The 206,057-nt window shown below is 71.6% G+C and carries 183 protein-coding genes, 1 tRNA gene, 3 pseudogenes and 1 riboswitch; of the genes and pseudogenes, 131 read left to right on the top strand and 56 right to left on the bottom strand.

Annotation, left to right across the window (positions count from 1 at the left end; translation table 11 throughout):
* Nucleotides 1–60 precede the first annotated feature (60 nt).
* Together ACYVIH_RS09575 and ACYVIH_RS09570 are read right to left on the bottom strand one after the other, a co-directional pair.
* On the bottom strand, nt 61–1,185 hold the full coding sequence (locus ACYVIH_RS09575; RefSeq protein ID WP_460868611.1) for a sensor histidine kinase: 1,125 nt from the start codon (nt 1,183–1,185) through the stop codon (nt 61–63).
* Between the two features lie 9 nt (nt 1,186–1,194).
* On the bottom strand, nt 1,195–2,127 hold the full coding sequence (locus ACYVIH_RS09570; RefSeq protein WP_460868609.1) for a class I SAM-dependent methyltransferase: 933 nt from the start codon (nt 2,125–2,127) through the stop codon (nt 1,195–1,197).
* A 52-nt stretch (nt 2,128–2,179) separates the two neighbouring features.
* On the opposite strand from ACYVIH_RS09570, the gene ACYVIH_RS09565 reads away from it, so the two are divergent.
* Nucleotides 2,180–2,917, top strand: a complete 738-nt coding sequence (locus tag ACYVIH_RS09565) for a Fic family protein (protein ID WP_460868607.1) — start codon at nt 2,180–2,182, stop codon at nt 2,915–2,917.
* A gap of 405 nt (nt 2,918–3,322) precedes the next feature.
* Here ACYVIH_RS09565 and ACYVIH_RS09560 read toward each other — a convergent pair whose 3' ends face one another.
* Nucleotides 3,323–4,153 (bottom strand): HAD family hydrolase, encoded by an 831-nt coding sequence (locus ACYVIH_RS09560; RefSeq protein WP_460868605.1) that lies wholly within the window; start codon nt 4,151–4,153, stop codon nt 3,323–3,325.
* 388 nt (nt 4,154–4,541) lie between these two features.
* Here ACYVIH_RS09560 and ssd point away from each other — a divergent pair, with 388 nt between their 5' ends.
* From ssd to ACYVIH_RS09525, 7 genes are all read left to right on the top strand, one after another.
* Nucleotides 4,542–5,633 carry a septum site-determining protein Ssd gene (ssd, locus tag ACYVIH_RS09555; protein WP_460868602.1) on the top strand — a complete coding sequence of 364 codons (1,092 nt, stop codon included), beginning with the start codon at nt 4,542–4,544 and terminating at the stop codon, nt 5,631–5,633.
* Nucleotides 5,633–6,775, top strand: coding sequence for a TadA family conjugal transfer-associated ATPase (locus ACYVIH_RS09550; protein ID WP_460868620.1), 1,143 nt, complete (start codon nt 5,633–5,635; stop codon nt 6,773–6,775). The genes ssd and ACYVIH_RS09550 overlap by 1 nt, the downstream gene beginning before the upstream one ends.
* Nucleotides 6,772–7,578, top strand: a complete 807-nt coding sequence (locus ACYVIH_RS09545) for a type II secretion system F family protein (RefSeq protein ID WP_460868600.1) — start codon at nt 6,772–6,774, stop codon at nt 7,576–7,578. The genes ACYVIH_RS09550 and ACYVIH_RS09545 overlap by 4 nt, the downstream gene beginning before the upstream one ends.
* Nucleotides 7,575–8,324 (top strand): type II secretion system F family protein, encoded by a 750-nt coding sequence (locus ACYVIH_RS09540; protein ID WP_460868598.1) that lies wholly within the window; start codon nt 7,575–7,577, stop codon nt 8,322–8,324. The genes ACYVIH_RS09545 and ACYVIH_RS09540 overlap by 4 nt, the downstream gene beginning before the upstream one ends.
* Before the next feature lie 148 nt (nt 8,325–8,472).
* Complete coding sequence (locus ACYVIH_RS09535; RefSeq protein WP_460868596.1) at nt 8,473–8,658, top strand: DUF4244 domain-containing protein; 186 nt, start codon at nt 8,473–8,475, stop codon at nt 8,656–8,658.
* 3 nt (nt 8,659–8,661) lie between these two features.
* Nucleotides 8,662–9,066: a TadE family type IV pilus minor pilin gene (locus ACYVIH_RS09530; protein WP_460868594.1), complete on the top strand. Its 405-nt coding sequence runs from the start codon at nt 8,662–8,664 to the stop codon at nt 9,064–9,066.
* Nucleotides 9,063–9,524 carry an Rv3654c family TadE-like protein gene (locus ACYVIH_RS09525; RefSeq protein WP_460868592.1) on the top strand — a complete coding sequence of 154 codons (462 nt, stop codon included), beginning with the start codon at nt 9,063–9,065 and terminating at the stop codon, nt 9,522–9,524. Before ACYVIH_RS09530 ends, ACYVIH_RS09525 begins: the two co-directional genes overlap by 4 nt.
* Here the strand turns inward: ACYVIH_RS09525 and ACYVIH_RS09520 are convergent.
* Both ACYVIH_RS09520 and ACYVIH_RS09515 read right to left on the bottom strand, forming a co-directional pair.
* Entirely contained in the window at nt 9,496–9,870 is a 375-nt protein-coding gene (locus ACYVIH_RS09520) for a hypothetical protein (protein ID WP_460868590.1), read from the bottom strand. The two genes, ACYVIH_RS09525 and ACYVIH_RS09520, sit on opposite strands and share 29 nt — an antisense overlap.
* A gap of 31 nt (nt 9,871–9,901) precedes the next feature.
* Nucleotides 9,902–12,223 (bottom strand): DEAD/DEAH box helicase, encoded by a 2,322-nt coding sequence (locus ACYVIH_RS09515; protein WP_460868588.1) that lies wholly within the window; start codon nt 12,221–12,223, stop codon nt 9,902–9,904.
* 174 nt (nt 12,224–12,397) lie between these two features.
* Between ACYVIH_RS09515 and ACYVIH_RS09510 the strand changes: the two genes are divergently transcribed.
* The 12 genes from ACYVIH_RS09510 (at nt 12,398) to ACYVIH_RS09455 (ending at nt 28,530) form a co-directional block, all read left to right on the top strand.
* Nucleotides 12,398–12,736: an STAS domain-containing protein gene (locus ACYVIH_RS09510; protein WP_460868586.1), complete on the top strand. Its 339-nt coding sequence runs from the start codon at nt 12,398–12,400 to the stop codon at nt 12,734–12,736.
* An 8-nt stretch (nt 12,737–12,744) separates the two neighbouring features.
* Complete coding sequence (locus tag ACYVIH_RS09505; RefSeq protein ID WP_460868584.1) at nt 12,745–13,170, top strand: ATP-binding protein; 426 nt, start codon at nt 12,745–12,747, stop codon at nt 13,168–13,170.
* 214 nt (nt 13,171–13,384) lie between these two features.
* Nucleotides 13,385–15,760 (top strand): sodium-translocating pyrophosphatase, encoded by a 2,376-nt coding sequence (locus tag ACYVIH_RS09500; RefSeq protein ID WP_460868582.1) that lies wholly within the window; start codon nt 13,385–13,387, stop codon nt 15,758–15,760.
* A 170-nt stretch (nt 15,761–15,930) separates the two neighbouring features.
* Complete coding sequence (locus tag ACYVIH_RS09495; protein WP_460868580.1) at nt 15,931–17,982, top strand: glycosyltransferase; 2,052 nt, start codon at nt 15,931–15,933, stop codon at nt 17,980–17,982.
* Between the two features lie 11 nt (nt 17,983–17,993).
* Nucleotides 17,994–19,466 (top strand): DUF7059 domain-containing protein, encoded by a 1,473-nt coding sequence (locus tag ACYVIH_RS09490; protein WP_460868578.1) that lies wholly within the window; start codon nt 17,994–17,996, stop codon nt 19,464–19,466.
* A gap of 121 nt (nt 19,467–19,587) precedes the next feature.
* Nucleotides 19,588–22,266: a type I DNA topoisomerase gene (gene topA / locus ACYVIH_RS09485; protein WP_460868576.1), complete on the top strand. Its 2,679-nt coding sequence runs from the start codon at nt 19,588–19,590 to the stop codon at nt 22,264–22,266.
* A 21-nt stretch (nt 22,267–22,287) separates the two neighbouring features.
* Nucleotides 22,288–24,369, top strand: a complete 2,082-nt coding sequence (gene tmk, locus ACYVIH_RS09480) for a dTMP kinase (protein ID WP_460868574.1) — start codon at nt 22,288–22,290, stop codon at nt 24,367–24,369.
* Nucleotides 24,366–25,523: a DNA polymerase III subunit delta' gene (locus tag ACYVIH_RS09475; protein ID WP_460868572.1), complete on the top strand. Its 1,158-nt coding sequence runs from the start codon at nt 24,366–24,368 to the stop codon at nt 25,521–25,523. The genes tmk and ACYVIH_RS09475 overlap by 4 nt, the downstream gene beginning before the upstream one ends.
* A gap of 65 nt (nt 25,524–25,588) precedes the next feature.
* Nucleotides 25,589–27,151 carry an alpha/beta hydrolase gene (locus ACYVIH_RS09470; RefSeq protein WP_460868571.1) on the top strand — a complete coding sequence of 521 codons (1,563 nt, stop codon included), beginning with the start codon at nt 25,589–25,591 and terminating at the stop codon, nt 27,149–27,151.
* A 383-nt stretch (nt 27,152–27,534) separates the two neighbouring features.
* Nucleotides 27,535–27,610 (top strand) — tRNA-Thr (locus tag ACYVIH_RS09465).
* 288 nt (nt 27,611–27,898) lie between these two features.
* Entirely contained in the window at nt 27,899–28,144 is a 246-nt protein-coding gene (locus ACYVIH_RS09460) for a type II toxin-antitoxin system Phd/YefM family antitoxin (protein ID WP_460868569.1), read from the top strand.
* On the top strand, nt 28,141–28,530 hold the full coding sequence (locus ACYVIH_RS09455) for a type II toxin-antitoxin system VapC family toxin (RefSeq protein ID WP_460868567.1): 390 nt from the start codon (nt 28,141–28,143) through the stop codon (nt 28,528–28,530). The genes ACYVIH_RS09460 and ACYVIH_RS09455 overlap by 4 nt, the downstream gene beginning before the upstream one ends.
* A gap of 85 nt (nt 28,531–28,615) precedes the next feature.
* Here the strand turns inward: ACYVIH_RS09455 and ACYVIH_RS09450 are convergent, their stop codons facing one another.
* Genes ACYVIH_RS09450 through ACYVIH_RS09435 form a run of 4 tightly spaced genes read right to left on the bottom strand, consistent with a single transcriptional unit; the run spans nt 28,616 to nt 35,205 of the window.
* Complete coding sequence (locus ACYVIH_RS09450; RefSeq protein ID WP_460868565.1) at nt 28,616–29,761, bottom strand: Wadjet anti-phage system protein JetD domain-containing protein; 1,146 nt, start codon at nt 29,759–29,761, stop codon at nt 28,616–28,618.
* Nucleotides 29,758–33,174 carry an ATP-binding protein gene (locus tag ACYVIH_RS09445; RefSeq protein ID WP_460868563.1) on the bottom strand — a complete coding sequence of 1,139 codons (3,417 nt, stop codon included), beginning with the start codon at nt 33,172–33,174 and terminating at the stop codon, nt 29,758–29,760. Before ACYVIH_RS09445 ends, ACYVIH_RS09450 begins: the two co-directional genes overlap by 4 nt.
* A complete protein-coding gene (locus ACYVIH_RS09440) occupies nt 33,167–33,757 on the bottom strand; it encodes a DUF4194 domain-containing protein (RefSeq protein ID WP_460868561.1) in 591 nt (196 codons plus the stop codon). Before ACYVIH_RS09440 ends, ACYVIH_RS09445 begins: the two co-directional genes overlap by 8 nt.
* Nucleotides 33,754–35,205, bottom strand: a complete 1,452-nt coding sequence (locus tag ACYVIH_RS09435) for a DUF3375 domain-containing protein (protein WP_460868559.1) — start codon at nt 35,203–35,205, stop codon at nt 33,754–33,756. The genes ACYVIH_RS09440 and ACYVIH_RS09435 overlap by 4 nt, the downstream gene beginning before the upstream one ends.
* A gap of 231 nt (nt 35,206–35,436) precedes the next feature.
* On the opposite strand from ACYVIH_RS09435, the pseudogene ACYVIH_RS09430 reads away from it, so the two are divergent.
* The 3 genes and pseudogenes from ACYVIH_RS09430 to ACYVIH_RS09420 form a co-directional block, all read left to right on the top strand.
* Nucleotides 35,437–35,733 (top strand): annotated as a pseudogene (locus ACYVIH_RS09430) (DUF6518 family protein); the annotation flags it as partial.
* An 8-nt stretch (nt 35,734–35,741) separates the two neighbouring features.
* Nucleotides 35,742–36,098, top strand: coding sequence for a DUF6518 family protein (locus ACYVIH_RS09425; RefSeq protein WP_460868618.1), 357 nt, complete (start codon nt 35,742–35,744; stop codon nt 36,096–36,098).
* Nucleotides 36,099–36,124: 26 nt separating this feature from the next.
* Nucleotides 36,125–36,361 (top strand): DUF3099 domain-containing protein, encoded by a 237-nt coding sequence (locus tag ACYVIH_RS09420; RefSeq protein ID WP_460868557.1) that lies wholly within the window; start codon nt 36,125–36,127, stop codon nt 36,359–36,361.
* A gap of 64 nt (nt 36,362–36,425) precedes the next feature.
* On the opposite strand, the gene ACYVIH_RS09415 is transcribed toward ACYVIH_RS09420, so the two are convergent.
* On the bottom strand, nt 36,426–36,800 hold the full coding sequence (locus ACYVIH_RS09415; protein ID WP_460868554.1) for a cupin domain-containing protein: 375 nt from the start codon (nt 36,798–36,800) through the stop codon (nt 36,426–36,428).
* A 115-nt stretch (nt 36,801–36,915) separates the two neighbouring features.
* Between ACYVIH_RS09415 and ACYVIH_RS09410 the strand changes: the two genes are divergently transcribed.
* Entirely contained in the window at nt 36,916–38,943 is a 2,028-nt protein-coding gene (locus tag ACYVIH_RS09410) for a tetratricopeptide repeat protein (RefSeq protein WP_460868552.1), read from the top strand.
* A 42-nt stretch (nt 38,944–38,985) separates the two neighbouring features.
* Here the strand turns inward: ACYVIH_RS09410 and ACYVIH_RS09405 are convergent, their stop codons facing one another.
* Nucleotides 38,986–39,651, bottom strand: coding sequence for a TetR/AcrR family transcriptional regulator (locus ACYVIH_RS09405; protein WP_460868550.1), 666 nt, complete (start codon nt 39,649–39,651; stop codon nt 38,986–38,988).
* Between the two features lie 66 nt (nt 39,652–39,717).
* On the opposite strand from ACYVIH_RS09405, the gene ACYVIH_RS09400 reads away from it, so the two are divergent.
* The 13 genes from ACYVIH_RS09400 to ACYVIH_RS09340 all read left to right on the top strand — a co-directional run bounded on the left by ACYVIH_RS09400 (nt 39,718) and on the right by ACYVIH_RS09340 (nt 53,224).
* Entirely contained in the window at nt 39,718–40,485 is a 768-nt protein-coding gene (locus ACYVIH_RS09400) for a hypothetical protein (RefSeq protein ID WP_460868547.1), read from the top strand.
* A complete protein-coding gene (locus ACYVIH_RS09395; RefSeq protein WP_460868545.1) occupies nt 40,482–41,300 on the top strand; it encodes an alpha/beta fold hydrolase in 819 nt (272 codons plus the stop codon). The genes ACYVIH_RS09400 and ACYVIH_RS09395 overlap by 4 nt, the downstream gene beginning before the upstream one ends.
* Nucleotides 41,297–42,922 (top strand): AMP-binding protein, encoded by a 1,626-nt coding sequence (locus ACYVIH_RS09390; protein ID WP_460868543.1) that lies wholly within the window; start codon nt 41,297–41,299, stop codon nt 42,920–42,922. The genes ACYVIH_RS09395 and ACYVIH_RS09390 overlap by 4 nt, the downstream gene beginning before the upstream one ends.
* Before the next feature lie 71 nt (nt 42,923–42,993).
* Nucleotides 42,994–44,148 carry an ABC transporter substrate-binding protein gene (locus ACYVIH_RS09385; protein WP_460868541.1) on the top strand — a complete coding sequence of 385 codons (1,155 nt, stop codon included), beginning with the start codon at nt 42,994–42,996 and terminating at the stop codon, nt 44,146–44,148.
* 27 nt (nt 44,149–44,175) lie between these two features.
* Complete coding sequence (locus ACYVIH_RS09380; protein WP_460868539.1) at nt 44,176–45,069, top strand: branched-chain amino acid ABC transporter permease; 894 nt, start codon at nt 44,176–44,178, stop codon at nt 45,067–45,069.
* The gene (locus ACYVIH_RS09375) at nt 45,066–46,016 is read left to right on the top strand and encodes a branched-chain amino acid ABC transporter permease (RefSeq protein WP_460868537.1); all 951 of its coding nucleotides are present in this window, start codon (nt 45,066–45,068) and stop codon (nt 46,014–46,016) included. The genes ACYVIH_RS09380 and ACYVIH_RS09375 overlap by 4 nt, the downstream gene beginning before the upstream one ends.
* On the top strand, nt 46,006–46,761 hold the full coding sequence (locus ACYVIH_RS09370) for an ABC transporter ATP-binding protein (RefSeq protein ID WP_460868535.1): 756 nt from the start codon (nt 46,006–46,008) through the stop codon (nt 46,759–46,761). The genes ACYVIH_RS09375 and ACYVIH_RS09370 overlap by 11 nt, the downstream gene beginning before the upstream one ends.
* Nucleotides 46,754–47,455, top strand: coding sequence for an ABC transporter ATP-binding protein (locus ACYVIH_RS09365; RefSeq protein ID WP_460868533.1), 702 nt, complete (start codon nt 46,754–46,756; stop codon nt 47,453–47,455). The genes ACYVIH_RS09370 and ACYVIH_RS09365 overlap by 8 nt, the downstream gene beginning before the upstream one ends.
* Nucleotides 47,452–49,062 carry an AMP-binding protein gene (locus ACYVIH_RS09360; protein ID WP_460868530.1) on the top strand — a complete coding sequence of 537 codons (1,611 nt, stop codon included), beginning with the start codon at nt 47,452–47,454 and terminating at the stop codon, nt 49,060–49,062. Before ACYVIH_RS09365 ends, ACYVIH_RS09360 begins: the two co-directional genes overlap by 4 nt.
* Nucleotides 49,059–50,123, top strand: a complete 1,065-nt coding sequence (locus ACYVIH_RS09355) for an alcohol dehydrogenase catalytic domain-containing protein (RefSeq protein WP_460868528.1) — start codon at nt 49,059–49,061, stop codon at nt 50,121–50,123. Before ACYVIH_RS09360 ends, ACYVIH_RS09355 begins: the two co-directional genes overlap by 4 nt.
* Nucleotides 50,120–50,605, top strand: coding sequence for a MaoC/PaaZ C-terminal domain-containing protein (locus tag ACYVIH_RS09350; protein ID WP_460868526.1), 486 nt, complete (start codon nt 50,120–50,122; stop codon nt 50,603–50,605). Before ACYVIH_RS09355 ends, ACYVIH_RS09350 begins: the two co-directional genes overlap by 4 nt.
* A complete protein-coding gene (locus ACYVIH_RS09345) occupies nt 50,602–51,834 on the top strand; it encodes a CoA transferase (RefSeq protein WP_460868524.1) in 1,233 nt (410 codons plus the stop codon). Before ACYVIH_RS09350 ends, ACYVIH_RS09345 begins: the two co-directional genes overlap by 4 nt.
* 40 nt (nt 51,835–51,874) lie before the next feature.
* Entirely contained in the window at nt 51,875–53,224 is a 1,350-nt protein-coding gene (locus tag ACYVIH_RS09340) for an MFS transporter (RefSeq protein ID WP_460868522.1), read from the top strand.
* 342 nt (nt 53,225–53,566) lie between these two features.
* On the opposite strand, the gene ACYVIH_RS09335 is transcribed toward ACYVIH_RS09340, so the two are convergent.
* Genes ACYVIH_RS09335 through ACYVIH_RS09325 form a run of 3 tightly spaced genes read right to left on the bottom strand, consistent with a single transcriptional unit; the run spans nt 53,567 to nt 56,768 of the window.
* The gene (locus ACYVIH_RS09335) at nt 53,567–54,358 is read right to left on the bottom strand and encodes an enoyl-CoA hydratase/isomerase family protein (RefSeq protein ID WP_460868520.1); all 792 of its coding nucleotides are present in this window, start codon (nt 54,356–54,358) and stop codon (nt 53,567–53,569) included.
* Entirely contained in the window at nt 54,355–55,503 is a 1,149-nt protein-coding gene (locus tag ACYVIH_RS09330) for an acyl-CoA dehydrogenase family protein (RefSeq protein WP_460868518.1), read from the bottom strand. The genes ACYVIH_RS09335 and ACYVIH_RS09330 overlap by 4 nt, the downstream gene beginning before the upstream one ends.
* 26 nt (nt 55,504–55,529) lie before the next feature.
* On the bottom strand, nt 55,530–56,768 hold the full coding sequence (locus tag ACYVIH_RS09325) for a CaiB/BaiF CoA transferase family protein (protein ID WP_460868515.1): 1,239 nt from the start codon (nt 56,766–56,768) through the stop codon (nt 55,530–55,532).
* A gap of 83 nt (nt 56,769–56,851) precedes the next feature.
* Here ACYVIH_RS09325 and ACYVIH_RS09320 point away from each other — a divergent pair, with 83 nt between their 5' ends.
* Nucleotides 56,852–57,754 (top strand): LysR substrate-binding domain-containing protein, encoded by a 903-nt coding sequence (locus ACYVIH_RS09320; protein ID WP_460868513.1) that lies wholly within the window; start codon nt 56,852–56,854, stop codon nt 57,752–57,754.
* Here the strand turns inward: ACYVIH_RS09320 and ACYVIH_RS09315 are convergent.
* Nucleotides 57,751–58,647 (bottom strand): acyl-CoA thioesterase, encoded by an 897-nt coding sequence (locus tag ACYVIH_RS09315; protein WP_460868512.1) that lies wholly within the window; start codon nt 58,645–58,647, stop codon nt 57,751–57,753. The genes ACYVIH_RS09320 and ACYVIH_RS09315 overlap by 4 nt on opposite strands.
* A gap of 199 nt (nt 58,648–58,846) precedes the next feature.
* Here ACYVIH_RS09315 and ACYVIH_RS09310 point away from each other — a divergent pair, with 199 nt between their 5' ends.
* From ACYVIH_RS09310 to ACYVIH_RS09290, 5 genes are read left to right on the top strand one after another with little or no spacing between them, the layout of a single operon-like run.
* Complete coding sequence (locus ACYVIH_RS09310) at nt 58,847–59,968, top strand: TAXI family TRAP transporter solute-binding subunit (protein WP_460868510.1); 1,122 nt, start codon at nt 58,847–58,849, stop codon at nt 59,966–59,968.
* On the top strand, nt 59,965–62,061 hold the full coding sequence (locus tag ACYVIH_RS09305) for a TRAP transporter permease (protein ID WP_460868507.1): 2,097 nt from the start codon (nt 59,965–59,967) through the stop codon (nt 62,059–62,061). The genes ACYVIH_RS09310 and ACYVIH_RS09305 overlap by 4 nt, the downstream gene beginning before the upstream one ends.
* Complete coding sequence (locus ACYVIH_RS09300) at nt 62,058–62,987, top strand: CoA transferase subunit A (RefSeq protein WP_460868505.1); 930 nt, start codon at nt 62,058–62,060, stop codon at nt 62,985–62,987. The genes ACYVIH_RS09305 and ACYVIH_RS09300 overlap by 4 nt, the downstream gene beginning before the upstream one ends.
* Complete coding sequence (locus ACYVIH_RS09295) at nt 62,984–63,784, top strand: CoA-transferase subunit beta (protein ID WP_460868503.1); 801 nt, start codon at nt 62,984–62,986, stop codon at nt 63,782–63,784. Before ACYVIH_RS09300 ends, ACYVIH_RS09295 begins: the two co-directional genes overlap by 4 nt.
* Nucleotides 63,785–63,803: 19 nt before the next feature.
* Nucleotides 63,804–65,162 carry an MFS transporter gene (locus tag ACYVIH_RS09290; RefSeq protein ID WP_460868500.1) on the top strand — a complete coding sequence of 453 codons (1,359 nt, stop codon included), beginning with the start codon at nt 63,804–63,806 and terminating at the stop codon, nt 65,160–65,162.
* 26 nt (nt 65,163–65,188) lie between these two features.
* Here ACYVIH_RS09290 and ACYVIH_RS09285 read toward each other — a convergent pair whose 3' ends face one another.
* Complete coding sequence (locus ACYVIH_RS09285; RefSeq protein WP_460868498.1) at nt 65,189–65,854, bottom strand: GntR family transcriptional regulator; 666 nt, start codon at nt 65,852–65,854, stop codon at nt 65,189–65,191.
* A gap of 134 nt (nt 65,855–65,988) precedes the next feature.
* Here ACYVIH_RS09285 and ACYVIH_RS09280 point away from each other — a divergent pair, with 134 nt between their 5' ends.
* From ACYVIH_RS09280 to ACYVIH_RS09250, 7 genes are read left to right on the top strand one after another with little or no spacing between them, the layout of a single operon-like run.
* A complete protein-coding gene (locus ACYVIH_RS09280; RefSeq protein WP_460868496.1) occupies nt 65,989–67,263 on the top strand; it encodes a CoA transferase in 1,275 nt (424 codons plus the stop codon).
* Nucleotides 67,260–68,102 (top strand): HpcH/HpaI aldolase/citrate lyase family protein, encoded by an 843-nt coding sequence (locus ACYVIH_RS09275; protein ID WP_460868494.1) that lies wholly within the window; start codon nt 67,260–67,262, stop codon nt 68,100–68,102. The genes ACYVIH_RS09280 and ACYVIH_RS09275 overlap by 4 nt, the downstream gene beginning before the upstream one ends.
* A complete protein-coding gene (locus ACYVIH_RS09270; RefSeq protein ID WP_460868492.1) occupies nt 68,099–69,262 on the top strand; it encodes an acyl-CoA dehydrogenase family protein in 1,164 nt (387 codons plus the stop codon). Before ACYVIH_RS09275 ends, ACYVIH_RS09270 begins: the two co-directional genes overlap by 4 nt.
* 2 nt (nt 69,263–69,264) lie before the next feature.
* Nucleotides 69,265–70,002 carry a 3-oxoacyl-ACP reductase FabG gene (gene fabG, locus ACYVIH_RS09265; protein ID WP_460868490.1) on the top strand — a complete coding sequence of 246 codons (738 nt, stop codon included), beginning with the start codon at nt 69,265–69,267 and terminating at the stop codon, nt 70,000–70,002.
* Between the two features lie 14 nt (nt 70,003–70,016).
* The gene (locus ACYVIH_RS09260) at nt 70,017–70,925 is read left to right on the top strand and encodes an HTD2 family dehydratase (protein WP_460868488.1); all 909 of its coding nucleotides are present in this window, start codon (nt 70,017–70,019) and stop codon (nt 70,923–70,925) included.
* Nucleotides 70,918–72,129 (top strand): acetyl-CoA C-acetyltransferase, encoded by a 1,212-nt coding sequence (locus ACYVIH_RS09255; protein ID WP_460868486.1) that lies wholly within the window; start codon nt 70,918–70,920, stop codon nt 72,127–72,129. The genes ACYVIH_RS09260 and ACYVIH_RS09255 overlap by 8 nt, the downstream gene beginning before the upstream one ends.
* On the top strand, nt 72,126–72,584 hold the full coding sequence (locus tag ACYVIH_RS09250) for a MaoC family dehydratase (protein ID WP_460868484.1): 459 nt from the start codon (nt 72,126–72,128) through the stop codon (nt 72,582–72,584). Before ACYVIH_RS09255 ends, ACYVIH_RS09250 begins: the two co-directional genes overlap by 4 nt.
* An 18-nt stretch (nt 72,585–72,602) precedes the next feature.
* Here ACYVIH_RS09250 and ACYVIH_RS09245 read toward each other — a convergent pair whose 3' ends face one another.
* Both ACYVIH_RS09245 and ACYVIH_RS09240 read right to left on the bottom strand, forming a co-directional pair.
* Nucleotides 72,603–72,977, bottom strand: a complete 375-nt coding sequence (locus tag ACYVIH_RS09245; protein ID WP_460868482.1) for a TraR/DksA family transcriptional regulator — start codon at nt 72,975–72,977, stop codon at nt 72,603–72,605.
* Between the two features lie 89 nt (nt 72,978–73,066).
* Nucleotides 73,067–73,243, bottom strand: a complete 177-nt coding sequence (locus tag ACYVIH_RS09240; RefSeq protein ID WP_460868480.1) for a hypothetical protein — start codon at nt 73,241–73,243, stop codon at nt 73,067–73,069.
* Between the two features lie 147 nt (nt 73,244–73,390).
* Between ACYVIH_RS09240 and ACYVIH_RS09235 the strand changes: the two genes are divergently transcribed.
* Nucleotides 73,391–74,080 (top strand): DUF981 family protein, encoded by a 690-nt coding sequence (locus ACYVIH_RS09235; protein WP_460868478.1) that lies wholly within the window; start codon nt 73,391–73,393, stop codon nt 74,078–74,080.
* 87 nt (nt 74,081–74,167) lie between these two features.
* Here the strand turns inward: ACYVIH_RS09235 and ACYVIH_RS09230 are convergent, their stop codons facing one another.
* From ACYVIH_RS09230 to ACYVIH_RS09220, 3 genes are all read right to left on the bottom strand, one after another.
* Nucleotides 74,168–74,509: a DUF2200 domain-containing protein gene (locus ACYVIH_RS09230; protein WP_460868477.1), complete on the bottom strand. Its 342-nt coding sequence runs from the start codon at nt 74,507–74,509 to the stop codon at nt 74,168–74,170.
* 295 nt (nt 74,510–74,804) lie between these two features.
* Nucleotides 74,805–76,019, bottom strand: a complete 1,215-nt coding sequence (locus ACYVIH_RS09225) for an acyltransferase family protein (RefSeq protein WP_460868475.1) — start codon at nt 76,017–76,019, stop codon at nt 74,805–74,807.
* 84 nt (nt 76,020–76,103) lie between these two features.
* Nucleotides 76,104–76,604, bottom strand: coding sequence for an O-acetyl-ADP-ribose deacetylase (locus ACYVIH_RS09220; RefSeq protein ID WP_460868473.1), 501 nt, complete (start codon nt 76,602–76,604; stop codon nt 76,104–76,106).
* Nucleotides 76,605–76,684: 80 nt separating this feature from the next.
* Between ACYVIH_RS09220 and ACYVIH_RS09215 the strand changes: the two genes are divergently transcribed.
* From ACYVIH_RS09215 to ACYVIH_RS09205, 3 genes are read left to right on the top strand one after another with little or no spacing between them, the layout of a single operon-like run.
* Nucleotides 76,685–77,374: a response regulator transcription factor gene (locus tag ACYVIH_RS09215; protein WP_460868471.1), complete on the top strand. Its 690-nt coding sequence runs from the start codon at nt 76,685–76,687 to the stop codon at nt 77,372–77,374.
* Nucleotides 77,371–78,384, top strand: a complete 1,014-nt coding sequence (locus ACYVIH_RS09210; protein WP_460868469.1) for a HAMP domain-containing sensor histidine kinase — start codon at nt 77,371–77,373, stop codon at nt 78,382–78,384. The genes ACYVIH_RS09215 and ACYVIH_RS09210 overlap by 4 nt, the downstream gene beginning before the upstream one ends.
* Nucleotides 78,381–79,823, top strand: coding sequence for a DUF4153 domain-containing protein (locus ACYVIH_RS09205; RefSeq protein WP_460868467.1), 1,443 nt, complete (start codon nt 78,381–78,383; stop codon nt 79,821–79,823). Before ACYVIH_RS09210 ends, ACYVIH_RS09205 begins: the two co-directional genes overlap by 4 nt.
* A gap of 16 nt (nt 79,824–79,839) precedes the next feature.
* Here ACYVIH_RS09205 and ACYVIH_RS09200 read toward each other — a convergent pair whose 3' ends face one another.
* On the bottom strand, nt 79,840–80,622 hold the full coding sequence (locus ACYVIH_RS09200; protein WP_460868465.1) for an inositol monophosphatase family protein: 783 nt from the start codon (nt 80,620–80,622) through the stop codon (nt 79,840–79,842).
* Nucleotides 80,623–80,868: 246 nt separating this feature from the next.
* Between ACYVIH_RS09200 and ACYVIH_RS09195 the strand changes: the two genes are divergently transcribed.
* A complete protein-coding gene (locus tag ACYVIH_RS09195; RefSeq protein WP_460868463.1) occupies nt 80,869–81,843 on the top strand; it encodes a TerC family protein in 975 nt (324 codons plus the stop codon).
* Between the two features lie 8 nt (nt 81,844–81,851).
* Here ACYVIH_RS09195 and ACYVIH_RS09190 read toward each other — a convergent pair whose 3' ends face one another.
* On the bottom strand, nt 81,852–82,142 hold the full coding sequence (locus ACYVIH_RS09190) for a helix-turn-helix transcriptional regulator (RefSeq protein ID WP_460868461.1): 291 nt from the start codon (nt 82,140–82,142) through the stop codon (nt 81,852–81,854).
* 113 nt (nt 82,143–82,255) lie between these two features.
* Entirely contained in the window at nt 82,256–83,035 is a 780-nt protein-coding gene (locus ACYVIH_RS09185) for an IclR family transcriptional regulator (RefSeq protein ID WP_460868459.1), read from the bottom strand.
* A gap of 76 nt (nt 83,036–83,111) precedes the next feature.
* On the opposite strand from ACYVIH_RS09185, the gene ACYVIH_RS09180 reads away from it, so the two are divergent.
* From ACYVIH_RS09180 to ACYVIH_RS09160, 5 genes are all read left to right on the top strand, one after another.
* Nucleotides 83,112–84,260, top strand: a complete 1,149-nt coding sequence (locus ACYVIH_RS09180) for a cupin domain-containing protein (RefSeq protein ID WP_460868457.1) — start codon at nt 83,112–83,114, stop codon at nt 84,258–84,260.
* Between the two features lie 42 nt (nt 84,261–84,302).
* Nucleotides 84,303–85,142, top strand: a complete 840-nt coding sequence (locus ACYVIH_RS09175; RefSeq protein WP_460868455.1) for a fumarylacetoacetate hydrolase family protein — start codon at nt 84,303–84,305, stop codon at nt 85,140–85,142.
* The gene (locus tag ACYVIH_RS09170; protein ID WP_460868453.1) at nt 85,142–85,870 is read left to right on the top strand and encodes a maleylpyruvate isomerase family mycothiol-dependent enzyme; all 729 of its coding nucleotides are present in this window, start codon (nt 85,142–85,144) and stop codon (nt 85,868–85,870) included. Before ACYVIH_RS09175 ends, ACYVIH_RS09170 begins: the two co-directional genes overlap by 1 nt.
* A 33-nt stretch (nt 85,871–85,903) precedes the next feature.
* Nucleotides 85,904–87,214, top strand: a complete 1,311-nt coding sequence (locus ACYVIH_RS09165; protein ID WP_460868450.1) for an FAD-dependent oxidoreductase — start codon at nt 85,904–85,906, stop codon at nt 87,212–87,214.
* Between the two features lie 111 nt (nt 87,215–87,325).
* On the top strand, nt 87,326–88,444 hold the full coding sequence (locus ACYVIH_RS09160) for a carboxylate-amine ligase (RefSeq protein WP_460868448.1): 1,119 nt from the start codon (nt 87,326–87,328) through the stop codon (nt 88,442–88,444).
* 6 nt (nt 88,445–88,450) lie between these two features.
* Here the strand turns inward: ACYVIH_RS09160 and ACYVIH_RS09155 are convergent, their stop codons facing one another.
* The gene (locus ACYVIH_RS09155; protein WP_460868446.1) at nt 88,451–89,704 is read right to left on the bottom strand and encodes a M20 metallopeptidase family protein; all 1,254 of its coding nucleotides are present in this window, start codon (nt 89,702–89,704) and stop codon (nt 88,451–88,453) included.
* Nucleotides 89,705–89,825: 121 nt separating this feature from the next.
* On the opposite strand from ACYVIH_RS09155, the gene ACYVIH_RS09150 reads away from it, so the two are divergent.
* The 7 genes from ACYVIH_RS09150 (at nt 89,826) to ACYVIH_RS09120 (ending at nt 97,441) form a co-directional block, all read left to right on the top strand.
* Complete coding sequence (locus ACYVIH_RS09150) at nt 89,826–91,400, top strand: methyl-accepting chemotaxis protein (protein WP_460868444.1); 1,575 nt, start codon at nt 89,826–89,828, stop codon at nt 91,398–91,400.
* A 104-nt stretch (nt 91,401–91,504) separates the two neighbouring features.
* Entirely contained in the window at nt 91,505–92,056 is a 552-nt protein-coding gene (locus tag ACYVIH_RS09145) for a TetR/AcrR family transcriptional regulator (protein ID WP_460868441.1), read from the top strand.
* A gap of 184 nt (nt 92,057–92,240) precedes the next feature.
* Nucleotides 92,241–93,476, top strand: a complete 1,236-nt coding sequence (locus ACYVIH_RS09140) for a hypothetical protein (RefSeq protein ID WP_460868439.1) — start codon at nt 92,241–92,243, stop codon at nt 93,474–93,476.
* 7 nt (nt 93,477–93,483) lie between these two features.
* Nucleotides 93,484–94,095, top strand: a complete 612-nt coding sequence (locus tag ACYVIH_RS09135; RefSeq protein WP_460868437.1) for a class F sortase — start codon at nt 93,484–93,486, stop codon at nt 94,093–94,095.
* A 90-nt stretch (nt 94,096–94,185) separates the two neighbouring features.
* Entirely contained in the window at nt 94,186–95,118 is a 933-nt protein-coding gene (gene cysK, locus ACYVIH_RS09130; RefSeq protein WP_460868616.1) for a cysteine synthase A, read from the top strand.
* 1 nt (nt 95,119) lies between these two features.
* A complete protein-coding gene (gene cysE, locus ACYVIH_RS09125; RefSeq protein ID WP_460868435.1) occupies nt 95,120–95,668 on the top strand; it encodes a serine O-acetyltransferase in 549 nt (182 codons plus the stop codon).
* A gap of 147 nt (nt 95,669–95,815) precedes the next feature.
* On the top strand, nt 95,816–97,441 hold the full coding sequence (locus tag ACYVIH_RS09120; RefSeq protein WP_460868433.1) for a methyl-accepting chemotaxis protein: 1,626 nt from the start codon (nt 95,816–95,818) through the stop codon (nt 97,439–97,441).
* Nucleotides 97,442–97,578: 137 nt separating this feature from the next.
* On the opposite strand, the gene ACYVIH_RS09115 is transcribed toward ACYVIH_RS09120, so the two are convergent.
* Together ACYVIH_RS09115 and ACYVIH_RS09110 are read right to left on the bottom strand one after the other, a co-directional pair.
* A complete protein-coding gene (locus ACYVIH_RS09115; protein ID WP_460868431.1) occupies nt 97,579–98,337 on the bottom strand; it encodes an ABC transporter permease in 759 nt (252 codons plus the stop codon).
* The gene (locus tag ACYVIH_RS09110; RefSeq protein WP_460868429.1) at nt 98,334–99,350 is read right to left on the bottom strand and encodes an ATP-binding cassette domain-containing protein; all 1,017 of its coding nucleotides are present in this window, start codon (nt 99,348–99,350) and stop codon (nt 98,334–98,336) included. The genes ACYVIH_RS09115 and ACYVIH_RS09110 overlap by 4 nt, the downstream gene beginning before the upstream one ends.
* 63 nt (nt 99,351–99,413) lie before the next feature.
* Here ACYVIH_RS09110 and ACYVIH_RS09105 point away from each other — a divergent pair, with 63 nt between their 5' ends.
* Nucleotides 99,414–100,382 carry a helix-turn-helix transcriptional regulator gene (locus tag ACYVIH_RS09105; protein WP_460868428.1) on the top strand — a complete coding sequence of 323 codons (969 nt, stop codon included), beginning with the start codon at nt 99,414–99,416 and terminating at the stop codon, nt 100,380–100,382.
* 67 nt (nt 100,383–100,449) lie between these two features.
* Here the strand turns inward: ACYVIH_RS09105 and ACYVIH_RS09100 are convergent, their stop codons facing one another.
* Nucleotides 100,450–102,741 carry a putative bifunctional diguanylate cyclase/phosphodiesterase gene (locus tag ACYVIH_RS09100; protein WP_460868425.1) on the bottom strand — a complete coding sequence of 764 codons (2,292 nt, stop codon included), beginning with the start codon at nt 102,739–102,741 and terminating at the stop codon, nt 100,450–100,452.
* Nucleotides 102,742–102,988: 247 nt separating this feature from the next.
* Between ACYVIH_RS09100 and ACYVIH_RS09095 the strand changes: the two genes are divergently transcribed.
* Nucleotides 102,989–103,267 (top strand): HU family DNA-binding protein, encoded by a 279-nt coding sequence (locus tag ACYVIH_RS09095; RefSeq protein ID WP_460868423.1) that lies wholly within the window; start codon nt 102,989–102,991, stop codon nt 103,265–103,267.
* A gap of 61 nt (nt 103,268–103,328) precedes the next feature.
* Here the strand turns inward: ACYVIH_RS09095 and ACYVIH_RS09090 are convergent, their stop codons facing one another.
* Both ACYVIH_RS09090 and ACYVIH_RS09085 read right to left on the bottom strand, forming a co-directional pair.
* The gene (locus tag ACYVIH_RS09090; protein ID WP_460868421.1) at nt 103,329–103,757 is read right to left on the bottom strand and encodes an ArsI/CadI family heavy metal resistance metalloenzyme; all 429 of its coding nucleotides are present in this window, start codon (nt 103,755–103,757) and stop codon (nt 103,329–103,331) included.
* Between the two features lie 29 nt (nt 103,758–103,786).
* Nucleotides 103,787–103,981: a hypothetical protein gene (locus ACYVIH_RS09085; RefSeq protein ID WP_460868419.1), complete on the bottom strand. Its 195-nt coding sequence runs from the start codon at nt 103,979–103,981 to the stop codon at nt 103,787–103,789.
* Between the two features lie 157 nt (nt 103,982–104,138).
* Here ACYVIH_RS09085 and ACYVIH_RS09080 point away from each other — a divergent pair, with 157 nt between their 5' ends.
* The 5 genes and pseudogenes from ACYVIH_RS09080 (at nt 104,139) to ACYVIH_RS09060 (ending at nt 109,266) form a co-directional block, all read left to right on the top strand.
* Nucleotides 104,139–104,507, top strand: a complete 369-nt coding sequence (locus tag ACYVIH_RS09080) for an ArsR/SmtB family transcription factor (RefSeq protein WP_460868417.1) — start codon at nt 104,139–104,141, stop codon at nt 104,505–104,507.
* Nucleotides 104,508–104,634: 127 nt separating this feature from the next.
* Nucleotides 104,635–105,258, top strand: a complete 624-nt coding sequence (locus ACYVIH_RS09075; protein WP_460868415.1) for a hypothetical protein — start codon at nt 104,635–104,637, stop codon at nt 105,256–105,258.
* A gap of 310 nt (nt 105,259–105,568) precedes the next feature.
* The gene (locus ACYVIH_RS09070) at nt 105,569–107,008 is read left to right on the top strand and encodes a GGDEF domain-containing protein (protein WP_460868413.1); all 1,440 of its coding nucleotides are present in this window, start codon (nt 105,569–105,571) and stop codon (nt 107,006–107,008) included.
* Between the two features lie 520 nt (nt 107,009–107,528).
* A pseudogene (locus tag ACYVIH_RS09065) lies at nt 107,529–108,407 on the top strand (diguanylate cyclase domain-containing protein); the annotation flags it as partial.
* Between the two features lie 85 nt (nt 108,408–108,492).
* Nucleotides 108,493–109,266: a putative bifunctional diguanylate cyclase/phosphodiesterase gene (locus ACYVIH_RS09060; protein ID WP_460868411.1), complete on the top strand. Its 774-nt coding sequence runs from the start codon at nt 108,493–108,495 to the stop codon at nt 109,264–109,266.
* Nucleotides 109,267–109,345: 79 nt separating this feature from the next.
* Here the strand turns inward: ACYVIH_RS09060 and ACYVIH_RS09055 are convergent, their stop codons facing one another.
* The 9 genes from ACYVIH_RS09055 to ACYVIH_RS09015 form a co-directional block, all read right to left on the bottom strand.
* The gene (locus tag ACYVIH_RS09055) at nt 109,346–110,056 is read right to left on the bottom strand and encodes an SRPBCC family protein (protein ID WP_460868408.1); all 711 of its coding nucleotides are present in this window, start codon (nt 110,054–110,056) and stop codon (nt 109,346–109,348) included.
* Nucleotides 110,057–110,059: 3 nt separating this feature from the next.
* Nucleotides 110,060–110,914, bottom strand: a complete 855-nt coding sequence (locus ACYVIH_RS09050; protein ID WP_460868406.1) for an FAD binding domain-containing protein — start codon at nt 110,912–110,914, stop codon at nt 110,060–110,062.
* A complete protein-coding gene (locus ACYVIH_RS09045; RefSeq protein ID WP_460868404.1) occupies nt 110,911–113,394 on the bottom strand; it encodes a xanthine dehydrogenase family protein molybdopterin-binding subunit in 2,484 nt (827 codons plus the stop codon). Before ACYVIH_RS09045 ends, ACYVIH_RS09050 begins: the two co-directional genes overlap by 4 nt.
* Nucleotides 113,391–113,924, bottom strand: a complete 534-nt coding sequence (locus ACYVIH_RS09040) for a (2Fe-2S)-binding protein (protein WP_460868401.1) — start codon at nt 113,922–113,924, stop codon at nt 113,391–113,393. Before ACYVIH_RS09040 ends, ACYVIH_RS09045 begins: the two co-directional genes overlap by 4 nt.
* A 117-nt stretch (nt 113,925–114,041) precedes the next feature.
* Entirely contained in the window at nt 114,042–115,181 is a 1,140-nt protein-coding gene (locus tag ACYVIH_RS09035; protein ID WP_460868399.1) for an XdhC family protein, read from the bottom strand.
* On the bottom strand, nt 115,174–116,319 hold the full coding sequence (locus tag ACYVIH_RS09030; protein WP_460868397.1) for a vWA domain-containing protein: 1,146 nt from the start codon (nt 116,317–116,319) through the stop codon (nt 115,174–115,176). The genes ACYVIH_RS09035 and ACYVIH_RS09030 overlap by 8 nt, the downstream gene beginning before the upstream one ends.
* Before the next feature lie 10 nt (nt 116,320–116,329).
* Entirely contained in the window at nt 116,330–117,223 is an 894-nt protein-coding gene (locus ACYVIH_RS09025; RefSeq protein WP_460868395.1) for an AAA family ATPase, read from the bottom strand.
* Nucleotides 117,224–117,263: 40 nt separating this feature from the next.
* On the bottom strand, nt 117,264–117,833 hold the full coding sequence (locus tag ACYVIH_RS09020; protein ID WP_460868393.1) for a nucleotidyltransferase family protein: 570 nt from the start codon (nt 117,831–117,833) through the stop codon (nt 117,264–117,266).
* On the bottom strand, nt 117,830–118,867 hold the full coding sequence (locus ACYVIH_RS09015) for an aminotransferase class V-fold PLP-dependent enzyme (protein ID WP_460868391.1): 1,038 nt from the start codon (nt 118,865–118,867) through the stop codon (nt 117,830–117,832). Before ACYVIH_RS09015 ends, ACYVIH_RS09020 begins: the two co-directional genes overlap by 4 nt.
* Before the next feature lie 54 nt (nt 118,868–118,921).
* Between ACYVIH_RS09015 and ACYVIH_RS09010 the strand changes: the two genes are divergently transcribed.
* The 6 genes from ACYVIH_RS09010 to ACYVIH_RS08985 all read left to right on the top strand — a co-directional run bounded on the left by ACYVIH_RS09010 (nt 118,922) and on the right by ACYVIH_RS08985 (nt 127,048).
* Entirely contained in the window at nt 118,922–119,989 is a 1,068-nt protein-coding gene (locus ACYVIH_RS09010; RefSeq protein WP_460868389.1) for an ROK family glucokinase, read from the top strand.
* Between the two features lie 374 nt (nt 119,990–120,363).
* Complete coding sequence (locus ACYVIH_RS09005) at nt 120,364–122,058, top strand: S8 family peptidase (RefSeq protein ID WP_460868387.1); 1,695 nt, start codon at nt 120,364–120,366, stop codon at nt 122,056–122,058.
* 70 nt (nt 122,059–122,128) lie between these two features.
* Nucleotides 122,129–122,944 (top strand): SDR family oxidoreductase, encoded by an 816-nt coding sequence (locus tag ACYVIH_RS09000; protein WP_460868385.1) that lies wholly within the window; start codon nt 122,129–122,131, stop codon nt 122,942–122,944.
* On the top strand, nt 122,941–123,873 hold the full coding sequence (locus tag ACYVIH_RS08995) for a bile acid:sodium symporter family protein (protein WP_460868382.1): 933 nt from the start codon (nt 122,941–122,943) through the stop codon (nt 123,871–123,873). The genes ACYVIH_RS09000 and ACYVIH_RS08995 overlap by 4 nt, the downstream gene beginning before the upstream one ends.
* A gap of 107 nt (nt 123,874–123,980) precedes the next feature.
* Complete coding sequence (locus ACYVIH_RS08990) at nt 123,981–125,762, top strand: gamma-glutamyltransferase family protein (protein WP_460868380.1); 1,782 nt, start codon at nt 123,981–123,983, stop codon at nt 125,760–125,762.
* A gap of 86 nt (nt 125,763–125,848) precedes the next feature.
* The gene (locus ACYVIH_RS08985) at nt 125,849–127,048 is read left to right on the top strand and encodes a M20 metallopeptidase family protein (protein ID WP_460868378.1); all 1,200 of its coding nucleotides are present in this window, start codon (nt 125,849–125,851) and stop codon (nt 127,046–127,048) included.
* A 219-nt stretch (nt 127,049–127,267) separates the two neighbouring features.
* Here the strand turns inward: ACYVIH_RS08985 and ACYVIH_RS08980 are convergent, their stop codons facing one another.
* From ACYVIH_RS08980 to sqr, 3 genes are read right to left on the bottom strand one after another with little or no spacing between them, the layout of a single operon-like run.
* The gene (locus tag ACYVIH_RS08980; RefSeq protein WP_460868375.1) at nt 127,268–127,777 is read right to left on the bottom strand and encodes a DsrE/DsrF/DrsH-like family protein; all 510 of its coding nucleotides are present in this window, start codon (nt 127,775–127,777) and stop codon (nt 127,268–127,270) included.
* Nucleotides 127,778–127,814: 37 nt separating this feature from the next.
* Nucleotides 127,815–128,129, bottom strand: a complete 315-nt coding sequence (locus tag ACYVIH_RS08975; RefSeq protein WP_460868373.1) for a TusE/DsrC/DsvC family sulfur relay protein — start codon at nt 128,127–128,129, stop codon at nt 127,815–127,817.
* Nucleotides 128,130–128,134: 5 nt separating this feature from the next.
* A complete protein-coding gene (gene sqr / locus ACYVIH_RS08970) occupies nt 128,135–129,394 on the bottom strand; it encodes a type III sulfide quinone reductase, selenoprotein subtype (RefSeq protein ID WP_460868370.1) in 1,260 nt (419 codons plus the stop codon).
* A 229-nt stretch (nt 129,395–129,623) separates the two neighbouring features.
* Here sqr and ACYVIH_RS08965 point away from each other — a divergent pair, with 229 nt between their 5' ends.
* The 8 genes from ACYVIH_RS08965 (at nt 129,624) to ACYVIH_RS08930 (ending at nt 137,788) form a co-directional block, all read left to right on the top strand.
* Nucleotides 129,624–131,267 (top strand): DUF4389 domain-containing protein, encoded by a 1,644-nt coding sequence (locus ACYVIH_RS08965; RefSeq protein WP_460868369.1) that lies wholly within the window; start codon nt 129,624–129,626, stop codon nt 131,265–131,267.
* Between the two features lie 116 nt (nt 131,268–131,383).
* Nucleotides 131,384–131,902 carry a flavodoxin family protein gene (locus ACYVIH_RS08960; RefSeq protein ID WP_460868366.1) on the top strand — a complete coding sequence of 173 codons (519 nt, stop codon included), beginning with the start codon at nt 131,384–131,386 and terminating at the stop codon, nt 131,900–131,902.
* Between the two features lie 24 nt (nt 131,903–131,926).
* Nucleotides 131,927–133,123, top strand: coding sequence for an NADH:flavin oxidoreductase (locus tag ACYVIH_RS08955; protein ID WP_460868364.1), 1,197 nt, complete (start codon nt 131,927–131,929; stop codon nt 133,121–133,123).
* Nucleotides 133,124–133,207: 84 nt separating this feature from the next.
* The gene (locus tag ACYVIH_RS08950) at nt 133,208–134,155 is read left to right on the top strand and encodes an anti-sigma factor RsbA family regulatory protein (protein ID WP_460868362.1); all 948 of its coding nucleotides are present in this window, start codon (nt 133,208–133,210) and stop codon (nt 134,153–134,155) included.
* A gap of 167 nt (nt 134,156–134,322) precedes the next feature.
* Entirely contained in the window at nt 134,323–135,123 is an 801-nt protein-coding gene (locus tag ACYVIH_RS08945) for an SDR family oxidoreductase (RefSeq protein WP_460868360.1), read from the top strand.
* Nucleotides 135,120–136,205, top strand: coding sequence for an NAD(P)H-dependent amine dehydrogenase family protein (locus ACYVIH_RS08940; protein ID WP_460868357.1), 1,086 nt, complete (start codon nt 135,120–135,122; stop codon nt 136,203–136,205). The genes ACYVIH_RS08945 and ACYVIH_RS08940 overlap by 4 nt, the downstream gene beginning before the upstream one ends.
* On the top strand, nt 136,202–137,230 hold the full coding sequence (locus tag ACYVIH_RS08935) for an MBL fold metallo-hydrolase (RefSeq protein ID WP_460868355.1): 1,029 nt from the start codon (nt 136,202–136,204) through the stop codon (nt 137,228–137,230). The genes ACYVIH_RS08940 and ACYVIH_RS08935 overlap by 4 nt, the downstream gene beginning before the upstream one ends.
* Before the next feature lie 18 nt (nt 137,231–137,248).
* Nucleotides 137,249–137,788 (top strand): DUF1360 domain-containing protein, encoded by a 540-nt coding sequence (locus ACYVIH_RS08930; protein WP_460868353.1) that lies wholly within the window; start codon nt 137,249–137,251, stop codon nt 137,786–137,788.
* Here the strand turns inward: ACYVIH_RS08930 and ACYVIH_RS08925 are convergent.
* Nucleotides 137,785–138,216 carry a GNAT family N-acetyltransferase gene (locus ACYVIH_RS08925; protein ID WP_460868351.1) on the bottom strand — a complete coding sequence of 144 codons (432 nt, stop codon included), beginning with the start codon at nt 138,214–138,216 and terminating at the stop codon, nt 137,785–137,787. The two genes, ACYVIH_RS08930 and ACYVIH_RS08925, sit on opposite strands and share 4 nt — an antisense overlap.
* Nucleotides 138,217–138,306: 90 nt before the next feature.
* Here ACYVIH_RS08925 and ACYVIH_RS08920 point away from each other — a divergent pair, with 90 nt between their 5' ends.
* From ACYVIH_RS08920 to ACYVIH_RS08905, 4 genes are all read left to right on the top strand, one after another.
* Complete coding sequence (locus ACYVIH_RS08920) at nt 138,307–139,074, top strand: ATP synthase subunit B family protein (protein ID WP_460868349.1); 768 nt, start codon at nt 138,307–138,309, stop codon at nt 139,072–139,074.
* Nucleotides 139,071–139,508 carry a phage holin family protein gene (locus ACYVIH_RS08915; protein WP_460868347.1) on the top strand — a complete coding sequence of 146 codons (438 nt, stop codon included), beginning with the start codon at nt 139,071–139,073 and terminating at the stop codon, nt 139,506–139,508. The genes ACYVIH_RS08920 and ACYVIH_RS08915 overlap by 4 nt, the downstream gene beginning before the upstream one ends.
* Nucleotides 139,481–140,089, top strand: a complete 609-nt coding sequence (locus ACYVIH_RS08910; RefSeq protein WP_460868345.1) for a DUF3618 domain-containing protein — start codon at nt 139,481–139,483, stop codon at nt 140,087–140,089. Before ACYVIH_RS08915 ends, ACYVIH_RS08910 begins: the two co-directional genes overlap by 28 nt.
* 101 nt (nt 140,090–140,190) lie before the next feature.
* A complete protein-coding gene (locus ACYVIH_RS08905; RefSeq protein WP_460868342.1) occupies nt 140,191–141,621 on the top strand; it encodes a glycoside hydrolase family 1 protein in 1,431 nt (476 codons plus the stop codon).
* Here the strand turns inward: ACYVIH_RS08905 and ACYVIH_RS08900 are convergent.
* The 5 genes from ACYVIH_RS08900 to ACYVIH_RS08880 form a co-directional block, all read right to left on the bottom strand.
* A complete protein-coding gene (locus tag ACYVIH_RS08900; protein ID WP_460868340.1) occupies nt 141,618–142,571 on the bottom strand; it encodes a carbohydrate ABC transporter permease in 954 nt (317 codons plus the stop codon). The genes ACYVIH_RS08905 and ACYVIH_RS08900 overlap by 4 nt on opposite strands.
* Nucleotides 142,568–143,566, bottom strand: a complete 999-nt coding sequence (locus ACYVIH_RS08895) for a carbohydrate ABC transporter permease (RefSeq protein ID WP_460868338.1) — start codon at nt 143,564–143,566, stop codon at nt 142,568–142,570. The genes ACYVIH_RS08900 and ACYVIH_RS08895 overlap by 4 nt, the downstream gene beginning before the upstream one ends.
* Before the next feature lie 125 nt (nt 143,567–143,691).
* A complete protein-coding gene (locus ACYVIH_RS08890; RefSeq protein ID WP_460868336.1) occupies nt 143,692–145,068 on the bottom strand; it encodes an ABC transporter substrate-binding protein in 1,377 nt (458 codons plus the stop codon).
* 335 nt (nt 145,069–145,403) lie between these two features.
* Nucleotides 145,404–146,132: a PIG-L deacetylase family protein gene (locus ACYVIH_RS08885; protein WP_460868333.1), complete on the bottom strand. Its 729-nt coding sequence runs from the start codon at nt 146,130–146,132 to the stop codon at nt 145,404–145,406.
* 10 nt (nt 146,133–146,142) lie between these two features.
* The gene (locus ACYVIH_RS08880; RefSeq protein WP_460868331.1) at nt 146,143–147,030 is read right to left on the bottom strand and encodes an alpha/beta hydrolase fold domain-containing protein; all 888 of its coding nucleotides are present in this window, start codon (nt 147,028–147,030) and stop codon (nt 146,143–146,145) included.
* A gap of 62 nt (nt 147,031–147,092) precedes the next feature.
* Nucleotides 147,093–147,198, top strand: a riboswitch (TPP riboswitch).
* A gap of 38 nt (nt 147,199–147,236) precedes the next feature.
* On the opposite strand from ACYVIH_RS08880, the gene ACYVIH_RS08875 reads away from it, so the two are divergent.
* From ACYVIH_RS08875 to ACYVIH_RS08855, 5 genes are all read left to right on the top strand, one after another.
* Entirely contained in the window at nt 147,237–148,331 is a 1,095-nt protein-coding gene (locus ACYVIH_RS08875) for a thiamine ABC transporter substrate-binding protein (RefSeq protein ID WP_460868329.1), read from the top strand.
* The gene (locus ACYVIH_RS08870; protein ID WP_460868327.1) at nt 148,328–149,980 is read left to right on the top strand and encodes an ABC transporter permease; all 1,653 of its coding nucleotides are present in this window, start codon (nt 148,328–148,330) and stop codon (nt 149,978–149,980) included. The genes ACYVIH_RS08875 and ACYVIH_RS08870 overlap by 4 nt, the downstream gene beginning before the upstream one ends.
* 1 nt (nt 149,981) lies before the next feature.
* Entirely contained in the window at nt 149,982–151,016 is a 1,035-nt protein-coding gene (locus ACYVIH_RS08865) for an ABC transporter ATP-binding protein (protein WP_460868325.1), read from the top strand.
* Nucleotides 151,017–151,027: 11 nt separating this feature from the next.
* Entirely contained in the window at nt 151,028–152,083 is a 1,056-nt protein-coding gene (locus tag ACYVIH_RS08860) for a phosphatase PAP2 family protein (RefSeq protein WP_460868323.1), read from the top strand.
* A gap of 200 nt (nt 152,084–152,283) precedes the next feature.
* Nucleotides 152,284–153,012, top strand: coding sequence for an LPXTG cell wall anchor domain-containing protein (locus tag ACYVIH_RS08855; protein WP_460868321.1), 729 nt, complete (start codon nt 152,284–152,286; stop codon nt 153,010–153,012).
* Nucleotides 153,013–153,353: 341 nt separating this feature from the next.
* Here the strand turns inward: ACYVIH_RS08855 and ACYVIH_RS08850 are convergent, their stop codons facing one another.
* Nucleotides 153,354–154,271, bottom strand: coding sequence for a hypothetical protein (locus ACYVIH_RS08850; RefSeq protein WP_460868320.1), 918 nt, complete (start codon nt 154,269–154,271; stop codon nt 153,354–153,356).
* 831 nt (nt 154,272–155,102) lie between these two features.
* Between ACYVIH_RS08850 and ACYVIH_RS08845 the strand changes: the two genes are divergently transcribed.
* Nucleotides 155,103–156,605 carry a C40 family peptidase gene (locus ACYVIH_RS08845; protein WP_460868317.1) on the top strand — a complete coding sequence of 501 codons (1,503 nt, stop codon included), beginning with the start codon at nt 155,103–155,105 and terminating at the stop codon, nt 156,603–156,605.
* Nucleotides 156,606–156,650: 45 nt separating this feature from the next.
* Nucleotides 156,651–158,609: an acyl-CoA dehydrogenase family protein gene (locus ACYVIH_RS08840; protein ID WP_460868315.1), complete on the top strand. Its 1,959-nt coding sequence runs from the start codon at nt 156,651–156,653 to the stop codon at nt 158,607–158,609.
* Between the two features lie 90 nt (nt 158,610–158,699).
* Here the strand turns inward: ACYVIH_RS08840 and ACYVIH_RS08835 are convergent, their stop codons facing one another.
* Nucleotides 158,700–159,257 (bottom strand): inorganic diphosphatase, encoded by a 558-nt coding sequence (locus ACYVIH_RS08835; RefSeq protein ID WP_460868312.1) that lies wholly within the window; start codon nt 159,255–159,257, stop codon nt 158,700–158,702.
* A 35-nt stretch (nt 159,258–159,292) separates the two neighbouring features.
* Between ACYVIH_RS08835 and dacB the strand changes: the two genes are divergently transcribed.
* Nucleotides 159,293–160,900, top strand: coding sequence for a D-alanyl-D-alanine carboxypeptidase/D-alanyl-D-alanine endopeptidase (dacB, locus tag ACYVIH_RS08830; protein WP_460868310.1), 1,608 nt, complete (start codon nt 159,293–159,295; stop codon nt 160,898–160,900).
* 230 nt (nt 160,901–161,130) lie between these two features.
* Here the strand turns inward: dacB and ACYVIH_RS08825 are convergent, their stop codons facing one another.
* Nucleotides 161,131–162,120, bottom strand: coding sequence for a DUF2332 domain-containing protein (locus ACYVIH_RS08825; protein ID WP_460868308.1), 990 nt, complete (start codon nt 162,118–162,120; stop codon nt 161,131–161,133).
* 136 nt (nt 162,121–162,256) lie between these two features.
* Between ACYVIH_RS08825 and ACYVIH_RS08820 the strand changes: the two genes are divergently transcribed.
* The 5 genes from ACYVIH_RS08820 (at nt 162,257) to folE (ending at nt 167,827) form a co-directional block, all read left to right on the top strand.
* Complete coding sequence (locus ACYVIH_RS08820) at nt 162,257–163,327, top strand: zinc-dependent metalloprotease (protein ID WP_460868306.1); 1,071 nt, start codon at nt 162,257–162,259, stop codon at nt 163,325–163,327.
* A gap of 8 nt (nt 163,328–163,335) precedes the next feature.
* Nucleotides 163,336–164,391 carry a tRNA lysidine(34) synthetase TilS gene (gene tilS, locus ACYVIH_RS08815; RefSeq protein WP_460868304.1) on the top strand — a complete coding sequence of 352 codons (1,056 nt, stop codon included), beginning with the start codon at nt 163,336–163,338 and terminating at the stop codon, nt 164,389–164,391.
* Nucleotides 164,392–164,396: 5 nt separating this feature from the next.
* Entirely contained in the window at nt 164,397–164,948 is a 552-nt protein-coding gene (hpt, locus tag ACYVIH_RS08810; protein ID WP_460868302.1) for a hypoxanthine phosphoribosyltransferase, read from the top strand.
* A gap of 252 nt (nt 164,949–165,200) precedes the next feature.
* Nucleotides 165,201–167,198, top strand: a complete 1,998-nt coding sequence (gene ftsH / locus ACYVIH_RS08805; protein WP_460868300.1) for an ATP-dependent zinc metalloprotease FtsH — start codon at nt 165,201–165,203, stop codon at nt 167,196–167,198.
* An 8-nt stretch (nt 167,199–167,206) separates the two neighbouring features.
* Nucleotides 167,207–167,827: a GTP cyclohydrolase I FolE gene (folE, locus tag ACYVIH_RS08800; RefSeq protein WP_460868298.1), complete on the top strand. Its 621-nt coding sequence runs from the start codon at nt 167,207–167,209 to the stop codon at nt 167,825–167,827.
* Nucleotides 167,828–167,887: 60 nt separating this feature from the next.
* Here the strand turns inward: folE and ACYVIH_RS08795 are convergent, their stop codons facing one another.
* Nucleotides 167,888–168,691: a hypothetical protein gene (locus ACYVIH_RS08795; RefSeq protein ID WP_460868296.1), complete on the bottom strand. Its 804-nt coding sequence runs from the start codon at nt 168,689–168,691 to the stop codon at nt 167,888–167,890.
* A 450-nt stretch (nt 168,692–169,141) separates the two neighbouring features.
* On the opposite strand from ACYVIH_RS08795, the pseudogene folP reads away from it, so the two are divergent.
* The 11 genes and pseudogenes from folP to ACYVIH_RS08740 form a co-directional block, all read left to right on the top strand.
* Nucleotides 169,142–169,978, top strand: a pseudogene (gene folP, locus ACYVIH_RS08790) (dihydropteroate synthase); the annotation flags it as partial.
* A gap of 110 nt (nt 169,979–170,088) precedes the next feature.
* On the top strand, nt 170,089–170,529 hold the full coding sequence (locus ACYVIH_RS08785) for a nuclear transport factor 2 family protein (RefSeq protein ID WP_460868294.1): 441 nt from the start codon (nt 170,089–170,091) through the stop codon (nt 170,527–170,529).
* Nucleotides 170,516–170,908 carry a dihydroneopterin aldolase gene (gene folB / locus ACYVIH_RS08780; RefSeq protein WP_460868292.1) on the top strand — a complete coding sequence of 131 codons (393 nt, stop codon included), beginning with the start codon at nt 170,516–170,518 and terminating at the stop codon, nt 170,906–170,908. The genes ACYVIH_RS08785 and folB overlap by 14 nt, the downstream gene beginning before the upstream one ends.
* A complete protein-coding gene (gene folK / locus ACYVIH_RS08775) occupies nt 170,905–171,471 on the top strand; it encodes a 2-amino-4-hydroxy-6-hydroxymethyldihydropteridine diphosphokinase (RefSeq protein WP_460868290.1) in 567 nt (188 codons plus the stop codon). Before folB ends, folK begins: the two co-directional genes overlap by 4 nt.
* Nucleotides 171,472–171,557: 86 nt before the next feature.
* Complete coding sequence (locus ACYVIH_RS08770) at nt 171,558–171,998, top strand: DUF3180 domain-containing protein (RefSeq protein ID WP_460868288.1); 441 nt, start codon at nt 171,558–171,560, stop codon at nt 171,996–171,998.
* Between the two features lie 62 nt (nt 171,999–172,060).
* Nucleotides 172,061–172,627 carry a hypothetical protein gene (locus tag ACYVIH_RS08765; protein WP_460868286.1) on the top strand — a complete coding sequence of 189 codons (567 nt, stop codon included), beginning with the start codon at nt 172,061–172,063 and terminating at the stop codon, nt 172,625–172,627.
* 163 nt (nt 172,628–172,790) lie between these two features.
* Nucleotides 172,791–173,861, top strand: coding sequence for a GNAT family N-acetyltransferase (locus tag ACYVIH_RS08760; RefSeq protein ID WP_460868283.1), 1,071 nt, complete (start codon nt 172,791–172,793; stop codon nt 173,859–173,861).
* Complete coding sequence (locus ACYVIH_RS08755; RefSeq protein ID WP_460868282.1) at nt 173,858–175,273, top strand: hypothetical protein; 1,416 nt, start codon at nt 173,858–173,860, stop codon at nt 175,271–175,273. The genes ACYVIH_RS08760 and ACYVIH_RS08755 overlap by 4 nt, the downstream gene beginning before the upstream one ends.
* Nucleotides 175,274–175,407: 134 nt before the next feature.
* Nucleotides 175,408–175,638 carry a hypothetical protein gene (locus ACYVIH_RS08750; protein ID WP_460868280.1) on the top strand — a complete coding sequence of 77 codons (231 nt, stop codon included), beginning with the start codon at nt 175,408–175,410 and terminating at the stop codon, nt 175,636–175,638.
* A 230-nt stretch (nt 175,639–175,868) separates the two neighbouring features.
* Nucleotides 175,869–176,783, top strand: coding sequence for a hypothetical protein (locus tag ACYVIH_RS08745; protein ID WP_460868278.1), 915 nt, complete (start codon nt 175,869–175,871; stop codon nt 176,781–176,783).
* Nucleotides 176,784–176,802: 19 nt separating this feature from the next.
* Nucleotides 176,803–177,948, top strand: coding sequence for a heparan-alpha-glucosaminide N-acetyltransferase domain-containing protein (locus ACYVIH_RS08740; RefSeq protein WP_460868276.1), 1,146 nt, complete (start codon nt 176,803–176,805; stop codon nt 177,946–177,948).
* 9 nt (nt 177,949–177,957) lie between these two features.
* Here the strand turns inward: ACYVIH_RS08740 and ACYVIH_RS08735 are convergent, their stop codons facing one another.
* The gene (locus tag ACYVIH_RS08735; protein ID WP_460868274.1) at nt 177,958–179,040 is read right to left on the bottom strand and encodes an ABC transporter ATP-binding protein; all 1,083 of its coding nucleotides are present in this window, start codon (nt 179,038–179,040) and stop codon (nt 177,958–177,960) included.
* A gap of 23 nt (nt 179,041–179,063) precedes the next feature.
* Between ACYVIH_RS08735 and ACYVIH_RS08730 the strand changes: the two genes are divergently transcribed.
* On the top strand, nt 179,064–179,750 hold the full coding sequence (locus ACYVIH_RS08730) for an ABC transporter permease (RefSeq protein ID WP_460868272.1): 687 nt from the start codon (nt 179,064–179,066) through the stop codon (nt 179,748–179,750).
* Nucleotides 179,747–180,520 carry an ABC transporter permease gene (locus ACYVIH_RS08725; RefSeq protein WP_460868270.1) on the top strand — a complete coding sequence of 258 codons (774 nt, stop codon included), beginning with the start codon at nt 179,747–179,749 and terminating at the stop codon, nt 180,518–180,520. Before ACYVIH_RS08730 ends, ACYVIH_RS08725 begins: the two co-directional genes overlap by 4 nt.
* Here the strand turns inward: ACYVIH_RS08725 and ACYVIH_RS08720 are convergent.
* Nucleotides 180,497–182,086, bottom strand: a complete 1,590-nt coding sequence (locus tag ACYVIH_RS08720; protein WP_460868268.1) for an HNH endonuclease signature motif containing protein — start codon at nt 182,084–182,086, stop codon at nt 180,497–180,499. The genes ACYVIH_RS08725 and ACYVIH_RS08720 overlap by 24 nt on opposite strands.
* Nucleotides 182,087–182,454: 368 nt before the next feature.
* Between ACYVIH_RS08720 and ACYVIH_RS08715 the strand changes: the two genes are divergently transcribed.
* The 5 genes from ACYVIH_RS08715 (at nt 182,455) to ACYVIH_RS08695 (ending at nt 189,613) form a co-directional block, all read left to right on the top strand.
* The gene (locus ACYVIH_RS08715; protein WP_460868266.1) at nt 182,455–183,438 is read left to right on the top strand and encodes an ABC transporter substrate-binding protein; all 984 of its coding nucleotides are present in this window, start codon (nt 182,455–182,457) and stop codon (nt 183,436–183,438) included.
* A 195-nt stretch (nt 183,439–183,633) separates the two neighbouring features.
* Nucleotides 183,634–186,498, top strand: a complete 2,865-nt coding sequence (locus tag ACYVIH_RS08710; RefSeq protein WP_460868263.1) for a cell wall-binding repeat-containing protein — start codon at nt 183,634–183,636, stop codon at nt 186,496–186,498.
* Between the two features lie 147 nt (nt 186,499–186,645).
* Nucleotides 186,646–187,101 (top strand): lamin tail domain-containing protein, encoded by a 456-nt coding sequence (locus tag ACYVIH_RS08705; RefSeq protein ID WP_460868261.1) that lies wholly within the window; start codon nt 186,646–186,648, stop codon nt 187,099–187,101.
* A 97-nt stretch (nt 187,102–187,198) separates the two neighbouring features.
* On the top strand, nt 187,199–188,509 hold the full coding sequence (locus ACYVIH_RS08700) for a glycosyltransferase family 4 protein (RefSeq protein ID WP_460868259.1): 1,311 nt from the start codon (nt 187,199–187,201) through the stop codon (nt 188,507–188,509).
* Between the two features lie 51 nt (nt 188,510–188,560).
* Complete coding sequence (locus ACYVIH_RS08695) at nt 188,561–189,613, top strand: D-glucuronyl C5-epimerase family protein (protein ID WP_460868257.1); 1,053 nt, start codon at nt 188,561–188,563, stop codon at nt 189,611–189,613.
* Here the strand turns inward: ACYVIH_RS08695 and ACYVIH_RS08690 are convergent.
* Nucleotides 189,600–191,141 (bottom strand): glycosyltransferase family 4 protein, encoded by a 1,542-nt coding sequence (locus ACYVIH_RS08690; RefSeq protein ID WP_460868254.1) that lies wholly within the window; start codon nt 191,139–191,141, stop codon nt 189,600–189,602. The two genes, ACYVIH_RS08695 and ACYVIH_RS08690, sit on opposite strands and share 14 nt — an antisense overlap.
* Before the next feature lie 47 nt (nt 191,142–191,188).
* Nucleotides 191,189–192,283 carry a non-hydrolyzing UDP-N-acetylglucosamine 2-epimerase gene (gene wecB, locus ACYVIH_RS08685; RefSeq protein ID WP_460868252.1) on the bottom strand — a complete coding sequence of 365 codons (1,095 nt, stop codon included), beginning with the start codon at nt 192,281–192,283 and terminating at the stop codon, nt 191,189–191,191.
* Nucleotides 192,284–192,351: 68 nt separating this feature from the next.
* On the opposite strand from wecB, the gene ACYVIH_RS08680 reads away from it, so the two are divergent.
* From ACYVIH_RS08680 to ACYVIH_RS08645, 8 genes are all read left to right on the top strand, one after another.
* Nucleotides 192,352–193,503, top strand: a complete 1,152-nt coding sequence (locus tag ACYVIH_RS08680) for a DegT/DnrJ/EryC1/StrS family aminotransferase (RefSeq protein WP_460868249.1) — start codon at nt 192,352–192,354, stop codon at nt 193,501–193,503.
* A 5-nt stretch (nt 193,504–193,508) separates the two neighbouring features.
* A complete protein-coding gene (locus ACYVIH_RS08675) occupies nt 193,509–194,519 on the top strand; it encodes a Gfo/Idh/MocA family protein (protein WP_460868614.1) in 1,011 nt (336 codons plus the stop codon).
* Entirely contained in the window at nt 194,519–196,054 is a 1,536-nt protein-coding gene (locus ACYVIH_RS08670) for a glycosyltransferase family 4 protein (RefSeq protein WP_460868247.1), read from the top strand. Before ACYVIH_RS08675 ends, ACYVIH_RS08670 begins: the two co-directional genes overlap by 1 nt.
* 2 nt (nt 196,055–196,056) lie before the next feature.
* Nucleotides 196,057–197,340: a nucleotide sugar dehydrogenase gene (locus ACYVIH_RS08665; protein WP_460868245.1), complete on the top strand. Its 1,284-nt coding sequence runs from the start codon at nt 196,057–196,059 to the stop codon at nt 197,338–197,340.
* 126 nt (nt 197,341–197,466) lie between these two features.
* Nucleotides 197,467–199,704 carry a cell wall-binding repeat-containing protein gene (locus ACYVIH_RS08660; protein WP_460868242.1) on the top strand — a complete coding sequence of 746 codons (2,238 nt, stop codon included), beginning with the start codon at nt 197,467–197,469 and terminating at the stop codon, nt 199,702–199,704.
* A gap of 153 nt (nt 199,705–199,857) precedes the next feature.
* Nucleotides 199,858–200,817, top strand: coding sequence for an Ig-like domain-containing protein (locus ACYVIH_RS08655; protein ID WP_460868240.1), 960 nt, complete (start codon nt 199,858–199,860; stop codon nt 200,815–200,817).
* A 238-nt stretch (nt 200,818–201,055) separates the two neighbouring features.
* Nucleotides 201,056–203,497 carry a cell wall-binding repeat-containing protein gene (locus ACYVIH_RS08650; protein WP_460868236.1) on the top strand — a complete coding sequence of 814 codons (2,442 nt, stop codon included), beginning with the start codon at nt 201,056–201,058 and terminating at the stop codon, nt 203,495–203,497.
* Between the two features lie 120 nt (nt 203,498–203,617).
* Nucleotides 203,618–205,810 carry a S8 family peptidase gene (locus ACYVIH_RS08645; RefSeq protein ID WP_460868235.1) on the top strand — a complete coding sequence of 731 codons (2,193 nt, stop codon included), beginning with the start codon at nt 203,618–203,620 and terminating at the stop codon, nt 205,808–205,810.
* Nucleotides 205,811–206,057 lie beyond the last annotated feature (247 nt).

Raw genomic sequence — 206,057 nt, 5'->3', positions numbered from 1 at the left:
ACGCGTCCTGGCCAACCAACCCACCGCCGCCTGAGACAGGCGGGCTGGACATAGGGCTTCTCATGGGCGGACTCCAGGCGCGAACTTCGGGACCCTGACGATAACCTTCGTGCCCGCTCCGCGGGCGGTCTCCACGACGAGCCCGTAGTCGTCGCCGAAGGTGGAGCGCAGCCGCTCGTCGACGTTGCCGAGCCCGACGGAGTCCATCGACGCGTCGCCGGCCAGCGCCCGTCGTACCCGGTCGGGGTCCTCGCCGACGCCGTCGTCCTCGATCGTGATCACGCACTCGGTGTCGTGGTCCTCGCCGATGATCGTGATCCGCCCGGGCCCGTCCTTGTTCTCCAGGCCGTGCCGCACCGCGTTCTCCACCAGCGGCTGCAGGCACAGGAAGGGGACCACGACCGGCAGCACCTCCGGGGCCACCCGGAGGGTGACCTGGAGCCGGTCGCCGAACCGGGCCTTCTCGAGGATCAGGTACCGCTCGATCGAGCGGAGCTCCTCGGCCAGCGTGGTGAACTCGCCGTGCCGCCGGAACGAGTAGCGGGTGAAGTCGGCGAAGTCGAGCAGCAGGTCGCGGGCTCGCTCGGGGTCGGTGCGCACGAACGACGCGATCGCGGTGAGCGAGTTGTAGATGAAGTGCGGGCTGATCTGCGCGCGCAGGGCGCGGACCTCGGCCTCCATCAGCCGGGTCCGCGAAGCGTCGAGCTCGGCGAGCTCGAGCTGGCCGGAGACCCAGCGGGCCACCTCGTTGGTGGCCCGGAGCAGGCCGGCCGAGGCGTTCGGGCCGTAGACCTGCAGCGTGCCGACCACCCGCTCCTCGACGATCAGCGGGCTGACGATCACGTGCCGCATTGCGCACGTCGGGTCCTCGCAGGGGATCTCGCCCTTGTCGCCGACTGCGGTGGCCCCGTCGGCCACCACCGGCGCGGCGAGCCCGGCGGCCTGCTTGGCGTGGTGGGCGAACCGGCCCTCCCACGCGAGCAGCCGCTCGGTGTCGGTCAGCGCCACCGCGGGGGCGCCGAGCAGGTCGCGCAGGTGCCGGATCGCCTTCGTGGCCGAGGCCTCGGTCAGCCCCGAGCGCAGCGGAGGGCCCGCCAGGGAGGCGGTGTGCATGGTGCGGAAGGTGGCCCGGTCGGCCTCGCTGCCGAGGTGTCCCGGCCGGAGCCAGCCCCACCGAGAACCCATCTCGCCGTCCTACTTGAAGTCGATCAGCAGCGAGCCGTCGAGCCCCTCCGGCACGACGACCTCCCCGTCGGTGAGGTTACCGGCGCCGTCCGTCCCTGCGCTCTGGTCGCGCCCCTCGGGGGTCGAGCTCGTCGAGACCCGGTGGTCGAGCCCGCCGGGACCCGGCTGCCGGCCGGTGCTGGGCAGCAGCGTCGCTCGGCACGCCGTGGTGACGTACGGCAGTAGCATCCCGTCGTGGCCGCGGCCGTACTCCGCGTAGAGCTCGTCGACCTCGGCGAGCACGCGTTCGCGCTGGTCGGCAGGCATCAGGGCGACGTTGGACCGCGAGCAGACCAGGTCTCGCAGCGACTCGGCGGTCATCGGCTGCCAGAACCGGAAGGTCTCCTGCTCGGCGTCCTCGAACAGCCCGGTGGCCGCGATCGCCTCGGTGGGGTCGTCGGGCTGCTCGACGGTGCCGATGATCCGGCCGAGCCGCTTGACCCACGGGATCCGCTCGTCGCGGGTGTTCCACAGCAGCACGAGCCGGCCGCCGGGCCGCAGCACGCGCGCGGCCTCCGCCAGCGCCTGCTCGGCGTCGAACCAGTGGAAGGCCTGTGCCGCGACCACGACGTCGGCGCTGCCGGCTCGCACGGGCACCTGCTCTGCCGTACCGGCCAGCGCCCGGGCGCCGGGAGCGCGGTGCGCCAGCCGGGCGAGCATCGCGGTGGACGGGTCGGTCGCGGTCACCGTGCAGCCGCGAGCGAGCAGCTGCTCGGTGAGCTTGCCGGTGCCGGCCGCGAGCTCGAGCACCTCGGGCGCCGAGCCGGTGCGGCGCGCACCGGCCAGCAGCCAGTCCACCGCCTCGGCGGGGTAGGCCGGCCGGGCCCGGTCGTAGGCGTCTGCGACGCGGTCGAACGCACGCGCCGCATCCGCGGCGGGGTGGGCGTCCTGGTCCTCGTTCATCGTGGTGAGGCTATCCGGCCTGGTGTCCGGGGGTCGGCTAGCCTTGCCGGTCGTGCCCCCGACGAATCCCGCGTCCGACCCGCTGGCCCGGCTCGCCTCCCTGGAGGGGGTCGCCTCGGCGATGGCCGCGGCCCGCGACGGCATCGACGTCCTCCTCCGCGACCGGGGCCTGCGCACGAGCCCGCCGGAGCTGACCACCGAGTCGCTGCTGCTCGGCGCCCACGCCAGCGCGGTGCTGGAGGGCTCGACCAGCGACCTGGAGCAGATGCGCGCCGGTGAGGGCGACGAGACCGCGCAGGCGGCGTTGCGGGTGAGCACCGAGCTGCTGGCGCTGGTGCCGACGCTGGGCACCGCCCCGCTGCAGGCGTTCGCGCGGCTGCACACCCTGGCCGGCAAGGGCCTCGTCGCAGACGCCGACCTGGGTCGGCCACGGGAGGCGGCGGCTGCGGCCCGGCTGACCGACCTGGGGCGGCTGCTGGTCAACCCGACGGAGGCGCCGGCGCTCGTCGTCGCCGCCGTGGTGCACGCCGAGCTGGCGACCGTCGCGCCGTTCGTGTCGCACAACGGGATCGTCGCCCGCGCTGCGGAGCGGCTGGTGCTGGTGGCGCGCGGGGTGGACGTGAAGTCGCTCGTCGTACCCGAGGCCGGGCACCTGCGGCTGCGCCGGGAGTACGAGTCGAACCTGCGTGGCTACCGCGACGGCGGCCCGGCCGGCGTGCACTCGTGGCTGCTCTACGCGGCGGAGGGCTACTCGGCCGGCGCCGAGGCCAGCCCGGTCGCGCGGCGCTGACCGCGGGGAGGACCCTGCACATGCGAGCGGCACTCAGACCATCCGGTGTGAGTGCCGCCGCTGACACGTGAGACGCGGGCTACCAAGCGTGCACCGGCTAAATGTTGCTCCGGGTGAACCCGTGAGACAACTCCCATAGGAAGGGTAGGTCGCCGCGTGGGTACCTGGCTCACGTGCGGGTCTTGAGTTGTTTTCCTGGGTCCCTTTCTACGCCAGAAGGCGAAACCGGACAAGAGACCTGGGCCCCTTGTCTAGTGCCCGGGCGTGTCGCAGGCTGTGACTGCCCGTGCGCTCCCGCCCCCCAATCCCCTTGTAACGCGGGGTTATGGACGCTGGACACGCGGCAGGACGCGGGGGATGCGTCCACAACGCTGGGGAAGTCCTCGCGCCGGACGCAGACCCCGGTCAGGAGACCCGGCGGCGAGCGGCGAGGTAGACCGCGGCACCGGCACTGATCGCGGCGCCCAGCGCGATCGCCGCCAGCGTCGGCCGGCTCGAGGGCAGCCGCATCCGCCGGGTCAGCGCTACCGGGCGGTTGAAGTTCAGCACCGGCCAGCCGCTGCTGGCCGCGATCCGGCGCAGCTCCTTGTCGGGGTTGACCGCGTAGGGGTGCCCGACGATCTCGAGCATGTGCACGTCGGTCACCGAGTCGCTGTAGGCGTAGCTGCGCTCGAGGTCGTAGCCCTTCTCGCGGGCGAGCTCCTCGATCGCGGAGGCCTTGTTCTCGCCGTAGGCGTAGAAGGAGATCTCGCCGGTGTACTTGCCGTCCTCGATGTGCATCCGGGTCGCGATCACGCCGTCGACGCCGAGCATCTCCCCGATCGGCTCGACGACCTCCGCACCCGAGGCGGAGACGATGATGACGTCGCGGCCGGCGAGCTGGTGCTCCTCGATCAACGAGACCGCCTCGTCGTACACCAGCGGGTCGACGATGTGGTGCAGCGTGTCGGCGACGATGTCGCGCACGGTCTGCACGTCCCAGCCGGCCGACAGCTCGGAGAGGAACTCCCGCATCTTCTCCATCTGGTCGTGGTCGGCGCCGCCCACCAGGTACACGAACTGCGCGTAGGCGCTGCGCAGCACCGAACCGCGCGAGATCAGGCCTCCGGCGTAGAAGGAACGGCTGAACGCCAGCGTGCTCGACTTGGCGATGATCGTCTTGTCGAGGTCGAAGAACGCGGCGGGCCGCCCGGGGCGCCTGCGGTGCGCCGGGGGAGGCGTGGGGGTCTGGCCCATCGGGCTGTCTCCTGGGTCAGCGGATCGGTGTCTCGGCGGGTCGCGGCACGACGCAAGGTAAAGAAACGCTGTAGAATGCGAGGTGCTGCACGGCGCAACGGTGTTGCATCCCGTACGGTCGCAACGATACTGGCGTTGAGCAGCACGCGTTCCCCAGCGGCATCCCCCCGCCGCTGGCCCCGGCCCGGCTCATCCCCCCCGAGCACGGGCCCCGCGGCCCTCGATCATCCCCCCCGATCGAGGGCCGCACCCCTGCTCGGCGGGTGTCGCGAGAAGTCCGACCCGCTGCGGACCAGCTTTCGTCCACAGGTGGTACGTCGCTCACGCCCGTCCACAGGGCGCGGGCGACGGTGACCCGCGTGGGGGCAGGGCCGAGCACGCTCGGAGCATGTACGAGGCTCAGTCACCGACCATCCCCCGACCGATCGCGCTCACCGGCGACCCGACCCTGGCCGAGGAGCTGCACCGCCTCGCCGCCGCGGCCGGCGTGGAGCTCGCCGTGCTCGACGAGCCGGCGGAAGCGCGCTCGCTGTGGACCCTCGCGCCGCTGGTGCTGGTCGGTGCGGATCTGCTGACCGACCTCGCCGACGCGGTGATGCCGCGGCGCGACGGGGTGCACGTGGTCGCGCGTCAGCCGGTCCCGGACGCCGGCTTCCGGGCAGCCCTCGTGGTCGGCGCGGAGAGCGTGGTCGAGCTGCCCACGGCGCAGCAGTGGATGGTGGAGGCGTTCGCCGACTGCGCCGACGGGTCCCTGGGACGTGCCCCGGTGGTCGGCGTGGTCGGTGGCTGCGGCGGCGTCGGGGCGTCGACGTTCGCCAGCGCGCTGGCTCTCGCCGCCGCGGACGTCGTACCCGCGGTGACGCTGGTCGACGCCGACCCGCTCGGCTCCGGGCTGGAAGCACTCGTCGGGGTCGACGAGGGCGGCGCGGCGTGGTCCTCGCTGATGGAGTCCACCGGGCGGCTCGGCTCGCGGGCGCTGCGGGCCGCGCTTCCCGGCCGGGGCGGCGTGGCCGTGCTCGGGTGGGGTGCCGGCGGGCGCCCCGAGCTCGACCCCACGGTTGCCGCAGAAGCGCTCGGCGCCGCCCGCAGGGGCAGCGACCTGGTGGTCGTGGACCTGCCGAGGTATCTCGACGAGCCGGCCTCCCAGCTGCTCGTTCGCTGCGACCACCTGGTGATCGTGACCGGCCTCACCTTGGCGGCGGTCACAGCGACAGCCCGCGTGATGGCCGCGACGGCGCCGGCCGTGGCTCACGCACACCTGCTCGCGCGGGGAAGCGTCTCGGGACTGGACCCCGCCGAGGTCGCCGTGACGTTGGGCCTGCCGTTGGCCGCGGTGATGGGCGACCAGCGCGGCCTGCGCGAGGCCGTCGAGCTGGGCCAGGGACCGTTGCGCTCCCGACGCGGACCGTTGGCGCGAGCGGCTCGCACCGTGCTCGCCCTGCTCTCCGTCGCCCCGGCCTCGCGGAGGGCGGTCGCGTGATCCGTGCCGACCTCCTCGAGCGGGTCCGCGACCGGGTCGCCGGCAGCGGTCAGCCCCTCGACCCCGTCCAGGTCGCGCGCGCCCTGGGCCAGGAGGGCCGCCCGGTCGGGGACACCGAGGTGCTCGAGGTTCTCGACCTGCTCCGTCGCGACGTGCTCGGAGCGGGACCCCTCGAGCCCTTGCTCCGCCGGCCCGGGGTGACCGACGTGCTTGTCAACGGCCCCGACCAGGTCTACGTCGACGTCGGCGACGGCCTAGAGCCGGCCGGGGTCAGCTTCCCCGACGACGCTGCCGTCCGGAGGCTGGCGCAGCGACTGGCCGCGAGCGCGGGCAGGCGCCTGGACGACGCGACGCCGTACGTCGATCTCCGCCTGCCGGACGGCACGCGCTTCCACGCCGTGCTCGCGCCCCTGTCCCGGCCGGGCACGCTGTTGTCCCTGCGCGTCCCGCGTGACCGGGTCTTCGACCTCGACGAGCTCGTCGCCAGTGGCACGGTGTGCGTCGAAGGGGCCGACCTCCTGCGCCGGATCGTGCAGCAGCGGTTGGCGTTCCTGGTCACCGGTGGCACCGGGTCCGGCAAGACCACGCTGCTCGCCGCCCTGCTCAGCCTGGTCGACCCGAGCCACCGGCTGGTGATCGTCGAGGACGCCTCCGAGCTGCGGCCGCACCACCCCCATGTCGTCGGCCTGGAGGCACGACCGGCCAACGTCGAGGGCGCGGGCGCGGTGCCGCTGCAGGTGCTGGTCCGGCAGGCGCTGCGGATGCGGCCGGACCGGCTGGTCGTCGGCGAGGTGCGCGGCGCGGAGATCAGCGACCTGCTCGCCGCGATGAACACCGGCCACGAGGGCGGCTGCGGCACGCTGCACGCCAACTCGTGCGCGGACGTGCCCGCCCGGGTGGAGGCCCTGGCGATGGCTGCCGGGATGCCCCGAGCCGCGGCCCACAGCCAGCTCGCCTCGGCCCTCGACGTCGTGGTCCACGTGACCCGGACCGGGGGCCGTCGCCGGGTGGAGGAGGTCGCGGTGCTCACGCGGGGCAGCGACGGGCATGTGGTCGCCACCCCGGCGGTCACCTTCGGGGCCGACGGCAGCATCCGCACCCACGAGGGCGCGGACCGGCTCGCGGAGCTTCTGCAGCGATGACGGCGCTGCTCGCCGCGTTGGCCGCGACGGTGGCCGTGCTCCTGGTGCTGCCCCCGCCACCGCGCGTCGGCCCACCGGCAGCGGACCGGGGTGGCTCGTGGGTGGCTGTGGTCCGACGCCGTCCGACCGCAGGAGTCGCGGCCCTGGTGGCGGCGCTGGTCGGCGGCCTGCTGGTCACCGTCGACGGCGTGGTCCTCGGACTCGGGCTGATCGTGGTCGGTGGGGTGGCGGGCGGTGCCGCCCTCGTCGCGCGCAGCCGTGGGCGCCGCGCCGCGAGCGCGCGTGCCGACCGGGTGGTCGAGGTGTGCGAGGCGCTCGCCGCCGAGCTGCGGGCGGGCCAGCCGCCGCTGAGCGCGCTGCGGCACTGTGTCGAGGTGTGGCCCGACATCGAGCCGGTCGCCCGCGCCGGCGACCTCGGCTCCGACGTGCCGGCGGCGTTCCGCCGTCTGGCGAGGGCCCCAGGGGCATCGGGTCTGCGCGACGTCGCCGCGGCCTGGCAGGTGTCGCAGAGCTCCGGCGGCACGATGGCGATCGCCCTGGCGCGGGTCGCCGACACCGCCCGCCGGCGCAGGGCGACCGAGCGACTGGTGGCGGGGGAGCTCGCCTCGGCTCAGGCGACCGCCCGACTCGTGGCCGTCCTGCCCGTGGTGGTGCTGGCCATGGGCTCCGGGCTCGGCGGCGATCCTTGGGGATTCCTCGTGTCGACGCCGGTCGGCCTGGTCTGTCTCGGGGCGGGGACTGCGCTCATGCTCGCGGGGCTGGCCTGGATCGAGCGGATCGCCGCCTCGGTGGTGGGTCGATGAACGCCGTCGCGCCCTCCGCTCTGGGCGTCGTGGCCGCGTTGCTGGTCGGCCTCGCCGGCTGGCTCGCACTCGCGCCCGGGCCGGGCGCGGCCCGGCGACCCAGGGCCGGCGGCCGCGACACCAGAGTCGTCGGACGCCGGAGCGACCGGGAGATCATGCAGCCCCTGGTGGCCGTCATGGCGGGAGCGGCACCGGTGGTTCTGGTCGGCGGAGCGGTCGGGTGGCTGAGCGCGCCGGTCGTGGCGGTGCTCGTCCACCGCGCGATGCGAGACCGCGAACCCGCCCGCGAGCGGCGACGGCGGGAGCAGGTCTCCCGGAGCCTGCCTCAGGTGGTGGACCTGCTGGCGGTCACGCTGGCGGCCGGCGCTTCACCGGGGTCCGCTCTCACGGCGGTGGCGGAGGCGGTCGAGGGGCCTGTGGCCGAGGAGCTCCATGCCGTGGAGCACAGCCTCGCACTCGGCCGTGACCCCGCCGGCGTCTGGCGCGAGGTCGCCCGAAGACCGGGCATGGGACCGCTGGGCCGGTCGATGAGCCGGGCCATCGAAACCGGTGCCTCGGTCAGCGGCACGCTGCACCGGCTCGCGGAGGACCTGCATGCCCAGGACAGGTCCGAGGCGGAGAGCCGCGCGCGTGCGGTCGGGGTGAGGGCGGCCGCCCCCTTGGGCCTGTGCCTGCTGCCGGCGTTCGTCGTGGTCGGCGTCGTGCCGCTGGTGGCCAGCACGGCGGTGGCGCTGCTCCGGCCCTGAGCCGGGCCCGGTTTCGTCCACAACCACCGGAGGCTCGGCGTCTGTCCCCGGTTCCGGAATCGGCAGTACAACCCCGGCTGGGAAACGAGAAGTCTCGGAGCCATCAGCAATCGCGTCGGTCCCGGACCGACCAACCACGGAGGTATCCATGACCAGCTCACCCGTCGCCCGGCTCCGCAACCAGCGGGGTGTCACCACCGCCGAGTACGCCGTCGTCACCGCCGCCGGCTGCGGCTTCGGCGGCATCCTGATCAAGCTGCTCACCAGCGAGTGGGGGCAGAAGCTGCTGAAGTCGCTGTTCGACTTCTTCCTTCGCATGATCGGGTTCGCCTGAGCCGTGAGGGCGATCCACATGGGGGTGGAGGAGGCGCGCCGCCGGCGCGCCTCCCCGACCCGTGGCGACTCAGGGTCGGTCACCGCCGAGACCGCGGTGGTCCTGCCGGTGCTGGTCGCGCTCACTCTGGGACTTGTCTGGCTGCTCGGACTCGGCGTCGCTCAGCTACGCGTCGTGGACGCTGCTCGGGAGACCGCGCGAGCGCTCGCCCGCGAGGAGCCGTCCGCCGGGGCGGTCGACCTCGGCCGGCGCGTCGCCCCCACCGGTGCGGAGTTCAGCATCACCGAGGAGCAGGGTGTCGTGCGGGTGCAGGTCGTGGCCGAGGTGACGCCGGCTGCGGGGCTCCTCGGGTTCCTGCCCGCGGTCGAGGTCGATGCCGAAGCGGTGGCCGCCAAGGAGGCGCGATGACCCGTCGAGGCGACGGGACGTACTCCGAGGGCACGCCCGTCGACCGCCGAAGAGCCGCAGTGACCGGCGCCAGATCGTCCGAGCAGGGATCGGCCGCGGTGCTTGCCCTGGTGCTGGCGGTCGTCCTGGTCACGGTCGCTGTCGCCGCAGGGGCCCTGGGCGGTCTCCTGGTCGGCCAGCGGCGGGCTGCCGCAGCTGCGGACCTCGCGGCTCTCGCGGCGGCGGAAGCCCTGAACGGTGTCGCGGCGGTCGCGCCGGCACCCGTCGACTCCTGCGGTCAGGCGGAGCGGATCGCCGCAGCCAACGGGGCACGCCTGACCGGGTGCCGGGCCGAGGGGCTCGAGGTGACCGTCTCGGTCGTGGTGGAGGTGCCGGTCCCGGTCGCCGGGGAGGTCGAGGTGGCCGGGCGAGCCCGGGCGGGCCCGGCGGTCAACGGCTCGGCTGGTCCGGTCCCGTGACGTCGCCCTCGGTCGACCGGGTGGTCGGCTCCGTCCCGGGAGTCGAGGTCGCGGACGATGACCCCTCAGCACGCTGCTCCTTGGCCTCGAGCTTCTGGGCCAGCCGGTTGAGCTCCTTCTTCTCCTTGCGCCGCTTGGTGGCGCTGCGCACGCCGGCACGCATCAGGCTCAGGCCGAACACCAGCAGCAGCACCGTGGCGGCACCGGTCAGGAACACCAGCAGCGGGCTCATCTCCACGGAGAACCCGCCGAGGTCGAACGTCGCCGTGTCGTTCGAGGAGCCTGCGACCGCGGCGAGCACCACGCCGGCTGCGATGAGGATGAGGATGACGCCGAGAACCAGCATGCGAGGACCCTTCCGAGGAGAGGGGCTCAGGCTAACCCGTCTGTCGCAGCAAGGCGTCGAGCAGCGTCACCGCGGCATGCTTGTCGAGCGGGTTGTTGCCGTTGCCGCACTTCGGCGACTGCACGCACGACGGGCAGCCGTCCTCGCAGGCGCACGACGCGATCGCCTCCCGGGTCGCGGTCCACCACTCCACCGCCGCGTGGAACCCTCGCTCGGCGAAGCCCGCCCCGCCGGGGTGCCCGTCGTAGACGAAGACCGTCAGCTGGCCGGTGTCCGGGTGCAGCGCGGTGGAGACGCCACCGATGTCCCAGCGGTCGCAGGTGGCGAACAGCGGCAGCAGGCCGATCGCGGCGTGCTCCGCGGCGTGCGCCGCGCCGGGCAGGTCCTGTCCTTCCAGGCCCGCCTCCTCCAGCACCGCCGGCGGCAGCGTCCACCAGACCGCCTTGGTCTCGAGCACCCGTTCGGGCAGGTCCAGCGGCTCCTCGCCCAGGACCTCTCCCGAGGGCACCCGGCGCTTGAGGTACGACACCACCTGGTGGGTGACCCTCACGCCGCCGAAGCTCACCCGGGCCGGTCCCCAGGTCGTGTGTGCGCTCTCCTGGGTGATCGTGATGTCGGTGATCTCGCGCGCCGACGTCGAGTAGTCCGGGTCGGCCGGGGTCACGACGGCGACGCTCTCCTCGAGGTCCAAGGAGAGCACCAGGTAGGTCTCGCCGAGGTGGAGGTACACCGCGCCCTCGTGCACGGTCCCGTGCGCGGAGGAGTGGTCGACGGTGCCGAGCAGCCGCCCGGTGCCCTCCTCCACCAGACGCACGGGCGCGCCGCCGGTGGACCTGATGTCGGCCAGGTCGCAGGCCCGGCTCCGGTCGGTCCAGAACCAGCCGCGCGGGCGCCGCCGCAGCATCCCGGCCTCGGTCAGCGCGTCGACGCCCGCCCGGGCCGTGGGACCGAACATCGCCAGGTCGTCCTCGGTGAGCGGGGACTCCTCCGCCGCGGCGCACAGGTGCGGTCCGAGCACGTAGGGGTTGTCGGGGTCGAAGACGTTGGCCTCCACCGGCGCCCCGATGAGTGCCTCGGGGTGGGTGACCAGGTAGGTGTCCAGCGGGTCGTCGCGGGCCACGAACACCCCGAGTGCGTCCTGGCCGCCTCGCCCGGCGCGGCCGACCTGCTGCCACAGCGCGGCCCGGGTGCCCGGGAAGCCGGCCAGGAGCACCGCGTCGAGACCGGACACGTCGATGCCGAGCTCGAGCGCGTTCGTCGCGGCCAGCCCGAGCAGGTCTCCGCGGCGCAGGGCCTGCTCGATGGCGCGCCGGTCCTCGGGAAGGTAGCCACCGCGGTACGCCGCCACCCGGGCCGACAGACCGGGTTCGACCTCGTCGAGGAGCCGCTTGGTGTTCAACGAGACCGACTCCGCGCCGCGCCGGGACCGGATGAAGGCGAGGGTCCGCACTCCCTCGACGACCAGGTCGGCGAGCAGGTCGGAGATCTCCGCGGTCGCGGAGCGACGCACCGGGGCGCCGTTCTCCCCGCCGTAGGACGTGAACGGCGGCTCCCACAGGGCGAGCGCGACCTGCCCGCGGGGGGAGGCGTCGTCGGCGACGGCGACGAAGGGCAGCCCGGTCAACCGCTCGGCGGAGACCTCCGGCTCGGCCACGGTCGCCGAGGCCATCAGGAACGTCGGGCTCGAGCCGTAGAGCGCGCAGACCCGGCGCAGCCGGCGGATGATCTGTGCGACGTGGGCGCCGAACACGCCGCGGTAGTGATGGCACTCGTCGATCACGACGTAGTCGAGCATCGAGAAGAACCTCGCCCAGCGGGTGTGACCGGGCAGCATCGAGCGGTGCAGCATGTCGGGGTTGGTGAGCAGGTACTCCCCGTGGTCGCGCGCCCAGTCACGCTGCTCCCGCGAGGAGTCGCCGTCGTGGGTGGTGGCCCGCAGGTCCGGCACGCCGAGAGCCAGCAGCGATGCCAGCTGGTCCTGGGCGAGGGCCTTCGTCGGCGAGAGGTACAACACCGTCGAGCCGCGCTGGCCCTGGCGTCGGCGCTTGCCGAGCACCGAGCTCAGTGCCGGCATCAGGTAGGCCAGCGACTTGCCCGAGGCGGTGCCGGTCGAGATCACGACGCTGTGACCGCCGTACGCCGCCTCTGCCGCTGCGGTCTGGTGCTCCCAGGGCTGCTCGATACCGCGCGCCCGCCACGCCTCGACGAGCCGGGGGTCGACCCACGCCGGCCATGGAGCGGTCCGGCCCGCTCGCGGCGGCAGCACCTCCAGATGGGTCAGCCGGTCGTCGCGTCCCGCGCCGGCCAGCCGGTCGAGGGCCGCCGCGACGGACACGTGCGTTCGGGGAGCCACGCCTGGCATCCTCGCAAACCGCTGGTGACCGGCAGACCGCGAGCAGCGCCGGGCGCGAACCGACGTGACCTGCGCCCGCATCGGGTGCATGATTGAATACGCACTGCACAGGGGAGGGTGTCGTCCGGCGCTCTCCCGAGGCTTCGCGCACGCGGCATGGTTGGGAGAAACCACGTGGATCTGTCACTCGAGACGCGTCACGAGGGTGGTAACACCATCATCGAGGTCGGCGGGGAGATCGATGTCTACACCGCTCCGCGGCTCAGGGACAAGATCACCGAGCTCGTCGGTGAGGGGCACTACAACCTCGTCATCGACATGGAGAAGGTCGACTTCCTCGACTCGACGGGGCTCGGCGTGCTCGTCGGTGGGCTGAAGAAGGTGCGTGCCCACGACGGCTCCATGCAGCTGATCTGCAACCAGGAGCGACTGCTCAAGATCTTCCGCATCACGGGTCTGGCCAAGGTGTTCACCATCCACGGCTCCCAGGCCGAAGCGCTCGCCGACAGCTGAGGGGAACCATGCCGTCTGGCACCGATCGTGCGGCTGCCGCAGTCACCGTGACGATCGCCCGTGACCCTGCCCTCGTGCGCACCGTCCGCCTGGTGGCGGCCTCGGTGGCGCGCCGCACCGGCCGCGACGAGGAGTTCGTCGAGGAGGTCCGCCTCGCCGCCGGCGAGGCGTGCGCGCTGCTGCTCGCCGAGCGGCCGAAGGGCGAGCACGCGGGCGGTACGTCGAGCGACGAGCCGGTCGCGGTGACGATCACCATCGACGACGCACTGCGTGTGGACGTCTCCACCCCGGCCGCCGTACCCGTCGTCGACGACCCCGACAGCGACATCGACGGGGTCGAGCCGTGGGCACTGCTGCGCGGGCTGATCGACGACTTCGAGGTCGACCAGGGCGTCGCCGGCACCAAGGTGTCGATGCGCTGGCCGCTGTCCTGAGGCGCTTGTAACGCTCCAATCGGGGCAACACGACCGGAGTTCTCGAAAATGTGGCACACGCCACACACCCGGTCCCCTGCCAACCGCAACGCGTCAGTAGACTCCGGGCCACATTCGTGTCAGGTGCACCACGTGCACCTGACCACCTGCGACAGACGCCGCAGGCATCGGCGCAACCCAAAGGGCCGGTCGCCGGCCCACCGGAGGAGGACTCATGTCCGGACTCACCCTCGCCGCAACCGGCGCGGATGTGTCACTGTCCGGTAGCAACCAGACCTTGATCATCGTGGTCGGCGTCATCGCCGTCATCGCCCTGGCGATGGGCCTGATGTTCCGCGGTCAGGTCCTTGCTGCCAACGAGGGCACCGAGAAGATGCAGGAGATCGGACAGGCCGTGCAGGAGGGCGCCTCGGCGTACCTGACACGGCAGTTCAAGACCCTGGGCATCTTCGCCGTGCTCGCGCTCGTCGTGCTGTTCCTGCTGCCGGCAGACGACACAGCGGTCCGGATCGGCCGGTCGCTGTTCTTCCTGGTCGGCGCGGGCTTCTCGGCCACGATCGGCTACCTCGGCATGTGGCTCGCGGTGCGCGCCAACGTCCGGGTGGCCTCCGCGGCTCGCGAGCACGGGCGCGACAACGCGATGCGGATCGCCTTCCGCACCGGCGGCACGGTGGGCATGGCGACGGTGGGTCTCGGCCTGCTCGGCGCCACCGTCGTGGTCCTGATCTACGAGGGCAACGCCCCGGCCGTGCTCGAGGGCTTCGGCTTCGGTGCCGCCCTGCTGGCGATGTTCATGCGAGTCGGCGGCGGCATCTTCACCAAGGCCGCCGACGTCGGCGCCGACCTGGTCGGCAAGGTCGAGCAGAACATCCCCGAGGACGACCCGCGCAACGCCGCCACGATCGCCGACAACGTCGGCGACAACGTCGGTGACTGCGCCGGCATGGCCGCCGACCTGTTCGAGTCCTACGCGGTCATGCTGGTCGCCGCGCTGATCCTGGGTACGGCGGCCTTCGGCGCCGAGGGCCTGGTCTTCCCGCTGATCGTCCCGGCCATCGGCGCCCTGACCGCGATCCTCGGCGTCTACCTCACCCGGCCCCGCGCCGGTGAGAACGGGCTGCGCACGATCAACCGGTCGTTCTACATCTCCGCGGTCGTCTCGGCGGTCGCCAGCGTCGCGGCGGCGTTCCTCTACCTGCCCGACTCCTTCGAGAAGCTCACCCAGGTCGAGGGCTCCGGCGTCCTGCTCGACCTGGTGCTGTTCGGCGAGAACCCGGTCCCCGACGGCGACCCGCGCTTCATCGCCGCCGGCGCGGTGCTGATCGGCATCGTGCTCGCCGCGCTGATCCTCTCGCTCACCGGCTACTTCACCGGCACCGAGCACCGTCCGGTCAAGGACGTCGGCCAGACCGCGCTGACCGGTCCGGCCACGGTGATCCTCTCCGGTCTCTCGGTCGGCTTCGAGTCGGCCGTCTACACCGCGCTGGTGATCGGTGCCGCCGTCTACGGCGCGTTCCTGATCGGCGGCGGTGTCACGGTCGTGTCGCTGTTCGCGGTGGCGCTGGCCGGCACCGGCCTGCTCACCACGGTCGGCGTGATCGTCGCGATGGACACCTTCGGTCCGGTCTCCGACAACGCCCAGGGCATCGCGGAGATGTCCGGTGACGTCGACGAGGAGGGCGCGGCGATCCTCACCGAGCTCGACGCGGTCGGCAACACCACCAAGGCGATCACCAAGGGCATCGCGATCGCGACCGCCGTACTCGCCGCCACCGCGCTGTTCGGGTCGTTCACCGACGCGGTTGGCAACGCCGCCGAGGACTCCGGGGCCCTGGACACGCGTCCGGAGACCGCGGAGACCGCGCTCGGCCTGCTCGGTGTCCTCAACGTGGCCAACCCGGCGAACCTGGTCGGCCTGCTGATCGGCGCCGCGGTGGTGTTCCTGTTCTCGGGCCTGGCGATCAACGCGGTCGGCCGAGCGGCCGGCGCGGTGGTCTTCGAGGTCCGCCGCCAGTTCCGCGAGATCCCCGGGATCATGGAGGGCACCGGCCGTCCGGAGTACGGCAAGGTCGTCGACATCTGCACCCGCGACTCGCTGCGCGAGCTGGCCACCCCCGGCCTGCTGGCGATCCTCGCCCCGGTGGCGGTCGGGTTCGGTCTCGGTGCGGCGCCGCTGGGCGCCTACCTGGCCGGCGCGATCGGCATGGGCACGCTGATGGCGGTGTTCCTGGCCAACTCCGGTGGCGCCTGGGACAACGCCAAGAAGCTCGTCGAGGACGGGTACCACGGCGGCAAGGGCTCGCCGGCGCACGAGGCGACGGTGATCGGCGACACGGTCGGTGACCCGTTCAAGGACACCGCCGGCCCGGCGATCAACCCGCTGCTGAAGGTGATGAACCTGGTCGCGCTGCTGGTCGCTCCCGCCGTCGTGTCGATGTCGGTGGGCGAGGACCAGAACGACGCGCTGCGGATCACGATCGCGGTGGTCGCGGCGCTGATCATCGCCGGCGCGGTCTACATCTCCAAGCGGCGCTCGGTCGCGATCGAGGAGGCCCCGGAGCCCGCCGGTTCCGGGCCCGTCCCGGTCTGAGTCCCCGGTAGCAACGCCTCGAGGGCCCGTCGGCAGCACGCCGGCGGGCCCTCGTCGTACGACGGGCGGGGCGGGTGTTGCGGCCCTCACAGCGGGGAAGGATGCATGCCCGGACGCTGGTAACGTGACCGGGTCCGTGACCGAACCTTCCCCATCGACGAGGACCCGCCTTGACTGACACCGTCGCCATGCCCGCAACCGGGGGGACCGCGGAGAGCGCGAGCAGCACGCCGTTCCGGGTGGTGCACCGCACGATCCTCCGCGCGGAGCAGGAGATCGACATCCGCCCGCTCTACGTCGGGGCGGTGACCGGCTTCGGCGCCACCTCCTCGGCCTCCGGGCCCGCGGGGGACACCTCGGAGGACAAGGGTGACGCGGTCAACTACTCCAACGCCGAGAAGGCCGGCTTCGCCGAGGGTGCGGCGAGCCTGAGCGGGTTCGGCAAGATCACCGAGGAGGGCGCGCTCGTCCTGCCCGAGCGCCGACTCACCTTCGGCACCTACTTCAACGCGTTCCCGGCCGGCTACTGGCGCCGGTGGACCGACTTCGCCTCCGTCCGGCTGCAGGTCACCGTGCAGGGCGAGGGCACGCTCAGCGTCTACCGCTCCACGGCCAAGGGCCACATCCAGCGCGCCGAGTCGGTCAGCTTCGACTCCGCCTCGCCGGAGACCCACAGCTTCGACCTGCCGCTGAAGCCGTTCATCGACGGCGGCTGGTACTGGTTCGACGTCGAGGCCGGCGAGCAGGAGGCGCTGCTGGTCTCCGGCGTCTGGGGCTTCGAGACCGACCGCACTGCGCCGGGCATCGTGTCGATCGGCATCACCACGTTCAACCGACCCGACTTCTGCGTCGACCAGCTGGTCGCGCTCGGCAACGAGCCCGAGGTGCTCGACATCATCGACGAGATCTACGTCGTCGACCAGGGCACCCAGAAGGTCAAGGACGAGCCGCGCTACGAGGCGGCGGCCGCGAAGCTCGGCCCGAAGCTGCGGGTGATCGAGCAGGGCAACCTCGGTGGCTCCGGCGGCTTCTCCCGGGCGATGGACGAGACCGTCGCCAAGGGCGACGCCGACTACGTGCTGGTGCTCGACGACGACGTGGTGGCCGAGCCGGAGGGCATCCTGCGCGCGGTCGCGTTCGGCGACCTCGCCAAGCGGCCCACCATCGTCGGCGGCCAGATGTTCAGCCTCTACGACCGTTCGGTGATGCACGCCTACGGCGAGACCGTCGACCGGTGGCGCTGGTTCTGGGGCGCGGCTCCCGGCACCAAGCACGGGCACAACTTCGCCGCCCGGTCGCTGCGCTCCACCGAGTGGCTACACCGGCGCACCGACGTCGACTACAACGGCTGGTGGATGTGCCTGATCCCGACCCGGGTGATCAAGGAGATCGGCCTCTCGCTGCCGATGTTCATCAAGTGGGACGACGCGGAGTTCGGGCTGCGGGCCGGCGAGGCGGGCTACCCGACCGTGACCCTGCCCGGTGTCGCGGTCTGGCACGTGCCGTGGCACGAGAAGGACGACACGATCGACTGGCAGGCCTACTTCCACCGCCGCAACCGGCTGATCGCGGCGCTGCTGCACTCGCCCTACGATCACGGCGGCAACGTCGTCGCCGAGAGCATGCAGACCCAGGTGCGGCACCTGCTGTCGATGCAGTACAGCCCCGCCGAGATGGGCCTGATGGCGATCGAGGACATCCTCGAGGGGCCGCAGCGGATGCACCGCGACGTGCTCGAGCGGCTGCCCGAGCTGCGTCAGCTCCGTCAGGGGTACGACGACTCCCGCTCCCAGCCCGACGTCGACGCCTACCCCGCCCCGCGCCGGAAGAAGCCGCCGCGCCGCGGCCGGGACATCTCCGCGCCGGTCGGCACCGTCGGCAAGGTCAAGACCGTGCTGCGCGGTGCGGTCAAGCAGGTGCTGCCGCCGAGTGAGCTCTCCCGCGAGCACCCGCAGACCACGGTCCCGCACCTGGACCTGAAGTGGTGGAAGCTGATGCAGCTCGACTCCGCGCTGGTCTCCTCGGCCGACGGCACGTCGGTGTCCTGGTACAAGCGCGACCCGCAGCTGGCCAAGGACCTGCTCAAGCGCTCGATCGCGATCCACGCCCGGCTCGCGAAGGAGTGGCCGCGCCTGGCCGAGGAGTACCGCGCGGCGCTGCCGGACCTGGTCTCCCCGGAGGCCTGGCACGCCACGTTCGAGAAGTCCAGCAAGAAGGACTGACCGCGGACACGATGCAGCGGCTTCGCGCCGCACTGGAGCGGGCCGGCTACACCTACGACGGTGTGGCCGGCCTTCTCGGTGCGACCGCGCACGCCGCCCTCTCCCGCAACGAGACCACGCCCGGCCTGCGGGCGACCCGCGACGGCTCGCCGCTGGCGACGCTGACCCGGCTGTGGCTGCTGCAGGCTCCGGTCGACGCCGGTGCGGCAGAGCGGGCGCTGCCCGGCCTGCTCGGCGAGCTCGAGGAGCTGGGGATCGTCCGCCGGTTCGGTGACCTCGTCAGGGCGCTGGTCGACGTACGCCCGTATGCCGACGACACGCACGACTGGTGGGTGCTCAGCGACCTGACCCCCGGGCTCGACGGGCAGAACCTGCGCGTCGGCCCCGACCACGTGCTGGGGATCAGCTCGGCGTCCACGTCGCTGGCGCAGCTGACCGTCCGCGAGCCGGTGCAGCGCGCCCTCGACCTCGGCACCGGCTGCGGCGTGCAGGCACTGCACCTCGCCGCGCACGCCAACGAGATCGTGGCGACCGACGTCAACCGGCGGGCGCTGTGGCTGGCGCGGCTCAACGCCGAGCTCAACGGGGCCGGCGGCATCGACGTCCGCGAGGGCAGCCTGTTCGAGCCGTTCGAGGGCGGTGAGGATCCCGGTTTCGACCTGATCGTCACCAACCCGCCGTTCGTGATCTCGCCGGCCACCGGCGAGCTGCTGGTCTACCGCGACTCCGGTCTGCCCGGCGACGAGGTGGTCCGTCGCGTGGTCACCGAGGCGCCGCGGCACCTGCGTCCGGGTGGCTGGGCGCAGGTGCTGGCCAACTGGGTGATCGAGCGCGACCGGCCGTGGGACGAGCGGCTGCGCGGCTGGGTCGAGGGTTCGGGCTGCGACGCGTGGGTGGTCCAGCGCGAGGTGGCCGACCCGGCGCAGTACGTCGAGCTGTGGCTCAAGGACGCCGGTCTGCACGGCAGCCCGGAGTACGCCGAGCGCTACGACGCGTGGCTGTCATGGTTCGAGGAGCAGGGTGTCGAGGGGGTCGGCTTCGGCTGGATCAACCTGCGGCGCACCGACCGGCTCGCTCCGGTGCTGCGCTTCGAGGAGTGGCCCTACGACGTGGAGCAGCCGCTCGGCGCGGAGATCGCGGACTGGGCGCGCCGCGTCGACCGGGAGCAGACCCTCGCCGACGACGAGCTGCTGGCGGCTCGGCTGGTCACCCGGTCCGACGTGCGCCAGGAGACGTTCGGGGCGCCCGGCGAGGCGGACCCCGAGCAGATCGTGCTCCGGCAGCAGCGCGGGCTGCGCCGGGCGCGCACCGCCGACACGGTCGAGGCCGGACTGGTCGGCGCCTGCGACGGGGAGCTGGCGGTCGGGCAGGTGCTGGCCGCGCTCGCGACGCTGCTGGACCGGGATCCCGCCGCTCTCGCCCGCGACTACCTCCCGGTGGTGCGCGAGCTGCTGGTGGAGGGCTTCCTCACCGCCGACGGCTGAGGTGTCCGGTCCGGTCGGCCCCCGGGGATGCGCTTCCGGGTGGGGGCTACCGTTACCGTGGCGTGCGGGTCGCTGCCCAGCGGAGGCAGTACGGACCCTTTGATGGAGGAGCAGTATCGACGTGGCAACGAAGAACGCGGAGAACGGTCACAAGCTCGTGATCGTCGAGTCGCCTGCCAAGGCGAAGACGATCGCCGGCTATCTCGGCAAGGGCTACGTCGTGGAGTCCTCGATCGGCCACATCCGCGACCTGCCGCAGAGCGCCTCCGACATCCCCGCCTCGATCAAGGGCCAGCCGTGGGCGCGGCTCGGCGTCGACATCGAGAACGACTTCAAGCCCTACTACGTGGTGTCCCCGGACAAGAAGAGCCACATGACCAAGCTGAAGAAGCTGGTCAAGGACGCCTCCGAGCTCTACCTCGCCACCGATGAGGACCGCGAGGGCGAGGCGATCGCCTGGCACCTGCTCGACGAGCTGAAGCCGAAGATCCCCGTGAAGCGGATGGTCTTCCACGAGATCACCCCGCAGGCGATCAACGCCGCGGTGGAGAACCCCCGCGACATCGACGAGGACCTCGTCGAGGCGCAGGAGGCCCGCCGGATCCTCGACCGGCTCTACGGCTACGAGGTCTCCCCGGTGCTGTGGAAGAAGGTCATGTCCGGCCTGTCCGCCGGCCGGGTGCAGTCGGTGGCGACCCGGCTCGTCGTGGCCCGGGAGCGCGAGCGGATGGCATTCCGTGCCGCGTCGTACTGGGACCTCGAGGGCACCTTCGACGCCGGCGCCAAGCACGACGAGCGGATGTTCCCCGCCAAGCTGCACTCCGTCGACGGCGCCCGCGTCGCCCGCGGCAGCGACTTCACCGCGCAGGGCGAGCTGAAGTCCGCCAACGGCATCGTGCACCTAGACCGGGCGCGCGCCGAGGCGCTGGTCGCCGGGCTGCACGACACCGAGTTCTCGGTCCGGTCGGTGGAGTCCAAGCCCTACCGCCGCTCGCCGTACGCCCCGTTCCGGACCACCACGCTGCAGCAGGAGGCCTCCCGCAAGCTCGGGTACGGCGCCTCGCGCACCATGTCGATCGCGCAGCGGTTGTACGAGAACGGCTTCATCACCTACATGCGAACCGACTCGATCACGCTGTCGGAGACCGCGATCGCCGCGGCCCGCGAGCAGGTCCGCGAGCTGTACGGCTCGGAGTACCTCCCCGACAAGCCGCGCGTGTTCGCCTCGAAGGTCAAGAACGCCCAGGAGGCGCACGAGGCGATCCGGCCCGCCGGCGAGCACTTCCGCACCCCTGCGCAGACCGGGCTGAGCGGCGACGAGTTCCGGCTCTACGAGCTGATCTGGATGCGCACCGTGGCCTCCCAGATGAAGGACGCCGAGGGCCGGTCGGTCTCGGTGCGCCTGGGTGGCGCCGCCGCGTCCGGCGAGGACGTCGTCTTCGCCGCGTCCGGCCGGGTGATCACCTTCCACGGGTTCATGAAGGCCTACGTCGAGGGCTCCGACGACCCGAGTGCGGAGTCCGACGACCGGGAGACCCGGCTGCCCGCGGTGGCCGAGGGCGACGTGGTCACCGCGGCGGCGCTCAAGGCGGCCGGTCACGAGACCAAGCCGCCGGCGCGCTACACCGAGGCCACGCTGATCCGCGAGCTGGAGGAGCGCGAGATCGGGCGGCCGTCGACGTACGCCTCGATCATCGGCACGATCCTCAACCGCGGCTACGTCTACAAGAAGGGCACCGCACTGGTGCCGGCGTGGCTGGCGTTCTCGGTGATCCGGCTGCTCGAGGAGCACTTCTCGCGGCTGGTGTCCTACGAGTTCACCGCGCAGATGGAGGACATCCTCGACGAGGTCGCCGCCGGGCGCCGGGACCGCAACACCGAGCTCGCCGAGTTCTACTTCGGCAACGGCAACGTGGAGGGCCTGCAGCAGCTGGTCAACGGCCTCGGCGAGATCGACGCCCGCGAGCTGGCCACGTTCCCGATCGGCGAGGGCATCGACCTGCGGGTGGGGCGCTACGGCCCCTACATCGAGACGCCCGACGGCAAGCGGGCCAACGTGCCCGACGACCTGCCGCCCGACGAGCTGACCCTCGAGAAGGCCAAGGAGCTGCTGGAGAACCCCGCCGGGGCGGAGACCGAGCTCGGCAAGGACCCGGAGACCGGACACGTGATCGTGGCGAAGAACGGCCGCTACGGGCCCTACGTCACCGAGGTGCTCCCCGAGGACGCCCCCAAGAGCGCGAAGCCGCGGACCTCGTCGCTGTTCAAGACGATGACGCTGGAGTCGATCACGCTCGACGACGCGCTCCGGCTGCTCACCCTGCCGCGCGTGGTGGGCACCGACCCGGAGTCCGGTGACGAGATCACCGCGCAGAACGGCCGCTACGGGCCGTACCTGAAGAAGGGCACCGACTCCCGCTCGATCGACTCCGAGGAGAAGCTGCTCACGATCACCCTCGACGAGGCGCTGGAGATCTACAAGCAGCCCAAGACGCGGGGTCGCGCGGCGGCCAGCCCGGGCCGCGAGATCGGCGAGGACCCCGCGACGGGCAACAAGATCACGGTCAAGAGCGGCCGGTTCGGTCCCTACGTCACCGACGGGGAGTACAACGCCACCCTGCGTCAGGGCGACGACGAGGCGACGATCTCCCTGGAGCGCGCCGCCGAGCTGCTCGCGGAGAAGCGGGCGAAGGGGCCGGCGCCGAAGAAGCGTGGCGCGAAGAAGACGGCCAAGAAGGCGACCAAGAAGACCGCGAAGAAGTCGACGACGAAGAAGGCTGCCGCCAAGAAATCCTCGTGACCGGGCTCGTAGGGTAGCCCTGTGAGCGACCACGACGAGGCCATGCACCCCTCGGCCTCCTCGGTCGAGGAGCTGCGGCACGCCCCGACCCACTCCCTGGCCGCGGTGCTCCGGATCCGCGACTTCCGGTTGCTGTGGGTCGGGCTCGGCCTGTCCAGCCTGGGCGACTGGATCGGCCTGCTCGCGCTGACCGCGATGGCCAACGAGTTCGCCGCGCAGTCCTCCGGCGGCTCCTACGCGGTGCAGAACTTCGCGATCGCCGGCGTGCTCTTCCTGCGCGTGCTGCCGGCGCTGATCATGGGCCCGGTCGCGGGCTACATCGCCGACCGGATCGACCGACGGATCACGCTGATCTGGGGCGACTACATCCGCGGTGCGCTGTTCATCACGATCCCGGTGGTGGGCACCCTGTGGTGGGTCTTCGTGGTCACGGTGCTGGTCGAGATCGTCAGCCTGGTCTGGGGCCCGGCGAAGGACGCCACGGTCCCGAACCTGGTCCCGCGGCACCGGCTGGAGGCCGCCAACCAGATCAGCCTGGCCACCACCTACGGCTCGGCGCTGCCGGCCGCTGCGCTGTTCACCGGGCTGACCCTGGTGGACAAGCTCTACCGCAACCTGTTCGTCGACTTCCCCAACGGGCCGATCGACCTGGCGATCTACTTCAACGGAATCTCGTTCATCGTGTCCGGCATCGTGATCACGAGGTTGAAGGAGATCCCGCGCGGCCCCGCGACGGGACGCGAGGAGGGCAACGCGATCCGGGTCGTCCTTGACGGGTGGAAGTACGTCGGCGGCACGCCCGTCGTACGCGGCCTGGTCGTGGGCATCGTCGGCGCCTTCGCCGCCGGCGGCGTGGTGATCGGCCTGGCCCGCACGTTCGTCTCCGACCTCGGCGGCGGCGAGCCCGGCTACGGCGTGCTGTTCGGGACGGTCTTCCTGGGCCTAGGCCTGGGCATGTGGCGGGGCCCCCGGCTGCTGCAGGGGTTGTCCCGGCGGCGGATGTTCGGCCTGGCGCTGACCGGCGCGGGCCTGCTGCTGTTCCCGCTCGCGCTCGTCCAGCAGCTCGAGATCGTCACCGCGATCACGTTGGTGCTCGGCTTCTTCTCCGGGGTCGCGTGGATCACCGGCAACACCCTGCTCGGCCTCGAGGTGCCCGACAGCGTCCGTGGGCGGACGTTCGCGTTCGTGGGGTCGATGATCCGGCTCTCGCTCGCGCTGGTGCTGGCCACCGCGCCCGCGGTCGCCGGTCTGATCGGCACGCACAGCCCGGAGATCCTGGGCAAGGAGTACGTCTACAACGGTGCCGCGATCACGTTCCTGCTCGCCGCCGTGGTGATGACCGCTGTCGGTGTCACGTCCTACCGTCAGATGGATGATCGCAAGGGAGTCCCGTTGGTCAACGACCTGCGCAACGCGTTCACCGGCTCGCCCGGTGTGTTCTCCGCGGTCGGTGTGTTCATCGCGCTCGAGGGCGGCGAGGGTGCCGGCAAGTCGACGCAGGCGCGCGAGCTGGCGCGCTGGCTCCGGTTCGAGGGGTACGACGTGGTGCTGACCCACGAGCCGGGCGACACCGGCGTCGGCCGCAAGCTGCGCGAGATCGTGCTCGACCCGGAGACCGGCGACATCGCCGACCGCGCCGAGGCGCTGCTCTACGCCGCCGACAAGGCCGAGCACGTCGAGCGGGTCGTCGCCCCTGCCCTGGCCCGCGGTGAGGTCGTGGTCACCGACCGCTACGTCGACTCGACTCTGGCCTACCAGGGCGCCGGCCGGGCCCTCGACCCCCGGGAGCTGGAGAAGGTCGCGCGCTGGGCCACCGGCGACCTGCGCCCGCACCTGACCGTGCTGCTCGACCTGCCGCCCCAGGCCGGACTGACCCGGTTCGAGGAGCGCGACCGGATCGAGCGGGAGTCCCTGGAGTTCCACGAGCGGGTGCGCGCGGCATTCCTGCGGCTGGCGTCGGCGCACAGCGAGCACTACCTCGTGATCGACGCCCGGCTGCCGGTCGAGGAGATCGCGGCCGCCGTGCGCGGGCGGGTCCTGCCGCTGCTGGAGCAGGCCCGGCGGCGGCAGCCGCTCGAGCGGGCCGAGGGGTCCGAGGCATGACGGCCCAGGTCGCGGCAGCCGGCGGCGGGGTGTGGTCCTCGCTGGTCGGCCAGCAGCACGCGATCGCCACGCTCCAGCGCGCGGTCGGCGGGCACGGGATGACCCACGCCTGGCTGTTCACCGGCCCGCCCGGGTCCGGCCGCTCCAACGCCGCGATCGCGTTCGCCGCCGCCCTGCAGTGCGAGCGCGGCGGCTGCGGGGAGTGCCACACCTGCCACACCGTGCTCGCCGGCTCCCACTCCGACGTGAGCGTGACCCGCACCGAGACGGCCGTGATCAAGGTCGAGGGGATCCGCGAGCTGGTGATGCGCTCTGCGCTCGCCCCCGCCCAGGGTCGGTGGCAGATCATGATCGTCGAGGACGCCGACCGGCTCAACGAGAGCTCCGGCAACGCGCTGCTCAAGGCCATCGAGGAGCCCTCGCCGCGGACGCTTTGGCTGCTGTGCGCCCCGACGGTCGAGGACGTGCTGCCCACCATCCGGTCCCGCTGCCGCAACGTCGTGCTCAGCACGCCGTCGGCCGCGGAGGTCGCCGGGTTCCTGGTCAGCAAGCACGGCATCGACCCGCCGCTCGCCGCCTACGCCGCCCGCGCCAGCCAGGGCCACATCGGCCGAGCCCGCGCGCTCGCCGTCGACGACGCCACCCGCAACCGCCGCCGCGAGGTGGTCTCCATCCCGGCCGGGCTCACCTCGCTGGGTGCCTGCATGAACGCCGCCGCCAACCTCGTCGACATCGCCAAGATCGAGACGGAGGCGGTCGGCGACGAGATCAACACCCGCGAGCGCGCCGAGCTCGAGGCGGTGTTCGGCAGCGACCGCAAGGCCAAGACGTCACGGTCCTACAAGGCGGCGCTGTCCCAGCTCACCGAGAGCCAGAAGCAGCGCGGGAAGCGCCGCACCCTCGACGTGGTCGACCGCTGCCTGATGGACCTGGTCTCGGTGTACCGCGACGTGATCGCGGTGCAGACCGGAGCCCCCGGCGACCTGGTCAACGAGGAGATGCGCGGCGAGATCACCGGTCTGGCTCGGCAGTCCACGCCGGAGCAGAACCTCCGGCGGATCGATGCGGTGTTCGCCGCGCGGGAGAAGATGATGGAGTTCCAGGTGCCGCCGCTGCTGGCGCTGGAGGCCATGATGGTGTCCCTGCGGCTGTAGCCCGCCGCCCGCCTGGCCGTGTCGCGCGACCGGCCGTGCTTCAGGTCCCGGCCTAGACTCTGGCCGTGCCCACGACGTCTCCCGCCCGCCGGCTGTTTCGCGCAGCTGCCCTGCCCGTCGTACTCGTCCTGGGGCTGAGCGCCTGCCAGACCGGCGACGACCCGCAGGCGAGCCCGTCGCCGTCGCTGTCGTCCAAGCCGCTGCCCTCGGCCGCCGCGACCGACCGGCCGGACCCGGCGCTGGAGCGGTACTACACCCAGGACGTGCGCTGGAGCGGGTGCCGGACGAACCTGCAGTGCGCCGAGATCGAGGTGCCGCTGGACTACGCCGACCCCGACGGTGAGGCGATCACCCTGTCGCTGCTGAAGGTGCCGGCCGAGAACCGCAAGCAGCGGGTCGGCTCGCTGGTGGTCAACCCCGGAGGTCCCGGCGGGTCGGGCACCAACTACGCGGCCAACGCGCAGACCTACTTCGGGCCGGAGGTGCGCCGGGTCTTCGACATCGTCGGCTTCGACCCGCGCGGGGTGGGGGAGAGTACGCCGGTCGACTGCCTGTCCGACGAGCGGCTCGACGAGTTCGCCGCGAGCGACCCCGACCCGGACACCCCGGCCGAGCTCGACGAGATGGACCAGATGCTCGCCGAGTTCGGTGAGGGGTGCCTCGAGAAGAGCGGCGACCTGGCCCGGCACGTGTCCACGGCCGAGGCGGCCCGGGACATCGACATCATCCGCGAGCTGCTCGGCGACCGGCAGCTGAGCTGGTTCGGGGCGTCGTACGGCACCCTGCTCGGCGCGACGTACGCCGAGCTGTTCCCCGACCGGGTGGGGCGGATGGTGCTCGACGGCGCGCTCGACCCGACTCTGTCCAACAAGGAGCTGAGCCTGGCGCAGGCGCGCGGCTTCGAGACCGCGCTGCGCTCCTACGTGCAGGCCTGCGTGGACCGGGGCAGCTGCTTCCTCGGCTCGTCGGTCGACGCCGGCACCGAACGGATCCGGGAGTTCCTCGACGAGGTGGAGCAGCGGCCGATCTCCGGCTCCGGGGACCGGCAGCTCGAGGTCGGCAACGCGGTGCTGGGGATCTGGGCGCCGTTGTACAACGAGGAGTACTGGCCGCTCCTCGACGGCGCGCTCCAGGCCGCCTTCCGCGGCGAGGGCCGCGCGCTGCTCGCGCTGTCGGACGCCTACACCTCCCGTGGACCCGACGGCTACATCGACAACTCGATGGAGGCGTTGTACGCCATCAACTGCCTCGACCAGGACGACGAGCCCATCTCGTCGGCGGAGGCCGCCGCCCAGGTGCCGGAGTTCGAGAAGGCGTCGCCGACCTTCGGCTCGGTCTTCGCCTACGGGCTGTCCAGCTGTGCCGGCTGGCCGGTCGAGGGCGCCGAGGACGTCGGCCCGCTGGTCGCCGAGGGCGCCGAGCCGATCCTGGTGATCGGCACCACCCGCGACCCGGCGACCCCGGTCGAGTGGGCCGAGGCGCTGGCGTCCCAGCTGGACTCCGGGGTGCTCGTGACCCGCGACGGCGACGGCCACACCGGGTACCTCGCCGGGAACGCCTGCGTCGACGAGGCGGTCGAGTCCTACCTGGTCTCCGGTGTCGTCCCGTCCGACAACGTGACCTGCTGACCCTGTCCCGCTGGCCGGCCCGCCCCGGTGGTCGAGCCTGTCGAGACCCAGGCCCCGATGGTCGAGCTCGTCGAGACCGGGTGCCGCTGGTCGAGCTCGTCGAGACCCAGGCCCCGCTGGTCGAGCCTGTCGAGACCCAGGCCCCGCTGAGAATGGGCAAGAACAGCAACCGCGCTTCAGGATTGGGCAGATACGACAGTCCCAGTCGCCTGGACGTGTTGTTTCTGCCCAATCCGCAACGACGACTGCCGTTTCTGCCCAATCGTCGGTCCTGGCCGCCGCGCCCCGGCCGACCCGCGCCGGGCAAGGCCCCCGCCCGGTTTCGTCGTTCGCGGGCTGCTTCCGTATACTCGTCCGGCGTGCCCGGCTCTGGCTGGGCACAGGCCGCCTTAGCTCAGTCGGCAGAGCGATTCACTCGTAATGAATAGGTCGTCGGTTCGATTCCGACAGGCGGCTCCAGATGAAGCCCCAGGTCAGAGGCCCTGTACCTCTCCTGGGGTTTTGTCATTCAGGGCCCAAGTGGGGCCGCGTGCCCCGTGGTTCCCCGCGCTCGTCGCGTACCGCCGAGGCGCCGAGTTCTCGAGTCGCGCGGCCGTGTCCCGCAGGTCCTGGTTGATCAGGCGGCCGTAGAGGCCGTGCGCTCACTGGGGAAGGCGAGGAGTTCTGCGACGCGCTGAGGGTTCCCGCCACCTACCCCCTGATGTCTGAGTGAGTCGGGGGTGCGCTACGCAGCGCTACAGTGGTCAGATGAAGATCATCAGCCAGCGCGAGCTCCGCAACGACAACGCCGAGATCATGCGTGGCGTACAGCGCGGCGAGACCTACACGGTCACTCGGCACGGTGTCCCCGTGGCCCGGCTCGGGCCGGTGAGCGCCGGCGACCTGCGCTGTGACCGTCCCGCGAAGAAGCGTCCCGTGTACGCCGATCGACCTCGCGTGCGCATCAGCACACCCAGCGGCGAGATCCTGGACGACCTGCGGGGAGAGCGGTGAGCCTCTGGTATCTCGACACGTCGGCGGCGCTGAAGCTGATCGTGGACGAGCCGGAGTCTGACGCGTTGGCGCGCACCCTCGACGAAGAGGCGCCGGAGCTGGTCGCGTGCTGGCTGCTGGAGACCGAGCTGCGTCGCGTCGCCCAGCGTGTCGATGTGCTGACCCAACAGCACGTCTCGGACCTGCTCGACGGCGTGGGCCTCTACGAGGTCCCGTCGTCCCTGTTTCGCGAGGCGGGGCTTCTGCCAGGCGCACAGCTGCGGTCGCTGGACGGGCTACACCTGGCAGCCGCCATTCGCATCGGCGTCGACGGGGTCGTCACGTACGACGCACGGCGCGCAGAGTCTGCGCAGATCCTGGGGCTGGACGTTCTCGCCCCCGTCTGAACTCTGATCTTCCGACCCGGCCATCCCCACGGGGCGCCGGGCCGGGGACCAGGTGCCTCACGAGGGAGCGGTGAGTAGGTGTCGTCTAGCAGTCCACGCCGAGGCGCGGCGCCGCCCAGGCCCAGTCGATCCGCTCCTGCTCCAGCCGCACCCGCTGCCCGAGGCGGTCCTCCACAAGTACGGCGTACACGTCGGCCTCCTCGGAGGTGAGCCGGGTCAGGCGCGCCGAGGTGGGCCGCTCCTCCTGACCCCAACGCTCCCGGTGCTCGAGCAGCGTCGCCAGGTCCATCAGCACCGAGCGGGTCTGCGGCAGCCAGGCGCGCAGCCGGTCGAGGATGGCAAAACCGTGCGTGTCCAGATCGCCCCAGTAGGCCACCTCCGCGTCCCGCAGCCAGGGCAACGAGCCGGCCCGGTCGACATCGAAGCCCCTGCCCCACAGGACGAGCCCGTCCTGCGGCATCGGCACGCTGAGGTAGGTGATCTCGTTCTCCACGATCACCGCCCGCTTCGCCGGCAATGCGAGTGAGTGCAACTCGTCGTGACGCACAGCGACCTCGGTCAGCGGAGCGGGCAACCCGAGCGAAGCGTGCGGACGCAACCGGACGAGGTTTGGCTTGGCCCGCAGCCCGAGCCCGCCGAGGAACCCGGCGGCCGACCCCGGCACGCCGAGGAGCTGGGCGAGGACGGGCCGGTGTCGCTCGGCGTACTTGGTGTCCACGCCCGGTGCGGCGATCTCGCGCAGGTAGCGGCCGGAGCCGCGGTGCTCGTCGAGCCATCGGTACGCCGCCAGCAGGCGTGCCCACTCGCCGTGCAAGCCCAGGGCCTCGAGGGGACGCGCGCCGACCCAGGCGCGGACCACCGGCTCGGCCGCGACGACGCCGAGCACCCCGTCGTACACCGTGACCTGCCGCGCGACGCCCAACAGCGCCCAGGCCTGGGCGTAGGTCTCCACGACTGCCCGGCTCGGCAGCCGGTTGCGCCCGACCAGGCGGCCGCCGACCTCGGCGTGCTCCAGCCGGTAACGCGCGCCGTCCCGCGAGCCCTGCTCCAGCTCCCACGCCCACTCCTGCACCTCACCGAGGCGTTCACCGAGCTCCCGCGGACCCGGCCGGCGCAGGGGCACCTCGATGCGCGGGCAAGGCTCGCCCGCGGCGTACGCGCGCAGCAGGGTGCCGTCGTCCCACCGCCGCTGCACCTTCGCGCGGACGTCCGCCGAGGTCGACCACGTCATCCGCGCGCCGACCCGGAACCGGTGTGCCCGGCGCGCAGCTCGTGCAGCTCCTCCACCGTCAGCGTCTGCAGCCGCGAGCTGGCACCGTCGGGGTTGTCCACGAAGCCGATCGCCCGGACGTAGGGCTCGATGACGTGCACCTTCTGCAGCGGCGTCACGATGAGCAGCTGCAGGCCCAGCTTGGCGAACAGCTCCAGCGCATAGCGGGTCGACAGGTCCGAACCACGACCGAACGCCTCGTCGATCACCGCGAACCGGAAGTCCCGGGAGCGCTGCGCACCCCACTCCAACCCGAACTGGTAGGCCAAGGACGCGGCCAGGATCGTGTAGGCGAGCTTCTCCTTCTGCCCGCCGGACTTGCCGTCGGAGTCGCGGTAGTGCTCCCACTCCTCGTCGGTGACCCGGTCGCGCTCGGAGGCCGAGAACGTGAACCAGTTGCGCACGTCGGTCACCCGGCGGGTCCACGCCTTGTCGCTGTCGGCATGTCCCTCCCGGCCCCGGAACCGCTGGATGATCCGCTGCACCTCCAGGAACCGGCGCTCGGAGTACTGGTCGTCGTCGCCGCCGATCGCGTCGGTGGTCGCGTCGCGCAGCTCCTTGCGGAAGGCCTGCACCTCCTGGTTGACGGTGCGCTCCTTCTCCAGCCGGATGTAGCGGCCGGGGTTGTAGTCGATCGCCCCCATCGCCTCGTTGATCCGGTCGATGCGCACCTGGATCTCGTCGGCCTGCCGGTTCAGCCAGCTGTGGAACTGCGCCAGCTCGCGGATCGTGTTGGTGTTGAGCTGCTCCTTGAAGTCCGCCTCGAACCGGGGCAGGTCGTCCTGCGCGATCCGGTCCCGCATCGCGCGGAAGTCCGCACGGGTCTCCACCGCCGCGTCCATCTCGCTGCGCAGCTCGGGCCAGGAGGACAGCATCTTGTTCATCTCCTGCACCAGGCTGGTGACGTAGCCGCCCAGCTCCCGGCCGACCTTCTCGACGGCGGCCTGCAGGTCGGTGGTCAGCCCGGCCTCCGCCGACGCGCACTGCTCGGAGTGTTGTGGCAGGTCGCGGCCGAGCCGCTCGGTGAGGGACGGGTACGCCGCGCGCGCTGCCTCGACGTCGTCGGCGGCGAGGCCGTCGAGGAACTGCTGCGCCTCGGCTCGTTCCCGCTCGCCGCGGGAGACCCGTTCCTCCAGGCGGGCGGTGTGACGGGTGAGCTCGCCGAGCCGCGCCTCGAGCTGTTGTGACCGCTCCTCGTTGACGCCCAGTCGCTGTTCGATCTCGGCCAGCTCCGACGACCCGGCGACCAGCCGCTCCCGTTCGGCATCGGCTTCGACGGACCGCTGCTCGGCCTCCTGCCAGTCCAGGTCCGTCCACGAGGTGTATGCCGCCAGTCCGGCCAGAGCCTGCGCCCGCCGGTCCAGCGTCTGGCGTTCGGTGGCCAGCTCCTCGCCCTGACTCTGCACGGCGAGGAACTCGGTCTGCAGCGTTTGCAGCTGTTCGGTGAGAGCGGCGACCTTGCGCTCGTTGACCCAGCCCAGCACCCAGGTGCGGGGGTCGTCGACCCGAGACCGGTCGTCCTTCTCGTGCCGGTCGCCGGACCGCACCTGGCCCTGTCGGGTGACCGCCCGCCCAGCCGTCCGGAACTCCTCCAGCGTGTCGGCGCAGAGGTGGTCGGCGCGGCGGACGAGCTGGCTGCGGACGTGGTCGGCCAGCGGGCCGTCCTTGACCTGTAGGCAGTCGGCCAGTACCCGACGTGAGCCGATGTCGCTCACCTGCAGCGACACCCGGCGGGCGGGGACCCGCTCGTAGACCAGCCTGCTGCCGGCCGTGCTGCCGTCGGCGCGGCGGTGGGTGAGCCGGCGACCGTCGACCCAGTGTGCGACGGCGGCATAGTGCTCGTCAGGTACGAGCAGGGACAGCGCGAACCCGCGCAGGACGCGCTCGGCCGCTCCCCGCCACTCGGCGTGCTCCTCGTCGACGTCGACCAGCTCGCCGGCGAACGGTAGCTGCTCCTCATCCAGGCCCAGCTCGGCGCACAGCTGGGCGCGAACGTCGAGCTGGCTCATCGGGAGGTTGCTGGTGCGTCCGGCCAGGCTGGTGAGCTCGTCGCGGACCTGGCTGCTCTGCAACTCGAGTTCGCGTTGACGGCCCCGCAACTCGACGAACCGCTCGTCGAGGAGGGTGCGGGTCTCGGTGACCGTCTCGTCGAGGGTTGCGACCTGCCGCAGGACTGCGGCGAACCCGTCGGCGTCGGCCACCGTACGCAGACCCGCCTGCTCGACCCGCCGGTCGAAGTCGACCCGTCTGCCGCGCCGCTGGACCGCCTCCGACCGGGCTGCCTCGGCCTGCTGCTGCAGCTGGCCGACCCGGTCGCCGCCGGCACGGGCCCGGGCGCTGATCAGCCCCTCGCGTTCGCGGGCCGCGTCGGCGCGCGCGCCGGCCAGCTCCTCGGCCTGCGTGATCAGACCGGCGAGCTCGGACGAGATCGCCGCGAGCTCGTCGTCCAGCAGCCGTGTGCGCAGGTCCGCGAAGAACGCCCGGGTCGCGTCGCGCTGCCGTTCCAGTTCGGTGCGCCGGGCGAGCGCGGCGTCGTACCGGTCGGCGGTGGCCACGAGCGGTTCGAGCACCTCCAGCTGGTCGCGGGCGCGCGTGACCGCCTCGTGGGACTTGGTGAGGTCCTCGAAGTGGCCGACGATGCCGCGCACCCGGTCGGTCACGTCGACCGGCTCGAGCATGTGGTTGCGGACGAACTCGTTGAGGTTGCCGACCGACTTCATCGACACCGTTTGGTGGAACAGCTCCATCGCCTGCTCCGACGCGATGCCCAGCCGGCGTCGTACCGAGCGAGCGTAGTCGGGGAAGACGTTGTGGATTTCCGCGCCGCCGGCGCGCAGTCGTTTGCGTAGGTCGAGCAGGTCGGACCCGAAGGAGGTGAAGTCGGCCTCCACCGACAACGCCTTGTCGGAGACCACGAAGAACCGGTCCGGCTGCCCGGCCTTGTCCTTCTGGTGGAACACCTGCGCGAGGGTTACGGTCTCGTCGTAGCCCTCGTTGACAAAGACGCCGAGGATCACCGAGTAGCTGCGATGGTCACGCAGCCCGATCGGACGCGAGGCGCCGGTGGCCTCGATCCGCTCGGACTTGTAGTGGCCTTCCACGTAGCTGCGGAGGGTGCGTTCCTTGGTGTCCGCGCCGGCAGCTTTGTTGTAGGAGATTCGGTGCGCCGGGAGCAGCAAGGTGGTGACCGCGTCGACCAGGGTGGACTTGCCGCTGCCGATGTCGCCGGTGAGCAGAGCGGTCTCGCCGCCCAGGGACAGTCGCCACACGCGCTTGTCGAAGGTGCCCCAGTTGAATACCTCGATCTGGTGCAGCCTGAAGCCCGCGCGGGACGGGGTGTCCAGCTCCACCGAGGAGAACAGTGCGTCAGTCATCGGTGCCGTCCGTCCGGCGGCCGGCGTAGTCGGCGAGCTTGCCAGCGAAGTCCGACATGGTCTGGGCGTCCACGTAGGCCTTGAGGATCCGGCGTACCTCCCAGTGGTCGGACTGACCCCGCAGCTGACGCAGGAAGCCGAGGTCAGCGGCCTTGCGGATGGTGGTGTCGACGCTGTCGACCACGCGCGCCTCGTTGGTGGAGTCGGCCAGGAACAGCCGCAGCAGGTCGACGATCTGGTCGCGGCTCAGCACCAGCTTGCCCTCGCCGCCGGCGGTCTCGAACTCCACCAGCCGCTTGCGCAGCAGCACCAGCAGCAGGCTGACGTGGTAGGTCAGGCTGCGCCGCTTCACCAGCCGGGGGAGCGGGTCGGTGTCGTCGTGCTCCTCCTCGCTGCGCAGGAACGCGTAGCCCTCGGCGTCGTCGACCACGACCTCGACGCCGATGGTGGCGAAGTGGTCGCGGACGGCACCCTCGTGTCGCGCGAGCGCGAGCCAGGTGTCCTCGTCACTCTCGCGATAGACCACCCCGCGCATCAGCTTGATGATCGCCGTCGCGGTGGCCTGCTCGTCCGGTGTCCTCACCGCCGGGTCACCGTCACCTTGGGCAGCCGCACTCGGCGTACGACGGCGGGGTCGGACGGGTCGGGGTAGTCGACCAGCATCTCCTCGGTCTCGTCCATCTCCACGGTGAGGTCGTCGTCGGTCAGAGTGAGATAGGAGACCAGCTCGGCGGCTCCCTGCTCCAGCGGGTAGAGGTCGACGATGTCACGCAGCAGCGCGGTGCCGCGCGGCGGTACGACCGTACGGATGTTCGTGGCCAGGCGGGCGAGGTCGACGTGGCTCTGCTCGAACAGCGCTGCGATGTCGACCTCCGACCTGTCGTCGGGCGCGAGCAGACTGTCCACGCTGGTGGTCGGCTGAGCGTCGTACAGCGGCCGCTCGAACGGCAGCGCCACCTCGATGCCGGGCTCGTCGACCTCGAGGCCGAGTGTCGGGGGCTTGTGCCGACAAGCCAGGGCCGTGGCCTCGATGGTCCTCACCAGGTCGAGGACGCGACGGTTCTCCAGCCACACCTGGTCGTCGAGGAAGCGACGCAGCTGCTCGGAGATCTGCCGCACCGTTCCCTGGGTGCGCTCTGCGGCGTCGGACCAGTCGTGGTGGATCGTGCGCAGCCGTTGCTCGGTCTCGAGCCCCGCGACCCGCTGCACTCGGGCGAGCAGATCCGTCAGCTCGTCCTGCCGGGACTCCGAGAGCAGGAAGTCGTAGAACGCCTGGAAGCTCCGGCCCTGGTCGGTGCCGGTGATGCTGCTGCGGCTGTCCACGAGGTCCGCCAGCAGCTCCCCTTTCCCACCCTCCCAGGAGGCGATCCGCTCCCGGGCGGAGCGGTCCAGGCTGCGGAAGTTCTCCTCGACCTGGCGGAAGTCAGCGAGCAGCTCGCGGGCGGTCGCGGCGAACTGGTGATAGCGCTCGCGCAGTGCGGTGGGGTCGAGCACGTCGACCTCACCGGCCTCGACTGCCGCTATCTGCTGGTCGATCGCGGCGCGTCGGCGCCGCAGCTCGGTCAGCCGCGCCTCCGGGTCGGTCTCGGCGCCGTGGACGATCTGACGTAGCAGGTCGACCACGGTCTGTAGCCGGGACTCGGTGCCGACGAACGACCGGGTCTGCAGTGTGGCGAGCCAGGCGTAGGCCTTCTCGAACGAAGGCGTCGCGTCGTAGTGGACCTCGTCCGACCCCGGCGGGTAGAAGCGCCGCAGCCAGCCGGTCGCATCGGCCGACCAGTCGTCGAGGTACTCCTGTGGGCTCTTCGGGTAACGGCGCTCCCCCGAGCCATCGGCGCTGCCGCGTCCCGGGTCGAGTCCGTAGAGCTCGTCGTCGAGCCGGGAGACCAGAGCCGATGCGGCGGTCGCGCCGTTGTTCTCCTCGACGAAGTGTCGACCGAGGAAGGACAGCACCAGCGGAGCGTTGCCGGCGCGCAGGAGCCGCCACGCCGGGTGCTGCTCACGCAGCGCCTCGATCATGTCGTGGTCCATGGCTCACCTCGCGGGTCGTCGTGCCGGGGTCAGCCTAGGACCGTCCGGTGCAAGGAGGCATCCTCACTGCCTGGTCCGGTCCGAGCTGGCCCGGGCCTCGGTGACACCCTGCATGATTCGCAGCTGCCTCCTGGGCAGCGACTCGAGCTGCACCGCGACGGGAAGTGCCTCGCGCATGGGGAATGCACCGGAGGCGTGCAACCGGACGGCGGAGCGTGCGAGAGTGCGCGCATGGAGAACGGCGCCGGAGTTGAGTCACACAGGGCGGCCCAGCGCCCGACCACCTCCGACGGAAACGAGACGCGCAGCCATAGGGCGGACTGGGCGGTGCTGCTGCCCGGAGTCGGCCTTGTCGTCGGCGTCATCACGTCGTACGCCCAAGGGTGGCTCGACACGCCTTGGGCGGCTCGGGCCAACTCCGCCAGCCCCTGGCTGGCGGTCGCGTGGGCAGTCGGCTGGTTTCAGCGCTCATCGGTCACCGCGGCGACGCTTGCGGCTGCGACGTGCGTCGCTGAGGTCGCCGGCTACTACGGTGCCTGGCGTTCCGCGGGTTCGGCGTCTCCACGTCTTTCGCAGCGTTCTGGACAGTGTGCGGGCTCGTGGGAGGGCCTGTCTTCGGGCTGTCGGCCCGCTGGGCACGGGCCTCGGCGCACCTGCCCACGGCGTCTCTTGGCCTGGCGGCCATCCCGGCCACCTTCTTGGGTGAGGCTGTGGGCGGATACTGGTGGCGTTTGGGGTACGACGACGTGGCGATCCTCTTCGCGGCCGTGGGAGTCGCGGCGTTGACGGTGGCTCTTGCTCGATCGTCGTCCCGCCGGTCGACGCTCGTCGCAACACTGTTGGGGGCCGCCGCATCAGCTGTCTACGGCCCGGCACTGCGCATCCTCGGCTGACCGCGCTCCGACCCTGAGTAGGAACAATGAGAAGAGACCGCCGGCACTTTTCGGTCAGCGATGTCGCCGAAGCGCAGGGCGCGCGCCTGCGTCGCCGCCGGCGCTGGTACTTCGTGCTGATGGGCACCTGCGTGGCCCTGATCGTGCTGGCCTGGAACGTGGTCCGGCTGTGGTCGACAACAGCGGCTGTCGTCATGTCTGGCGTCGCAGCGGTGATCCCGCCGATCGCCGTACTGATCGCCAACTGGGGCGAGGACCACTGACGAACACCGGCCCCGGGCAACCGGTCCGCCGCGGCGTCCTGCGCGACGGACCGGTAGGGATCACTCAGCCGGTGATCTGTCCGAGCTTGGTCTTGGCGTGTTGGCCGAACGCCCGCATCGGGGTGACGGGCCCGATCTCGAGGAAGGCCGCGCCGTCCTGGCTGACTGCCGTGTGCCCTGCGGGCCAGTAGTAGGTCTCTCCGGCGGTGGTCTCCTCCTTGGTGCCGTCGGCGTGGACGAGGGTGATCGCGCCCTCGAGGACGATGCCCCAGTGGTCGCTCGGGCAGCGGTCATCGGGCAGTCCCTCGAGGACGGGCCCCATGTCGGTGCCGGCGGGGACGCGGGCGTAGCGGACCGCCATCGCACCCCACTCGACGTATCGGGTGACGAGCTCGCCGAGGTCCAGCTCGACCGGTAGGTCCTCCAGTCGCTGCTTCATCTGTGGTCTCCCTTCTGGGTCTGGTGGCACGTCCCGGACGTGGGTTGCCGTGCTGCACCGAAGGCGTGACAAGTTCTGTCACGCCGGTGAGAAGCGCGAGGAGTACGGTCGGTACGTGCGCCCGGTAACGCGCGTCGTCCCCGACGCGGTGGTGCAGCCGGACCGACCTGCCGACTCGGTCGAGGACGCGGCCACCGCGCAGTACGCCGCGGGCGACCTCGAGGGCACGGTCACGACCTGGGAGCAGGAGCACGCACGCAGGATCGCCGTCGGTGACGACCTGGCCGCGGCACACGCAGCGGCGATGGTCGCCCTGTACCTCCTGATGGACACGGGCCTGATGGCGCCGGTCCGCGGCTGGCTGAGCCGCTGCGAGGGTCTGTTGGCGGGCCACGGTGAGACGCCGGTCCATGCCCTGGTCGCCATGCTGCACGCCTACGAACGGTTCATGTGCGGTGACTTGGAGGCGGCCGAGCGGTGGGCCGGCCGTGCGGTCGCGCTCGGCGACCGGTACGACGTCGTACCCGCCTCCGCCCTGGGCCGCGTCGCGGCGGCGCGTGTGCGAATCCTGACCGGTGAGGTCAGCGAGGGGCTCGCCCACCTGGACGAGGCGGCGGTGACCTTGCTGTCGGACCAGGTCGACCCGCTGACGGCCGGAATGGTGTGGTGCGAGCTGGTGTGCGCGATGCAGGGGCTCGCCGAGTACGACCGGGCGGCGGAGTGGACCGCTGTGATGGAGACCCGTCGTGCCCGGGGTGACTTCTACGGCGGCATCAACGGCCGCTGTCGGATCCACCGTGCGGAGCTGCTTCGCCTGCACGGGCGCTGCGACGAGGCCGAGCAGGAGGCGCTGCACGCCTGCGAGGAGCTGCGGCCGTGGATGCGACGCGAGTTCGGATGGCCGTTGACCGAGCTCGGCACGATCCGGCTCCGACGCGGTGACCTCGACGGAGCCGAAGAGGCCTTCCGGGCAGCGCACGCCACCGGTTGGCAGCCGCAACCGGGTTGGGCCCTGCTGCGGCTCGCCCGCGGCCGGGTGGCCGAGGCAGCCGCGATGGTGCGCGACGCTCTCGTCCACCCGCGGCAGATCCCGTGGAAGGAACGGCCACCGAACGTTGCCCTGTCGCGTGCTCCGTTGCTTGACGCCCAGGTCGAGATCGCCCTGGCCGCCGGCGACCCGTCCACCGCCCGCGCTGCGGCCACGGAGCTGGCCACTATTGCGGCGACCTATCCGGGTCCGGCCCTGCACGCGATGGCCGAGCTGGCACGAGGCCGGGTCGCCCTGGCCGACTCCGATGCCGCTGCGGCCATCGACGCGTGCGGAGCGGCTGTGCACGGTTGGTGCACGGTGGACGCGCCGTACGAGACGGCCCTTGCGCGGATGGTGCTGGCCGAGGCGCACCGGGCCGCCGGTGACGACGCGCTGGCCGCCCTCGAGCTCGACGCGGCGAGGCGGGCGCTGGAGGGGATCGGAGCCACGGCCCCGGCGGACCTGGCCCACGACGACCGGGGCGACGCGCCCTCGGTGGCGACTCCCGAGCCGGCCACCGAGGTCGGGGTCTTCAAGCTGGATGGCGACACCCGGACGGTGACCTTCCTCGGCACGACCGTCCTGCTGCGAGATCTCAAGGGGATGCATCACCTGACCCGGCTGCTGACAGCCCCGGGCCGCGAGTTCCATGTCCTCGACCTGGTGAGCGGGGTCCACGGCGTCACTGCCGACTCCAGGCCCGGCATCGGCCTCGCGCCGGAGGACGGCCTCCGTCTCGGCGCTGACGATGCGGGACCGCTGCTGGACGACCAGGCGCGGCGGGCGTACCGACGTCGGCTGACCGAGGTGGACGAGGACATCGCGGAGGCGGAGGAGATGGGGGACCTCGAGCGGGCGTCGCTGGCCCGGGCCGACCGCGACCACCTCGTCGCGGAGCTTGCCCGCGCCTTCGGCCTCGGTGGCCGAGAACGGCGGTCGGCCTCCGGCTCCGAGAGGGCTCGGGTCAGTGTCACCCGGGCGATCCGGTACACGCTCACGCGGATCGGCGAGCAGCATCCCGCCCTGGCTGATCACCTGAACCGTACGGTCCGCACCGGAACCTACTGCGCCTACGAGCCCGACCCCCGGGCGCCCATCACCTGGCAGACGTGACCCGTCTGGAGTTCGGTGCGCGTCCGCGCACCGCCACGCGCGTCAGCGCAGGGTCTGGGCCTCCACCATCGCGAGCGCGAGCCGGACCTGGCTCTCGGCCATCTCCTCGACCGACCGGCCGCCGCCGGCTCGGAACCAGGTCGCGAAGGCCGAGCACAGCAGGACGATGTTGCGGCCCGCGTCGTGCGGGTGCGGCGTGCCGAACTCACCAGCCTCGACCCCGTCCAGGACTATCTCGGTGAACATCCGCTGGGTCCGGTCGCGCGCGCCGACGACCTCGTCACGTTGCAGCCCGGTCAGGTACCGGAACTCGCCGACCGCGACCGTTCCGGCCATCTGGTTCCGGGCGCTCCAGAGGATGTAGCTGCTCACGACGGCACGAAGCCGGTCGGTCGGGGTCTCGACCTCGCGGAGCGCCTCCTCGAGCTCCTGAAGGAGGTTGTCGTTGGCCCGCTTGAGGACGTGCGCCAACAGGTGGGCCTTGCCCGGCACGTAGTTGTACAGGTTCGACAGGCTCGTGCCTGCGCGCGTCGCGATCTCGCGCATCGACGCACCGTTGAACCCGCGCTCGCTGAAGACGTTCAGCGACGCCGAGAAGATCGCCGCCTCGTTCGGCCGCCGTCCGCCCCGTGCGCCCGACCGGCCGCTCGCCTGGCCGTCCCGGGCGGCGGGCCGGGTTACGGCCGGTGGTTGACGTTGCTCGCTCACGGAGTCAGTATATGCACGAACGATCGTTCGTGATGCACGTCACCTGAGGGAAAGCGCACCCATCTCATGCACTTCGAGGACCTGGAAGTCGGCCTGGCCTGGCGGTCCGACCCGCGGTCGGTCACGCCCGCCCGCCCCGTGGCCACCCCGGCAGAGGCAGCCGTGGTCGCCGACGAGCTGTGGCGTGAGAGCCAGGCCGGGCGCGTGCTCGCGCCCGCCGAGCTCCGTCAGGTCACGGCCTGCTGGACCTCCACGGGCCGCCTGGAGCCGGGACAACAGGTCACCCTGCGCTCCACCGTCGTGCGCCTGGAGCCCGTCGCCGACGAGCGAGCCGGCGACGTGACCCGCTTCGACAAGCTCCTCGACCCGGCCGGCCGCGTGGTCCACTCGGGCAGCTGCACGGTGCGCGTGCGGAGCGAGGACCCCGCCGCCCATCGCACGCACCGCGACGTCGGCACGCGGGCCTGGGGTGCCGCGCTGGCCGAACTGCTGAGCAGCGACGACCGTTTCGTCTCCGCTGTCCAGGCCTGGGACGGCACCCTCGGCCTCCGGGGAGGGCGGCACGAGATCCAGCTCCGGATCTACCGCGGCCGCATCATCGAGGTCGCTCCGCGCACCGCGCACGGTGCGACGTTCACCTTCGGCGCCACCGACCGGGTCTGGGCCGACCTCCTGACCGCCCCGGACGCGCGGTTCGGTGCCCGACTCATGTCCGGGGAGTTCGAGGTGTCCGGGGACCCGTACGAGTACCTGCGGCTGACCAAGGCGCTGGAGCTGCTGGTCGACAACGCCCGGACGCTGGCCACCGAGTCGACCCGTGAGGTCGTCGGATGAGACTCCACGCGCACCACCTCGACATCGGCGGCGCCCTGGGCTTCGTGCAGGAGGTCGTCCCCGAGCGGCCGAACGGCACCACCCTGCTGGCCATCCACACGGCCGGCCAGACCGGCGTGCAGTGGCGCCACACCCTCGCCGACTTCGCCGACCTGGGTTACCGGGTGCTGGTCCCCGACCTGCCGGGTCACGGTCACAGCGAGCCGGCCGTCGACGGAGCCGTCACCGACCTCGCCGACTACGCCACGTGGCTGGTCGAGGTCCTGGACCGCCTCGCGGACGGGCCGACCATCGTGGTCGGCTGCTCGATCGGCGGGAAGGTCGCCCAGGAGCTCGCGGTCCGGCACGGTGATCTGCTCGGCGGCGCCGTGTCGATGTGCGCCGAGCCCGGACCGGGCCGGGGCAAAATCCACGCCCTGCGACGCGAGCTGGAGGACAGTGCCGCCCCGGCGCGCAGCGACCGCACGCATCTGGGGACGCGCGCCGTGGTCGGCCGCGCGACGCCGAGCGACCGGGCAGCCCTGATCGCGCGGATGCACTGCCGGGAAGACCCGCTGGTCTCCAACAGCGACCTGATCGGGTGGTGCACCCACGACGTGCGCGAGGAGCTCGCCGACGTCACCTGCCCGATGACGTTCGTCGCCGGCGAGGACGACCTCTGGGTCGACCCGGTGGCGGTGGAGTGGGCTGCCGCCCAGGTGCCGGACGCCGACTACGTCTTCCTCGAGGGCTACGGCCACTACCCGATGGAGGAGATGGACGGCTTCGCCGGCCTGCTCGACTCCTGGATCACCAAGATGAGGAAGGGCCGATGACGACTCCCCGACTGCTGGACCTGTTCACCAGGCAGGTGCAGGACGGACCGGACGAGGCCGTGCTCTACGACGGCCTCGCCGGTGCGGGCGCGGCACGGGTGGTGACCCGCAGGGCGCTGCGGGAGCTCGCCGCCGACATGGCCGCCGACCTTCGCGGCGCCGGGATCGGCGAGGGCGACTGCATCGCGGTCTGGCTGCCGAACTGGTCCAGCGCGGTCGCCGCCCAGCTCGCAGCCCTGTCCGTCGGTGCCCACGTGGTCGGCGTGAACACGCGCTACAACAGCGACGAGGTCGCGCACGTGCTGGCGATGGCCTCCCCCCGGGCGATCCTGATCGCGCACGACTTCAACAACCTGGACCTGCGCGGCCGGCTGCACGCCGCGATGGCGGAGCCGGGGATCCCCGCTCCGTACGTGCTCGTCGTGGCCGCCCCCGGCACAGACCAGCCGGACGACGTCGCGTCGTACGACGTCGGCGCTGGTGCCGACGTGTTCCCCCGGAGCACCGGGCACTCCGACCTGGAGCCGCATCCCGTCGCCGGGCTCTGCACCACCTTCACCACCTCGGGGTCCACGGGCAGGTCCAAGCTGGCCGCCCACGCCGAGGCCGGCGTCACCGCCCACTCGCTGGCGGTGGCCGAGCGCGCCCAGATCGGAGCCGGCGACGTGGTCCTGGGAGCGCTACCCCTCTCGGGCGTCTTCGGGTTCACCCCGTCGATGGCGGCGCTGGTGAGCGGGGCCGCCATCCTGCTCGAGCCGGTGTTCGACGCGGCCGGCGTGCTCGCGGACATGTCCACCTACGGCGTGACCCACGCCGCCGGCGCCGACGACCTCTTCGGTCGCCTGCGCGCGGCGTGGCCCGCGGAGGGGATGACCCACCGGATGCGCTGGATCGGCATCGCCGACTTCGAAGGCCGGTCTGCGGAGTTCGCGGAGTGGGCGGAGGCTGAGCTCGGCTGCTCGGTCGTCGGGGTCTACGGGTCCTCGGAGATCTTCGCCCTCACCTCCTTCTGGGACGCCCGGGACCCGGCCGAGCTGCGCTGGTCGGGCGGGGGGCACCTGGTGTCGCCTCAGATCCGCGCCCGGATCGCGGACCCGGCGACCGGGAGCGAGGTCGAGCGCGGCGGCGAGGGCGAGATCCAGTTCCAGGGGCCGAACGTGGTCGATGCCTACCTCGGTGACCAGAAGCTCTCCGAAGGCACGTTCACCGACGACGGCTGGTTCCGTAGCGGTGACCTGGGTCGCGCAGTCGACGACGACACGATCGAGTTCGTCTGCCGGATGGGCGACGCGCTCCGGCTGCGTGGATTCCTCGTCGACCCGTCGGAGATCGAGCTGCGGCTCAACGCCCACCCCGGCGTCGAGGTCGGCAAGGTCGTCGGGGTGCCGGGCCCCGGCGGCGGCACCGTGGCCGTCGCGTTCGTGGTCCCGCAGGCCGGCGCCGCGCCGGAGCCGGCGGAGCTGCGCGCCTGGTGCGCGGAGACGCTCGCGAAGTTCAAGGTCCCCAGCGAGGTCTACCTCCTCGAGGAGATGCCGACGACGTCGGGGACCAACGGCACCAAGATCCGGTCGGCCGCCCTCCGGGAGATCGCTCGGGAGAGGTTGCTCCACCGCGGGGCCTGAGGCCCTGCAACCCAACCACAGTGTTTCGACACCACCAGTCGGCCAGAGCCGGCAGAGAGTATGAGGTTCAGATGCGTGCAGGAATGGTACGGAAGGTCGGCGTGGCCGCGGTGGCGTCGCTGGCGATGATGACGGTGGCCGCGTGCGGCGGGTCGGACTCAGCGGGAAGCGGCGGCGCCGACGAGGTGCTGATCGGCGGGCTGTGGGCCACCAGCGGTGGGCAGGCCGTCTACGGCGACTACTTCGAGAGCGGCGCCCGGCTCGCTGTCAACGACATCAACGCCGACGGCGGCATCGGCGGCGAGCTGCCGATCAAGCTGGAGGTGCAGGACACCCAGGCCCTCCCCGAGCCCGCCGTGGTCGCCCTCCAGAAGCTGGTGGGCGAGGACGTCGCCATGGTCCTGAGCTCGTTCTCCAGCCAGACCCTGGCCCTGATGCCGATCGCGAACAGCCGCAAGATCCCGGTGATGAACGGCGGCGCGCAGAGCAACGCGCTGGGCGACCAGGGTGACTTCCTGCTCAACACGATCCCGCTGCTGAAGAACGAGAGCGAGATCCTCGCCCAGTACCTCGTCAACGAGGAGGACTACCGCAAGGCCGCGGTGCTCTACACCAGCGACGACGGTGGCCGCTCGGCCAAGGAGAGCTTCGTCGAGGCCTACGAGGCCGCGGGCGGCAAGGTCGTCGCGGAGGAGAGTGGCCAGTACCAGGGCACCGACTACCGCTCACAGCTGACGAAGCTGCGCAACTCGGGCGCGGACGTGCTCGTGTTCGGTGCCTTCGGCCAGGACACCAACAACATGGTGAGCCAGACCCGGGAGATCGGCTGGGACGTGCCGATGGCCAACACCTCGTGGGCGGCGATCCCGGATGTGCTCGCCAACAAGGCGGCGGAGGGGCTGATCCTCACCTCCATCCCGTTCAACCCCGAGGAGGGGTTCGTCAAGCGCTTCGAGGAGGAGTACGGCGAGAAGCCGACCAGCTCCTACATCGGCAACTACTACGACGCCGTCACCGTGTTCGCGCAGGCCTACGCGAAGGCGATGGAGGACGACGATGACGTGACCGGCGAGGACATCATCGCCGCGATCAACGACATCGGCACCTTCGACTCCGTCTACGGGTCCGAGCTCACCTTCAAGGACGGCGTGGCCTCCCGCCCGATCAACGTCGGCGTGATCGAGAACGGCGCCGTCAAGACCCTCGCCGAGAACTACGGGAACTGACCCGCTCGAGGCATCGATAGGACTGTCATGGATCTGTTCGTCCAACTGCTGCTCAACGGCCTGGTGGCCGGCAGCCTCTACGCCCTGGTCGCGGTCGGCTTCGCGCTGATCTTCGGGGCGACCCGGCACTTCCACATCGCCCACGCGGGCGTGTTCAGCGCGGCGGGATACCTGGCGGTCATGGCGACCCGGGAGCTCGGGGTCTCGGGCGTGCTCGCCGCGTTGGTCGGGCTGGTCCTGGCCGTCCTCCTCGGTGTCGCCCTGGTGCGCTTCCTCTACGTGCCGCTCGGGCGGCGCGGCGGTGAGGGCTTCGTCCTCTTCCTGGTCTCGCTCGGGGCGCTGGTGATCGTGGACAACCTGTTCACGATCAACCTCGGGGCGCGTCCGGCACGGCTCGCGCTCGGTGACTGGTTCCACACGGCGGTCAGCCTGGGCGGCTGGTCGATGACCGTCGGCCAGATCCTGATCGTCGTACTCACCGCGGTGCTGTTCACCGCGCTGATCCTGGTGCTGTCCCGCACCCGGGCCGGCAAGCTGATCAAGGCCTACTCCGGCAACCCGGAGTTCGTCGAGGTCGTGGGCCGGCGACCTGGACGGGTCCTGGTGCTGGTCTACGCCGCGGGCTCGCTGTTCGCCGCGCTCGCCGGCCTGTACGTCGCCGCGGACACCGGCATGCAGCCGGGACTCGGCGAGACCTACTTCATCATCTCGATCATGGCCGTCTTCATCGGCGGCATCGGCAGCGTCGTCGGCGCCTTCATCGCGGCGATGACGCTGGGGATCTTGCAGAACATCCTGCTGATCGAGATCGACGCGGAGTGGACCCTGCCGGTCATCTTCGTCCTGTTCCTGGTGCTGATCACCGCCAGCCCGGGCGGGCTCACCGCCCTCCAGCTGAAGCCGAGGAGGCGAACGGCATGAGTCCCTATGTGCTCTCCCTGCTGATCTCGATCGGGATCTTCGCGATCCTCTCGATCTCGTTGAGCCTGCTGATCGGGCACCTTGGGATCTTCTCGATGGCACACGCGGCCCTGTTCGGGGTCGGCGCCTACACCTTCGCCTTCCTCAGCGTCAGCGAGGCCTGGTCCGCCCCGGCGGCCACAGCCGCTGCCGTCGCCGTGACGGCGCTGGCCGGAGCGGTGATGGCGGTCCCGTCGCTGCGGGTCGCCGGTGACTACTTCATCGTCGCCTCGTTCGCGCTCCAGATCGTCGCCTCGAGCGTCTTCGCGAACTGGACGTCGGTGACCGGCGGCACCAGCGGCATCCCCGGGATCATCCGGCCCGTGCTCGGCCCGTTCGACCTGTTCGCCGACGAGCCGTTCCTGGTCTACCTGGTGATCATCCTCGCGGTCGTCGCCGGCCTCGCCCTGTGGCTGGTGCGCTCGCCGTACGGACGGATGATGCACGCCATCCGCGACGACGAGGTCGTGGCGGCGACGATGGGCAAGCCGGTGCGAAGCACCAAGATGCTGGTCACCGTCCTCGCCGGAGCGTTCGCCGGACTCGCCGGCGTCGTCTACGCCCAGAACCTGATGTACATCAGCCCGGGCTCGTTCGAGGTCGCCACCTCGGTCAGCATCATCACGATGGTCGTGGTCGGCGGGATGACCTCGGTCGCCGGCGCGGTGATCGGAGCCGCGATCATCCTGCTCATCCCGCAGGCGCTGCAGCAGATCAACCTGGCGCAGTCCGCTGCCGGGCCGCTCGAGCAGGTCCTGTTCGGCCTGCTCCTGGTCATCTTGATGTTCACCCGCCCGCAGGGCCTCCTCGCCGACAAGCCACGTCGGCGCAAGCGGCGGCCGGTCAACCGGACCGGGGACGCCCCGGACGCACGCGCTCCCCGGAAGGAGGTGCCCCATGCTTCTTGAGGTCGATTCGGTGGTGAAGTGGTTCGGCGGCCTGCAGGCGGTGAAGAACGCCACCTTCGGGGTGCCCGAAGGCCAGGTCACCGGCCTCGTGGGCCCCAACGGCGCGGGGAAGACCACGCTGTTCAACATGATCACCGGCACCATCCCCACGGATGCCGGCACGATCACCTACGAGGGACGTGACATCACGGCGGACACTCCGCAGGAGCGGGTCGCCGGTGGCATCGGCCGGACCTTCCAGGACGTCCGCCTGCTGCCGCGGCTCAGCGTGGTCGACAACGTGTGCGTCGGGGTGCAGCAGCAGCCCGGTGAGCGGATGCGCGGTGTCTTCCTCATGCCCTGGAAGGTGGCGCAGGTGGAGCGCGCGACCGTCGACTACGCGCACGAGTGCCTCGACTTCGTCGGCATCCCCGACTCGGTGCGCAACCAGTCGGCCGGTTCGCTGTCGTACGGCGAGCAGAAGCTCGTCTCGATCGCCCGGCTGCTCGCCACCCGCTCCCGGCTGCTCCTCCTCGACGAGCCGACGTCAGGGCTCGACGAGTCGTCGCTCGACCAGTTCCGCCAGGTCCTGGCCAAGCTGATCGCCGACGGCCGCACGGTGCTCCTGGTCGAGCACAACATGCTGCTCGTCCGCGAGCTGTGCGACCGCGCGGTCTTCCTCGGGACCGGTGAGGTCCTGGCCGTGGACACCCCCGACAAGCTGATGGAAAGTGAGGCGCTTCGCGATGTCTACTTCGGTGCCTGAGCGCACGAGCACCTTGCTCAAGATCGACGACGTGCACGCCGACGTCGCGGCCCAGCCGGTGCTCCAGGGTCTGTCCCTCGACATCGCGCCGGGGGAGTTCGTGGCCGTGCTCGGCCACAACGGGGCGGGCAAGTCCACCCTGCTGCGGGCGCTGCTGGGCCTGACCCCGGTGAAGTCCGGGCACATCCACCTGGGCGACCGGGACATCACCCGGCTCGCCACCCCCGACATCGTGGACTCCGGCGTGGCGCTGGTGCCGCAACAGCGCGGCTACTTCGAGAACCTCTCGGTGGAGGACAACCTCGCGTTCGGGGAACGGGGTGACGGCAGCATCTCCCGGGACCAGGTGCTCGCGATGTTCCCCGCGCTGAAGGAGCGGATGGCCCAGCTGGTCGGCACGATGAGCGGCGGGCAGCGCCAGATGGTCGCCATCTCGATCGCGCTGATGTCCAGCCCGAGGCTGCTCATGCTCGACGAGCCCTCCGTCGGTCTGCAGCCCAACCTGGTCGAGACGGTGATGCGGGTCGCGCAGCAGATCAACGAGGAGTTCGGCGTGACCGTGATGCTCGTGGAGCAGAACATCGAGAAGGTGCTCCAGGTGGTGCGCCGGGTCGTCGTGATCAACCGTGGCCGGGTGATGCTCGACGAGCCGGTCGAGAACGTGACGGCGGACGACATCTGGCGCCTGCTGTGACCACCCTCGTCAACGGTCACCCGGTCGAGCACCCGTTCACGATCCCGCACCTGGTCGAGGCCCTGGCGCTCCAGCACCGGGACAAGGTGGCCCTGGTCGACGGCGACCGCCGGCAGACCTTCGAGGGGCTCCGTGACCGCAGTGCCCGGCTGGCCGCGGGCCTCGCCTCGCTCGGGATCGGTCGCGGCGACGTCGTGGCCCTCTGGCTGCCGAGCTCGATCGAGGCGGTCGAGTACATGGTGGCCGGCGGCTACCTGGGGGCCACGGTCCTGGGGGTCAACACCAAGCTGCGCTCGCACGACGTCCTCACGACGCTGGAGGACTCCGGGGCGCGGGCCGTGGTCACCGCTCCCGGGTTCAAGGGCATCGACTTCCTGGGCATGCTCGACGAGGTCGCCGCCGCCCTCCCGGCCTCCCTCGAGCACGTGGTCTGCGTCGGAGACGCGACGGCTGTGCCGCAGTCGCTGGCGTCGAGGAGCCGCGAGCACGAGTCGCTGTTCGGCCAGGCCGGTGCGGGTATCGACGCCGAACCGGACCTGCCTGCCCAGGCGTTCAGCTCCTCGGGCACGACGTCCTCGCCGAAGCTGGTCCTGCAGTCGCACCGGGCCCTGGTCCACCACGCGTACGCCGTAGCCACCCGCTTCGGCTACCTGGCGCCGGACACCGTCGTCCTCGGCGCCCTCCCGTTCTGCGGGGTGTTCGGCTACAACACGCTCTTCGCCGCACTCGCGGCCGGCCGGCCGCTGGTGATCCAGGCGGTGTTCGACGCGGCGGCCACCGTCGAGCTGGTTCGCCGGCACGCCGTGACCCACACCAACCTCTCCGACGAGATGCTGCGCAGGATCCTCGATGCCGCGCCGCTCGAGTCGATGCCGACGTGGCGCGAGACCGGTTTCGGCAGCTTCACCGCCATCGATGCCGGCGCGATCGTCGACGCTGCGGCCAGCGCGGGGCGGAAGTTCTTCCAGACCTTCGGCTCCAGCGAGGTGCTGGCGGTGATGACCTATCCCGCTCCCGAGTCCGGCCCGGACCGCTGGCGTCTGGGCGGCGGAGTCCCGGTGTCACCGGAGATCTCGGTGCGCGTCCGCGACGTGGAGACGGGCGAGATCGCCGCCGACACGGCGGTCGGCGAGATCGAGGTCCGCGGGCCCAACGTCACGTGCGGGTACCTCAACCGCGAGGGCAACGACGACCTGGCGGACGACGGGTTCTTTCGCACCGGCGACCTGGGCTACATGCAGGGTGAGGACGTCGTGTACCTGTCACGCCGCGGGGACGCGCTGCGGCTGGGCGGCTTCCTGGTCAACCCACAGGAGATCGAGGACTTCCTCGAGCAACAACCTTCGGTCAAGGAGGCCCAGGTGGTCGGCGTGGACACCGACCGGGGCGCGGCCGTCGTGGGCTTCGTCGTCGCCGAGCCCCCGGGTGTCGACGAGCAAGAGATCCTCGCCCGGTGCCGGCAGGAGCTCGCCGGTTTCAAGGTGCCACGTCGCGTCGTGGTGCTGGAGGAGTTCCCGGTCTCCCAGGGCGCCAACGGCATGAAGATCCAGCGGACGAAGCTGCGAGCGATCGCCGAGGCGATGCTCGCGGGGAGTGGGGCACCGTGAAGTCGAGCAGGCTGCCGGAGACGATGACGGCGTTCCGGATCGACGGGTTCGGCACTCCGGACGTGCTGCGGTCGCAGGAGGTGCCGGTGCCGTCGGCGGCGCCGGGACAGGTCCTGGTCGAGGTCGCCTACTGCGGTGTGTGCCGTCACGACCTGCTGACCCGGGCCGGCGCCTTCCCGCGCGCCCAGCTGCCCGTCACGCTCGGGCACCAGGTCAGCGGCACCGTCGCGGCTGTCGGCGCCGGCGTCGAGGGATTCGGCGTCGGTGACCGCGTGATGACGATGATCTACTCCGGCTGCGGCGCGTGCGCGAACTGCCACAGCGGCATGGAGGCACTGTGCACCGCGCAGACTCCGGCGTTCCTGGGTGAGGACCACGACGGGGGGTACGCCGAGTTCGTCGCCGTGAGCGCCAGCACGGTCGTGCCGCTACCCGACGAGGTGGCCCTGGTGGACGCGGCCATCGCGACCTGCACGCTGGGGACCGCCTACCACGCGCTCGTGGCGCGGGGTCAGCTCACCGAGGGCCAGGTCGTGGCGATCACCGGAGCCAGCGGTGGTGTCGGGCTGCACGCCCTCGAGATCGCACACGCCGTCGGGGCGCGCACGGTTGCCGTCGTCTCGAGCGAACGAGGAGCCGAGCGTGCCCGCGACATGGGTGCGGACCACGTCATCGTGTCGCCGGACCGGGTGTTCGCCAAGCAGCTGCGCACCATGCTCGGACGGCAGGCCGACATCGTGCTCGAGATCGTCGGTGCGCCGACCCTCAGGGAGTCGCTGCACGCGGTGAGGCCGGGTGGCCGCGTGGTCGTGCTGGGCAACGTCGAGGGCAAGGAGGTGTCGGTGCCGCCGGCGTACCTGATCCTCAAGGAGATCTCCCTGCTCGGCACCAAGTCGTGCACCGTCCAGGAGATGCAGGAGCTGCTCGCGTTGCTCGCCAAGGGTGAGATCCGGGCTGACGTCAACGAGGTCGTCCCGCTCGCCGAGGCTCCTCAGGTGCACCGCCGGATGGAGGCCGGCGAGCAGGTCGGCCGGATCGTGCTGAAGGTGAAAGGCGAATGAGCGTGGACCACACTCCCGACTCGGACCCGAGCCTGTACTTCGAGGATCTCGAGCCCGGCATGGTGCTCACCTCCCAGGGCAGGACCGTCACCGAGACCGACCTCGTGACGTTCTGCATGCTGTCGGGAGACTGGAACCCCATCCACTCCGACGAGGAGTTCTCCCAGCACACCGACTACGGCCGGCGGGTGGTGCACGGCGTCTTCGGGATCTCCCTGCTCACCGGGCTGATGGACCGGGCCGGTTGGTTCGCCCGGTCGGCGGTGGCCATGCTCGGCATCAAGGACTGGCGGTTCGCGGGCCCGATCTTCGTCGGGGACACGCTGCACTGTGAGCTGGAGATCACCGACCTGCGGCTGACCAGCCGCGGGGATCGCGCGGTGGTCGGCAGGCACTTCCGGTTGATCAACCAGCGCCAGGAGGTCGTCCAGGAGGGCCAGATACCGATGATGGTGCTGGCCCGGGGAGGTGACCTGCGGTGAGCGGTGCCCAGAACGGTGCACTGAGCGGCCTGCGCGTGGTCGAGGCGGCCAGCTTCGTCGCCGGCCCGTCCGGCGGGATGGCGCTCGCCCAGCTCGGCGCCGAGGTGATCCGGGTCGATCCGCCGGGTGGAGGCAGTGACTACCGGCGCTGGCCGGTCGACCCCCGCGGGGCGAGTCTCTACTGGGCCAACCTGAACAAGGGGAAGCGGTCGGTCACCATCGACTACCGCCAGCCCGAGGGCAAGGAGCTCCTGCTCGCCCTCGCCACGAGGCCCGGCCCCTCCGCCGGGATCTTCCTGGACAACATGGTCGGCCGGGCGCGACCGACGTACGAGGAGCTGGCCCAACGGCGGGCCGACATCATCCACGTCCACGTGCAGGGTGCGTCCGACGGGCGGCCCGCGGTGGACTACACCGTGAACGCCGGCGTCGGGATCCCGGACATGACCGGACCCCAGAACACCGGTGAGCCGGTCAACCAGGTGCTGCCGGCGTGGGACCTGCTCACCGGCATGACCGCGGCGACGGCGGTCCTGGCCGCGCTCCAACGGCGCCACCTGACAGGTGAGGGGTCGCGGATCGACCTCTCGCTGGCCGACGTCGCACTGTCCGGGGTGGGGAGCCTCGGCTGGCTCGCCGAGGCCGACCAGGAGGGCCACGGCCGCCCCCGCCACGGCAACCACGTCTACGGGTCCTTCGGCGTCGACTTCGCCACCGCCGACGGACGCCGGGTGATGGTGGTCGCCCTCACCGAGGGGCAGTGGCACGCCCTGTGCCGGGTCACCGAGACCGAGGCGGTCTTCGACGCACTCGCGGCCACCCTCGACGCGGACCTCAACGCCGAGGCGGACCGGTACCGGCTGCGCGAGACGATCGCGGCGATCCTCAAGCCGTGGTTCAACCAGCGCACCCTGCGCGAGGTGAGCCGCGAGCTGGACGCCGCACGCGTGCTGTGGGGGCCCTACCGCAGCATGACCGAGGCCGCGGAGCTGGCCCGCAGCGACGCCGGCTCGGTCGCCGTCGAGATCGACCAGCCCGGGGTCGGTCCGATGCTGGCCTCCGGGTCGCCGCTGCGCTGGTCCGGCGAGCTCACCGCCCCGCAGCCGGCACCCCTGCTCGGGGCGGACACGGAGGCGGTCCTCGCCGAGGTGCTCGGCCTGACGCCGGCCGAGCTGGGTGGCCTCGCCGCCCGTGGCGTCGTGGGGTCGGGCCTGCGCCACGAGCGCTAGTGCGGGCGAGTCGGCGGGACCGCGGGACGGCAGGGACCAGATGACGCCCCGCGGCAGGCAACCACGACGACCCGGTCGGGCGCCGGGAGAGGGTCTCGGGCCGACCCCCTTCTCCCTGCTGCTGGGCTCGCTCATCGGGTTCACCGGCATGGGCAGTGCGTCGGTGGCGGTGGCCCTGCCCGACCTGGTTCGCGACCTGGGCGTGTCCGCGGACCGCGGTGCCTGGGTGATCAGCGCCTACGCGATCACGATGGCGGTCGGCACCGGTCTCTACGGTCGCGCGGGCGACACGGCGGGGCCGCGCACCCCCCTGGCCGTCGGGATCGGACTGCTCACCGCGGGTGCCCTGTTCGCCGCCGCGGCGCCGGGGTTCGGCACCTTGGTCGTCGCCCGGGCCGTCCAGGGGTGCGGGGCCGGCGCGGCTCCGGTCCTCGCCTTCGCCCTGCTGCGGAGCAAGTACGACGAGGTGACCCGGGCCCGCGCGCTGGGGAACATCGCCGCCACCACGATCGCCGGGATGGCACTGGGACCGCTCGCCGGTGGGCTGCTCACCGAGGCCTTCGGCTGGCGGGCGGCGATCGTCCCTCCCGCCGCTGCCGCGGTCGCGCTCGCACTGCTGTGGCGCTCCCTGCCGAACCAGGGGCACGGTTCACGTCTGGACTACCCGGGTGCGTTCCTGGTCGCCGGCGCGTCCACGGGCCTGGTGCTCCTGGTCCAGTCGCCGGCACTCGGCACGGACGCCCTGCTGGTCGGCATCGGCCTCGTCGGTGTCCTCGGACCGCTCGTGGCCCGGCAGGTCGTGGCACGGCCCACCGGCTTCCTTCCCCGGGCGGTCGTCACCGAGGCCGGCGTACTGCGGAGCTCGATCGGGGCGGCCGCCATGCCCGCCGCCTGGTTCGGGCTGCTGGTGGCGATGCCCGCGGTGCTGACCGAGCGGGGTTGGAGCGCCCTCGAGGTCGGCGCAGCGCTGCTGCCGGGCGCGGTGGCCGGCGCCCTCGTCTCGCGGCAGGTGGGCCGCATCCTGACGGTCTTCGGCTCGGCGCGGGCGCTGACGGCCGCGGCGTTCGTGTGCGCGGCCGGCGTCGGGGTGGCTGCGATCGGTGCGGCCGGTTCGCCGGTGCTGATGATCCTCGGCATGGCCGCGGTCTACGGTGCCTTCGCGGTCGCGCAGCCGGCCATGAGCGCGGCCATCGCCCGCTCGGTGCCACCGGACCTGGCGGGGATCGCCCTCGGGGTCGCCACCTTGGTGTTCTTCCTGGGCGGCGGGACCGGAGCCGCGGTGGCCGGCCTGGGGCCGGTCTTCGGCTGGCCGACGGCCATCGTCCTGCTCGCCGCGCTGCCCGTCGCCTTCGGCCTCGCGGTGCGCAGACCTCACCGGCCGAGTCCCTGACGCGGGCTCAGCCGGCCGGCCAGGTCCGTGTGCGGGGGCCGCTGATTCCCATGTTCACATGAGAAACCGGGACTTTGCACGGCACGCAACCCGTGCGAAGTCCCGGTTCACCATGTTCACGTGGTAAACCGCCGGGGGAGCGTCAGGGCACCAGGCTGCCGGTGGCGAGCAGGCTACGTACGACGAGCCGGCGGACTCGGCGTACGGCGACACCGCTGGCTGCGCATCCGCCACCTGGCGATGTCTCGCTCCGACAGCACGATCCGAGCGCCCCGGAAAGCGGCCGGCCCGGCAACCGAGCCGCACCCAGCCGAAGCCGGCGAGCGCGGCTCGCCGCGCGGATCACGCGCCGGGGAAGTCGGGCTTGCGACGCTCGAAGAACGCCGCGCGACCTTCGGCGAAGTCGGCGCCGGCGAGCAGGGTGACCTGGACCCGCTCCTCCGCGGCGAGCACCGCGTCCAGGGACTGGTCGTCCTGCGCCAGGATCTGCTTCAGCCCCGCCGTCGCGGCCGGCGAGCTCGCCGCGAGCTCGGCGGCCAACGACAACGCGCGGTCCACCGCGGCGCCGTCGTCGACCACGGAGTCGAGCAGGCCGATGCGCTCGGCCTCCTCCGTCGCGACGGCGCGGGCGGTGAGCATGAGCTCGCGGGCGCGCCCGGCTCCGACCCGCCGCGGCAGGCTGTAGAACAGCCCGGTGTCGGCGACCAGCCCGATCTTCGCGAACGACGCGGCGAACCGGGCCGACCGGCCGGCCACCACGAGATCGGATGCGCAGGCCAGCGACAGGCCGAGCCCGAAGGCGCCCCCCTCGACCGCGGCCACGATCGGCGTACCGCCGGTGACCATCGTGCGTGCGATCGCGTTGACCAGCTGCAGTCGCCGCTTGGCGACCTCGGGGTCGGGGGACATGGACCGGATGTCACCGCCGGCCGAGAAGATCTCGCCGGCGCCGGTCAGGACGATCGCGCGCACGGCAGGGTCGCCCTCCGCCGCGGTGAGCTCGTCCAGCAGCTGCTCCCGGTCCGGCAGGTCGAGCGCGTTGCGGCGCTCGGGACGGTTGATCCGCAGCAGCCGCACGTTCCCGTGCTCCTCACGCAGCACCGCCGGTCCGCCGGCGGCCGGCTCTGCGGTCACCGCGCGGCTCCGCGCAGCAGCTGCTTGGCGATGATCACGCGCTGCACCTCGCTGGTGCCCTCGTAGAGGCGGAAGAGCCGCGCGTCGCGGTAGAAGCGCTCCACCGGGACGCTGCGCATGTAGCCCAGGCCGCCGTGGACCTGGACCGCCCGGTCGGCGACGCGGTCGACCATCTCGGTGCAGAACAGCTTGGCGCTGGAGGGGGCCAGCCGCTGGTCGGTGCCGTCGTCGTACGCGCGAGCGGCCTCGAGGACCATCGCCCGGCCGGCGTACATCTCGGTGTGGGAGTCGGCGAGCATCGCCTGCACCAGCTGGAACTCCGCGATGGGCCGGCCGCCCTGTCGACTGGAGGCCGCGTGGCTGACGCTCTCGTGCAGCAGCCGCTGGGCGAGGCCGACGCACAGCGCGGCGATGTGGAGCCGGCCCTTGGCCAGGGACCGCATCGCGGCGCCGAAGCCCTCACCCTCCACGCCGCCGACGAGGTTGTCGGCCGGCACCTGCACGTTGTCGAAGAACACCTCCGCGGTGACGGCTCCTCGCTGTCCCATCTTGGCGTCCTTGGGGCCGACGGTCACCCCCTCGGAGCCGGCGTCGACGGCGAAGACGGAGATGCCCTTGGTGTCCTCGGTGGACTCGTCGGTGCGCGCGAACACCATGAACAGGTCGGCGTCGGGGGCGTTGGTGATGAACCGCTTCTGGCCGTTGAGCAGGTAGTGGTCACCGGTGCGGATCGCCTTGGTGCGCAGGCCGCTGGGGTCCGAGCCGGCCTCGGACTCGGTCAGCGCGAACGACGCGACCAGCTCGCCGGAGGCCAGGCGCGGCAGGTAGCGCTGCTTCTGCTCGTCGGTGCCGAAGTTCACCAGCACCTGGCCGGCGATCCCGTTGTTGGTGCCGAACATGGAGCGGAACGCCGGGGTGGTCCAGCCGAGCTCCATGGCCAGACGCACCTCCTCGGACATGGAGAAGCCCATGCCGCCGTGCTCCTCGGGGATGGCGTAGCCGAACAGCCCCATCTCCGCGGCCTGCTTCTTGAGCCGGTCGGGGATCCGGTCGGTCTCCTCGATCTCGTCCTCGGCGGGCACCACCTCGCGGCGGATGAAGGTGCGCACGGCGTCGAGGACGGCCTCGAACTCTTCGTTCTCCATGTTCGTCTCCTGTGTATGGGATGGGGCTAGCGGGTCTCGACGAGCTCGACCGCGGGACCGGCGGGGCGGCCGGCGGCACCTGCGGAGCAGAGCCGGTCGATGTCGTCGGGTGAGTAGCCGAGCTCGCCGAGCACCTGCCCGGTGTGCTCGCCCAGGTCCGGGATCCCGCCCATGGCCAGCTCCACGTCGTGGAAGGTCATCGGCGGCAGGATGGCGCGCACCGGACCGGCGGGGGTCGCCACCTCCCGCCACCGGTCGCGGGCGCTCAGCTGCGGGTGCTCGATGAGCCCCTGCATGTCGTTGAGCTGGGCGGCGGGGACGCCGGCGTCGGCGAGCCGGCTGTCGAGCTCCGCGGTGCTCCACCGCGCGGTCTCCTCGGCGACCGCCCGGTCGCAGGCGTCACGGTTGGCGACCCGCAGCACGTTGGTCCGGAAGAGCGGGTCGTCGACCAGGTCGGGTCGGTCGAGGACCTCGCCCATGAGCCGCTGCCACCCCCGGTCGTTCTGGACACCGATCAGGATCTGGCCGTCCCGGGTCGGGAAGGCGTTGTACGGCGCGATGGAGGCGTGGCTCAGCCCCATCCGCGGGATCTGCCGACCGGCGTACATCTGCATGTACATCGGGTGACCCAGCCACTCGGCGGTGGCGTCGAACATGGACACGTCCACGGTCGCCCCCTCACCGGTGCGCTCGCGACGGAACAGCGCGGCGAGCACCGAGTTGGTGGCGTAGAGCCCTGCGGCGATGTCCGCGCTGGGCACCCCGGTCTTCGTGGCCGTGTCGGGCGTGCCCGTGATCGAGATCAGGCCCGACTCGGCCTGGATGAGCATGTCGTAGGCCTTCCGATCCCGCCGCGGGCCTTCGGTGCCGTAGCCGGAGATGTTCACCGCGACCAGCCGCGGGTCCGCCGCGCGCAGCGTCTCCGCGTCCAGGCCGAGCCGGGCGGCCGCGCCGGGCGCGGAGTTCTGCACGAAGACGTCTGCGCTGCCCACCAGGGCCCGCGCAGCGGCCAGCCCCTCCTCGTCCTTGAGGTCGAGGGCGACCGACTCCTTGCCGCGGTTGAGCCACACGAAGTGTGACGCGAGGCCCTGGACGGCGTGGTCGTAGTTGCGGGCGAAGTCGCCCTCCCCGACCCGTTCGATCTTGATGACGCGGGCGCCGAGGTCGGCGAGGTGACGGGTGGCCAGCGGCGCGGCCACCGCCTGCTCGAGGGCCACCACGGTGATGCCGGCGAGTGGCAGGGCAGAGGGTGTGACGACGGTCATGCCGTCCAACATGGCTGACTGATTGATCGAAGTCCAATACTTAATCCCTCGCCTTTTGATGCGTAGTCAAGACATAATGCCGCATGGATCTGCACCAGCTGGAGGCGTTTCTCGCCGTGGCCGAGGAGCTCCACTTCGGCCGTGCCGCCGAGCGGCTGCACATGGCCCAGCCACCCCTGAGCCGCACCATCAAGCAGCTCGAGCGCGAGCTCGGGTCGCAGCTGTTCGAACGCACCACCCGCAGCGTCCGGCTGACCTCCGCCGGCGAGGCGCTGATCGAGCCGGCGCGCGAGGTGCTGGAGGGCTGCCGCATCGCGCGCTCGGCGGTGCGTGCCGCGGGCGAGGGTGAGACCGGCCGGGTGCGGCTCGGGTTCGCCGGGCCGTCGTCCCACCTGCTGATCGGCCGGCTCGCCCGGCGGGTCCGCGAGCGCCAGCCCGGCATCGAGCTGAGCCTGCAGAGCGTCACCTACGGCTACGAAGCGCTGCGGCTGGTGATGGAGGGCTCGATGGACCTCGCGCTGGTGCGCTGGGGCATGGAGCCGCCAGGGATCGCCTCGCGGGTGGTCGCGGAGGAGCACTACGTGCTCGTCGTGCCGGAGGGCCACCGCCTGGCCGGGCGCGAGGAGGTCAGCATGGCGGACTGCCGTGACGAGCACTTCGTGGCGCTGCCCGCCGACCCGGGCTCCAGCGTGCGCGACGCGTTCATCCGGGCCTGCTACGAGGCGGAGTTCGCCCCCAACATCGTGCAGGTGGCCCCGGACTCCTGGACGGTGATGGCGCTGGTGGCGGCCGGGGTCGGCGTCACGTTCACCATCGACACCGCGGTGGCGAACATGCGTGCCGAGGGGATCGCCGTCGTTCCGCTCGTCGAGGGCCGCGAGCCGTCGTACGCTCGGCTCGCCTGGCGTGCCCAGGACGACAACCCCGCACTGCGGGAGGTGCTGCGAGCCTCGGAACTGGCTCTGCCGTCACCCGAGGTCGGCTAGCCGAGGCGGACCAGGCCGAGCTGGCCGGCCGAGGCCACGTGGCGCCCGTCGCGGTCGAAGATCTCACCGGCGCCGAGCGTGCGGCCGTGGGAGACCGCCTGGATCCGGCTGTCGAACTGGTGCCACGCGGACAGGTCGGAGTGCCGGTGCCAGGTGAGCGTGTGCGTCAGGCTGAGGATCCGGCTGCCCGCTGCGTGCCGGCGTGAGCCGAGGGCCCGGAAGGCGCCCTCGAGGATGCTCATGTCGGTGACGTAGGCGACCACGGCGGCCCGCACCACCTCGTCGTCGGGCAGCGGGCCGGTCGTGCGCAGCCAGGCGGTCTGGTGGTCCTGCGGAGGCTCCACGACCTCGAGGTACGGCGGCGGCGTGGTGTGCCGAAAGGTCACGGGGCGCTCCATGCGCCACCACGGTGGGACCCGCGCGTCGTCGCCGAACCGGTCCGCGAGCTCGGGCAGCTCCTCGGGCGCCGGGGCCGGCAGCGGCCGGGCCGGGTGGTGCACGGGCAGGTCCTCGCGCGCCGTGCCCCAGCGCGTGACCGCGGTGAAGAGCTCGGTGCCCTCGGCGGCGACCAGGGTGCTGCGCCGGGTCGACATCGACCGTGCGTCCGAGAGCCGCTCGACGCGCCAGCGCAGCGGCCCGTCGGTGGGCACCCCGGCGAGGAAGTCGGCCTGCAGGCTGAGGGCGAGGTGGTGCTCGGGCACCGTGCGGCCGGCGGCGGCAACGGCCTGCGCGAGCTGGAGGCCGCCGAACACCCGGTCCTCGGGCTGGGACTGGGGGTGGCCGATGAAGTGGTCCCCCGGCCTGTCGCCCGACGCGGGCTCGAGCGCGAGCAGCTCCAGCAGCTCGGCCAGCGTGACGGCTGCGGGTCGGTCCTGGTCCACCGATGCGGACATGGGGGCTCCCTTCGGGGTGGGTTTCGCCAGAACCATAGCCGCGATTCTTCCGACTGAACCGCCCATGCCAAACGGATTGATACGTCTCTGGGAACAATGCAGTGAACACAAAGTATTGGATATATCCGATAGCCGTAGGCAGAGTGACGGGCAACACAAGCCCGGTGAGCCGGGTCACGCGAACCAACGAGGAGACCCGATGAGAAAGCCGATCCTGCTGGCGGCCGTCGCCGCCGCCACCGCGCTGGCCGTCGCCGGGTGTGGCGGTTCGTCCACCGCCACCGAGGGCATGCCCAACCAGATCGTGTGGAGCACCTACGGCACCGGCACCTCGACGTACGCCGACGTGGCCGCCGTCGCCGACGCGATCACCACCAACGAGGGCACGAGCGTCCGGGTGATCACCTCCGACACCGCCGTCGGCCGGATGACGCCGCTGCGCGAGGGGCAGGCCCAGCTCGCCCGCACCGGGGACGAGTACATCTTCTCCTTCGAGGGCGACTACGACTTCGCCAGCAAGGACTGGGGTCCCCAGGACGTCAACGTGGTCTGGGCGCCGGTCGCGCCGCACGGCCTGATGGTCCGCGACGACTCCGACATCAAGACCTTCGAGGACCTCAAGGGCAAGAAGTTCCCCCGGATCACCGCGAACCCGTCGGTCAACAACAAGCTCGAGGCGTTCCTGGCCTACGGCGGGCTCACCTGGGACGACGTGAACGTCGTCGAGGTCGGCTACAGCGATCAGCCCGGGGCGCTCCAGGCCGGCAAGATCGACGTCCTCTTCCAGCAGGTCTACGGTGCCTCGCTCTACGAGCTCGAGTCCGCCGTCCCGGTGCGGTGGCTGAGCATGGACGACACCTCCGAGGAGAAGGTGCAGGCCGTCGAGGAGGTCGCCCCGTCGACCAGCATCGGCGAGTTCAGCGGCGCCCCCGGCCAGGAGGAGGGTGAGACCGCCACGAGCCTCATCTACACCGTGCCGGTGGTGGCCTACGCCGAGACCGACGAGCAGACGGTCTACGAGATCGTCAAGGCGATCAACGACAACTACGACGACTTCAAGGACACCACCGCCACCACGCCGGACTGGAGCATCGACTCCGCCGAGACCGCACCCAAGCAGGTGCCCTTCCACCCCGGCCTCGTGAAGTACCTCGAGGAGAACGACGCCTGGACCCCCGAGGCCGAGGAGCGCCAGCAGCAGCTCCTCGAGCGCGGCGAGCAGCTTCGCAAGGGCTGGGACGAGTTCATCGACGGCTTCAGCGGTGGTGACCTGGCCACCGCGTGGACCGCGTGGAAGAACGACAACGTGGAGACCTCGTGACCACCACCCCTGCAGCCCAGGCGCTCCAGGAGGACGCCGCGGCGGGCACCACCCGTGCCCGCCGCGGCCCCTGGCGCGTCGTGGTCGTCGCCCTGACCGTCGCCGGCATCGCCCTGACGATCAGCAACGTCTTCTACTGGAACCCGTTCGGCGGCTCGCTGCTGCGCAACGAGTTCCTCTACTACGTGATGGCGGCGTTCCTGCCGATCGTCTTCATCGCCTTCCCCGCGCACCGGTCCGCCGCCGCCAAGGTCCCGTGGTACGACGCCGCGCTGGCCGCGGTGATGTTCGGCACCGCTGCGTGGTTCGGCCTCAACACCGAGAACATCATCAACCAGGGCTGGGACTACGGCGGCCCGACGATCGCGCTGGTCCTCAGCTTCGTGCTGTGGGCCCTGGTCCTCGAGGCCCTGCGGCGCACCGCCGGCCTGGTCGTCACCGGCATCGCGCTGCTGTTCTCGGCCTACCCGCTCTTCGCCGGCCAGGTACCGATCGGCTTCCTCCAGGGCATCCAGTTCGACCTCGAGGGCGCCGCCCGCATGCACGCCATGGGCGTGGACAGCATCCTCGGGCTCCCGCTGCAGACCGCGGCCAGCATCCTGATCGGCTTCCTGCTGTTCGGGGTCGTGCTGCAGAAGACCGGCGGAGCGACGTTCTTCCACGACGTCGCCCAGTCGCTGTTCGGCACCGCCCGCGGCGGCTCCGCGAAGGTCTCGGTGGCCAGCTCGGCCACGATGGGCATGATGAGCGGCAGCGCCGTGTCCAACGTGCTCACCACCGGGCCGCTGACCATCCCGGCGATGAAGCGCTCCGGGTTCTCCGGCAAGTACGCCGCCGGCGTCGAGGCCACCGCCTCCTCCGGCGGCTCGATCACCCCGCCGATCATGGGCACCGCCGCCTTCTTGATGGTCTCCTTCGTCGGCGTGCCCTACAGCACGATCGCGCTCGCGGCCACCATCCCCGCCGTCCTCTACTTCCTCGGCATCTTCACGCAGGTCGACGCCTACGCCGCCCGCAAGAAGCTGCGCGGCCTGCCGCGCGCCGAGCTGCCCCGCCTCGTCCCGACCGTGGTCGGCGGCTGGCCCTACCTCGCCGCGCTGGTCGGGCTGACCGCGCTGCTGGTGATCTACCGCCGGGAGGCGCAGGCCCCGTTCATCGTGGTCGCCGTGCTGCTCGTCGTCGCGATGGTCCGCCGCCGCGACCGGCTGCAGCCCGGCCGGATCGGCGGGATCGCCTTCGACGCAGGGCGCACGATCGCCGAGATCCTCGGCATCATCGCCGGCGTCGGCCTGATCGTCGGCGGCCTGTCGATGTCGGGGGTGTCCCTCTCGCTGGCCCGCGAGCTCGTGAACGCCGTCGGCGGCAGCGTGATCCTGATCCTGGTCGCCGGCGCGGTCACCTCGTTCGTGCTCGGCATGGGCATGACCGTCTCGGCGGTCTACGTGTTCCTCGCGATCGTCATGGCCCCCGCGCTGGTGCAGCTGGGCATCGACCCGATCGCGGCCCACCTGTTCGTCATCTACTGGGCGACGGTCTCCTACATCACGCCGCCGGTGGCGCTGGCGTCGTTCGCCGCAGCAGGCATCGCCGGGACGCGGCCGATGGCCACCAGCCTGACCGCGATGCGGCTGGGGATGGTCAAGTACGTCATCCCGTTCTGCTTCGCCCTCAACCCCGCCCTCGTCGGGCAGGCGCCGATGGCCGACATCGCGATCACGTTCGTGATGGCCGTCCTCGGCGTGATCACCATGGCCTGCGCGTTCGAGGGCTACGGGATCGGCATCGAACGGACCCTGCACCCGGTCGTGCGCCTGCTGGGCCTGGTCGCGGGTGCCGCGATGCTCGCGCCCGAGCTGGTCAGCAGCCTGCTCGGCCTCGCCGTGGCCGTGGTCCTGGCGGTGGTGAGCCGTCTGCTGCCGCAGCGTCCGGAGCCGGCCGGTGACGACGCCTCGGGCAGCGCCGCGACGGAGCGGACGCAGCAGGAGCGGCCCGCCGAGGTGACCGCCGTGACGAGCGCACCCCGGAAGGAGCGTGGCGCAGAGTTCTCCGTGCCGCGGACCCGGGTGACGCCGACGCCGGGGGAGGCGCGGTGAAGCCGGTCAAGGTCCGCGGGCTCGCCGAGGCGATCGCTGAGCACGTCGAGGACGGGATGACCGTGGCCCTCGAGGGCTTCGGGCACCTGATCCCCTTCGCGGCCGGTCACGAGATCATCCGGCAGGGCAGGCGGGACCTGACGCTCTGCCGGATGACGCCGGACCTCATCGCCGACCAGCTGATCGCCGCCGGGACGGTGCGCAAGCTCATCGCGTCGTTCTTCGCCAGCGGCTCGGCCGGGTCGCTGTACGAGGTGCGCCGGCGGATCGAGCGCCACGACCCGGAGCCGCTGGAGGTGGAGGAGTACAGCCACTACGGGATGTTCTGCCGCTACCAGGCCGCGGCCGCCGGACTGCCGTTCTTCCCGCTGAAGTCCTACGCCGGCAGCGACCTGCCCGAGCTGAACCCGCAGATCCGCAAGGTCGAGGACCCGTACGGCGGCAGCGCGGTGCACGTCGTGCCGCCGCTCGCGCCGGACGTCACCGTCGTGCACGCCCAGCGCGCCGACCGCTACGGCAACGTGCAGATCTGGGGGATCGTGGGCGCGCAGCAGGAGGTCGTCTACGCCGCCAAGCGCGCGATCGTCACCGTCGAGGAGATCGTGGACGAGGAGATCGTGCGCTCGGACCCGAACCGGACGGTGATCCCGGCGCACGCGGTGGACGCCGTCGTGCACTGCCCCGGCGGCGCCCACCCGTCCTACGTGCAGGGCTTCTACGACCGGGACAACGCCTTCTACCGGGACTGGACGCCGATCAGCAAGGACCCCCAGCTGCTCCAGGCCTGGCTCGCGGAGTGGGTGCACGGCGTCGGGGACCGGGAGGCCTACCTCGCCAAGCTCGGCGGCGGCGGGTCGTGGAAGGAGTCGGTCGCGGTCGGCGAGCGGCTGTCGGGCCAGGTCGACTATGGACGGAGGCTGGGATGAGCGTCGTACCCACCAGTGAGCCCGACACCACCGTGGCCGTGTCGAGCACCGAGTTCCTGGCCACGGTCGCTGCCCGCGAGCTCTCGGGCAAGGGCCGGGTGTTCGCCGGGGTCGGCCTGCCGACCCTCGCGGTCGACCTGGCCAAACGCACCGTGAACCCCTACCTGGAGCTCGTCTACGAGTCCGGGGTGTGCGGGGCCCACCCGGAGGGGCTGGCCGAGGGCATCGCGGACTCGGTGCTCGTCTCGGGCGCCGAGTCGGTGGTCAACCTGCAGGCGCTCTTCGGCTACGTCCTCCAGGGCGGCAACGTCGACGTCGGCTTCCTCGGCGCCGCGCAGGTGGACCGGCACGGCAGCCTGAACACCAGCGTGATCGGAGACTGGCGCAAGCCGAAGGTGCGGCTGCCCGGCTCCGGCGGCGCCGCGGACATCATGCCGAACGCGGGGGAGTGCATCGTGGTGCTGCGCCGCCACGACCACGGCGCCCTGCCGGCCGAGCTCGACTTCTGCACCTCGCCCAGCCCGGTGCGGGCCCGTGCCGCCGACCCGGCGTCGGTGCCCCCGGGGCACGGCGTCTCCACGGTGATCACCCCGCTGGCGGTGCTCCGCCGGCCCGACAAGTTCGGCGAGCTGGAGCTCGCGCAGGTGCACCCCGGGGTGAGCGTGGAGGAGGTGCTCGAGCGCACCGGTTGGGACCTGGCCGTGGCCGCCGACGTCACCGAGACCGCCCGCCCGACGCGTGAGGACGTGCGCCTGCTGCGCGAGGAGATCGACACCGTCCGGCTCTACCTGCGGTGACGTCCTCGGGTCCGCGCGCGTGGTGAGGCAGCCCAGCCGGGTGGCCTACGTCGTGCTGCTCGCCAGTACGACGCTCGGCACGCTGTCGAGCACGATCATCACCTCACCGATCAACATGATCGCCGGTGATCTCGGCGCCTCGGCACGCCAGATCGTGTTCGCGGTCAGCGCGTTCACCTTGGCGATGGTGCTGTTCGCACCGCTCGCCGGCTGGCTGTGCGAGCGGCTCGGGGCGCGGACGTTCCTGATCTCCTCGCTGATGCTGATGGTCCTCGCCGGGGTGGGTGCCGCGCTCAGTCCGAACCTGTGGGTGCTGGTGGGGATGCGCGCTCTGCAGGGAGTTGCCTGCTCGGCCATCCCGCCGGGCGTGCAGCAGACCCTCGGCACCTTCTGGACCCGGCAGCGGGCGCGGGTGATGGCCGCCTGGGCCTCGGCGATCGGGATCGGGCAGGCGCTCGGCCCGCCGCTGGGCGGCTTCGTCGCCGACCTCGCGGGCTGGCGCGGCGTCTTCGTCACGCACGCGTTGCTGAGCGGGCTGCTCGCCACGCTGCTGTACCTGCTCGTGCCCGCCGCGCCCCGTGGGCGCCCACCCATGCACGTGTCCGGGATGCTGACGCTGGTGCTCGGGGTCGGCGGCCTGGTCGCCGGCCTGACCTGGGCGGGCCAGGGTGGTGCCGCGGCCGTCGCGGCGGCGCTTGCGCTGGCCGGTGCCGGTGCCCTGGCCCTGCACGCCCGGCTGGCCCGACGCAGCCCCCGCGCCCTGGTCGAGCCCCGGCTGCTCGTCGAGGCGCGCTACCTGCGGAGCACGGCCTCCGCCGCGACCGTCATGGCCTCGCTCGGGGTGATGATCGTGGCCACCCCGCTGCACCTGGGTCGCGAACGCGGCATGTCGCCGAGCCAGATCGGGATGGTGACCCTGGCGCTGGCTGCCTCGATGGCGCTGTCCGCACCGCTGTCCTCGCGCATCGGCGAGCGGGTCACCCCGCGGCGGGTGCTCCACGGCGGCCTGGCCGGGCTCGTGGTGGGGCCGGTGTCGATGGCCCTCGTGCTCTCGACGTCGAGCCGGACCACGGCGGTGGTGGGCGCACTGGGGTTGCTCGTCTTCGTCGGCGCCGCGATCGGTGCCGTCCAGGCCGTGGCGGGGCTGGGGGTGATGCGGTCGGCGGCGTCCGCGCACGGCACCGCGCTCGGCATCCACAACATGATGCGGTTCGCCGGCCTGGCGGTCGGCTACGCGTGGGTCGCGCTCAGCTACCCGACCGGTCACCTGGCGCTGGTCTACGGCGGGCCGACCGTCCTCGCTGCGAGCACGCTCGCGCTGGTCCTGGCCGGCCCTCCCGCGCCGCCGCTGCCGAACGACGAGGTGGCGCTGGCGTGAGCGACCCGATGCGGGCTGAGCTCGGGTCAGCCGGCGTCGGTGGCGTTGGTGGCGTCGGGCAGGTCGGCGTGGTCGATGAGCAGCTGGCCGGCGTGGTGGATGTGCTCCTCCATCGCGGCGCGCACCGCCTCGGGGTCGCGGCTGCGGAGGCCGTCGAGGATCGCGGCGTGGTCGTGCATCGAGGCGTCCGGCCACCCCCCGACCCGGTGGTAGAAGCGGTTGGGCACGTACCGGGTCGCCGTGCGCAGGAACCAGGTGAGCTTCGAGGCTCCGGCAGCCAGGTTGAGGGTGCGGTGGAAGGCGTGGTTGCACCGCTCGACCTGGTCGAGGTCGCCGCCGTCGAGGGCCTTGGTGAGGTCCGCCTGGAGCGACTCGAGCTCCTTGAGCTGCTCGGCGGTGAGCCGCTCGGTGGCCCGGGCGGCCAGCTCGCCGGCGATCTGCGCCTGCACCCAGAACAGGTCGCGCACGTCCTCCTCGCTGAGGGCGGCGACGACGAAGCCGCGGCGGGGGGCCAGGTCCAAGAAGCCCTCGCCCCGCAGCGCCAGCATCCCCTCGCGGACCGGGGTGACCGACATGTCGAGCTCCTCGGCCACGCGGTCGACGCGCACGAACTCGCCGGCCTTGAGCTGGCCGGTCAGGACGAGCTCGCGGACGTAGGCGGCAGCCTCGTCGCTGAGCTGGGGGCGGGCCATGGATCTCTCCTCGGGGCGCGGCGCGGGTGTGCTGGACGGCGTCGTCATCAGTGGAGCACAGGCACCGTACTCTGCACTAGCCACGATACATTTTATATTATATGTTGTGTCCGACGCGAGGAGAGGAGCCTGCCGTGAGCGCCACGAGCACCGGCACGCACGAAGCCGGACCGGACGCCCCGGGACAGCCGCTGCGCGGGCTGCGCGTCGTCGAGCTGTCCAGCTACGTCGCCACCCCGCTGAGCGGGCTGACCCTCGCCCAGCTCGGCGCCGAGGTGATCCGCGTCGAGCCGCTCGGCGGTGGCGCCGACCGTGGCCGCTGGCCGCTCGCCGCCGACGGCACGAGCCTCTACTGGACCGGCCTCAACCGCGGCAAGCGCGCCGTCGAGGTCGACCTCTCCCGCCCCGAGGGCCGCGCGCTCGTCGCCGACCTCGTCTGCGAGAGCGGTCCCGGCGGCGGCATCCTGGTCAGCAACACCGAGCGTTGGGACGACCTCGGCTTCGAGGCCCTCCGCGCCCGGCGCGAGGACGTCGTCCACGTGCAGCTGACCGGCCTGCGCGACGGCGGCACCGCCGTGGACTACACCGTGCAGGCCGGCACCGGCTTCCCCCTGGTCACCGGCCCCGAGGGACAGGCCGCTCCGGTCAACCATGTGCTCCCGGCCTGGGACGTCGCCGCCGGGCTGTTCCTCGCCACCGGCCTGCTCGCCGCCGAGCGGCACCGCACCGCGACCGGCGAGGGCCAGCAGGTGCGGGTCGCGCTGGAGGACGTCGCGCTCTCCCTCGCCGGCAACCTCGGCTACCTAGCGGAGGCGCAGCTGGGCACCGAGCGCCGCCGGGACGACAACTACGTCTACGGCACCTTCGGCCGCGACTTCACCAGCAGCGACGCGGTCCGCTTCATGCTCGTCGCGCTCACCCCGCGCCAGTGGTCGGACCTGCTCACGATCACCGGCCTCCGCGACGTCGTGGCCACCCTCGCCCCCGCCCTCGGTGCCGACTTCGACACCGAGGACGATCGCTACCGGCACCGCGCGGTCCTCGGCGACCTCGTCGCCGAGTGGACCGGCCGGCACACCTGGGACGAGATCGCCGCCGCTCTCGGCGGCACGCGCATCCTGTGGTCGCGCTACCGCAGCTTCGCCGACCTCGCCGCCGACGACGCGGCCCTGCTGCGCGACAACCCGCTCTTCCAGCGTGTCGAGCAGCGCGGCGTCGGCAGCTACCTCGCCCCCGGTTCGCCGATCGTGGTCGACGGGGCCCAGGCCGCCCCGCTCCCGGCGCCGGAGGTCGGTGAGCACACCGCAGAGGTGCTGACCGAGGACCTGCACCTGCCCGCCGCCGAGCTGCGGCGACTGGCCGACCAGGGCGTGCTGCGCCTGCCCGCCCGACAGGAGCTCTCCGCATGACCGTCACCGACGCCCTCGCCGAGGCCACGCGTACGGCGCTCACCTGGCTGTTCGTCCCCGGCGACCGCCCCGAGCGGTTCGCCAAGGCCGCCGCCGCCGGAGCCGACGTGGTGGTGCTCGACCTCGAGGACGCCGTCGCCCCCGACGCCAAGGACGCCGCCCGCGCGGCCGTCGCCGGCTGGCTCGACGAGGCCGACGTGCTGTGTGCCGTCCGCGTCAACGCCACGCCCCCACTGCTCGACGCCGACCTCGAATCGCTCGCAGGCTCCGCCCCCCGGCTCGTGATGCTGCCCAAGGCCGAGGACCCCGCCGCGGTCGCCGACGTCGTGGCCCGGCTCCCCCAGGGCTCCCGGGTCGTCGCGCTCGTCGAGACCGCCCGCGGCGTGCTCGAGGCACCGGCCGTGGCCGCCGTACCCGGGGTCGAGCGACTGGCGTTCGGCAGCTTCGACCTCGCCGCGGAGCTGGGGGTCGACCCCGACCACGGCCCCGCGATGGCGACCGCCCGCGGCGCACTCGTGCTTGCCGCCGCCGCCGCCGGTCTGTCCGCCCCGGTCGACGGGGTGACCGGCGCGGTCGACGACGCAGCACGGCTGGGCGCCGACGTCGCGGCATCCCGGGCCCTCGGGTTCGGCGGCAAGCTCTGCATCCACCCGCGCCAGGTACTCACCGTCGCCGAGGCGTTCGCGCCCTCGGCCGAGGAGCGGGCTTGGGCCGAGCGGGTGCTGGCCGGCGCAGGAGACAACGGAGTGGCCGTCGTCGACGGGCGCATGATCGACAAGCCGGTGGTCGAGCGGGCACGGCGCGTGCTCGCCGCCGCCGCACGAGAGGGAGCAGCATGAGCAGCCTGACACCCGACGAGCAGGACATGGTCCGCCTGGTGGCGGAGTTCGTCGACGACCGGGTCAAGCCCCGCGTCCGGGAGTTCGAGTCCACCGACACCTACCCCGAGGACTTCATCGAGGAGATGAAGAAGCTCGGCTTCTTCGGCCTGCTCGTGCCGGTCGAGCACGGCGGGGTCGACGTGAGCGCGGCCTGCTTCGCCCGCGTCACCGAGGAGCTCGCGCGCGGCTGGATGAGCCTGGCCGGTGCGATCGGTGGGCACTCGGTGATCAGCTACCTGATCCGCACCTACGGCACCGAGGAGCAGCAGCAGCGGTACCTGCCCGCGATGGCCGACGGGTCCGTGCGCGCGACGATGGCGCTCACCGAGCCGTCCGGCGGCAGCGACCTGCAGGGGATGCGGACCTACGCCGTCCAGGAGGGCGAGGAGCTGGTCATCTCCGGCTCCAAGACCTGGATCTCCAACGCCCAGCACTCCGGTCTGATCGGCCTGCTCTGCAAGACCGACCGCACGGCCGAGCCCGCGCACAAGGGGATGAGCGTCGTCCTCGTCGAGCCCGGCGAGGGCCTGGAGATCTCCAACAAGATCCCCAAGCTCGGCTACCGCGGCGTCGAGGCCTGCGAGCTGTCCTTCGACCAGATGCGCGTCCCCGCCTCAGCCGTCCTCGGTGGTCAGCCGGGACTCGGGTGGCAGCAGATGATGCGCGGCCTCGAGGTCGGCCGGATCCAGGTCGCCGCCCGTGCCGTCGGTGTCGCGCAGGCCGCGTTCGACGACGCGCTGCGCTACGCCCAGCAGCGCGAGTCCTTCGGCAAGCCGATCTGGAAGCACCAGTCGGTGGGCAACCTGCTCGCCGAGATGGCCACCAAGACGCAGGCCGCCCGGCTGATGACCGCCGACGCCGCCGAGCGGCTCGACAGCGGCAAACGCTCGGACCTCGAGGCCGGCATGGCCAAGCTCTTCGCCTCCGAGGCCGCGATGCAGGTCGCCCTCGACGCGATGCGCGTGCACGGCGGCTACGGCTTCTCCCGGGAGTACGACGTCGAACGCTACTTCCGCGACGCCCCCCTGATGATCCTCGGCGAGGGCACCAACGAGGTGCAGCGCAATGTGATCGCCGCCCAGATGGTCGCCCGAGACCGCAACCGCGAAGGAGTCTGACCATGAACCTGCTCGACAACCGCACCGCCGTCATCACCGGCGGCGCCCAGGGGATCGGCTACGCGATCGCCGAGGCGTTCCTCGCCCAGGGCGCCCGCGTGGTGATCGGTGACCTCGACGGCGATGCGGCCCAGGTCGCGGCGAAGAACCTCGGCGAGGACCGTGCGCTCGGCGTGGCCTGCGACGTGGTCGACGGCGACGACGTCCAGCGCCTGCTCGACACCGCGGTGGAGACCTTCGGCTCCCTCGACGTGCTGGTCAACAACGCCGGCATCACCCGCGACGCGACGATGCGTACGATGACCGAGGACCAGTTCGACCAGGTGATCGCCGTACACCTCAAGGGTGCGTGGCACGGCACCCGGCTCGCCTCGGCGATCATGCGTGAGCAGAAGTCCGGCGCGATCGTGAACATCTCCTCGCTGTCGGGCAAGGTCGGCATGGTCGGCCAGACCAACTACTCCGCCGCCAAGGCGGGCATCGTGGGCCTCACCAAGGCCGCCGCCAAGGAGATGGCCCACCACGGCGTCCGGGTCAACGCGATCCAGCCCGGCCTGATCCGCTCGGCGATGACCGAGGCGATGCCGCAGAAGGCCTGGGACCAGAAGATGGCCGAGATCCCGATGGGCCGACCCGGCGAGCCGGCCGAGGTCGCCTCGGTCGCGCTGTTCTACGCCTCGGACCTGTCCTCGTACATGACCGGCACGGTGGCCGAGGTCACCGGCGGCCGCTTCATGTGAGACGGGCGGACCCGATGAGTGACACCACGGTCTGGGAGCCGCACGCGGTGACCACCACGGAGGTCGTCGAGCACGGCCCCGTGGCGGCGCTCGGTGCGCTCCTCGACGACGGCCTCCCGGTGCCCGGCGTCGGCGACCCGCTCCCGGCGCTGTGGCACTGGGTGGCCCTGCCTCGGTGGTCACCGTCGTCGACCCTCGACCGGGACGGGCACCCGGTCCGGGGCACGTTCCTGCCGCCGGTCGACCTGCCCCGCCGGATGTTCGCCGGGGGCGAGGTCGCCGTCCACCGCCCGCTCGTCGTCGGTGAGGAGGTGCGCCGCGAAGCGCGGGTCGCCTCCGTGGAGGAGAAGACCGGGCGCAGCGGTCGCCTGGTCGTGGTCGTCGTCGAGACCAGCTTCCGCGGTCCCGACGGCGACCTGCGGGTCGAGGAGCGCCAGGACATCGTCTTCCGCGAGGCCTCGCCGGTCACTGCGGCTGCCGAGGAAGCCCCGGCTGCCGAGCCGGCGGCCACGATGACCCCGGTCGGCCCGCCGCTGGCCCGCGCCGACGCCGGCCGCTGGGACCTCGCCACGGACCCCTCGCTGCTGATGCGGTTCAGCGCGGCGACCGCCAACGCCCACCGCATCCACTACGACTGGCCCTACGCCACGCGGGTGGAGGGCTACCCCGGCCTCGTCGTGCACGGGCCGCTGATGACCCTGCTGCTCGCCGAGACCCTCCGCGAGGCCGAGTCGCTGCCGGCCCGGGTCCGGCTCCGGCACCGCAACCAGGCCCCGCTGTTCTGCGGGACACCGGCCACGATCCTGCACGCCGTCGACGGCGACGGCGTCACCGCCACGCTCGAGCGTGGCCACCCCGACCACCCCGTCGTCTGCACGAGTCTGACGGCCCACCCCCTGGAGAAAGGCACCATCCATGCGTGAAGCAGTCATCTGCGAGCCGGTCCGCACCCCGATCGGCAGGTACGGCGGGATGTTCAAGTCGCTCACCGCCGTGGACCTGGGTGTCGCCGCGCTGAAGGGACTCGTCGAGCGCACGGGCATCGACCCGGCCAGCATCGACGACGTGATCCTGGGGCACTGCAACGGCAACAGCGAGGCCCCGGCCATCGGCCGCGTCGTCGCTCTCGACGCCGGCCTGCCGGTGATGGTCCCGGGCCAGCACCTCGACCGGCGCTGCGGCTCCGGCCTCCAGGCCGTCGTCAACGCCGCGATGCAGGTGCAGACCGGCGCCCACGACGTGGTCGTCGCCGGCGGCACCGAGTCGATGAGCAACGCCGCCTTCTACTCCACCGACATGCGGTGGGGCGGTGCGCGCAACGGCGTGCAGATGCACGACAGCCTGGTCCGCGCCCGCTCGACGGCCGGGGGCCGGTTCTACCCGGTGCCGGGCGGCATGCTGGAGACCGCGGAGAACCTCCGCCGGGACTACGGCATCAGCCGTGAGGAGCAGGACCGGCTCGCGGTCTCCTCGCACCGGCGCGCGGTCGCCGCGCAGGAGTCCGGCGTCTTCGACGAGGAGATCATCCCCGTCACCGTGCGCTCGAAGAAGGGCGAGGAGGTCATCTCCCGCGACGAGCACCCGCGGCCGGAGACCTCGATGGAGTCCCTGGCCAAGCTCAGGCCGATCCTCGGCTCCTCCGACCCCGAAGCGACGGTCACCGCCGGCAACGCCAGCGGCCAGAACGACGCCGCGGCGATGTGCATCGTGACCACGCCCGAGCGCGCCGCGGAGCTCGGCCTCCGTCCGCTGGTGCGGCTGGTGAGCTGGGCGGTGGCCGGCGTACCCCCGCACATCATGGGCATCGGCCCGGTGCCGGCCACCGAGGCGGCGCTCGCGAAGGCCGGCCTCGGGCTCGCCGACATGGACGTCATCGAGCTCAACGAGGCGTTCGCCGCGCAGGCGCTCGCCGTCATGCGGGAGTGGAAGTTCACCGACGAGGACCACGAGCGGACCAACATCCACGGCTCCGGCATCTCGCTGGGCCACCCCGTCGGCGCCACCGGCGTGCGCATGCTGACCGCGCTCTCGCGCGAGCTGCAGCGGCGTGAGCAGCGCTACGGGCTGGAGACCATGTGCATCGGTGGCGGCCAGGGGATGGCCGCCGTCTTCGAGCGGGTGGTGTGAGCGTGCGGGTCTTCGAGAGCCTGGCCGAGGTCGAGGCCGCGGTCGGTGAGCCGCTGGGCACGACCGACTGGGTGGCCGTGGAGCAGAAGCAGGTCGACGCGTTCGCCGACCTCACCGGCGACCACCAGTGGATCCACGTCGACGTCGACCGGGCCAAGGAGTCGCCGTTCGGCGGCACCATCGCCCACGGCTACCTGACCCTGTCGATGCTGCCGGGCTTCGGCGGGGAGCTGTTCCGCATCGACGCCGGCAGCGCGCGGTTGAACTACGGCACCGACAAGGTCCGCTTCCCCAGCCCGCTTCGCGTGGGCAGCAGGATCCGGGCGACGCCGACGTTCGCCTCGGTCACGGCGGTGTCCGCGGGCACCCAGGTCAAGACCCGCTGGGTCGTCGAGGCCGAGGGCTCGGAGAAGCCGGTCTGCGTCGCAGAGACGATCACCCTCGTCGTCGCCTGAGGTGGGGTGCCGCGGGCGTCAGCAGCGATCGTCCGCGGCACACCGGGCGCACCGTGTCGCCCACGGCCTCAGCTCGAGTCGTCCCGCCGGGATCTCCCCCGCGCAGCCGGCGCACGTGCCGTAGACCCCGGCCTCCAGGCGCGCCAGAGCGTCGCGGACCTCGCCGAGGATCCGTTCGACGGTCGCCCGATAGGCCGCGGTGACCGCATCGAGCCCCTGGCTGGGGAGGGCGTCGAGCTGTCGCTGGCGTGCGGTCTCCATCTGGGTCAGGTGGGCCCGTACCTCCGCCGGCGCCGTCGTGCACAGTCCGCTGGGATCGGGAAGGTCCACCGGCTCGACGACGGCTCCTGGGGTGCGGCCGCGCAGCGGAGCAGGGGTGGCGTGGGTGGTCATGGTCGGTCCTTCGATGAACGCTGCGCACCGTTTCTCCGGGTGCGCGACGGGGGAGCACCGCGACGCGGCGCTCCGGGGGAGGGTTCAGCTCAGGACCGGGTCGGCGGAGCGCGGTCGACGCTGCGGCGCAGGACGTCGAGCCCCTGGATGCCGCGAGCCTCTTCGTTGAGCTCCAGCGCGAGCAGCGCGGCGCCGCTCGGCACGTGGGAGGGCATGCGACTGCGGTGCTGGGTGACCGCCACCGGTGTCCGCATGCCTGTCTCCATGCCGGTGACCATAGCAACGAACCTCCGGAATGCCAGGCGTCCCGGGTGGCAGGGAATCAATCCGGGTCCTCGGCCGTTGAGATAGTAGAAGCTTCAACTACTGTGGAGCACGCAGACTCCTCCGACGACAGAAGGAAGGCGAACGACATGGTCGTCTACAACGAGCTGGTCGCCGTCACGGCGGGCGCAGGGCTGATCGGCTTTGCCGCGTTCTTGGCGCAGCTCATCGGCAACAAGCGCATCGACAGTGAAGGTTGGGCCGGGTTCTTCGGCGTGACCGGCCTGCTGTTGTTGGTGCTGGGCGTGCACACCACCGTGACGTGGCCGTTCGGCGGCGACGGCTTCGAGTACGCCAACATCGCCTTCGGTCAGCCGGCAGCCGGCTTCGGTGCGCTGCTGCTCCTCGCGGCGGTGTACCTGTGGCGCCACCGGGCGCTGTTCGCCGGTGAGACCGAGCCCGCCAACGCCACCGCTCTCGCGGCCCTGAAGCCGGCCGGGATCTTCGTCGGCGCACTGGGTCTCGGCATGGCCGTCCTGGCGATCGCGTTCGTCCGGTTCCAGCTCGGCGCGGCTCCGCCGGAGGAGCCGATCAGCGGCCGCTTCGGCGACATGCCGATCCTCGAGGCGCTGTTCCTCGGCGGGCTGTGGGGAGTCGTCGCGCTCGGCGCGCTGCTCTTCGCGATCGCCCTGTGGACCGACCGCCCGCAGCTGCTGCGCTGGGCCGTCCGGGCCTGGGTCGTCGGCGGCGTGGTGTTCCTGCTCTTCGGCGCGATGAACTTCTACACGCACATCGGGATGTACTACAACCTCTCCCACGGCACGATGCACAAGTGGTGACCCGCTGCCCGGCGGAGTGATCGCCTTGGCGCGACAAGAGCCCCGGCCTCCGGGGCTCTTGTGCTGTCCGGGTGAAGGTGACGCCGGTCAGCCCCGTAGGACCCGGTCCATCGCCTTGCCCTTGGCGAGCTCGTCGACCAGCTTGTCGAGGTAGCGGATCCGCTGCATCAACGGATCCTCGACCTGCTCGACCCGCACCCCGCACACCGAGCCGGTGATCAGCGACGCGTTCGGGTTCAGCGTCGCCTCGGCGAAGAAGTCCTCGAACGTCGTCCCCGTCTCCAGGTGCCTGGTCAGCGCGGCGTCGTCGAAGCCGGTCAGCCACGTGATCACCTGGTCGAGCTCGGCCTTCGTGCGCCCCTTCCGCTCGACCTTGTTCAGGTACAGCGGGTACACCGACGCGAAGCTGGTGGCGAAGATCCGGCTCATCCACCCAGCGTATGACCGTCTCGCCCCGCCGGCTGATTCCATGTTCACGTGAGGAACCGGGACTTTGCACGGCGTACAACCCGTGTGAAGTCCCGGTTCACCATGTTCACGTGAGAAACCGCCGGGCAGCGGCGCCTGCGCCGCTGAGCAGGCCGCGTACGACGAAGCCGGCGATCTCCCGCTCCGACGGCACGACCAGAGCGCCCCCGGAAGCCGACGACCCGGCAAGCGGGTTCCCGCTTCGGCCAGCGACCCCGGCCGCCGCAGGCCGCAGGACAGCCACAGACCGACATCGCTAGAGCACGCGGGCGACCCCGGGGACCTTCGTGACCAGCAGCCACGCGGCGCCGAAGGAGGTCGCGACGCCCCCGGCGGCGACGAGGAGGGCCTTGACCTCGGCGGGCGCGTCGAGCGGCCGCAGCGCCAGCGCGAGCGCGAGCAGGAACACTGTCTGCAGCATGAATGCGGCGTAGGCACTGCGGCTCAGCGCGGGACCCCAGCGGTGGTGCCGGTGCAGCAGCCGCTGGGCGACGCTCAACAGCCACACCGATCCGAAGACCGTCAGCACGGCCTCGACCACCACGAAGACCGCAGCGGGCCAGTGCCAGCCCCCGAGCGCGTCGTCGACCGTGTCGAGTGCGCCGACGGCGCCGAGCAGCGTCGCCATCGCGACGAGGCCGACCAGGGTGAAGCTGCGGGAGCGGTGGGCAAGGCCGTGCGGGATCTCTTCCAGCCAGCCCTGGCGCGTTGTGACGACACCGAGCGCGAATGCGGCGAGACATCCGGGCCACTGCCAGAGGTTGAGGTCGGAGAACCCGCTCTCGGAGCCGTACGGGTAGACCAGCCGGACCAGGAAGGACAGCGGGGCGACCATCCCGGCGAGGGTCACCAGCCGACGCAGCGTGACGGGGCTGGTCGCCCGCGCGACCGCGGCGTGCCTGCCGCCGGCCCCGTCGCTCCAGCGGCGCCACCCGGCGTAGGCGAGGGAGTAGATCAGCAGCACGCCGACGAACCACAGCGGGCCGGTGTCGACCTGGTGCTCCGCGCCGAGGTACTCCGCCCAGAACGAGCCGGGTGCGTCACCCAGCGGGTGTTCGAGGGCGTAGACCAGCACCGGCTGCACCACGAACACGTACGCCGCGAACGGCACCCCGAGCCGCAGCAGCCGGTCGCGGACGAACCGGCCGGCACCCTTGCGCTCGAAGGAGGAGGGGGTCAGCAGGCCGGCGACGAGGAAGAGCAGCGTCATCAGCACGAATCCGAACGGGCTCAGGAAGACCAGCAGAGCAGCCTCCACCACCGGGTTCAGCGTGACCTCGCGCAGCCCGGTGTAGGTCCACACCTCGACCGTGCCGGCGTAACCGAGGACGGCGTGCATGGCGATGATCGCGGTGATCAGGACGACCTTGAGGTTGTCCAGGTAGGTCAGTCTCGCGGACGCCCAGCGCTCGAGGTCCGCTCGCGGCGTGTCGGGCAGGACCCTCGCCGGACCGGTGCTCTGCTCCACCATGTCTCATCCTGCGTCCGGGCGCGCAGGGCCGGTCAGAGTAAGAAGGCCCTCTTCCGCCCGGCGTTGGACCCCGCAGGTGAGTGGTCAGCCGTCGACGACCGCCCGGATCTCGTCGTACGCCGCCCGGCCGAAGGCGACCAGTCGCGCCTCCTCGACCGAGGTCGGCGTCGACCGGATCGTGTCAACGGCCGCGCGGATCGCGTCCTCGCGCGGCCAGCCGTAGATGCCGGCGGAGATCAGCGGGAAGGCGACGCTGCGCGCGCCGAGCCCGTCGGCCACGCCCAGCGCCTCGGCGTAGCAGGAGACCCGCTGGTCGCGGGTGCCGACGCCGTGGACCGGCCCGACCACGTGGATCACCCACCGGGCAGGCAGGTTCCCCGCCGTGGTCCAGCCGGCCCGGCCGGTCGCCAGTCCGTGCGGGAACCGTGCCCGGCAGTCCTCGAGCACGGCGGGCCCGCCGGCGCGGTGGATGGCGCCGTCGACGCCCCCGTCCCCGCGCATCCGTTCGTTGGCGGCGTTGACGACTGCGTCGACCTGCTGCTCGGTGATGTCACCCTCGACGACGGTGAGCCTCATGCTTCGCATCGTAGATCCGGGACAAACCTGCACAGGACCTTCACACTCTTTCGGCGGTCCCTGAACAGCCGCGCTCCTACGCTCGGAGCATGGTCAACGCAGCACGCGTGCTGGTCGTCGAGGACGAGCGCATCATCAACCAGTCGGTCGCCGACCGGCTGGTCGCCGAGGGCTTCGACGTCCGCCAGGAGTACGACGGTCCCGGGGCCGTCGCGACCGCAGCCCACTGGGACCCGCACCTGGTCGTGCTCGACGTGATGCTGCCCGGCTTCGACGGCCACGAGGTCTGCCGTCGTGTCCAGGCCGACAAGCCGGTCCCCGTGCTGATGCTCACCGCCCGCGACGACGAGACCGACGTGCTGGTCGGGCTCGGGGTCGGCGCCGACGACTACCTGACCAAGCCGTTCAGCATGCGCGAGCTCGTGGCCCGGGTGCGGGTCCTGCTGCGCCGGGTCGAGCGGGCCGCCGAGCTCGCCAATGCGCTGCCGCCGGAGCTGGTCGTCGGGCCGCTGCGGATCGACCGGGCGCGGCGGCAGGTGCACCTGGACGGCACGCCGGTGCACCTCACCCCGACCGAGTTCGACCTGCTGGCCTGCCTCGCCGAGCAGCCGGGCACCGTGCTCACCCGCGAGCGGCTGCTGGCCGACGTGTGGGACTGGCCCGACGCGGCCGGCACGCGCACCGTCGACAGCCACGTCCGGTCGTTGCGCGGCAAGCTGGGCGGTGACGTGGTCCGCACCGTGCACGGCGTCGGCTACGCGCTGGAGGTGTCGCCGTGAGGCCGCTGGACCCGCTGCGCTCGATCAAGACCAAGCTCGGTGTCCTCGTGGCGGTGACGGTCAGCGTGGCCGCCGTACTCCCCACCGCGGGCGCGCGGCTGGGGCTCGACCCGCTGCTGACGATCCCGGCCACCGTGGTGGTCGCGCTGCTGCTCACGCAGGTGCTCGCGCGGGGGATGACCTCGCCGCTGCGCGAGATGACCGCGGCAGCCAGGACGATGGCGACCGGGGACTACTCGCGCCGGGTCACCGCCACCTCGCGTGACGAGGTCGGCGAGCTGGCCCGGGCGTTCAACACGATGGCCGCCGACCTGGAGGCCGTCGACCGGCAGCGCCGCGAGCTGGTCGCGAACGTCTCCCACGAGCTGCGCACCCCCGTCGCCGCCCTGCGCGCACTGCTGGAGAACCTCGCCGACGGCGTGGTCCGGCCCGACCCGGAGCGGCTCCGTGCCGCCCTCGACCAGACCGAGCGGCTCGGCGACCTGGTCTCGGACCTGCTCGACCTGTCCCGGATCGATGCCGGCATCAGCGCGCTCGATGCCGGACCGGTCGAGGTGCTGCCGTTCCTCGACGATGCGGTCCGGGAGGCGCGGCTCGCCGGCCGGCCGGTCGACTTCGAGGTGCTCGTCGAACCGGCCGACCTGGTCGTGCACGCCGACACCGCCCGGCTGCACCAGCTGGTGGCCAACCTGCTCGACAACGCCGCCCGGCACAGCCCACCCCAGGGCACCGTGCGGGTGCACGCCCGCCGCGGCGAGCAGCGGATCGTGCTGGAGGTGTCCGACGACGGGCCCGGCATCGACCCGGCCCAGCGCGCCACGGTCTTCGAGCGGTTCACCACCGGCGCCGGGTCGGCCGGCGGCGGCACCGTCCAGCACGACGGCGGCACCGGCCTCGGCCTGGCGATCGCCCGCTGGGTCACCGACCTGCACGGCGGCTCGATCGAGGTCGCCGACACCGCGACCGGCTGCCGGATCCGCGTTTGTCTCCCGGAAGGAACGCACCCATGACCAACCCTGCTGTGACCACCACGGCGATTCCCCCGAGCCTGTCCGCGCTGGACTCCGCGTTCGGCAGCCTGTGGCCCGAGGCCTCGCTCACCGCCCGTCCGCGACTGGTGGCCGCTGCTGCCGCGGTCGGTGTCCTGGCCGCGGTCGTGCTGCCCTACCGCGACCTCGGGATCGGCACCTTCCTGGTGCTGGTCACGCTCACCGGTGTCGTCGCGCTCTCCGACGCGCGGCTGCGCACCCCCTACCACCTGGCCTCGCTCGCGCTGTGCGTGCTGCTGATGACGCCGCTGTTCCTGCGGGATGCGGAGTGGGTGGCTGTCCTGTGCCTGCTCGCGGCGTTCGCGGTGGGCTCGGCGGCGCTCACCGACGGGCGCTCCATGCCGGGGCTGGTCGCCTCGGTGGCCGCCGTACCCCTTGCGGCGCTGCGGGGCCTGCCCTGGCTGGGCAGGTCGCTCACCGCGACGCGCGGCACCCGCACCTGGGCGCCGGTCGTGCGCACCGCGCTGCTGTCGCTGTTGGCGGTCGTCGTGTTCGGGGCGCTGTTCGCCTCGGCCGACGCGGTGTTCGCGCAGTGGGCCGACGCGCTCGTGCCGGACCTGACCGTGGACGCGCTGGGGCTGCGGTCGTTCGTCTGGCTGGCCGTGGGCGGACTGACCCTGGCCGGCGGGTACGTCGCGCTCAACCCGCCGCGCGTCGAGCGGCTCGCGCCGCCCGCGGGAACCCCGGTGTCCCGGCGGTTCGAGTGGCTGGTGCCCGTGTCGCTGGTCGTCGCGGTGTTCGCGGTGTTCGTTGCCGCCCAGCTGTCGGTGATGTTCGGCGGCGACGGCTACGTAAGCCGTACCACCGGGCTCACCTACGCCGACTACGTCCACCAGGGGTTCGGCCAGCTCACCGTGGCGACCGTGCTGACCCTCGGCGTGGTGGCGGTCGCCGTGCGCAAGGCGCCCCGGGCTGATGCGCGGGACCGGGTGCTGCTGCGGGCCGTGCTCGGTGCGCTGTGCCTGCTCACGCTGCTGGTCGTGGCCTCCGCGCTACACCGGATGGACGTCTACGCCGACGCCTACGGCCTCACCCAGCTGCGTCTGCTGGTGGCGTTCTTCGAAGGCTGGCTGGGCCTGGTCGTGCTGCTGGTGATGGCGGCCGGTCTCCGGCTCCGCGGCCGTTGGGTGCCGCGGGCGGTGTTGCTGACCGGGGCTTCGACCTTGCTCGCGCTGGCCGCGCTCAACCCGGACGCCTTCGTCGCCGAGCAGAACCTGGAGCGCTACGAGCAGACCGGCAAGGTGGACTGGTCCTACCTCTCCGAGCTCTCCGCCGACGCCGTCCCCGCGCTGGCCGACCGGTCCCCGAGCCGGGCCTGCCTCGAGCCGGCCGGCGCCGATGGAGACGACTGGCTGGAGTGGAACCTCGGCAGAGCGCGTGCCGCCGGGGCGTGCGAGTAGTTCAGGAGCAGGGCCGTCAGAGGCCGGGGAGCGCGTGCACCAGTCCCTGGGTCAGGTCGTACGTCGCCCGGTCGGCCGCCGCGATCAGCCCGTGGTGCGCGTCGTGCTGGGGGCGGTAGAGGGTGCCGTCGAAGCCGCCGACCACGCCACCGGCCTCGCTGAGCAGCAGCGACCCGGGCGCGTGGTCCCAGGGCAGGGTGCGCCAGTAGAGCGCGTAGTCGGCCGCGCCCTCGACCAGCTTCGGGTAGTCCACCCCGCAGCAGACCCAGGTCAGGTCCAGCTGCTTCATCGCGCCCAGCGCGCGGCCGATCCACTCGCGCCGGGACGTGACCCCGCGCAGCTCCTCGTCGAGCGGCTCGCGCACCAGCCGGCGGCCGTCGCACCAGGCCCCCGCGCCACGCTCGGCGACGTACCCGCGCCGGTGCTGCGGCTGCCAGATCCAGCTGCGCACCACCTCGCCGTGGTGGATCTCGGCGACCATCACCGCGTGGTCGGGGGAGCCGGCGACGAAGTTCTTCGTGCCGTCGACGGGGTCGACGGTGAAGGCGTGCTCGGCGTGCCGGTAGCGCTCGAGCAGCGTGGGGTCGGCCGAGGTCGCCTCCTCGCCGAGCACCAGCGCGTCGGGGTAGGCCGCGCCGAGTGCCTTGGCCAGCTGCAGCTCGGCCTCGCGGTCGGCCACGGTGACCAGGTCGCCGGGGTTCTTCTCGTCGATCTCTTCGTCGCCCAGCACCCGGAACCGAGGGTTGATCACCTCCTCGGCCACCTCCTGGAGCAGGGTCAGGACGTCGTCGGTCTCCACGCCTCCAACCTACCGGCCGCCCGGTCGCCGGCCGTCGGGACGAGGTGTCGAACAGTGGTCTGCACCGGCGACCGGTCGGATTGACGTGCGATCTGGGCTTCGTGAATCATTCATCCGGTAGAGGGGAGTACCTCGCAACGACGCCACCGTCAGTTCGTCCGGCCCTGACCGGTCCGGTGCGTCGGCCGCCGTACGCGGTGGGGGAGACCTCCGACGATCCGCACGTGCGGACGAGGAGGTTGTGTGATGGACGTACCCCTGTGGGCCTGGGCAGCGGTCCTGGCCGTCATCCTGGCCATGCTGGCGATCGACCTGCTGGCACACCGGAAGGCGCATGTGGTCTCGGTCCGGGAGGCCGCGATCTGGTCGGCGGTCTGGGTCTCGCTCGGCCTGGCGTTCGGCGGTGTGGTCTGGTGGGCGTACGGCGCCCAGGCCGGTGGTGAGTACTACGCCGGCTACCTGATCGAGAAGTCGCTGGCCGTGGACAACGTGTTCGTCTTCGCGCTGATCTTCACCTACTTCGCGGTGCCCCGGGAGTACCAGCACCGGGTGCTCTTCTACGGCGTCCTCGGCGCGCTGGTGTTCCGGGCGATCTTCATCGCCGGCGGTGCGGTGCTGATCGAGAACTTCGCCTGGGTCCTCTACGTCTTCGGCGCGTTCCTGGTCTTCACCGGCTGGAAGATGTTCACCCACCGCAACGACGAGATGGACCCCTCGAGGAACCCGGTCCTGCGGCTGGTGCGCAAGCGGGTGCCGAGCACCGACGAGTACCACGGCCAGAAGTTCTGGGTGAAGAAGGCCGGCAAGTGGGTGGCCACCCCGCTGTTCACCGTGCTGGTGCTGGTGGAGACCACCGACATCATCTTCGCCGTCGACTCGATCCCGGCGATCTTCGCGGTCACCCAGGAGCCGTTCCTGGTGTTCACCAGCAACGCGTTCGCGATCCTCGGCCTGCGGGCGATGTACTTCCTGCTCGCCGACCTGATCCACCGCTTCGTCTACCTCAAGGCCGGCCTCGCCGCGATCCTGGTCTTCGTCGGCGTGAAGATGCTGCTGCTCGACGTGTGGAAGGTGCCGATCTGGCTGTCGCTCACCGTGATCGCCACGAGCATCACCGTGGCCGTCGTACTCAGCCTGCGGGCGACGCGCGACAGCAGCGACAGCGAGGACGGCGTGCCGAGCTCGAGTGGTGAGGAGTACGACGTCCCGGCTCGGCGCTGATCGCCTGGTCAGCCGTCGTCGTGCCCGCCGAGCACCAGGCCGACGAAGTCGCCGATGCTGACGTCAGCCTCGAGGTCGTGGCGGAAGTGGGCCGAGCGCACCACCCGGTAGCGGTTGCGCCGGCCCACCTTCTCCTTCTCCACGAAGGCCTCGTCGACGAGGTCGCGGACGATCTGCTGCACCGCGCGCTCGGTGATGCCGACCGCGGCCGCGACGTCGCGCATCCGGACGTCGGGGTCGCGGGCCAGGCAGACCAGCACGTGACCGTGGTTGGACAGGAAGGTCCACTCGCCGGCCATGGCGAGAGGGTAGCGGCCCGCCGCTGGTCGAGCCTGTCGAGACCCGTCAACCACCGCCGCTGGTCGAGCCCGTCGAGACCCCTCAACCACCGTGGGCTCGTGCCTCGCCCTCCTCAACCACCGTGGGCGCGGAGGTCGTTCTCGATCGCGCGCGCGGCGAACCCGATCGCCGCGACCAGCGACGTCAGCTGTTGCGGTGTGTAGCGCACGCTCGGCATGGAGATCGAGAGCCCGGCGAGCGCTTCGCCGTCCGTGCCGCGCACCGGCCGGCCGACGGCGACGACGCCGCGCTCGGAGCGGCCCTCGTTGAGCGCGAAGCCGTTGCTGCGCACCTTGGCCAGGTCGCGGTGCAGCCGCGCCAGGTCGGGGCGGTCCTCGGGCCGGTCGGCGTACCGCTCCGGCGCGTAGAGCGCCTCGAGCTGCTCGCGGCCGAGCTCGGCGAGCAGCACCAGCCCGCCGGAGACCCGGTGCGCGGGGAACACCATCCCCTCGCGGTTGCCGACCCGCAGCGCCTGCTGGCACTCCACCGACGCGATGAACCGCGCGGTGTCGCCGGTGCGGATCATCAGGTTGCTCGACTCACCGACCACGTCGACGAGCTCCTCCATGTGCGGCAGCGCGGCCGCGCGGAGCCGCGAGGTGCCCGAGTGCGAGTGGGCAGCGAGCTCGAGCACCGGCCCGGGCCGGTAGGTGCGGTCCTCGTCCTGCACCGCGAAGTCGCGGTAGACCAGCATCGCGAGCAGCCGGTGCGCGGTGGAGCGTGCGACCTCGAGGCGCTCGGCGGCGTCGGAGACGGTCAGTCTGCCCTCGAGCTGGAGGACCGCCGCGAGCCGCAACGCGTGGTCGACGCTGGTGATGGCGTACGACGGGCGCCGCTTGGGTTCTCGGTCCATGGACCCAGCCTACGAAAGATTCTGCATAACAGAAACCGCTGTTCTCGACAGTGGCGCAGGTCGCATGATCGGCCGCATGACGACACCGACGCCTCACGCCTCCCCGGTCCACCTGCAGGCCGTCGACGCGCCCGGCCAGCCGACCCCGACGCCGGAGCTCGAGGAGCTCTACCGCGGGTTCGAGAAGGAGCTGCTGGTGCCGCTGTGGACCGAGATCGGCGACCTCATGCCCGCCCACCCGCAGTCCAAGGCCCAGCCGCACCTGTGGCGCTGGGACGACCTGCTCCCGCTCGCCGAGCGCGCCGGTGAGCTCGTCCCCGTGGGCCGCGGCGGCGAGCGGCGGGCGATCGCGCTGGCCAACCCGTCACTGGCTGGCCGCCCGTTCGTCTCACCCACTCTCTGGGCCGCGATCCAGTACCTGATGCCCGGTGAGGACGCACCCGAGCACCGGCACACCCAGCACGCGTTCCGCTTCGTCGTCGAGGGCGAGGGCGTGTGGACCGTGGTCGGCCGAGACCCGGTGCCGATGCAGCGCGGCGACTTCCTGCCCCAGGCCGGCTGGAACTGGCACGCCCACCACAACGCCACCGACAGGCCGATGGCGTGGATCGACGGCCTCGACATCCCGTTCCAGTACGCCTCCGAGGCGCAGTTCTTCCAGTTCGGCCGCGACGAGATCACCGACGCCGAGCGGACCACCCCCGACCGGTCCCGCTCGGAGCGGCTCTGGGGCCACCCCGGCCTCCGGCCCGTCGGCGCCCCGGACAGCGGCGCCAAGGGCAGCCCGCTGCTGTCCTACAAGTGGGTGCACACCGACCGCGCGCTGGCCGACCAGCTCGCGCTCGAGGCCGAGGGGTACGACGGGGTCGTCGAACCGGGCCACGCCGCGGTGCGGTTCACCGACCCGCGCAACGGCGACGACGTCCTCCCGACCATCCGCGCCGAGATGCACCGGGTCCGCCGTGGCGCCGAGACCGCACCGGTCCGCGAGGTCGGCTCGTCGGTCTACCAGGTCTTCGACGGCTCCGGCACCGTCATCGTCGGCTCCGAGCAGTGGACCGTGACCCGCGGTGACCTGTTCGTCGTGCCGTCCTGGCAGCCGTTCAGCGTCCGGTCCGAGGCCGGGTCCACCGACTCCGACTCCGGCGCCCTGGACCTGTTCCGGTTCAGCGACTCCCCGGTGTTCGAGGCGCTCGGCCTGCACCGCACCCAGCCCGCCGGCTGAGCACATCCCCCACGACACCCACGACCGAAGGAACCCCATCACATGAAGCTCGCAACCGCTCGCGTCCAGGGCGGCACCCGCGCTGTCCGGGTCGACGGCGACACGCTGGTCGACCTCGGCCACGACGACCTCGGTGACCTCCTCGCCCAGCCGGGCTGGCGTGAGCTCGCCACGGCGGCCGAGGGTCCGACGTACCCCGTCGACGGCACCGACCTCGCCACCCTGGTCGCCCGGCCGTCGAAGGTGGTCTGCGTCGGGCTCAACTACAAGAACCACATCCAGGAGATGGGCCGCGACCTGCCGGAGTACCCGACGCTGTTCTCCAAGTTCGCCGACACGCTGATCGGCGCGACCGACGACATCGTCCGGCCCGAGGAAACCGACGCCTTCGACTGGGAGGTCGAGCTCGCCGTCGTGATCGGCTCACCGGTGCGCCGCGCCTCGACCGCCGAGGCGGAGCAGGCGATCGCCGGGTTCACCGTGCTCAACGACATCACCTGCCGCGACTGGCAGTTCCGCACCCGCGAATGGCTGCAGGGCAAGAACTGGGACTCCACCACCCCGGTCGGCCCGTGCCTGGTCACCCCCGACGAGCTGCCTGGCGGCGTCCGCCCGACGCTGGCCGTGCGCCTCGAGGTCGACGGTGAGGTGATGCAGTCCGACACCACCGCCGACCTGCTCTTCGACCCCGTCGCGCTGGTCGAGTACGTCTCGACCATGGTCCGGCTCAACCCCGGCGACATCATCGCCACCGGTACGCCGGGCGGGGTCGGCCACGCGCGCAAGCCCGAGCGCTACCTCGTGGGTGGTGAGACCGTGGTTGCCGAGATCGACGGGATCGGCCGCCTGGAGAACCGGGTCGTCAAGGAGGGCGCGGCCTGATGCCCCGCCGCACGAGGGACGACGCGCGCCGCTGGGTCGCCCAGGGCACCAAGCTGTTCGCTGCAGCCGTCGACGGGCTCGACGAGGACAGCTACGCCGAGCCGTCCGCCCTGCCCGGGTGGAGCCGGCGCCACCTGGTCGCCCACGTCGCCGCGAACGCCGACGCGCTCGGCAACCTCGTGCACTGGGCGGCGACCGGCGAGCGGACCCCGATGTACTCCTCGCCGGAGCAGCGCACCGCCGACATCGAGGCCGGCAGCAGGCTCGCCGGAAGTGCGCTGACGGAGTGGTTCAAGCAGTCCGCGCACCGGCTGGAGTCGGCGATGGACGCCCTGCCGGAGGCGGGCTGGCACGCTGAGGTGGTCACCGCCCAGGGCCGCACCGTGCCTGCCTCGGAGACCCCGTGGATGCGGGCGCGCGAGGTGATGGTGCACGCCGTCGACCTCGGCACCGGACTCGGGTTCGCCGACCTGCCGGCCGACTTCCTCGCCGCGCTGTGCGACGACATCGTCGGCAAGCGCGCCGGCGCTGGCGGCGGCCCCGCAGCCGGACCGGCCCTTGTGGCCGAGGCGTCCGACACCGGCGACCGATGGGACGTGCCGGGGACGGGTGAACCGGTCGCCGTGGTCGGCTCGCTGGCCGGGGTGGCGTCGTACCTCGCCGGACGGGGCGCGGCCGGCGTGGCCGCCGACCCGGGCCCGGTGCCCGAGCTCCCCGCCTGGCTCTGAGGCGTCCCGGACGCACCCCTCAAGGAGAACCCGATGAACACCCAGCGCCACACCCAGCACCTCACCCCGGACGCAGGACGGCCCGACGTCGTCGTCGTCGGCGGCGGCATCGGCGGTCTCAGCGCCGCCTTCGCGCTCAACCGCAAGGGGCTGCGGGTCCGCGTGCTCGAGCGCGCCCCGGAGTTCGGCGAGGTCGGCGCAGGCATGCAGATCGCGCCGAACTGCACCCGGATCCTCGACGAGTACGGCCTGCTCGACGAGGCCAAGCAGCTCGGCGTGCTGCCCGAGGCGATGGTGATGAAGGACGCCGTCGACGCCAGTGAGCTGACCCGGATCGACCTGGCCGACCTGGAGCGCAAGTACGGCTTCCCCTACATGGTGATCCACCGCAGCGACCTGCACGGCATCTTCCTGCGCGCCTGCGAGAGGGCCGGCGTCGAGCTGGTCACCGGCAAGACCGCGGTGTCCTTCGACAACACCGACCACGGCGCCCAGGTCACCTTCGAGGACGGCCACGTCGAGGAGGCCGCGGTCGTCATCGCCGCCGACGGCCTGCACTCGGTGGCCCGCCGGCTGCTGGTCGACGACGAGCCGGTCAACAGCGCCTATGTCGCCTACCGGGCCGCGGTGCCGATCGAGCAGGTGCGCGACCTCGACGTGTCGGAGAAGGACGTGGTGCTGTACGTCGGTCCGGGCTGTCACTTCGTGCAGTACCCGCTGCGCGGCGGCGAGATGTTCAACCAGGTCGCGGTGTTCGAGTCGCCCAAGGCGCTGGCCGGCGAGGACGACTGGGGTACGCCGGACGAGCTCGACGCGGCGTTCGAGGGCACCTGCGACCAGGTGCGGCAGGGGATCCCGCTGATGTGGCGCGACCGGTGGTGGCGGATGTTCGACCGCGACCCGATCATGAGCTGGGTGCACGGCCGGATCGCGCTGCTCGGCGACGCCGCGCACCCGCCGCTGCAGTACATGGCGCAGGGCGCGATCATGGCGATCGAGGACGGCTGGGTGCTCGCCGAGCACGTCGGCCGGCTGCTCGACGCCGGGGCGTCGGTGGCCGGCCTGGACTGGGGCGAGGCGCTCGCCGCGTACGACGCAGTCCGTCCCGAGCACTGCCGGCGGGTGATCACCACCGGCCGGGTCTGGGGCGACCTGTGGCACCTCGACGGGCTCAAGCGCCTGCAGCGCAACGAGATCCTCCGCGCACGCGACACCTACGACTACACCTTCACCGAGTGGATCTACGGGCCCACCGCGCTCACCCCGGACCAGGAGCCGGAGATGTACCCGGTGATCCCGCTCGACTCGGTCACGGTCCCCGACGAGGACCTCGCCACTGCCTGAACCCGCATGCGACGCCGCCAAGTGGGCAGAGACAGGTTGCTCGGGGTGGTCCCCAACGGCAACTTCTGCCCACGTGGCACAGGCCCCTCGGCGACCTGGGAGGGGTCTTTCATGCGCACACTGGGAATCGAGGAGGAGCTGCTCGTCGTCGACGCCGAGACCGGGCAGCCACGGTCGGTGGCGGCGCGGGTGCTCGACCGCGCTGAGGAGCTGGCCGCCACGGTCGAGAGCTCCGACGGGCCCGGCGGGACGGTCGGCGGCGAGCTGCAGCGGCAGCAGGTCGAGACCGACACCTCGCCGCACACGTCCCTCGCCGACCTCGAGGAGGACCTGCGCCGCTGGCGTGACGTGGCGATCAAGGCGGCCCGGCCCGAGGGCACCTCGATCCTCGCGGTCGGCACGTCGCCGGTCGCGGTGACGCCGCAGATCGTGCCCGACTCCCGGTACGCCGAGATGCACGAGCGGTTCGGCCTGACCGCCGCCGAGCAGCTCAGCTGCGGCTGCCACGTGCACGTCTCGGTCGACTCCGAGGACGAGGCGATCGCCGCACTCAACCGGATCCGCGTGTGGCTGCCCACGCTGCTCGCGCTCAGCGCCAACTCGCCGTTCTGGCAGGGCTCGGACACGCACTACGCCAGCTACCGGTCGCAGGTGATCGGTCGCTGGCCGATCAGTGGCCCGCCGGAGCTGTTCGACTCGGGAGCGGAGTATCGCGGGTGGGTCGACGAGCTCGTCGGCTGCCAGGTGCTGCTCGACGCCGGGATGGTCTACATCGACGCGCGGCCCTCGGAGCACTACCCGACCCTGGAGATCCGGGTCGCCGACGTCTGCCTCGACGTCCGCGACACCGTGCTGATCGGGGCACTGGCCCGGGCGCTGGTGGACACCGCCGTCGAGGACTGGAAGCGCGGCACGGAGCCGGCCAAGGTGCCGGTCACCATGCTCCGGCTCGCCACCTGGCAGGCCGCGCGTGAAGGGCTCACCGGCTCGCTGCTGGACCCGGTCACGCACCGGCCCCGTCCGGCGTACGACGTCCTCGCCGACCTGCTCACCCACGTCGGGCCGGCGCTGCGGGCCAACGGCGACGAGGAACTGGTCCGCGACCGGGTCGAGCGGCTCCGCGAGCGCGGGAACGGAGCGGTGCGTCAGCGCCGCGTGCTCGAGAAGACCGGCCAGATGGTCGACGTGATCGCGGACCTGGCCAAGGTCACCGCCGGGCTGACCGACTGACCGGCCTCACTCGTCCGCGCGGGTCGCCGGGCTCAGCGGGGTCTCCGCGTCGGGCAGGTCGAGCACGGTGTCGCAGGCACCGAGGTAGGCAGCCAGCAGCGTCGTCGCCGCGTCCGCAACCGCTTCCTCCCCGGGCAGGAAGCCGGGGTGGTGCAGCCCCGGCGCACCGGCCTCCCCCGAGCCCACACCCAGGAACACCATCAGCGACGGGACGACCGGGCAGAAGTAGGAGAAGTCGTCGGCGCCGCAGGAGCGCAGCGGCGAGGACTGGGTGAACCCCGCCCGCTCGATCCGCGCGGCAGCCGCCGTCGCCAGGTCGGTGTCGTTGTCGAGCACCGGCGCTCCCAGGGTCACGCTGGTGCCGGCGTCGCAGCCGTGCACCTCCGCGACCGCGCGCGCCGCCTGCTCGATCGACCCGTGCAGCCGGGTGCGGTCGTGCTCGTCGAAGGTGCGCAAGATCCCCTTCATCGTCACGCACGCCGGCACCACGTTGGGGGAGTTGCCACCCTCGATCGACCCGACGGTGAGCACCGTCGGGTTGGTCGGGTCGACCTGCCGGGAGATCAGGTGCTGCAAGGTGCCGATCAGGTCCGCTGCCGCGACGACCGGGTCCGCGGTGAGGTGCGGGTACGCCGCGTGTCCGGGCCGGCCCTGCACCCGGATCTCGAACTCGTCGGCGGCCGCGTTGACCGGGCCCGGGATCGCGGAGAAGCAGCCCGCGGGGAGCCGGGGCTGCACGTGCAGCCCGACGAACGCGCGCACGTCGTGGACCTGGAACTGCTCGGAGGTGACCACGTCCTTGGCGCCGGAGGGCAGGGTCTCCTCGCGCGGCTGCAGCACCAGCAGCAGCGGCAGCGGTCCGCCCATCTCCTCCAGGGTGCGGGCCACGGCGTACGCCGCGGCCATGTGCACGTCGTGACCGCACGCGTGCATGGCGTCGTTGACCGAGCGCCAGCCGACCTCGCTGCTCTCGTGCACCGGGAGCGCGTCCAGCTCCGCCCGGATCCCCACCGCCGGGCCGTCGGGGTCGCCGATCCGGACCAGGGCGCCGGTCTCGGCGACCGGCGTCGCCGGCAGCCCGAGCGCCTTGACGATCAGGTCGGTGGTGTCCTGCTCGTCACCGCTGACCCGTGGCTCCGCGTGGATCCGGTGGCGCAGCTCCTGCGCGGCAGGGATGTGCTCGGCGAGCCTGGTGAAGAGGGCGGTCACGCGCTCGGCGGTCCAGCCGGTGCCGGGGGCGGGCGGCTTCGGGGGAGTCATGGCCCTATCCGACCGGTGCAGCCGGGAAACATCAACCCGCGGCGCACGCGGTGTGAAACCGCTCACGTGACGAAGGTCCCGGCCGATGAGGTCCCAAAGACCTCAACACGGGGAGTCGGAGATGAAGCGTCTCAACGCCATGTCGATCCAGGCACGGCTGGTCGTCATCGTGGTCCTGTTCGGGCTCGGGATGACCATGCTCGCGCTCGTCGCGTCGAGCCAGATGCAGTCGCGGATCATGGCCGAGCGCCAGGCCGCCACGCGCAGCGTGGTCGAGACCGCGCTGGGTGTCGTCACCCACTACGGCGAGCAGGCGGCCGGCGGCGCGCTCACCGAGGAGCAGGCGAAGGCCGCCGCGCTGACCGCGGTGAAGCAGCTGCGGTACTCCGGTGAGGAGTACTTCTGGATCAACGACATGCACCCGACGATGGTCATGCACCCGATGAAGCCCGAGCTCGACGGCACGGACCTCACCGAGAACGCCGACCCCGACGGCAAGCACCTGTTCGTCGAGTTCGTGAAGGTCGTGCAGGCCGAGGGCGCCGGCTTCGTCGACTACCAGTGGCCCAAGCCCGGCGCCGAGGAACCGCAGCCGAAGGTCTCCTACGTCGCCGGCTACGAGCCGTGGGGCTGGGTGATCGGCTCCGGGGTGTACGTCGACGACGTCCGCTCGGTCGTCCTCGGCGAGACGATGAAGCTGCTGCTCAGCGGTCTCGGAGTGCTGGTGCTCGTCGGCGGCGCGTCGTTCCTCGTCGGGCGGACCATCGTCCGGCCGATCCGGTCCGCGACCGACGTACTCGCCAGCGGCGACCTCGACACCCGGCTTCCGGAGGGCAACGGCCGCACCGAGCTCGAGAAGCTCGCCACCGCACTCAACGGCACGCTCGACCGGTCCGCGGCGGTCGCCGCCGACGTCCGGGCCGCGATCGGCGAGCTCGACGCGGCCACCCACCGGCTGGTGGAGACCAGCGACGAGATCACCGACAGCGCCGCCCGGACCGCCGAGCAGACCGCGGCGGCCTCGACGACCGCGCACGAGGTCAGCAACGGGATCGACAACGTCGCCTCGGGCACCCACGAGATGGGCGCCTCGATCGGCGAGATCGCGCAGAACGCCCACGCCGTGGCCAAGATCGCCGGTGAGGCCGTCGAGATCGCCGACGCCACCAACCGTGCCGTCGCCGAGCTCGGTGAGTCCTCCGCGCAGATCGGCAGCGTGGTCAAGGTGATCACCACGATCGCCGAGCAGACCAACCTGCTCGCGCTCAACGCCACCATCGAGGCGGCCCGTGCCGGGGACGCCGGCAAGGGCTTCGCCGTGGTCGCCGGCGAGGTCAAGGACCTGGCCCAGGAGACCGCGCAGGCCACCGGGGACATCTCCGCGCAGGTCGAGGCGATCCAGGGTGCGGTGGCGCAGGCGGCGAACGAGATCGTGCGGATCCGCGAGATCATCGGCCGGATCAACGACTTCCAGGCCACCATTGCCGGTGCGGTGGAGGAGCAGACCGCGACCACCTCGGCGATGGCGGCGAGCCTGGCCCAGGCCGTCGACGGCGGCCGGCACATCGCGACGGCGCTCGAGGGCGTCGACGAGTCCTCGCGGCGGACCACCGCCGAGCTCGAGGACATCCGCGCCGCCGCACGAGGGCTGGCCGACACCTCCCGCCGGCTGCAGGAGGCCGTCCAGGCCGGCTGACGCCGACTTCCCTTGCGGATCTGCCCCTCTCGCCACCGGACCGGGTGTCGTGGGAGGGGCAGATCGCTGCATGGGCGTGGTCGGCCCGGCGGTACGGTGACCGGGTGCCCACCGTGCGTCGTGAGAACCGCGGACCCAGCGCCGCGGAGGCCAACCGTCGCGCGTTGCTCGCAGCAGCCCACGAGGTGTTCGGCGAACGCGGCATCGACGCACCGCTGAGCGCCGTGGCGAAGCGCGCCGGGGTCGGGCAGGGCAGCCTGTACCGGCACTTCCCCGACCGGGCCGGCCTGGCGCTCGCGGTGTTCGAGGACAACGTGCTGGGGCTCGAGGCCCTCGCCCAGGAGCCCGGCGTGACGCTCGAGATGCTCGTCCGGGCGCTGACCGACCAGATCGTCGGGTCGGTCGCGTTCGTCGACATCCTCACCGCCACCTCCGAGGACCCGCGGGTGGTCGCGCTCGCCGACCGGGTCAGGCGGGTGCTCGCCGACGTCGCCGCGGACGGTCGCAGCACCGTCACGGCCGACGACCTCCTGCTCGCGGTCGGCATGGTCGCCGCCGTGGTCGCTCGGGCGCCCGCCGAGCAGCGTCGCGCCGTCGCCGACCGGGCCTGGGTGCTGCTGTGGCGCGGGTTGGAGCCTGCGGCGAACACCCACTGACGCCCTGTCCGTGCAGGCGCCCCTGGGGATCCCGTGACGGCACGTCCCGTGGTGTCACTGACCGTGTCACAAGGGTTTACTTTCCAGGTCGCGCTCAGTTACGGTCCTCGCCGGGATCGTAAATCCGCCTTCTCGGGCGAGGTCCACCAACCTGTCGAACCACAACAGCCATCTTGGGGGCCTTGTGAGCACGTTGACCCGTTTCGCTGCCGTGGGAGCCGCGATCACTCTCGCCGCGATGGCCGCCGGCCCCGCTCTGGCCGCCCCGCCGCCGGTGTCGCAGGCGAGCGCCCAGGCCCTGAACGTCCGGATCGCCGGTGACCCGGCCGGCAACGGCCTGCAGACCGCGCCGGTAGCCGCCACGCACGACGGCACCGAGGAGTCGACCGAGGGCGTCACCAACCCGACCGTGGGCGTGCTCGGCAACCAGCAGCTGGCCAACCTCGGCGTGCTCGCCCAGGACGTCTCCGCCCAGTTCGACGGCGGCCGCGGAGTCTCGGCCGCCTGTGCCGGCGTCGCCGGCGAAGGCGGCTCCGTCGTCCGGATCGGCGACTCGCGCTGCATCACCCCAGGACGTCCGATCGGGCTGACGCTGGCGCACCTCGACCTCAGCGACAGCGTGCTGGTCGACCCCGAGTCCGCGCTGGCCCCTTTGGCGCCGCTGAACGACGTGATGGGCCAGCTGGTCGGCCCGATCACCGCCGCGCTCACCGAGGCGCTCGCCCCGCTGGGTGAGGTCGGGCTGGTCGGCAACCTCGGTGCGGTCGAGGCGCGGTGTGAGGCCTCGCCCGACGGCGCGTCCGGCACCGCCAACATCGCCGACGCGCGGCTCACCCTGCTGCTCGCCGGCGAGGAGGTCGACCTCGTCGAGCTGCCGGTGAACCCCGCCCCGAACACCAAGGTGGTCACCGACCTCGACGCCGTCGTGACCGCCGTACTCGACGCCGTGGAGACCAACCTCGAGGCGACCTTCGACGGCGCGCTGGCCGACCTGACCACGCTCACCGAGGCGTTGCAGACCCAGGTCGTGGACACGCTCCTCGCCGAGCTCGCCCCGCAGCTGGCGCCGCTGGAGGACAACCTCCTCGAGATCACGCTCAACCAGCAGTCCGCCCCGGCCGACAACGCGATCGAGGTGACCGCGCTGGACCTCCAGGTGCTGCCCGCCGCGCAGCAGCTCGGGGCCGACAGCCTCGTCAACGCGCAGATCGGCAACGTCAGCTGCGGCCCCAACGCGGTCGTGGCCCAGGAGGCGCCGGCTGCACCGGCCGCCCCCGAGGCTTTGCCGGAGGTGCCCACCGCGGTCGACGCCGGACTCGCCGAAGCCCCCAGCCCGCGCTCCGACGGCACCGTGCCCGCGGCACTGGTGCTGATGGGCGTGGCCGGGCTGGTGGGGTACCGCTTCCTCGCCACGAGGTGACGTCCCCGTGAGCCTGGACGTCGACGGCAGGCAGCGCCTGCGAGCCCTGCTCGCCGGCGCTGTCGTCGCTGCCCTGGTCGCGGTCGCTGCCGTGCTCGTCATGCCCTCCGACGACCCGGTCGAGGCCGACGCCGGGGTCTCCGCACCGCAGGCGCCCTTCACCACGGGCAAGCCGCCGCGCCGGCTCGAGGTGCCCTCGATCGGGCTCGACGCCCCGTTGAAGCCGATCGAGGTTGACACCGCCGGCGTGCTGACCCCGCCCGAGGACGCCCGCACGGTGGGCTGGTGGCAGCGCAGCGCCCACCCCGGCGCCCCGGTCGGCCAGACCGTCCTCACCGGGCACACCCTGCACGCCGGCGGTGGTGTGATGAACCGGCTCGGCACGGTGGAGCGCGGCGCCGTCGTGAAGGTGTACGACGACGGCCGCGCGGTCGACTACCGGGTCACCCGGGTGACGGAGTACTCCAAGGCCGAGGTCACCGAGCACGCCTACGACCTGTTCGGGCAGAAGCGGCGCGGCGGCCGGCTGGTGCTGGTCACCTGCACCGACTGGGTCGACGGTGACTACCTGAGCAACATCGTCGTGTTCGCCGAGCCGGTGCCCGCCGAGAGCGCCTGACCCCGGTCGCGTCCGCAGCGGTTGGCGCGACCTGCGATCCTTCTTGGGGTGGTTCATGCCGAACCGCCGCCGCGAGCACCGAAGGAGAGCCTGATGCGGATCTACGACGACGTCACCCAGCTGGTCGGCAACACGCCGCTGGTGCGGCTGAACCGGGTGGTCGGCGACGCCGGCGCCACCGTCCTCGCGAAGCTCGAGTTCTACAACCCGGCGCACAGCGTGAAGGACCGGATCGGCGTGTCCATGGTCGACGCCGCCGAGGCGTCCGGTGAGCTGAAGCCCGGCGGGACGATCGTCGAGGCGACCTCCGGCAACACCGGCATCGCGCTGGCGATGGTCGGCGCCGCCCGCGGCTACAAGGTCATCCTCACCATGCCCGACACGATGTCGAAGGAGCGCCGGGCGCTGCTGCGCGGCTTCGGCGCCGAGCTCGTGCTCACCCCGGGCAGCGAGGGCATGAAGGGCGCGATCGCCAAGGCCGAGGAGATCGGCGGACAGGCCGGTGCCGTGCTGGTCCGGCAGTTCGAGAACCCCGCGAACCCGGACGTCCACCGCCGTACGACGGGCGAGGAGATCTGGAACGACACCGACGGCACCGTCGACATCCTCGTCGCCGGCATCGGCACCGGAGGCACGATCACCGGTGCCGGGCGGCTGCTCAAGGAGCGCAAGCCCGAGGTGCAGGTGATCGCCGTCGAGCCCGAGGAGTCGGCGATCCTCACCGGTGGCGAGCCCGGTCCGCACAAGATCCAGGGCATCGGCGCGAACTTCGTGCCGCCGATCCTCGACCGCGACGTCTACGACGAGGTGATCGACGTCAACGCCGGCACCGCGGTCGAGTGGGCGCGCCGTACCGCCGTCGAGGAGGGTCTGCTGGTCGGGATCTCCTCCGGCGCCGCGATCGCCGCCGCGGTCCAGGTCGCCGCACGGCCGGAGAACGCCGGCAAGACGATCGTGGTCGTCGTGCCGTCGTTCGGCGAGCGCTACCTGTCCACGGTGCTGTTCGAGGGCCTGGCCGACTGAGGTGACCCACCACCCCAACCCGACCTGTGCGCCCGTCGGCTGGCGGACCCGGCTGAAGGAGGACGTCGCTGCGGCGATGGAGCGTGACCCGGCGGCGCGTTCCCGGGCGGAGGTGATGCTGGCCTACCCGGGCCTGCACGCGGTCTGGGTGCACCGGTTGGCACACCGGCTGTGGTGCCGCTCCGGTCGGCGGCTGCTGGCGCGGCTGGTCTCGCAGACCGCGCGCGCGATGACCGGGGTGGAGATCCACCCCGGCGCGTGCATCGGGCGGCGGGTGTTCATCGACCACGGGATGGGCGTGGTGATCGGGGAGACCGCGGAGGTCGGCGACGACGTGCTGATCTACCACGGCGCCACCCTCGGTGCGGTCTCCGGCAAGGCCGGCAAGCGGCACCCGACGATCGGCTCGAACGTGGTCATCGGTGCCGGCGCGAAGGTGCTCGGTGCGGTGAAGGTCGGCGACGGCGCCCGGGTGGGCGCGAACGCAGTGGTGGTGCACGACGTACCGGCCGGTGCGACCGTGGTGGGGATCCCGGCGCGTCAGCTCTGAGGAGCGCAGCCGATGTGACTCCGGACACATGATGTGACCGGAGCCTCATTCCGGACTGCCTGCGGCCGATGAGAGTCGGTGAGCGAAGGGAATCGCTCCGGTGCGGGGACCCCAGAAGGCGCCCGGCCGCAACCCGAGGAGACGCCCATGGACCTCACCGGCCTGTACTCGAAGCTCGGCTTCCTGGCCAACCGCAGCATCGGCAAGCGGATCTGGATGCTCGTCGGCGTCCTCGGGATCGGCATGCTCCTGGTGACCGCGGTGGCCGTGCGCGGCCAGGCCACGGTCGCCGACCACAACGCCGAGCTCGACCGCGCGATCGCGGTCCGCGCGCAGGTGAAGCAGGCCGACTACGACCTGCTGTGGGCGGCGAACTGGCAGAACATCACCGCCTGGAAGTCCCGCAGCGAAGGGCCGGCGGCCGCTGCGCCGGACGGGGACAACCTGAAGAACTACGCCGACGGCGTCGCCGGCTTCGAGAAGCTGTTCGAGGTCGACCGCAGCGTGCTGGACGACGAGGCCGAAGCCAGCCTGGACACGATCGAGTCGCAGTGGGCGGACTTCCTGGCCTACAACGACCAGATCCACGGCCTCTGGGCCGCCGGCAGGCTCGACCAGGGCGACGCGGTCTCCGCCGGGCCCAAGTGGGACGTCTTCTACGTGATCTCCGAGGCCCTCGGCGCTCTGTCGTCGTCGGTCGACGCGCAGGTCGAGCAGCTGCGGGCCGACACCGAGGCGGCCCAGGACTCGGCCCGGCTGATGACCATCGTCGTCACGGGGGTGGCTCTGCTTCTCGGGATCCTGCTCGCGGTGCTGCTGTCGATGTCGATCGTGCGACCGATGGCGCGCCTGCGCGCAGCGCTCGACCGGCTGGCCGAGGGCGACCTCGCCGTCGAGGTGCCCGCCTTCACCAGCGACGAGCTCGGCGACATGACCCGCTCGCTCAACAGCGCTTCCGCCTCGCTCCGTGGCCTGGTCGGATCGGTCGCGGACTCCGCGAACACCGTCGCCTCCGCCGCCGAGGAGCTCACCGCCACCGCCGGTTCCATCGAGCAGTCGGCCGTGGAGACCTCCCACCAGTCCGGCGTGGTCGCCGCGGCTGCGGACGAGGTGTCCCAGAACGTCGGTGCCGCGGCCACCGGGGCCGAGCAGATGGGTATGTCGATCCGGGAGATCGCCGAGAACGCCAACCGCGCCGCCCAGGTCGCCAGCGAGGCGGTCTCGGTCGCCGGGGCCACCAACGAGACCGTGTCCCGGCTCGGTGACTCCAGCGAGGAGATCGGCAAGATCGTCAAGGTGATCACCTCGATCGCCGAGCAGACCAACCTGCTCGCGCTGAACGCCACGATCGAGGCCGCGCGGGCCGGTGACGCCGGCAAGGGCTTCGCGGTCGTCGCCGGCGAGGTCAAGGACCTGGCCCAGGGCACCGCCCGGGCCACCGACGAGATCGTCGCGCAGATCGCCGCCATCCAGGAGGCCACGACGGCCGCCGTCGACGCGATCGCCCAGATCACTGGGATCGTCACCTCGATCAGCGACTACCAGACCACGATCGCCTCCGCGGTCGAGGAGCAGACCGCGACGACGAACGAGATGAGCCGCTCGGTGGCCGACGCCGCCGCCAGCTCGACCCAGATCGCCGCCACGATCTCCGGTGTCGCCGCGAGCAGCGAGTCGACCACCGCCGCGGTGAACCAGACCAGCGCGGCGATCGCCGAGCTGGCCACGATGGCTGAGTCGCTGCGCGCCGAGGTGGCCCGCTTCCGCTACTGAGCCGCCGCGCCGCACCGGCCCCGCCCCGCCCGGGCGCCCCCGGCGGATCCTCAAGTTAACGTGGGGAACTGCCGCTTGGCACGAGTTGCAACCCGTGCCAAGTGGCAGTTCCTCTAGTTAACGTGGGAATTGGGGGGTCAGGCGGAGGAGCGCATCGCGCGCGTGCCGACGAGCAGGCCGAGGGCGGCCATCGCGACAGCCGCGACGACACCGCCGAGCAGCGTGCCGGTCGCGAAGTCGCCGTCGAACAGCGCCCGCTCGGCGTCGACCACGTAGGTCAGCGGGTTCGCCTTCGACAGCGTCCGCAGCCAGCCGGGGCCGTTGTCGACCGGCAGCAGCATCCCGGCGAGCAGCAGCAGCGGGAACAGCAGCGTCTGCTGGACCACCCAGAACATCCACTCCTGGTTGCGGCACGCGAGCGCGAGGGAGTACGACAGCGCGCCGAGCCCGACGCAGAACACCGCGAGGATCAGCAGGCCGGTGACCGCCCCCGCGAGGTCGACCCGGAACCCGAACGGCACCGTGGCGAGCACGATCACCACCGCCTGCGCCACGGTCGGGACGATCTCCTTCAGCGCGCGGCCGATCATCAGCGACGAGCGCGACAGCGGCGTGACGAGCAGCCGTTCGTGGGAGCCGGAGAGGATCTCCTGCTGCAGGTTGGCGCCGGTGGTCGACGTACCGAACAGGCAGAGCATCACGATCACCCCGGGCACGAACCACTGCAGCGAGCTGCTCGTGCCGAGCCCGGACACGCTGGAGAGCAGCGGCGCGAACAGGGCCAGGAAGAACAGCGGCTGGATCAGCCCGAAGACCACCGAGAACGGGTCGCGGATCACCGGCCGGAGCTCGCGGTTGAAGACCAGGGCGGTGTCGGTGACGAGGTTGGTGCTCATGCGGAGACCTCCTGCAGGGTGGTGGTGTCGGTGATGGAGCCGGGAGCGGCCTGTCCTTCGCGAAGGCTGCGGCCGGTGAGGCTCAAGAAGACGTCGTCGAGGGTGGGCCGGTGGGTCTCGACCGCGACGACGCTCGCGCCCGAGGCGGCGTACTCGGACAGCAGCCGCGGCAGGGCTCGGGTCACCTCGGCGGCGCGTACGTCGAGCACCGGACCGCGCTGCTCGACCACGGCATCGGGCACGACCGCCCGGGTGCGCGCCTCGGCGCGGATCGCGTCCGCGGGACCGGCGAGGCTGATGCTCGCCCGGTCGCCGGCCAGCTCGGCCTTGAGGCGGGCCGGGGTGTCGTCGGCCACGACCCGTCCGTGGTCGACGATCACGACCCGCTCGGCGAGCGCGTCGGCCTCGTCGAGGTAGTGCGTGGTCAGCACCATCGTCGTGCCGTGCCGGCGGCGGAGCGCGACGATGTGCTCCTGCAGGTTGGCGCGGTTCTGCGGGTCCAGGCCGGTGGACGGCTCGTCGAGGAACAGCAGCTCGGGGGCGTGGATCAGCCCCATCGCGATGTCCAGCCGGCGCCGCTGACCGCCGGACAGCGCGGACACCTTCCGGTCGGCGACGGCGGCCAGGTCCAGCGACTCGACGAGCTCGTCGGCCCGGGCCCGGGCCGCGGCGCGCGACAGGCCGTGGATCCGGCCCTGCGTGACCAGCTCGTCCCGGCCGCGCTGGACGTGGCCGGCGCCGTTGCCCTGGCCGATGTAGCCGATCCGCCGCCGCACCGCGCCCTGCTCGGTGGTCACGTCGTGCCCGGCCACGCGCGCGGTGCCCGCAGTCGGCGCGAGCAGCGTGGTCAGCATCCGCAGGGTCGTGGACTTGCCGGCGCCGTTGGGGCCGAGCAGGGCGACCAGCTCGCCGCGCTCGATCTCCAGGTCGATGCCGCGCACGGCCTCGACCGTGGTGTGGTTCGTGGTGAAGTGCTTCGTCAGACCCTCGGTCCGAATCATCGTGGAGTTCATGACCACGACACTAGAAGTCGTTCCGGTCAGAACCTGTCCTCAATCCGAACTAGTCTGGAACACATGTCGGACTCACGGTCACGGATGCTGCGCCTGCTCTCCCTGCTCCAGACGCACCGCTACTGGGCGGGCGCGGAGCTCGCCGAACGCCTGGAGGTCAGCCCACGGACGCTGCGTCGCGACGTCGAACGGCTGCGCGAGCTGGGCTACCCGGTCAGCGCCACCCGCGGGGTGGCCGGCGGCTACCAGCTCCAGGCCGGCGCCGCGCTGCCCCCGCTCCTGCTCGAGGACGACGAGGCGGTCGCGATCGCGGTCAGCCTCAGCGCGTCGGCCGGCGGCGTGGTCTCCGGGGTCGAGGAGAGCTCGGTGCGGGCGCTCAGCAAGATCGTCCAGGTGATGCCGGCGAAGCTGCGCCGGCGGGTCAAGGCGCTCCAGGACTTCACCGTCCCTGCCGTCCTGTCCGGTCCGACGGTCGACGCGGGCGTGCTCGCCACGATCGCGCAGGCGTGCCGCGACGACGAGCGCCTGGAGTTCCGGTACGACGGGCGGGGCGGTCCGACGACCCACCGGCGCGTCGAGCCGCACCGGCTCGTCACTCTCGGCCGCCGGTGGTACCTGGTCGGCTACGACCTCGGCCGGATGGACTGGCGCACCTTCCGGGTCGACCGGCTGTCCTCGCCGCGGCTGACCGGAACGCGGTTCCGGCCTCGGGAGCTGCCGGCCGACAACGCGGCGGCGTTCGTCCGGGAGGGGATCGAGGCGGCCCGAACGCACATCCACGTCGAGGTGCACCTGCTCGCACCGGCCGCGGTGGTCGCGAAGGCGGCCGGACGTTGGGCCGAGGTCAGCGCGATCGGTGAGGACCGGTGCAGGATGGTGATGGACGTCGACACCCTCGACTGGCCGATGCTGCTGCTCGGCTCGATCGACGCGGACTTCGACGTGGTCTCGCCACCCGAGCTCGCCGAGCAGGTCCGCGCCGTCGCTGCGCGGTTCGGCCGCGCCGGTGGGCCGGTGAGCCGCGAGGGCTGAGCGGCCGCGGACTCGAGCGCCGTACACCCGGGGGCCCGTGGGCTCACGGCCGCCGGAGAAGCGTCCGTCAGGCGGTCAGCTCGGGCTGCTCCGCCGCCAGGGACTCGAGCCAGTCGTGGATGCCGGTGGACGTGGTGGGCCGCAGGTACAGGTAGCCCTGCGCCGAGTCGGCCCCGATGTGGTCGAGCACCGCCTGCTGCCTGCTCTCCTCGACGCCCTCGGCGATAGTGCGCAGCCCCAGCTTGCGAGCCATCAGCACCACTGCCTCGATCACCGCCAGGTCCTTGGCGCTGGCGGTGCAGCGCGCAACGAACGACTTGTCGATCTTGACGATGCTCACCGGGAGGGTGCGCAGCGTGGTGAGGGCGGAGTAGCCGGTGCCGAAGTCGTCGATGGCGAGCACAACGCCCCGTGCGGCGAGGACCTCCAGCTGCTCGATGGCCGCCTCGGAGGAGATCACCAGGCTCTCGGTGATCTCGAGGACCAGTCGCTCGGCCGGCAGGTCGAAGTCCGCCAGGCACTCGTCCACCTCGTCGACGAAGGCGGGGTCGTCGAGCTGGGCGGCGGAGAGGTTGACGTGCACGGCGGTCGGCGCGTGCGGGTGCGTCCGCTGCCACTCGGTCATGTCCGCGCACGCCTGCCGCAGCACGAAGCGGCCGATGTCGCGGATGCTGCCGGTGCGCTCCGCCACGGCGATGAACGCGTCGGGGCCGAGCAGCCCGCGTTCGGGGTGAGCCCAGCGGACGAGCGCCTCGACCGCCGTGCAGTGGCCGTCGGAGAGGTCGAGCACGGGCTGGTAGTGGACGACGAGCTCGCCGTTGCCGGCAGCCGCGGCGAGCTCCCGCTCGAACGACTGGGCGGAGGGCCCGGCGTGCAGCCTCAGGTCGAACTCGACCACCCGGCCCTTCCCCTTGCCCTTCGCCGCGTACATCGCGACGTCGGCCCAGTGCAGAAGTGCCTGCAGGTCCATCTCCGGGGTCGCCGTCGCCACGCCAACGCTGGCGGTGACCTGGGCGGTGCGGTCGGTGAACTGGACCGGCCGGCTGAGCGTGTCGGCGATCCGCTGGGCGGTCGCGACGGCGGAGCAGGCGCCGGAGCCGAGGATCACCGCGAACTCGTCCCCGCCGAGCCGGGCGCACATGTCGTCACCCCGGGTGGCGGCGTCGAGTCGACGCGCCATCTCGCGCAGGAAGTCGTCACCGGCCCGGTGCCCGAGCTGGTCGTTGACCGCCTTGAAGTCGTCGAGGTCGATGAACAGCACCGCCGTCTCAGGGCGGCCGCCGTCGGTCAGGGCGGCGGCCAGGGCGGCGTTGAAGGACGCCCGGTTGGCCAGCCCGGTCAGGCTGTCGCGCGTGGCCTGGATCGTGAGGTCGCGGTGGATCCGGCTGTTGCGCAGCGCCATCGCGACCTGGTTCACGAGGCTGGAGATCGAGACGGCGGCTTCGGTGAGGTCGCCGTCCGGGGTACCGAGCACGAGCCAGCGGCTGCCGGCTCCGAGCGCGGGCAACCGGATCGACACCCATCGGCACGGCCGCCCGGCGGCGCGGTCCAGCTCGGAGGTGCGGTGCACGGGCGAGTGCCGAGCCGTGGGAGTCGTGTCGTCGCCGCGCAGGATCGCCCCGGGGAGCACGTCGGGCACGTCGCCGAGCTCGCCGGCGGTGCCGGTGACGCGGAGCCCCTCGTCGGTGCGGACCACACGGAGCGCCCGCAACCCCGGAGTGGCCGTGCAGATCCGGTGCGTCGCCTCCCAGGCGACCCGCAGGATCTCGTCGGCGTCGGTCAGCCCGAGCAGCTCCGGCCCGACGGCGGCCAGCACGGCGTCGCGTCGGAAGGCCTGCTCCCGGGCGTGGAGCAGGCGGGAGAGGTGCCGCGAGACGACCACGGTCAGGAACAGGGTCGGGAACACACCGACCACACGAAGCAGGTCGGTGCCGCCGCTGTGCCAGGGGACGTCTGCCCACAGCAGCACCCCGGCCGTCATCGCCGCGGAGTACAGCGTGCTGCGCAGCAGCGCGTGCCACAGCGAGCCGTAGAGGGAGCGGAACCACAGCGAGGCGAACACGAACCCGAGTGAGGCGTTCGGCTCGGGCGCGGCCAGGGTGACCGCGACCAGCGCGGCGGTGTCGAGCAGCTCCCAGCCCAGGGACACCCGGCGCCGGCGGTAGGCGGCCAGCACGGAGGCAGAGAGCACGGTCGTTCCCGCGAGGCCCACCAGCAGCTCGAGTTGTGAGCCCCCCAACATCGCCGCCAGGCCGAGCAGCAGGCTGACCAGGGTGAGGGCTGCGAACAGCCAGCGGGTGGCCTCGACCATCTCCTCGGGTCGCCGCACCAGCCTGCGCAGTCCTTCGAGCGTCGCCATCGGTCCCCCACGTGCATGCAGCGGCGTGCCACTGCCTTCTGCGTTCCCTGTTCGGCCGGAAATCGGGTGACTTGACGGGTATGGACCGAAAAACTTCGGGCACGAGACGGTGTGTCAGCGGGGCCAACCTCGCCCCGACCGGCTCCGGCGCGTTAGTCTGCGCTGTCTTGCCACCGCCGGAGGGAGCTCTCCTGGGGCTGCGTCCCCGTATGGTGGCCATCGCACCATCGAGACTTGAGGAGAAAAGATGAAGAAGGACGAGCTCGTCCAGGCCGTCGCCGAGAAGGCCGGCATCAGCAAGGCCGAGGCCGACCGCGCGCTCTCGGCGATCGTCGAGACCGTGACCGGCGCCGTCGCCGCCGGCAACAAGATCCAGATCCCCGGCCTGGGCACCTTCGAGGCCCGCGAGCGCGCCGCCCGCGAGGGCCGCAACCCGCAGACCGGCGAGACCATGCAGATCGCCGCGACGACGGTCCCGGGCTTCAAGGCCGCCACCGCGTTCAAGAACGCGACCGCCGGCAAGTAGTAGCCACACGCAAGGGCCCCGCGCTGCCTCGGCAGCGCGGGGCCCTTGTCCGTCTTCGGGGTCAGGCGCAGCAGGCCGATCCCGCGAGCGGCAGGTCGGCGCTGGTCCTGCCCTCGAGCTCGGGCCGGTCGTCGGCGAGCACCACGTAGTTCTCCCAGCGCTGGCCGTCGGGGCCGGTCACCCAGTGCTTGTCCTGGCGGGCGTAGCAGCACACGACGTCACCCTCGACGTCGAGGTCGAGGCCCGCGGCCTCGAGCCTGGAGGCCTGCTCCTCGATCTCCTCCATCGAGCCGCGCTCGATGCCGAGGTGGTTCAGGGTGCCGGTGGCGGCCGCGTTCTCGAACAGGACCAGCTTCAGCGGCGGGTCGGCCACCGCGAAGTTCGCGTAGCCGGGGCGGCGCTTGGCCGGCTCGGTGCCGAACAGCGTCGTGTAGAACTCCACGGCGGCGTCGATGTCGGCGACGTTGAGGGCGAGCTGGATGCGGGACATGGGTCTTCCTTCCTGGTGGTCGTTGAGGCTCAGGCGCAGCAGGGCTGGGTCTCGGGGCGGGGCTGGGGAAGTACGGCGCGCAGGGCACCTGCCGTGCGGGTCAGGAGGTCCGGCGTCGTACGACGCGAGGTCACTGTGCGGGCTCGGCGCCGCTGCTCCGCGGCCTGCAACAGCTCGGTGCGGTGCTGGTCCGCGAGGGTCGCCATCACGGTGGGGTGCATCATCTCTCTCCTCTTCTCGCTCGGCCCTGAAGCCAGATAGATGAATGTCTATGTGATGACCACTGTGGCACCGCGCTCGGCCGCGGTCAAGGATTGATGGAGATCTATTTCATTCTTTGCTTTAGATAGACAGTGACCTATCTCGTGGCACCATGGGGACATGCCCAAACCGCTGCCCCTGATCGAGCCCGTGCCGAACGTCGAGGCCTGCTGCGCCCCGCTGGTCGCCGCCCCGCTCTCGGCCGAGCAGGCCGTCGACCTCGCGGCCCGGCTCAAGGCGATCGCCGAACCCACCCGGCTCCGGATCGTGTCGCTGATGCTCGCTCGGCCCGGCCTCGAGGCGTGCACCTGCGACCTCACCGAGCCGCTGGGGCTCACCCAGCCGACCGTGACCCACCACCTGCGCACGCTGGCCAAGGCCGGTCTGGTCGTTCCCGAGCGACGCGTCGGCAACTACACCTACTACCGCGTCGTGACCGACGCCCTGGCCGGCCTGGCCGACGTGCTGACCTCGGTCAGCGGTCACTGACGGGCCGTGCCGGCCGGTGCGGGCCGGCGTCGTCTGGACAGGCTTGCCAGGCACCTGCGCCCGGAGGAGCGTGAGGAGATCCGGTGGTGCCACCGGGGCGCCGCCCGCCGAAGGAAGGGGAGCGCCCGTGTACGCACGCAGCACCACGCTCATCGCAGACCAGTCCCGGATCGATGAGGCGATCGGGTACATCCGCGACGAGGTCTGGCCCGCCGTCCGGGAGCTGCAAGGCTGCCTGGGCCTGTCGATGCTGGTCGACCGGGACACCGGTCGATGCATCGCCACCACGTCCTGGGAGACCGCCGAGGCGATGCATGACAGCGCCACCGCCGTCAGGTCGCTGCGCGACCAGGCCATGCGGATCGCGGGCGGCGCGGCGCCGACGGTCGAGGAGTGGGAGATCGCCTCGATGCACCGCATGCACGCCACCCACCCGGGGACCGCGGTCCGCACCGCCTGGTCGCGCGTCCCCTCGCCGCACATCGACCGGGCGCTGGACTTCTACAAGAGCGAGCTGCTGCCCCACATCGAGCAGCTCGAGGGCTTCGCCAGCGCCAGCCTCCTCGTCGACCGGGCCACCGGCCGCGCCGTCACCTCGGTAGCGTTCGACTCGCGCGAGGCGATGGAGCGGACCCGGGACCAGGCCGACTACCTGCGGGCGAGGAGCACCCAGGAGGCCAACGTGGAGTTCCTCGACGTGGCCGAGCTCGAGCTCGCGATCGCGCACCTCCACGTGCCTGAGCTGGTCTGACTGGACGCGGAGGACGGCCCCGCCCCTCGTCGGGGCGGAGCCGTCTGCCATCCCCACTCGGCAGCTCGGGGGCGCGTTCGCTGTCGGCCGACCGACCGCTCCGGACAGGTCGGGACCTTGGGCAGATCAGGGACCCCGGCAGCCGCGGACTCCCAGGGCCGTTGGTCCATACCGGCCTGTGACCTGGGGCACCCTGAAATACGGCTAAATCGGACAGGTTCGACCTTTTGGGCTTCAGTCGGCCGGTTCGACGACCGAAACAGTAGACGTGACATCGAGCCGCGCCCGTTTTGCGTGGACCCTCCTGACGGTGGGTCTGGTCGGTGCTGGCCTGGCGCCGCTGCTCCCCTTCGGGCTGCCGAACAGCCTCGCCTACCTCGCGATCGCGGGGGTGGGGCTGTTCATGTCCGTGCAGGGTGCCCGGCTGGCCCGCAGCGGACGGCGCAGGGTATGGGTGACGATCGCCGCCGGCCAGACGGCCTACATCCTCGGTGACGTCCTGTGGGTGGTGTTCGAGTCGGTGCTCCACATCGACCCGTTCCCGTCGGTCGCGGATCTCGCATACCTGGCCTGGTACCCGATGATGGCGCTCGGCCTGGCTTTCCTGGCTCGCGAGCAGTACCGGGCCGGGAGGGCTGCGCTGCTCGACGCGGCGATCATCTCGACGGGCCTTGCGGTGCTGATCACCGAGTTCCTGGTGATCCCGGTGGCTTTCGACGAGGGAGGCGAGCTGCTGAGCCAGCTCGTCGCCGCCTCCTATCCTGCCGGTGACCTGCTGATGCTCTCGGTCCTGATCGGGGTGTTCACCAGCGGGGCCGGACGCGGGTTCTCCTTCTGGGCGCTGGCCACCGGCCTGGGCGTCTTCCTGGCCGCCGACATCCAGTACGTCCTGGTGATCGCCGCCGGCGACGACCTGTCGCTGTGGCTGGACACCCTCTGGTTGGCCGGCTACCTCGTGGTCGGGTTCGCCGCCCTGCACCCCTCGTCGAACCGGGTGACGGAGCCGTCGCCGTCCCGGGAGGCGCGGTTCACCGCGCTCCGGCTGGCGTTCCTGGGTCTGGCTCTCGGCCTGTCCCCGGTGACCGAGGCGCTGCGCCACCTGACCGGCCGGGACGGGATCTCGCCCGTGGTCCTCGTCGGAGGCGCACTGAGCATCGCGCTGGTGCTGGCCCGGATGTGGGACCTGCTCCAGACGCTGCACCGCCAGTCCAGGCAGCTCGAGGCCCTCGCCCGCAGCGACAGCCTGACCGGCGTCGCGAACCGGCGGACCTGGGACCACGAGCTCGCGCGCTCCCTCGCCGCCGCCGGACGTCACCGCATGCCGCTGGTCGTGGCGATGATCGATCTCGACCACTTCAAGCGCTTCAACGACACCCACGGGCACGTGCTCGGCGACCTGGTCCTGAAGGAGGCCGCCGCCGGCTGGTCGGAGATGCTCGAGGAGAGGGGCTTCCTCGCCAGGTACGGCGGGGAGGAGTTCACCGTGATCCTGCCCGACGTCGGCATCGAGCAGGCCGCCGCCGAGCTGGACGAGCTCCGCCGCGCCACGCCTCATGAGCAGACCTGCTCGATCGGGTTCGCGCTCTGGGACGGCGAGGAGTCCGTGGACGAGCTGGTGTCTCGCGCCGACCAGGCGCTCTACCACGCCAAGCGACACGGCCGGAACCAGATCGCCGTCCACGACGGGCAGCAGACCCGCGACGCCGGCCGCCGCGATGCCGATCCCGCACTGACCGCCTGCGCTGAGTAGCCGACTCACTCTTGTTCAGGATCAGAAGGTCCCCGCCGATATCGCAGATGTGAAGCACCATGTCTGGCGTTGGCTCGGCTGGGGACCGGACCGGCCCCTCCTGCCGCTGGTGCGTCGCGTCTTCCTGATCTTCCTGCTGCTCAACCTGGTGGCGGTGACGCTCGAGTGGCTCACCGGCCCGGCGGTCCCGCAGGAACGCTCCTGGCCGGTGCCGCTTGCCGTCGTCGCGCTCGCCGCCGTCGCGGTCCACCTCTACCGGCGCGGCCGTCCCGGTCCCGTCCCCGACCTCGTCACCGCGGTGGCCTCCGGCATCGCGGTCTGGGGAGTGGGCTCCCAGACCGCCGGCGGGGTGATCTTCGTGGGGCTCACCTTCCGAGCCCTGTACGGCGGATGGCGGGCTCTCGTGCTCGCCGTCGCGCTCCTGATCGCCGGGTTCGCCATCGGCGCGACGGCCGAGGGACAGCCTCTCGCCGAGAGCCAGCTGCCGGAGTTCGTCCCCGGCATCCTGATCACCGGCTTCATGATGCACCTGGTCGCCGTGGTGCTCCGCCGCTACCAGTCCAGTGCGGAGGCGCGCTTCCACGCGATCGTCCGGTCCTCGCGCGACGTCGTGGTCATCACCGACGTCGACGGGCTCGCAAGCTTCGTCAGCCCTGCGCTCGGCGCGGTCTTCGGGCTGGAGGCACTGCCGGGCAACCGCCTCGACAGCTGGGTGGTCGAGGAGGACCGGGAGCAGGTGCGCGCCCAGCTGCACCGGGTCGCCACCGACCCCGAGGGATCGACCACCTTCGAGTGCCGGGTCACCGACGGGAACGGCGAGCTGCGCGACGTCGAGATCCTCGCCCAGAACCTGCTGGCCGACCCCGACGTGGCCGGCCTGCTGTTCGCGGTGCGTGACGTCACCGAGCGGGTCCGCCTCGTCGAGGAGCTGCGCTACCAGGCGCTGCACGACCCGCTGACCACGCTGCCCAACCGCGCGCTGCTCGCCGACCGGCTCGACCAGGCGCTCCGGCTCCGGGACGGGGCGGCCGCGCTGATCCTGATCGACCTCGACGAGTTCAAGGCGGTCAACGACGCGCTCGGCCACTCGGCTGGCGACGCGCTGCTCGTGGAGATGGCCGGCCGGCTCCGGAGCTGCGTGAGGCCGCACGACACCGTCGCCCGGCTCAGCGGCGACGAGTTCGCCGTACTCGTCGTCGGGGACCGCGGACAGGAGCTGCTCACGCGGCTCGCCGACCGGATCCTGGGCGCGCTCGCCACTGCGATCACCGTAGGCGGCACGACGATCCAGGTGTCGGCGAGCATCGGGGTGGCGACCAGCCGCGACGAGAGCACCGCCGAGGTGCTGCTGCGCGAGGCCGACATCGCGATGCAACGCGCCAAGTCGCAGGGCCGCGGACGCTACGAGTTCCACCACCCCGAGCTGCACGCGCAGACCCTGAACCGTCTCCAGCTGCAGCTGGACCTCCAGGACGCGGTCGAGCGTGGACAGCTCGTGCTGCACTACCAGCCGATCTGGCACCTCGGCACCGGAACGGTCCGGGGTGTCGAGGCGCTGCTGCGCTGGGGACCACCCCGACCGCGGCGTGGTCGCGCCCGACGACTTCATCCCGCTCGCCGAGCAGACCGGGCTGATCGTGCCGATCGGGCGCTGGGTGCTGGTCGAGGCGTGTCGCAGGGCCGCGAACTGGCAGCGGGTGACGGGGCGGCCGCTGCAGGTCAACGTCAACGTCAGCACCCGCCAGTTCACCGATGGCCGGCTGTGTGCCGACGTCGACCACGCCTGCTCCTCCGCCGGTCTGGCACCGGGCGACCTGACCCTGGAGATCACCGAGAGCAGCCTGGCCGCGGACCCGGAGAACCTCGTCGTCCAGCTGCACGCCCTGCGGGAGCTCGGGGTACGGATCGCCATCGACGACTTCGGCACCGGCTACAGCTCGCTCGACGCCCTGCACCACTACCCGGTCGACGAGCTCAAGATCGAGAAGTCGTTCGTCCGGCGGCTGGCGACCGACGACCCGGACGCGGCCACGCTCACCTCGGCGATCATCGCGATGAGTCATGCCCTGCGGCTGCGGACCGTCGCCGAGGGGGTCGAGACCGAGGAGCAGCTGACCCTGCTCGCCACCTTCGGCTGCGACTTCGGGCAGGGCTTCCTGCTCTCCCGGCCGCTCAACGAGCGGGCCTTCGAGACGCTGCTGTTCTCCCCGCGCCCCGCCGGTGGGTTCGGCGACCCGCGCACCGTGCACCGCTTCTGACCCGGACAGGCCGAGTGGGCAGGGATCGCGCCGCCCGACTCGTGTCGGTGCGCGGTCCCTGCCCACTCGGTGGACCGGTTCAGTGCCTCCTGCGGAGCACGCGGCGGAGCACCCAGATCACCAGCACCGCCGCGGCGAGCTGCTTCCAGTAGGTCTTCAGCAGGATCGGTACGACGGTCGCGCCGAGGTCGAGCGCCTCCGCTTCCCGTGGTGCCTCGCGTCGTTCCTCCCGAGCTGCCGTGGGCGGCGCCTCGGGGGTTGCTGCGGCGGCCGCGGCCGGCGCCTCGACCGGGGCGACCTCCGGAGCAGGTGCGGCTTCCGGCGGCGGGGCGGCTTCCGGCGGCGGGGCGCCGACCTTGGCCTCCAGACAGTCCATGAACTGCTGCAGGAGCTTGTCGGAGACGTCCTGGATCACCCCGCGGCCGAACTGCGCGGGCTTGCCGGTGATCGACAGCAGCGTGTCGACGTCGACGCGCGTGCGCTCCTCGTCCTCGGCGGTCATCGTGGCGGTCACCGTCGCCGACGCCGTGCCGTTCCCGCGCTTGTCGCGGCCCTTGGCCTCCACCACGAACCGGTGACCGGCCTCGTCGCGCTCGAGGAACGTGCCGGACCCCGCGTAGACCAGCGAGATCGGCCCCAGCTTGATCTTCGCGGTGCCCTTGAACTCCTCACCCTCCACCTCGGTCACCGTCGCACCCGGGAAGCAGCCAGCCACGTCCTGGATGTCGAGGAACGTGTCCCAGGTCTCCTGGACCGAGGCCGGGACGGTGAAGGAGTGCTTGAGGTCCACGGCCTACACCCCCGCTGCGGCGAGGACCGCGCGGCGGGTCAGCACCGTCGCCAGGTGGCGCCGGTAGTCGGCGTCGCCGTTGAGGTCCGACGGCGGGTCGGTGCCCTCGGCGGCCGACGCCGCGGCCGCACGGACCGCCTCGTCGGTGGCCGGCTGCCCCGCGAGCGCCTGCTCCACAGCCCGCGCCCGCAGCGGGGTCGAGCCCATGTTGGTCAGGCCGACCCGCGCCTCGGCGATCGTGCCGCCCTCGGCACGCACCGCCGCCGCGACCGCCACGATCGGCCACTGGTGCGCGACCCGCACGAACTTCTCGTAGTGGCCGCCCCAGCCGGTGTGCTTCGGGATCCGGACCTCGGTGAGCAGCTCGCCCTCGCGGATCGCGGTGGTGAACAAGTCCTCGAAGAAGTCGTCCGCCGCGACCGTGCGGGTGCCGCCCGTCCCCGCGATCGTGAACGTCGCGCCGAGCGCGAGCACCGGTGCCCCGAGGTCGCCGGCCGGGTCGGCGTGGGCCAGTGCCCCGCCGAACGTGCCGCGGTGGCGCACCTGCGGGTCGGCCAGCTGCTCGATCGCCTCGCAGATCACCCTTGCGTGCTCGCGCACCAGCGGGTCGTGGTAGACGTCGGAGTGCGTGGTGGTGGCGCCGATGACGATCGCGTCGCCGTCGTCGCGGACCCCGCGCAGCGTCTCGATCCGGCCGAGGTCGACCACGAGGGACGGGGCGTTGAGCCGCATCCGCAGGACCGGGAGCAGGCTCTGGCCGCCGGCCATCACCTTGGCGTCCTCACCCCCCTCGGCGAGAGCGGTCAGCGCCTCCTCGACGGTCGCCGGTGCGACGTACTCGAACTGTGCCGGGATCACTCCACCGCTCCTTTGCTCCGGTCCGCGACGGCCTTCTCGTCGAAGTGCGGCATCGCGTCGTTCTCCGTGGGTTCGTCTCCGCCGGCTCCGCGGTCGTGGATCGCCTTCCAGATCCGTTCCGGCGTGCACGGCATGCGTACGTCGTCCACCCCGAACGGCCGCAGGGCGTCGACGACCGCGTTGACCACCGCCGGTGTGGACGCGATCGTGCCGGCCTCACCGACGCCCTTGGTGCCGAGCGTGTTGGTCGTCGACGGGGTCGTGGTGTGGTCGATGTCGAAGCTGATCGTGTCGGCCGCGGTCGGCACGAGGTAGTCGACGAACGACGCCGAGACCAGCGTGCCGAACTCGTCGTGCACCGCCTCCTCCCACAGCGCCTGCGCGATGCCCTGCACCAGGCCGCCGTGCACCTGGCCGGCGACGATCAGGGGGTTGACGATCGTGCCTACGTCGTCGACCGCGACGTACTTGCGCAGCTTCACCCCGCCGGTCTCGGTGTCGATCTCCACCGCGCACAGGTGCGTGCCGTGCGGGTAGGAGAAGTTCACCGGGTCGTAGGCCGCCTCGGAGTCCAGCGACGGCTCGACGCCGTCGGGCAGGTTGTGGCCGGTGAATGCCGCGGCCGCGATCTCCCCGATCGCCAGGCCCTTGTCGGTGCCCTTGACGCCGAACCGGCCGTCCTTGAACTCCAGGTCGTCGACGCTCGCCTCGAGCAGGTGCGCCGCGATCGGGCGGGCCTTCTCGATCACCTTGTCGGCGGCCTTCACCACGGCCTCGCCGCCCACGACGAGCGAGCGGGAGCCGTAGGTGTCGAGGCCGCGGGGGGAGATCTGGGTGTCGCCGTGGAGCACCTCGACGTCCTCGAAGGCCACGCCCAGCCGGTCGGCGACGATCTGCGACCAGGACGTCTCGTGGCCCTGGCCGTGCGGGGAGACGCCGGTGACGACCTCGACCTTGCCGGTGGGGAGCATCCGCACCGTCGCCTGCTCCCAGCCGCCGGCCCCGTAGTTGAGCTGGCCCAGCACCCGCGACGGCGCGAGGCCGCACATCTCGGTGAAGGTGGAGACGCCGATGCCGAGCTGGACGGGGTCGTTCTGCTCGCGACGGCGGCGTTGCTCGGCGCGGAGCTCGTCGTACCCGAAGAGCTCCTTGGCCTTCGCGGTCGCAGCCTCGTAGTTGCCGGAGTCGTACTCCAGGCCGGCCACCGAGGTGAACGGGAACTCCTCGTGCTTGATCCAGTTCTTCTCCCGGATCTCCAGCGGGTCGACGCCGAGCTCGTTGGCCAGCTCGTCCATCAGCCGCTCGATCGCGAACGTCGCCTCGGGACGGCCGGCGCCGCGGTAGGCGTCGGTCCAGGTCTTGTTGGTCAGCACGGTCTGCACCCGGAAGTGGTACGCCGGGAACTTGTAGATCGCGTTGAACATGAACGCGCCGAGCACCGGCACGCCGCCGCCGACGAGGGAGACGTAGGAGCCGAGGTCGGCGAGCAGGTCGACCTTGAGCCCGGTGACCGTGCCGTCCTTGGTCGCCGACAGCGTGAGCCGCTGCCACTGGTCGCGGCCGTGGTGGCCGGACATCAGCGACTCCGAGCGGGTCTCGGTGTACTTGCACGGCCTGCCCGTGCGGCGCGCGGCGAGGAAGGTGATCCACTCCTCCGGCGTGCTCTGCAGCTTGCCGCCGAAGCCGCCGCCGACGTCGGGGGCGATCACCCGGATCTTCGACTCCGACACCCCGGTCGTCGCGGCGAGCAGGTAGCGCAGGATGTGCGGGATCTGGGTCGCCGACCACATCGTGATCTGCTCGCCGGTCGGGTCGACGACCACCGAGCGGGGCTCCATGAACGCCGGGATCAGCCGCTGCTGGCGGTACTCCCGCTCGATCAGGATGCCGTTCGTGCGAGCCTCCTCGATCGCGTCCTCGACAGAGGAGCCGGTGCCGGCCTCGGCGGAGTCGAAGACCCACAGCGCCGACTTGTTCGTGCCGAGGTCGGGATGGGCCAGGACCTTGTCCTCGGCCGCCTCCTTGAGGTCCAGGGCAGCCGGGAGCTCGTCGTACTCCACCTCGACCAGCTCGGCGGCGTCGCGTGCCTCGGCGGCGGAGCGGGCGATCACGACCGCGACGACCTCGCCGGCGAACGTGGCCCGGTCGACCGCGATCGGCGGGTGCACCGGCGCCTTCTGGTCGGGGGTTATCGGCCACGCGTTCGCGAGCACGCCCTGCTCCTCGGCCACCTCGGCGCCGGTGAGCACGGCCACCACGTTGGTCGCCGCCTTCGCGGCGCTGGTGTCGATGCTGGTGATCCGGGCGTGCGCGAACGGGCTGCGCACCATCGCGAGGTGCAGCATGCCCGGCAGCTGGATGTTGTCGGTCCACTTGGTGCGACCGGTGATCAGGCGCTGGTCCTCCTTGCGGACCCGTGCGTTGCCGACCTCGCGTCGCTCCTCGCTGATCGAGCCTGTCGAGACCTCGGTGACGGTCACTGGGCACCTCCGGCGGTGGTGGTCGAGCCGGCGGTGGTCGAGCCTGTCGAGACCCCGGCGGTGGCCTGCGCCGTCTCCCGGGCCGCGGACTGCACGGCCCTGACGATGTTGTGGTAGCCGGTGCAGCGGCACAGGTTGCCCTCGAGGCCGAGCCGGATCTCCTCCTCGGAGGGGTTCGGGTTCTCGTTGACCAGGTCGATGCTCTGCATGATCATCCCGGGCGTGCAGAACCCGCACTGCAGGGCGTGGGACTCGTGGAAGGCCTTCTGCATCGGGTGCAGCTGACCGTCGGTGGCGAGGCCCTCGACGGTGGTCACCTCGTGGCCGTCGGCCTGGACGGCGAGGACGTTGCAGGACTTCACGCTGCGCCCGTCGAGGTGGACGGTGCACGCGCCACAGTTGCTCGTGTCGCAGCCGATGACGGTCCCGGTCTTGCCGAGGCGTTCGCGGAGGTACTGCACGAGCAGCATGCGGGGCTCGACGTCGTCGGAGTACTTCGCCCCGTCGACAGTGATGTTGATGCGAGTCATGGATCAGCTCCCTGGCCGGAGGATGAGTGCTCTGATCCTTGCGCGGGTTCGTCTATGTGACAAGGGTCACTCCGGACCATCTCGCAACGGACCTGGCGACCCGGCGCACCCGTGCTGTCAGCGGGGGGCGTTGTGGTGGATCGGGCCACCCCGCTCGGCGAGGCGCTCGCCGTTGCCGCCCCAGCGCAGCGCGATGATCTCGGCGGCGATGCTGACCGCGGTCTCCTCCGGCGTCCGCGCGCCGAGGTCGAGACCGATCGGTGAGGACAGCCGGGCCAGCTCCTCCTCGGTCAGCCCGACCTCGCGCAGCCGCTCGAGCCGGTTGTCGTGCGTGCGCCGCGACCCCATCGCGCCGATGTAGCCGACCTCGGGCAGCCGGAGCGCGATCTCCAGCAGGGGTACGTCGAACTTCGGGTCGTGCGTGAGCACCGCGAGCACCGTCCGCCCGTCGATCTTCCCCTCGCCGACCAGCTTCTTGAGGTACCGGTGCGGCCAGTCGACGACCACCTCGTCGGCGTGCGGGAAGCGCGAGGCGGTGGCGAACACCGGCCGGGCGTCGCACACGGTGACCTCGTAGCCGAGGAAGCTTCCGATCCGCGCGACGGCCGCGGCGAAGTCGATCGCCCCGAAGACGATCATCCGCGGCGGTGGCGCGAACGCCCAGACGAACACCCGCATCCCCTCCCCGCGGCGCTCGCCGTCGGGGCCGTAGGTCAGGGTCGCGTTGTGCCCGGCCGCGAGCAGGCCGCGGGCGTCGTCGGCGACCGCGTCGTCGGCGCGCTCGCTGCCCAGCGACCCGCTGCGGGGAACCTCCGCGTCCTCCGGTCGTACGACGATCCGCCGCCCCACCCGCGAGGCGTCGGGATGCTCGATCACGGTGGCCAGCGCGACGGGGCGGCTGCCTTCGATGTCGGCGGCGATGTCGCCGAGCTCGGGGAAGGAGTCACGGTTCACGCGCTCGACGTACACGTCGAGGATCCCGCCGCAGGTGAGCCCGACCGCGAACGCGTCGTCGTCGCTGACGCCGTACCTCTCCAGCGCGGGCACGCCGGAGGCGATCACCTCCTCGGCAAGCTCGTAGACGGCACCCTCCACGCAGCCGCCGGACACCGACCCGACCGCCTCGCCGCCGGGGCCGACCAGCATCGAGGCGCCCGCCGGACGGGGTGCGGACCGGAACGTCGCCACCACCGTCCCGACCCCGACGGTCTCCCCGGCCTCCCACCACCGCATCAGATCGGTCAGCACGTCACGCACGAGCCACCACCTCGACCAGGTCCGTGAACGTGGCCATCGAGTGTCCGGCCACGAAGTCGTCAATGTAGGGCAGGGCCGCCACGATGCCCTGCTGGACGGGCTCGTAGCCCGCCTTGCCACGGTGCGGGTTCATCCACACCACGCGGTGCGCGAGGTTGTGCAGGCGACGCATCTGCTCGGCGAGCAGCGCGGTGTCGCCGCGTTCCCAGCCGTCGCTGACCACGACCACGACGGCGCCGCGGGCGGTGCCGCGCTGCCCCCATCGGTCGAGGAACACCTTCAGCGTCTCGCCGAGCCGGGTGCCGCCCGACCAGTCGGGCACGGTCTGCCCGGCGGCGACGATGGCCCGCTCGGCGTCGCGCATCCGCATCGCGCGGGTGATGTGGGTCAGCCGGGTGCCGACGGTGAACACCTCCACGTCGCCGGTCCGCAGCGGCGCGCCCGCGGGCCCGAGGCCGTGCGCGAAGGTGTGCGCGAGCCGCAGCAGCGCGTCGGCGTAGGCGCTCATCGAGCCGGACACGTCGACGAGCAGCACGACCCGCCGCGACCGGGTCCGTCGCCGTCGCCATGCGACTGGCCCCGGCTCGCCCATCCGGGCCCGCATCCGCCGCATCGTGCGCGGTGCGTCGAGGTCGCCGCGGTGCCAGGCGGTGCGCCGGGTCGCCATCCGCCGGGGCGCGCGCGGGTGGAGCCCGGCGAACAGTGCGGCGAGCCGGGCCTTCTCGCGGGCGTCCATCGTCGCGATGTCGCGGTGCCGCAGCACCTCGGTGCCGCTGGCCATCACCTGCAGCTCCTCGTCCGAAGGCTCACCGCCCTCGGCGGCCTCGTCCTCGCCGAGCCAGGCCTGCTGGGAGACCCGGTCCGGCGGCTCGCGGGGCACGGCCTGGTTCTCCTGGGCGACGAACCAGGAGTGGAACACCTGGTCGTAGCGGTCGAGGTCGTCGGGTCCCGAGCACAGCGTCGCCCGGCCGGCCCAGTACGTCGCCCGCCGATCGTCGAGGCCGACCAGCGCGACGGCGCGGAGGAACTCCTGGGACCGGTCCGGGCTGACCGGGAGACCGGCGGCACGCAGCGCGCGGGCGAACCCCAGCAGGAGCTCGTCGGCGGCGTGCACGGTGGTGGTCGTGGCGGTGGTCATGGCAGAAACCTCAGCCGGCGAGCATCCGGTCCAGGGCCTTGCGGACCCGCTCTGTGTCCTCGCGGTACTTCACCACCGCGCCCAGCGTCGCCGCGGCGGTGGCCACGTCGAGCTTGGTGGTGCCCAACCGCTGCAGCGCCCGCGCCCAGTCGAGGGTCTCGGCGACCCCGGGCGGCTTGAGCAGGTCGTCCTGGCTGCGCAGCTGCTGCACCACGGTCACCACCTGGGCGGCGAGCTGCTCGGAGACCTCCGGCGCCCGGGAGCGCACGATCGCCACCTCGCGGTCGAGGCCGGGGTGGTCGATCCAGTGGTAGAGGCAACGCCGCTTCAGAGCGTCGTGGATCTCGCGGGTCCGGTTGGAGGTGAGCACCACCAGCGGCGGGGTCGGGGCGGTGATCGTGCCGAGCTCGGGCACGGTCACCTGGTACGTCGACAGCACCTCGAGCAGGAACGCCTCGAACTCGTCGTCGGCGCGGTCGATCTCGTCGACGAGCAGCACCACCGGGCTCTCCCGCAGCGCGCGCAGCACCGGCCGGGCCAGCAGGAACCGCTCGTCGAACAGGCTCTTCTCGACCTCCTCGACAGCCGTGCCCTCGCCGTGGGAGGCGGCCTCGACCGCGCGCAGGTGCAGGATCTGCCGCGGGAAGTCCCAGTCGTAGAGCGCTTGGCTGGCGTCGATCCCCTCGTAGCACTGCAGCCGGATCATCGGCAGGCCGAGCGCGTCCGCGAGCGCCTCGGCGAGCGCGGTCTTGCCGGTGCCGGGCTCGCCCTCGAGCAGCAGCGGCCGCTGCATCTGCAGGGCGAGGAAGCCGATCGTGGCCAGCGCCTCGCCGCAGAGGTACCCGGTGCTGCCGAGCCGTTCGGCAAGCTCGGCGGGGGATGTGACGCTGCCCACAGGGTCCATGGGCCCAGCATGACTCACCGGCCAAGAGCGGTCGAGCAGGTCAGGTCTCCTCGGGCCGGTCGACGTCGCGTCCGGTGGCCAGGTCGCCGCACTCCACGAGCAGCGGCGGGTGTTCCGTCAGGTAGTCCCGTGCTCCGCGGTCCCCGGTCGCAGTCGCCACAACACCGGCCCAGTGGTCACGGCCGAGCAGCACCGGGTGGCCGGGGTGACCGTCGTACGTCGACCGCGCCAGTGCCGCAGCTCCGGCCGGTGCCGCCGCCAGCAGCCGCCGTACGACGTCCGCGCCGACGTCGGGCAGGTCCACCAGGCCGACGACCACCGCGTCGGCGCCCTCGAGCGACGGCGCGGCGAGGCCCGCGCGCAGCGAGGCGCCCATGCCCTCGGCCCAGTCCTCGGCCACGACGACGCTGACGTCGAGCGGCTCGACCAGCACCCGCACCTCGTCGGCCGCCGCGCCGACCACCACCGTCACCGCGTCGCAGCCGCCGTCACTCAGCACCTGCACGGCCCGCACGACGAACGGCACGCCGGACCCGTCGCGGAGCAGGGCCTTGGGTCCCCCCATCCGGCGACCGGCTCCGGCGGCGAGCAGCAGGCCGTGGACGGTCATGCCGGGCCTGCGGTCCCGGCGAGGGCGTCGAGCGCCGCGTCGACGTCCTGCTCGGTGCTGTAGAGGTGGAACGACAGTCGGGCCCGTCCGGCGCGCACGCCGATGGTCAGCCCCGCGCGCTCGAGCCGCTCGGCGGCGGCCGGGTCCGGCAAGGAGACGATCGGGCTGTCGCCGGGTGGCATGCCCAGCCCTTCACGCAGCCGGTTGGCGAGCGCCACGTCGTGGTCGTGGATCGCCTCGACGCCGAGCCGCTCCACGACCTCCAGGGCCGCCGCCGTGCCGATCCAGGAGAACCACGCCGGGGAGGTGTCGAACGCGCGGGCGTCGGGGGAGAGCCGGAGGGGCGGGCCGTACATCGCGTCGCCGTCTCCGGCGTACCACCCCGCCGCGCTCGGCCGCATCCGCTCGCGCACTGCCGAGGTGGTGACCAGGAACGCCGCACCCCGTGGCGCCATCAGCCACTTGTAGCTGTGGCAGACCAGGACGTCGAAGTCGCGGGCGTCGATCGGCAGCCAGCCGCAGGCCTGGGCCGCGTCGACCGCAACGAGAGCGCCGTGCTTCCGTGCGGCCTGCCGGATCTCCTCGGCCGGGGACACCTCGCCGCTGGCGGACTGCACCAGGCTGAACGCGACGAGACCGGTGCGAGCGTCGACCGACTCCGCGAGCCGGGCCAGCGGCACGACGTCGACCTGCACGCCGCGGTCGGCCTGGGCCAGCCACGGGAACAGGTTCGAGGTGAACTCCTCCTCAGCGACCAGGATCCGTGAGCCGGACGGCACGGAGTCGGCGACGTGGCCGAGGAGCTCGGAGGTGGTCGCGCCGACCGACACGTCAGCGGCGTCGACGCGGACGAGCCGGGCGAACGTCGCCCGGGCGTTCCGGACGGCGCCGTCCCACGTGTCCCAGGCGAGGCTGCCGTGCTGCCAGTCGCGGATCGCGTGCGTCGTCGCATCGACGACCGGCCGCGGCGGCAGCCCGTGGCTGGCGGTGTTGAGGTAGCCGGGCACCCGGGCCCACAGGTCGGCGAGGTCCATGCCGGCCAGTCTTGCCGAAGGGCCGGGTGGCCGCACACGCGTTACCCTCGCCGGGTGTCCCAGCCCGCACGCCGTCCGGTCCTCAGCCGTTGGGACCCGCTCACCGTCGGCATCGACATCGGCGGCACGAAGGTGCTCGGCGGGGTCGTCGATGCCTCCGGCCGGGTGGTCGCCAAGCAGCGGCGGGACACGCCTGGACGCAGCGTCACCGCCGTCGAGGACACGATCGTCGAGGTGGTCAACGGGTTCCGCCGGGACCACGACATCGCCGCGGTCGGGATCGGGGCCGCGGGCTTCGTCGACGCGACCCGGTCCACGGTGCTGTTCTCGCCGCACCTGGCCTGGCGCGACGAGCCGATCCGCGAGGCGCTGATGGGCCGGCTGCGGATGCCGGTGGTGGTCGACAACGACGCGAACACCGCTGCGCTGGCGGAGTCCCGCTTCGGCGCCGGAGCCGGGCACCGGTTCGTGCTCTGCGTGACGCTGGGCACCGGCATCGGCGGTGCGCTGGTGATCGACAGCCGGGTGTTCCGCGGAGCCAACGGGATGGCCGGGGAGTTCGGGCACATGCAGGTGGTGCCCGACGGCCACCGCTGCCCGTGCGGCAACCGCGGCTGCTGGGAGCAGTACGCCTCCGGCAACGCGCTGGTCCGCGACGCCCGCGAGCTCGTCGTCGCCGACTCCCCGGTGGCCCAGCGGCTGCGCGAGCTCGGCGGGGCCGACGGTGCCGGGCTCACCGGCCCGATGATCACCGACGCCGCACGTGAGGGCGACCCGCTCGCGACCGAGCTGCTCGCCGACATGGGGCGCTGGTTCGGTGTCGGGCTGGCCAACATGGCCGCGGCTTTCGACCCTGGCTGCATCGTCGTGGGTGGCGGCGTGTCCGAGGCCGGCGAGCTGCTGCTCGGACCGACCCGGGCTGCCTTCTCCCGCCAGCTCGTCGGGCGCGGGCACCGCCAGGAGCCGGTGATCGTCGCGGCAGCGCTCGGGCCGGACGCGGGGTTCATCGGTGCGGCGGACATGGCGCGGTCGGCGGCACGACGGTCCCGTCGCGGCCGCCGTACCTCCCGCCTGCGCCGCGAGCGCGCCGTACGCCGGCTGCGGCTCGGCTCCCGCGACTGACTGCCGGCCGGTGCACAGGCCGGGCGCCGCACAGGCCGGGCAGATCCCAGCGTCTGCGCGCCACGAGCCGTCAGATGGACAGGCAGGTCGGCTCCGCCGGTGAACCGGTGAGCGGGTCGCCTGCTCGAAGGTGCCGAACCTGCCTGTCGAGATGACCGGCGGGCCGCCGTCAGTGGGGCGGCGCGAGTCGCCCGGGCCGGTCCGGCGCCGGATTCGTGCACGAACGTGCACTGCTCGAACACGCACCCGTCCGGCTATAGCAGCAAGGTGATCTGGATCACTACGTTCCTCGGGTCGTCGTCGCGGCCGATCGGCCCCACGACGACCGGACGGCCAACAGGCCGGTCCGCCCTCGGGAACTACGGGAGATCCCCATGCACAACAACCAACGATCGCGCCTGCTCTCAGGAGCCGTGCTCGGCGCAGCCGCGGCACTCATGCTGCCGATGGCGGCGACCGCGGCACCGACTCCGGCGGCCGACGACCGGGCGCCACTGCGCGGTGCCGGCCAGGCCGACGCGGTCCCCGGCGAGTACATCGTCGTGATGGAGGCCGCCGCCTCCGACCAGGCTCGCAGCAAGGCCAAGCAGGAGGCGCGCACGGAGGGCGGCACGGTCCGCCACGACTACGACGCGACGATCTCGGGCTTCGCGGCCTCGCTGCCCCCGAAGGCCGTCGACGCCCTGCGTGACAACCCCGACGTCGCCTACCTCGAGGCCGACCAGCGGATCACGGTCAGCGCCACCCAGACCAACCCGACCTGGGGCCTGGACCGGATCGACCAGGACAACCTGCCGCTGAGCAACAGCTACTCCTACGACGCCACCGGCAGCGGGGTCACCGCCTACATCATCGACACCGGCATCCGGTCCACCCACAGCGACCTCGGCGGCCGGGTCTCCGGCGGCTACACCGCGATCAGCGACGGCCGGGGCACCGAGGACTGCAACGGCCACGGCACCCACGTGGCCGGCACGGTCGGCGGGTCGGCGTACGGCGTCGCCAAGGCCGTCACGCTGCGCCCGGTCCGGGTCCTGGACTGCCAGGGCAGCGGCACCACCTCCGGTGTGATCGCCGGCGTCGACTGGGTCACCGCCAACGCCAGCGGGCCGTCGGTGGCCAACATGAGCCTCGGTGGTGGGGTGTCCTCCGCGCTGGACTCGGCCGTCCAGCGCTCGATCAACGCCGGCGTCACCTACGCCGTCGCGGCCGGCAACGACAGCGGCGCGAACGCCTGCAACGGCTCCCCGTCCCGAGTGGGCGCGGCACTGACCGTCGGCTCCTCGACCAACACCGACGCCCGGTCGAGCTTCTCCAACATCGGGTCCTGCCTCGACCTGTTCGCGCCCGGCTCGAGCATCACCTCGGCCTGGTACACCAGCAACACCGCGACCAACACGATCAGTGGTACGTCGATGGCGACCCCGCACGTCGCGGGCGTCGCGGCGCTCTACCTCGACGACAACCCGAGCGCGTCCCCGTCGGCCGTGGCGAGCGCGATCGTCAACGCAGCAACGAGCAACGTGCTGTCCAACGTCGGCTCCGGCTCGCCGAACAAGCTGCTCAGCTCCGACTTCAGCGGCGGCACCACCACGCCCCCGCCGGTCGGGTCCAACCTGCTCGGCAACATGGGCTTCGAGTCCGGCAACACCGTCTGGACCGCGAGCTCCGGCGTCATCGACAGCTCCACCGGTCGTCCGGCGCGCAGCGGCTCGTGGAAGGCATGGCTCAACGGCTACGGCCGGACACGGACCGACACCCTCTCCCAGGCGGTGACGATCCCCTCGTCGGCGAGCAGCGCCACCCTGTCGTTCTGGGTCCGCATCGACAGCGCGGAGACCACGACCTCGACGGCCTACGACACGTTGCGGGTGCAGGTGGTCGCGGGCGGTACGACGTCCACGCTGGCGACGTACTCCAACCTCGACGAGAACACCACCTACACGCAGAAGTCGTTCGACCTGAGCAGCTTCCGTGGCCAGACGGTGACGGTGAGGTTCACCGGGTCCGAGGACTCCTCGGCCCAGACCAGCTTCGTCATCGACGACACCGCCCTCGACGTCGCCTGACGCCGACACCCCCGTAAAAGGAGCGCCGATCCGGGTCCACCCGGGTCGGCGCTCCTCTACGGTATGCCGCATGCCCGGACCCGCCTCGCCTCACACCGTCGTGCTCACCGGCGCCTGCGGAGGCATCGGCCGCGCGCTGGCCCGGCGCTACCTCGACGTCGGCGCGAGCGTCGCACTCCTCGGCCGGGACCGCGCCGTCCTCGACGAGCTCGCCGAGCACGCGCCTGCTCGGGCGCGGGTGTACACCCCCGACGTCACCGACCCGCAGGCGATGAACGAGGTCGCGGCCGACTGGATCGGAGGCTTCGGCCCTCCCGACGTCGTGATCGCGAACGCCGGCGTGGCCGGGGGGTTCGACACCGCCGTCCGCGACGACCTCGCCGTGCTGCGCAGGATGCTGGAGATCAACCTGCTCGGCGTGGCCACCACGTTCCAGCCGTTCGTCGCGCCGATGACCGAGCGCGGCGCCGGGTCGCTGGTCGGCATCGCCAGCGTCGCCGGGTGGCGCGGCATCCCCGGCAACGGGGCCTACTGTGCGAGCAAGGGCGGGCTGATCCGCTACCTGGAGAGCCTCCGCGCCGAGCTCCGGCCGACCGGCGTCCGGGTGGTCACCGTCTCGCCGGGGTATGTCCGCACCGATCTCGTCGCCGGCAACACGATGGCGATGCCGGGGCTGCTCGAGCCGGAGCAGGCCGCGGCCCGGATCGTCACCGGCGTGGCCCGTGGCCGTGAACGGTTCAGCGTGCCCCGCCGTACCGGCCTTATCTCACGCGGGCTCTCGCTGCTGCCCGCCACACTGGCGGACCGGATCTGGCTCGCCCAACCGCGCAAGCCCCGCGTCGGGGAGCCCGGCGCCACCCCCATCCCCGGACTGGAGAACGCGTGATCCCCTTCGCCGCCGGCGACATCGACGACGTCGTCCTGAACTTCAACGAGGGCTCCCTCGACCTGCTGCGCTACGTGCTGGCCGCGATCATGCTGGGCATCGCCCTCGACACCAAGGTGGCCGACTTCCGGCGCGCGCTGCGCAAGCCGAAGGCGATGGCCGTCGCGATCGCGGCGCAGTTCCTGCTGCTGCCGGCGATCACCTTCCTGCTCACGCTGCTGCTGCAGGTGCGCGGGTCCGTCGCGCTCGGGATGATCCTGGTCGCCGCCTGCCCGCCCGGGAACGTCTCGCAGGTGCTCACTCACCGGGCCCGCGGTGACGTGGCGCTGTCGGTGTCGATGACCTCGGTCGGCAACGTCCTCGCGATCTTCCTGATGCCGGTCAACGTCGCGTTCTGGGGCAGCATCCACCCGACCGCGTCGGACAAGCTGCGGGAGTTCGACCTCGACGCGTGGAGCATGCTCGGCGAGGTCGCCTTCGTGATCGGCGTGCCGTTCGTGGTCGGCATGGCCGTCTCCGCGCGCTTCCCGAGGTTCGCCGCTCGCGTGCACCCGTGGGTGTCCAAGGTCGCCGTGCTCGCCCTGCTGGCGTTCATCCTCGGTGGGCTCGCCGCGAACTGGTCGACCTTCCTGGAGTACATCGGCATCGTGCTCGTGGCGGTCTTCCTCCACGACGCGCTCGCCCTGCTGCTCGGCTACGCCATCGCCCGGATCGGCCGGCTGGACAGCTACAGCACCCGCGCGATGACCTTCGAGGTCGGGATCCGCAACGCCGGGCTGGGCCTGCTGATCGTGTTCGCGTTCTTCGACGGGCTCGGCGGGATGGCGATCGTCGCCGCCTGGTGGGGGATCTGGGACATCATCGCCGGGCTCGCGGTGGCGACCTGGTGGGGCCGGCGCGCCCCGGAACGCGAGCGCGTGCTCGTCTGACACTCCTGGTCGTCGAGGCGCGGGCGGAGCCGGCCGGTGGTCGAGGAGCGAGCGAAGCGAGCGTCTCGAGACCAAGCCGGTCCCACGCGGGTGGTATGCAGGGGTTCATGACGTTCACGACCCGACCCACCCTGCAGGGCACGTTCGGCATGGTCTCCTCCACCCACTGGCTCGCCTCCCAGGCGGCGATGCGGCAGCTCGAGCTCGGCGGCAACGCCTTCGACGCCGCCGTGTGCGCCGGCTTCGTGCTGCACCTCGTCGAGCCGCACCTGAACGGTCCGGGCGGTGAGGTCCCGGCGATCATCAGCACGGCCGAGGACCCGGCACCACGCGTGCTGTGCGGACAGGGGGTCGCACCCGCCATGGCCACCATCGAGCACTACCGCTCGCTCGGCCTGGAGCAGATCCCCGGCTCCGGACCGCTCGCGGCGACGGTGCCGGGCGCCGTGGACGCGTGGCTGCTGCTGCTGCGCGACCACGGCACCCGCAGCCTCGAGGACGTGCTCGGCCCGGCGATCGGCTACGCCCGCGACGGTCACCCGCTCGTCGAGCGGGTCGTGGCCACGGTGGACGCCGTACGCCCGCTCTTCGAGTCCGACTGGCCGACCTCCGCCGCGCTCTGGCTCTCCGACGGTGGCCCCCGTCCGGACCGGCTGTTCCGCAACCCGGCCTACGCAGACACCCTGCAGCGGCTCGTCGACGAGGGCCGGGCCGGCGGTGGCAGTCGGGAGCAGCAGATCGACCGGGCCCGTCGTGCCTGGCGCGAGGGTTTCGTCGCCGAGGCCGTCGACGCGTTTTCCCGCACGGCGATCTCCACCGCGGGCGGCGACCCGCACGAGGGGATCGTCCGGGCCTCCGACATGGCCGCCTGGGAGGCGACCTGGGAGGACCCGGTGACCCTCGACTGGCACGGCTACACGATCGCCAAGACCGGTCCGTGGGGCCAGGGGCCCGCGCTGCTGCAGGCGCTGCGCACCCTCGACGCGCTCGACGGGCCGGACGCCCTCGACCCCGGCTCCTCGCTCGGCATCCACCAGATCACCGAGGTGCTCAAGCTCGTCTACGCCGACCGGGAGGCGTGGTACGGCGACGGCTTCGACACCCCGATCGACGACCTGCTCTCGGAGGAGTACGCCGAGCAGCGGGCTGCGCTGGTCGGGCCGGCGGCGTCTCGGGAGGTCCGACCCGGCAGTCCTGGTGGGCGCGAACCGCGGATGCCGCGCCTGGCCGAAGCCGACACCTCTGGCGCGGTCGGGGACGCGACGGTCGGTGAGCCGACGGTGCGCAAGGACGGCGTGACCCAGGGCGACACCTGCCACGTCGACGTCGTCGACCGCTGGGGCAACATCATCTCGGCGACGCCCAGCGGCGGCTGGCTGCAGAGCGCGCCGACCATCCCGGAGCTCGGGTTCTGCCTCGGTAGCCGGATGCAGATGTTCTGGCTGGAGGAGGGGCTGGCCTCGTCGCTGAAGCCGGGGCTGCGCCCGCGCACGACGCTGACCCCGACGCTGGTGCACCGCGACGGCATGCCGGTGATGGCGTGCGGCTCGCCGGGTGGCGACCAGCAGGACCAGTGGCAGCTGCTGTTCCTGCTCCGCACGCTGGCGGGCGGCATGACGCTGCAGGAGGCGATCGACGCGCCGGCGTTCCACACCACCAATCTGGTCTCGTCGTTCTGGCCGCGCGTGGTCGAGCCGGCCGGGCTGGTCGTCGAGGACCGGGTGCCGGAGGAGACCCGCGAGGACCTGTTCGTGCGCGGCCACGAGCTCACCGTCGGCGGGCCGTGGACGCTGGGCCGGCTCTGCGCCGTCGCCCGCGACCCCGAGACCGGTGTCCTCTCCGCGGGCGCGAACCCGCGCGGCATGCAGGGCTACGCCGTCGGCCGCTGACCCGCCCGACGAGGGCCGCTGACCCGCCCGGCGGGGACGGCCGGCCTGCCGAGCGTGCGCGGCTGACAGCAGGCAGGATGTCCCTCATGGACCTCCTCGAGCTCGCGAAGCGCCACGCCCCCGCCATGGTCGACCTGCGCCGTGCCCTGCACCGGGCGCCTGAGCTGGGCCTGCACCTGCCCGACACCCAGGCCCGGGTGCTCGAGGCGCTCGACGGGCTCCCGCTCGAGGTGACGACCGGCACCGGCCTGTCGTCGGTGGTCGCGGTGCTGCGGGGCGGTGCCGGTGGCCCGGGCTCGCCGGTGGTGCTGCTTCGCGGCGACATGGACGCCCTGCCGGTCACCGAGGAGGTCGACGTCGACTACCGCTCCGAGCGCGAGGGCCTGATGCACGCCTGCGGCCACGACCTGCACGTCGCCGGGCTGGTCGGAGCGGCGCGGATCCTGTGCGACCTGCGCGAGGAGCTCGCCGGCGACGTGGTGTTCATGTTCCAGCCCGGCGAGGAGGGCCCCGGGGGCGCGGCGCCGATGATCGAGGAGGGTCTGCTCGAGGCAGCCGGCCGCCCCGTCGACGCGGCGTACGCCGTGCACGTGACGTCCTCCGAGCACCCGCTCGGCCAGTGGTTCGCCCGGCCCGGCGCGATGATGTCCGCCGTCGACCGGGCGGTCGTCACGATGCGCGGCGCCGGCGGGCACGGCTCGCAGCCGCATCGCGCGCTCGACCCGGTGCCGGCGCTGTGCGAGGTCGTGCTCGCCCTGCAGACGATGGTCACCCGCACCTTCGATGCCTTCGACAGCGTGGTGCTCACGGTGGGCCGGATCAGCGCCGGTACGGCGGACAACATCATCCCCGACACCGCGGAGCTCGCCGCGACCCTGCGCACCTTCTCACCGGAGACCCGTGACACCGCGGTCGCGGCGATCGAGCGGGTGGCACACGGAGTCGCCGCGGCGCACGGGCTGACCGCGGAGGTGTCCTTCAGCGAGAGCTATCCGGCGACGGTCAACGACGACGCGGAGTACGCCCTCGCCGTCGAGGCCGTCGGCGACCTGTTCGGCCCCGAGCGCTTCACCTTGATGCCGAACCCCGAGATGGGCTCGGAGGACATGAGCTTCGTGATGCAGCAGGTGCCGGGGGCGTACCTGTTCGTCAGCGCCTGCGGTGCCGAGGACTACGAGCACGCGCCGGACAACCACTCACCGCGGGCCTCCTTCGACGACTCGGTGGTGCCCGACGCCGCGGCGCTGCTGGCCGAGGTGGCCCGTCGCCGGCTGGCCCGCGGCTGAGGCCGGGTGCGGCTGAGGTCGGGGCGAGTCGCCGGCCGCCGTACTCCCTCGGTGTTGTGGGCGCATCCACCGCGGCACAACGCGTGTTCAGCGTCCATAACCCCGCGTTACTTGAGGGTGGGGGGTGGCCGCTGAACGCCAACCGGCCGCGCACACCGGGTGGGTGTCGCGCGGCCGGGTGCCCGGGAAGATGGCCAGACCCGGGCGTTCGTGGATGCGTCAGATGAACAGCATCTGGGCGCCTTCGGTCATCTCGATGAAGTCGGAGGCGTTGATGACACCGTCGAGGTCGTCGTAGAGGTCGGCCTCGGTCAGGTGGTTCATGTCGGCGGAGAGCCGGCAGCCCCACAGGTGGCCGCCCGAGGCGACAATCTGGTCCAGGAAGTCCGGGACCGACGGGATGTCGAGCTCCTCCAGCGACTTCTTCAGCTTCGAGGTCGCGAAGTGCGTCACGCCGGGGATCCCGCCCAGGCCCTGGGGCATGTGGGTGGCGGTGTTGCCCAGCGGGGTGAACTTCAGGTCGTTCATCGTCTTCTTGGTGATCATGTCGAAGCCCCAGAACGTGAAGAACATGTGCACCTCGACGCCCTCACCGAGGGCGGCGTTGCCGAGGATCAGGCCCGGGTAGGCCATGTCCAGGCTGCCCTTGGAGCAGATGATCGCCAGCTTCCGGTCGGTCTCCTCCTCGTCGAAGGAAGGCACCAGAGGGGCGTTGGCTGTGTCAGTCATGACGGGTTCTCTCTCTTGTGTCTCGTGGGCGTCGAGGTCAGACGCAGCCGTGGGGCTTGGGGAGTCCGGCGACGTAGGACATCTTGCGAGCGGGCTTCTTCGGGAAGAGCTCGAAGAGCTTCTTGGTGGGCACGCCACCCGCGGTCTGCACGCGCCGGATGGTCGCGGTCTCGCCCTGCTCCTTGAAGTCCGAGCGCAGGAACCGGACGACCTGCCAGTGGTCCTCGGTCATGTCGATGCCGATCTGAGCGGCCAGCGCCTTGCCCAGGTCCTCGGTCCACTCGTCGTACTCGGTCATGAAGCCTTCGTCGTCGACGTGGATCTCGTGACCGTTGATGGTGGTGGTGGGCATGACTACTACTCCTGGTTCTCAGTGGTGGTGGCGAGCGGGATCTTCCCCGCCATGGACATGTGCGTGGAGATCGGCATCGAGCGGCCCGGCAGCAGGACGTTCCAGTAGATGTGCCGGAAGGCCAGCTTCCCGATGTGGTTGGCGCGCGACTCCTTGAGCAGGTCGAGCGGGCCGATCTTCGGGACCGGGAACTTGCCGGGCAGCGGCTCGGTGTCGTAGTTGAAGTCGATCAGCAGGCCCTTCTTGTAGCCGGACTCGATGAAGCAGTTCGCGTGGCCGTCGAAGGACTCGGTCATCGGGCGGCCCTCGATCAGCTCGAGGAAGTTGTCGACGAAGATCTCGACCGCGAAGTGGGCGACCGACCCGGCCTTGGAGGCGGGGATGTCACCGGCGTCACCGACGGTGAAGACGTTGGGGTACTTCTTCGACTGCATCGTGTGCTTGTCGACCGGCACGTAGTTCAGGTCGTCGCCCATCCCCGAGCGGGCCACGAAGTCCGCGCCCATGTTCAGCGGGATGGTGACCAGCAGGTCGAAGGGGACCTCGCGCTCGTCGAAGGAGACCAGGGCCTTCTTCTCGTTGTCGATGCTCTCGATCATGAAGTCGGTCTCGAGGTGGATCTTGCGCTCGTCGATCATCGAGCCGAGGTGCTGCGACGCGGCCGGCTTGGTGAACGCACCCGGCAGCGGCGTCACGTAGGTGAGCTCGACCCGGTCGCGGATCCCGCGCTCGTTGAGCCATGCCTCGGCGAGGAAGACGAACTCCAGCGGGGCGACCGGGCACTTGATCGGCATCTCGGTCACGTGCACGACGAGGCGGCCGTGGTCGAACTTCTGGAGGGCGTCGGCCAGCGCCTTGGCGCCTTCGAGGGTGTAGAAGTCGAAGATGCTCTTGCGCCACTCGGGGCCGTCGGCCATACCGAGGGTCTGGTCCGGGCGCGGCGTGGTGCCCGACGCGATCACCAGGTAGTCGTACTTGAGCGTGCGGCCGTCCATCAGCGCGACGCTGCTGGCGTCGGGGTCGATCTTGTCGACCTCGGCCATCACGAAGTCGACGCCCTTGGGGAGGAAGCTGCGGCGCGAGCGCACGATCTGCTTCTCGGAGTAGGTGCCGAAGGGAAGGAACAGGTAGCCCGGCTGGTAGTTGTGCCGGTCGTCGCGGTCGACGATGGTGATGCGCCACTCGCCCTTCGGGAGCTTGCGGTGCAGCTTGTTCGCGATCATCGTGCCGGCTGTGCCGGCCCCCAAGATCAGCAGGTCCTTCACAACGTCCTCCTTTGGCCGTCTTTGCTTGCGTCATCAACGCTAGGTGGCGCGGTCGGCGTGACTCAGGGTCGAAAGTCCTACCCCCGGGGGTATTGGTTCCCCTCTTGCGACTGCCCGGTTTGTCGGGCTCGGGATGGAGGTCCCGAGCCCGGTGACCTCCGCACCTTTCGCGGGGTCGGGGACTGCTGTGCGCTGGTACCAGGACCCTTGCGTCTGGAGGCGATCAGCCGTGACTGCGACCACCTACCCCGTCCACGTCGAGGCGACCCTCGACACCAAGCTGAGCCGCTGGCTGTGGCTGGTGAAGTGGGTGCTGCTGATCCCGCACTACGTCGTGCTGGCCTTCCTGTGGCTCACCTTCGTGGTGCTCAGCGCCGTGGCGCTGGTCGCGATCGTGGCCACCGGCCGCTACCCGCGATCGATCTTCGAGTTCAACGTCGGGGTGCTCCGGTGGAGCTGGCGGGTCGCGTACTACGCCGCCGGTGCCTTCGGCACCGACCGGTACCCGCCGTTCACGCTGGCCGAGGTCCCCGACTACCCCGCGCACTTGACCGTGGACTACCCGGAGCGGCTCTCGCGCGGGCTCGTCCTGGTGAAGTGGTGGCTGCTGGCCATCCCGCACTACCTGATCGTCGGGCTGCTGACCAGCGGCGGTCTCTACCTCGCCTGGGACACCGCGTCGCGTGGCGACGGCGCCGAGTGGAGCTGGGGCGGCGGGTTGATCGGCCTGCTCGCGCTGGTGGCCGGGGTCGTGCTGCTGTTCACCGGCCGCTACCCGCAGCAGCTCTTCGACCTCCTTCTCGGCCTGAACCGCTGGGTGCTGCGCGTCGCCGCCTACGCCGGGCTGATGACCGACGAGTACCCGCCGTTCCGGCTGGACATGGGTGGGGCCGACCCGGACGGGATGGCTCGGGTCGCGATGCCCACGCTTCCGGCCGCACCGGGGCAGGCCGTTGCGCCCCCCGGCGCGGCCGGCCAAGCTGCCGTCGGTCAAGCTCCAGTCGGCGACGTTCCAGTCGGCCAGCCCCCGGCCGGCTCTACGCCGGTCGGACAGGCCCCCGTCGGACAGGCCCCCGTCGGACAGCCTCCGGCAGGCCAGCCCCCGGCTGGGCAGGCGCCGACGGCCGGCGGCCAGGTCTCCTGGGGTCCCGGACGCATCGTCGCCGTGGTGATGGGTGCGCTGGCCTTCCTCGCGGCGGGCGGCTTCCTCCTCGGCGGTACGACGCTCGCGGTGGCCGACGCGACGCTGCGCACCGACGACGGCTTCCTGATGAGCCCGAGCCGGGTGCTGAGCACCGAGGGCTACGCGATCGCCAGCGAGCCGCTGGACATCGACGCCGGCTCCACCGGTGACGTGGTGCCCGAAGCGCTGCTCGGCGAGGTCGCCGTGCGGGCCGACGCGGCCGCAGGTGACGAGCTGTTCGTCGGGGTGGCGCCCAGCGCCGACGTCGAGGCCTACCTCGCCGGCGTCGGGCACGACACCCTGACCGGCTTCGAGGGCGGCGACGCGCTCGACCCGCAGTTCCGTGCCAGCCTCGGCGGCGCCCCGGACGCGCCTCCCGCCGAGACCGACATCTGGACCGCGTCGACGACCGGCACCGGCGAGCAGGAGCTCACCTGGGAGGCCGAGGGCGGCGACTGGACGGTCGTGCTGATGAACGCCGATGCCGGCGCGGGCGTCAGCGCTGACGTCTCGGTGGGCGCCACGGTCCCCGCGCTCACCGGGATCGCCGTCGGCCTCCTGGTCGTCGGCGGGCTGCTCCTGGTCGTCGCGATCGCGCTCGTGCTCGGGGCGCTGCACGGCGCCGGCGGTCGGCACGAACGAGCGGCCGGACCCGCCGTACCGCCGGCCGGCCCGCCTCCCGCGGCGTAGGCACAGGCGGGGCGCAGGCACAGGCAGGGCGCAGGCACAGGCAGGGCGCAGGCACAGACAGGCACAGAACGGCAGCACAGACAGGCGCAGAACGGCAGCACAGACAGGCGTGTGAGATGAAGGCACTGGTCGTCTACGAGTCGATGTGGGGCAACACCGGCAAGGTGGCCGACGCGATCGCCGAGGGACTGCGTGGGCACCTCGAGGTGGAGCTCGTCGACGCCGCCCACGCCCCCGCGCCGTTGCTGCAGCTGGTGGACCTGCTCGTCGTGGGTGGTCCGACGCACGCGTTCTCGATGTCGCGCGGCAGTACCCGTGAGGACGCGGTGCGCCAAGGCGCGACCGGCGCGCCCGGGGAGGGGATCCGGGAGTGGATCGACAAGCTGCACTCCGGCCCGCACTCGGAGATGGTGGCGACCTTCGACACCCGGGTCGGCAAGGTCCGGCACCTTCCGGGCTCGGCGGCGAAGGCGGCGTCCAAGGCGCTGCGAAGGCTGGGCTACACGACCGCGTCGAAGCCGGAGAGCTTCTACGTCGAGGACAGCGCCGGACCGCTCCAGGCCGGTGAGCTCGAGCGGGCGCGCGCGTGGGGCGAGCGGCTCGCGCTGCAGCTGGAGCACCACACTCCCGCGTAGTAGAACCTGTTATCGTTTCAGGCTGTGACCCAGCCTCCTGACGTCTTCGCCCCCGCCACTCTCGGTCCGGTGTGGATGCGCAACCGTGTGGTGAAGGCGGCCACCTTCGAGGGCGCCACGCCGGACGCGCTCGTGACCGACGAGCTGATCGACTACCACCTCGCTGTCGCACGGGGCGGGGTCGGGATGACCACGGTCGCCTACCTCGCCGTGTCGCCCGAGGGTCGCACCGACCGGCACCAGATCTACCTGCGGCCCGAGGCGGTCCCCGGCCTGCAGCGGCTCACCGACGCCGTGCACGCCGAGGGTGCGGCGGTCGCCGGTCAGCTCGGGCACGCCGGTCCGGTCGCCAACGGGCGGTCCAACCAGGCACGCGCGCTGTCGTCGTACCGGATGCCCAGCCCGCTCAGCATGCAGATGGTGCACACGGCCAGCGAGGCAGACATCACCCGCGTGACGCGCGACTACGTGCGCGGGGCGCAGCTCGCTGCGAGCGCCGGCTTCGACTGCCTCGAGATGCACCTCGGGCACAACTACCTGCTCAGCTCGTTCCTGAGTCCCAACCTGAACCGGCGCAAGGACCGCTGGGGCGGGTCGCTGGAGAACCGCGCCCGCTTCGCCCGCCAGGTGGTCCGTGCCGTGCGCGACGCGGTCGGCGACCAGGTCGCGATCACCGCCAAGCTCAACATGCACGACGGGGTCAGCACCGGGTTCAAGGTCGAGGAGAGCCTCGACGTGGCCTCGATGCTGGAGGCCGACGGCGCGCTCGACGCGCTCCAGCTGACCTCGGGCAGCTCGCTGACCAACCCGATGTTCCTCTTCCGAGGTGGCGTGCCGCTCAAGGAGTTCGCCGACGCGATGCCGCCGCTGCAGCGCTGGGGGCTGAAGCTGGTCGGCGGCCGGTTCTTCCGCAGCTACCCGTTCGAGGAGGCCTACATGCTGCCGATGGCACGCCGCTTCCGCGAGCGGCTGGACCTGCCGCTGATCCTGCTCGGCGGGATCACCCGGCGCGAGACCCTCGACCTGGCGATGGCCGAGGGCTTCGAGTACGTCGCCATGGCGCGTGCGCTGCTGCGCGAGCCGGACCTGCTGCGCCGGATGCAGGACGGGGTGACCGACGAGGGCCTGTGCATCCACTGCAACAGGTGCATGCCGACGATCTACTCCCGCACCCACTGCCCGGTGGTCGAGGAGGAGCAGCTCGCTGTCCAGACCATCTGACGCGCGGGTCGCTTGCTCCGGTGAGCAGTGGGTACTGCTTGGATGTACCAAGCCACTAGCGGGGGCCTGATCAGGGGAGCAGCAGTGTCCGCCGTACACGACGGTCGCCGGACGATCCAGCACGACGGGATCTTCTACGACGACGAGGACATCCTCGTCTCGGCGGCGCTTGCCTTCGTGCGTGAGGGCATCGCGGCCGACGAGGTCGTCATGGTGAACACCGGCAGCCACTTCGTGACGCCCCTGCTCCGGGCCGTCTTTGCCGGTGACGAGCAGGTCGTCTTCGCCGAGCGGCCGCACTACAGCAGCCCCGCCGCGGCCCTCGACAGCTACCGCCGCGTGATGGAGAAGGGCCTGCGCGAGGGCGTGCGCGGCTACCGCGCGATGGGGTTCATCGACTTCGCCGACAGCATCCTGCCCTGGCAGGAGTGGGTGCGCTACGAGGCCGCCGTCAACGAGGTCTTCGCCGACCTCCCGTTCCGCACCCTGTGCCCGTACGACACCTCCCGGCTGCCGTCGGTGATCATCGAGCCGATGAAGCGCGCCCGCTCCGGGCTCGTCGCCGGCGACGGCCGGCACGACAACCCCGACTACGTCCCGCCGGCCGCGCTGATGGGTCGCGACGAGCTGCGCACCCCGCCGCTGGCGGTGCAGGGCTCGGCGCCGCGGATGGTGCTCGAGCCCGGCGAGGACCTGATGGAGCTGCGCATGGAGGTGTACGCCGCCACCATGTTCACCGACCTGCCGCGGCGCAAGGTCGACGACTTCGTCGCCGCGGTCGGGCAGGTCGTGGCCAACGCCCACGAGCACGGCAAGCCGCCGGTGCGGCTGAGGCTCTGGGCCGCCGACACGCAGGTGGTGTGCACGGTCACCGACCAGGGCCACGGCATCGACGACCCGCTGCTCGGCTGGGCGCGTCCGCGTCGCCCCGAGCAGGGGATCGGGCTCTGGGCCAGCCGGCAGCTCGTCGACGTGCTCGACTACGACCTCGCCGACGACGGCTTCACCGTCCGGGTCGCCGCCTTCGCCTGAGCTCCGCCCCCACCCGGACCGTCAAGTAGTGCGGGGTTGTGGACGCTCCGCACGTGACATGACGCGTGTCTTCCGTCCATAACCCCGCGTTACTCGAGCGCGGGGAGCCTGGGCAGGCGAACTAGAACCTGTTACATTTCTGGCTTCACCTCAGGGCTGGAGATGTCGTGATACTCGATCGGTTCAAAGTCGAAGGACAGGTCGCCGTCGTGACCGGCGCGGGGCGCGGCATCGGCGCAGCCACCGCGGTCGCGCTGGCACAGGCCGGGGCGGACGTGGTGATCTCGTCGCGCAGCGCCGACCAGCTGGAGAAGGTCGCCGCGCGGGTCGAGGAGGCCGGCCGGCGTGCGGTCGTCGTACCTGCCGACCTGTCGGACCTCGACGCGGTCGCCGGGCTCGCGGAGGCGGCGTACGACGGGCTGGGCCGGCTCGACATCGTGGTCAACAACGTCGGCGGCACGATCCCCAACGCGCTGCTGGACACCGACCCGGCCTACCTCGAGGAGGCGTTCCACTTCAACGTGAGCACCGCCCACGCGCTGGTGCGCGCCGCGGTGCCGCGGATGCTGGAGCACCAGGGCGGCGCGATCGTCAACATCAGCTCGGTGGTGGGCCGCGTATCAGGTCGCGGGTATCTGGCCTACGGCACCGCGAAGGCGGCGCTGGCGCACTACACGCGGCTCGCCGCCCGCGACCTGTCCCCGCACATCCGGGTCAACGCGATCGCCGTCGGCTCGGTGCTGACCTCGGCGCTGGAGTTCGTCGCCTCCGACGAGCGCACGCGCACCGAGATGGAGTCGATGACGCCGCTGGGCCGGATCGGCGAGGCGGAGGACATCGCCGCCGCGGTGCTGTACCTGTCCTCGCGCGCCGGCGGCTACGTCACCGGCAAGGTGCTCGAGGTCGACGGCGGGCTCGAGCAGCCCAACCTCGACCTGCGGCTGCCGGACCTGGAGCTGCGGTCATGACGCTGCGGGTGGTGGCCTGGTCGACCGGCACCGTCGGCCGGCACGCGATCGCCGGCATCGACGCCAGGCCCGAGCTCGAGCTGGTCGGCGTGTGGGTGTCGAACCCGGAGAAGGCCGGCAGGGACGCCGGCGAGCTGGCCGGCCTGGGCCGCACGCTCGGTGTCCCGGCCACGAACGACGCCGCCGCCCTGCTGGCGCTGAAGCCGGACTGCATCGTGCACACCGCGATGACCGACGACCGGATGTTCGAGGCGATCGACGACCTGGTGATGTTCCTCGAGCACGGCATCAACGTCGTCTCCAGCGGGCCGGTCGTGCTCCAGCATCCCTACGGGATCCTCCCCGACGACATGGTGAAGCGGATCCACGACGCCGGCGTGGCAGGTGGTGCCTCCCTGCACGTGAACGGGATCGACCCCGGCTTCGCCAACGACGTCCTGCCGCTGGCGCTGACCAGCGTGTGCCAGCGGATCGACGAGGTCCGCTGCTACGAGATCGCCGACTACTCGACGTACTACCAGCCGGTGGTGATGCGGGAGATCTTCGGCTTCGGCAAGCCGCTGGACGACGTACCCATGCTGTTCCAGCCGGGGATCCTCGCGATGGCGTGGGGGAGCGTCGTGCGGCAGATCGCCGACGCGCTCGACGTCACCCTCGACGAGCCGCTGGTCGAGCGCGTCGAGCGCGTGCCCGCCGACCGGGACATCGACACCGCGTCGGTGCGGATCGAGAAGGGCACGCTCGGTGCAGTCAGGTTCGAGGTGGTCGGGCAGGTCGACGGCGTCCCGCGCGTGGTCCTCGAGCACGTCACGCGGACCTCGCCGGAGCAGATGCCCGAGTGGCCGCAGCCGCCGGAGGGTGGCGGCTGCTACCGGGTCCGGATCACCGGCGAGCCTCACATCGTGCTGGACCTGGTCCACCACGGCGAGAGCGGCGACCACAACGTCTCGGGGATGATCACCACCGCGATGCGGTTGGTCAACGCCGTCGAGGCGGTCGTCGCGGCCCCGCCCGGCCTGGTGACCGCGAAGGACCTCCCGATGGTCACCGGCCGGGGCCTCGTGCGAGGCTCGTCCTCGTGACCGAAGCCCCACACTGGACCGAACCCGGCGCCCACGAGGTCGCCCCCGGCATCCACCGGATCCCGCTGCCCCTGCCGATGGACGGCCTTCGGGCGGTCAACGTCTACGCCCTGGAGAGCGAGCACGGCCTGGTGCTGATCGACGGCGGCTGGGCGATCGAGGACTCCCGCAAGCAGCTCGACGCCTCGCTCGCGGCGATCGGCTACGAGGTCGGCGACATCACCCGGTTCCTGGTCACCCACGTGCACCGCGACCACTACACGCAGGCGGTCGTCGTACGCCGCGAGGTGGGCTCGCACGTCAGCCTCGGGCTCGGCGACAAGCCCACGCTGGACCTGATGCGCGACGACACCGTCACCGAGGACCCCGTCATCGCTCGGCTGCGGCAGAGCGGCGCCGCCGGCATCGGCGCGAAGTGGGAGTCGATGATGTCGACCTCGAGGCCGGACCTGGCGATGTGGGCCTACCCCGACGAGTGGCTCTCCGGTGACCCGACGCTCGACGTCGCCGGCCGGGCGCTCACCGCGGTCGCGACTCCGGGCCACACCCGAGGTCATCACGTCTTCGTCGACGCCACCGACGGCCTGCTGTTCGCCGGCGACCACGTGCTGCCGACGATCACCCCGTCGATCGGCTTCGAGCCGGTGCCCGCCGAGCAGCCGCTCGGCGACTTCCTCGCCTCGCTGGCGAAGGTGCGGGCGCTGCCTGACATGCGGCTTCTGCCTGCGCACGGTCCGGTGACCGAGAGCTCGCACGCGCGGATCGACGAGCTGGTGGCCCACCACGACGAGCGGCTCGCCCTGTGCCTGCAGGCGGTCGAGTCCGGGCTCGGTACGGCGTACGACGTCGCGTGCGAGCTGCCCTGGACCCGGCACCACCGCAGCATGCGCGACCTCGACCTGTTCAACGCCGCGCTCGCCACGCTGGAGACCGCCGCGCACCTCGACCTGCTCGCCGCCCAGGGACGCGTCAGCCGCGTCGAGGTCGACGGCGCGCACCACTTCGCACGATTGCCTGCTGCCTGAGCCGGGTACGCCTCGTGCATGAGCGAGTCCCTCCGCAGCATGGCCAGGAAGCACGCCGAACACGCCCGTGACCGCGTCTCCGAGGAGGCTCGGGAGTACGACGAGCAGGGCGAGGTGTCGCTCCCCGGGTACGCCGGAAGCCTCACCGCCTTCGCCCTCGCCGTCACCGCGGTGTCGATGGCCGGCCGCGCCACCGGCCGGGGGCTGCCCGAGCGCTACGACCTGGCCGACCTCGCCCTCGGAGCGCTCGCCACGCACAAGTTCACCCGGCTGGTGTCCAAGGGCTCTGTGACAGCGCCGATCCGGGCGCCGTTCACGGAGTTCGACGAGCCGGCGGGCTCGGCCGAGCTCAACGAGAAGGCCCGCGGTGGCCGGGTCCGGCACACCATCGGCGAGCTGCTGACCTGCCCGTTCTGCCTGGGCCAGTGGGTCGGCACCGGCTACGTGGCCGGCCTCGCGCTGGCGCCCCGCCCGGCCCGTGCCTGGGCTGCGGTCTTCGCGGTCACCGGGGTGTCCGACATGCTGCAGCAGGTGTACGGCCGGGTCCGCACCGACTAGCCGACCCGGCGCATTGGGACGTGGGGGATCCCGTCGTCGAGGAACTCCGGCCCGCAGGGCTCGAAGCCAAGGCCGGCGTACCAGCCGACCAGGTAGGACTGCGCGTCGAGCCGGCACGGCCGCGGCTCGACGACGTCCAGGGCGGCGGCCATCAGGCGGCGAGCCAGGCCGCGGCCGCGGTGCGCGGCGTCGACGACGACCCGGCCGATCCGCATCTCCTCGGGGTCCTGCAGGACACGCAGGTACGCCACCGGGACACCCGAGTCCTCCACCCAGACGTGACGGGTATCCGGCTCCAGGTCGCGCCCGTCGAGGTCGAGGTAGGCGCACTCCTGCTCGACGACGAAGACCCGCTCGCGCAGCTGCCAGAGCAGGTAGCCGGTCCTCGGGCCGATCTCGTCGAAGGTCGCGAGGTGGATCGAGCTCATGTGGCTCATTGTGGCGCCAACGAGGGGCCGCCGTGCATGCGGGCGGAGTCGAGGGGTACGGCCGGTGGACACAAGCGAGGGAGGATGCACATGAGCAGCACACCCATGACGCCCGGGCCCACAGGGGTGACCGGGGGCACCACGCCTTCCCAGGGCTCCGGAGACGGGGCAAAGGAGCAGGCCAAGCAGGCAGCAGGCACCGCCGCCGACGAGAGCAAGCACATCGCCGACGTTGCCAAGTCCGAGGCCAAGAGCGTGGTCGAGGACTCCAAGGAGCAGGCCAGGAGCCTTCTCGACGAAGCGATGAGCCAGGTCGACGAGCAGTCGCGCACCCAACGGGACCGCCTGGTCTCGATGCTGCGTTCCTTCGGCGACGACGTCGAGAAGATGGCCCAGGGGGAGCAGGCGCCGTCCGGGATGGCGCAGGACCTGGCGCGCCAGCTGGCCGACCGCGCCCACGAGCTCAGCGGGCGCATGGACGGCCGCGAGCCGACCGAGCTCCTCGACGAGGTTCGCTCGTTCGCCCGGCGTCGGCCGGGCACGTTCCTGCTGGGCGCACTGGCCGCCGGCGTCGTCGCCGGCCGGCTGACACGTGGTGCGAAGAAGGCGCAGAGCGACGACGCCGGGGGCGCGGGCCGCAGCGCGACCCCGCTGTACGACGACGTCCGCGCCACCACTCCGGCACCCCCTGCGGGCACGTCGCACGGCAGCCCCGCCGCGGGCGTCACCGGCCCCGCAGGTACCGCATCGGGTGACCCGGTCGCGGGTGTCGGCACTCCGAGGCAGCCGACGGCCTACCCGACCGGCGCCACCCCTGGTGAGCCGGGCACGACCATGGACCAGAGGGGCCTGGCATGACCGTCCACGGCAGCCCCGGCACCCCCGGGAGCCCGGGAAGCGCACCGGCTGGCGAGGACCGGTCCCTCGGCGAGATCCTCGGTGACATCGCGGACAACCTCACCACGCTGGTCAAGCAGGAGCTCGACCTGGCGAAGACGGAGGCGAAGGCCGAGGCCGCCAAGGCCGGCAAGGGTGCAGGACTGCTCGGGGGCGCCGGCGTGACCGGTCACCTTGCGCTGCTGTTCCTGTCCCTGGCCGTGATGTTCCTGCTCGACACCTGGATGCACACCGCGCTCGCCGCGCTGATCGTCACCGTCATCTGGGGCGTCGTCGCCGCCGTGCTGGGTCAGCGCGGGCGCAAGGAGCTCAAGCAGGTCAACCCGACACTCGAGACCACACAGAGGACGCTCAAGGAGGACGCACAATGGGCCAAGGCACAGAAGAACAGCTGACCAGGGACATCGCCGGCACCCGGCAGGACCTCGCCCGGGACCTCGACGCGCTGACCGACCGGGTCAGTCCCGGCCAGATCATGCAGCGCCGCAAGGACGCCGCGCGCGGGCGGATGCGCTCGGTCCGCGACAAGGTGATGGGCAGCGCCGACCAGACCCGTCAGGGCTTCTCGTCGGCCGGCGGCAGCATCTCATCCGGCGCCTCGAGCGCCGCAGACTCGGTGGCCGAGGGCGCCCAGGGAGCGGTGTCGACGGTGACCCGGCAGACCGAGGGCAGCCCCTTGGCCGCAGGGCTGATCGCCTTCGGCGCCGGCATGCTCGTCTCCGCTTTGCTGCCGGCCAGCGAGAAGGAGGCACAGGCCGCCCAGCAGGTCGTGGAGAAGGCCAAGGAGCACGGTGCGCCGGTGATCGACGAGGCGAAGTCCGTCGGTCAGGACATGGGCGAGAGCCTGAAGGAGTCGGCCGCCGAGGCCGCCCAGCAGGTCAAGAGCTCTGCGCAGGAGTCTGCCCAGAACGTCAAGCAGGAGGGGCAGTCCTCGGCCCAGAACGTGTCCGAGGACGTCCAGAGCCGCACGCCCTGAGGCTCCTCCACCTCGGTTCGAGACCGCCGTCCGGCGCACCACGGGCGGCGGTCTCGCCGTGTCAGCAACGGTCGGTTCCGGGGTCGCCGTAGGTTGGGCGCATGACTGCGCACCTTCCTGCTCCGGGCAGCCCGCTGGCCTACGGCACCGCGACCGCGTCGTACCAGGTCGAGGGTGCCGCCACCGCCGACGGCAAGGGTCCCTCGATCTGGGACACGTACACGTTAGTCCCCGGCGCGATCGTCGACGGCAGCGACGGCACCGACGCGTGCGGCTCCTACGGCCGCATCGGCGACGACGCCGACCTCGTCGCGCGGCTGGGCGTCGGCTACTACCGGTTCTCGGTCGCCTGGCCCCGCGTGATGCCGGCGGGCACCGGCACGGTCGAGCCCCGCGGGCTGGCCTACTACGACCGGCTCGTCGACGCGCTGCTGGCCCGCAACGTCACGCCGATGGTCACCCTCTACCACTGGGACCTCCCGCAGGCCCTCGAGGACAACGGCGGCTGGCTCAACCGCGACACCGCCGAGGCGTTCGCCGACTACGCGATGGTCGTGCACGAGCACCTTGCCGACCGGGTCAAGGTCTGGGCCACGCACAACGAGCCCTGGTGCGCGGCGTACCTCGGCTACGCCGCCGGCCGCCACGCCCCCGGCCGTCGCGAGGGCGGGGAGGCGCACCGCGCCGCCCACCACCTGATGCTCAGCCACGGCCTCGCCGCCGCGCGCATGCACGAGGCCGGCGCCGACACGGTCGGCATCGCGCTGAACCTGACCCCGGTCTGGCCCGACCGCCCCGAGGCCGCCGACGCCGCCGACGGGGTCGACGCGATCCGCAACCGGGTGTGGCTGGGCCCCCTCGTCGACGGTGAGTACGACGAGCGCCTGCTCCGGATCGCCCCGGTGCTCGCCGACCCCGACGTCGTGCGCGACGGCGACCTGGACCTGGTGAAGGGCTCGGCGGACTGGCTCGGCATCAACTACTACACGCCGAGCCGGGTCGACACCGCCGACAGCGCAGCGGCGGGGCAGGACGCGGGGCAGGACGCGGGGCAGGACGAGGGCGGTGACGCCGAGGTCGGCGCCTTCCCCGGCGTCGAGAACGTCCGGTTCACCCCGCGCGGTCCGCGCACCGACATCGGCTGGGAGATCGAGCCGCGCGGCCTCGAGGAGCTGCTCGTCGAGACCCACCGGCGCACCGGCCTGCCGCTGGTGGTCACCGAGAACGGCGCCGCCTTCGCCGACGACGAGCTCACCGCCGACGGTGTGGTCGACGACCAGGACCGGATCGACTACCTGCGCGACCACCTCGCCGCGGTGGAGCGGGCGCGGGAGGCGGGCGCGGACGTGCGCGCCTATGTGGCGTGGACCCTGATGGACAACTTCGAGTGGGCCGAGGGCTACACGAAGACCTTCGGGCTGGTGCACGTGGACCGCACCGACCTCGGCCGCACCCCGAAGCGGTCCTTCGAGTGGTACGCCGAGCTCGCCCACGGCGCCCGCGACGAGCTGTCCCGGGGCTCGGGCAGCTAGCCCTTCACGCTGCCGGCCAGCAGGCCGCGGACGAAGTACCGCTGCAGCGACAGGAACACGATCAGCGGCACGACCAGCGAGACGAACGCGCCTGCCGAGAGGATGTGCCAGTCCTGGCCGCGGGTGCCGGACAGCTCCGCCAGACGCACGGTCAGCGGGGAGATGTCGAGGCTGCCGCCGCCGAAGACCAGGGCCACCAGGAGGTCGTTCCACACCCACAGGAACTGGAAGATGCCGAACGCCGCGATCGCCGGGGTCATCAGCGGGAGCATGATCCGGGTGAAGATCGCGACGTGCCCGGCTCCGTCGACGCGGGCGGACTCGATCAGCTCGCCCGGGATCTCCTTCATGAAGTTGTGCAGCAGGTAGATCGCCAGCGGCAGACCGAAGATCGCGTGGGAGAGCCAGATCGTGTAGAAGCCGCCGCCGGGCGCGGCTGCACCGGCCAGCTGGGGCAACCCGAACGGCGGGTTCACGTACAGCGTGAGCAGCGGGATCATCGTCACCTGGATCGGCACGATCTGCAGCGCGAAGATCGCCACGAACAGGAAGTGCCGACCGGGGAAGCGCATCCACGCGAACGCGTAGGCGGCCATGGTGGCCAGCGAGATCGGGATGATCACCGACGGGATCGTGATCACGATCGAGTTGATGAAGTACGTCGCGAGGTTGGTGTTGCTGCCGGAGAGGGCGACCTCGTAGTTGTCCCAGGTGACCTCGGGGTTGGTGAACCAGGTCCACCAGCCGCTGCTCTGCACCGATGCCTGGGGCCGGAACGAGGAGATGAACAGGCCCGCGGTCGGGATCGTCCACAGCACCGCGATGACCACGGCGATGAGGGAGGCCCACGGTGAGGTGAGCCGCTTGTGGGCGTTCTTGGCCGCCCGGCCGGCGCGTCCTTCGGCGGCCGGAGCGAGGGCCTCGGGTGCGGGGGGAGTGGTGGTGGTCATCGGGCCTCCAGCTTCCGCATCTGACGCACGTTGTAGATCACGATCGGTGTGACGAGCAGGAACAGCAGCACGGCGAGCGCGGCGCCGAGTCCGGAGTTGAAGGAGCGGAAGCTCTCGACGTAGAAGTCGTAGGCCAGCACGCTGGTGTTGAAGTTGCCGCCGGTGGTCGTCCGGACGATGTCGAAGACCTTCAGGGTGGTGATGCTGATGGTGGTGAGCACGACGATCAGGGACGGGCGGATGCTCGGCACAGTGATGTGACGGAACATCTTCCAGCCCGACACCCCGTCGAGCCGCGCCGCCTCGACGATGTCGTCGGGGATCGCCTTGATCGCGGCCGAGAGCACCGTCATCGCGAAGCCGGCCTGGACCCAGATCATGATCACGATCAGGAACAGCGTGTTCCACGGGTCATTGAGCAGGAACCGGTAGGTGTCGAAGCCCAGGGACTTCAGGAGCTGGTTGGCCAGGCCGATCTGGTCGTTCTCGGTGGCCCGGTAGTCGTAGACGAACTTCCAGATCAGCGAGGCGCCGACGAGCGAGATCGCCATCGGCAGGAAGATCAGGCTCTTGGCGATCTTCTCGAAGCGGGCCTTGTCGACGAGCACGGCGTACACCAGGCCGACGAAGGTGGCCACCACCGGCGTGACGATCACCCACAGGGCGGTGTTGCGCAGCACGGTGAGCTTGGCGGGGTCGGTGAAGATCGTCTGGTAGTTCTCCCAGCCGATGAAGCTGTTGCCGCTGGAGTCGCGGAAGGACTCGTAGATGGTGCGCAGCCCCGGGTAGAGCAGGCCCAGGGCGATCATCAGCACCGCCGGAAGGATGAACGAGCTGCTCTGCAGGAAGTCCAGGATCCCGCGGGTGGCGCGGGAGCGCGGCTTGTCGGAACGGCCGGACTCCATCCGGTCGGCGATGAGCAGCAGCACTGCGACCACGCCGACGAACAGCCCGATGACGATGAGCATCTGGAGCAGCTTCTCGCCTGCTGACATCCGTCCTCCTCCGTGCCGGCCGGGAATCCCGGCTCGGCGTCGATCCTGCCAGTCCTCGACCCCGAATGCAGCGGGGACGCGGCAACTGCCACGTCCCCGCTGTCGATTCAGGACCTCATGTCAGGTCACGGCCAGGAGTTCTCGATCTTGTCGAGGCTCTCCTGGGTGCTCTGACCGGTGATCCAGGCGGTCATCTCCTTCCAGAAGCTGCCGGCGCCGACGGCTCCGGGCATCAGGTCGGAGCCGTCGAAGCGGAAGACCGCCTCGGGGTCGGCAAGCGTCTCGGCGGAGAGCTTGTCGATCGGGCTGACCAGGTTGTTCACGTCCAGGCCCTTGTTGGCGCTGACCCAGCCGCCGGCCGGGGTGGCCTTGGCCTTCTCGTTGGCCCACGTGTCGCTGGACAGGTAGGTCTGGAACGCGACCACCTCGGGACGGTCGGCGAACGCAGCGACGAACTCGCCACCGCCGAGGACCGGGCGGCCGAAGTCCTCGCTCACCGGCGGCAGGTAGAACGCGAAGGCGTCACCGTTCTCCGCGACCTCGGTGCCCTCGGGCCAGTTGGCGGCGTAGAAGCTCGCCTGGCGGTGCAGCGCGCACTTGCCGTCGAGGATCGGCAGGCCGCCGTCCTGGAACTCGGTCGAGGCGATCGACTTCACGTCGCCGAAGCCGCCGTTGACGTACTTCTCGTTCTTGAGGATGTCGCCGACGCGGTCCAGCGAGGCGACGATCGCCGGGTCGTTGAAAGCGATCTCGTGGTTGACCCACTGGTCGTAGACGTCCGGGCCCGCCTCGCGGAGGATGACGTCCTCGAGCCAGTCGGTGGCCGGCCAGCCGGTGGCGTCACCGGAGCCGATGCCCGCACACCACGGCTTGATGCCGGTGCTCGCGATCTCGTCGGACAGCGCCATCATGTCGTCCCAGGTCTGCGGGATCTCCCAGCCGTTCTCCTCGAACATCTTCGGGGAGTACCACACGAACGACTTCACGTTGGCGCCCAGCGGTGCGGCGTACAGCGTGCCGTCGACCGACCCGTAGCCACGCCAGTCCTCACCGAAGAACTCGTCCACGTTGTCCGAGACGCTCTGCGGCGCCTCCATGACCTTGCCGGTGTCGTTGACCAGGGTGTTGAGCAGGCCGGGCTGCGGGATGTAGGCCAGGTCCGGCGGGTTGCCGCTCTTGACGCGGACGACGAGCTGCGCCTCGAACTCCTTCGAGCCCTCGTAGACGACCTCCGCCCCGGTGCACTCCTCGAAGAGGTCGTAGGAGTCGATGTGGGGCTGGTCCTCGGGAGCGACGATCGAGGTGTAGAGGCTGACCTTCTTGCCGCTCAGGTCCCCCCACTCGGTCATCCCCTCGCACTCGGCCTTGCCCTCGCCGGGTGCGGTGCCACCTGCGCTCGTGCTGCCCCCGTCGTCATCTCCGCCACACGAAGCGAGGACGAGGCCAGCGCTGAGCATGATGGCGGCCGCGGACAAGCCACGGCGAGCCTTCGGTGATCGCATGTGCTGTGCTCCTCTTCTGCTGGACTCCGGTCCGGCCGCTCGGATGGGCGCGGTCCGCGTACCGGTTGGTTCCGAGAACATCGGTTCCGCACAGCGTCCGCAACGGGAACCCGTAACGATGCCGTAACACTTTGAACGTGCAAATCCATGGGGCGCCCAAGCCATTCATGCTGGTGCATGCGATGGGCGGATTGCGCACAACCGTGCGCTCTGCGGTGGTTGAGGAGCGAGCCTGCGAGCGTCTCGAAACCCCGGTGGTTGAGGAGCGAGCCGAGCTCCGGTGGTTGAGGAGCGAGCCTGCGAGCGTCTCGAAACCCCGGGCGCCCGCGGCGGCGTCAGGGCAGCGCGTGTACGGCGAACTGCTCGGCCAACCGACCGGCAGCAAGGCCGTGCACCCCGGCCACCCGCGCGAGCTCCTCGCGCATCATCGCGGTCAGCCCCTCGCGGTCCGGGTGCTGGCTGTCGTGGCACAGCAGCGCGGCCATCTTCGCGTCGAAGTGGTCGGTGACGTCCACGGCGTGGTTGCTGCCGCGCGGGTGGTCGGCGATCCACAGCTCCCGCGGTGACCACTGCTCGAGGCCCTCGTCGCCGAGCAGCTCGGGGAACGCGAACGGGTTGCCGGCCGCCGGGTACAACGCCTGCGTCGCGGCCTCCCCACCGGCGAGGTGGTCGGGGTGCGACGGGGCGAGCCGGTCCCAGTCGCGTTCGGGGCTCTGGATCAGCACCCGTTGCGGACGCACCTGCCGGACCACCCGGGTCAGGTCGCGCACCAGGTCGCGGCTGACGACGAGCTCGCCGTCGACGTACCCGAGGAAGACCAGCCGCTCGACGCCGACCTCACGCGCGGCGGCGGTCTGCTCCGCGCGGCGGATCCGCGGCATCTCGGCGCGGTCGAGGCCGGGGTCGAACCCGCCGGCCTGTCCGTCGGTGATCACGCAGTAGGTGACCTCGACGCCGGCCTTGGTCCAGGTCGCGACCGTGCCGGCGGCGGCGAAGTCGACGTCGTCGGGGTGCGCGGTCACGACCAGGGCGCGTTCGACGCCGTGGTCGGGGAGCGGGGTCATGCCGACCAACCTAGGCGAGGAAGCCGGCCAGCTCGGCCAGGGCCCGCCGTGCCTCGGGGATCGGCAGGATCGGGTAGACGTGGATCAGCCCGGGCTCCTCGACGTACCTCAGCGGCCAGCCCTCCGCCACCGCGCGGTCGGCCAGCCGCCGGCACTGCGGCTGCAGCAGGTCCCGGGTGCCGCACCACATCAACGCCGGCGGCAGCCCGGCGAGGTCGCCGTTGACCGGACTCACCTCGGGCCGCGTGACGTCGTCGCCGCCGGCCCACCACGCCCCGCAGATCCGCAGCCGCGACAGCTTCAGCCACGGGTCCCGCCCGGCGGCCTCGATCGTGCCCGGGGTGGTGTCGGTCAGGTCCACCCACGGCGCGACCAGCACCAGGTGGGTCGGCTGCGGGCCGGGCCGTCGGGCGATCTGCTGCGCCAGCGCCAGCGCGAGGCCGCCGCCGGCGGAGTCCCCGGCGAGCACCACGCCGCCCGGCGACTCGATCGCGACCTGCTCGAACAGCCGCAGCAGGGGCTCGGTGGCGTCGCGCCAGGTGTGCGTGGGGGTGAGCGGGTAGACCGGGAACACCACGCGCAGGTCGAACCGCCGGGCCAGCCGGGCGACGTAGCGCCAGTGGACGGTGTCGGCGTGCGAGACGAAACCGCCGCCGTGCAGGTAGAACAACGTGCGGGTGGGCGTCGTACCGGCCACCCGCAGGTCGTGCACCGGGAAGCCCACCCCGTCGACCTCGGTGACCTCGAAGCCGCGCAGCACCCGGCGCGGCGGGTCGGTCCTCGCGGCCGCCTGCGCGGCCAGCTTGCGGGCCCGGAACGCCTCGGTGTCGACCACCTCGCTCGCGCCGCGCAGCAGCGGGATCAGCGTGGCGACGGCGCGGCTGCGCAGGCTCGGCATGGGTCCACCTCCATCGGGGCCGGCGTGCTGCGGAGGCTACCGCCCGCAGGTGTAGCCTGACCGCAGAACGACAGGGGAGCGCCGACCGGCGCTGAGAGTGCGGAACGGCCGCAGACCCTCGAACCTGATCCGGCTAGCACCGGCGAAGGAAGTCGAGTCTCGATCGCACGCGTGCGATCCCCTCCCGAAACACCTGGGAGTGCACAATGCGCATCACCACCCCGGCCCGCGGTGCGGGCCTCGCGGCGGCTGCCGCCCTGAGCCTGACCCTGAGCGCGTGCTCGCTCGGCGGTACGTCGGACGAGCCCGACCCCGCCGACGGCACCGCCGGGCCCGCGGACACCAAGGTCGTCCTGGCCAGCCACGAGTCGTGGTCGGTGCCCGAGGAGGTGCTCGCCGCCTTCACCGAGCAGACCGGGTACGAGGTCGAGGTGCAGGCCGCCGGGGACGCCGGCACGCTGACCAACAAGCTCGTGCTCACCAAGGGCTCGCCGATCGCCGACGCGGCGTTCGGGGTCGACAACACGTTCGCCTCCCGGGCGGTGTCGGAGGGCGTCTTCGCCGACTACGAGCCCGCCGACCCGCCGTCCTCGGTCGAGGGCTTCGAGCTGCCCGACGAGGCGGCCGCCGCCGCGCTCACCCCGGTGGACTTCGGCGACGTGTGCGTGAACGTCGACGACACCTGGTTCGCCGAGAAGGGGATCGAGCCGCCGGCCACGCTCGACGACCTCGCCGACCCGGCGTACAAGGACCTCTTCGTGACGCCCGGCGCGACCACCTCCTCACCGGGCCTCGCCTTCCTGCTCGCCACGATCGCGGAGTACGGCGACGGGTGGACCGACTACTGGGAGCGGCTGATGGCGAACGGCACCCGGGTCACCGCCGGCTGGAGCGACGCCTACACCGTCGACTTCACCGCCGGCGGTGGTGACGGCGACCGGCCGATCGTGCTGTCCTACGCCTCCTCCCCGCCGTTCACGATCCCCGAGGGTGGCGATGAGCCGACCACGAGCGCGCTGCTCGACACCTGCTACCGCCAGGTGGAGTACGCCGGCGTGCTCGAGGGCGCCTCGAACCCCGAGGGCGCGAAGGCGCTGATCGACTTCCTGCTCTCGCCGACCTTCCAGGAGGCGTTGCCGGAGAGCATGTACGTCTTCCCCGTCGACACCTCCGTCGAGCTGCCCGAGCTGTGGGCGCAGTGGGCGAAGGTCCCCGACGAGCCGCTCACCGTCGACCCCGACGAGGTCGCCGCGAACCGGGACGAGTGGCTGACCACCTGGGGGGAGATCACCACCCGGTGAGCGGCAACCGAGGGCTACGACTGGGGACCATCGCGCTCGCGGTGGTCCCGGTCGTGTTCCTCGGCGCGTTCTTCCTGCTCCCGCTCTCCGGCATGCTCGCTCGCGGCTTCTGGGTCGACGGGTCGCTCGACCTCGGCGGGCTGACCGAGACCCTCGCGCGCCCGCGCGTGCACCGGGTGCTGTGGTTCACCGTCTGGTCGTCCTCGGTCGCGACCGTGGTCACCCTGCTGCTCGGGGTGCCGGTCGCCTACGCGCTGTACCGGCTGGAGTTCCCCACCCGGCGGCTGCTGCGCGCGCTGGTGGTGATGCCGTTCGTGCTGCCCACGGTCGTGGTCGGCGTCGCGTTCCGCACGCTGCTCGCGTCCGCCGGGCCGCTCGGCTTCCTCGGCCTCGACGGTACGGCGGTCGCGATCCTCGCCGCGCTGGTCTTCTTCAACCTCGCCGTCGTGGTCCGCACCGTCGGCGGGCTGTGGGAGGGGATGGACCACCGTCGCGAGGACGCCGCCGCCGCGCTCGGTGCCTCGCCCTGGCAGGTGTTCACGACCGTCACGCTGCCGGCGCTGCGGCCCGGGATCGTCTCGGCGGCGACAGTGGTGTTCCTGTTCTGCTCCACGGCGTTCGGCGTCGTGCTCACCCTCGGCGGGCTGCGCTACGGCACCGTGGAGACCGAGATCTACATCCTCACCACCCAGTTCCTCGACCTCCGCGCGGCGGCGGTGCTGTCGGTGGTGCAGCTGGTGGCCGTCGTACTCCTGCTCGCCCTGGCCGGGCGCACCCGCGGCACCCGGGTCCACGCCGTCGAGCGCGCGGGGTCCCGGAGGCTCGGCCGCCGGCCCGGTCGGCGGGACGCGCCCGCACTCGCCGTCACCGCCGTCGTCGTGGCATTCCTCGCCGCGCCGATCCTGACCCTGGTGGCGCGGTCCCTGCAGGACGGCGGCGGCTGGGGGCTGGGCAACTACCGGGCGCTCGGTACGACGGGCGACGGCACCGCTCTGCTCGTCCCCGGCTGGACCGCCCTGGAGAACTCGCTGCGCACCGCCGTGGACGCCACCTGGCTCGCGCTGCTGCTCGGCCTGACCGTGGCGTTCCTCGTCTCGCGTCCCACCCGGACCCGTGGCGAGCGCCGGGCACGGTCGCTGCTCGACGGGCTGTTCATGCTGCCGCTCGGCGTCTCCGCGGTGACCATCGGGTTCGGCTTCCTGATCACCCTCGACCGGCCGCCGCTGGACCTGCGCTCCTCGCCGGTGCTGGTGCCGATCGCGCAGGCGATGGTGGCGCTGCCGCTGGTCGTGCGCACCCTCGTGCCGGTGCTGAGCTCGATCGACCCGCGCCAGCGCCAGGCCGCCGCCGCGCTCGGCGCCTCGCCGTTGCGGGCGCTGCTCGTCGTGGACCTGCCCGCCGTGTGGCGGCCCGCCCTCGCCGCGGCCGGGCTGGCGTTCGCGGTGTCGCTCGGGGAGTTCGGCGCAACGAGCTTCCTGGCCCGGTCGGACCGGCCGACGCTGCCGGTGGTGATCTACCAGCTGATCTCGCGTCCCGGGCCTGAGAACTTCGGGATGGCGCTGGCCGCCTCGGTGGTCCTCGCGGTGGTCACGGTCACCGTGATGGGGGCCGTCGAACGGCTCCGGGTCGGGTCGATGGGAACGTTGTGACATGTTGACCGTGCGCGACCTGAGCGTCCGCTTCGACGACACCGTCGCCGTCGACGACGTGTCGCTGGACCTGCCCACCGGCGAGGTGCTCGCCGTGCTCGGGCCGTCGGGCTGCGGCAAGTCGACGCTGCTGCGCGCGATCGCCGGTCTCGAGGTGCTCGCCTCCGGGTCGGTCTCCTGGGACGGGGCCGACCTCGCCGGGGTGCCGACCCACAAGCGTGGGTTCGCGCTGATGTTCCAAGACGGCCAGCTGTTCCCGCAGCAGAGCGTCGCCGCCAACGTCGGCTATGCCCTGCGGCTGCGCGGGGTCAGTGGCGGCGACCGGGACACCCGGGTCGAGGAGCTGCTCGCACTGGTCGGCCTGCCCGAGCACGGGAACCGGTTGCCCGCCGAGCTCTCCGGCGGCGAACGGCAGCGGGTCGCCCTCGCCCGGTCGCTGGCCGCCGACCCGCGGCTGCTGCTGCTCGACGAGCCGCTGTCCGCGCTCGACCGGGAGCTGCGCGAACGGCTCGCCGGTGACCTGCGCCGGATCCTCACCGCGGCCGGCACGACGGCCCTGCTGGTCACCCACGACCAGGACGAGGTCTGGACGGTCGCCGACCGGGTCGCGGTGATGCAGGCCGGCCGGATCCTGCAGGCCGGCACGCTGGACGAGGTGTGGCGTGCGCCGGTCAGCGGTGAGGCGGCCCTGCTGCTCGGCTACCCGACGATCCTGCGCGGCGACCAGGCGCGACTGCTCGCCGATGCCGGCGGCCACGACGACCCCTCGTCGGTCGGTGCGATCGCGCTGCGGCGGTCGGCGTTGCAGGTCGACGCCTCCGGCCCGCTCGGCGGCCGGGTCGTGGCTGCGACGCTGACCCCGGACGTCGTCCGGCTGCGGGTGCTGGTCGAGGGGCTCGGTGAGATGCATGCCGTCGCGCCGCAGGACGCCGACGTGCGCATCGACCACGACGTGCACCTGCGGGTGGACATGGGGCGGACCGCCGTACTGCCTCCGGCCGCGCCTGCCCGAGAACCGGACTCTGCAGTTCGTTAGACTCCGCGCTTGTGAAGCGGCGGGCGTGGGCACTCATGGTCGGGGTTGCCCTGATGATGGGTCTGCTCGCCGTCGTGGCAAGCCAGCGGCTCGGGCTGCCGTTGCGCGACCCGGAGGGCTTCCTCGGCCCGGCCTGGGTCCGCCTGCCCGCGCTGGTGCTCGGCGCGTTCCTCGCCGACGTGGTGCCGCGGGCCGCCTGGCGCGCGCGGGGACGACTGTCGCTGTTCCGCTCCGAGGCACGCGCCATCGTCCGGGAGAACTGGGGTCGCGACCGGGTCGTCCTCGTGGTGCTCGGCCTGACCAGCTTCTACCTGACCTACGTCAGCTACCGGAACCTGAAGAACTACCTGCCGTTCATCCGTGAGGGCACCCAGGACCCGCTGCTGAAGGCGTTCGACGAGGCGCTGATGTTCGGGCACGACCCGGCGATCCTGCTGCACTCGCTGCTCGGCGAGGGGATCAGCGCGCACATCCTGTCGTTCATCTACCTGCTCTACCTACCGCTGGTGCCGATCTCGGTCGTCGCCTGGGTGGTGTGGTCGCGCAACCTGTCGTTCGGGTACTGGTTCGTCACCGCGCAGGTGCTCGGCTGGACGCTCGGCACCGCCAGCTACTACGCGATCCCCTCGCTCGGGCCGGCCTTCTACTACGTCTGGCTGTACGCCGACCTGGAGAACACCGGGGTCACCCAGCTGCAGGACTCCTTGTTCTACGGGCGTTCTGAGGTGCGCTTCGACCCGTTCGGCGCCGAGGGTGTGCAGAGCGTGGCCGGCTTCGCCTCGCTGCACGTCGCGATCGCGCTGGTCGCCGCGCTGGTCGCCCACTACACGGTGCGCCACGTGTGGATCCGGTGGAGCCTGTGGGTGTTCTTCGCGCTCACCGTCGTCGCCACCATCTACTTCGGCTGGCACTACATCGCCGACGACATCGCCGGAGCGGTGATCGCGGTCGTCTCGGTCTACCTCGGCGGGCTCGCCACGGGGCAGAAGTTCGACAGACACGGGCTGGCCTCGCATCCCACGACGAGCAGCTCGAAGGTGCCCGTCGAGGAGCCGTCCGCAAGCTGATCTGCGAGGTAGTCCGATCGGACTATCCACGTATGACCATTGCGTCCGGTTTGTTCCGGCCGTTTGCTTGTGACGTTTCTGGTGGTTGCTCCCTTACGCTGTGGGTAATGGACAGGTGGACTTGGGGAAGTGCCGCAACCGGCTGGGGGGCCGGGTCCGTGCAAGACTGGGGACCATTGGCTCGGGGGGAGTTGAACGAGATGTCGATCCACACAGGTGTCAGGTACACCCACGAGTGGACGAGCGCACGCACGCACGCTTCACAGGTGGAGGCGGACCACGCCGCGCGGATCGCCGCCGGCCACGCCTCCCGCCTCGCCGCCGTCGGCATGGTCGCCTTCCTGGCGATGGCTGCCGCTCCGGCCGCCGCCGATGAGCCGGTCGCCGAGGGGATCGAGACCCCGGTCGACGCCGGCGACTCGGCTGCTGCCGCGCCCGTTGCCGGGGCGCCTGCCGCCGCGTCTCCTGCCGCGCCCGTTGCCGAGGCGCCTGCCGCCGGGTCTCCTGCCGCCGGCTCGTCCGCGGAGGGTGAGGTCTACGTCGGTACGCCGGACGGCACGGCCGTCGAGCCGGCCGACACCGCCGGTTCCGGGGCCGTGCTGCCCGAGCAGTCGACCGGTCGCCCGGGCAAGTCCGGTGTCGTGGGCATCCCGCAGCAGGGTGGGCACCCCGAGGCCGAGAAGGCAGACCGGCCGGTGGCACAGCTGCCGAGCCAGCGTGGTGGCCAGGCCGACGACGCAATCGTCGACGAGGTGCTCGGCACCGAGGCCACCGCTCCCGAGCCCGCGGCTCCGGTCGCGCAACGCGCCGCCGCACGGGTGCTGCCCAACACCGGCCCCGAGACCACGGCAGCCCAGACCGCCGGTGGCTTCGGGCTGATCGCCGCGGGGCTGGCGCTCATGGGCCGCCGCAGGCGCCCCGCCCGCTAGCCGCCGCACCAGACTTGGCTCCGTCCTTCCATCCCAGCAGGACGGGGTCGAGAGGACGCCGCTCCTTTCCTCCCAGAGGGGCGGCGTCCGCCTTTTCCCGCCCGGCGGTCGAGCCCGTCGAGCCCGGGCTTGCTGGAGCGGGTCCGGACCGCCGCTGGTCGAGCCCGTCGAGCCCGGGCTTGCTGGAGCGGGCCCGGACCGCCGCTGGTCGAGCCCGTCGAGCCCCGGCTTGCTGGAGCGGGTCCGGACCGCCGCTGGCCGAGCCCGTCGAGACCTGCCCGACGTCACTTGCAACGTTCTGCACCAGTTTCGTTCGTGGAAATGGTGCAGAACGTTGCAAGTCAGCCGGCTGGTAGCTCGTGGGAGTCGTCGAGACTGCGCAGCCAGTCCTGGTGGTCCAGTAGCTGGTCCAGCGTCATGGCGTCCAACGGGTCGTCGGACCAGCCGGGTGGCGCCGTGAGGGTCCACCGACGATCCCCCGGCGCAGCGAACCCGGCGCGCCGGCGTGCCGCGACCATCCGGTCGACCACAAGACCCACGTCGGCCAGGTCCAGCCCCACGACCGTGAAGTACTCCAGCCCCGCGCGACGGAACCGGTCTTCCCGGCCGATGTCTCGTTGGTGTCGTCTGGCGGTGCGGTGGGCGGCTCCGTCGTACTCGCCGACAACGCCCGCGACCGGGTCGAGGAGATCAGCGACGCCGAGCAGGATGCCTCGATGGTCGAAGACCGGCTGGTTCGTGAGCGGAGGCGGCAGTCCGGCATCGAGCACCCAGACCAGACGCATCCGCGTCTCGTTCGGAGACATGCTTCGCTCGTCCGCCAGGTCGAGGGCCTGCTCGACCTGGGGGCGACCGTTCCAGCCCTGCTTGCCCTGCAGGTGACGCCGAAGGCGCTGGATCGAGGTGAGCTCTGCGGCGGCGACCATGTCCATCGCGACGACGGCCTCCCTGAGGTCGGAGGCCCAGCGCATCTCGTCGAAGACTGCCCGTTCGACCGACGTGCACCGTAGCCCGCTGCGCACCACGACGTCGTCGGCGGGGAGCCGGTCCCGGCTCAGTCGGACTCCGGGTCGGTCGCGCAGGTCACGGTCCGGGCCGATGGCCAGTGCCACCGGCAGCGGGGTGCGGCTGTCGGCTGCGAGACCGTCGAAGTAGCCGGCGCCGGCCCAGCGGCACGCCGCCCAGCCCGTGATCGCCCCGTCGGCCGGGAGGTGGGCGGCCATCTCCAGGATCCGCTGCTCCGGCACCGTCGCATCCACCTCGGACGGCACATAGAAGCCCTGGCTGGATCGCCGCCACTTCTTGCTGCGGGCCTGGCCACGGGTCGGTCCGGTCCGACCCGACGGGTCGCATCTGACCGGCTGCACCAGGTTCCGGGGAGGTATGCAACGGGGTTTCCACTCGGAGAAGTCGCGCATCGCCCGAGGATCGCCAATCCGGCCGGTCCCTGCTCGTCGTTGTCCACAGGGCCCGGCTGGTGGCCTCTGATCTTCGAGCGTGGCTGTACGTCGGTCAGCACAACTGCCTAGGGGCCCCGGTTCGCGCCCGCGATCGCCACTCGCAACGTTCTGCACCATCTGAGCGCGAATATTGGTGCAGAACGTTGCAAGTGCGCCGGGCACGCCGGGGCACTGGCGCGCGGAGCCGGGGAAAGGGCCGCCCGCGTCTCCTGGTGATCTAGACCACTTCGAGGGGGCCCTTCCGGCCTGCTTCCGCGGCGAGGTCGCTGTCCGCGCGAGGGCGAGCCCGAACTAATCAGGTGCCCGAGTTGCCCGAGTCTGGGCGGGTTTCACGGGGAGAAGGCGCCGGACACCGAAGCAAACACCGCTGAAGTTACAACCGTGTAGTTCGTCAAGCCGACACGCCGTGTGACTAGAGTTTTTTTTGGGAAAGGTGTTCTCACTGTGACTGATGAGCACTAACGTGCTCCCGTCGGTGCTGATCGGGCGGCTCCGATGCTCGCCGGCAGCTGACTTGGGAGGGTCAGCGCCGGTCGGGAAATCACTGCCGGACAAGCGGTCCGCGAGCCCACGGGGATGGGGCTCGCGGGCCCACCGGCTCCAGACACCGACCAACCGTGAGGAAACGAGATGACCGCCGCCCGGGCGCAGCGCAACGAGCAGGACGCCGAGTCGCGTCCCGCAGTGCGCTCCGGGCGCAGCCGTCTCGCGAAGCGGCCCGCCCTGCGCCTGACCCTCTCCGGTCTTCTCGTGGGCACGCTGGTCGCAGTCACCGTCCCGGCCGCCGTGGCCGACAAGTCCGACCGGGCCTTCCCGAGCCGCGACGAGGTCGCCGCCGCGGAGGAGCGGGTTGCCGCGACCGCGCAGAGCGTCGGTGCCATCAAGGCCGAACTGCTGCTGGCCAACAACCGGCTCGAGCAGGCTGCCGTCGAGGCTGAGATCGCCTCGGAGGCCTACAACGGCGCGATGTGGCGGCTCGAGACGGCACGGCAGGAGCTCGCCGATGCGAGGCGCGAGGCAGCCGCTGCGCGCCGTACCGTCGAGGAGCAGCGTCGCGCGATCGGCGCGCTCGTCGCGGCGTCGTACCAGCAGGGCGGCGACCTGACCGCGCTCAACGCACTCCTCGGAGCGGACGGCCCGGAGGGCGTGCTCGACCACTACGTGACGTTCCAGTCGGCGTCGGGCTCGCTGCAGGCCGACTACGACCGGTTCGCCGCCTCGGAGTCCCTCGCGCGCGTCTTCGAGGAGCGCGCCGAGGAGGCCGAGACCAAGGCCGAGAAGCTCGCGGCCGAGGCCGAGCAGGCCAAGCGGCAGGCCGAGCAGGCCGCCGCGGCCGCCCAGGCCACCGCCGACCAGATCGCCCGCGAGAAGGAGCGGCTGATCCGCGCGCTCGCCGAGGCGCAGAACATCTCCGTCTCGCTCGCCCGCCAGCGGCAGAGCGCGCTCGAGGAGATCGCCCGCGAGCGCGCCGCCGCCCGGGCCCGCGCCGAGGCCGAGGAGGCCGCGCGCAAGCTCGCCGAGGAGCAGGCCCGCCGGGAGGCGCGGGAGCGTGCCGCCCAGCAGGCTCGTGAGCGCGAGGCTCGTGAACGCGCCGCGCGCGAGGCTCGCGAGCGTGATGCCCGTGAGCGCGCCGCGCAGGAGGAGCGCGACCGCGAGACCCGCGACCGCGAGGCCCGCGAGCGCGAGTCCCGAACCCAGACCCCAACCCCCCAGCCGGTCCCCCCACCGGCTTCGGCTCCGCCTCCGTCGCCACTACCCCCAAGCGGCGGTGGCGGAGCCGACCAGGCCATCGCGTTCGCCAAGGCCCAGCTCGGCGAGCCCTACGTGTGGGGCGCCGCGGGCCCGAGCGCGTGGGACTGCTCCGGCCTCCTGCTCGAGGCGTGGAAGCAGGCCGGCGTCTCGCTGCCGCACTACTCGGTCGCGCAGTACTACGCGGGTACGCCGATCTCCTCGGCCGACCTGCGCCCCGGCGACCTGGTGTTCTGGGGATCGTCGAGCAGCCCCTCGTCGATCTTCCACGTGGCGATGTACATCGGCGGCGGCCAGATCATCCACGCCCCGCGCACCGGCCGGCCGGTGTCGATCGACTCGATGTACTACTGGACGCCGCCGAACTTCTTCGTCCGGCTCTGACGCGCCGCTCTTCCGGTGCACGGCCGCGCCTGAGAGGGTGTGCCCATGTCCCTCACTGCGTCCTCCTACGTGACCCCCGCGGTCGACGTCGCCGCCCTGACCGAGCTCCTCGACGGCAAGTACGCCGAGATCCGACAGCTGGTCCGCAAGAACCTCGCGGAGTACTCCGACATCCTGGTCGACGCCGAGCAGATGAGCCGCGACGAGTTCCGCCAGCGAGTCCTCGACGTCGTCGTGATGATGGCCGAGACCGGCCAGACCGGGATGGGCTTCCCGAAGGAGTACGGCGGCGGCGGTGACATCGGCGCGTCGATCGCGGCCTTCGAGACGCTGGCGTACGGCGACCTCTCGGTGCTCGTCAAGGTCGGTGTGCAGTTCGGGCTGTTCGGCGGCGCGATCCTGCACCTCGGCAGCAAGGAGCACCACGACGCCTACCTGAAGGACACGATCACCGGGAAGCTGCTCGGCTCCTTCGCGATGACCGAGACCGGGCACGGCTCCAACGTGCAGGCGCTGGAGACCACCGCGACGTACGACGTCGAGGCCGGTGAGTTCGTGATCCACACGCCCACCGACTCGGGTCGCAAGGACTACATCGGCAACGCCGCGATGCACGCCCGGCTGGCGGTCGTGTTCGCGCAGCTGGAGGTGGGCGGGGAGGGGCGCGGCGTGCACGCGTTCGTCGTACCCATCCGCGACACCGAGGGCAACGTGCTGCCGGGCGTGCGGATCGAGGACTGCGGCCAGAAGATCGGCCTCAACGGCGTCGACAACGGCCGGATCTGGTTCGACCAGGTGCGGGTGCCGCGCGGGGCGATGCTGAACCGCTACGCCGACGTGCGCGAGGACGGCAGCTACTACTCCCCGATCGAGAACCCCGACCGCCGCTTCTTCACGATGCTCGGCACGCTCGTGCAGGGACGGGTCAGCGTCGGTGGTGGCGCGATCAGCGCGAGCAAGGTGGCGCTCGCGGTGGCGATCAAGTACGCGCTGATCCGCCGGCAGTTCGGGTCCCCGGGGTCGGGCCGCGAGGAGATCCTGCTCGACTACGGCATGCACCAGCGCCGGCTGCTGCCGCTGCTCGCGCGGACCTACGCGCTGCACTTCGCGCAGGAGCGCGTCGCGACCGACCTGCACGAGGTGTTCTCCAACGAGGACACCCCCGAGCACGACCGCCGGGCGCTGGAGTCGCGTGCGGCCGGCACCAAGGCGCTCGGCACCTGGCACGCCACCCGGACGATCCAGGAGTGCCGCGAGGCGTGCGGCGGTGCGGGGTACCTCTCGGTGAACCGGTTCGACGCGCTTCGCGCCGACACCGACGTGTTCACCACCTTCGAGGGCGACAACCACATCCTGCTGCAGCTGGTCGCCAAGGGTCTGCTCACCGACTACGCCGGCGAGTTCGAGGACCTCGACCAGCTCGGGATGATGCGCTTCGTCGCCTCGGTCGCGGTGGAGACCGTCATCGAGCGCACCAGCGTGCACAAGCTGCTCGACCGCGTGCGTGACGTGCTGCCGCAGGGCGACACCGACACCGACCCGGACGCCGGGATCCTCGACACCTCCTACCACCTGAACCTGATGCGCTGGCGCGAGGAGCACATGCTCGCCGGCGTCGCGCGCCGGCTGAAGAAGGGCATGGACTCCGACGAGGACCCGGCCGCGGTGTTCAGCCGGGCGCAGGACCACGTGATCTCCTCCGCGCGCGCCCACGTGGAGCGGCTGCTGCTCGAGGCGTTCGTCGACAAGATCGAGACCATGCCCGACGGGCAGAACAAGGTCGCCTTGCAGCTGGTCTGCGACCTTTTCGCGCTCTCGGCGATCGAGGCCGACCGCGCCTGGTTCATGGAGCACGGCCGGCTGTCGAACGCGAAGTCCAAGGCGGTCACCGCGATGGTCAACGAGCTGTGCCGCCGGGTGCGGCCGATCGCCGACGACCTCGTCGACGCCTTCGACATCCCCGCCGAGATGCTCCGCGCGGAGATTATCCAGCCGGCTCGCTGACCGGCCCGCGCGGACGTCGTACCGGACACCCAACACAAGCAGAGAGCGCCGCTCCCGACGGGGGAGCGGCGCTCTCGTGGCGACTGGAGGTCAGTACGTCGGGTCGGGGTTCTCCTCGTGGGACTTCTTGAACCGCTCGAAGGAGGCTGCGACCTCGGCCTCGGCCTCGGCGCGGCCGACCCAGTTGGCGCCCTCGACGGACTTGCCGGGCTCGAGGTCCTTGTAGACCTCGAAGAAGTGCTGGATCTCGAGCCGGTCGAACTTGGAGACGTGGTTGATGTCGCGCAGGTGCTCCAGGCGCGGGTCGTGCGAGGGCACGCAGAGCACCTTGTCGTCGCCGCCGGCCTCGTCCGTCATCCGGAACATCCCGATCGCGCGGCACTTGATCAGGCAGCCCGGGAAGGTCGGCTCCTGCAGCAGGACCAGCGCGTCGAGTGGGTCGCCGTCGAGGCCGAGAGTGTCCTCGATGAAGCCGTAGTCGGCCGGGTACTGCGTGGAGGTGAACAGCGTCCGGTCCAGGCGGATGCGGCCGGTCTCGTGGTCGACCTCATACTTGTTGCGCTGCCCCTTGGGGATCTCAACCAGGACGTCGAACTCCACAGTTCCTCCACTCACAGTCTCCGATGCGGTGCGGCTAGTGTCGCGCACGAACGCGCAAACTGCGTAGTCGGGAGGGGTCTGCGGTGTCCGGAGGTGACGTACGCCACTCGGCGGGCCGACGCCTCCGCCGGGGTGGTTCCGGGCTGGTCGTACTCGTGCTCGTGGCGGCCCTCGCCTCGCATGTGTTCGAGCTCGGTCCGCGCTGGCTCGGCTGGGACTACCCGTCGCCGGTCACCGAGCCGTCGAAGGTCGCGCCGCCTCCCGGGCTGACCCTGCCCACGCCGTCCGCCGCGCCGGTGGTCGCGTCGGCTGCGGCACCTGGCGCGGTGGACCCCGCGGCGGTACGACGGGCGCTCCGCCGGCTCTTGCGCGACGAGGACCTCGGGCCGCGGGTGGCCGTCTCGGTGGGGTCGCTGACCGACGCCGCGGCCTTCTCCACCGGGCCGGACACGGTCACCCCGGCGTCCACGATGAAGCTGCTCACGACGACCGCAGCCCTTGCCACGTTGGGACCCGACCACACCTTCCGTACGACGGTCGTGGCCGGTGCCTCACCGCGAGAGGTGGTCCTCGTGGGTGGCGGCGACCCGCTCCTGGCGCGCACTCCGTCGACCGACGCGTACCCCGCTCGCGCCGACATCGTGACCCTCGTGAAGGCGACCGCCCGCTCGTTGGAGCAGCTCGGCCGGACCCGGGTGCGGGTCGGCTATGACGCCTCGCTGTTCACCGGCCCGTCGGTGAACCCCGCCTGGCCGGCGTCCTACGTCCCCGACGACGTGGTCAGCCCGATCAGCGCGCTGTGGGTCGACGAGGGCCGCGAGGGATCCGACGGGCCGCAACGGTCCGCCGACCCCGCGCTGGCGGCGGCTACCGCGTTCGCGAATGCCCTGTCCAGGCAGGGGATCGTGGTGCGCGGCGAGCCGCGGCCGACCGTGGCGCCGACGGACGAGCCGGCCTCGGGCGACGAGCCGGACTCGGACCCGTCGGAGACGCCTGCTCCGGGTTCGTCGGACGAGGAGGCGGCTGCCTCGGACGGGTCGCGCGCGGGGACCTCGGACGGGACCGACGCGGAGGGGGCTGCTTCGGAGGCACCGACGGCAGGGGTGTCGCCGGAGATCCGGGAGTACGCGGCCGTCGAGAGCGCGCCGCTGTCCCAGATCGCGCAGTGGGTGCTCGAGGTCAGCGACAACGAGGCCGCGGAGGTGCTGTTCCGGCACGTCGCGCTCGCCGAGGGACAGCCGGGTTCGTTCGCCGGCGGCTCGATCGCCGTACCTGCGGTGCTCGACCGGCTCGGCGTCGACCTCGCCGACGCGACGATCCTCGACGGCAGCGGGCTGTCGCGACGCAACCGGCTGGACCCCGACACGCTGCTCGGTGTGCTGTCGGCGGCTGCGTCACCGGAGCACCCCGAGCTCCGGGCGGTCGCGACCGGGCTGCCGGTGGCCGGTTTCACGGGGTCGCTGACGTACCGGTTCGGCGACGGCGCCGCCGAGGGGCTCGGCCTCGTGCGCGCCAAGACCGGCACGCTGACCGGCGTACACGGCCTCGCCGGGCTGGTCACCGACGCCGGCGGGGCCGTGCTGTCGTTCGTGGCCGTCGCCGACCGGGTGGCCGTGCCCGACACCCTCGACGCCCGCGAGCAGCTCGACCGGGTCGCCGCGGCGCTCGCCGCCTGCGACTGCTCGACCTGACCGGCTCTTCGGCGCCCACTTGCAACGTTCTGCACCATTTTGCCGGCTGGAGTGGTGCAGAACGTTGCAAGTGCGGGCGGGAGGCGGGAGGCGCTCCTGCGCGCCGGGCCGGACGCATGGGCACGCGCGGACCCGGGCACGCCGGCGAAAACACGGGTCGGGCGCGTGGGCACGCGCGGACCCGGGCACGCCGGGGTCCACACGTGGGAACCCAGCCGACCCGGCGCCAGTCAGAGCCAGGTCATCGACCGGCCGTGCCCATGGGTCCACGCCACGGCCCGTCCGTCGAGCCCGAGCGTGAACCTCCCCGCGGGAGCGGGCGAGCCGGCGGTGTCGGCCACCGCGGGCAACACCGCGGGCGCCTCGTTGCTCACCCACCGGCAGACCCCGTCGGCGACGAGGCCGGTCATCATCAGATGGAACCGCTCGCGGTCAGCCGGTTCGAGGTAGGCGATCACCGCGCTGTGGAAGACCACCACCTCGCCCTGCCCCGCGGCCTCCTCGAGCAGTGTGGGCAGGTCGGTGAGCAGGTCACCCTGCCGCAGCACGGGCGGCTCGGCCCGCGCGACGGCGACCGCTGCCTCGAGCCGCCGGCGGCGGTCGTCCTGCTCCGGCCACACCAGGTTGGCCAGCCACGCCATCGCGTCGTCGTCCGTCACGTCGAGCGGATTGAGGTCCAGCCCACCACGCCACGCGACCTGCGGCGGCCGGTGAGGCAGCGGCGCCGGTCCGGTCACCTCGCAGGCCACCCTCGGCGACCCCGGCGTCGAGGTGAGTACGGCGCCCGAGCCGCTCGTCCACGCGTAGCCGTAACGGTCGGGGTAGAGGCACAGGCCCGCGCTCGCACCCACCTCGATCAGCGCCAACGGGCGGCCCGCCTGCTGCTCGATCATCGAGAACACAGGCACCAGCGTGGCGAGCCGGCCGACCTCGTTCGTCTGCGTCGAACGAGCCAGGATCGTGCTCCGGATCGCGGCGTCGTCGGCGAGCAGGGCAGTCCGGAGACCGTCGTACGGACCGGGGGCGGGGACGCCGTGCCACCGCGCGGCCGCGAAGACCAGGTTCGGCTGCTGCTTGACCGGCGGCAGGTCGCCGATCCAGGCGAGCACCTCGGGATCGCCGGCGACGCCGAGCGCCCATGCCTCGAAGCAGGGGGAGTCGCCGGCGGCGTACGCCGCGAAGTCGCGGTACTGGCCCGCCAGGTCGCCGTACAGCTCCATGTCCGCCATCCTCCCCGCGCGGTCCGCCTGCCCACGCGTCGGGTCGGCGGCACACGCGGTCGGACAGCTCGGCCGCCGGGGTCGCCGCCGTCGCCGGAGAATCCGGGCGGTTGTCGCGGCGGCGTAGGGTCTGGACATGCCAAACCGCTCCACGATGATCGACTGGGACCTCGCCGTGGTCGCCGCGTCGAAGCTCTCCGGGCCCGGCCCGACGGTCAGCCGCGCCGTGGCCGAGGCAGCGGTCGCGGAGCTGCGCGAGGGCGCCCGCCGGTCGACCCCGCTGGTGCGCGACTACACCGGCCTCGACGCCCCCGACGACCGGAGCGCCCCGGTGCTCGTCGTCGACCGGCCGGGGTGGATCCAGGCCAACGTGGACGGCTTCTCCACCATCCTCTCCCCGCTCGTCGAGAAGCTCCGCGAGCGCCGCGGCACCCCCTCGCCGATGGCCGAGGCGATCGGTTCGCGCGTCACCGGCCTGGAGCTCGGCGGCCTGCTGGGGTTCATGTCGACGAAGGTGCTCGGCCAGTTCGACCCGTTCCACGAGCCCGAGCCGGGTGCGGCGGCCGGGCGGCTCCTCCTGGTGGCGCCCAACATCGTCCACGTCGAGAACGAGCTCGACGTCGACCCCACCGACTTCCGGCTGTGGGTGTGCCTCCACGAGGAGACCCACCGCGTGCAGTTCACCGCGGTGCCGTGGATGCGCGACCACATCCACGGCCAGATCGCAGCACTCGTCGACTCCGTCGAGGTCGACCCGGCCAAGCTCGCCGACATGGTCGGCGAGGGCGTGAAGCGGATCGGTGACCTGCTCCGCGGCGACGACGAGGTGAGCCTGCTCGACCTGGTCCAGTCCCCCGAGCAGAAGGTCGTGCTCGACCGGATCACCGCGGTGATGTCGCTGCTCGAGGGCCACGCCGACGTGGTGATGGACGGGGTCGGCCCGACGGTGATCCCGTCGGTGGAGGACATCCGCAAGAAGTTCAACCAGCGCCGCAAGGGCGCCGGCGGCTTCGACCGGGTGATCCGCCGGCTGCTCGGCCTCGACGCGAAGATGGCGCAGTACCGCAACGGCGCCGCCTTCGTCCGCGGCGCGATCGACAAGGTCGGCATGGACGGCTTCAACGCGGTCTGGGCGCAGCCGGAGAACCTCCCCAGCCGCGACGAGATCGGTGACCCCGGCGCGTGGGTACGCCGGGTGCACGGCTGACCCACGCCATGGGGCCCCATCCCGCGGTCGCAGCCGTGCGGCTCGCCGTACGACGCGCGCTGGCCGACGTTCGGCCCGCCGATGTGGCGCCGGCCGCCGGGCCGCCCGATGTGGCGTCGGCCGCCGGGCCGGTCCTGGTCGCCTGCTCCGGCGGCGCCGACTCGCTCGCCCTGCTCGCCGCGACCGTCTTCGAGACCCGCCGCGCCGGCGTCCGGGTCATCGGGGTGACCGTCGACCACGGCCTCCAGCCGGGCTCGGCCGAGCACGCGGAGGCCGTCGTGAAGCAGATGGCCGCGATCGGCACCGACGAGACCGCGACCGCCACGGTCCGCGTCGACCCCGGTGGGCGCGGCATCGAGGCGGCCGCACGCCAGGCACGCTACGCCGCGCTCGAGCAGCTCGCCGACCACTTCGGCAGCCGGGTCGTGCTGCTCGGGCACACCCTCGACGACCAGGCCGAGACCGTGCTGCTCGGCCTCACCCGCGGCTCCGGCGGCAGGTCGATCGCGGGGATGCGGACCGGGTTCGGGCCGTTCCGCCGGCCGCTGCTCGGCATCACCCGTGCGGAGACCGAGGCGGCGTGTGCGGCCGAGGGTCTCGACGCCTGGCAGGACCCCCACAACGAGGACCCACGGTTCACCCGCGCCCGGATCCGGCACCGGGTGATGCCGATGCTCGAGGCGGAGCTCGGGCCGGGCGTCGCCGCGACGCTGGCCCGCACCGCCGACCAGCTGCGCGAGGACATGGAGACGCTGGACGACCTCGCCGACGACCTCCACGAGGTGGCTCGCACGCCGACCGGGCTCGACCTCGCGGCCCTGCAGGCGCAGCCGGCCGCCCTGCGTCGCCGGGTGCTCCGGCTCGCCGCGGTCGCCGCCGGGAGCACGCCGAGCGAGCTGTTCCGGGTGCACGTGCTGGCGATGGACGAGCTGGTCGTCGCCTACCGCGGTCAGCTCCGCGTCGAGCTGCCCGGCCACGTGAGCGTCGTACGACGGGACGGGGAGCTGCGCTTCGAGCGGACCGGACCCGCGCGCCGGACCGGCCAGGATCCTGTGGCAGGCTGACGCCCATGGACGCGAAGGACATCGAGGGCGACCTGGTCAACGTCCTCTACACCGAGGAGCAGATCCAGGACCGGCTCGCGGAGCTGGCGGCCGCCATCGAGAAGGACTACGAGGGCAAGGACATCCTGCTCGTCGGCGTCCTCCGGGGCGCGGTGATGGTGATGGCCGACCTGGCCCGGCACTTCTCCCGCCACGTCGAGATGGACTGGATGGCGGTCTCGTCCTACGGCTCGGGCACCCAGTCCTCCGGCGTCGTCCGGATCCTCAAGGACCTCGACACCGACATCACCGACCGGCACGTCCTGATCGTCGAGGACATCATCGACACCGGCCTCACGCTGTCCTGGCTGGTCACCAACCTCGCCTCCCGTGGCCCCGCGAGCGTGGAGATCTGCACGCTGCTGCGCAAGCCCGAGGCGCAGCGGATGAAGGTCGACGTCCGGTACGTCGGCTACGACATCCCCAACGAGTTCGTGATCGGCTACGGGCTCGACTACGCCGAGAAGTACCGCAACCTGCGCTGCATCGGCACCCTCGCCCCGCACGTCTACTCCTGACCTTCCGGTGGTCGAGCCTGTCGAGACCCCCGTACCGGTGTCGAGCCTGTCGAGCCCCGTCCGGCAGGGGAACGGATTCGCCCCCTGCGGCGTTGACACGGGAGGATGGGGGTACGACGCACCGCCTCCCGCGCTCAGTCATGGCCCCTGTCATGGCCGATCGGAGGAGCGGCGGCGCGTGGCTTCGGCGTGTAACGTCGAAGGTCTAGGCAAGTCATCGGGCAGGAGGACGGGACCGCTGGGTCCCGATACATGGACGTGAAGCGCATTTTCCGTGGTCCCTGGGTGTGGATCATCATCGCGGTGGTCGGCGTGCTCGTCGCGCTGCAGTACCTCGCGCCGAACGGCGGCTACCAGGAGATCAAGACCTCCGAGATGGTCGCCCACATCGAGAGCGGCGACGTCAAGGAGATCACCTTCGTCGACGGCGACCAGGAGATCCGGGCCACCCTCGACGACGACAAGCAGGTCATGTCGTCGTGGGTCACCGGCCAGCAGCGCGACCTGATCAACGCGGTCGCCAAGCAGGAGGCCGCCGGCCAGATCGAGGAGTACAACGTCGAGGTGCCCCAGCCGAGCCTGCTCGGCTCGATCCTCGCCACGCTGCTGCCGTTCGCGCTGATCATCCTGCTGTTCCTCTTCCTGATGAACCAGGTCCAGGGCGGCGGCGGCCGGGTCATGCAGTTCGCCAAGTCCAAGGCCAAGCTGATCAGCAAGGACATGCCGAAGACCACGTTCTCCGACGTGGCCGGCTGCCAGGAGGCGATCGAGGAGCTCGGCGAGATCAAGGAGTTCCTCCAGGAGCCCGCGAAGTTCCAGGCCGTCGGCGCGAAGATCCCCAAGGGCGTGCTGCTCTACGGCCCGCCCGGCACCGGCAAGACGCTGCTCGCCCGCGCGGTCGCCGGTGAGGCCGGCGTGCCGTTCTACTCGATCTCCGGCTCGGACTTCGTCGAGATGTTCGTCGGTGTCGGTGCCTCCCGGGTGCGCGACCTGTTCGAGCAGGCCAAGGAGAACGCCCCGGCGATCGTGTTCATCGACGAGATCGACGCCGTCGGCCGCCACCGTGGCGCCGGTATGGGCGGCGGCCACGACGAGCGCGAGCAGACCCTCAACCAGCTCCTGGTGGAGATGGACGGCTTCGACGTCCGCGGCGGGGTCATCCTGATCGCGGCGACCAACCGTCCCGACATCCTCGACCCGGCCCTGCTGCGTCCGGGCCGCTTCGACCGGCAGATAGGTGTCGAGGCCCCCGACCTCGCCGGCCGTCACCAGATCCTCAAGGTGCACTCGCGTGGCAAGCCGATGGCGGAGGGTGTGGACCTGCAGTCGGTTGCCCGTCGTACGCCGGGCTTCACCGGTGCCGACCTGGCCAACGTGCTCAACGAGGCCGCGCTGCTCACCGCGCGCTCGAACCGCAAGCTGATCGACAACGACGACCTCGACGAGGCCATCGACCGCGTGATCGCCGGTCCGCAGAAGCGCACCCGCCTGATGAGCGAGAAGGAGAAGCTCATCACCGCCTACCACGAGGGCGGTCACGCGCTCGTCGCGGCGGCGCTGCCGGGCACCGACCCGGTGCACAAGGTGACGATCCTGCCGCGCGGTCGGGCGCTGGGCTACACGATGGTGCTGCCCGACGAGGACAAGTACTCCCAGACCCGCTCGGAGATGCTCGACAAGCTCGCCTACATGCTCGGCGGCCGCGCCGCGGAGGAGATGGTCTTCCACGACCCGACCACCGGTGCCGGCAACGACATCGACAAGGCGACGTCGCTGGCCCGCGCGATGGTCACGCAGTACGGCATGACCGAGCGGCTCGGCGCGATCAAGCTCGGCGAGACCCAGGGCGAGCCGTTCCTGGGCCGCGACATGGGCCACACGCGCAACTACTCCGAGGAGATCGCGGCGGTCGTCGACGCCGAGACCAAGAAGCTCCTCGCGACCGCGCACCAGGAGGCCTTCGACATCCTCGAGGAGAACCGCGACGTTCTCGACTCGCTGGTGCTCGCGCTGATGGAGCGCGAGACCCTCGACAAGGCCGAGGTCGCCGAGATCTTCGAACCGCTGCGGCGTCGCCCGCGCCGCCCGGCGTGGACCGGCTCCCCGCACCGCGAGCCGTCGGCGATCCCGCCGGTCGAGGTCCCGAAGTCCGCGGCCAACGGCGCCCGTCCCGACGAGCAGTCCGAGAGCGGTGTGATCCTCACGCCGCCCGGCAGCGGTGGGGACGTGCACGGGGACCCGACGGTCTGACGGCTGCGATGGCGATCAATCCGGTCAACAACGAGTCCCAGCCCGACCCCGACGAGGTCCCCGACTTCGACCAGGAGCGGGCCGAGGCGGCGGTGCGCGAGCTGCTCATCGCGGTCGGTGAGGACCCCGACCGCGAGGGGCTCCTCGAGACCCCGGCCCGGGTCGCGCGCGCCTACCGCGAGCTGTTCAGCGGGATGCGGATGCGCGCCGAGGACGTGCTCACCACGACCTTCGACATCGGTCACGACGAGATGATCCTGGTCAAGGACATCGAGCTGTGGTCGATGTGCGAGCACCACCTGGTGCCGTTCACCGGGGTCGCGCACGTCGGGTACATCCCCGCCGACAACGGCCGGATCACCGGGCTGTCCAAGCTCGCCCGGCTCGTCGACGTGTTCGCCCGCCGGCCCCAGGTGCAGGAGCGGCTGACCACCCAGGTCGCCGACTCGCTCATGGAGATCCTCGAGGCCAAGGGCTGCATCGTCGTGATCGAGGCCGAGCACCTGTGCATGACGATGCGCGGGGTGCGCAAGCCCGGCTCCAAGACGGTCACCTCCGCGGTGCGCGGCGTGATGCACAACGCCACGACCCGCGCCGAGGCGATGAGCCTGATCATGGCGGGCCGCTGACCGTCGTACCCCTGGCCAATGGCAGTTCGCGTCGGAGACACCCCGACGACCGCATCCAGTTCAGGCGTGCGGCCGGGGCGGGAGCTTCCACCGCGCCCGCAGCCGGGCCATCCCGGTGGAGGTCAGCGTCGACTCACGCAGCAGCTCGAACCACCGCTCCAGCCGGTCCGGGTCATGTGGCCGGCCCAGAGCTGAGTCGGCCTCGCGCAGGATCTGGTCCGGTCGCCGGAGCAGGTCGACCGCGGTGTAGCCACGCCGGGTCCAGCCGGCGGCGCTGAGTCGACGGTCCCGTGCCAGGTCGGAGCGGTGCTGGTCCCGGTCCCGGTGCACCCCACCGTCGTACTCGTGCAGGACGCGTGTCCCGCGGATCCACAGGTCGCCACGGGCGACGAAGTCACCATCGGGGGAGCGCACCTCAAACTGCGGCACGACCGGCACCTCACACACCACGTGGAACAGCCGCAGCAACGTCTCCCACGCCGACTCCGCCCGGCCATCGGCCATGGTGAGTGCCCCTCGCAAGGCGGGTCCGCCATGCCTGCCGTCGGCAACACCCGCCACGAGCTCGGTGCGGGTGAAGCCGAGGTGCAACGACGAATCGACCAGGATGAGCAGATCCATCAGCCTCAGATCCCGAGCTGCGGCGAGGAGCGTCTCCTCAGGGGTAGCGAGCGCGAGCCCTGCGCGGGTCAGGCGGCTCGGTGGTTTGGCCTGCCGGAACACGTGAATGCCGGCGCGCCGAGGACGCCCGTCGCGCCTGTCCGCAGCTGCGAGCACCGGCGTGTCCTCAGGGAGCTTCGGCAGCTGCCAGCCGTACACCCCGGCCGCGGTCACGCTGGTGAAGCAGGCCGACGCCGGCAACACGAGCGACCAAGCGTGCAGCGCTGCATGTTGACCCCCGCCGGCCCTCGGCATGTGCAGCCCGCGGGAGAGCTGGACGTAGTCCGTGCGCCGCACACGGCCGCGGACAGGGATGAGCGGGGTCGGAGGCATACCCGCAGCATCGCGTCGCGGGACCCACGAGTGGGCCGGTCAGACGCCGCCTGGGGATGGCCGGCAGCCGGGTCCCGCTGTGGACGGTCCTCGGACACCCCATGGCGGCAAGATTGGGCAGATACGACAGGCCCCGACCAGAAATGGGCACGAACGACACTCAGACAGCCCCAGAGTTGTCGCATCTGCCCATTCCTCGCGCGCAACTGTCGTATCTGCCCATTCCTCGCGCGCAACTGTCGTATCTGCCCATTCCCAGCCTCAACTGTCGGGCAGCCGGGCACTCGGGGCGCCCCGGGCCCGCGGGATAGGGTCGGGACCATGTACGTCGGTCCGCCCAGACATGTCGCGGGGCTCCCCGAGCTCGACCGCGCACTCGTCATGGGCGTGCTCAACGTGACCCCGGACAGCTTCTCCGACGGCGGACGGTGGTTCGACACCGACAAGGCGATCGCGCACGGTCGGGAGCTCGCCGAGCAGGGCGCCGACCTGGTCGACGTGGGCGGCGAGTCCACCCGCCCCGGGGCCACCCGGCCGAGCCCGCAGGAGGAGATGGACCGGATCCTCCCGGTGATCAGCGCACTGGCCGCCGACGACATCACGATCTCGGTCGACACGATGCGCGCCGACGTCGCCAAAGCCGCGGTCGAGGCCGGCGCGCGGTTGGTCAACGACGTCTCGGGCGGCCGTGCGGACGACCGGATGTTCGAGACCGTGGCCGCCCTCGGGGCGCCGTACGTCCTCATGCACTGGCGCGCGCACTCCGTTGAGATGCAGCAGCGCACGGAGTACGACGACGTGGTCGCCGACGTGGCCAAGGAGCTGACCGAGCAGCTCGACCTGGCGCTGGCCGCCGGGATCGCCCCGGAGCGGATCGCGCTGGATCCGGGCATCGGGTTCTCCAAGACCGCCGGCCAGAACTGGCAGGTGCTCGCCGCCACGGAGAGGTACCACGACCTGGGGCATCCGCTGCTGATCGCGACGAGCCGCAAGCGGTTCCTCGGGCACCTGCTGGCTGGCCGGGACGGCGAGCTCCGGCCCCCGCTGGAGCGCGACGACGCGACTGCGGCCACCACGGCGCTGGCCGCGGCGGCCGGGGCGTGGTGCATCCGCGCCCACGCCGTACGCCCCACCGCCGACGCCGTCCGCGTCGCCGCCGCCTGGGCAGCGGGCGCCCCCGCCGGCGCGGCCACCAGAGCCGGCGCCGGCGCCCCCGCCGACGCGGCCACCACCGCCGGCGCGGGCAGTGCAACGCCCGGAGAGACACGATGACCGACCGCACCGACCAGCTGCAGCGCGACAGGGCGGCAGTCGAGGAGCTCAACGCCGACTTCTACGCGGCGTTCGAACGCGGCGACCTGGATGCGATGACCGAGATCTGGCTCGACGCGCCGGACACGGTGTGCATCCACCCGGGCACGACGCCGCTGCGCGGGTCGTCGACGATCACCCGTTCGTGGGCGCTGATCATGGCGAACACGCCGTACATCCAGTTCTTCCTCACCGACGTCGAGGTCAACGTGCACGCCGACGTGGCCTCGGTGACCTGCACCGAGAACGTCCTGACCGCCGACGAGAGCACCGCCGACGACGCGTTCGCGGGGGCCCGGGCGGTGGCGACCAATGTGTTCGTTCGCACAGGGGACACCTGGCGGTTGTGGATCCATCACTCCTCCCCGGTAATCTCGTCGGAGCATGATGAGCAGTGACCTTGGCCCCGTAACGGGCACTGACCGGCTGGCGGTGCACGGGGTCGAGGCCTTCGGTCATCACGGTGTGTTCGACTTCGAGCGCCGTGAGGGGCAGCTCTTCAAGGTCGACCTGGTGCTCGGGATGGACACGCGTCCCGCGGCGGCCAGCGACGACTTGCAGGACACCGTCGACTACGGAAACCTCGTGGCGGCGGTCAAGAGGGCAGTGGAGACCGATCCCGTTGACCTCATCGAGACCCTGGCGCAACGCATCGCCGATGTGTGCCTGACCGACAGCCGGGTGCAGTGGACGGAAGTCACCGTGCACAAGCCTGACGCCCCCATCGAGGCGACGTTCTCGGACGTGGCCCTCACTATCCATCGGAGCCGATCGTGACTGAGACGCCGAACCCGAACATCGTGGACACCGACACCCTCACCGGCGAGATGCACCCCATCCGTCGCTGCGTGCTGGCGATCGGGTCCAACCTGGGGGACCGCTTCGGGAGCCTGCAGGGCGCGGTCAACTCCCTCGCCGACACCCCCGAGGTGTGGCTGACCTCGGTGTCCCCGGTGTACGAGACCGAGCCGGTCGGTGCCCCCGAGGGCTCCAAGAACTTCCTCAACGCGGTGATCCTGATCGACACCACGCTCTCGGCGCGGACGCTGCTCGAGCGCTGCCAGGCGATCGAGGATGCCTTCGGCCGCGAGCGCACCGGCATCAAGGGCGAGGCGCGCACCCTCGACGTCGACCTGGTCGTCGTCGGTGACCGTCGGGCGAACGACCCCGACCTGGTCCTCCCGCACCCGCAGGCCCACGAGCGCGCGTTCGTGCTCGCACCGTGGCACGACGTCGAGCCCGACGCCGAGCTGCCCGACCACGGCGCCGTCAAGACCCTGCTCGAGCAGGTAGGCGACCAGGCGGTCACCAAGCGCGAGGACCTCGTCCTCGAGCTCTGAGCCCTTCTGTGAGTCGCGAGCTGCCGCCGGAGCCCGAAGGTCCCGAGCCGCCCGAGCCCCCCACTGGCCACGTCCGTACGACGAGCGTGGGTGCTGTCGTGGGCTCGGCGCTCGTCGGCTTCGTGCTGGGCTGGCTGCTCCGGCCGGTGAGCATCCGGGTCAACGGCTCGGCTCCCACGGTGGGGTGGACGCCGGTGCTCGCGCTGTTGCTCGTCGCGCTGATCATGGGCATGGTCGCGTGGTCGACGTACCGTGACCTGCACCGCCGGGGCATCCGGCTGGAGGCGTACAAGGCGGTCAACCGGCTCGTGCTCGCCAAGGCCAGCGCGCTGGCCGGCTCGGTGGTCGCCGGAGGGTACTTCGGCTACGCGCTCAGCTGGTGGCGGGTCAGCGAGGCCGCGCTCGCCCAGCAGCGGATGATCCAGTCGCTGGTGGCCGGGGCCGCGGGTGTGCTGATCGTCGCAGGATCGTTGCTGCTGGAGCGCGCGTGTCGCGTCCGCGGTGGGGAGGACTCGGACCTACCCTGAGAGCCATGAGCGCTCCTTCCCCCGTTCGTACTCCCGCTCGCCGCCGTCAACGAAGTGTTCGCGTGACCGTTGCCGTCGGTCTCCTCGCGTCCGCCACCCTCGTCGTGATCCTCGCCCTGCCCACGCAGTCGCCGCTGTGGCTGTCGTTCTCGTCGGTGTTCGCGCTGGTCTGCGGCGCGCTGGCGTCGCGGATCGTGTACTCCGAGCTGCTGCAGAGCCGCCAGGAGGCCGCCGCCGACCGTGCCGCGCAGGCCCAGGCGTACCGCAAGATGTTCAACGAGCGCGCCGCCGAGCACGCCGAGTTCACCTCCGTGATGACCGACAGCCTCGCCGCGCGCGACCGGTCCATCAAGGAGCTCGAGGGCACGATCGTGCTCGCCGAGGCCCGCGCGATCGAGGCGGAGACCCGGGTCAAGCGCGAGGCGCGCCGGGCCAACGAGGCCCAGGAGCTCGTCGCCGAGCTCCAGGAGCAGCTCGAGATCCGCAAGGCCGAGCAGGCCGACGAGCTCGCGACCTGGGAGGGCTGGGACGGCGCCCTCGACGCCGAGACGGTCGTCGACCTGCTCGCGTGGGAGGAGAAGGTGCAGAGCGCCAGCGCCTCCGACGCCGAGGACCGCAAGCACGCCTGACCCACCCGGTGGTTAAGGAGGGCGAGGAAAGAGCCCGTCTCGAGACCGCCGGACCCGCCGCGTCATCCCTGGTGGTTTCGAGACGGTCGCTGCGCTCCCTCCTCAACCACCGCCGAAGCCCCCGGGTCGGCCCGGTTGTCTCCCCTTTTGAGACAATGCCTCGGTGATCTCAACCGGCGAAGACCGAAAAGACGCAAACCTTCCCGAGCTCGACCTGCCTGACGGCTGGTCTGCGGCGGTCCCCGACGAGGACGACGCGGCCGAGCTCACCGCCCTGTTACGAAGGCACGAAGAGGTCGGCCGCGGCTGGCCCGGATCCACCAAGGACGACGTCCTCGTCGAGGTCGGCGCCAAGGGGCAGATCGTCCGCGAGAACGTCGTGCTCCGCGACCCTGAGGGCAAGATCCGCGGCTGGGCCACCGCCCACGACCGCGCCAGCGGCCGGATGCTGATGCAGGTCATGGTCGAGCGCGACCTCGACGACCAGACCGCCGACATGGTGGCCATGAAGCTGTTCGAGTGGGCCGACTGGGCCGCCCGCAAGATCGGCCGCGGCCGCGGGCTCGACGTACAGCAGATCGACTCCGGCGCGTTCGCCGACGACCCGCGGCAGCATCGGTGGCTGGAGCAGGCCGGCTACGAGCAGGTCCGCAGCTGGTGGCAGATGAACCGGCCCGTCGAGCCCGGTGACGAGGACCTCGCGCCCGAGCCGGACCGCGGCGTGATCATCCGCCCGGTGATGCGCCAGGGCGGCGGCATGCCCGACGAGGACGACCTGCGCACCGTGCACGACATTCTCGAGGCGGCGTTCGCCGACCACTTCAACTCGGCGGAGGAGTCCTTCGACGAGTTCATCTTCCGGCTGCGCGAGGACCCCGGCCACCGCTGGGACCACTGGTGGATCGCCGAGATCGTCGACGACGGCGAGGAGCCGCAGCCGGCCGGCGCGCTGGTCGGCACGATGATCGAGGGCGGCCTGAACGACCAGGGCGAGCCCCAGCCCGACGGCTCCTACGTGTCCTACATCGGCGTGCTCGAGAACGCTCGCGGTCGCGGGGTCGCCAAGGCGCTGCTCAACATGATCATCGCCGACGCCGCCTCCCGCGGGCGCGACCGCGTGGGCCTCGAGGTCGACGCCGACTCCCCGACGCGGGCGGACGCGCTGTACCTCTCCATGGGCTGGAAGACCAAGTACGTCACCCAGTCCTGGCACAAGGACGTCCCGGTCGAGTGAGGCTCCTGCGACGCCGGCCCGCCACGGTGGGTCCGCGGTTCGAGGTCGTCGACCGGACCCGGCTGTTCGAACCGCTCTCGCGGGGCTTCGTCGCCGTCGACGAGCGGCCCGGCAGCGTGGACGGCCTGGTCCGTAGCGTGTACTCCCCGCCGGCTCCGTTCGTCACCGTCGAGGTGGCGCTCGGCTCCGGGCCCGGTACGACGGTCGCCGGGCTCGCCGCCGCCAACGGTGACCACCTGCTCGGCTTCCACGACCCGAGCACCAACGAGGCCGGCCTCGAGCTGAGCGTCGCGGGCACCACCACCGTGCTGCGGCACCGGCACCTGCGCCACCACCCGCAGCGAATGGCGCTGGTGCTGCTGGAGAACCGGCCCACCGTGCTGATGGACTTCGGCAACGGCTGGCGCCCGGCGTTCATCGACCGCGACCGGGTGCGCCCGCGCATCGACTTCCGCGACCCCGCGACGCTGGCCCGGTTCACCGCGGCGTGGGGCTCCCGCGGCGGTACGACGGACCTGGCGACCGCGCGAGCCGGGCTGTTCGGGATGGCCGGGATGCGCGACCTGCACCTGGTGCAGCACGCCGACGGGTCGCCGTACGTCTCCGACGGCAGGCTGTTCCTCACCGCCACCTGCTCCGGCCTCGGGTTCTTCCAGCAGGCGCACTGGGGCGTGTTCTCCCTCGACGCGGGCGCCTTGGCCGAGGGGCGGCTCGAGCTCGAGCAGACCGGGCACCTGTTCTCCCACCGCGACGGGCTGCTGCTCGGCGACCACGCCGGCCAGCTGGTCCGGGACAGTGACCGGTGGCTCGTCGCGGTGAGCTCGTGGGGCGACTTCACCCCGCAGAGCCGGATCGTCGTGCGGCACACCGACAGCGCCGACGACCTACTCCACGGCGTGCACGTGTTGAAGACCGAGGTCGCGCCGATCCCGACCCGCAACGGGCACTACGACCCGGGGATGACGCGCATCGACGGTCGTTGGTACGTCTCCTACGTCGAGAGCGTCGGCCACCAGCCCAGCGACTTCCACCCCGGCCTCGCGGTCGGCCCGGCCGGCGCCGCGCACTGGACCGAGGGCCTGGAGCGGGTCGGCCAGGACGACTCGCTCCACCAGACCGAGGGCCCGATCCTTGCTGAGCCGTCCGGTCCCGGCACGGGTTGGCTGATGCTCGCCAGCGACGGCCACGAGCGCTGCTACCGCGCCTACGACCTCGGGATGAAGGAGGTGGGCCGGCTGGATGCGCCGTACGGCAGCAACATCCCGCACCCGATGGTGTTCGACCTGCCCGCCTCCTTCGGCGGTGGCCGGTTCCTGATCACCTTCGACGGCACGCCGTACGCGGAGAAGAAGCTGCGCTACGGCACCCACGGCGACGTCATCCTCATGCGCGCCACCCCCGCCGGTGGTTGAGAGGCCCGGTGGTTGAGGACGCCCCGGTGGTTGAGGAGCGAGCTTGCGAGCGTCTCGAAACCTCCGGACCCACCCCGCGACGGTAGGTTGACCCCCGCACGGGGGAGGAACCTCCTGAGACGGAAGGTGACGACATGCCAGCACCCAGCACGACCGACACCGAGCTTCCGAGGCTGGTCGGGTACGTCCTGCAGCACCTCGCCTGGGCCCTCTACACAGCGGCCGGCGGGATGCTCGCGACGATGGGGCTGGTCTGGATGGTCACCCAGGACTTCCCCGGCCGCTGGCTGGTCGCCGTGGTGGGCTGTGTCTCCGCCGGCCTGATCTTCAGCTACGGCGCCCGCGACGTCCCCGGCCTGGACTAGGACCGCCGGGCCCGACCAGGCCCGCGAAGTGGGCACGAACGACACCAGCCTCCGAGAATTGGGCACGAACGACACAGATTTCGCTCTGGAGCTGTCGTTCGTGCCCATTCCACGAGCGGGATTGCCGTTTCTGCCCATTCCAGGCCGAGCACCCGTACCAGATGTCCGATTTGTCTGCGGGCGTCCCGCCCTGCCGCCTACGGTTTCCCCGCACCCACACCGGAGGAACCGTGAAGAACCGCCTGCTCGTCTCGACCGCCCTCGTACTCACCCTCGGCCTCGCCGCAGCGCCCGCCGCCAGCGCTCGCACCGCAGTCCCGGCGCCCCAGTCCGCCGAGATCCCGCAGGTGACCGGCGTGGACCTGGTCAGCCGGTACGACGTGCTGAGCCAGTGGGACACCGGCGAGCTCACCCACGAGGCGAAGTACGGCGACAGCTGGATGCAGTACCAGCGTCAAGGATCGTTCTTCGTCCCGACGAAGCTCAGGAACGGGTCGGCGACGCGCGTCGAGGCGACCCTGAACGAGACGATGCAGAAGTACTTCCGGGTCGACGAGCCGCCGTCCGGCCTCTGGGTGGGCGCCTTCCTCGAGCGCAGCCGGGACGACGCGCCGATGCCGCCGAAGGACTACTGGACCAAGGACTGGTTCGAGGTCGACTTCGTGATCGACGGCTGGGTCGAGGACGACAACGGCAATCCGGTGTACGCCCCGCCCACCCCGGAGGGTGTCGTCGACTTCGAGCGCTTCGAGGGTGTCCGGACCACCACCCGCTTCGCCCTGCCGACCAAGTGGATGGTCAAGGTGGTCAAGAAGAGCGCGCGGGCGAGCAGTGCGCGCCTGCGCGCCGGCGGGTCAGTGTGCATCGCGCCGAACGTCCGCTCCCGGGCGGTGCACGCAGGCAGCGGCGAGCTCCAGCTGGTCTCGGCCCCGCCCGCCGTACGCCGGCACTTCATCGTCCGGGTGAGCCAGCTGAGCTCCGACTTCGGCCCGCAGTTCGGCCAGGTCTGCGTGAAGGCGCGCAACCCCAAGCGGCTCGCGCGGGCTCCGCGTCAGATCCCGCTCACCGTGCGGATGGCGGCACTCAACCGCGCCAACGTGCAGGTGCACAGCGCGCCCACGGTGCTGACGATCAACTGGAGCTGATGCAGGTACTCTCCCGGGCATGAGTCGGGGGAGCACCATCACAGAAGACACGCCAGTCGCCGAGAAGGCGCCGGTGAAGCAGGCCCACCGCCGCGTCGGCTCGCTGGACACCGTCCGCGGGATCCTGCTGGTCGTCAACATCCTGGTCATCTCGATGTTCTCGCCCCGGCCCGAGCAGTTGGTGCACGCGCAGTGGATCGGGGTCACCGCGGTCGACCTGATCTTCCCGGTGTTCGTGACGTTCTCCGGCGTGGGTCTGGCGTTCGCGCACCGCAACACGATCGGCTGGCGCCGGATGCTCCGCCGCAGCGTCCTGTTGCTGCTGATCGGCCTGGCCTACACCGCGGTGATGACCGGCTCCACCGACCTCGACACGTTGCGGTTCACCGGCCCGCTTCAGGTGTACGCCGTGCTTGTGCTCGTCGTCGGCGTGCTCCATCTCGTGCTCCGACGCCCCCTGCACTGGGCGATCGCCACGCTCATCGTGGCCGGCGCGATGACGGCGTTCTTCGCCTCCTGGCAGGCCGGCTGCGCGACCGCCGTACTCACCCCCGAGTGCAACCCCTCCCGCACGATCGACTTCGCACTGCTGGGCACCGACCACGTCTACGCGTTCGGGGAGCTCGGCCACGACCCCGAGGGGCTGGTCGCGACGATGGGCGCGCTGGTGACGGCGATGGTCGGTACGACGGCCGGGCACCTCGCGCTCGCCAACCGCGGCTCGTGGCGGGCGCCGGCGTGGATCCTCGGCTGGGCCGTGCTCGTCGCCGGAGCGGCGTGGGCGGCGGAGGCGTACGTCCCGGCGATGAAGCGGCTGTGGACCACACCGTTCGCGCTCGGCGTCGCAGCGCTCGGGGTCGCGGTGTTCGCCGCCGGCATCGCCGCGATGGACCTGCGCGCACCCCGCGTGTGGAAGCGCACCCGCGGCTGGCTGAGCTGGCCGCTCGTCGCGCTCGGCCGCAACAGCCTGCTGGTGTACTTCGGCAGCCACCTCGTCCTCCACGTGCTCGACGACAACGGCGGCGAGACGACGTGGAGCCAGGCGCTGGCCGACCGCGTCGACGTCATCGGCAACGCCGAGCTGAGCTTCATGCTCACGATGCTGCTGCTGTGGGTCGTGGTGACCGCCGTGCTGCACAAGCAGCGGATCTACCTGCGGCCCTGAGCCCGCCGGTCAGCCCGCGGCCTGCTCGTCCTCGGTCACCGAGCGTCGCAGGGCCGCGTGGATCGCCTCAGGGGTGAGTACGCCGAGCACCTCGCCGTCCTGCACCACGCGTACCACCGGCTCGTCTTGGCGCATCATCACCGCCAGCGCGTCCTCCAGCGACGCCGACACCTCCACTTCTCCGTTGGTCGAGCTTGTCGAGACCCCTCCGCTGGTCGAGCTCGCGCTGGTCGAGCTTGTCGAGACCCCGCGACCCGGGGTCTCGACGGGCTCGACCACCGGTCCGGGCTCCACCACCGGTCCGGCCTCGACCGGCGAGACGAGGTCCTCCACCCGGATCGGCGTGACAGCCAGCCGCCGCAGCCCCCGCGAGGCCCCGACGAACTCGGCGACGAAGTCGTCGGCCGGCCGGCCGAGAAGCTCGGCCGGCGTGGCGTACTGCACCAGCCGCCCGCCCGGTGCGAACACCGCCACCAGGTCCCCGAGCCGGACGGCCTCGTCGATGTCGTGGGTCACCAGCATCACGGTCTTGCCGAGCGACCGCTGGAGCCGGTGGAACTCCTCCTGCAGCATCCCGCGGTTGATCGGGTCGACGGCGCCGAACGGCTCGTCCATCAACAGCACCGGCGGGTCGGCCGCGAGCGCACGGGCCACCCCGACACGTTGGCGTTCTCCGCCGGAGAGCGCATGCGGGTAGCGACCGCCGTACACCGAAGGGTCCAGCCCGACCAACTCCAGCAGCTCGTCGGCCCGCTCCGCGGACCGAGCGCGCGGCCAGCCCAGCAGCGACGGGACGGTCGCGACGTTGGTGCGGATGGTCTGGTGGGGGAAGAGGCCGACCTGCTGGATGACGTACCCGATGTGCCGGCGCAGCTCCACCGGGTCCGACGATCGGACGTCGACCCCGTCAACGGTAATCGTGCCGGTGGTCGGCTCGATCAGCCGGTTCACCATCTTCAGCGTGGTGGACTTCCCGCACCCGGACGGGCCGACCAGACACACGAGCGCGCCACGTGGCACCGACAGCGACAGGTCGTGCACCGCGACGGTCTCGTCGGCGTACGTCTTGCCCACGCCGTCGAGCCGGATCATCACATCTTCGCTACCTTGCACGGATGGTCCTGTCGCAGGAGACGCCCGACAACTGCCTGGTGCGCAACGAGTGGATCTGTCCGGCGTACCTCGACAGTCGCGCCGAGCAGCTCACCGACGCGCTGGTGCAGCACGTGTGGCTCACGGTGGTCTCCGTCCTGATCGGGCTGCTCGTCGCGCTTCCGCTGGCGTTGCTCGCCCGACGGTACCGAAGACTCGAGTGGCTGGTCGTCGGCACGACCACCGCGCTCTACACGATCCCGTCGCTGGCGCTGTTCGCGCTGCTGCTGCCGATCACCGGGCTGACACCGACGACGGTGGTCACCGGGCTCGTCCTGTACTCCCTGACGATCCTGGTCCGCAACATCATCGAGGGCCTACGCTCCGTGCCGCCCGACGTGATCGAGGCGGCCCGGGGGATGGGGTACGGCGGTGGGCGGCTCCTCCTCACCGTCGAGCTACCGCTCGCGCTCCCCAGCGTCATGGCCGGGCTGCGTGTCGCGACCGTGTCGACCGTCGCGCTGACCACGGTCGGGGCGATCGTGAACTACGGCGGCCTCGGCAACCTCCTGCTGCAGGCGGTGCAGACCCAGTTCCGTCCGCAGGTGCTGACCGCCAGCGTGCTGTGCGTGGCTCTCGCGGTCGCCTTCGACCTGCTCCTCGTCGGAGCGCAACGGGTGCTGACCCCGTGGACGAGGAGGGCGGCGTGATCGAGGTCCTGCGTGGTGTCCTCGCGTGGTTCCAGGACCCGGCCAACTGGCGTGGCGAGGAGGGCTTGGTCAACCGGCTCGTCGAGCACCTGCTGCTGACCGGCACGGCCACCCTGGCCGCCGTACTCCTCGGCCTGCCGCTCGCGGTCTGGCTCGGCCACATCGGCCGCGGCGGTGTGCTGGCGGTGAACATCTCCAACGTGGGCAGAGCGGTGCCGACGTTCGCGGTGCTCCTGCTGCTGGCGCTGGGGCCCGTCGGCAGTGACGACCTGGGTCCGTACGGCCGGGCGGGCCTGGCGACCCTGATCGCGCTGGTGCTGTTCGCCCTGCCGCCGATCATCACCAACGCCTACGTCGGGATGCGCGAGGTGGACCGGGACACGGTCGAGGCGGCGCGCGGGATGGGCATGCGCGGTAACCAGCTGCTGCGGCGGGTCGAGCTGCCGCTGGCGCTGCCGCTGATCGTCACCGGCATCCGGCTCGCGGTGGTGCAGGTGTGGGCGACCGCGACGATCGCGGCGTTGGTCGCGGGGCCGGGCCTCGGCCGGATCATCACGCTGGGCTTCCGGCGCCAGGACGTGCCCGAGGTGGTCGCCGGTGCGCTGGTGGTCGCGGTGATCGCGCTGGTCCTGGAGGGGTTGATGTTCCTGGCCCAGCGGACTCTCGATCCGGTCGGCCGTGCCCAGCGGGCAACGGCAAGCTCCGGGCGCGCAACAGCACGTCCGGAGCTCTCAGCGAAGGCAGGGTCAGGCGGTGTAGATCCGGCGTAGTCGGGGTTTGCCGTTCGCCCATTCGACCCGCCACTTCGGGCTGTGCAGCAGGCTGTGGTGGTAGGGGCAGACGAGTCCCCCGGAAGCGAGGTCAGTGGGCCCGCCCTTCTCCCACTCCTCGAAGTGGTGAGCGTGGCACCAGGCGGCAGGCCGGTCGCAGCCTTCGATCAGGCACTTCTTGTCGCGGACCGCCATGGCCTGGCGCTGATACTCGTTGTAGATGCGCTGGGAGCGGCCGAGGTCGAGAGGAACGCCTTCACCGTTCAGTACGACCGGGATGAGCTTGGCCTCGCAGGCGAAGCGGCGTGCCTGGCTGGCGGAGATCGGGGTGCCGGTGTCGAGCATCGCGACGCCATTGCGGCCTTCGAGCTCGGCCAGGGTCATCGTCACCATCACCGTCGCGGAGACACCGCCGGAGGACGGCAGGAACTTCGAGGGCAGCCGCTCGAGCAGGTCCATCAGCGCGTGTCCGAGCCGCACCGGGTAGGGGATCGTGCGGCCGGTCTCCTGCTCCTCCGGTGACTCGTCGGCGAGGACGTCCTCGATGGACTCGGCCGGCTCATCCCCCTCGGCATCGGTGCCCGCGGCACCGGAGTCCCCACAGCCGTCCTCGGGGCCAGAGCGCTCGCAGCTGCCGCCGGGAGCGGAATCCGCGCCGGCGTCTCCAGGACCTGAGTCCAGGTCTGCGTCCTCGGGACGCACGTCGTCGGGCTGCGAGGTGGGAATGTTCGGGTTGGACCGCCGGCGAGGAGCTGCGAACGCCTGGAGGGCCTTGATCAGCATGTCGGCCTGGACGTCGGGCAGCTTGCCGCGGAAGCCGGTGGTGCCGTCGCCGTTGCGCCAGGACTGGAAGAACGCCTTCGCCCGCGCAAGCTCCTCCTCGTCCTCGAGGTCCTTGCCCACCTTGGCGTCGGCGCCGTCGGGGTCGATGACCTCCCACAACTTGCGGCCGACGGCGCGCAGCTGGGCGGGATCCATCTCTTGCGCTGCGTCGATCAGGACGCGCTGACACGCCTCGAGCTTCTCGGGATCGAGATCGCGGGGCAGCTTGCGCAGCGCACGGACCGCAACCGCCACGTGCTCGGGGCTCATCAGGCCTCGCGCCAACGCATCGGCGAGCAGCCGGTAGCGACGGTCCAGATCCCTGGCCAACCGCATCTCCATCGAGGCGGTGGCCCGGCGGGTCTGCGTCAGGTGCGATACGAACGCGACCGTCGAGGTGGCGCCGGTGAGGTCCTCGATCCGCTGGACCTGGCCGGCGACCAGGAGCCGCATCTTCAAGGCGAACAACCCAGCGATCAGCTGGACGACCGCGAGCAGCATCAGCCGGATCTCGGCCGGCCGCAGCGTTGAGACGCCCGCCTCGCGCACACTGTCGAGAGTCTCTAGGCAGGTCAGCACCGCAGCGCACACCGGGTGCCCGCTCGGCGGCTCACCCGATCCGGAACCAGAGCCGCCGCAACCCTGGCCCGAGGACGACTCCGAGACGACGCCGACACCGGGCACACCCCAGCCACCGTCCGCGGCTGCTGCCGCGGATCCGGGGGCGAAGGCTGTCTGGCTCATGTCTCCACGCTAGGCCCACCCGACGTCATTCTCGAACAAATGTGCGAACGTGTGGAGAACGTCGAGCCCCTCTCGCCTGTGGACGAAACCTGGCTCGGCCGGCCTAGCGAGGTGAGCGACAAGGCCGGGCCGCCGGGTCCGACCAGGCCGCGCCTCCGTCGGCCGAGCGGGCCCGTCGCCGCCAAAGCTCAGTTGCCAACCGGTGGCCCTGCGCGCGTCGCCGGACGCCGCATCGAACGCATCTAGGCCAGCCGGCAATCCCTCGCGCCGCCACGAGACCCCGTGACTAAAGTGAGCAGCGCGGGTGCACCACAGCGCCCACCGGACACGCGCGGCGAGAGCCGCGGGACACAGAAGGGGGAGCGCAGATGGCTTCCGCATCACTTCCGAGGAAGACCCGGGTACGTCGATCGCTGGCGGTCGCACTCGCCGCACCCCTGGTGCTCCTGGCGGCCTGTGGCAACGGCGGCACCGACGCTCTCGACGGGGGCGACGGCAACAGCGGCGAGAGCGCAGCCAAGGGCGAGGTCGTGATCGCCTACCAGGACTACACAGAGATGTCGATCATGGCGGAGATGTACGCCGCCCTCCTGGAGAAGGAAGGCTTCCAGCCGACCCTCAAGGGAGTCGGCGACCGGGCGATCTACGCCGGCCAGCTCGCCAGCGGTGACGTCCACGTCGCCCCGGAGTACGTCTCCTCGATGACGGAGTTCCTCAACCGGGACATGAATGGCGCCGACGCGGCCCCGGTGGCATCGCCGGACCTGGAGGAGACGATGGGTCGCCTCCGCGAGCTCGCGGCGCACCACGAGATCACCCCGCTCGAGCCGGCCGAGGCTGAGGACGCGAACGCGTTCGCGGTGACGAAGCAGTTCGCCGAAGACAACAATCTGGAAACGTTGAGCGACCTTGGGGAAATGCAACAACCCATCGCACTCGCTGCGGCGCCCGACTGCCCTGAGCGCCCGGACTGTCAGGGCGGCCTCAAGGAGGTCTACGGCATCAAGATCGACAAGTTCGAGCCGCTGGGCTTCGGTACGCCGGCCACCAAGGATGCGCTGACCAAGGGCGAGGTCGACCTCGGCCAGGTCGGCACCAGCGACGGCCAGATCGAGCAGCTGGAGCTCGTCGTACTCGAGGACGACCTGGACTGGCAGAACGCCGAGAACCTTGTGCCTGTGGTGAGTTCGTCCTTCCTCGACGAGCACCCGGAGGTCGCGGACGCGCTCAACGCGCTGTCCGACGTACTCACCACCGAGGACCTGATGCGGCTCAACGCGCAGGTCGACGCGGAGCGCCAGCTGGCGTCGGATGTGGCCGAGAGCTACCTGAGTGACAAAGGTCTGATTTGACCCGTTTGTGCGTACGAGCGTTGGGGTAGAGCATGCCGCGGCGACACGCCGTGCCGCCGACACCGAAATGTGACGCATGTCAAATCCTGTGGTGGAACTGACAGGAAGGGGGTCGTCGGTTAGTGTTGCCGTCGGGAAGCGGGGGAAATCCGCTTTCTGTGGGTTCTACAGGACCCTCCCATATGCAGGAAGGGTGTGAACCCAGCAGTGCGCCAATGTGTTTGTGGGAAGCACGGCGTACTAGTAACGTCCAGGCTCGCCGCCTGTAGGGTGTGCCGGGAGGCTGAGATCCGTGGGGTCGCAGTCGTTCACCGGGGGACGATTCCCCACTGTTCACTAAGAGTCTCTATGGAGGAGATCTTGAGTAAGTCAACCATCGGGTTGCGTCGCTCTGGGCTCGCTGCCCTCGCGACGACCTCCCTCGTGATGGGTGCGATCTTCGCGGGTGCTGGCGTTGCCAACGCTGACGCGGACTTCGACTTCACCCGTGTCGCGGGTGACGACCGGTACGAGACCTCGGCGGACATCGCCGGTCAGTTTGGTGCCGCGACCACCGCCATCCTCGCCAGCGGCGAGCCGGGCCACTACCCGGACGCCCTGTCCGCCAACTACCTGGCTGGCCTGAAGGACGCTCCCGTCCTGCTGACCACGCTTGACGAGACCCCGCAGTCGGTCAAGGACCGTCTCGCTGCGGCTGGTGTCGAGAACGTGATCATCGTTGGTGGCGAGCTCGCCGTCAGCGCTGCGCAGGAGGACGCTCTCGCGGAGGACTACAACGTCAGCCGCCTCTCCGGCCAGAACCGCTTCGACACCAACGCTGACATCATCGGCGAGGGCTCGGACGACGAGACGTCCGACACCGCGCTGATCGCCACCGGCCTTGCGTTCCCCGACGCGCTCGCCGGCGGTCCGGTTGCCTTCCACGAGGGCATGCCGATCGGCCTCAGCAGCGGCGCTGACATGCCCGACCAGGTCATCGAGGCTCTCAAGGGCGCCGGCGTCAACAAGGCCATCGTGCTCGGTGGCGAGAACGCCGTCCCGCAGAGCGTCGTCGACGAGCTCGAGGGCAACGGGATCGACTTCGTCACCCGTCTCGAGGGTCGCAGCCGCTCGCTGACCGCGAAGCAGATCGCCGACTACGCAGTCGAGAACTTCGGCTTCGTGGACACTGCCGCCAACGTGGCCTCGGGCCGCTCGTTCGGTGACGGTGCTGACGCCCTCGCCGGTGGCCCGCTCACCGGTCAGCAGGTCCGTCCGCTGCTCATCACCGAGAACGAGAACATCGCCGGTGGTGCCGCGGACTACCTGGAGGAAAACGCGAACACGCTGACCGAGGGCCTCATCTTCGGTGGCAACCTGGCGATCTCCCAGGCTCTTGAGAACGAGCTCGAGGACGCTGCTCAGGCGACCACCACGAACCAGTCCTACACCGCGACCCCGGCTGAGGCTGCCACCAACCAGGTGTCCAGCAGCGCCATCGACAACACCGGTCGCCGCGCATACTCGGTCTCTGGTCTCGAGGCTGGGAAGACCTACAACGTCGCGCTCGCCCCGGCGGAGACCGTGTCCAACACGGCCGGCACCGTCAAGTTCTCTGACGCGACCAAGGTCGGACAGACTGACGCTCGCATCGAGGTCGTCAACGGTGCTCTCACCGATGGTTCTGACCAGCAGACCGCCACGGCACAGTCTGACGGGACGATCACTTTCACGGTCGACTCGCAGGCTGTGGACCAGGTGATCCCCGTCGTTTGGCAGGACGCCGAGGCCACCGGTGACCGGGCGCTCGACCTGAACGCCGACGGCACCCCGTCGGAGAAGTTCGCCATCGCTGGCCAGAAGAACTGGATCTCGGCTGAGGCTGGGGCCGGAGCTCCGACCGGCGACGTCACCGTGTCTCTTGTGAACCGCGAGGCGGACTACTTCCTGGGCAACGACACCGCGGCCGACGAGACCTACAACTACGACAACAACGACGTCTTCCGTCTTAACGGCGTCGCGATCAGCATGTCGCAGTTCGAGGGTCTTCTGACCAAGGATGACGTCATCGACGGCGCCACCAGCAGCTACGACCCTGATGTCGCCGACACGTCGATCTTCAACGTCCAGACGGACACGGTCGCTGCTCCCACCGGGCTCAAGGTGACGATGAGTGACCTCGATGCAGACGGTACTGCGGATGACGCCACGCTGACCTGGACCGCGTCCACTCAGCCCGACGCCATCTACAACGTCTACACCGGTTCTGCCGCTGACGGTTTCGGCGCAGGCGACACCGCCGTGAAGGAGAACCTGACCGGCACGTCGACGACTATCAACAACGCAGCTGGCACGACCTACATTGTGGGCGCTGAGGGCAGCACGTCCGGGGCGCGTTCCACCAACGACCCGTCGGTCGCCGCCGCCACGCCGGTGGACGCCGCTCCCGCGGTGAACGCAAACGGTGCGCTCGTTGACGTCGATGACGACAGCGACAACGCAACGTCCAACGGTGACGTGTGGAAGTTCCACCTCTCTGAGCCGGTGACGGTCGCCTCTGACGCGGCCATCCAGTTGACCAACGCTTCTGGTCCGGTCTTCGAGAATGGTGTCAACGCCACGTTCGCGCTGAACGCAGCTGGTGACGTCCTGACTGTCACCCTGGGTGGCACGCCTGCGGCGACCGCCTACACGGCGACGATCCACGACATCCAGGGCATTCGTGACGCCGACGAGGGCAACAAGGCCCTCGCGTTCGCCGGTGACACGGCGCTGGACAACAATGGCGTTGAGGTCCTCAGCAACACGTTCGAGGCAGCCGCAGGCAAGACCACCGCGACTGTTACGTTCAACGAGGACCTGATCCAGGTCAGCGCAGAGAACGAGGGTAACTACACCTTTACCTCTGCTGACCTGACGGGTGCTCAGAACCTCGTGAGTGCAGTGCTCGGGGCCGATGGCCGCACCGTGACATTCACCTTCGATGGGGCTCTCGGCACGGGCGACACCCTCGACATCCTTGCCACCCTGCTGGACACGGACGGTCAGGGCGCCACGCCTGACACGCTCACGGTGTCGTGAGTTAGCAACGCGAATATCGGCTCTCGGAGCTAGCCGAGGTCTGATTGCATGGCGAGTGGCCGGTCCCTTCGGGGGCCGGCCACTCGGCGTTTTCTGTGCCCGGACGCAATGAGCGGACCGTCGGAGCGAGATGGGAGACTCGTGGTCATGTATGTGCGAACAGCAGCGACGGTGTCTCTTGTTCTGGCCGGCCTGGCAGCGGGATGCTCCGACGACCTGTCCGACGAACTCTCGTTGTCCGGGACGGAGGCAGAGGCATATGCGACGGCGTACCTGTCCCAGGTGGAGCCGGCGCCTGAGGGTGATGACCTGGCGGATGGCGCTGGGGAGTACGTGGTGATCGAGCAGAACGCCGACATTCGGGTTGACATGGGTGGCTGGTACATCGAGGACGCCGATGGCAATCGGCTCAGCCTGGGCATCGGTCGTCAGATCGACCCCGGGGCGGAGCTTCGGGTGTACAGCAGTTGCGGTGAGAGTTCGGATGAGGCTGTCTTCGTGTGCGCAGACCAGGAGGTGCTGGACGATGAAGGCGATGTGCTGACTCTGCGTGACTCAGCTGGTGGCGAGGTAGCCACGTTCACGTACGGTGAGGGCGACTAGCAGGGTCATGGGTCCATACAGGTTGCAAGGCTGCGTGGGCCCACCCGCGTACGGTCACTACCTGGACGTTGCTGCAGAGACCTTTCGAGTTGGGCATGTGGATGAGGTTGGGACGGCGTTCGCCGAGGCGACGTCGGTGTGCTTTGACCGGGCGCTGCACTTTGACGGGCTCAACTCGCCGCTGGCCGAGGATCCGGAGGGCTACCTCGCCGACTGGCACGCGAGTGCGGTGGTCAGGCGGCTTGGAGCGCCGCGGCTGCCGTCACGGCACGACCGGAGTAGTGGCGTGGGCGGCCAAACGATTGAAGGAGAGCGCCGTACCCGGGTGCTGGTCACCACCCGGAAGAACGCCAACTTCCTCGGTGAGATCCGGGAGTACCTCGACCAGGATCCGGCCATCGAGCAGCGTTTTCTCGACCTCGCCGCCTTCCCCCGGCTGAACCGGTTCGCCGGAGACCTGGCGCGCACAGCGGCGCAGATCCTCGGCGACCGGCCCGAGCTGCGCGGCATCCTCGAGCGGCGGGTGCAGCCGCACCTGGACTGGGCCGACGTAGTGTTCGTCGAGTGGTGCCTGCACCAGGCTGTGTTCGTCACGATGCTCGACCCGAGGGATACCCGGGTCGTGGTCCGGCTGCATAGCCAGGAGTTGTTCACCGTCTGGCCGCACCTGGTCGACTTCTCCCGCGTCGACGACGTGGTCTTCGTCAGTGAGCACTTGCGCGAGCTCGCAATCGTGGTGATCCCGGCGCTCACAGGCCCCAACGCACCTGCGCTGCACGTGATCCCCAACGCCCTCAAGCTCCAGCGCTTCGTGCGCCCCAAGCCCGCCGAGGCCCGCTTCAACCTCGGCCTGATCGGCTGGGGACACGTGGCCAAGGACGCGCTGTGGGCGCTTGACGTGATCCGGGCGCTGCGAGCCCGCGACGAGCGGTACACGCTGCACCTGTACGGCGCCGACTTCCGCCGCGACTTCGGTGCGGCGGCCCAGGAGTACGGCGACCGGCTGATGCCCGTGCTCGAGGACCTGGAGCGCCAGGGCGCCGTACAGAGGCACGGCCACTCCGACGACGTGCCAGGCGTGCTGGAGAATATCGGTGTGGTGCTGAGCAGCTCGGTGCGCGAGAGCTTCCACGCCGCCGTCGTCGAGGGTGCGGCGAGCGGTGCGGTGCCCGTCGTACGCGACTGGCCGTTCTTCGCCGGACGCCCGCACGGGGCCCGAACGCTGTTCCCCGTCGACTGGGTGGTCGACACCCCAGAGCAGGCGACCGAACGGGTCCTCGCCACCACCGCCGACGAGGACACCTGGCGCCGGCTTGGGGCCGAGGCGTCCGGGCACGCGCTGGCCGAGTTCGACTGGGAGGTCGTCAAGCACCGCTTTGATTCCCTGTTCCTGCCTAGGGGTGCCTGAACGCTCCGCCGCGTTCAGCCTCCTCGTACGCCCCTCGGTAGGATGGCGCGCATGTCCCCCCGGTCCTTCCTGGTGTCCGTCGCTGCCCTCGGGCTGGTCGCGACCGGCTGCACCGGCGACGGCGACACCGCGCGACGGAGCGCTGCGCCCACCGCCAGCGAGACCCCGCACGTGCGGATGGTGCACCAGCGGCCGTTCTACGGGGAGGTCGCCGACGGCGGGAAGTGGCGCACCAGCGGGCTGGTGCCCAAGCCGGTGCGGAGCCGCCCGTTCACCAACGGCGTGCTCAGCGAGGGACAGCTCGAGCAGCCGGTCGATGAGGACGGAGTGCGCTACTTCGAGCGCTTGGAGAAGCAGTACTTCCACCCCGTCGCGACCGCGCAGTACGCGCTGGCCAAGCTCGACGAGGCCAACCGGACCGGGTCGGCCGAGTCACTCGAGGCCGCCCGCATCAACGGCCAGGCGCTGCTCGACCACGCCGAGGTCGTCGACCGCGGGCTCTACTTCCCCTACCCGTTCGACTTCCCGCTCGGCGGGCGCAAGAAGCACACCGTGCACGCGCCCTGGTGGTCGGCGATGGCCCAGGGCGAAGCGCTGTCGCTGTTCGTCCGGCTGTTCGAGGCCACCGGCGAGGAGAAGTGGCGCACCGCGGCGGACAAGACCTTCCTCACCCTCGACGACCTCGGGCCACGGGATGAGCCGTGGTCGGTGTACGTCGACCGGCGCAAGTACCTCTGGTTCGAGGAGTACGCCGGGGACACCCCGCCGCTCGTCGTGCTCAACGGGCACATGTTCGCGATGTTCGGCGCGTGGGACTACCACCACCTGACCGGGTCGAAGAAGGCTGCCGAGCTGTTCGACGCCGCGGCCACCACCCTGCGCGAGCACCTGCCGCTGTTCCGCAAGGACGGCGAGGCGTCCTTCTACTGTCTGCGGCTCCCGCTGTGCAAGAAGCCGGAGTGGCAGAGCGAGAAGTACCACGGAATCGTCGAGCGGCAGATGCGCTACATCGCAGACATGACCGACGACCGCTGGTTCGCCCGGGAGGCGAACCGCTACGCCGCCGACTACGACGGCTGGCCGCTCCCGCCTACGGACGGATGAGCCGCTCGTAGACCGAGTCGAGCACCTCGGCCTGCTTGCGCCAGGTCCACTCCTCGAGCAGGCCGGGCTTGTCATAGGCCGCCCGGTAGCGCTGCGGGTCGGTGAGCACCGCCCGGATCGCGCGCAGGTAGTCGTCGAGGTCCTCGGCCCGGAACACCTCTCCCTGGCCTGAGGCACGGACCATGTCGCCCATCGTCTTCACGTCGCTGACCACGATCGGCAGCCGGGCGTGGGAGTACTCGAAGAACTTCGTGGCCAGCGAGATCTCGTGGTTCACGTGGTGGTGGGTGGGGTGCACCCCGATGTCGGCGGCGGAGACGTACTCCACGACGTGCTCGGGAGCGACGTACGGCAGCAGGTGCACGCGCTCACGCACCCCGAGCTCCGCTGCGTGCTGCATGAGCTCCTTGACGAACGGGCTCTCGGGGTTGGCGATGATGTAGCCGACGTGCACGCCCGGCAGCTGAGGGAGCGCCTCGACCATGATCTGCACGCCGCGCTGCGGAGCCATCCCGCCGCTGTAGATCAGCAGCGGCGTCGTCTCGTCGATGCCGCACAGCTCGCGGAGCCGTGGCCCGTCCTCGGGGAACTCCGCCTCGCCCACCTGCGGGGCGTTGAGTACGACGCCCGGCCGCTCGTCGAGCCCGTGCTCCTCCTGGAGCATCTCCGCGAGCGTCTCGGAGACCGTGATCACCGCATCGGCGTCGTGGATGTATTCGCGCTCGTAGGCGATCTGGGCCGGCTGCCACCACGGGTGCGCGCCGGGGCGGCTGATGCCGGGGACGTACTCGTGGGCGTCGTAGACCAGCTTCACGTCGCGGCCAGCGGCGCGGGCCCGGGTCACCGCTCGCGCACCGACGCCGATCATCGCGACGTCGTTGGCGTGGATGATGTCCGGCTGCAGCCTGTCGATCACGTCGCGGTAGGCAACCTCGAAGTCCCACAGGTGCGGGTCCATCACCCGCCAGGCGCGCTCGCCCATCAGCTTCTCGACTGCCGTGGTGCGCGCGCGACCGAGCGGCGAGTCGGTGAGTGCCGCGGTCGCGTCCCGTTCGGTGGCCGCGACTCGCTTCTCCACCCAGCGCGACTCGGCGAGTGCGCGGGCGAGGGCCACCTTGTTCAGCGCGAGGCCGACCCTGGGGCCCAGGCCGCCGTCGGCCACGTCCTGGCGCAGGCGCATCCGGCGCAGGCGAGCGTCGTACAGGCGGACCTCCGCCTCGCGCCCGCGGTAGTCAGCGAGCCGACGGGTCGGGTAGGCCAGCGAGCCGCGGACCAGGCCGCCGCGGGTCATCTCGTAGTGCCGCTTGCCGAGGGTGTTCTCCACCGGGAGCAGGCGCACCTTCGCCTCACCCAGCCGGAACCGCTCGGGCCGCTTGCCGGTGGCCTTGCCGATCAGGAAGACGTCCCAGCCCAGCTCCGCGGCCGACTGTGCCTGCTTGCGGACTCGCGAGTCGTTGCGGACGCCGTTGTCGACGAGCATCACGACGCGGCCTCGGCTGGTGCGGCGCGACTCGGCGGCCTCGGTCATGGACGGGAACCTCCTGGTGGACGACCTCGCAACGCTACCAACCGAGGTCAGCCGTCGCTGAGTCCGCTCTCCAGCGCCTCGACGGTCCGGCGGCCGGCGTCACCTGCGCCGTAGTACGGCGGACGGTCGCCCTCAGGAGCCGGGCGCGTCGCGGTGTCGCCCCATGCGCCCTGGTCCATGGCGAACGGCTGAGGAACCAGCACGTTCCAGCCGCCCTCCAGCGTCTCGACCCACTCGGTCTCCGGGCGCAGCGTCGTGCATGGGCGGCCGAGGAGGTAGGCCTCCTTCTGCAACCCGCCGGAGTCGGTGACCACACCGGCGGAGCCGATCACGGCACCGACCAGGTCGGCGTACGGCAGCGGGTGCCCGCAGCGGACCGAGCCCTGGTTGAGCGGGATGTCGAACTGGCTGGCCCGCGCCACCAACCGCGGGTGAGCCAGCAGGGCGACCTGGACGGGCAGTGCCGCGAGCGCGGAGACCATCCCGCGCAGCACGTCGGGGTCGTCGGTGTTGTCCGGGCGGTGCAGCGTCGCGACGAGGTAGGGCCGGTCGGGGTCGATGCCCTCGGGCAGCGTCGGGCGCGGGTGGGCGCCGCTGAGCACGGCGTCGCGGACCTTCCAGCAGACGTCGACCATCACGTCGCCGACCAGGCGGGAACGCTCGCCGAGCCCCTCCGACGCGAGGTGACCCATCGCCTCCTCGGTCGGGGCAAGCAGCAGGTCGGCGGCGTGGTCGGTGAGCACCCGATTGTGCTCCTCGGGCATGCGTCGGTTGAACGAGCGCAGCCCGGCCTCGAGGTGTGCCACGGGGATGTGCATCTTCACCGCCGACAGGGCGCCGGCGAGCGTGGAGTTGGTGTCGCCGTACACCAGCACCCAGTCCGGCTGGTGCTCGTCCAACACAGGGTCCAGCCCGCTGAGGATGGTGCCGGTCTGCACCCCGTGGCTGCCGGAGCCCACGCCGAGGTGGATGTCGGGGTCGGGAATGCCCAGTCCGGTGAAGAAGACGTCGGACAGGCGTGCGTCGTAGTGCTGTCCCGTGTGCACGATCACGTGCTGGTGCGACGTGCCCGCGAACGCGTCCGCGACGGCCGCCAGTTTCACCAGCTGCGGGCGCGCTCCGACGATGCTGATCACCTTCATGCGCGCAAGGTTAACGAGGGCCTGCTTGGTAGCATCGAGCGCTGTGCCCGCTGCCCCGAGGAGACGTGTTGTCTGACCAGGAATTCATCGCCCCGGCCCGGCCGGTGATCGGTGAGGACGAGATCGAAGCCGCGGTCCGCGTGCTCCGCAGCGGCATGGTCGTCCAGGGCCCCGAGGTCGCCGGTTTCGAGGAGGAGTTCTCGGCGCTGGTCGAGGGTCGCCACTGCGTGGCGGTCAACTCCGGTACGTCGGCGCTGCACCTGTCGCTGATGGCCCTCGGTGTGAAGCCGGGCGATGAGGTGATCGTCCCGTCGTTCTCGTTCGCCGCCACTGCCAACGCCGTGCGGCTGGTGGGCGCGGACCCGGTGTTCGTCGACATCGAGCCCGACCAGTTCTGCATCGACCCGCGCGCCGTGGAGGCCGCAATCGGTCCGAAGACCGTGGCGATCATGCCGGTGCACCTCTACGGCCACCCGGCGGACATGACCGCGCTGACCGCGATCGCCGAGCGGCACGGCCTGGCGATCGTCGAGGACGCAGCGCAGGCGCACGCCGCGACCTGGCAGGGCACGCCGGTCGGCGCGTTCGGGGCTGCGGGGTGCTTCAGCTTCTACCCGACGAAGAACATGCACTCCCTCGAGGGCGGGATGATCACCACCGGTGATGCCACGCTCGCACGCAACCTGCGGCTGCTGCGCAACCAGGGGATGGAGCAGCGCTACGCCAACGAGGTGGTCGGCGCCAACATGCGGCTGACCGACGTGGCCGCCGCGATCGGCCGGGTGCAGCTGGGCAAGCTCGACGGCTGGACCGAGGCGCGGCGCGACAACGCGGCGAAGATGTCCGCCGGACTGGCCGGCACCGGTGTGGTGCCGCCGCCGGAGGCCGATGGTGCCCGGCACGTCTACCACCAGTACACGGTCCGCGTGCCCGAGGACGTGGCCGGTGGCCGGGACGCGCTGCAGGCGGCGTTGAAGGACGCCGGTGTGGGCAGCGCGGTGTACTACCCCACGCCGATCCACGAGCTCGCTCCGTTCCGTCCCGGCTACACCGACCTGGCGGGGCAGCAGCCGGCCAACCGCGACTGGGACCTGCCCGTGACGATGCAGGCCGCGCGTGAGGTGCTCTCGCTGCCGGTCTTCCCGGGGCTGACCGACGCCGACCTGGACCGGATCGTCGGCGCGATCACCACCGCGACCACCTCCGGGGTGGCGCAGTGAGCCGGGTGCTGCGCGCCGGGCTGGTCGGGCTGGGTGCGATGGGCCGCCACCACGCACGTGTGCTCGCCGGCCTGGACGGCGTGGAGCTGGTCGCGATCGCCGACCCCGACGGTGACCCGCACGGCCGCGGCCAGGGTGTGGAGATCGTCGCCGACGTCGCTTCGCTGATCGAGCGTGGCATCGACTACGCCGTGGTCGCCGCGCCGACCGGGCTGCATGTGCAGATGGGTCTGGCGCTTGCCGAGGCCGGGGTGTGCGCGCTGCTGGAGAAGCCGCTGGCGGACTCCACCGAGGGTGCGGTCGCGCTGGTGGAGGCGTTCGAGTCGGCCGGCCTGGTCGCCGGCGTCGGGCACATCGAGCGCTACAACCCCGCGCTGCAGAACCTCCGTTCCCGGCTGGAGGCCGGCGAGCTCGGTGACATCTACCAGGTGCAGACCCGCCGGCAGGGGCCGTTCCCGCACCGGATCGCCGACGTCGGCGTGGTCAAGGACCTCGCCACCCACGACATCGACCTGACCGCGTGGGTGACGGGTCAGGAGTACACGACCGTTGCCGCGCAGACGTTCCACAAGTCGGGTCGTCCGCACGAGGACGGGGTCGCGGTGACGGGCAAGCTGGACGGCGACGTGGTGGTCAACCACCTGGTGAACTGGCTGAGCCCGTTCAAGGAGCGGTTCACGATGGTCACCGGCGCGAAGGGTTCCTTCGTCGCCGACACCCTGACCGCCGACCTGACGTTCCACGCCAACGGTGCGGTCGAGACCGACTGGGAGGCGATCCGCGCGTTCCGTGGCGTCGCCGAGGGCGACAGCACCCGGTTCGCGTTCTCCAAGCGCGAGCCGCTGCAGGTCGAGCACGAGAACTTTCGTGACGCGGTCCTCGCCGGGCACGCCGGTGACGGCATCGTCACCCTGCGTCAGGGCATGCGCACGGTCGAGGTCGCCGATGCCGTGCTGAGGTCGGCTGCGAGCGGTACGACGATCGACGTACGGCCCGCGCCTGCTCAGGGAAGCTGATGCGGCAGGCCGGCAAGGGACGCGTGGTCATGCTCGTCGACAACGACGTCGAGCGTGACAGCCGGGTGCAGAAGCAGGCCCGCTCGATGGCCGAGGCCGGCTGGGACGTGACCCTCCTCGGCAAGGCCGGACGCGGCGGTGGCCGGCGCTGGCGGATCGGCGACGCGAAGGTCCGGCTGGTCCCCACACCCGGGCCGCTGACCCGGCGGCCCGGCGACCTGCGGCGAGCGCGGCTGCGGTCCCCGCTGGCCTACTCCGCCGGCTGGGTCGCCGACCAGCGCGAGCAGGCGGTCAAGGCGATGCGCGCAGACCTCCAGCAGCGGCGGATCATCGCCGCCGACCCGCGCGAGGGCGACCCCCGTCGCAGGGCGGAAAGCCTGCGGATCTTCCCCGCCCGAGCGCGCACCGCGCTGCTCGCCCGCTGGGTCGGGCTGCGCGCGGAGAAGACCCAGGCGTTGATCCGGCAGCGGCAGCTGTCCGACACTGCGCTGGACCGGCTCACCACGTCGTTCTGGGAGAAGGCGATGGGCGATGCCGTGTGGCGGCGGCTCGACCCGCACCTGTGGGACTTCGAGCTCGCCTACGGCCCCGAGATCGACCGGCTCAAGCCGGACCTGATCCACGCCAACGACTTCCGGATGCTCGGCGTCGCCGCCCGCGCCGTCGTGCGCGCGCGTGCCGAGGGCCGCGAGGTCAAGCTGGTGTGGGACGCCCACGAGTTCCTGCCCGGCATCAAGCCGTGGGAGTCCTGGCCCCGGTGGCACAAGGCGCAGACCGCCCACGAGCGGGAGTACGCCCCGATGGCCGACAAGGTGGTCACCGTCTCCGCCGAGCTCGCCGAGCTGCTCCAGGAGCACCACGGACTGCGCGAGCTGCCGACCGTCGTGCTGAACACGCCCTACGCCGCGGTCGCACACGAGGGCGCTCACCAGCCGACGATCCGCGACTCGCTCGGCCTTGGCGCTGACGTGCCGATCATGGTCTACAGCGGCTCGGCCGCCTACCAGCGCGGTCTCGACATCATGGTCGAGGCGCTCCCGCAGCTGCCGGACGTGGTGTGCGCCTTCGTCGTCGCCAAGCCAGAGTCGGACTACGTCCGCTCACTGGTCGCCAGGGCCCGCGAGCTCGGCGTCGAGGACCGGGTGCGGCTGCTGCCCTACGTGCCGTTCGACCAGGTGGTGCCGTTCCTGTCGACCGCCGACATCGGCGTGATCCCGATCCACCACTGGCCCAACCACGAGATCGCGCTGATCACCAAGTTCTTCGAGTACTCCCACGCGCGGCTCCCGCTCGTTGTCAGCGACGTCCGCGCGATGGGCCACATGACCCGCAACACCGGCCAGGGCGAGGTCTTCGAGGCGGAGAACCTCGACTCCTTCGTCGCCGCGGTCCGCAAGGTGTTGGACAAGCCCGAGCGCTACCGGCAGGTGTACGACGACCCGGCGCTGCTCGAGCAGTGGACCTGGGAGGCCCAGGCCAAGATCCTCGACGAGGTCTACACCTCGTTGCTCACCCACCCCCAGAAGAGGAGCTGACGGTGCGCATCTGCGTTGTCGCGCTCGGCAAGATCGGCCTGCCCCTGGCCGTCCAGTTCGCCGACAAGGGTCACACGGTGATCGGTGCCGACATCGACCAGCGGGTCGTCGACCTGGTCAACGACGGCGTCGAGCCGTTCCCCGGCGAGGCCGAGCTCGACGTGAAGCTCGCCTCCGCGGTGCGCGACGGGCGGCTCCGGGCCACGACGGACACCGCCGCTGCCGTCGCCGAGAGCGAGGCCGTGGTGCTCGTCGTACCGCTGTTCGTCGACGCCGAAGGCGTGCCGGACTTCCGGTCGATGGACGCCGCGACGAAGGCCGTGGCAGCCGGTCTGCGGCCGGGCACGTTGGTGTCGTACGAGACCACGCTCCCGGTCGGTACGACGCGAAACCGGTGGGCCCCGATGCTCGCCGAAGGCTCCGGACTCGAAGCAGGCAAGGACTTCCACGTCGTGTTCAGCCCCGAGCGGGTGCTGACCGGACGGGTCTTCGCCGACCTGCGCAAGTACCCCAAGCTGGTCGGCGGGATCGACGAGGCGTCGGCCGCTCACGGCGTGCGGTTCTACGAGCAGGTGCTCGACTTCGACGAGCGCCCCGACCTCGACCGGCCCAACGGGGTGTGGGACCTCGGCTCCTCGGAGGCCTCCGAGTTCGCCAAGCTCGCCGAGACCACGTACCGCGACGTGAACATCGGGTTGGCCAACCAGTTCGCGCGCTACGCCGACACCATCGACGTCGACATCATGAAGGTGATCGACGCGTGCAACACCCAGCCCTACAGCCACATCCACCGGCCGGGCATCGCGGTCGGCGGGCACTGCATCCCGATCTACCCGCGCATCTACCTGTGGAACGACCCGGCCGCGACCGTCGTACGCGCCGCGCGTGAAGCCAACGCGGGGATGCCGAACTATGCCGTTGACCTGCTCGCCGCCGGCTACGGGTCGCTCGACAGCGCGCGGGTGTTGGTGCTGGGCGCGGCCTACCGCGGTGCGGTGAAGGAGACCGCGTTCTCCGGGGTGTTCCCGACCGTCGAGGAGCTGAAGCGGCGCGGGGCGCGCGTGTTCGTCTCGGACCCGATGTACACGCCCGAGGAGCTCGAGGAGCTGGGCCTGCCGGCGCATCGTGGTGAGGACGTCGACGCCGCGGTGATCCAGACCGACCACGCGGAGTACCGCTCCCTCTCCGCTGCCGACCTGCCGGGTGTGAAGGTGCTCGTCGACGGGCGCCGGGTGACCGATCCGGCCAACTGGGGCGGCGTGCGGCGCATCGTCATCGGCGGCTGAGCTGCCGGGGTGACGCGGGCTCCCGCGTCACCTTTCGGGTGGTTGGGTCGTTGGGCTGGGCGCACCCTCGCCTGCGTGTCGCAGGCGTCGTGGGGGAACGCCCGACACCTGGACCCAGGAGAGACCTTGAGCCACCCAGAGCTGCGCCGCGCCCGGCGCACCATCGCCGTCCTCGCCACGGGGGGCCTGCTGCTCGGCGGCGTGGTCGCCGCGGCCGGCAGCGCGCAGGCGAAGCCCGACTTCGAGCTGGAGCGGCTCGGCGGTGACAACCGGTACGAGACCGGCGCGCTGATCGCAGCGGAGTACGCCACCAGCTACAACCGCGCGGTCCTGGCCAACGGCGAGCCGGGCAGCTACGCCGACGCGCTGACCGCCAACTACCTCGCCGGGGTCCTCGACGCCCCGATCCTCCTCACCCAGACTGACGAGACCCCGAGCGAGGTCCTGGCGCAGCTGAAGGCCGCCGGGGTCGAGGAGATCACCGTCGTCGGCGGGCCCAACGTGGTCAGCGAGGAGCAGGTCGCTGCCCTGCGTGCAGCCGACTACACCGTCACCCGCGTTTCCGGCCACGACCGCTACCTGACCAACGCCGCGGTGATCAAGGCCGGGGGCGACGCGGAGGAGACGCTGGGCCTGGTCGCCACCGGCCTGAACTTCCCCGACGCGCTCGCCGGCGGGCCGCTGTCGTACGACGGCCGGCCGCTCGGTCTGGCCTCTCCGACCGAGATCAGTGACGAGGTGGTCACCGCGCTCAAGGACGCCGGTGTCGAGGACGTCCTGATCCTGGGCGGCCCCTCGGCGATCGGGCAGCAGGTCGAGACCAAGCTCGACGCCGAGTTCGGCACCGTCACCCGGCTTTCCGGGCGTGACCGCGCAGCCACCGCGGTGGCCGTCGCCGAGCACGCCGTCAAGGAGCTCGGCTTCGCGGCCGCCGGGGTCAACGTGGCGTCGGGGGCCGAGCAGGGCTACGGCGCGGATGCACTCGCCGGCGGCCCCCTGACCGGCAAGCAGCAGCGGCCGCTGCTGGTGACCAGCACCGCGACGGAGCCGGGTGCCGCGCTGCTCGGCTACCTCGAGGACCACGCCGCGACCCTGGCCGACGGCACGCTCTTCGGCGGTCCGTCGGCGGTCGCCGGCACCGCTTTGCAGCGGATGAACCAGGCCGGTCGCTCCGTCGCTCCGGGCACGGCCGCCTACGACGTGACCGGCGGCGGCGCGGTCGACGAGGGCGCCACCGTGCAGTACGCCGTGTCGGGGCTCCCGGCCGGCGGTGACTTCAAGATCGCGCTGGCCGAGGACGACCACGTCACGCGCGGCGCCGACGGCACCACGACCTTCACCACCGGCACCGGCGAGGCGGCCGGCGCCGCAGACTTCGGCACCGTCGCGGCCGACATCACCGAGGTGAACGGCGTCGTGATCACCCAGCCCGGCCCGACGTACACCGGCAAGGCCGACGCTCAGGGCAAGGTCACCTTCGTCGTGCGCGGAGCGAGCGGCACCGAGGAGCAGGTCGTCCCGGTCGTGTTCAGCGACACCGATGGTGACGGCGCGCTGGACACCGACAAGCAGGGCAAGGCGACCGAGCCGTTCGGCGCTGGTGGCGCGACGACGTTCGCCACCGTCTCCGCGATCCAGGCCGCCCCGGAGAGCGCCCTGCGCGCCTTCGGCACCCAGCACACGGTGACCGCGCAGCTCGCCGGCGACACCCTGGCTGCTCCGCGGGCGGGGCAGAAGGTGATCTTCCAGATCACCCGCGAGGTGAACGGCACTCCGGCCCAGGACGGCGCCGTGGTGCAGCAGCAGGTCGCGACCACGGACGCGCAGGGCAAGGCGTCGTGGAGCTACACGGTGTCCGACCCCCAGACCGGCACGGAGGGCAACGACACGGTGATCGACACCGTCACGGTCCACTACGACCGGGACAGCAACGGCCAGGTCGACTCCGGTTCCGGCGCGGTCAGCGATACCGCGACCGTCACCTGGGAGGACGACGCCCCGGCTGCGACGGCTGTCACGATCACCCAGCCGGCGGCGAACGTGCAGAACACCGTGGGTGGACAGCAGACGGTGACCGCGGTCGTCACCGACCAGTACGGCAAGCCGCTCGCCGGCCAGGCGATGACGTTCGAGGTCTCCTGGGGCACCTTCGGCAGCTCGTCGATCGAGGTGACGCGGACCACCGACGCCAACGGGCGAGCGACGTTCACCTACCAGGGGCCGGCGACCGCGCGCACCGACACGGTGACCGCGACCGTGGTCCGCGGTGACGAGGACGCACTGATCGGGGCGATCCCGCCGGACCCGGCAGACCTCAGCGACTCGGTGCAGGTGGAGTGGGTGGCAGCCGGCACCGCCTCCTGACCTGAACCAGCGCGATGCCCGTCACGGTGACCCGCCGTGGCGGGCATCGCTGTCCGGGCGCGATGGCCCTTGCTCAAGAGCCGTCACCTCCGGCCGATAGGGAAAGGGACGGCCCGGCCGTCGTACCCGAACCAGATCGCCTGGAGCAACCTCATGCGCAGCCGCGTCATCGCCCCCCTCTCCGTCGCCCTCGTCGCCGCTTTCGGCCTCGCGGCCCCGACGACCGCCGCAGTCCCGGCGGACACGGACGCCGTCACCGCCCCCGCGGCGTCGGCCACCACGACGTACACGATCAGCGGGCGCACGCTCGCCGCCGACGGCACCAAGGTGCACTACGTCGACGTCGCCGCGATCGACCCGACCACCGGCGAACGCGAGGCGTCCGCGATCAGCTACGGCGGTCACTACGAGCTGGTCGTGGAGCCCGGCAGCTACCTGATCCAGTACCGCGACCTCGACAACCGCTTCGTCGGACTGCCCACCGCTCTGCTGCCGGTCACCGTCAAGGCCGACGTGAAGCTGCCCGTGGTCAAGGTCGTACGTCGGGCGCCGGCCAGCCTTGCGTCCGCGGCGCTCGGAGGCGCGAAGCACCCCAACGGCGTGATCGTGTTCTCGCCCGGTGTCTGGGCGCGCACCCCGCAGTCGGTGACCTACCAGTGGACCCGCAACGGGCAGCCGATCAAGGGCGCGACCGGCTCGACGTACCGGGTGCTGCCCGGCGACGTCGGCGACCGGATCGCTGCCAAGGCCGTGGTGAGCTGGGGCGCGGGGTACGAGCCCGCGACCCTCACCGCCCCGGCGGTCCGGATCGGCAAGGGTGACGCCAAGGTCACCGCGAAGCCGAACTCCCGCAGCGTGGCAGTCGGCAAGCGCGCGGTCGTGACCGTGCGGGTCGCTGCCGCCGACAACCGCCGCCCGGTCGGCAAGGTGTTGGTGAAGTCGGGTGCCCGAACGCTGGGCAAGGCGACTCTGCGTGCTGCCAAGCGCGGTGTCGTGCGGGTCGTCCTGCCGAAGCTGTCCGCGGGCAGCTACCGGCTGACGGTGACCTACAGTGGCTCGGGCGTCACCTACGGTGCTCGTTCGAAGGTGTTCACGCTGACCGTGCGCCGCTGAGCGCAGACCTCGGCGGTCGAGCGTCCATGGGTGGTCGAGCTGTCGAGACCTTGGTTTCGACGGGCTCGACCAGCGGGCGTGGTCTCGACGGGCTCGACCAGCGGAAATACCTCGACCGGCGGGGCGCCGGAAACTACACGTTTGTAGTTAAACGGACCAGGTGGACACAGCTCTGGACCGTACCCAGAATGGTCTCGCTAGTCACATCAATCACTCCAGAAACATTGGTCGCCGCTGTATGAAGTCCTTGATCGCCCAGACCACCCGACGCACGCTGGTGCGCTTCACCGTCACCGCGGTGGCGCTCGCGCTGGGTGTGCCTGCGCTCGAGGCAGCACAGCCCGAGACCTCGGAGTCGGTGACCAGCCCGACGATCGCTCCGGTCCCCGCGACGGTGGCTCCGACGACTCCCGCCGAGGCCGCGACGGAGGCCGCGGAGCCGAGCGAGCGACCGGCTGAGACAGGGACGCCGCAGGTCACCGAACCTGCACCGGCGACCGAGCCTGCACCGGCTGTCGAGCGTCCGCAGGTCAGCGAGGACACCGAGCCGACCATGGAGACCGTCGCCGTGCCGGACGAGGCCACGGCGGAGCAGTCGGCGCCGCAGCAGGGTGGACAGGGTCGCCCCAGCGAAGGTGCGGACGAGCCGGCTGTCGTCGCGGCGCTGTCCAGCACGCGCACCCAGGACTTCGGCATGGTGGGGGTGACCTGGAAGGGTGACTCGGCACCGGCCGACCTGCAGGTGCAGGTCCGGACTCGCGCCGAGGGCACGTGGACCGACTGGGAGGGCATCGACGTCGACGACACCCAGGTCGAGGGTGAGGGGTCCCGGGGCGGCACGGATCCGGTGTGGGTCGGTGAGTCCGACGGCGTCGGCGTACGCCTGATCTCGGCAGCCCACGCTCCCGAGGATGTGCAGGTCTCGCTGATCGACGGCGGGACCGGCCTGGCCGAGCCGGCTGACTTCAGCTCCGACCTGGCGCTGATGGCGGCGACCACCACCGCGGAGGAGCCGGCCGCAACGCCGACGACGCAGCCCACCGCCGGTGAGACCGGGGTGACGGCCACCTCGACCACGGCAGTGACCCCGAAACCGGCCATCGTCACCCGCCGGCAGTGGGGCGTGGACCAGAGCTATGAGACCGCCTGCTCGAGCCCGCTGACCGCCCCGGCCGCGAAGGGTGTGGTCATCCACCACACCGCCGGCGCCAACGGCTACACCGCCGACGAGGCACCCGGCATCGTGCGCGGCATCCACCTGTACCACACCAAGTCCCGCGGCTGGTGCGACATCGGCTACAACTTCCTCGTCGACGCCTACGGCACGGTCTACATGGGCCGCCGAGGTGGTCAGAACCAGCAGGTCCGTGGCGCGCACGCCGGCAACTGGGACTTCAACCACTACACGACCGGCATCTCGATGATCGGCAACTACGACACTGTCGCCGTTCCCGAGGCCACCAAGCGGGCGGTCATCAACCTGACTGCGTGGCGGCTGTCGTACTTCGGTCTCGATGCGATCGGCAAGCTCACCCTCAGCGGCGGCACGGTCGACATCATCTCCGGTCACAAGGACATCTCGTTGTCCGGCGCCCGCCCCGCGACCGCGACGGCGTGCCCGGGACGCTACGGCTACGAATGGCTCAACGGCGGCATGCGCGACCAGGTGCAGGCGCTGATCGACGAGGCCCGTGCCAGCGCGCCAGCACCCACCCCGACGCCTACCCCGACACCGTCGGCCAGCCCGACTCCGAGTCCTACGCCGACCGTGACACCGACACCCGAACCGGTAATGCGTCGGCTCTCCGGCACGAGCCGCTACAGCACCGCCGCGGCGATCTCCAAGCAGGCGTTCCCCAACCGCAACGGCACCGTGTTCCTCGCCTCCGGTGAGGACTTTCCCGACGCGCTGTCGGGCGGGCCTGCCGCCGCCGGCGCGGGTGCGCCGATCCTTCTCGCCATGAGCACCGGCCTGCCTCAGGAAACGGTCGAGGAGCTCCAGCGGCTCCAGCCGGACCGGATCTTCGTGCTTGGCGGGGAGAACGCCCTGTCGACCGCCGTGACCGAGCAGGCCGGAAAGTACGCCGAACGGGTGATCCGCCTCCAAGGCAGCGACCGCTACGACACGGCGGCGCGGATCAGCCAGCGGCTGTGGTCGAACTCCGACATCGTCTACATCACCTCCGGCACGTCCTACCCGGACGCGCTCTCCGGCGGTGCCCTCGCCGCGCGCAAGCGGGCGCCGATCCTGCTCACGGACCGCACGACGCTGCCTCAGCCGGTCAAGGACGAGCTGGCCCGGCTCCAGCCGAGCAAGGTCGTCGTCCTCGGGGGCACCGCCGCGGTCAGCCTCGCTGTCCAGAAGCAGCTCGCCCAGGCGGTTCCCGGTGTGACCGTGAGTCGGCTCCAAGGTGGCAACCGCTACGAGACCTCCGCGGTCATCGCCAAGGCCGGGTGGCGCAACACCGAGCGCGCCTACTTCGCTGCCGGTACGAACTTCCCGGACGCGCTCGCGGGCGTGCCTGCTGCGGGCACGTACGGCGCACCTCTACTCCTCACCACGGAGACCTGCCTCCCGGCCGAGGTAGCGCAGGCTGCCGCGGCACTGAAGCCCGACGACCGAGTGCTCCTGGGTGGTCCGGCAGTGCTCGCCGACAGCGCTTCGACCAAGCGCTGTTAGACCGGTCGGGCGACCGAAGGTAAAGACTCGGGACCTGCTGGCCGATAACCACAGTGCGGTGATCGGCGAGGTGCTTGCCTGGAATCACCGGGGGACCTACACGCATACCTGAAACGAGCCATGAGTCCGAGCCTGCCCCGCAACCGGGATGCCATCGCCCTCCTCGCTTTCGCCCTCACCGGTGTGGCGGCGATAGGGGTCGGCATCGCGCGTGCCGACCTGGGCAGCGACCCGGACCCCGCCGGTCCGGTCGCCTCGGCTCCCGCCTCGGTGGAGGCGGCGTCGCCCTCGCCGGTGAGTACGCCGACCAGCACGCCGGGCGTCGTGGCCACGGCCGAGCCTGTGGTGACCGACGAGCCCGAGCCCGCATCGTGGCGCGTGGTCGACGAGTCCGTCGAGACCCCGGCCCGCGCGGTCGTCGCCGAGGTGGCTGCCATCGCCGACGAGACGCAGCCGCTGCGCGTGGTCTCGGTGCACGACGTCGACGGCCGGCCCGAGATCGTCGTACGCCAGGTCGCCGGACGCGCCGAAGCGGTCGACGCGGTGCGTGACGCGCAGTCTCAAGACGACGTGCTCGCCGTGACCCTCGACACCGAGGTGCACACCCTCGGCGCCCCCGTGAGGACGGCTCTCTCCGGGACCGAACCGCGTCGCCCGGACCAGTGGGCGCTCAACCGGCTCGCCGCCGAGCAGACCTGGGACAACGCCACCGGACAGGGCGCCGTCGTCGCGGTCGTCGACACCGGCGTGGACGGCACCCATCCGGACCTCACCGGCCAGCTCACCGCTGCCGGCTTCGACTTCGTCACCGACTCCGGCGACGGCCGCGTCGACCTGAACAAGCACGGCACCCACGTGGCCGGCATCGTCGCCGCCGTGCAGGGCAACTCCGTCGGAGTCGCCGGCCTGGCCCCGCAGGCGAAGGTGATGCCGATCCGGGTGCTCGACGCCAACGGCAGCGGCTACAACTCCGACGTCGCGCAGGGGGTCACCTACGCCGCCGACCACGGCGCGGACGTGATCAACCTGTCCCTGGGCGGCAGCTATGCCGACCCGGTGCTGCAGAGTGCGGTGAACTACGCCCTCGGCAAGGGCGTCATCGTCGTCGCCGCGGCCGGCAACGAGCGCACCGAGGGCAACCCGGTCACCTACCCTGCGGCGTTCCCTGGCGTCGTCGCTGTAGCCGCGACCACCGACGCCGACGCATCGTCCTGGTTCTCAAACACAGGCTCCTACGTCGACGTCGCGGCCCCCGGCAGCAGCATCCTCTCCACCGTTCCCGGTGGCGGGTACGTGAAGCTGAACGGCACCTCGATGGCCACGCCGTACGTCGCCGCGACCGCCGCGCTGGCTGTCGACGGCACCGACGGCGCGCTCACCTCGGCCCAGTTCGAGTCGGCCCTCGCCAAGAGCGCCGTCGACCTGGGTGCAACCGGCCGCGACGACTACTTCGGGGCCGGACTGGTCAACCCCAACGCCATGCTCTGCACGCTGATCACCTGCTCGGTCGTGCCCGACGGCGACAGCACCGAGACGCCCACCGGCACGCCGACCGCGGAGCCGAGCGACAGCCCCGAGGCGCTGCCCAGCATCGAGCCCAGCATCGAGCCCAGCCCGACGCCCACCCCGACCGCGCCGGCGCCCGGTGGCGGCGGTGGTGGCGGGGGTGCCGCTCCAGCTCCGGATCCCACACCGACTCCGACACCCACGCCGCCCACCCCGACCCTGGACCCTGAGCCGGTCGAGCAGCCGCGCACCGACCCGGTGCCGGACAGGCCCGCCGCGCAGCTCAGCTTCGTCGCCGGTGCCGGTAGGGCCAGGGTCGGTCAGCGCCTCCCGGTGCAGGTGCAGCTGGAGACCGCCGACGGTCAGGTGATCGTCGGTCAGGACGTGGCCGTCCAGGCATGGCGTGAGGGGCAGGTCGTGGCCCGTCGGGTGGCGACCACCGAGGGCGATGGCGTTGCGACGGCGTACTTCCCGATCACCGCGACCACGCGCTTCACCGCGCGTACGTTGGACAGCGACGAGGTGGCTCCGACCCAGGCTGACGGCGCCGCCCGCTGGATCGCGACCCCCCGGTTCCGGCTCGGTCACACCGGCCGCCGGGCGAGCCTGCGCCTGGTCGACAACCGTGGCCAGCGCGTGTTGGTGCAGGCCAAGCGCGGCAAGCACTGGGTGACCGTGCGCCGTCCGCGGCCCGATGCGACCGGTCGCGTCGTGGTACGTGGGCTCCGCGCCGGCGTCTACCGGGTCCGCATCACGGCCGCCCCGGGCCTCGCTTCGGTGAACAGTCGGCTCTGGCGGGCGCGCTGAACGGTGGGCGTAGACGGGTCATCCGTTTCCGGTCGTTGGTCCTGAACCGGCGAACCCGGCCACGCATCCTTGCGGGGACCAAGTGCTCTGCCGTTCGCCCCTGCGCCACGTAAGTCTGAGTTGGGGGATTCCATCAACTCATGTGGGGGGATCCAATGAGGTCTAGCTCCATCCGACCGTGGCTCAGACCCGATCTCGCAGTTAGCCGCTGGGGCCTTGGCGCCAGGCGGCTTGGACGAGGGTGACG

This window comes from Nocardioides pakistanensis (genome assembly GCF_054781215.1).
This window is presented reverse-complemented; position numbering and strand designations above follow the sequence as displayed.

Bases quoted from the DNA above. Each gene is read 5' to 3' on its own strand.
- ACYVIH_RS09575 (WP_460868611.1), bottom strand. From the start codon at position 1,185: ATGGGTTCTCGGTGGGGCTGGCTCCGGCCGGGACACCTCGGCAGCGAG.
- ACYVIH_RS09570 (WP_460868609.1), bottom strand. From the start codon at position 2,127: ATGAACGAGGACCAGGACGCCCACCCCGCCGCGGATGCGGCGCGTGCG.
- ACYVIH_RS09560 (WP_460868605.1), bottom strand. From the start codon at position 4,153: ATGGGCCAGACCCCCACGCCTCCCCCGGCGCACCGCAGGCGCCCCGGG.
- ssd (WP_460868602.1), top strand. From the start codon at position 4,542: ATGTACGAGGCTCAGTCACCGACCATCCCCCGACCGATCGCGCTCACC.
- ACYVIH_RS09545 (WP_460868600.1), top strand. From the start codon at position 6,772: ATGACGGCGCTGCTCGCCGCGTTGGCCGCGACGGTGGCCGTGCTCCTG.
- ACYVIH_RS09540 (WP_460868598.1), top strand. From the start codon at position 7,575: ATGAACGCCGTCGCGCCCTCCGCTCTGGGCGTCGTGGCCGCGTTGCTG.
- ACYVIH_RS09535 (WP_460868596.1), top strand. From the start codon at position 8,473: ATGACCAGCTCACCCGTCGCCCGGCTCCGCAACCAGCGGGGTGTCACC.
- ACYVIH_RS09525 (WP_460868592.1), top strand. From the start codon at position 9,063: ATGACCCGTCGAGGCGACGGGACGTACTCCGAGGGCACGCCCGTCGAC.
- ACYVIH_RS09520 (WP_460868590.1), bottom strand. From the start codon at position 9,870: ATGCTGGTTCTCGGCGTCATCCTCATCCTCATCGCAGCCGGCGTGGTG.
- ACYVIH_RS09505 (WP_460868584.1), top strand. From the start codon at position 12,745: ATGCCGTCTGGCACCGATCGTGCGGCTGCCGCAGTCACCGTGACGATC.
- ACYVIH_RS09500 (WP_460868582.1), top strand. From the start codon at position 13,385: ATGTCCGGACTCACCCTCGCCGCAACCGGCGCGGATGTGTCACTGTCC.
- ACYVIH_RS09490 (WP_460868578.1), top strand. From the start codon at position 17,994: ATGCAGCGGCTTCGCGCCGCACTGGAGCGGGCCGGCTACACCTACGAC.
- ACYVIH_RS09475 (WP_460868572.1), top strand. From the start codon at position 24,366: ATGACGGCCCAGGTCGCGGCAGCCGGCGGCGGGGTGTGGTCCTCGCTG.
- ACYVIH_RS09460 (WP_460868569.1), top strand. From the start codon at position 27,899: ATGAAGATCATCAGCCAGCGCGAGCTCCGCAACGACAACGCCGAGATC.
- ACYVIH_RS09450 (WP_460868565.1), bottom strand. From the start codon at position 29,761: ATGACGTGGTCGACCTCGGCGGACGTCCGCGCGAAGGTGCAGCGGCGG.
- ACYVIH_RS09445 (WP_460868563.1), bottom strand. From the start codon at position 33,174: ATGACTGACGCACTGTTCTCCTCGGTGGAGCTGGACACCCCGTCCCGC.
- ACYVIH_RS09435 (WP_460868559.1), bottom strand. From the start codon at position 35,205: ATGGACCACGACATGATCGAGGCGCTGCGTGAGCAGCACCCGGCGTGG.
- ACYVIH_RS09420 (WP_460868557.1), top strand. From the start codon at position 36,125: ATGAGAAGAGACCGCCGGCACTTTTCGGTCAGCGATGTCGCCGAAGCG.
- ACYVIH_RS09415 (WP_460868554.1), bottom strand. From the start codon at position 36,800: ATGAAGCAGCGACTGGAGGACCTACCGGTCGAGCTGGACCTCGGCGAG.
- ACYVIH_RS09400 (WP_460868547.1), top strand. From the start codon at position 39,718: ATGCACTTCGAGGACCTGGAAGTCGGCCTGGCCTGGCGGTCCGACCCG.
- ACYVIH_RS09395 (WP_460868545.1), top strand. From the start codon at position 40,482: ATGAGACTCCACGCGCACCACCTCGACATCGGCGGCGCCCTGGGCTTC.
- ACYVIH_RS09390 (WP_460868543.1), top strand. From the start codon at position 41,297: ATGACGACTCCCCGACTGCTGGACCTGTTCACCAGGCAGGTGCAGGAC.
- ACYVIH_RS09385 (WP_460868541.1), top strand. From the start codon at position 42,994: ATGCGTGCAGGAATGGTACGGAAGGTCGGCGTGGCCGCGGTGGCGTCG.
- ACYVIH_RS09380 (WP_460868539.1), top strand. From the start codon at position 44,176: ATGGATCTGTTCGTCCAACTGCTGCTCAACGGCCTGGTGGCCGGCAGC.
- ACYVIH_RS09375 (WP_460868537.1), top strand. From the start codon at position 45,066: ATGAGTCCCTATGTGCTCTCCCTGCTGATCTCGATCGGGATCTTCGCG.
- ACYVIH_RS09370 (WP_460868535.1), top strand. From the start codon at position 46,006: ATGCTTCTTGAGGTCGATTCGGTGGTGAAGTGGTTCGGCGGCCTGCAG.
- ACYVIH_RS09350 (WP_460868526.1), top strand. From the start codon at position 50,120: ATGAGCGTGGACCACACTCCCGACTCGGACCCGAGCCTGTACTTCGAG.
- ACYVIH_RS09340 (WP_460868522.1), top strand. From the start codon at position 51,875: ATGACGCCCCGCGGCAGGCAACCACGACGACCCGGTCGGGCGCCGGGA.
- ACYVIH_RS09330 (WP_460868518.1), bottom strand. From the start codon at position 55,503: ATGGAGAACGAAGAGTTCGAGGCCGTCCTCGACGCCGTGCGCACCTTC.
- ACYVIH_RS09325 (WP_460868515.1), bottom strand. From the start codon at position 56,768: ATGACCGTCGTCACACCCTCTGCCCTGCCACTCGCCGGCATCACCGTG.
- ACYVIH_RS09320 (WP_460868513.1), top strand. From the start codon at position 56,852: ATGGATCTGCACCAGCTGGAGGCGTTTCTCGCCGTGGCCGAGGAGCTC.
- ACYVIH_RS09315 (WP_460868512.1), bottom strand. From the start codon at position 58,647: ATGTCCGCATCGGTGGACCAGGACCGACCCGCAGCCGTCACGCTGGCC.
- ACYVIH_RS09310 (WP_460868510.1), top strand. From the start codon at position 58,847: ATGAGAAAGCCGATCCTGCTGGCGGCCGTCGCCGCCGCCACCGCGCTG.
- ACYVIH_RS09295 (WP_460868503.1), top strand. From the start codon at position 62,984: ATGAGCGTCGTACCCACCAGTGAGCCCGACACCACCGTGGCCGTGTCG.
- ACYVIH_RS09285 (WP_460868498.1), bottom strand. From the start codon at position 65,854: ATGGCCCGCCCCCAGCTCAGCGACGAGGCTGCCGCCTACGTCCGCGAG.
- ACYVIH_RS09275 (WP_460868494.1), top strand. From the start codon at position 67,260: ATGACCGTCACCGACGCCCTCGCCGAGGCCACGCGTACGGCGCTCACC.
- ACYVIH_RS09270 (WP_460868492.1), top strand. From the start codon at position 68,099: ATGAGCAGCCTGACACCCGACGAGCAGGACATGGTCCGCCTGGTGGCG.
- fabG (WP_460868490.1), top strand. From the start codon at position 69,265: ATGAACCTGCTCGACAACCGCACCGCCGTCATCACCGGCGGCGCCCAG.
- ACYVIH_RS09260 (WP_460868488.1), top strand. From the start codon at position 70,017: ATGAGTGACACCACGGTCTGGGAGCCGCACGCGGTGACCACCACGGAG.
- ACYVIH_RS09255 (WP_460868486.1), top strand. From the start codon at position 70,918: ATGCGTGAAGCAGTCATCTGCGAGCCGGTCCGCACCCCGATCGGCAGG.
- ACYVIH_RS09245 (WP_460868482.1), bottom strand. From the start codon at position 72,977: ATGACCACCCACGCCACCCCTGCTCCGCTGCGCGGCCGCACCCCAGGA.
- ACYVIH_RS09240 (WP_460868480.1), bottom strand. From the start codon at position 73,243: ATGGAGACAGGCATGCGGACACCGGTGGCGGTCACCCAGCACCGCAGT.
- ACYVIH_RS09235 (WP_460868478.1), top strand. From the start codon at position 73,391: ATGGTCGTCTACAACGAGCTGGTCGCCGTCACGGCGGGCGCAGGGCTG.
- ACYVIH_RS09230 (WP_460868477.1), bottom strand. From the start codon at position 74,509: ATGAGCCGGATCTTCGCCACCAGCTTCGCGTCGGTGTACCCGCTGTAC.
- ACYVIH_RS09225 (WP_460868475.1), bottom strand. From the start codon at position 76,019: ATGGTGGAGCAGAGCACCGGTCCGGCGAGGGTCCTGCCCGACACGCCG.
- ACYVIH_RS09220 (WP_460868473.1), bottom strand. From the start codon at position 76,604: ATGCGAAGCATGAGGCTCACCGTCGTCGAGGGTGACATCACCGAGCAG.
- ACYVIH_RS09215 (WP_460868471.1), top strand. From the start codon at position 76,685: ATGGTCAACGCAGCACGCGTGCTGGTCGTCGAGGACGAGCGCATCATC.
- ACYVIH_RS09205 (WP_460868467.1), top strand. From the start codon at position 78,381: ATGACCAACCCTGCTGTGACCACCACGGCGATTCCCCCGAGCCTGTCC.
- ACYVIH_RS09195 (WP_460868463.1), top strand. From the start codon at position 80,869: ATGGACGTACCCCTGTGGGCCTGGGCAGCGGTCCTGGCCGTCATCCTG.
- ACYVIH_RS09190 (WP_460868461.1), bottom strand. From the start codon at position 82,142: ATGGCCGGCGAGTGGACCTTCCTGTCCAACCACGGTCACGTGCTGGTC.
- ACYVIH_RS09185 (WP_460868459.1), bottom strand. From the start codon at position 83,035: ATGGACCGAGAACCCAAGCGGCGCCCGTCGTACGCCATCACCAGCGTC.
- ACYVIH_RS09180 (WP_460868457.1), top strand. From the start codon at position 83,112: ATGACGACACCGACGCCTCACGCCTCCCCGGTCCACCTGCAGGCCGTC.
- ACYVIH_RS09175 (WP_460868455.1), top strand. From the start codon at position 84,303: ATGAAGCTCGCAACCGCTCGCGTCCAGGGCGGCACCCGCGCTGTCCGG.
- ACYVIH_RS09170 (WP_460868453.1), top strand. From the start codon at position 85,142: ATGCCCCGCCGCACGAGGGACGACGCGCGCCGCTGGGTCGCCCAGGGC.
- ACYVIH_RS09165 (WP_460868450.1), top strand. From the start codon at position 85,904: ATGAACACCCAGCGCCACACCCAGCACCTCACCCCGGACGCAGGACGG.
- ACYVIH_RS09160 (WP_460868448.1), top strand. From the start codon at position 87,326: ATGCGCACACTGGGAATCGAGGAGGAGCTGCTCGTCGTCGACGCCGAG.
- ACYVIH_RS09155 (WP_460868446.1), bottom strand. From the start codon at position 89,704: ATGACTCCCCCGAAGCCGCCCGCCCCCGGCACCGGCTGGACCGCCGAG.
- ACYVIH_RS09150 (WP_460868444.1), top strand. From the start codon at position 89,826: ATGAAGCGTCTCAACGCCATGTCGATCCAGGCACGGCTGGTCGTCATC.
- ACYVIH_RS09120 (WP_460868433.1), top strand. From the start codon at position 95,816: ATGGACCTCACCGGCCTGTACTCGAAGCTCGGCTTCCTGGCCAACCGC.
- ACYVIH_RS09115 (WP_460868431.1), bottom strand. From the start codon at position 98,337: ATGAGCACCAACCTCGTCACCGACACCGCCCTGGTCTTCAACCGCGAG.
- ACYVIH_RS09110 (WP_460868429.1), bottom strand. From the start codon at position 99,350: ATGAACTCCACGATGATTCGGACCGAGGGTCTGACGAAGCACTTCACC.
- ACYVIH_RS09105 (WP_460868428.1), top strand. From the start codon at position 99,414: ATGTCGGACTCACGGTCACGGATGCTGCGCCTGCTCTCCCTGCTCCAG.
- ACYVIH_RS09100 (WP_460868425.1), bottom strand. From the start codon at position 102,741: ATGGCGACGCTCGAAGGACTGCGCAGGCTGGTGCGGCGACCCGAGGAG.
- ACYVIH_RS09095 (WP_460868423.1), top strand. From the start codon at position 102,989: ATGAAGAAGGACGAGCTCGTCCAGGCCGTCGCCGAGAAGGCCGGCATC.
- ACYVIH_RS09090 (WP_460868421.1), bottom strand. From the start codon at position 103,757: ATGTCCCGCATCCAGCTCGCCCTCAACGTCGCCGACATCGACGCCGCC.
- ACYVIH_RS09085 (WP_460868419.1), bottom strand. From the start codon at position 103,981: ATGATGCACCCCACCGTGATGGCGACCCTCGCGGACCAGCACCGCACC.
- ACYVIH_RS09080 (WP_460868417.1), top strand. From the start codon at position 104,139: ATGCCCAAACCGCTGCCCCTGATCGAGCCCGTGCCGAACGTCGAGGCC.
- ACYVIH_RS09040 (WP_460868401.1), bottom strand. From the start codon at position 113,924: ATGACTCGCATCAACATCACTGTCGACGGGGCGAAGTACTCCGACGAC.
- ACYVIH_RS09030 (WP_460868397.1), bottom strand. From the start codon at position 116,319: ATGACCACCGCCACGACCACCACCGTGCACGCCGCCGACGAGCTCCTG.
- ACYVIH_RS09025 (WP_460868395.1), bottom strand. From the start codon at position 117,223: ATGGACCCTGTGGGCAGCGTCACATCCCCCGCCGAGCTTGCCGAACGG.
- ACYVIH_RS09020 (WP_460868393.1), bottom strand. From the start codon at position 117,833: ATGACCGTCCACGGCCTGCTGCTCGCCGCCGGAGCCGGTCGCCGGATG.
- ACYVIH_RS09015 (WP_460868391.1), bottom strand. From the start codon at position 118,867: ATGGACCTCGCCGACCTGTGGGCCCGGGTGCCCGGCTACCTCAACACC.
- ACYVIH_RS09005 (WP_460868387.1), top strand. From the start codon at position 120,364: ATGCACAACAACCAACGATCGCGCCTGCTCTCAGGAGCCGTGCTCGGC.
- ACYVIH_RS09000 (WP_460868385.1), top strand. From the start codon at position 122,129: ATGCCCGGACCCGCCTCGCCTCACACCGTCGTGCTCACCGGCGCCTGC.
- ACYVIH_RS08990 (WP_460868380.1), top strand. From the start codon at position 123,981: ATGACGTTCACGACCCGACCCACCCTGCAGGGCACGTTCGGCATGGTC.
- ACYVIH_RS08985 (WP_460868378.1), top strand. From the start codon at position 125,849: ATGGACCTCCTCGAGCTCGCGAAGCGCCACGCCCCCGCCATGGTCGAC.
- ACYVIH_RS08980 (WP_460868375.1), bottom strand. From the start codon at position 127,777: ATGACTGACACAGCCAACGCCCCTCTGGTGCCTTCCTTCGACGAGGAG.
- ACYVIH_RS08975 (WP_460868373.1), bottom strand. From the start codon at position 128,129: ATGCCCACCACCACCATCAACGGTCACGAGATCCACGTCGACGACGAA.
- ACYVIH_RS08960 (WP_460868366.1), top strand. From the start codon at position 131,384: ATGAAGGCACTGGTCGTCTACGAGTCGATGTGGGGCAACACCGGCAAG.
- ACYVIH_RS08940 (WP_460868357.1), top strand. From the start codon at position 135,120: ATGACGCTGCGGGTGGTGGCCTGGTCGACCGGCACCGTCGGCCGGCAC.
- ACYVIH_RS08930 (WP_460868353.1), top strand. From the start codon at position 137,249: ATGAGCGAGTCCCTCCGCAGCATGGCCAGGAAGCACGCCGAACACGCC.
- ACYVIH_RS08925 (WP_460868351.1), bottom strand. From the start codon at position 138,216: ATGAGCTCGATCCACCTCGCGACCTTCGACGAGATCGGCCCGAGGACC.
- ACYVIH_RS08920 (WP_460868349.1), top strand. From the start codon at position 138,307: ATGAGCAGCACACCCATGACGCCCGGGCCCACAGGGGTGACCGGGGGC.
- ACYVIH_RS08915 (WP_460868347.1), top strand. From the start codon at position 139,071: ATGACCGTCCACGGCAGCCCCGGCACCCCCGGGAGCCCGGGAAGCGCA.
- ACYVIH_RS08910 (WP_460868345.1), top strand. From the start codon at position 139,481: ATGGGCCAAGGCACAGAAGAACAGCTGACCAGGGACATCGCCGGCACC.
- ACYVIH_RS08905 (WP_460868342.1), top strand. From the start codon at position 140,191: ATGACTGCGCACCTTCCTGCTCCGGGCAGCCCGCTGGCCTACGGCACC.
- ACYVIH_RS08900 (WP_460868340.1), bottom strand. From the start codon at position 142,571: ATGACCACCACCACTCCCCCCGCACCCGAGGCCCTCGCTCCGGCCGCC.
- ACYVIH_RS08895 (WP_460868338.1), bottom strand. From the start codon at position 143,566: ATGTCAGCAGGCGAGAAGCTGCTCCAGATGCTCATCGTCATCGGGCTG.
- ACYVIH_RS08890 (WP_460868336.1), bottom strand. From the start codon at position 145,068: ATGCGATCACCGAAGGCTCGCCGTGGCTTGTCCGCGGCCGCCATCATG.
- ACYVIH_RS08885 (WP_460868333.1), bottom strand. From the start codon at position 146,132: ATGACCCCGCTCCCCGACCACGGCGTCGAACGCGCCCTGGTCGTGACC.
- ACYVIH_RS08880 (WP_460868331.1), bottom strand. From the start codon at position 147,030: ATGCCGAGCCTGCGCAGCCGCGCCGTCGCCACGCTGATCCCGCTGCTG.
- ACYVIH_RS08875 (WP_460868329.1), top strand. From the start codon at position 147,237: ATGCGCATCACCACCCCGGCCCGCGGTGCGGGCCTCGCGGCGGCTGCC.
- ACYVIH_RS08865 (WP_460868325.1), top strand. From the start codon at position 149,982: ATGTTGACCGTGCGCGACCTGAGCGTCCGCTTCGACGACACCGTCGCC.
- ACYVIH_RS08855 (WP_460868321.1), top strand. From the start codon at position 152,284: ATGTCGATCCACACAGGTGTCAGGTACACCCACGAGTGGACGAGCGCA.
- ACYVIH_RS08845 (WP_460868317.1), top strand. From the start codon at position 155,103: ATGACCGCCGCCCGGGCGCAGCGCAACGAGCAGGACGCCGAGTCGCGT.
- ACYVIH_RS08840 (WP_460868315.1), top strand. From the start codon at position 156,651: ATGTCCCTCACTGCGTCCTCCTACGTGACCCCCGCGGTCGACGTCGCC.
- ACYVIH_RS08825 (WP_460868308.1), bottom strand. From the start codon at position 162,120: ATGGAGCTGTACGGCGACCTGGCGGGCCAGTACCGCGACTTCGCGGCG.
- ACYVIH_RS08820 (WP_460868306.1), top strand. From the start codon at position 162,257: ATGCCAAACCGCTCCACGATGATCGACTGGGACCTCGCCGTGGTCGCC.
- tilS (WP_460868304.1), top strand. From the start codon at position 163,336: ATGGGGCCCCATCCCGCGGTCGCAGCCGTGCGGCTCGCCGTACGACGC.
- hpt (WP_460868302.1), top strand. From the start codon at position 164,397: ATGGACGCGAAGGACATCGAGGGCGACCTGGTCAACGTCCTCTACACC.
- ftsH (WP_460868300.1), top strand. From the start codon at position 165,201: ATGGACGTGAAGCGCATTTTCCGTGGTCCCTGGGTGTGGATCATCATC.
- folE (WP_460868298.1), top strand. From the start codon at position 167,207: ATGGCGATCAATCCGGTCAACAACGAGTCCCAGCCCGACCCCGACGAG.
- ACYVIH_RS08785 (WP_460868294.1), top strand. From the start codon at position 170,089: ATGACCGACCGCACCGACCAGCTGCAGCGCGACAGGGCGGCAGTCGAG.
- folB (WP_460868292.1), top strand. From the start codon at position 170,516: ATGATGAGCAGTGACCTTGGCCCCGTAACGGGCACTGACCGGCTGGCG.
- ACYVIH_RS08750 (WP_460868280.1), top strand. From the start codon at position 175,408: ATGCCAGCACCCAGCACGACCGACACCGAGCTTCCGAGGCTGGTCGGG.
- ACYVIH_RS08740 (WP_460868276.1), top strand. From the start codon at position 176,803: ATGAGTCGGGGGAGCACCATCACAGAAGACACGCCAGTCGCCGAGAAG.
- ACYVIH_RS08735 (WP_460868274.1), bottom strand. From the start codon at position 179,040: ATGATCCGGCTCGACGGCGTGGGCAAGACGTACGCCGACGAGACCGTC.
- ACYVIH_RS08730 (WP_460868272.1), top strand. From the start codon at position 179,064: ATGGTCCTGTCGCAGGAGACGCCCGACAACTGCCTGGTGCGCAACGAG.
- ACYVIH_RS08720 (WP_460868268.1), bottom strand. From the start codon at position 182,086: ATGAGCCAGACAGCCTTCGCCCCCGGATCCGCGGCAGCAGCCGCGGAC.
- ACYVIH_RS08715 (WP_460868266.1), top strand. From the start codon at position 182,455: ATGGCTTCCGCATCACTTCCGAGGAAGACCCGGGTACGTCGATCGCTG.
- ACYVIH_RS08705 (WP_460868261.1), top strand. From the start codon at position 186,646: ATGTATGTGCGAACAGCAGCGACGGTGTCTCTTGTTCTGGCCGGCCTG.
- ACYVIH_RS08695 (WP_460868257.1), top strand. From the start codon at position 188,561: ATGTCCCCCCGGTCCTTCCTGGTGTCCGTCGCTGCCCTCGGGCTGGTC.
- ACYVIH_RS08690 (WP_460868254.1), bottom strand. From the start codon at position 191,141: ATGACCGAGGCCGCCGAGTCGCGCCGCACCAGCCGAGGCCGCGTCGTG.
- wecB (WP_460868252.1), bottom strand. From the start codon at position 192,283: ATGAAGGTGATCAGCATCGTCGGAGCGCGCCCGCAGCTGGTGAAACTG.
- ACYVIH_RS08670 (WP_460868247.1), top strand. From the start codon at position 194,519: ATGCGGCAGGCCGGCAAGGGACGCGTGGTCATGCTCGTCGACAACGAC.
- ACYVIH_RS08655 (WP_460868240.1), top strand. From the start codon at position 199,858: ATGCGCAGCCGCGTCATCGCCCCCCTCTCCGTCGCCCTCGTCGCCGCT.
- ACYVIH_RS08650 (WP_460868236.1), top strand. From the start codon at position 201,056: ATGAAGTCCTTGATCGCCCAGACCACCCGACGCACGCTGGTGCGCTTC.
- ACYVIH_RS08645 (WP_460868235.1), top strand. From the start codon at position 203,618: ATGAGTCCGAGCCTGCCCCGCAACCGGGATGCCATCGCCCTCCTCGCT.